Consider the following 230,686-nt stretch of genomic DNA (forward strand, 5'->3'; position numbering starts at 1 on the left):
ACCGGGCGATCTATCCATGGGCAGGTTGAAGGTTGGGTAACACTAACTGGAGGACCGAACCGACTACCGTTGAAAAGTTAGCGGATGACCTGTGGATCGGAGTGAAAGGCTAATCAAGCTCGGAGATAGCTGGTTCTCCTCGAAAGCTATTTAGGTAGCGCCTCATGTATCACTGTAGGGGGTAGAGCACTGTTTCGGCTAGGGGGTCATCCCGACTTACCAAACCGATGCAAACTCCGAATACCTACAAGTGCCGAGCATGGGAGACACACGGCGGGTGCTAACGTCCGTCGTGAAAAGGGAAACAACCCAGACCGTCAGCTAAGGTCCCAAAGTTATGGTTAAGTGGGAAACGATGTGGGAAGGCTTAGACAGCTAGGAGGTTGGCTTAGAAGCAGCCACCCTTTAAAGAAAGCGTAATAGCTCACTAGTCGAGTCGGCCTGCGCGGAAGATGTAACGGGGCTCAAACCATACACCGAAGCTACGGGTATCACTTAGGTGATGCGGTAGAGGAGCGTTCTGTAAGCCTGTGAAGGTGAGTTGAGAAGCTTGCTGGAGGTATCAGAAGTGCGAATGCTGACATGAGTAACGACAATGGGTGTGAAAAACACCCACGCCGAAAGACCAAGGTTTCCTGCGCAACGTTAATCGACGCAGGGTTAGTCGGTCCCTAAGGCGAGGCTGAAAAGCGTAGTCGATGGAAAACAGGTTAATATTCCTGTACTTCTGGTTATTGCGATGGAGGGACGGAGAAGGCTAGGCCAGCTTGGCGTTGGTTGTCCAAGTTTAAGGTGGTAGGCTGAGATCTTAGGTAAATCCGGGATCTTAAGGCCGAGAGCTGATGACGAGTTACCCTTTGGGTGACGAAGTGGTTGATGCCATGCTTCCAAGAAAAGCTTCTAAGCTTCAGGTAACCAGGAACCGTACCCCAAACCGACACAGGTGGTTGGGTAGAGAATACCAAGGCGCTTGAGAGAACTCGGGTGAAGGAACTAGGCAAAATGGCACCGTAACTTCGGGAGAAGGTGCGCCGGTGAGGGTGAAGCATTTACTGCGTAAGCCCACGCCGGTCGAAGATACCAGGCCGCTGCGACTGTTTATTAAAAACACAGCACTCTGCAAACACGAAAGTGGACGTATAGGGTGTGACGCCTGCCCGGTGCCGGAAGGTTAATTGATGGGGTTAGCTAACGCGAAGCTCTTGATCGAAGCCCCGGTAAACGGCGGCCGTAACTATAACGGTCCTAAGGTAGCGAAATTCCTTGTCGGGTAAGTTCCGACCTGCACGAATGGCGTAACGATGGCGGCGCTGTCTCCACCCGAGACTCAGTGAAATTGAAATCGCTGTGAAGATGCAGTGTATCCGCGGCTAGACGGAAAGACCCCGTGAACCTTTACTATAGCTTTGCACTGGACTTTGAATTTGCTTGTGTAGGATAGGTGGGAGGCTTTGAAGCGTGGACGCCAGTTCGCGTGGAGCCAACCTTGAAATACCACCCTGGCAACTTTGAGGTTCTAACTCAGGTCCGTTATCCGGATCGAGGACAGTGTATGGTGGGTAGTTTGACTGGGGCGGTCTCCTCCTAAAGAGTAACGGAGGAGTACGAAGGTGCGCTCAGACCGGTCGGAAATCGGTCGTAGAGTATAAAGGCAAAAGCGCGCTTGACTGCGAGACAGACACGTCGAGCAGGTACGAAAGTAGGTCTTAGTGATCCGGTGGTTCTGTATGGAAGGGCCATCGCTCAACGGATAAAAGGTACTCCGGGGATAACAGGCTGATACCGCCCAAGAGTTCATATCGACGGCGGTGTTTGGCACCTCGATGTCGGCTCATCACATCCTGGGGCTGAAGCCGGTCCCAAGGGTATGGCTGTTCGCCATTTAAAGTGGTACGCGAGCTGGGTTTAGAACGTCGTGAGACAGTTCGGTCCCTATCTGCCGTGGACGTTTGAGATTTGAGAGGGGCTGCTCCTAGTACGAGAGGACCGGAGTGGACGAACCTCTGGTGTTCCGGTTGTCACGCCAGTGGCATTGCCGGGTAGCTATGTTCGGGAAAGATAACCGCTGAAAGCATCTAAGCGGGAAACTTGCCTCAAGATGAGATCTCACTGGGACCTTGAGTCCCCTGAAGGGCCGTCGAAGACTACGACGTTGATAGGCAGGGTGTGTAAGCGCTGTGAGGCGTTGAGCTAACCTGTACTAATTGCCCGTGAGGCTTGACCATATAACACCCAAGCAATTTGAGTCGGCTCTCTAATACGGAGCATCAGATTGCGGTGTGTGAAGACGACACGAACCGAAAGTTCGACGCTGCTCACAAAGCAACACACAAACTATCGCATACCCATTCGCTGGAACGTGACCGCAAGGCACGCGCTGGCTACCGAATTTCTTGACGACCATAGAGCATTGGAACCACCTGATCCCATCCCGAACTCAGCAGTGAAACGATGCATCGCCGATGGTAGTGTGGGGTTTCCCCATGTGAGAGTAGGTCATCGTCAAGATTAAATTCCGAAACCCCTATCTGCTGACGCAGGTAGGGGTTTTGTTTTGCCCGCAGGAAAGTTCTTACGATAAGCGCGGACAGGTCCCAGCTGTCACAGCCCCCCGACAGTGCTAAGGTTCGGCCCTAGCTTTTGCATTTTCAAGGATGCCTTTCATGCCGGACGCAACGTCCCTTAGCCCAGCTTTCATGGTGGTTCACGGGAATCGCCTTGATGAATTGCGCAGCTTGGTGATCAGCTTGATGCGGCGCTATCCGCTGGCCCCTCTTGAAAATGAAATCGCGTTGGTACAGAGCAACGGTATTGCCCAATGGCTCAAGCTGGCACTGGCTGAAGATCCGGAAGACGATGATTCCGGTGGCTGCGGTATTGCGGCGGCCATTGATGTGCAGTTGCCAGGCAGCTTCATGTGGCAACTGTATCGAACGGTCCTGGGGCGTGACGAGATTCCGGCCAAGTCCCTGCTGGATAAAGCCCCGCTGACCTGGCGACTGATGCGCCTCCTGCCGCAGTTGATCGAGCAGCCTCATTTCGAGCCTCTACGACGATTCCTCACCCACGACACCGACTTACGCAAGCGCTATCAATTGTCCGAGCGCCTTGCCGATCTGTTCGACCAATATCAGGTATACCGGGCCGACTGGCTTGAAGACTGGGCGGAAGGTCGACACCAGACCAGAAATGTCCGCGGCGAAATCAAAGCGCTTGCGCCGGCAAATTGCTGGCAGGCCGAGCTTTGGCGAGCCTTGTTGCTGGACGTTGGAGCGAAAGGCATGGCTCAAAGCCGTGCAGGCGTTCACCAGCGCTACCTCGAGCGTATCCACAGCCTGGAAAGCGCTCCGAAAGGCTTGCCCGCGCGAGTGATAGTGTTCGGCATTTCTTCGCTACCGGCCCAAGCCCTCGAAGCGCTTGCCGGTCTGTCACGGTTTAGCCAGGTGCTGCTGTGTGTCCATAACCCATGTCGCCACCACTGGGCGGACATCGTGGCCGACAAGGATTTGTTGCGTCATCAATACAAGCGTCAGGCGCGCAAGGCCGGTATGCCCGTCGTGCTCGACCCGCAAACCTTGCATCAGCATGCTCATCCGTTATTGGCAGCCTGGGGCAAGCAGGGGCGCGACTATATCAACCTGCTCGACAGCTACGATGACCCCAACAGCTATCGCTCGGTGTTTCGCGATGGACGAATCGACCTGTTCAGTGACGGGAGTCCCACGACCCTCCTCAGTCAGTTGCAAGATGACATCCTTGAGCTGCGTCCTCTGAACGAAACCCGGGAACACTGGCCTGCCGTCGATACGGCGCGAGACGGGTCGATCCGTTTCCATGTTGCCCACAGCGCTCAGCGCGAAGTCGAAATTCTCCATGACCAGTTGTTGGCCCACTTCAGTGCGGATCTGACCTTACGCCCTCGGGATATCATCGTTATGGTCCCGGACATTGACAGTTACGCGCCGCACATTCGGGCGGTGTTCGGCCAGCTCGATAGAACGGACCCGCGCTTCATTCCATTCACGTTGACCGACCAGGGCCAGCGCGGACGCGATCCGCTGCTGATCGCCGTCGAGCACCTGCTCAAGCTGCCTGACAGTCGCTTCCCAGTCAGCGAAATCCTTGATCTGCTGGATGTCCCGGCGTTGCGTGAGCGTTTCGGCATCAATGAGGCAGACTTGCCTACGTTGCATCGTTGGATCGAGGGTGCTGGCATTCGCTGGGGTATGAGCGCCGAACATCGCGCCGGGTTGGGATTGCCCGCAGAGCTTGAGCAGAACAGCTGGCATTTCGGCCTGCGTCGCATGTTGCTGGGGTATGCCGTCGGCCGTTCGGGCGCCTATGAGGGCATCGAACCCTATGACGAAATCGGCGGTCTGGATGCGGCCTTGATCGGTCCCCTGGTTGCCTTGCTGGATGCGCTGGAAGTCGCTCATCAAGAACTGACCCAGCCGGCATCACCGCAGGAATGGGGCTCGCGTCTGCACGATCTGACGCAGTTGTTTTTCCAGGCGAGCGACGAGCATGACGACTATCTGCTGGCCCAACTCGAAGACCTGCGTGAAACCTGGTTGGAAACCTGTGAGTCGGTTGGTCTGCAGGATGAACTGCCACTGACGGTGGTGCGTGAAGCCTGGCTGGCTGGATTGGATCAGGGGCGGTTGTCCCAGCGATTCCTGGCCGGAGCGGTCAACTTCTGTACCTTGATGCCGATGCGCGCGATTCCCTTCAAGCTGGTGTGCTTGCTGGGGATGAATGACGGTGATTACCCGCGCGCCCAGCCGCCCCTGGATTTCGACCTTATGGGCAGCGATTATCGCCCGGGTGATCGCTCACGGCGTGAGGATGACCGTTATCTGCTCTTGGAAGCGCTGTTGTCGGCCCGGGAAAAGCTCTACATCAGTTGGGTCGGACGCAGCATCCGCGACAACAGTGACCGGCCCGCATCGGTGTTGATTGGTCAGCTGCGCGATCATCTTGCCAATGGATGGCAACTGGCAGATGGCAGCCAGGACCTTCTCGAGGCACTCACCCAGGAGCATCCTCTGCAACCGTTCAGCGCTCGCTATTTTCATCAGGGCGACGAGTTGTTCAGTTACGCCAGCGAGTGGCGGATGCTTCACGATGCTCAGGACCAGGCCTCCCAATCCCAGGTGCTGGAACCCTACGTCCAGGAAGAACCCTTGGGCCTCGGTCAGTTGCAGGACTTCCTGCGCAATCCCGTCCGCCATTTCTTCAGCCAGCGACTCAAAGTATTTTTCGAGGCCATCGAAGCCCCCCTGGCGGATGACGAGCCGTTCGTTCTCGATGCGCTTGAGCGTTACAGCCTGAGCGACAGCCTGCTCGAGGCCGCCCTGGTTCGCCTGGACCAGCCGGACCTTGCCCTGGCCGCCCACGCCAAAAGGCTCCAGAACAGCGGTCTGTTACCCATGGCCGGTTTCGGTGAGTGCATGCAGCGTGAATTGATCGAGCCCTTGCCTGATCTGCTCCAGCGTTACCAACAGCTTCTGGCGCTATGGCCCACGCCGCTAGTCAGTGCTGTGCCAGTCAGCCTGCAGTTGCAGGGCGTGAGCGTCGAAGGCTGGCTCAGTGGCCTGCACCAGCGCTCTGATGGTGCAGTCCTCGCCATCACGGCCATACCCAACAGCATCGGCTCCACCAAGACCCGTAAATGGCATCGGCTGATACGGCCCTGGGTCAACCATCTGGTGGCCTGCGCCAACGGCCTTTCAATGACGACAGCGCTGGTGGCCAGTGATGACAGCTTGCTGCTGGCTCCTTTTGAAGAGCCCGTGGCGCAAAGGTTGCTCAGCGATTTGTTGCAAGCCTGGCAAACCGGTATGCGCCAACCGCTACCGGTCGCGGTGAAGACAGCCTTTGCCTGGCTTGGCCAGGGTGATCCGGCCAAAGCCGATGCGGCTGCTCGAAAAGCCTACGAAGGCGATGGGCAGACCACTGAAGGCGAGCGCCGGGAAAGTCCGGCCTTGGCTCGACAGTTTGCTGATTTCGATGCCTTGACGGCTGACGAAACATTCCCCGATTGGTGCGATGCACTTTACCGCCCGTTGCTCGAAGCTCCATGGCGTTCATCGGCTGAAGGGGAGGCGCGTTCATGAGTCGGCAGACACCACTGGCCCTGGCTTTCCCGTTGCGCGGCAGCCAATTGATCGAGGCCAGCGCCGGGACCGGCAAGACCTTCACCATTTCCGCGCTGTACCTGCGCCTGGTGCTGGGGCATGGCGATCCGGCGACCGGCTTTGGCCGCGAGCTGCTTCCTCCGCAAATCCTGGTGGTGACGTTTACGGACGCAGCCACCAAAGAGTTGCGCGAACGGATCCGGACGCGCCTGGCCGAAGCCGCGCGTTTCTTTCGTGACGAGATTTCCGCCCCGGATTCGCTGATCGCAGCGTTGCGTGATGAATTCGACGCTGAGCAATGGCCTGGCTGCGCGAACCGGCTCGACATCGCCGCGCAATGGATGGACGAAGCGGCCGTCTCGACCATCCATAGCTGGTGTCAGCGCATGCTGCGTGAGCATGCTTTCGATAGCGGCAGCCTCTTTACCCAAACCCTGGAAACCGACCACAGCGAATTGCTCGGCGAGGTGCTGCGCGACTATTGGCGGCTGTTCTGCTATTCGATGCAAGGCGAGGCGCTGAATTGGGTCCGTGCTCATTGGGGAGGGCCGGCTGCGCTGTTGCCGCGAGTGAGAGGATTGTTCTCCAGCGAGCGTGACAACGGTGAGGGGCTTGAGCCAGCCGAACTCATCGCTGCCTCCCTGCAGGAGCGCGGTGCCGCCTTGCTCGACCTTAAGGCGCCGTGGCGGCAATGGGCCGTGGAGCTGCTGGAGATCTGCCAGCAAGGCGTCGCCGACAAGCGTGTCGACGGGCGCAAGATGCAGGCGCGTTACTTCGAACCGTGGTTTCAGAAAATCACGGCCTGGGTGGATGACGAAAGCCTCGAGTTGTTGGACATCGGCACCGGGTTCACTCGGCTGACTCCCGAAGGCATGGCCGAAGCCTGGAAAGGCGAAGTGCCCAACCATCCTGGGCTGGACGCCATGGCCGGTCTCAAGGCCAGCCTGGATGCGTTGCCCACTCCAGATGCCGCCGTACTGCAACATGCCGCGCAATGGGTCGGGGCACGCTTCGAGGCCGAGAAGCGGCGCCGCGCAGAGATGGGTTTCGACGACATGCTGCTGCGTCTCGACACGGCTTTGCAGGCCGACGGGGGAGAGCGTCTGGCCAGCCTGATCCGCGAACAGTTTCCGGTGGCGCTGATCGATGAGTTCCAGGACACCGACCCGGTTCAATACCGAATCTTCGAAAGCATCTATCGCATCGAAGAGAACAACCCTGACACCGGGCTGTTCCTGATTGGTGATCCGAAGCAGGCGATTTACGCTTTTCGCGGTGCCGATATCTATACCTACCTGCGAGCCCGCGAAGCCACCACGGGGCGGCTGCATACGCTGGGGACCAATTTCCGTTCCAGCCACGCCATGGTTGGCGCCGTGAACCATGTTTTCCAATACGCCGAATCTCGTCCGAAGGGGCGAGGGGCTTTTCTGTTCCGTGAACCATCGGGCGAGAACCCGGTGCCGTTTTTGCCTGTTGAGTCCCAAGGCCGTAAGGAGTCCCTGCGGATTGCAGGGCAAGCCGTTGCTGCATTGAATATCTGGCACCTGCCATCGGATCAACCCCTCTCCGGGGCGGTGTATCGCAAGCACATGGCGGCTGCCTGCGCCAGTGAGATCACCGCGTTGCTCAACGGTGGCCAGTCGGGGCGCGACGGTTTTGCAGTCGATGGACAAACGCTTCGAGCACTACGCCCGGCGGATATCGCCATTCTGGTGCGCGACGGTAAAGAAGCGCAGGCCGTGCGAGATGAGTTGTCCGCACGGGGCGTGCGCAGTGTCTATCTGTCCGACAAGGATTCGGTCTTTGCCGCACAGGAGGCGCGTGACTTGCTGACCTGGCTCAGGGCCTGCGCCGAGCCGGATGTCGAACGCCCGCTGCGGGCAGCACTGGCCAGCATTACCTTGAATCTGCCACTGACCGAACTGGAACGTCTCAATCAGGATGAGCTGGCCTGGGAAGCGCGCGTCATGCAGTTCCGGGGTTATCGCACGGTTTGGCGTACCCAGGGGGTGCTGCCCATGTTGCGGCGCCTGTTGCATGATTTTGAGTTGCCCCAGGCCTTGATCGCGCGCAGCGATGGCGAGCGGGTGCTGACCAACTTGCTGCACCTTTGCGAATTGTTGCAACAAGCCGCCGGTGAGCTGGATGGCGAGCAAGCCTTGATCCGGCATCTGTCCGAGCACCTGGCCTTGTCCGGGCAGGCGGGAGAGGAACAGATCCTGCGACTGGAAAGCGATGAGCAATTGGTCAAGGTGGTCACGATCCACAAGTCCAAGGGGCTTGAGTATCCGTTGGTGTTCCTGCCTTTCATCTGTTCGACGAAACCGGTGGACGGCAGCCGACTGCCGTTGCATTACCACGATGAGGCCAACAAGGCGCAGATCAGTCTCAAGCCCACCGCCGAGTTGATTGCCAAGGCCGATGACGAGCGTCTGGCCGAGGATCTACGACTTCTCTATGTGGCGCTGACCCGTGCACAGCATGCCTGCTGGCTGGGTGTCGCCGATCTCAAGCGGGGCAACAACAACGGCTCGATCCTGCATTTATCGGCGTTGGGGTATCTGTTGGGCGGCGGTGCGCCGTTGGCCGAGTCGGTAGGGCTGAGGCGCTGGCTGGAAGATCTGCAGCAAGGCAGCGTCGCGGTGAGTTGCCAGGAAATGCCCCAGGCCACCGACGAGCGCTACCAGCCCCCACGCAACGAAGCGGTATTGCTCGAGCCCTTGATGCCCGTACGAAAAGCCAGCGAAAACTGGTGGATTGCGTCCTACAGCGCGCTGCGCATTGGGGAAAGCCTGAGTGAAGGCAGCGATGCCGCGCCAGAGAATCCCCAGGCCCAGAAGCTGTTCGACGACGAGCGACTTGACCCGGACGCCCCCAGGGGAGTCATTGCTGTTGGCGGTGACATTCATCGCTTTCCCCGCGGTCCCAATCCCGGGACGTTCCTTCATGGCCTCCTGGAATGGGCCGCCGGTGAGGGCTTTGCGGCTACGCCGTCGGACATCGAGGATGCCATTGCCCGACGCTGCAACCGTAGAGGCTGGAAAGGCTGGATCGCCACGCTCAGCGACTGGCTGCAACACCTGGTCAAAACACCTTTGCACATCGGTAACGGCCAGGCGCCGGTGGTGCTCGAGCACTTGACCCAGTTTCAGGTCGAAATGGAATTCTGGTTCGCCAGCCATAAGGTCGATGTGCTCAAGCTCGATCAACTGGTTTGCCAGTTCACCCATGGCGGTGTCGCGCGTGTTGCTGCCGAGCCGGTGTTGCTCAACGGCATGTTCAAGGGGTTCATCGATTTGACGTTCGAGCACGACGGCCGCTACTACGTGGCCGATTACAAGTCCAACTGGCTGGGTGTCGATGACATGGCCTATACCGCCCAGGCCATGGAACAGTCGATCCTGGAAAATCGCTACGACCTGCAATACGTGTTGTACCTGTTGGCGTTGCATCGCCAGCTCAAGGCGCGCCTGCCCGATTATGACTATGACCGGCATGTCGGCGGCGCTTTGTATCTGTTCCTTCGTGGTACCCGTGCAGCCAGTCAGGGTGTGTTTTTCACCAAACCTCCACGGGCGTTGATCGAGCAATTGGATCGTCTGTTCCAAGGGGCACCCGAGCCCAAGGCTGAACCGGCGTGGGTTCAGGGAGAGTTGCTATGAGTCGTTCTTTTGCCGACCTGCTCCCCCTCTCGTCCGATGATGAGGGCATGGGGGACTTGGCGCCGTTGAGCCGTGCAGATGACCTGCTGTTGTTGCTGACGCGTTGGGTCGAGCGCGGATGGTTGCGCGCCTTGGACAAGGCATTTGTTGCCTTCCTCCATGAGCTGGCACCTGACGATGATCCATTGGTACTGCTCGCTGCGGCGCTCACCAGCCATCAACTGGGCCATGGGCATGTCTGCCTGGATTTGTTCGAAACCCTCAAGGAACCTGACTTCGCCCTGTCACTGCCCCCCGAGGGGGACTTGCAAGCCGGCGTACTGCCGTCGCAAATACTGCGGAGCCTGGACGGCGCTCATTGGTGCAAGGCCCTGGCTTCCAGCCGTCTGGTGGCCTTGGCGGTCGATGGCAGCGAGCAGGCTCGGCAGCGTCCGTTGGTGCTGTCTGGCAAACGTCTTTATCTGCGCCGTTACTGGGCCTATGAACGGCGGATCGATGACGCGTTGCGTCAACGGCTTACCGAAAATGAGGTGGCGTCCGGTGACCTGCGTGACCGTTTGGACGGTCTGTTCGGACCGGCCAGCGCCGCCGGCCCTATCGATTGGCAGAAGCTCGCCTGTGCCCTGGCGACCCGGGCGGGCTTCAGCATCGTCACCGGTGGCCCGGGCACAGGCAAGACCACCACTGTTGTACGCCTGCTGGCCTTGCTTCAGGCGCCCGCCGTCGAGGCCGGCAAGCCACTGCGAATTCGCCTGGCCGCGCCCACGGGCAAGGCGGCGGCGCGCCTGACCGAGTCCATCAGCCAGCAGGTCCGGACCCTGGATGTGGTCGAGGCCGTGCGCGAACGGATTCCCTGCGAGGTCACCACGGTCCATCGTTTGCTAGGCAGTCGCCCCGGTACGCGCCATTTTCGTCACCATGCGGGCAATCGGCTGCCGCTGGATGTGCTGGTGGTCGATGAAGCATCAATGATCGATCTGGAGATGATGGCCAATCTGCTGGATGCGCTGCCGGCGCATGCCCGACTGGTGTTGCTGGGGGATAAGGACCAATTGGCCTCGGTGGAGGCGGGCGCGGTGCTGGGGGATTTGTGTCGAGACGCCGAGGAGGGCTGGTACAACCCCCGGACTCGAGCCTGGCTTGAGTCGGTCAGCGGCGAAAACCTGGCAGCCAGTGATCTGCAACAAGACCTCGACGGCACGCATCCCTTGGCCCAGCAAGTGGTCATGCTCAGGCATTCCCGACGCTTCGGCGAGGGCAGTGGTATCGGCCAACTGGCCCGTTGGGTCAACCAGCAGCAGCCGGAAAAGGCCCGTCGCTTACTGGCGGACGGCCAACATGCCGATCTGTTTTCCCTGGCGTTGAAGGGCGAGCATGACGGGGCACTGGAGCGTTTGGTGCTTGAAGGCCAGCCGCAAGGGCCGCAGGGGTATGGGCATTACTTGAACCTGCTTCGGCAGCGCCGTCCGACTACCTCGCGTCCACTGGAGGATCGTTGCTGGGCCGATTGGGCTCGGGAGGTCCTGTCGGCATTCGACGAATTCCAATTGCTCTGCGCCGTTCGCAAAGGCCCCTGGGGCGTCGAAGGGCTGAACCAGCGAATCACCGCAGCACTGCTCAAGGCCCGCCTGATCGATAGCGATCATCAGTGGTACGAAGGGCGCCCGGTCTTGATGACCCGCAACGACTACGGGTTGGGGTTGATGAACGGTGATATCGGGATTGCCCTCAAGTTGCCCGAACGGGAAGGGCCGGATGCCGGCAAGCAGGTGCTGCGGGTCGCCTTCCCTCGCAACGACGGCCAGGGTGGTGTGCGTTTCGTCCTGCCCAGCCGCCTGACGGATGTGGAAACCGTGTATGCCATGACAGTGCACAAGTCCCAGGGCTCGGAGTTCACCCATACGGCGTTGATCCTGCCGGATGCGTTGAACCCTGTGTTGACCAAGGAACTGGTGTACACCGCCATTACCCGAGGCAAGCAGTGGTTCAGCCTGATAGAGCCGCGAGCGGGTGTGTTCGAGGAAGCGGTCCAGCGCAAGGTCAAGCGCTTGAGTGGGTTGATGCTGGAGCTGGAACAGGCTGATTGAATCGTCGGCGTTGGGTGATTCATTGGCCTGATCTCAATTTTGCCTGTTTCGCCCGCCAGTCTATGTAACTCGGTGTATCGCTGGCTTTTTGGCACTGTGCTATCGTTCCGGCACTTAACGCTTGGATCAAGAGATTTCCATGGAAGTGCCTGTACGGGAGGCAGTGCGCAGCAAGGGCTGGAGGCATTTTCTGCTTACCGGCCTTCTGTGTTTACTGTCGCCCCTCGTCGTTGCCCAGGATCAGGCCTCCACAACCCAGGCCGAGCAACGCGCTGAAGCGGTGACTCAGGTTGTATTGGGAATTCTCAGCTACGCGCGCTGGCCTGTGGAACCGACACAATTGCAACTGTGCATCGTCGGGCCGACCCAATACACCGACGACCTGGTCAAGGGCACGACCCAGGCCACTGGCCGGCCGGTGAGCGTGCAACGGCTACTGGCCGATCACCCCGGCATCGCCACTGACTGCAACGCCGTCTACATCGGCAGGCTGACCAGCGACGAGCGCTCCCGGCTGTTCGCCTCCCTGATAGGCCAACCTGTGTTGAGCATCAGCGAAGGCGGCGACCAGTGCACTGTGGGTAGCCTGTTCTGCCTGCGGGTCGGCGATGATCAGGTTTCATTCGAGGTCAATCTCGACTCAGTGGCGCGCAGTGGGGTGCGTATCCATCCGAGCGTCCTGCAGCTTTCCCGTCGCAGGTCGGCAGCACCATGAGTTTGTCCAAACCACGGATCCGTCCCACCTTGGGCTCGGTCATCGGTCGCGGCCACCTGATCGTCGCGTTGGTGGCAATCACCATGGCCAGCGTTTCCCTGACCCTGCTCGGCGTGCTTGCGTTGCGGGTCTACGCCGATCACAACCTGCACCTGATCGCCCGTTCGATCAACTACACCGTGGAAGCGGCCGTGGTGTTCGATGACGCGGCGGCAGCCACCGAAGCGCTGGCTCTGATTGCCTCCACCGAGGAAGTCGCCGATGCCCAGGTATTCAATGAGCACGGCCGCCTGTTGGCGCGCTGGCAGCGTCCGGAAACCGGTTTATTGTCGGAACTGGAAATGCACATCGCCAAGGCGTTTTTGGAAAAGCCCATCAGCCTGCCGATCGTGCATCAAGGGGAGAGCATCGGCAGCATTGTGCTGGCGGGGCATGGCGGTAGCCTGTTTCGCTTTTTGCTCAGCGGTTTGGCGGGGATCGTTTTGTGCACGGCGGTGAGCGCCTGGGTGGCGTTGTATCTGGCGCGGCGCCAATTGCGGGCGATCACCGGGCCGCTGCGCAGCCTGGCGGAGGTGGCCCACGCGGCACGCAGCGAGCGAGCTCTTGACCGACGCGTGCCGCCGGCTGCCATCGCCGAACTGGATAACCTGGGCAATGACTTCAACGCACTGCTTGATGAGTTGGAGTCCTGGCAGACCCACCTGCAAAGCGAGAACGCAACCCTGGCCCACCAAGCCAGTCACGACAGCCTGACCGGGTTGCCGAACCGGGCGTTCTTCGAGGGTCGATTGATCCGTGCCTTGCGCAATGCCAGCAAACTCGACGAGCAAGTGGCGGTGCTGTATCTGGACAGTGATCGCTTCAAAGGCATCAATGATAATTTCGGCCACGCGGCCGGTGATGCAGTGCTAACGGCGGTGGCGACGCGGGTCCGGGCGCAGTTGCGTGAGGATGACCTGGTGGCGCGTTTGGGAGGCGACGAATTCGCCGTGCTGCTGACACCGCTGCACAGCACCGAGGACGCCGAGCGGATTGCCGAGAAAATCATCGCCAGCATGGAAATGCCGATTCAACTGCCCGGCAACGCCTCAGTCCTGACCTCTCTCAGTATCGGCATTGCCGTTTACCCCGATCATGGCGCCACTCCGGGTGCCTTGCTCAACGCCGCCGACGCGGCGATGTACCAAGCCAAACGCCTCGCTCGAGGCGGCCAACACACGGCGGAGTTGGAACATTCCGCCGTTGATCTTCAAACCAGGAGCTGACTCGTGCGTGTATATCCTCAACGTTTCCTGCAGTGGTTCGCTGCGGTTCTGTTCATCGCCGTCCTGGCCCTGACCGGTTGCCAGACGGCACCACAAAAAGGGCTTACCCCGGCGCAAATTGCCGTACTCAAGCAACAAGGGTTCGAATTGACTGACGAAGGTTGGGCCTTCGGTCTGTCGGGCAAGGTGCTGTTTAGCAGCGATGTCGAAAACCTGAACCCGGCCAGCACCGAGATCGTCGAGCGAATCGGCAAGGCGTTGTTGCTGGCCGGCATCGAGCGAGTGCGGATCGATGGACATACCGACGCCTCGGGCTCCCAAGCCTATAACGAACAACTGTCGATACGTCGGGCCAACAGCGTGAGCAAGGTATTGATCGGTGTAGGCATGCGCGAAGAAAACGTTCAATCGCGCGGTCTCGGCAGCAGCAAGCCGGTCGCCTCCAACGACACTGTCGACGGGCGTACCGAAAACCGTCGCGTCGCCATCGTGGTCATCGCCGACTAATCGGCGAACACCATCTCCCGACTGTCGCCCATCAGCAATGGCTGGTTCTGTTCAGTCACCTGGCGGATGTAATCCCACAACAAGGTAATCCGCTTGAGCTTCCTCAAGTCCTCCCGGCAGTACATCCAGAACTGCCGGGTGACGGTGATCTCCTCCGGCAACACCGGCCGCAGGCGGGGATCCTGGGCGGCGAGGAAGCACGGCAGGATGGCCAGTGACCGCCCTTGCTGCGCCGCCACGAATTGAGCGATCACGCTGGTGCTGCGCAGATGCGCATTGGCGCCGGGCAGTACGTTGGCCAGGTAGAGCAACTCGGAGCTGAACGCCAGGTCGTCCACATAGCTGATGAACGAATGCTTGCTCAGGTCTGCCGGTCGCTGGATGGGTGGGTGGCTGTCCAGGTAGTGCTGGGTGGCATAGAGCTGCAGCCGGTAGTCGCACAATTTGCAGCACACATACGGGCCATGTTCGGGGCGTTCGAGGGCGATGACGATGTCGGCTTCGCGCTTGGAGAGGCTGATGAAGTGCGGCAACGGCAGGATGTCCACCGAAATGGCTGGGTAGGCATCGACGAAGTGGCTCAATTGCGGGGTGATGAAGAAGCTGCCGAAACCTTCGGTACAGCCCATGCGCACGTGGCCGGACAGTGCGACCCCCGATCCTGACACCTGTTCGCAGGCCATGTGCAGGGTACTTTCAATCGACTCGGCGTAACCCAGCAGACGCTGGCCTTCGGCGGTCAGGATAAAACCGTTGGTCCGGGATTTTTCGAACAGCAGCGTGCCCAACGAAGCTTCCAGCGAGCTGATGCGTCGCGACACCGTGGTGTAGTCGACGGCCAGGCGTTTGGCTGCGGTGCTGGCCTTGCGGGTGCGGGCCACTTCGAGGAAGAACTTGAGGTCGTCCCAATTCAGCGACCCCAGGGAGGTGATGTTTTTTTGCATGATGGACCGGTTTTTATGTGCGTTCTTATTAGAAGTTTGCACATCTATACTCCAAAAACCGTCTCATCACCAAGGTGTCTATGCGCCTTGGTCTCTGCTGAACCAGCGCGCTCTATAAGAACAATTCCCGGAGGCCTGCATGAACGTTTCCCTTACGCCCAGTGACACCACCCTGCAAACCGTCAAACTGTTGATCGACGGCGAGTGGGTTGAATCCCAGTCCAGCGAATGGCACGACATCGTCAACCCGGCCACCCAGCAGGTGTTGGCGAAGGTGCCGTTCGCCACGGCATCGGAAGTCGATGCCGCCATCGCCGCCGCCCAGCGTGCTTTCCAGACCTGGAAACTGACGCCCATCGGCGCGCGGATGCGCATCATGCTCAAGCTCCAGGCCTTGATTCGCGAGCATTCCAAGCGCATTGCCGTCGTGCTCAGCGCCGAACAGGGCAAAACCATCGCTGATGCCGAGGGTGATATTTTCCGTGGGTTGGAAGTGGTCGAGCACGCTTGCTCCATCGGCACCCTGCAAATGGGCGAGTTTGCCGAGAACGTTGCCGGTGGCGTGGATACCTACACGTTGCGTCAGCCGATTGGTGTGTGCGCGGGCATTACCCCGTTCAACTTCCCGGCGATGATTCCGCTGTGGATGTTCCCGATGGCCATCGCCTGCGGCAATACCTTCGTGCTCAAGCCGTCGGAACAGGACCCCTTGTCGACCATGCTGCTGGTGGAGCTGGCCATCGAGGCTGGCGTGCCAGCGGGCGTGCTCAATGTGGTGCATGGCGGCAAGGACGTGGTGGATGCGCTGTGCACCCACAAGGACATCAAGGCGGTTTCCTTCGTCGGCTCGACAGCCGTCGGCACCCACGTGTATGACCTGGCGGGTCGCCATGGCAAGCGCGTGCAGTCGATGATGGGCGCCAAGAACCACGCGGTGGTATTGCCGGACGCCAATCGTGAACAAACCCTCAACGCCCTGGTCGGGGCCGGTTTCGGCGCGGCGGGCCAGCGTTGCATGGCCACCTCCGTGGTGGTGCTGGTGGGGGCGGCCAAGCAATGGCTGCCGGAGCTCAAGGCCCTGGCGCAGAAGCTCAAGGTCAACGCCGGCAGCGAGCCAGGCACCGATGTCGGCCCGGTGATCTCCAAGCGGGCCAAGGCGCGGATCCTCGAGTTGATCGAAAGTGGCGTGAAGGAAGGCGCGAAGCTGGAACTCGATGGCCGTGGCATCAGTGTGCCGGGTTTCGAGCAGGGTAACTTCGTCGGCCCGACCCTGTTTTCCGGCGTGACCACCAAGATGCGCATCTACACCGAGGAAATCTTCGGCCCGGTGCTGGTGGTGCTGGAAGTCGACACCCTGGCCGAGGCGATTGCCCTGGTCAACGCCAACCCGTTTGGCAACGGTACGGGCCTGTTCACCCAGAGCGGTGCGGCGGCACGCAGATTCCAGAGCGAAATCGATGTCGGCCAGGTGGGGATCAACATTCCGATTCCGGTGCCTGTGCCATTTTTCAGCTTCACTGGCTCCCGGGGTTCGAAGCTCGGCGACCTCGGTCCCTACGGCAAACAAGTGGTGCAGTTCTACACTCAAACCAAGACCGTCACCGCGCGCTGGTTCGATGATGACAGCGTCAACGACGGTGTGAACACCACCATCAATCTGCGTTAAGGAGCCGGACATGAACATCGCATTTATCGGCCTGGGCAACATGGGCGCGCCCATGGCGCGCAACCTGCTCAAGGCCGGCCATTCGCTGAACCTGTTCGACCTGAACCAGACGGTGTTGGCCGAGTTGGCTGCTTTAGGCGGCACCATTAGCGCCTCGCCTCGTGATGCGGCCCAGGGTGCCGGGCTGGTGATCTCCATGCTGCCGGCCGCCGCCCATGTGCGCAGTGTCTGGCTGGGTGAAGACGGTGTGCTGGCGGGCATTGCCGCCGGCACGCCAGCGGTGGATTGCAGCACCATCGACCCACAGACCGCTCGCGATGTCGCCACCGCTGCCGCCAGGCAAGGCGTGGCGATGGCCGACGCACCCGTCTCGGGCGGCACCGGCGGTGCGGCGGCCGGCACGTTGACCTTCATGGTCGGTGCCACGGCCGAGCTGTTTGCCACCTTGCAACCGGTACTGGCGCAAATGGGCCGTAACATCGTGCATTGCGGCGAAGTCGGCACCGGGCAGATCGCCAAGATCTGCAACAACCTGCTGCTGGGGATTTCCATGGTGGGCGTCAGCGAAGCCATGGCCTTGGGCGATGCACTGGGGATCGACACCCAGGTGTTGGCGGGCATCATCAACAGCTCGACGGGCCGTTGCTGGAGTTCGGACACCTACAACCCATGGCCCGGCGTGATCGAAACGGCGCCGGCGTCTCGAGGCTATACCGGTGGTTTCGGCGCGGACTTGATGCTCAAGGATTTGGGCCTGGCCACCGAAGCTGCGCGGCAGGTCCATCAGCCGGTGGTGCTGGGGGCGGTGGCCCAGCAGTTGTATCAGGCGATGAGCCAGCGGGGCGAGGGAGGCAAGGATTTTTCGGCCATCGTCAACAGCTATCGCAAGCCTCAATAACACGTGGGGCATTGAGCGAAGCGTTCATCTGCGGCGATGTGCGGATTGAATCGGTCAGACGCGGCGTAAGCCGCGTTTGTGGTTTGAGGCTGCGTTGCCGCCGCAGGAAAATAAAAGAGTTGGGCAAGATTAGCGAAGCTGTAATAAACCCTATTTAATATATGGACTCGTCCTGCTCATCTTTGACTTTTTATATATATGAAACGTCGTGAGTAATAACGAGTTGTTATAGTTAAGGTGCCTTGACAGAAAAAACTTGTTGCACAATACTCGCGGCTCAGGACGAGCACTACTTATCAAGGAGCGATACCCATGCCTTCGCAGGAAACATGCGTACTTACGACTGCCGGTCTTAAAAAGTTGGCGTTGAATCAGGAATGTCGGGACGCCTTCAGCAAAGACTCATTATTCTTCAGGTTATTCGAGCAGGCCGCTCACCGCTATATAATCTCCTCGGATCGAGCTGGACTCACTGACAAACTGCAATTGCTCCGCGCCAAAGGCTATCAACTCGGCGTGGAATATGTCGGCGAGGAGAACCATGATCCGCGCGTTGTACAGTCCTTCGTTGATGAATACCTCGCCGCTATCCAGACTTTTTCAAAGGCTGGATTAACTCCGCAATTGGGCTTCGATCTAAGTGCCGTGGGAATGCTCATTTCCCAGGAAACTGCCTATCATAATGCCACTATTCTTTTGTCGGCTGCCGCAGAACACAATATTTCCGTGATGATCAGCATGGAGCACTCTTCGGCGGTCGATAAGATCCTCGAAGTGTATTCCAAGTTGGCGCCTGATCACGCCAATGTTGGCCTCACCGTACAAGCACACTTGCATAGAACGATTGATGATTTACCAGCAATCATTGGTTATGGTCGTAAGATTAGATTGGTCAAGGGCGTCTATAACGAAGCCCGTGAAATAGCCCTCCCCCGGGGCGCCGAGCTGGATGAGCGTTACTTGAATTTACTCGCCGCCATCCTCGAGGCCAGGGTTCCGGTCAGTTGCGCCACGCAGGATCCCCACCTGATCAAGCGCATTTTCGACCAGGGTTACCATTCGCAGATCCAGGAACTGGAAATGCTCCACGGTGTGCAACCCGAGACATTGCGCAAAGCCAAAGAGGCGGGGCTGGCTTGTCGTATCGCGGCGGTTTATGGCGACAGCTGGTACCTGCATTTTCTGCATCGGCTCGCAGAGTCGCCCGAGAACGTCCTTGAAGCGCTGGCTGACTTCTACGACCCCTCTCGCATTGTCTTTGGCGCAGGTTACTAACGGAGCAACTCATGTTTATCGATCTCAGAAGCGATACGGTGACCAAGCCAACGGAAGGCATGCGCAAGGCGATTTACCAGGCAGAAGTAGGTGATGATTGCTTCGGTGAAGACCCGACTGTGCGTGCGTTGGAGGAGTACTGCGCCACTTACTTCCAGAAGGAAGCGGCGCTGTTCACCGCGGGCGGCACCTTGAGCAACCAGTTGGCAATCAAGGCCCTGACGAATCCGGGTGACGAGATATTCCTGGACGCCTCGTACCACATCAATTTCTATGAGTCCGCCTCGACGTCGGCCTTTTCAGGGGTCAACTTTTCGCTTTCCAACCACGACAACGGCCTGTTCGACGTCAGTGACCTGGAAAAGCTCCATGCCTCCAAATGCCGCTGGAGCCAGAACTACGCTCTGCCACGAGTCGTGGTGATTGAAAACACACTCGGGTGTAAAGGCGGTGCAGTCTTTCCTTTGCAGCAAATGAACGATGTCTTTACGTACGCCAAGGATATCGGGGCCTATCGTTATCTCGACGGTGCCCGGATTCTCCATGCGTCGATTGCCTCCGGCATTGACGTGACGTCCTACACCGATAACGCCGATCTCTTGTCCATGTGCCTGTCAAAAGGCCTGGGAGCACCGATCGGTTCGATCATGGTGGGCTCGCAGGAACTGATACTGCGTGCCAAGAAATACCGCAAATGGTTTGGCGGCGATCTGCACCAGGCCGGCATGATGGCGGCTGCCGGGCTTTATGCGATGCAAAACCACATCGAGCGGCTGGTCGAAGACCATGAGCACGCGGCGTTGCTGTACCGGTTGCTCAACGACATCGACGAGGCGCCCGCACGCTACAAGGGCACCAACATGGTCACCCTGGATATTGCCGCGCTGGGTATTACTCCGGTGCAGTTCGCGGCTCATCTGCGTCAGAAAGGGGTGGGGGGCTTGCCTTATAACGCCAGGGAAATGCGCTTCATGCCACATATCAACATTACCCGCGACGATATTTATAAAGCCGTCGGTATCATCAAGGATACCGTCCGAGAGCTCAGTCAGGCGCGGGAGGCGGTCAAGTGATCTATAAGAAAAACATTGTGCTGGTCGTGGATGCCTACTCGACCGGCAGCCTTATCGCGCCCGCGTTTATTTCCCGTGGATTTGAATGCGTACACCTGCGCTCTACCGCCAGTGTCAACGAGTTCTACAAGTCCTGGTTCCGCCCAGCCGACTTTATCAAGGATATTTTGTATAGCTCGGATTCTGAGCTGCGCCAGGCGTTATCCGAGTATTCGGTGCAGTTCGTCCTCGCTGGTTGCGAATTTGGCGTCGAACTGACCGCTCATCTTGCTGGCGTATTCAATATTCCACGCCGTAATGACCCGGCCCACGCCATTCGCTGGCGCGATAAATTTGAAATGCACGAAGCCTTGCAGCGCTCTGGCGTGCGCTCGATCAAACATTTCAAATCGGATTCGCTGGCAGCGATTCAGGATTGGATAAAAGAGCAGAAAATCCTGCCCGTGGTATTGAAGCCGATCAAAAGCGCCGGCTCCGACAATATTCATATCTGCACGCAGGAAAGCCAGGTTGAACAGGCTTTCGAGGTGATCAAGTCGAGCCGCAATCTTTTTCTCGAAAACAACGAGGAAATTCTGGTCCAGCAGTATCTGAATAACTCGGACTTCAAGTCCGAATTGTCGGCGAGCAAATCCAGTGATGTCGACATTGAATACTGCGTTAACACCGTGAGTGTCGACGGCCAGCATTATGTCAGCGAAATCATCCGGGTGTACCGCACCCGGATCGGGGATTCGCCTGTGCATGACTACAACCAACTGATGTGTCCGGTGGACAATGCCGAGGTCTACAGTCGTCTGTCGCACTACATTTTTTCCGTGCTCGATGCACTTGGCATCCGGCAGGGCGTGGGCCACAGCGAACTGATGATCGTCGACGATGAACCGGTGTTGCTGGAAACAGCGGCTCGCATGCCGGGAGGTATTGACCTGTCGGCCTATACGCGGGCCCTGGGGCATAACCAGCTAAGCCTGTGGATCGATTCGCTGGTCAACCCCCAGTCCTTTTTCGATTACCGTCAACGACCGAGAAACAAGCTCTACTTCCATTCCAGTTGTGTGTTTCTGATCGCTCGACAGGCCGGGCCGATCAAGCAAGCGCCGAACCTCGCTCGGTGGAAAACGATCCCAGGGGTACACAGCATCAAGATCCAGGATGAAGGTACGCTCAAGGAAACCGTTTCCCTGGAAAACTGCCCGGGGCATGTGTTCATTCTCGACCGCGACCGTGGGGCTATTCAGAAAAGCATCGAGTTGCTGCGCGAGGATGAGCCCGGCATCTACAGGGAAATGCTGGCATGAACGACGGGCCGGGAGAGTTGGCCGTGCAGGGCGGGGTCAAGGTTTATACGAGGCCCGTGGTCCTGCTGCTGTCGGCGACGTTTATCCTGACCGTTGCCCGGGCGCTGGCGTTGCCTTATCTGGTGGTTTATTTCTCCCAGGCTTTTGGTCTGGGAGTCACTGATATCGGCCTGGTGGTGGGCGGCGCGTTGATCGTCAGTTCCCTCCTGGGTGTCTATGGCGGCTTCCTGGTGGACAGGTTTTCCAACTACCGGATCCTGCTCGGCGCCGCCACGCTGTTTGCCTTGGCCTTTGCCGTGGCGTATCAGGTCGCCAGCCTGGTGCCGTTCATCATCGCCATCGTGGTGGTCAATCTTGCCTATGCGGTGATCGATATTGCGGTGAAGTCGGGGATCGGTTTCCTGGTGACGGCGGAAAAGCGGGGAAGCGTGTTTTCCATGAAGTACACGCTGACCAATGTCGGTTATGCCATCGGGCCCTTTCTGGGTGTGCTGTGCGCGAAGATCAGTCCCGGCCTTCCGTTTGCGGTCTCGGCGCTGATTGGGGTGGCTTTTGTTGTGCTGTACAGCGTGCTGGGCGAGCGACTTCCTCGGGGTGAAAGCGTAGAGCGACCGAATAACGATTTTGCCCGTGTACTGGTCCACTTGGTGCGTAACTACAGGCTGGTCTGTTTCACCATCGGGGGCATTCTCAGTGCCGTCGTGTTTGGTCAGTTTACGGCCTACCTGTCGCAATATTTGATCGTGACCAGTACCCCGGAGAACACTTACACCATCATCAACTATTTGGTCACCACCAACGCTTGCGTGGTCATTGGTCTGCAATACCTGGTCGGATCGAGGATCAATCAGAGCAATCTGTTCCGGATGTTAATGCTGGGCATGCTGTTCTTCGTGATCGGTCTGATGGGCTTTTGTTATGCACAGACCCCGGTTGTCTGGGCCTTGGCCATGATCGTTTTCACCGTGGGCGAAATCATTATTATCCCGGTGGAGTACCTGTTCATCGATTACATCGCCCCGGAGGATATGCGCGGCGTGTACTACGGTGCGCAAAACCTGTCCAACCTGGGGGCGGCGCTGGGGCCGGTGTTGTGCGGTGTCGCGCTATCGCTCTATGCACCTCAAGCCATGTTCTACCTGTTGTCCCTGTGTGTTGTCGTGGCCAGCGGGTTTTATTTCCTGGGTTCAAGAGGCGAGAGGTGATTGATGATTCACTTCAATACGGCGGGTTCGGGGCTTATGTCCAGCGAGACGCTGAGCCTGATGCAAGGTTATCTGCAGGAAGAATTTGAGTCGGGAGCCTATGAAACCGAATTGAATCACGCCTCGGTCCTGGACGTTGAGGTCTATGAAAACATCGCCCGGCTGCTGGGCGCCGATGTGCGTAATGTGGCGCTTTTCGATGGCGCGACCAAGGCGTGGGTGACCGCGCTGGAGGCCTTGACCTGGTCGGAAGGTGCCCGTGTCCTGGTCACTCCTTATGAATACGCGGGCAACCTGATCGCACTGGCAACCCTGCAGCGACTGTACGGTGTGGTGATTGAAGTGATGCCGCTGCTGGCCGATGGAAACCTCGATCTGCAATGGCTGGCCCGGCACATGAGCGCCGAGGTCAAGCTGGTCTCGATCGTCCACGTTCCTTCTTGCTGTGGCATCGTGAATGATATCGAAGCGGTGGGGAATATCTTGCGCGATTACCCCAGCCTGTACTTTGTCGATGCCTGTCAATCGGTCGGCATGCTGGCGCTGGACGTGCGCGCCGCTGGCTGCGATGTATTGACGGCTGCGGGTAGAAAGTTTCTGTGCGGGCCGAGAGGAACGGGGTTTGCCTATCTGTCCGATCGTTTCCTGGCCACCGTGCAGCCGCGTTTCACTGACTTGAGCCGGGCCACGGTTGATGCTTCCGGGGTTGTTACGCGGGGGATTGGAGATGCCCGGGGTTTTGAATACGCCGAGCGTAACAATGCGGCAGTGGTGGGTTTGAATCAGGCGATCAAAGAGCGCTTGTCGAGCGCATACGGAGCGGAGTCCGAGCTCTATCAAACGCTGTTGCGCCGTCTGGCACAGACGCCTGGGGTCAACCTGATTGCGCCGGGTACTCACCGTCAGGGCATCATCGCATTCACCCATGAGCGCTATTCGGCGACCGACATCGTTAGTCGTTTGCGAGCCCGGGGTATCAATTGTTGGCCGGGATACGCTGCGCATACGCCGTACTTCATGTTGAAACACGGGCCTGAGCGCTTTGTGCGCGTTTCAATTAATGCCAGGAACAGCCCCCGGGAGGTGGATGAGTTTATCTCGTTGCTTTCCGAGTTATAAAAGACTGCCTAGCAAAATAGCAGTTGAATAGAAGTAGAAAGTCTATGGCGTGCGGTTTGTCGCAATGGAATGTGCGTAGGGTGCTGGCAGGTGACCGTCTGCGGCAGTGGTCTGCACTAATTGTTTGGAAAAATAATTAAGGCTGTACGGGCGGTTGCCGTCTGTATTTATCACTTCGAGTTACGAAAGGGAATTTCGATGAACGATGTAAACCGGTTTAACCCTTCTGCTGAATTAAGGCAGCGCTTGCGTCCTCTTTATAAAAAAGACAACTGGCATTGGCTACTTGCCCTTTGCGCAGACTTGCTCGTCATGGCCTCGGCGGTGTTTCTGGCCAGTCGCTATAACGTTCTGTATCCACTGGCATTGCTGTTCATTGGCTCCCGGCAGCGGGCGCTGGCCTCGCTTCTGCACGAAGCGGCGCACATGACCCTGGCTCAAAACAAGACACTTAACAAGTGGGTCGGTGAGTACCTCCTGGCTTATCCCATCTTCCAGGACTATGAGGCCTATCGTCGATCCCATGTGCAGATGCACCATCACCATTTGGGTGACCAGCATAAGGATCCCGACCACCGTTTCTATATCGAGTCTGGCCTGTACCAGGCCCAGGACCGTCTGGATTTCCTGGTTCGCCATCTGTTCAGGAGCGTTACGCTGGTCAATACCTACAAGTATTTCCTCTACCTGGTAAAGAACCGTGCGGGGAGTATTTTGGCCAGCCCGTTACAGGGCGTGAAACTGCTGGCGGTGCATGGCGCAATCCTGCTGCTCTTCAGCTACTTCGTCGGCCCGTGGGGCTATGTTTTGTTCTGGTTGATCCCTTACTTCACGGTATTCCAGGTGATTGGCTGGCTCTCCGAGATTTCCGAGCACTTCGGCATGTTCGGTGTGTACGAGGATGAGGTAAAGCTGACGCGCAATCGTTTCCCGACGCTGATCGAACGATTGTTTATCGGCATGCATGGCGATAACTACCATCTGACGCACCACCTGTTTGCCGGTGTGCCGTTCTGGAATCTGAAGCAGACGCATCAGGTCTTGATGGAGGACGAGAGCTACGCGGCAGCCAATCGCGGCTGCGGTGGCATTTTCACCGCGAAAGGGGACGCCCGATCGAGTATCCATCAGATATTCGAGGCGTATCGAAGCGGTAAGATCAGCACCGTTGACGTGACGGCGTAGCGGACGGGCCTATTGCGCTGTGCTCAGGGGTTGCCTGTGAGCACAGCGCATCGGCCAAATTCGTATCAGGACGCGTCAGGCGAAGACGAAGTACTTACGCACAGTCTCGACCACTTCCCAGGTACCTTTCATGCCTGGCTCGATGACGAAGATGTCGCCCGCGCGCAGATGGATCGGTTCCATGCCTTCCGGGGTGATGATGCAGTAGCCTTCCTGGAAATGGCAGTATTCCCACTTCACATACTCCACATACCATTTGCCGGGTGTGCAGATCCAGGTGCCCATGATCTTGCTGCCGTCTTCGCTGGTGTAGGCGTTGAGGTTGACGGTGTGCGGGTCGCCTTCGAGTTTTTCCCATTTGCAGGCGTCGAGTACGGGCAGCGGGTGGGTATCGCGCAGGACGGTGATGGGTGCGGTCATGTGAGCTCCGAAAGGGGGCAGAAGAGAACAGGCACCCTAACGCGCCGCACGGGCGGATAGATGTCTGTACTCGACACTCGGCTATCCAGAAGCGCGCATCACTCGGCCAGATGCCGCGCCAGGGCCTTGGCGTAGGCTGGCAAACCTTCGAAGTTCCGCGCGCACAACAGCAACGCCCGGTGCGCCCAGGCCTCCCGCAGCGGGACGCATTGATATGCGGATTCGGGTGGGCGCCGGGCGATGGCCGCTTTCGGCACGATGGCGATACCGGCACCGTGGGCCACCATGCGAATCACCCCATCGAAACCGTCAGCGCGAATGCGGATTTGCATGCGCAGGCCGGTATGCAGCGCCTGCTCTTCGAGGTAGATGGCCAAGGCACTGGAAGCGTTCAGGCCGACATAGTCATGGCTGAGGGTTTCGCTGAAACTCAGCGCTCGGCCGTCAGCCAAGGGATGTCCAGACGGTAGGATCAAGACCAGTGGATCGTCGCGAAACGGCCAGGTCTGAAGGCCATCGGTATCCACCGCGTCGGAAACGATCCCCAAGTCCGCCGCGCCCTGACGCAGCGCATGGGTGATTCGTGAACTGGGCAATTCCTGTAGATCGATATCGAGGTTGGCATGGCCCTTGAGGAAACCGGCCAGCAGTTCGGGCAGGTATTCGGTCATGGCGCTGGTGTTGCATAACAGCCGTACCTGGCCTTTGACGCCCTGGGCGTACTCGGCCAGATCCTGTTGCAAGTGTTCGACGTGTTGCAGCAACACCCGGGCATGTTGCGCCAGGGCCTTGCCGGCCGGCGTGGGGGTGACGCCGCGTCGGCCGCGTTCGAGCAAGCCGATGCCCAGGGACGCCTCCATGGCGCGGATGCGCGCACTGGCCGCTGCCAGGGACAAATGGCTGCGAGCCGCACCGGCAGTGATGTTGCCGGTGTCGAGGATGTTCAGGTAGAGGCGCAGGTCGGTGAGGTCGAAGTGCATGGGCAGGTGATCCTGTGCCGGTTTCCGGGGGACTGATGCATCGCTATCGCGAGCAAGCTCGCTCCCACAGAGGATTGCATTTCAAATGTGGGAGCGGGCTTGCTCGCGAAGGCGGCGGTAGCACCAACAAAATGATCAGCCTCTTGCTCAGGGAGAGGCACCCTCAGTATATGGCAGATTTTCAAACCGCTACCCAACGCGCACGATGGGCCCATGAATACACTCATCGCGTTCTATCAAAACCTCGGCCTGGCCCTTTCCCTGTTGGTCATCGGCACCTTCCTGCTGGCCGGCACCGTCAAGGGGGTGATCGGCCTCGGTCTGCCGACCATTTCCATGGGGTTGCTCGGGCTGGCTATGGCACCAGCGCAGGCTGCGGCGCTGCTGATCATTCCGGCGACCCTGACCAACGTCTGGCAACTGGCTTTTGGCGGCCATCTGCACGCACTGGTCCGGCGCCTGTGGCCGCTGCTGCTGGCGATTTTCATCGGCACCGGCCTCGGTACGCTGTGGATCGGCATGGCGGGAGGGGCCTGGGTGGTGCGGGCCCTGGGCGGGGCGTTGTTGCTGTATGCGCTGAGTGGGTTGCTCTTGCCTACGTTGCGGGTCGGTGCCCATGCAGAGGCCTGGCTGGCCCCGCTCTGCGGAGTGCTCACCGGCATCATCACCTCCGCCACCGGCGTGTTCGTCATTCCGGCGGTGCCCTATCTGCAAGCGCTGGGCTTGAGCAAGGATGAACTGGTGCAAGCCCTGGGCCTGTCATTCACCGTTTCGACACTGGCCCTGGCGGCCGGCCTGCTGTGGCGCGGCGCACTGGGTGGGGGCGAATTGAGTGCTTCAGTGCTGACGCTGGTGCCGGCGTTGCTGGGGATGTGGCTGGGGCAGTGGCTGCGTCAGCGGATCAGCGCCGTGCTGTTCAAGCGGGTATTTTTCATTGGCCTCGGCGTGCTCGGCGGGCATCTGCTGATCAGCGGCTAGCCGAGGACGGACTGAGCATGTCGACGCGGCGGATTTCGAAGTCGCGCTCCAGGTAATCCATGCGTTGCTCAAAGAACTGCTTCATGTGCGGCAGATTCGAATGCACATCCAGATGCGCCTGGGAGGCCCAGATCTCATAGAAGATAAACAGCGTCGGGTCTTGCTGGTCCCGCAGCATGTGATATTCGATGCAGCCGGGCTCGGCGCGGCTTGGCTCGACATAAGCGCGAAACAGCGCTTCGAAGGCGTCGGCTTTTTCCGGACGGGTCTTGGCGTGCAGGATGAATCCGTGCAATTGGCTCATCGGGGCCTCCTGAAATGAAATTCGGCTGAATCCTACGGCAACAATCGAGTGTTGATTCGTGCGTTTTGGTCAAATCAGTTTTGCCGTGTCGGTGCTTATTCCGCGCGATGCCCATCGGTACTCTGCCGTCATCGTTTTCAATCTTTCCATTCGGCAGCCGTTTAACGGCAAACGCCTTGGAACCCGATGAGGCTCCCCATGAAAAAAATCCTGCTGCTCAACGGCGGTAAAAAATTCGCTCATTCCGACGGTCGCTATAACGCGACGCTCCACGAGACTGCCCTCAGCGTTCTGGACCGAGGCGGTCTTGACGTGAAAACCACGTTCATCGACGGCGGCTACGACATCAAGGAAGAGGTCGCCAAGTTCCTTTGGGCCGACGTGATCATTTATCAGATGCCTGGCTGGTGGATGGGCGCGCCGTGGACCGTCAAGAAGTACATCGACGAGGTCTTCACCGAAGGTCACGGCAGCCTCTACGCCAGCGACGGCCGCACCCGCTCCGACGCGTCGCAGAAGTACGGCAGCGGCGGTCTGTTGCAGGGCAAGCAATACATGTTGTCCCTGACCTGGAACGCCCCGCAGCAAGCCTTCGACGACCCCACCGACTTCTTCGAAGCCAAGGGCGTGGACGCGGTGTACTTTCCATTTCACAAAGCCAACCAGTTCCTGGGCATGACCGGCCTGCCGACTTTCCTGTGTGTGGACGTGATGAAACGTCCGAATGTCGAGGCCGATGTGGTGCGCTATGAGCAGCATTTGCGTGAGGTGTTCGGCCTTTCGCGGTAATCCGGCTAGTATCGGGGCCTACCTGAAGACAGTGATGCATCTGTGGCATTGAGTTGCATTTCATGAGAGGACACCTGTGAAAGCCAGATCCGACGAATTGCAGATCTTCGTCTGCGTGATCGAGTGCGGATCCATCTCCGCCGCCGCCGAGCAGGTCGGGCAGACGCCGTCGGCGGTCAGTCGCACCTTGTCGCGCCTGGAGGCCAAGCTCGATACCACGTTGATCAACCGCACTACCCGGCGCATGGACCTGACCGAAGAGGGCAAGTATTTCTTCGAGCAGGCCAAGGGCATCCTCGACCAGATGGACGAGCTGGAAGAACGCTTGTCGTCCCGCCAGAAAAATCCCGCAGGACGCTTGCGGATCAACGCGGCGTCACCGTTCATGCTCCACGCCATCGTCCCGCACATCGAAGAGTTTCGCCGGCTCTACCCGGACATCCAGCTCGAACTCAACAGCAACGACCTGATCATCGATTTGCTGGAGCAAAGCACCGACATCGCCATTCGTATCGGCACCCTCACCGATTCGACGTTGCATGCCCGGTCCCTGGGGTGCAGCCCCTTGCACATCCTGGCCAGCCCGACTTATCTGAAGCAGCACGGCACGCCTTCAAGCGTCGCCGAGCTGGCAGGTCATGCGCTGTTGGGGTTTGCCCAGAACGAGGGGCTCAATCAGTGGCCGCTGCGCCATGTACACGGTGATCGCTGGCCGATCCAAGCGGCCATTAGCGCCTCCAGTGGCGAAACCGTGCGCCACCTGGCGCTGCAAGGACAGGGCATCGCCTGCCTGTCGGATTTCATGACCCGTGACGACATCCAGGCCGGTCGGCTGGAGGTGTTGCTGGCCGACGCCAACAGCGGATACCGCCAGCCGATCAATGCGGTGTACTACCGCAACTCGCAATTGGCGTTGCGGATCCAGTGCTTCCTGGACTTCATCCAGGGCAAGCTCGCCGACTACGCTTCGCGGGAATTCAAGGGCTGATTCGTGACTTCCAGGCAAGAGTGATTTGGGCAATGTGGACTGTTTCGCCAAGGATCGGTCCCCGATACTCGTCCCATCACTGATTTGCCAAGGAGTTCATCCATGAACGTATTCGTCACCGGCGCTGCCGGTTTTATCGGCGGTTCCATCGCCACCGGCCTGGTACGTGCCGGACATCAAGTCACCGGTCTGGTACGCAGTGCCGAACAGGCGGGCGAGCTGACTGCACTGGGCATCAAGCCGGTCATCGGCACCCTCGAAGACAGCAAGCTGCTCACCGAACAGGCACGTGCTGCCGACGCGGTGATCAATGCCGCCAGTAGCGATCATCGTGGTGCGGTAGAGGCCTTGATCGAAGGGCTCAAGGGGTCGAACAAAGTGCTGTTGCACACCAGCGGTTCGAGCATTGTCGGCGATGCTTCGGGCGGTCGCTCCAGCGAGGACATTTACTACGAAGGCAAGCTGCCGCAACCCACCCCCGACAAAGCGGCCCGTGTCGCCATCGACAACCTGGTCCTGGATGCCGCCAAGCAAGGCGTGAACTCGGCGGTGATCTGCAACACCTTGATCTATGGCCACAGCCTGGGCGTGAAGCGTGACAGCGTGCAATTGCCGCGTCTGCTCAAGCAGGCGCGTAAAAGTGGAGTGGTACGGCATGTCGGGCCGGGGCAGAACATCTGGTCCAACGTGCATATCGAGGACGTGGTCGAGTTATACAAACTGGCCCTGACCCATAACCAGCCTGGCACGTTCTACTTCGTCGAAAGCGGCGAGGCTTCGTTCATCGACATGACCACCGCCATGGCCCGAGCACTGCAGCTTGGTGAACCGCAAGATTGGCCGCTGGCCGATGCCGAGGCCGAGTGGGGCTACGAAATGGCCAATTATGGCCTGGGCTCCAACAGCCGCGTGCGGGGTAAAAATGCCCGTGAGTTGCTCGGCTGGACACCGAAGCGGACCTCGGTGGTGGAGTGGATTCTTGCTGAGATGGTGTGAGTGCCATCAAAGCCATCGTAAAACATAGCACCCGTGGGAGCGGGCTTGCTCGCGAAGGCGGTGTGTCAGTCGATAAAAAGGCTGACTGACACGCCGCTTTCGCGAGCAAGCCCGCTCCCACAAGGTCCCATGCGAGCCTGGTACTTTTTCAGTCGTGCTGCTCGCCCGCCCGCTTGAGCATCTGCTTGCAGCGGTCGGACAGGTGATACACCCGCAGATGCTTGCCGGCTTTGCTGTAGCGTTCACGCAAAGTCTTGAGCGCGGCGATGGCCGAGTAATCGACGAAGCTCAGGTGACGGCAGTCCAGTGTCACCTGGGCGGGGTCGTTGGCCGGGTCGAACTGGTTGAGGAACGGCGTCGTCGAGGCGAAGAACAGCGTGCCGTGCAGGCGATAGAGTTTGCTGCCGTCGGCCTCCAGGTGCGTGTCGGCGTACAGCTCCCGGGCCTGTTGCCAGGCGAAGTTGAGCGCCGCAATGACGATACCGCAGAGCACGGCGATGGCCAGGTCGGTGAACACCGTGATGACCGTCACCGCGATGATCACCAGCACATCGTTCACCGGCACTTTGTTGATCACCCGCAGAGAGGCCCAGGCAAACGTCTGCTGCGACACCACGAACATCACCCCCACCAGTGCAGCGAGCGGGATGCGCTCGATCAGTGGCGACAGGAACAACACGAACAGCAACACCATCACCCCGGCCACGACACCCGATAATCGCCCGCGCCCGCCCGAGCTGAGGTTGATCATCGTCTGGCCGATCATGGCGCACCCGCCCATGCCGCCGAACAGCCCGGAGACCATGTTGGCCGCGCCCAGTGCCACGCATTCCCGGTCCGGATAACCGCGGCTTTGGGTGATTTCATCGGTCAGGTTCAGGGTCAGCAGGGTTTCCAGCAGGCCGACCATCGCCATGATCACCGCATAGGGCGCCACGATCTGCAGGGTTTTCAGGTTCCAGGGAATGTCCGGCCAGGCAAAGGCCGGCAAGCCGCCGGCGATGTGGGCCATGTCGCCCAGCGTCCGGGTCGGCAGGCCGAGCAGGTAGACCGCCAGGCCGACGCCGAGGATCGCCACCAGGGCCTGCGGCACGCTACGGGTCAGGCGCGGCAGCAGGTAGACGATGGCCATGGTCAGCGCCACCAGGCCGACCATCAGGTACAGCGGGCCGCCGCTCAGCCAGGTCTGGTCAATCTTGAAATGTTCCAGCTGGGCCAGCGCAATGACAATCGCCAGGCCGTTGACGAAGCCGAGCATCACCGGGTGCGGCACCATCCGCACCAGCTTGCCCAACCGCAACAGCCCGAACGCCAGCATGATCAGCCCGCCCAACAGCACGGTGGCCAGCAGGTACTGCACGCCGTGCTGCACCACCAGCGCGATGATCACCACCGCCATCGAACCCGCCGCGCCCGACACCATGCCCGGGCGTCCGCCGAACAGGGCGGTGAGGGTGCAGAGGATGAAGGCGCCGTACAACCCCATCAGCGGGTTGAGGTGGGCCACCAGGGCGAAGGCGATGCACTCGGGAAGCAAGGCGAAGGACGTGGTGAGGCCGGCGAGGACGTCGGCGCGAAGGCGTGCTGGTTTCATGGTTTACCTGACTGGGCACCGGTTGAGCGTTGGCTGCCGGGACGTGATGCAAAAACAGCTGCGGATGGTACGGAATTGAGTGCGAGGCGGCCAGCCGTTGGTCATTGTGTTGATGAAGTTGGGGCTGCTGCGCAGCCCAGCGGGAGCAAGCTCCCTCGCCACAACGGCAATGAAAGTCTTGCGCTGAATTTTCATCAACGCCGTGTCGCGATGCCCGTCAGCGACATTTCTTGTCTGTGCACGAAAATTACTTTCAGTGTGTTTGAAGATTTTCCGTCGAAATGATTTATGAGTTTCACAACACATCGACGTGACCCCATTCGAGGAGTAACGCATGGCACCCGCTTTCGGTTATTGGTTGTTGGTCTATGCGGCCATCGCCATCATTGCGCTGATCGTTCTGATCGCCCGTTACCGGCTTAATCCGTTCATCGTGATTACGCTGGTGTCCATCGGCCTGGCGTTGCTGGCCGGGATGCCGCCGTCGGGTGTGGTGGGGGCGTACGAGGCGGGTGTCGGCAAGACGCTGGGGCACATCGCGCTGGTGGTCGCCCTGGGGACGATGCTCGGCAAGATGATGGCCGAGTCCGGCGGGGCGGAGCGGATGGCGCAGACGCTGATCGAACGCTTCGGCGAGCGCAACGCCCACTGGGCGATGGTGTGCATCGCCTTTCTGGTCGGGCTGCCGCTGTTCTTCGAAGTCGGGTTTGTATTGCTGGTGCCCATTGCGTTCACTATCGCCCGGCGTGTCGGCGTGTCGATCCTGATGGTGGGGCTGCCGATGGTCGCCGGGCTTTCGGTGGTCCATGCCCTGGTGCCGCCGCATCCGGCGGCGATGCTGGCGGTGCAGGCATTCCAGGCCTCGGTGGGGCAGACCTTGCTGTACGCGATCCTGATCGGCATCCCCACGGCGATCATCGCCGGTCCCCTGTACGCCAAATTCATCGTGCCGCGTATCCAACTGCCGGCCGAAAACCCGCTGGAGCGGCAATTTCTCGACCGCGAGCCGCGCGCCAGGCTGCCGGGTTTCGGCATCACCCTGGGGACTATTCTCCTGCCGGTGGTGCTGATGTTGATCGGCGGCTGGGCCAACCTGATTTCCACTCCCGGCAGCGGTTTCAACCAGTTCCTGTTGTTCATCGGCAACTCGGTGATTGCCTTGCTGCTGGCCACTATCCTCAGCTTCTGGACCCTTGGCCTGGCCCAGGGCTTCAACCGTGAGTCGATCCTCAAGTTCACCAACGAATGCCTGGCACCGACGGCCAGCATCACCTTGTTGGTGGGCGCTGGCGGCGGTTTGAACCGGATCCTGGTGGACGCCGGGGTCACGCAGCAGATTGTCGGCCTGGCCCAGGAGTTCCAACTGTCACCGCTGGTCATGGGTTGGCTGTTCGCTGCACTGATGCGCGTCGCCACGGGTTCGGCCACAGTGGCGATGACCACAGCTTCGGGCATCGTCGCGCCCGTGGCGATCGGCCTGGGTTATCCCCATCCCGAACTGCTGGTGCTGGCCACGGGAGCCGGGTCGGTTATCTTTTCCCACGTCAACGACGGCGGCTTCTGGCTGATCAAGGAATACTTCAATATGACCGTTGCCCAAACCTTCAAGACCTGGACCGTGCTCGAAACGCTGATCTCCGTGGTCGCGTTCGGCCTGACCCTCGGCCTTTCGCGCTTGCTCTGAGCGCAACGCCCTTTCACAGGAGCCGTCATGGACATCCTTTACCAGATCCGCTCCCGCCAGGACTCTTTCAGCGCCGGCGAAGGCAGAATCGCCCGGCTGATGCTCGACGATGTCGGCTTTGCCGCTTCCGCCAGCCTGGATGAACTGGCCCAGCGCGCCGAAGTCAGCAGCGCCACGCTGTCGCGCTTCGCCCGCACTGTCGGTTGCCGCGATCTGCGCGATCTGCGCTTGCAACTGGCCCAGGCCAGCGGTGTCGGCAGCCGTTTTCTTGACCCGGCCGGGGCGCCCGAGCAATCGGCGTTTTATGGACAGATCGTCGGCGATATCGAGGCGACCCTGCGTCAACATCTGTCGGGGTTCGAAGAGTCACGGTTCGGCGATGCCGTGCGGATGCTCGGCAAGGCGCGGATGATTCACGCGTTCGGGCTCGGTGGCTGGTCGGCGTTGTGCGGCGAGGAGTTGCAGGTACGGCTGGTGCGTTTTGGCTACCCGATTGCCGCCTGCCGCGACCCGGTGATGATGCGCATCACCGCCACTTCGTTGAGTGAAGAACATCTGGTCATCGCCTGCTCACTCACCGGCATCACCCCGGAATTGTTGGGCGCGGTTGAGCTGGCCCGCAGCTACGGTGCGCCGATCCTGGCCATCACCCGGGCCGACTCGCCCCTCGCCCGACTGGCCGATGTGGTATTGCCCCTGCAAGGCGCCGAAACCTCGTTCATCTACAAACCCACGGCGGCGCGCTACGGCATGCTGCTGGCCATCGACGTGCTCGCCACCGAACTCGCATTGGCCCACCCCGAAGACAACCAAGAACGCCTGCGGCGGGTCAAGCTCGCCCTGGACGATTACCGCGGCGGTGACGATCACCTGCCGTTGGGAGACTGACATGCAATACGACACCCTTATTCGCAACGCGCGGGTCATTGATGGCCGCGATACCCCCGGCTACAACGCCGATGTAGGGATTCGCGACGGGCGCATCGAGCGCATCGGCGACCTGGGCGATGCCCGGGCGATTGAAGAAATCGACGCCGCTGGCCGCGTGCTAGCGCCGGGCTTCATCGATGTGCACACCCACGACGACACCGTGGTCATCCGCCAACCACAGATGCTGCCCAAGCTTAGCCAGGGGGTGACCACGGTCATCGTCGGCAATTGCGGCATCAGCGCTGCACCCGTCAGCCTGCGCGGCGATCCGCCGGACCCGATGAACCTGCTCGGCACCGCCCAGGCATTCGCCTACCCACGCTTCGATGATTATCGAGCAGCGGTGGAAGCGGCCATGCCTGCCGTCAACGTCGCTGCCTTGGTGGGCCACACGGCCCTGCGCAGCAACCACATGGAGGATTTGTTGCGCACCGCCAGCGTGGGAGAAATCGCGGCGATGCGTGAGCAACTGCGCGAAAGCCTGGAGGCCGGGGCGCTCGGCTTGTCCACCGGCCTGGCCTACGCCAATGCTTTTTCCGCCTCCACCGACGAAGTCATGCAACTGACCGAAGAATTGAGTGCGTTCGGTGCGGTCTACACCACCCACCTGCGCAGCGAATTCGAACCGGTGCTCGAGGCCATGGACGAGGCGTTCCAGATTGGCCGTCATGCCCAGAGCCCGGTGATTATTTCCCACCTCAAGTGCGCGGGTGCCGGTAACTGGGGACGCAGTCCGCAGGTGCTGGCGGCGTTGGAAAACGCCGCAAAAACCCATCCTGTCGGCTGTGATTGCTATCCCTACGCGGCAAGCTCCTCGACGCTGGATCTCAGGCAAGTGACCGATGCCCATCGCATCACCATCACCTGGTCGACACCCCATCCGGATATGGGCGGTCGCGACCTCGCCGATATAGCCCACGAATGGGACGTCTCGTTACTGGACGCCGCACGTCGTCTGCAACCGGCCGGCGCGGTGTACTACGGCATGGACGAAGGCGACGTAAGACGAATCCTCGCCCATCCGCTTTCCATGGTCGGCTCCGACGGTTTACCCGAAGACCCGTTCCCCCATCCGCGCTTGTGGGGCGCTTTCCCGCGGGTGCTGGGACATTTCAGTCGTGACGTCGGGCTTTTTCCGCTGCACACCGCTGTGCACAAGATGACCGGCTTGTCGGCGGCGCGCTTCGGCCTGAAGGACCGTGGTGAAATTCGTGAAGGGCACTGGGCGGACCTGGTGTTGTTCAACCCGCAAACCATTCGCGACGTTGCCGACTTCAACGCGCCACAACGGGCGGCCGAAGGCATCGACGGCGTGTGGGTCAACGGTATCCAGAGCTATCGCGATGGCCAGGCGAACGGGCGCAGGCAAGGGCGTTTCCTGGCGCGGCAAGGGGATCTTCGCCTTGGCTTCGGTTCGTCGCGCGGTGCTTGAGAAAAGATACGCAAAGTCAGCTATTTTTTGAACGGTGTCTCAGTGGTGGCACTGCGATATTAAAGAAGCCGAGGCCAAGGCCGAAGCAATGGGTTCAACCCGCCTAAACTGGGTCTTTTCAGTCAGGGAGTCACCCATGAGCTTCGGTAAAACCACTCCGATCCTGCGGATCTTCGATGAAGCCAAGGCATTGGCGTTTTATGTCGACTTCCTGGGCTTCACCGTTGACTGGCAACATCGCTTCGGTGACGACTTCCCGCTGTACCTGCAAGTCTCCCGTGGCGATTGCGTGTTGCATCTGTCCGAACACCATGGCGACTGCACGCCGGGCTCGGCGCTGCGGATCGAGACCGATGAGTTGGAAACCTTCCAGGCGCAATTGCTGGCCAAGCAATACCCCTTTGCCCGGCCGCAGATCCAGGCCATGCCCTGGGGAAGCCAGGACATGACGGTGGTCGATCCGTTCGGCAATCGCCTGGTGTTCACCAATGCGATCAGTCTTTGACTGACATTATCTTCTAGTCCGACTGCCTCCCGGACGAGGACGTGATGCCTCGTTTATTTGCTGGACGCGAGCGTTGTATCCCGCGTAGTCGACGGGGCTGCGTCCAGTGGGTACGCTGATCTGCGCAGGAAGAATCCCGCTGCAATTGATGCAAGCGGGGAATGGCTCTGGGACGTCGCCCCTGAATAGTGTGTCGGTGAGTATGGTGGTGTCGGAAAGCATTCTTTCCGCCCTGTCCGGGTAGAGCGCTACCACGGAATTCGCCAGCCGCACTTCTGCATGGGTCCCGGGGCCTCCGGCACGTATCGGCATGATCCCACCCATGTTTTCAATATGGGTTTCGATCCAGCCCCGAGTCGGTTGCTGCAGTTCATGGACCTGATCGGTCAGCCGGCTTAGCGTCGGTGCGTCCTTCAGGACGTCCTCGTCTATGGCCACATTGTGGAACATGTCGTTTTTGGCGGCGGCGTATCGGCTGGATAAATCGGCCAGGTATTCAGCGGTATTGCCGATCCGATAGGTGCCAAAGTTCAAGTAGTGTTCTGAGGGGGTGTCGGTCCTGGCCCGGCCGTCATAGTTGCGGTCCACGCCTTTGTATCCCCTCATGCTGCCTTGCGGCTTTGGCAGGTTGAAGAAGTCGCTGAGCCCGACTTCTTCCGTCTTGATGTAGCCATAAGAGTGAGCAAGAAACTCCTGGCGCAGGAGTCCGCCATTGAGAAACTGATCGGACGTCTTATCGAAGTAATCCGGCATCAAGCGATAGGAATAGTCACCTTTTGCTGAATCCATGATTTCCTGCGACCGGGCCCGGCCCCAGGTTTCGAATTCCTTGAAGTCCTCGTCCCTCATCAGGCCCGAAGGGTCGGTGAATCTCATCGGGTTGTTCCCCACCATGCAATACAGGTTCAGCCCGTCAACCGCTCCCGCCGGATCGGGACTGATCCAGCGTTGCAACCACGGCGCGTAATACCGGTGCCCGTAGTAATACAGGCCGCTGGCGTCACGCTCCTTGCCGGAATAGCGAAGGGTCCGGTAGTCGGCTTCCACGGCTGAGCGGGACGCAGCCCAAGCGGTTCCGCCGTAGGGGAGATAGCTTTCCTGGCTGATCAGCCAGCCTTCATCGTCGAGTTCCAGCGAGCTGGAGCCCAGGTGATCGTCCAGGCTGTAGCGCGTCTGGTTGGCGGCGATGCCCGCCGGACGGCCCTCGGTCCAGTGCAGGTACCGCACGCTGCAACGCCCCGCCTGCAGGGTAACGACTTCCAGGCGTTCGTTCTGACGGGTGTGGATTTCGAGGCTCGGCAGGTAACGGACTTCCCGGGTGTGGGTTACGGCCGAAGCGTAGGTGACCTGGACCTTGCGCACCCGTTGCCCCGCGCTGTCATAGCTATAGCGCTCAAGGTCGTGGCGGCCGTCTGCGCGCTGCACCAGCGTCACGCTGGTGAGTTGATTGCGGGCATTCCACTCCAGTGCCCGGCCCGGATGGAGCATCTGCGGGTTACCGTTGGCATCGAAGTGTTCAGCCTTGTTCCAGGACAGCAGGCGATTGCTGGAGGCGGCGATGTCCAGCCTCCGGGTGTAGTTGTTGCGGTCGCGGACATGGCGCAGTTCGATCAGGTTGCCGCCGGCGTCGTACTGGTAGTGCTCGGTAAACGGGAACAGTTGCCGGGCGTCGAACGGCGTTCTGCTGAAGGCGGGAAGTTCGGGATTGCTGGTCAGCCCCGCCGTTTCACGGCCCGTCGCGCTGCTCAACTGGTAGAGGCTGTCGTAGGTGAACGTGCAGGTGGCGTCGACCCGCTGATTGCTGCCGAACTGCACCGGTTGGGCCCGGTCCTCGATGTGCGTCACGTTACCCACCGCGTCGTAGGTGTAGTGCAGATCCTGCAAGGTGTCGCCAGACACCGCCGCGCTGAGTGAGAGAAGTCGGCCGCTGGCCGGATCGAACGCGGCGCGACTGATGACGCCATTGCCGTCAACCTGGGATTCGACCTGGCCAGACGCGTTGTAGACGAGATCCTTCACGATCGTTTGCTCGGTCGCGGCTCCTTGTATTTTCAGGCTCAGGGATTTGAGTTGGCCGGCGATATCAAACGTGTAGTGCTGTTGATGCCGGGCTGCGTCCGACAGCAGGATGGGTTGCGCCAGTGCGTCGTAGCGCCAACTCGTTGCGTAGCCATTGTCCTTTTCAAGCAGGACATCGCGGTCTTTTTCTTCGGCTGGCCAGTCGGGTTGCGTAGCATCGACAAGAAAGTGTCGGGTCTGACTGAGCGGTTTGGCGCAGAGCGCATAGGCATGGACGAACAGGCTGCCCGCACTGTCATCGTGGCGGATCAATGCACCACAGAGATTGCGCGCCGCGGACTCTGTCGAACTGTCGCCGTAGCGCAGGCATTCGACTCGGCGCGTCGCTTGATCGGGTGCTTGTTCGTGGATGGCGGTCGGCCTTAGCTGGTGATCGTAGGTCGTTCGCCATTGGGTGCCTCGCTGATCCCAGCTGCGTACGATCTGTCCGGCAGCGCCGGGGAGATTCAGGCGCCAGCCGGCGTCGACACTGTTCACCAACAGCGGCTTGCCGGAAAGGCTGTAGACGGTCGTCAGGTTGGCTTCGGGGGCCGTGCCAAACAGTCGAGGGTCCCACTGTGCAATCTGTCGTCCGGCCGTGTCGTAGTGTTGACGGGTGATGCGCGCTTGGGATTGTTCTTCTGCGTTGCGTCGGCAGTAAGCGACCTGTCGCACCGGCAGGCCTCGGCTGTCGACAGCTTTGAGCGTCGGTGTCCTGCGGTGAAGGCCTGGGTTCATGCCTCACCTCCGGTCGTCGAGGTTTGTTCGGCCATGACCTCTTCCAGGGTGTCGTTCTCGTCCTCGTCCAGGGTGTACCAGGCATGGCGGGTATGCCGCCGCATATAGGAGAGGCCGGCCTGCTTGGCCAGGCGCGTGCGGGTGGGGCGGCCCAACGCGTCGTAGAACTGCTGGTCGCAATGACCGAACTGCCGCAAGGACGCATCGTTGATATAGCGGTGCTGATCGGCGAAGTAAGGGCGGTAGAGGCGGATCGGCAATCCCTTGTTGTTGTATTCCACTCGTTCGCTGACACGCCAGCGTGTTGTCGTTGTTTGCTCCATGGGTTTTTCGTCCTTGAGCGCCAGTGCTCCCTGGGGGGTGACGACGTAGGCCATGCCCGGCTCGACCCATTGCTTGCTTTGCAGGGTTCGACCGAAGCCGTCGAAGCAAGTGATGGCGAGGAGGATTTGTTGCTGGTCGTCATAGGGGTAACGGTCGGCCACCAGTACGGCGATGTGCACCGGCTCACGCGTTGCGGCATCCATTTCGTTCTTCAGTTTCAGGTCGTCGGCGCAGAGTGTTTGAAGATCTGCCAGGCGCGTTCGGGCCGACGTGCAGATATGCCCGCTGGGCAGCAGGTCTCGGTTGAGTACGCAACGCGCCAGCCAGTCGCTGTCCGCCAGAGCGGCGTTCGACACGCAACCCATCCAGCTGAAGGGCGCGTAATAGAGTGCTGTGGCGGCATCCTGCAAGGCGTCCTGGCACTGTTCGATCGCTTCTGTCGGACTGTTGAAACGCGGCCGCTTGAACTGCGCGATGGGTTTGAAACCCATGGGTATGTTGTTCTCGTTACCGTAGAGCGTCGTGGCCAATACTTGGCCGAAGGCATCAACGAGGCTTTCCTGGATGTTGCCGTTGGGATCGGTAATACGCCGTGGTAGCAGCGAGCGGTAATCGTAGAGCGCCTGGGTGACACAGCCATCGGGCAGTGTGAACGCGCTGATAAAGCAGTGGTAGTTGTCGTAGCTGAACGCGGTCACGCCATGGCTTTCACTCGCCTGTTGGGTCTGGATTTTGTAGAAGCCTTCCAGTGGCGCGTAGGTCGCAAAGCCACTTTTGACTGACCAGAGTTTGTCCAGCAGTGGCGCCGTCGGCGCAAAGGCCTCCATGCGGTGATAGCCGATTCGTTCCAGCAACTTTCCTTTCGGGCGGGAGGTTTGCGGCAACAGATGGAACGCTTTCAAGGCGGTTTCGTCCAGCTCGGCGGTTTCCCTGTGGGCGCCCAGGGCTTCGAAGTGGGCGACGCCGTCCGGCAGGGTTTCTGCGGTGGAGGCGTCCTTGTAGCGTTGCACCGACAGGCCAGTCAGAACGCTTTGGGTTATCCAGGCCGTTTCCCCGGTGAGTTCGATGAACCTTTCATAGGTCATGTCTCGTGTGCTCAGCCCGCCGATCTTGGGTGCCTTGGGTTTCTTCAGTGCATGGCTCCGCTGGCGATACGGCAGGCCCAGTCGCCAGCCCTGAGGCGCTGGCAGATGGATGTACTCGGCGCAGGTTTCGGTCAGGTAATGAAACTGTTGCGCCGGATCATGCGCATCGCGCCACCAACGTTGCTGATCGGCGTCACTGAACGGTGGAGCGTCGTCGAGGGTTTTTCGTCGGGCGTAATGGACGTTTACGCTATGAGTCAGCGAGCCATAGGCGTCGTATTGCAGATTGAAGGTGTGCTGGCATTGCGGATCGTCGGTCAGGCCTTCGTACTGATAGTGGATGGACTCCAGCAGCAGCGGCAACATCCGGGCATGGCGCCGGTTGCCCTCGGGTGCTTGGAGCAGGCGTATCCGATAGCGATTTTCCTGGACCGAATACAACGTTCTGCTGCCCTGGCGTGCATCGACTCCGAATACCTCGCTTCGCAGTAGAGAGCCACTGAGGGCGCGAGACATTTCCAGGATGGTCGCCGTGGTTGGCGAGGCAATGAGGATGTCGCTCCCGAGCTCAGGCTGGTATTGGCTCAGCAAGGTCTTGCCCGGTGCCACGGCGATCGGATCCGCGTGGCTATAGCCGATACGGGGCAGGTCCACCGCTTGCCCGGTGTGAAACCAGCGTTTTGTCAGGCACGGCATCGTGAAGCCTGGCGAGTCGGCATCGCTGGAGCTGATCTCCTCGTCGGTTTGCAGCAGCAGGCCGAAGCCGCGAAATTCCCGTTCGACGCCGTCGTAATAACCCTGACGATAGGTGAAGGCCTGGGACAGGCGATTGCCCGTTATTTCATCCACTTGGGTTTGGCTCGACACCACATGCACGACTAATGGCACATGACAGGCAAGGGGCCTGTCGGCATCCACTCGTTCGGCTTTTTCATCCAGCCATTCCTGCGCCGAACTGCGGTAGCGGATGCTGTTGGCGGCACCCATATTGTTGTCAGTGCCGGTGAGTAAGTACGGTTTCGCGCTGACGAAATCGTAGCGCCAATGTTGGTTCCCTCTGTGGGGCAGGCTCAGAACCAGGCTTGAACAACCGAGGCCTTGCAGGTCAACGAGGTTCACCTGGCACAGAGGGTCGTAGCGCAGGCCTTGGGGCCAGGGCAGCGCAACGGGAGGATTGAAGCCATTGCCAGCGCGGTTCATGAAGATCAGCGCCTGGTCCGCTTGCAGATAGATCAAGTCGGTGGCGCCCGAACCATCGAGGTCGGCCAGGCGAATACGCGAGGCGTCGAAGGTTTCGTATGCCAGGTCAGGCGAGCCCAGCACGATGCCGTTGCCAAAACGTCCATGACCCAGGTTTGGCCAGCACTTCACTTCGTTGTGACGAATGCGCACCAGATGCTGCTGGCCACTGCCCAGCATGTCGCTGAAGGCCACCAACTCGGAGGGCGATGCGTTGATGAGCGGGAGGGCATCGTGCTCCTCGGTGCGGGACACTTCGCGGGCTGGCGCAAAACCACTCGCCTGTTGATTGGCGTACACGCGCACGCTGCGTGGGCCGATCAACGCCAGGTCGCTGAGGCCTGCGCCCAGCAGGTCGGCCAACTGTCCTTGTGGATTGAAAAACTCCGCGGGGAACGCGTTGAGCGTGGCGAACTGTGACCAGTTCCGCTCGGGAGCGAGGGAGCGAGGGAGAAAAAACCGCTCCACCCCGGCTGGGCGATGAACCAGTCCAATCGGCTGTCGCCCGTGAGGTCGATCAGTGTTTGATGCAACGGTTTTGCAGCGTCGGCAACGGGAATGCGGGGCAGCGCCTGCCGTTGGCCGTAAATCACTTCGTTGCTGTTGGCCTTGGCCCGCATGGGTTCGCGGTAATACCAGCCGTCGTCGCCTCGATAGAGCAACCCGGGCAAGCCTTCGCCGTACAAGTCCAGCCATTGATGAGCAGGCCCGTCGTTGAGCGTCTGCATCGGTCGCCAGGAGGAGGCACTGGAAAGCGTGAACTCGCTATAGCTGAACTCGACAGGAGGGCGGTTCTCAATCGTCGACGAGTCGTCGAATGCCTGGTCATGGGCGGCGCTCAGTTGGTGATAACCCAGGGCCGTCTGCCGGTAAGCGAGCAGCAAGCGTCGCACCAGGACAGGGGCAGGGCCCCATTCACCCGGAAAACGATGGAACATCAGGACCTGGCGGCACAGCCGTTCAGTGCGTAATTCAAAACCATAGGCGAAGCTGGAAAACGCATCGTCACGGGCCAGCCATTGGTGGCCTTGATAATGCGGCTTTTGTTGGTATTCGGTGCTCCGTTCGCCGTAGTCGAACACCAATTCGAAGTGCCATTGCACAGCCTTCAGCCGATCCGCTCCCCACAGGTAGAGGTCCGCATCGGCCTGGAAATTGCCATAGCTCACCCGGCTCAGGTAGCGCTGGGCCGTTACGTCTGCCTTGTACTGGTAAAGGATGTGCTCGCCGTGGGCGTTCAGGCTTTCTTCCAGCAGCCATTCGCCCACACGCCTTGCATCCAGGGGATCTGCTCGACGCGCCGAAGGGCTTTTCCCGAATACATGGAGGCTGCCATCGGCATCGTGTACGAGCCAGAAACCCGGTTTTTCCTTGTCCGACGACCAATACTCGATCCGCTCGAAGCGGCTTTCGATTCTCGGAAAGTAGCGGATCACCGTGTAGGTGTTGTTCAGCGCCAGGCGGTTGTAGCGCTCGATGCGCGTCGAGCGGATGGCGCCTTGCGGATCTCGCTCGGGCAGCCACACCACTGTGCCCGGGCCGATGATCTCGTCTCCCTCGGTATAGGCCGGTACACCCTGGCTGGTTCGTCGCGCCACGCACGGCAGCGACAGCCCCCAGCCGATACCGAACACGCCGTTGCCGGCCGAGCTGGTATAACCCAGGGACAAGGATGGGGCGAAGCCGCGCCCCGGGGAAATCGGCAGGGTGATTTCATAAGACGCCGTGCCGTGGACGCCGATGGCGCTCCATCCTTTGCCTAAGCTCTGGATGGCGCCACCGCCCTTGGGCAGTGACGGCGCGTTGACAGGCATTGCGCTGTGTTCACTCATCGCGAACCTCCGCCAACCCGGGCCGTGTAGTTCACCTGCACGATAATGTCGGTCAGTGATTCCAGCATGTCCTTTTGGGCTTCGGGGTTGGGGAAGGTCAGGCACCACGTGGAGACCGCACCGGTGTACTCGAAGGGCAGGTAGCGCTCATCGTTGAAATTGAGGGTGAACAGGCCGTTATCGTCGACCCCCGTGGAAAGCGCGATCTGCTGGTGGGCGTAGCGGCTTTCCACGGAGCGGCCACCGGGAGACATGAACACCTTGCTGGCGGTCTGGGTCAGCGTGGCCCGAATGTTTTCATAAGGGCCGACGAGGGCTGGCAAGGAGACGCTGATGGTTTTGATGCGCCGTAGGTAATGCTGCTGGTCTTTGTAATCGTCTTCGAACAACTCGTGCGTCAGCTCGAATTCGCACTGGCCTTGCAGCAGGTCGGCGTGGATCTGCGCCCATTCCTTGTTGAGGGTGCTGGTTGCGGTTTTGCTCTTGAGTTGACGCAGCGATACCGTTTTACGAATTTCCAGATCCCGCTCGTTGCGGCGCAAGTATTCGGCCTGCATGTTCAACAGGCTCAGCTTCAGTTGCTCGCCCATGGCGAGGCCTCGATAGGTCGCATTCCAGGTGTCGGGTTGGATGAAACGTCTGTTCAAATCCGCCAGTTCATACTGCCAACAGGCTTCAGCGGCCAGGCAAATCCCCATCGTTGCGTCGTAGGCCTGGTGGTAGAGCGCGGCAAATTGGCTGTTCAGCCATTGATACAGTTGCGCTTTGGTGAAGCGCTTGCGGAAAAAATCGTAGTTGGTCTTGGCTTGGCCCAGGCTTGATTCCGCCAGGCGAAGTTGCAGGCGCGTGGCTGTTTCCTGCTCGGCAACATGGGCCAGTTGTGCGTCGAGCTGGAGCAGTTCGAGCTGTGCCTGGTCACGGGCCTGGGTCCATTCCTGCCGACGACGATGGAACTGTGCCGTCCGCTCGAGATGGGCCGCAGTCGTGCGGTCACTGATGGCGGTGCTTTGGGTGATCGCTGCGGCAGCGTGCAGCGCACCTTCCCATCGGGAGCCGCCATTGCTGAAGCCAAAAATGTTAGGGGTCATCATCAGGCTGCCTGCTACGGCCTGGGAGTCGGACGCATCCCGTTCGGCTGCGCCACTGCTCAAGTACAACCGACAGGCCTGCCGCTCGGCTTCACTGACGCCTTTGTCCAGCAGATGCTGGTAGTGATGGGCGCGTCCCTCGACGATAGAGCGGCTGGCCAGCAGCGCCTGGCGGTTATGGCGGTCGATCTTCAGTGCCTGGCGTTGCAGGTCGACAGATATTTTCGCCAGGTCCCAGGCTTGCTGTTGTTGCAGCTCCTGCAATTGAGCCTGCTCTTTGCGCTCGATCAGCGATAGCAGGGTAGCGCCGAACTGGCAGAGGCTTTCAACGGCACCCTGGGCCTGGCTGTGCATGGCCACGAAGCGATAGTGCGGCAGGTGGGGAAGCGATAGACCCGGTGCTGCACTGTCGGAGATGTTCAGGGCGTTGGCGCCAGGCAAGGTGCGAGGGTCCGGCGACGGAGCGAACGTCGGCAAATGCAGCGGCTTGCCGACGATGTCGAGGTTATGCCGCAGGTTGTACAGGCGACTTTCGATGATGTCCCAGCGCTTGAGCAGCTCCGGGTTGAATGGCACGCGCAGATGCGGGGTATCGATCGTGGGCAAGGATGATTGCGAACGGTTTTCACGAAGGCGCAATGAGGGGCTGGCGCTGGACCGGGTCAGGGATCGTTCGAAATAGCGCAGGTTTTCATGGGGGCTTTCGCTCAACGCTTGCAGGCTGATGCTCGTCCATTGTTCGAGCGTCTGAACGACCGCCCGCGGACCTAATAGCTCCAGCGCCCGCACGTACCATAGCTTGGCCTCACTGAGGCTATCGGGTGTCAGCGCACGATACGCGGCGTCGCCTCGGTTGATCAGGATGTCGAGGTACAGGAAATACAGCGCTTTGCGAAAGTGCACCGGATGGCTGAGGGCAATCTGATGTGGGTCGTGGGGCGCCTGGTCGTGATAGGCCGTCATATTGCTGTCGACCAGGGGCACGCTCTTCCAACAACCCTCATTTGCGCGACTGGGGTCGAAGACATGACGGAGCCAGCGTTCGGCTTCCTCGTATCGTTGTTCAGTGTTTAGCCGGTGGGCGATCAGCCACGGTACGTAGAGGAACAGCTCCGTGAAGTAACGTCCGTATGGGCCGTGGAAATCGATCTTGTTGGCGTCGCCTGGCAAGACGGGTTCCGATAGGTGTTGGGTCTGTTGATCAAATAGCGCATCCAGGCTGTTTTCGGTACGACGGATCAGTTCTGCGGCGAATACGGTGTTCAACCTGATGGGCTGGCGCGCTTTGTCCTTGGCATCGTTTTCGCTGATAGCGGAGTTGGCGAAATCGAGAAACTGGGTGGTGCCCAGGCTGGACTTCTTGACGGTAATGTCGGGAGGCGCGGTCTCAGATGTCAGCTTCTGACCGAGGAAGACCCCTGCTAAAGGGAGCTCGCCTTCCGTGTGGAGAGGAACCTTTATTTGAATGCGATAGTGGCTTAAGTGTGGAAGGTGGTTTTCTGCCGGCTTTTCTTTGGTTGTGTCTGTGTCTCCGGGTTCAAAGCCGAGATTTTTATCGACGTAAGTCGTTTTCTTGAAAATGAAGTTGTTAGATGAGTTTGCTTGGGACGCTCTGACGCATAAAGCGAGAAAAAGCAAATCATGTGAGTCTTGGTGGTAATGCACAGCAACAGTGCCGACCAATGTCTTGATCGCATCCAGCTCCATGCTGCGAAGCGCGTCGTTCTCACAATAACCTTGCAGGCAAACGCGCGGGGTGCTCCAGCTTCCATCCGGTTTTTTGAAACAAAGGCTCAAGCGCAATAGTGGATGGTTGCCCGCTGCTTGTGACGCTGAAGAACCGTTACGGATGGCTGCCGGGTCCTGATGGATGCATTCGGCCCATACGACGAACAGACGATTGTTGAACCAGACCGGCCTTATCGAATGCTCCACCGCGCTCTCGGAAATCGGCACGTTGGCTTTTTCCCAGTCAGACCAGGCGTAAGGGTCCGGCGGGTCAAGTTTCGGCGGGGTAGCTGGCGGGGGCGGTGGAGTGCCGTCCAGAGGGCGTTTGGCCATGTTCAGCGAACGCCAGAAGTAGCTGTTCTCGGAACGAGATTTGCCGATGAAGTAGTAGGTGCTGTTGGCAAAATCCTCGCCATCGATGTAGCCAGTAAGAATGTTCAGGTTGGCGACTTCTTCGAATTGGGTCAGGTACGCCGTGACGGCCGACTGGATCGCATCAGGTTGAAGCCGGTTCTGATTGAGGTCGTTTTCCAGTTGCCGGAAGTTGTCGCTCTTGTCGGCCCTCAACAGTGGGTCCAGATAAATCGCGGGGAAATAGAGCAACTTTTGATGGGCGGCCCAGGTGGGGTACTGATGCAGCTCGTTGCGCCAGGTCTCCAGATTCTCGGCGGCCAGGCTTGCCGAGTCGTAACCGGGTTCCAGGTTCATCAGGATGCGATGGATGTATTGCTGCAGGCTGGCGATGGCACACGCCACGGGTGTGGTGGGCACGTCCCGGCTGACCAACACATCGAGCAGCCAGTGTTCGTAAAGCGCCTCGGCCGTCTTGAGCTTCAGGTTTTTTGTCGTGGGGGTGTTGGGCACGACCTTGTTCAAATAGAGCGCTAACTGTGCATCGCGCAGGCTTTCATCAAGCTGCTTTTTTATGGCAACGGTCATATTCAATCCTTGAATGTTGGGGAAGAAGAACGTGTCAGTGGCAGGCAGCGATCAACGCTTCACCGACGATCCTCCAGTCCGATGTCTCGCTGTCGCTGTTGAGTGCGGTTGCCTTGAGCAGCAGGCTGGCCGACAGCCCGGTGCGTTGGCAGCACGCCTGGCAACGCATGACCCAATCCACGGCTTCCATGGACTGGGCGCGTTTGTGTTCCAGTTGTGCGGTCAGGCAACTGACTTCGTCAGTGCTCCAGTCCAGCAGGCTGGCCAGCAGGTTATTGGCTTCTTCGCCTGCGCTTTGCGGCGTGTCCTGGTTGGCAAGCTGCAAGTAATGCAGCAGGTGTTCTTCTGACCGGGCCTGATGGTGGGCACAGTGACTGAAGCGCTCGAGCAGATACAGGGTTTGGGGCGTCAGTGTTCCCGTGCTGCCTGCGGCCAGCCAGGTCGGGTTGTTTATCAATTGCCGCAGGGTGCTGCTGCTCAGGTGCAATCCCTTGCACGCTTGGGCCGTGCGCAATACCGTCGCCAGCAATGCAGGCATTTTTCCTGGGGCGCTCTCGATGGCCGCGACAATCGTCGTGGCATGGGTGTCGGCCATTTGCATCACGCAGGGGAAGTACTCTGCGGACAAGTCGGCAAGGTCGTGCAACAGGGTCTCCACCACGTGCCGGTCTCCGCTCGGCTGGGGATCTTCCGCCAGCAGTAGCGACAGTCGTCTTCCCAGGCTCTTGTTCATTGGCACGTCGTCTTCGATAACATCGAACAGACGACACCATGACGCGACATCCCGGTTGTCCTGCCTGAGCCAGTCGACGGCCCAATCCAGCGCCATCAGCACATCGAGAATGTCGGGCTGTGAGGCGTGCGAAGTACTCAGTGCCCCTGTCACCAACGCTTTGCAGAAATCCTCCCCGCCCAATAAGTGGGCCAGCGCCGTGCACTCGGAGGGAGAGAGCCCGAACATCCGGGCGATACGGGCCTGGCGGTAGAGCGACGAGACTGTGGATAAATCATGTTTAAACGAAGACAGGTATCGCTCGCTCTGCTTCGTCAGCAACAACAGCGAATCCTGCGTCATGGGAAGTCCGAGGCCCGCACTGAGGTAGCTGAAGGTTTTCAGGTCCGTCGTGACAAGGTCTTGCACCTGCGGGTGTTCGAGCAATTGGGTTCGATTGAATACCTGGTCAAACAAGGGCACCTGCTGTCCGCAAGCGGCAATCGGCATGTCGTGTAGTAACGACGCAAACTCTTGCGGTGCGATGCCGTGGCGTTGGTTCAGGTAGCGATAAACCCCCAGGGTGCGCAAGGTATTGGTGTTGAGCGTCATCGTCGTGCTGCCTTCCGAGCGCAAGGCACTGACGATCAGCGTGTCCAGTTCGGCAACGGGAATACCGGTCCAGCGCTGCAATCGGATCATTCGCTGCATGCGGGCGAACCGTTCGCGGGATGCGTAGGCAAAGGCATTCAACTCTTTGGTGATCGCCAGGGCTGGTTCCGATTCCGGCCCATTGATGTAAGCGGCGCCATGGCGGGGAAAAGTGGAACGCGGACTGCGGGTCGAGGTTCGTGGGCTGTATGCACCTTCCGCCAGTAACTGCTCGACCTGTTCAGTGGTCAGCCCGGTGCGCTCCTTGAAGAACGAAAGGTCGTGCAGGCGATTGGTGTTTTCAGTGCCGTAGCTTTTCTTCAGGACGCCAAGGTCCAGGTCTGAACTGGCCGGCGCGAGCAGGATTTTCTGTTGCTCAGGACTGAGCCCGGACAACAGTTTTTGCGCCTCGACATGGGATTGCGAAACGCGTCCGTAAGGTGAATTGCCTGATGAAAACGGGAGCTTCAGGCTCACCCGATAATTCAGTTCGCCCAGCACCGGTTTGTTTGCGCCTAGCCCCAACAGGCACTGGTGATGATGCAGGTCGTAGGGCAGTGAGAAAGGGTAGTGTTCGCTGGCCAGGACCTGGTGGACGGTCTTGCCGCTCGTTGCCAGATGGCCCTCGATCGCGCTACGCAAGGTGTCATTGACGATGTCCAGCATTGGCCGCGCGACGAAGGCACTCTGGTGATCGAGCATCAGACCCTTGAGGTCCGGTCGCCGTTGTTCCAGGGTGATTTTGTCGGTCGATGGGGAGGCTTTTTCCAGCTGGCCGGCAAACAGATACAGCGCCCGCAGATAGGCCACGGGCGAGTCGATGGCAGCGATATCACCCTCCTTGCAGAACTGATCCCACCGCTCGTTGAACAGCGCTTGATAGCTGACGGACGCCGAGGTTGAGTCCGAACCCAGGCTGCGCCGGGCACGTTGCCGGGTATCGCTGGGTGATATCAGGTGCTCCTGATACAGGCGACTGATCTGTCGGGCATAGCTCGCTGCATGGTCGTAGGCCTGCCCGGCATCCACGTCGGCGTGCTTGCCCAGCTCAAGGGTGAATCGCGCCTTGCCCATGCGCATGACGTCGAAGACCGACGTCAATCCCATGCGCTGCAGGGCTGCCCTGAAATCGGCCTGGGCGTTGTCCTCGCCGATTGGGGCGTCGATGAGCCGGTGCAACAGTGAGTCGTTGCTTGCGTCCATGTGTTGTCCATCTCCTGTTCGAACGGAATGTGCGGTCCAGGGCAAACCGTACAGGAGCGTGCGACAAAAGGCGGTAGGACGAGAGGGGGTGGGTTTTGTACGAAAGGGCGATGCGTTGTCTGGATCTTGGTTGAACGGGGGTTGATACAGTCGGTATGGATGAGTGTGTAACAGTGACTGGACAAGTCGAGGGAGGGTGACCTAGCGTGCAATTCATGTGGAACTGATTACGAGGACGCTATGGCCTGCATCACAATTCGAGACCTTGATGATCAAATCGAGGAACAACTACGTATCGCAGCGGCGCGCAACGGTCATTCCATAGAGGAAGAGGCACGGTTCATACTGGAGCGAGCCCTTGCGATGGGTAGTCCTCAGGGAGGATTGGGTAGTCGTATCCGAAACAGGTTCAGTGCCTTGGGCGGTGTTGAATTGGATCTGCCCCGCACAGAGCGCACGGCGCTCTGATCGCAACCCGCAATACCAAAGATTTCAAGTTCCCAGGAATTGAAGTCATCAACCCCTGGAACCCTTGAGCAATGCCTTCACGCTAAACGCCCATTTCCAGGTGGAAACGGGCGTTTGTCATGATCAAACCCTGAAGTGGCTCACCATCATCTGCAACTGATTACCCAGCCGCGCCAATTCAACACTGGAAGCGGCGGTTTCTTCGCTGGCGGCGGCGGTCTGTTCGGAGACGTCGCGCACGTTGATGATGCTGCGGCTGATTTCCTCGGCGACGGCGCTTTGCTGTTCGGCGGCAGCGGCGATCTGCTGGTTCATCGACTGGATGTTCGACACCGTGCGGGTGATGTTGCCCAGTGATTCCCCAGCCTTGCGAGTCAGGGCGACGCTGCTGTCGGTGAGGTTGCGGCTGTTGTTCATCACGGCCGCCACTTGCTGGGTGCCGTTCTGCAGGCCGGCCACCAGGCCTTCGATTTCCTCGGTGGATTTCTGCGTGCGCTGGGCCAGGCCACGGACTTCGTCGGCCACCACGGCGAAACCACGGCCGGCTTCACCGGCGCGGGCCGCTTCGATAGCCGCGTTGAGGGCCAGCAGGTTGGTCTGCTCGGCCACGGCCTTGATCACGTCCATGACGCTGCCGATCTTGTCGCTTTCCTGTTGCAGCACGGTCATGGCGTCAGTGGAACGAACCACCTCGCTGGCCAGGCGTTCGATCTGGGCGATGGCTTCGCTGACCACCTTGTCACCGGCACGGGCTTCGCCATCAGCGGCGGCGGCTGCCTGGGAGGCTTCTTCAGCGTTGCGTGCCACTTCCTGGACCGTGGCGGTCATCTCGTGCATGGCCGTCGCGACCTGGTCGGTCTCGACTTTCTGGCTGTTGACCCCGGCGCTGGTCTGCTCGGTCACGGCGGACAGCTCTTCGGCCGCGCTGGCGATCTGGGTCACGCCATCGCGGATGCCGCTGATCAGGTCGCGCAGGGTCACGCCCATGCGCGCGATGCCTTGTTGCAGCACGCCCAGCTCATCGCGACGGGTGACGATGACGTTGTGCGACAGGTCGCCGCTGGCAATGCGTTCGACCACGGCCAGGGTTTCACGCAGCGGGCCGGTGATCTGGCGAGTGATGATCACGGCGGCAATGATGCCGACCAGCAATGCCAGCAAGGTGCTGACCAGTTGCAGGGTGCGCGCCTGGGCGCTTTCGGCGTCGCGGCGGTCGAGTTGGATCTGGTAGAGCTGCTCGCTCAGGGTCACGATGGTCGCGCCCTGTTCGGTCATTTCCTTACGCGCCTGCACCGCGTCGGCGGTGGCCAGCTTGAAGGCCTGCACGGCGCTGCGGTATTGGGTCAGGGCGTTTTCCAACTGCCGCAGTTCATCCTGGCGGGTGCTGGAGAAATGCTCATTCAGCGGTTTGAGCGCAGCGATGGCCTCGTCCAGTTGGGTGAGGGCCTTGCGTTCGGCATCGGCGTTGCTGTTTGCGGTGTAGCCGCGCACTTCATAGCGGGCCAGCATGAAGGCCTGCTTGGCCTGGGTGATGGCCTGGAACTGGGCGAAACGCTCATCGCTGAGGGCCATTTGCCGTACGTCGGCATCGATGGTCTCGATCAGCTTGTAGGCGACCTCGGCGTTCGCACCCATGGCGTCGCGGGCAGTGTTGCCGGTGCGGTAGGCGCCGCGCATTTTGTTCAGGGAAACCTGATAGGCACTGATGGTCGCACTCTGCTCCTTGAGCAGCTTGACGTTTTCCGGGCTCTTGAAGCTGTTGAGCAGGGCGTTCTGTTGCGCCACGAAACCATCGAGGGTGGTCTGTACATTTTGTGCGGCGGTTTCGTCGCCATTGGTCAGCATGTATTGCAGGCGGGTGACGCGAAGTTTGGTCAGGCCGGCGTTAAGCTGAGTGATGTCGCTCATCCAGTTGCTGCGCTGGATCAGACCGCCCAGGCTGGTCCAACTGGTCAGGGCCAGCAGGCAGGTCAGGACCAGCACCAGGCCGAAGCCCAGGCCCAATTTCATGTTGACGCTAATGTTGCCAAACCAGCTATTCATCAAATTCCTCCAGGAACGTTGTGCTGCTTGATCATCGGTTGGCTGGAAGATTGTTGTTGTTAAGAGCCAGCGGAAACGTGTAACAGGGCTGTATCGGCCACCGGCCCCATATCTGAAAGTTTTTTTCCAGGTCTCGGCATTCCTGGATATCCAGAGCATGCTCTCCAAGCTTTTTTTCACATCGGTTTCACTGCCTGCCTACGTCGGCCTCTCTACTGTCGCGCCATCGAATGACAGGGTGGATGCCGTCGGGGCGGCTTGATGTGGAACTGAGACTGAGCCTTTTCGGCGTGACGCGTTCGATCGACACGCGCCGGTTTACCCGTTACCAAAACGCCATGGTCGTCCTGGCCTCGGCGCTGCTGGTGATCCCGTTGACCCTCTGGCTGCTGAGCCCGGCCGCGGTGCCGGACCTGGCCCATGGCAACATCGCCGGCGCCCGAGCCTTGGCCGAGGGCTGGGCCAAGGGGGAGGTGATCGTGCTGGTGCGCCATGTCGAACGCTGCGATCACTCCAAGGCCGCCTGCCTGAATGATCGCGAAGGCATCACTGACCGCGCCCGCGCCGTTGCGGTAGGCCTCGGTGCTCGGTTCGAGCAGTTGGGCCTGGACAACGCCGACCTCTACAACAGCCCGCTGGTGCGCGCTGCCCAGACGGCGGGCTACATGTTCAACAAGGTGAGTGCTGGCGACGACTGGCTGATCAATTGCCGACATGACCTGTTGCGCAATGCCATGGCCCACAAGGTGGCCGGGCGCAATCTGATTCTGGTCACCCACAGCGAATGCATGCAGGCACTGGAAACCACACTCAAACGCCCCACCTCGACGTTTGGCTATGGTGCTTCGCTGTTCGTCTCCACCGCCCAACCACAAGCGCCACAGCTGCTCGGTTTTATCGAAGCGTCTGACTGGCGCTCGGTGGCATTTCAGTAACTTTTCCCACGATCAGGACCGCCCATGCTGACGTCTGCTCGCGCCCGTTTCTACGGGCTCAACCTCGGAGTTCCCCTGTTCTGCGCCGCGGTGGTGTTCTTGCTGTTCGATATGACCCGCATCGACATCGCCTTCAGCGATCTATTCTACGATCCGCTGCACCAGGTCTTTCCGTTGGAGCATGTGCGGCTGTTCGAGAAAATCACCCATAAGTGGGCCCGGATCATCCCGAACTGGACCGGCGAGGCAGCCATTATCGGAGCGCTGTTGTCGTTTTTCTGGCCGATCTTCAAGCCGGAAAAACGCGCAGGATTACTGCGGGTGCTGGATAAATTCAGGCTGACCAAGCCGCTACGTTTTGCCCACAAGCACCGTCGTGACTTTCTCTATGTGGTCTTCGCCTTTTCCCTCAGCACGGGCGTCATCCATTACCTCAAGGGCCATACCAGCGTGTATTGCCCGGTGGAAACCACCCAATACGCCGGCAAGATCGAGCACAAGGAATGGTTCCAGAATTTCAACCTGTTGAAAGTCGCCGGCGACGGCCGTTGCTGGCCCGGCGGCCATGCGTCCGGCGGCTTCACGATGCTGGCGCTGTATTTCGTAGCGCGCCGCTACCGCTGGCGCCATTCGAAGGCCCTGATGTATGGGGCGCTGGCCCTGGGATTTGTCTACGGCACGACGCGAGTCCTGCAGGGGTGGCACTACATGTCACATACGTTCTGGGCGGGGATTTTTGTCTGGTTGACGTGTTGGTTGACGGCTTTGCTGTTCTATGGGCGAACGGCCCTGGAGCAGCCTGTGTTGAAACGGCATCAAACCACGCTCGCGCCAGTTGTACCCGCGCAGGGTAACGTTCAATCGGCGGCTTGAATGGCAGGCAAAAAAAAGCCCGCGGGGGGCGGGCTAAAACCTTAGTTTCTTGAATGAGCGAGGGGACTTTACCCAATCACGCGGGGGCGTGGGGTGAAGAAAAGTTCATGAGGCCGCCTCCCTGCAAGACCTCATGCCCTCGGATTCTTCTCACTTGAGATCAAACCGGTCCAGATTCATCACCTTGACCCAAGCCGCGACGAAATCTTTGACGAACTGCGCCTGGGCATCCGAGCTGGCGTAGACCTCGGCCAAGGCCCGTAGCTGTGCATTCGAGCCGAAGACCAGATCAACACGTGTGCCGGTCCATTTGACCTGGCCGGTCTTGCGGTCGCGGGCTTCGAATGTTTCCTGGGTATCGGAGCTTGGTTTCCATTCCACACCCATGTCGAGCAGGTTGACGAAGAAGTCGTTGGTCAGCGCTTCTGGCCGTTGGGTGAAGACCCCGTGGGCAGTCTGGCCGACATTAGTATTCAACACCCGCAGGCCACCGATCAGTGCCGTCATTTCCGGTGCGCTGAGGGTTAACAGTTGTGCCTTGTCGATCAACAGCGCCTCGGCGGGTACGCGGTATCTGCCCTTGAGGTAGTTGCGAAAGCCATCGGCGATGGGCTCGAGAAAACCGAACGACTCAACGTCCGTCTGCTCCTGGCTCGCGTCCATACGCCCCGGTGAGAAAGGCACTGTTACGCTGAACCCGGCATTTTTTGCCGCCTGTTCGACGCCAGCGCTGCCGGCCAGTACGATCAGGTCCGCCAGCGAGATCTTCTTGCCGTCGGCCTGGGCGCTGTTGAACTCGCTCCGGACCGTTTCCAGGGACGCCAGCACCTTGGCCAATTGTTCTGGCTGGTTGGCCGCCCAATCCTTCTGCGGTGCCAGGCGCAGACGCCCACCGTTGGCGCCGCCGCGTTTGTCGGAGCCACGGAAGGTGGAAGCTGCCGCCCACGCCGTCGACACAAGCTGTGAAACCGACAGGCCCGAAGCCAGCAACTTGCCCTTGAGGGCGGCGATGTCACTGTCGTTGACCAGCGGATGGTCGACCGCCGGGATAGGGTCTTGCCACAGCAGCTCTTCATTGGGCAATTCCGGCCCCAGGTAGCGCGAGAGCGGGCCCATGTCGCGATGGATCAGCTTGAACCAGGCGCGGGCGAAGGCGTCGGACAATTGGTCCGGGTTCTCCAGGAAGCGCCGCGAGATTTTTTCGTAGATCGGGTCGAAGCGCAGCGCCAGGTCGGTGGTCAGCATCGTTGGGTTACGCCGCTTGGACGGGTCATGGGCATCCGGAATGATGCCGGCGCCTGCGCCGTTTTTCGGCGTCCACTGGTGCGCACCGGCCGGACTCTTGGTCAGTTCCCACTCGAAACCGAACAGGTTTTCCAGGTAGTTGTTGCTCCAGCGGGTGGGCGTGGTGGTCCAGGTCACTTCCAGGCCACTGGTGATGGTGTCGGCGCCCTTGCCCGTGCCGAATGTGTTCTTCCAGCCCAGGCCCTGCATTTCCAGGCCTGCGGCTTCTGGCTCGGCACCGACATTATCCGCGGGGCCGGCACCGTGGGTCTTGCCGAAGGCATGGCCGCCAGCGATCAGGGCCACGGTTTCTTCATCGTTCATCGCCATGCGGGCGAAGGTTTCGCGGATATCCAGCCCGGCGGCGACCGGGTCCGGTTGACCCTCGGGACCTTCCGGGTTGACGTAGATCAGGCCCATCTGCACCGCGGCCAGCGGGTTCTCCAGATTACGTCCCAGGTCGGTGCGGCTTTCTTCGTTGCCCGGTTCGGCCACCAGTTGCCCGTCACCGGGATCTTGCATGGCGGCTTTATCCGGTTTGCCGTAACGGGTGTCACCGCCCAGCCATTTGTTTTCGGAACCCCAATAGACGTCCTCATCCGGCTCCCAGACGTCCGCACGGCCACCGGAAAAACCGAAGGTCTTGAAGCCCATGGACTCCAGCGCGACGTTGCCGGTGAGGACGATCAGGTCGGCCCAGGAAATGTTACGGCCATACTTCTGCTTGATCGGCCAGAGCAGGCGACGGGCCTTGTCGAGGCTGACGTTGTCCGGCCAGCTGTTGAGCGGTGCAAACCGCTGCTGGCCGGAACCTGCGCCACCGCGTCCGTCACCGGTGCGGTAGGTGCCTGCACTGTGCCAGGCCATGCGGACAAAGAGCGGCCCGTAGTGGCCGAAGTCCGCCGGCCACCAGTCTTGCGAATCGGTCATCAGTGCATTCAGGTCTTGTTTCAGGGCCTGGAAGTCCAGGCGCTTGAACGCTTCGGCATAGTTGAAATCCTCGCCCATGGGGTCGGACAGCGAGGAGTGCTGGTGCAGGATCTTCAGATTCAGTTGATTCGGCCACCAGTCGCGGTTGGTCGTGCCACCGCCAGCGGCGTGATTGAACGGGCATTTCGATTCGTTTGCCATGAGGGAGCTACCTTTGGTCGTGTTCATCCAACTATCCAGCCCGGTCAGGCTGCATAGCAGTAGGCGAAATCAATGACGTAGGTGCAGGGCTCACAGTTGCTCAACTGATCGTCATGACCACACGGCAACGCTAGAGAGCGGTCTAGTTGCCAGTACGGTGGCCCACGGCAAGCCCAATACGTTTCTGAACGCTTCCTATCTCTTATCAGGTTTCAACGGGCCGGATTGCACCAGCCTGAGTTCAGGCTAGCCCTCCTTTGCCAGATAGCTAATAGGCACACTGTTAACGGGTGATAGGAATAATCTTTTATCGGGTCCCGGAGCTGAGGCAGATGATATGAACGGCGCCTGCGGTGACGGACCCGACCATGAACAAATGCCCGCGCAGCACGGCCTTCCATGAAGCGGGTCACGCCCTGGCCTTTTGGTGGAACGGTCAACACATAAAACGCATCACTGTGCGTACCAAGGCCGAAGCCTGCACGGGTCCTATGTTCGATTTGTGCGGCAATCCTCTATACGCCGAAGGGCTGGTCGAAGCGGATTACCTTGTCCCACGCCCGGCTTTCGACGCCAGGGGGATCGCTGAGTACTTGCCCTCGATGGTTGATTTCATTGAACGCGACCTGCTCCATTGCTTCGCCGGGCCTGTGGCCGAAGCGGTCTATCGACACCGCAGGTCCGACCGGTTGATCAGGGGCAGCGGTCGCGGCGACCTGGATCGGGGGCACGAATTGATCAGCCTGCTGCCGCCGCGCAAGCTACTTGTCGCCCAATCCCAGGCCATCGCTCGCTGCAGCTGTCTGGTGCATCGTTACTGGACGGCTGTCAGCGCTGTGGCGGGGCTTCTACAAGAGCAAGGCATGGTCGAGGGCAACGCCGTAACGACGCTGCTGTGCGAGATCACCGGGGAGTCGCCCATCTTGCTCGGCAATGGCGTGAAAAGCCTGGATTCGTGACCGGGACGCGGCAGGGGATCTGACCTGTTTGGCGTCTCAAAAAGGTGTTTTTCGCGGCGATTGTCGACGCTCTCTGTGAGATATGTCTCTTTTTTGAGTAGAAAATTTCCTCTCCCTTGAACCGAAAAGGATAAGCAAGGTCTGGTGTGCGCGCAGTTTTGCGCATCAGCAGCGTGAGCGCTTTTCGGGGCAGCCTGGCTCTTCAGGTGCTTCCCGGGTCGGGTTGAAGGCCGGTATTCGGCTCTTGGTCTGCTCGCGAGCTTGCTGTCATTTCCGTATCGAGGGATCGAACATGTTCTCACCCGCCCGTTGGGCGAGGTTATGCCTGGCTTTTTTGTGCCTTTCTCCGCTAACGCTCGCTTACGCCGCACCTACCCCCGGTGACACGGACCTGATCCGTGAGCGCCAGGATCGCTTGCTTGAAGAGCAGCGTCGGCGCCTTGAACAGCTCAAGGACCTGCCCGGCAAATCCGCAGCGCCCCAAGCCCCGGCTGCGCCAGTCGATACCCGTTGTTTCCCGATCAAGACCATCGAGCTCAAGGGCGCCGACGCGTTGTCCGAAGGCGAGCGTCAACGCCTGCTCAAACCGTATATTAACCAGTGCCTGGGCGTGCCGCAGCTTAACCAGTTGCTCAAGGTCATCACCGATTACTACCTGGAAAAGGGCCTGGTCACCAGTCGCGCCTACTTGCCGCAACAGGACCTGTCCAGCGGCCACCTGCAAGTGTTGGTCGTCGAAGGCCGCCTGGAAGGCCTGAAGGGCGCTGAGGGCAGCGGCCTGTCCGAACGGGAACTGGCCATGAGCTTTCCCGGCAAGTCGGGTGATTTGCTTAATCTGCGGGAGATTGAGCAGATGGTTGACCAGCTCAATCGCCTGCCATCGAATCAGGCGACGATGGAGCTGACCCCCGGCCAGAACATCGGCGGCAGCGAAGTGCTGGTCAGGAACACCCCGCAGAAACCTTGGCGCGTCGGCCTTTCGCGGCACAACGACGGCCAGAAGAGTACCGGCGAACAGCAATGGGGCACATCCCTGGACTGGGACAGTCCCTTGGGCCTAGCCGACCAATTGGCCTTGCGCGGCGGCCACGACGCCGTCAGCGATCACCAGAAAACTTCGCGCAATGCCATGCTCTATTACAACCTGCCGTTTGGCTGGTGGAATGTCAGTTACACCTACAGCCAGAGCGAGTACCGCTCGCAGATAGCGGCCAACGGTTTCAACTTCAAGCAGACCGGTGATAGCCAGAACCATCAGTTGCGCCTGGAGCGGGTGGTCCACCGCGACGACGTGAGCAAGACCTCGCTCAACACCGGCCTGGCTTACCTGCGCACCAATAACTTTATCAACGACAGCAAGCTCAGCGACAGCAGCAATCGCATCACCGAGGCGCAGTTCGGCATCAACCATGGCCGGCGAATCGGCAGTGCCTTCGTCAACCTCGACCTGGGCATGCAAGACGGTATCGGTGCCCTCGATGCCCAGGGCGATCATGACCCGGGCCGGGGGCAGCCGGATGCGCGCTATCGCAAATACACCGCCACCCTCAGTTATCTGCAGCCTTTCATGTTGGGCGGCGAGTCCTTCAGTTTCAGCAGCCTGATGACCGGCCAGCGCAGTGAAGATCCGCTGTTCAGCCCCCAGCGCATGAGCCTGGGTGGGCTGTCGTCGATTCGCGGCTACAAGGACCAGACGCTGTCCGGCGACAGCGGCGGCTACTGGCGCAACGACCTGCGTTGGAGCCGCCCGGTGACCCTGCCATGGCTGCGCCCGGTGTTCGCCGAATACGGCACCAGTCTTGGTTATGACCAGGGCGTGATTCGCGGCAATCACTACAACGACGATGAGCACGGGCGTGTGTCGAGCAACTCGGTGGAGTTTTTCGCCCGCGGCGAGCACCTGAGCGCCAGCGTCACCTTTGCTCATTCCCTGGAACGCCCGGATGCCCTGACCGAGCGCGAAGCGCCGATCTACTTCCGTGTGGACGCCTTTTTTTAAGCACTGCCTCTTTAACCACTGCTGCACCGAGACTTGATCATGGACGACCGTCAATACACCCTTCCGGCCCGCCAACCTTCCGCAGCCCTGCAAACCCGCGAGCAATTCTGGGGCATGCCCAAGCGTGGCCTGGCGTTCCTGTTGGCCAACGTCATGTTCTGGCAACCGATGTGGGCCCAGGCGGGCGGGATCGTGGTCAGCGCGCCGGGCACCAGCCTCGGTCAGGCGGGCAACGGCGTGCCCATCGTCAACATCGCCAAGCCCAACGGCAGCGGTCTGTCCCACAACAAATTCAAGGATTACAACGTCGGCAGCAACGGCGTGATCCTCAACAACGCCACCAACCCCGCCCAGTCCACGCAACTGGGCGGGATCATCCTGGGTAACCCGAACCTCAAGGGCACGGCCGCCAAGATCATCCTCAACGAAGTCAACGGCGGCAATCCCAGCCAACTGCGTGGCTACACGGAAGTGGCCGGGCAATCGGCCCATGTCATCGTCGCCAACCCACATGGCATTACGTGTAATGGCTGCGGGTTTATCAACACCCCCAAGGCGACCCTGACGACGGGTAAACCGATCATCGAAAACGGTCAGTTGAACCGCTATCAGGTGGATCAGGGCAGCGTGTCCATCGAAGGCGCGGGCCTCAACGCTAACAACTTTGACCGCTTCGAAATCATCACCCGCAGCGCGAAAATCAACGCCGAGATCCAGGCGAAGAACCTGACGATCGTCGCCGGGCGCAACGACGTCAATGCGGGCACCCTCAACGCCACCGCCCGTGCCGACGACGGCAGTGCCAAACCCGAACTGGCCATCGACTCCTCGGCTCTGGGCGGCATGTACGCGGGTGCCATCAAACTGGTAGGCACCGAAGCCGGCGTCGGGGTGAAGCTGGACGGCAAGATGGTCGCCAGTGGCGGCGATATCCAGCTCGATGCCAATGGGCATTTGAGTCTGGCGCAAGCCACGGCCTCGAGGGCCGTGGATATCAAGGCTGAAAGCCTGGACGCCCGGGAAACGATCTACGCTGGCAGCCATGTCCAGGCGACGACCCAGGGCGTCATCAACAACCGACGCGCCATTGCCGCCCGCGACAATGTCACGCTGACGACCGACGGTCAGCTCAACAACCTTGGCATCATCGAAGCCGGGGTCAACGTTGACAGCACCCGTAACCAAGTCGGTGACGTCGCACTCACGGCGGCCAACATCGACAACCGCGGGCAGAGCGTCATCGCCAGTCGCGACCTGAAAGTCACGACCACGCAAACCCTCGACAATCGCGGCGGCACTTTTTCCGCCGGCAAGACCCTGACGCTCGACAGCAAGGCCATCGACAACCGTGCCGGTACGCTGGTTAGCCAAGGCAAAATTCAAGCGCTGGCCACTGGAACGTTGGATAACCGTGATAAAGGGATCATCGCCAGCGACGGTGAGCAGACCCTGGTCGCCGGGACGCTAAAAAACAGCGCAGGCGTCATCAGCAGTAACAACCTCCTGAAGCTCGACGCGAAAACCTTGGATAACAGCGGCGGCAAAATTGCGTCCGACGCTGCACTAACCCTTGGGGGCGGCAATGCTGAAAATAGCGGAGGTCAAATCACCAGCCAGGGTGATCTCGTTGCGACCCTGAAAAGCTTCAATCAACAGAACGGCAAGTTGGTCAGCCAGGGGAAGCTGACCCTGACCGCAGACAGCATCCGCAACAGCGACGATGGCTATATCGCCTCGGTCAAGGCCATGAGCCTGACCGCTCACCAACAACTGTTCAATACCGGCAAGGCGATTATCAGCACCGAGCAGGGACTGACGATCAGCGGTGGTGCTGTCGATAACTCCAATGGCAGTCTGCTCAGCCAGGGCGACCTGATAGTCGATATCTCCGGCGATCTCATCAACCAGGACGGCAGCGTCATCACCCAGGCCGGGAATGTGGATGTCGAGGCGAGCAGTCTCGATAACCGTGGTGGCGTCTTGGCAAGTGTCGATGGCTGGCTGAAAGCCGCCCTCGACAAGGTACTGAACAACGGCGAATCGCTCACCGTAGGCGGCGATGCCGGATTGATCCAGGCGCAGTCCGTCGAACTCGGCGCAGAACAAGCGGTGCTCAACAATGGCGGGCAGGTGTCGGCCTTGTCCGGGACTGCTGAAATCACCGCCGCCACGCTGGAAAACCGCAACGGCGCAGTGCTTGCCAAACAGGCTCTGACGGTACGTGCCCATGACTTGGATAACAGCGACGGACGGGTTGCGGCGGACACTATCGATTTCGGTCTTACCGGCGCACTGACCAACCAGCGCGGCCTGGTGGAGGGCGCCAATGGCCTGCTGATTGGCGCCGCGTCGATTGACAACCAGGGCGGCAAGTTGCGCTCGGTGGGCAAGCTGGGTACCGCGACCCTCACGGTTGATCAACTGCTGGATAACCAGAGCGGCATCATCGAAGCCGCCACCCAAGACCTGTCCTTGCAGATGGCTGGTTTCAAAAACGCAGGCGGCAACGTTCGTCATGTGGGCACCGGCACGTTAGGCGTGGACCTCGCCAGGTTCAGCAACATCGGCGGCAGCCTGATGACCTCGGGCACGCTGACCGTCGACGCGGCGCGTTGGGATAACAGCTCGGATATCCAGGCCAATGTCCTGAACCTGAAGGTGGGCCAGCTCAATCAGACCAGCACCGGCAAGTTGATCGCGGTGCAAAGCCTGCTGGCCACGGGCGGCACCTGGAACAACGCGGGCACCATCAGCAGCGACGCTGATTTGGATCTGAGGCTGACCGGCGCGTATGTCGGTACCGAAAACAGCCGCGTCAGCGGTGTCAATCAATTCGATTTGAGCGCCGCCAGCGTCGATCTATCCAACGGTTCGCGCCTGGCTGGCGGTGGCGCTACCACCGTCACCAGTCTCGGTGCATTGAACAATGCCGGACGGATCACCGGCGGCGGCAAGTTCTCCCTGGCCGCCACGAGCCTGGTCAATACAGGCACGCTGGGTGGCGCCGACACCGTCGAACTGATTGCCAGCGAGGCCCGTAACGATCGCGGCCTGATCTTCAGCGGCGCGGACATGGCCCTGCGTTTCAACCGCTTCACCAACTATCGCGCGGACGTCTACAGCCTGGGGGCACTTAATGTCGCGGCACGAGATGGCGTCGCTCGCAGCGTGCTGCTGGAGAACATCTCCGGCACCCTGGAGTCAGCGAAGGATATGTCGCTGCGCAGCGACACTCTGATCAATCGCAAGGACGTCTTTACCACTACCGATGAGCTGGTGTCAGGCTCCATCAGTGTCAAATGCTATGACTGCGGCGGCGATCATCACAACGTCGACTATATAGCCAATGAAACCTACCAGAGCGTAGTGCTTGAAGACTCGGCCAGTGCCACCCTGATGAGTGGGGCGAAGCTGACCGTTGATGGCTCTGCGGTGACCAACCAATACAGCGTGATGGCTTCGGCTGCCGACCTGCAGATCACGGCAGACAATTTTGCCAACATTGGCGCTGCTTCCGGCACCAGCGTCAGGACGCGGACCTGGAACACCGGCAGGGTCACCGACGGAACCGACGAGCGTTTCCGGGGCAGGTACATCGTCCCCTACAACGCCCAGGCCAACCCGAAACAAGTCCCCGTCGACGCGCTCAACAGCTTCCGTCAGGTCGGTGATATCACGATCGTGACGCCAGGGGCGTCGCTGGCACCGGCGGTTGTTCAGTCGGGCGGCAACATCAGCATCCAGGCTACGCAGCAGCTGGCGAACAGCGGTGTCGTGCAGTTCCAGGCGCCCCTGGCGGGCACGGCAAAATCAGCGGCAACCGATGTTGCCAACGCCGCACAACCAGCGGTCGTGGTGCTCAACCCGCAGCTGCCGCCTGATCTGGCCCAACAACAAGTCAACCCGACCACCATGCCCGGGTTCACCTTGCCGACTGGCGAAAATGGCTTGTTCCGTGTCGTCGACAGCGCGGCCGCAGCGCAAGACAGCCACGACCAGAGCCGGGCCACTGTCCAGGGCTCGGACGCCAGCCGGGTCATCACCGGCCCCAAATACCTGATTGAAACCAACCCCGCGCTGACCGACCTCAGGAAGTTCATGAGTTCGGACTACTTGCTGGATAACCTGGGTTATGACCCCGACACCAGCTGGAAGCGCCTGGGCGATGGTTTGTACGAACAACGCCTGATCCAACAGGCGGTGCTGGCCCGCACTGGGCAGCGTTTCATTGCCGGACAGACCAGCGACGAAGGCATGTTCAAGTACCTGATGAACAACGCCATCGCCAGCAAGGAACAACTGAACCTGGCCCTTGGCGTGACCCTGACTTCGCAACAAGTCGCCGCGCTGACCCACGACATCGTCTGGATGGAAGATCAGGTCGTCAATGGTCAACATGTCTTGGTGCCGGTGCTTTACCTGGCACAGGCCAACAACCGGCTCATGGCCGATGGCGCGTTGATCCAGGGCAAGAACCTCTCCCTGATTGCGGGCACCGACCTGAAGAACGCCGGGACGCTGCGTGCCAGCGAGAACCTCTCGGCGGCAGCCGGGAACAATCTGATCAACACGCGTCTGGCTGAGGCGGGCGAGCGGCTCAAGTTGGTCGCGGGCAAAGACCTGGTCAACATGCAAGGCGGCATCCTCAAGGGCAAGGATGTCGAGCTGTCGACGTTGACCGGTGACATCCGCAATGACCGGACCATCACCACTATCGAGAACAGTGGCAACGGTTTCAGTTCGAAAACCTCGGTGGTCGACAATGCGGCGCGCATCGAGGCCGGCAACAACGTCAGCGTTCGGGCGGCCGGTGATCTACTGAACGTGGGCGGCGCCATCACGGCGGGCAACGACATCGACCTGAGCGCGGGCAAAGACATCGTCATCTCCGCAGCTCGCGAAGAAAACGGCTCGATGCGTAAGGACAAACGCCACTTCTGGGAGCAGAGCCAGACCGTTCAGCACGCCAGTGAAGTCAAGGCGGGTGGCGACCTGAACGTCACCGCTGGCAACAACCTGACCGTAGTCGCCAGCCATCTCGGGGCCAAAGGCGACATCAACCTGAGCGGCAACGATGTCGCCCTGATCTCGGCGGCTAACCAGGACTCCAGCGAATACCGCTACAAACGCAGCGGCAAGAAGATCAACAAGGAAGAAGACCATGTCTCGCAGCAGGCGACCACGCTCACGGCTGGAGGTGATGTAAGGGTTGCTGCACGCAATGATCTGTTGATGGTTGCGAGCAAGATTGCGGCGGGTAACGAAGCCTACTTGGTGGCGGGTAAGCAGTTGAGTCTGCTGGCTGAGCAGAATCGTGATTACTCGTTGTATGACATGAAAAAGAAGGGGAGCTGGGGCAGTAAAGCCGCACGGCGAGACGAGGTGACTCAACTCACCCATGTCGGGAGTGAAATCACCACCGGAGGCGACCTGATGCTGGTCAGCGGTGGTGATCAGACTTATCAACTGGCGAAGCTGCAAAGCGGCAACGACCTGATCATCGACAGCGGTGGGCGCATCACCTTCGAAGGGGTCAAGGACCTCCACGACGAGAGCCATACCAAGAGTAAAAGCGACCTGTCCTGGTACAAGATGAAAGGCGAGGGACGGACCGACGAAACCTTGCGCCAGAGCGCTCTGGTTGCCCAAGGCAAGTTGGTAATCAAGGCCGTCGATGGACTACGCATCGACGTCAAGCAAGTCGATCAGCAGAGCGTCAGCCAAACCATCGATGCAATGGTGAAGGCTGAACCAGACCTGGCCTGGATGAAAGAGGCCCAGGCGCGTGGCGACATTGACTGGCGTCAGGTGAAGGAAATCCACGACAGCTTCAAGTATGACAACTCCGGTCTGGGGGCCGGCGCCAAGATCGCCATCGCGATTTTGATGTCGTTCATCATGGGGCCGGCAGGCTTCGGATTGTCGGGAACCAATCTTGCGGTCGCCACGAGTCTGAGCACCACGGCGGTCACCAGCACTATTGAGAACAAAGGCAACCTGGGACTTGCGCTGAAGGAAACAGTCAGCGCCGATAGCCTGAAGAGTGCGGCGATTGCCGGTTTTACCGCCTATGCATCGGCATACGCGGACAAAGAATGGTTTAGCAGTGCGGAGAGCTCCAGCACGACCACTCAAGGCGTCGAGCCGTCGACGGGTTCGGCGGGGTCGGCAGGTTCGGCATCGAGCGCGAGTAACTCCTCTAAGGATATCTTCCGTTGGAACACCGCGACTGACACTGCAATCCGCACAACCGGGCAAGCAGTGATCTCCAGCAGTATCTCCACCGCGATCGGTGGTGGCAGCTTCGGCAGCAATTTCAATGCTGCCCTGTTGGGAGAGGCCGGCAATGTGGCGATGGCGACCGGCTTCAACTGGGTGGGCGATACCATCAAGTTCCCCGATGGCGGCCCACAGAAAATTGTTGCCCACGCGATCATGGGTGGCCTGCTGGCTGAGCTGACGGGCAGCGACTTCAAGACCGGTGCGGTTGCCGCCGGTTTGAATGAAGCGCTGATTCCCGGCATGGCCAAGGTGGCGGGTGAAAACAAAGATCTGCAACTGATGCTGTCGCAACTGACGGGGCTTCTGGCAGCGGCTGCGGTCGATGGCGACCTGAATACAGGTTCGACGATCGCCAAGAAAGCGACGGAATTCAACTATCTGTTCCATGCTGAACTGGTCGAAAGAGAACAGAAGCTCAATACGTGCGCCTCCCCGGCGGATTGCCAATCCGTCAGGGACTATTACAACAACCTTGATACGACTCGGAACAAAGAGTTCGGACAGTACTGTCAGCGGAATCCGGCGAATTGTGCGCAAGTTACAAAGCAACTGGTGGATGAGATTCCTGCTAATGAACAGTTGTTGCAGGACGTCAGGGTATCCGGGGCTAAAGACAGCTTTGCACGTTCGATATCACTCTGGTTGTCTAGTCAGAGTAATTCGCAGGCTATCAACACCAGCATCGTGGAGAAGTCCCGCGCCGAAAGTGGCGATGGTGAGGCGTTTTTGGCGGAGCTTGCGTTGGATGCGTTGAATCCGGATCGGGATTTGTTCTCGTCGACGGCTGGGGGTAAGGGTGGTACAACCGGGGTTAAGGTTGGGGTTGTGGGGGCCGATGGTGCAAAAGGGGCTAGGAATCTTCCACTCAAGGATGCTGATCGTTTAGCTGAGGTAAATAAGACTCTTGATCGTATCGAAGCTGGCGGTCCTTTTCCCCACAGTAAAGATGGAACCATCTTCAGGAACAAAGAAGGTAAGCTGCCAGATGGAGATTACCGTGAGTATACCGTTGATACACCAGGCGCGAGTAATCGCGGCACACGTCGGGTAGTTCAAGATGCAAACTCCGGTAGGATGTACTACACAGACGATCATTACGAAAGTTTCATTCAAGTTGATCCGGTCAGGAGGTAGTCATGGCGAGTATGAGCTACTTGAAAAAAGCGTCGGCAGTTTCGATCCACTTTGTCCGCGCTGAGGAGATTAAAGATGAGTTGGACTCTCTAGGGGATATGGTAATAGCGAGGTCAGTAGCGAATGTAAGGTCAGATAAGGATTTGTTTGCAGTTGTCGCGTCGGCGATGCAGTTTCCAGATTATTTTGGAAGCAACTGGGACGCTCTTGATGAGTGTTTGGGTGATATGGATTGGTTGCCTGCTGATGGTTATTGTCTTGTTCTACGCGATGCAGCTAAAGGATGGTCTCAGGCCCCATATGCGTTGGGGTGTTTTGTAACGGCTTGGCTGGAAGCTGCTGAGTATTGGGCGGAAAGCAGAACGCCATTCCATTTAGTGTTCGTTATGTAAGAGCAAAAAGAGCAAAAAAGGGGACTGCAAAAAGGGGGCAGATTTATTTTGTGAAACGCAGAGGGCAGATTTGTTGGTTTTGCTCGGTTTATAAATAAATCTGTCCCGGATGGCACTTACTTAACGACTAACCAGCTGATACACCTATAAAAAATTAAAACGTCTGGCCGAGTGCTCCCTCGAGTAGCGAAAAGGGGACAGATTTATTTTATGAGGTTAGGGCTTGCTCGGTGTTCTAAAATAAATCTGTCCCCTTTTTCCCCTGGCAGCGGCTGCGGTCGATGGCGACCTGAATACAGGTTCGACGATCGCCAAGAAAGCGACGGAATTCAACTATCTGTTCCATGCTGAACTGGTCGAAATAGAACAGAAGCTCAATACGTGCGCCTCCCCGGCGGATTGCCAATCCGTCAGGGACTATTACAACAACCTTGATACGACTCGGAACAAAGAGTTCGGACAGTATTGCCGGAATAACCCGGCGAGCTGTTTGCAAGTGACGAAGCAGTTGGTGGATGAGATTCCGGCCAATGAGAAGATGCTGCATGACGGCAGGAGCGCCGGGCTCGATCGTTCGGCAGCGCTTTGGGAAATTACTCGAAGTAACGAGCGGGCCATCAATACCGGCATCATCGAGAAGACGCGTACCGATAAAGGCGATGGTGCTGCATTACTGACGGAGCTTGCGGCGGATGGATTGAGTCAGGACCGGGGGCTGTTCTCGTCGACGGCTGGGGGTAAGGGTGGTACAACCGGGGTTAAGGTTGGGGCTGTAGGAGATGCTGCAAAAGGTGCAGCAGATGTAACAAAGCGACCATCCGGCTTTAGAAAACAAACGGTACAAGATTCTTGGGATAACGCGGCAAGTGGCTCTACTCCGGAGACGAAAGCATGTCCTACTTGCAATAAGGATGTGAGCGTTGCACCCGGACAGGGCCGCAGAGACTGGGATGTAGACCATCAGCCCCCTTGGAGTCAGCGTGACCTTTCCGGGAAGACGCGCTCAGAAGTTTTGGATGAATACAATCAGGGTACGAGGCTCGAATGTCCGGGCTGTAACCGTTCACGTGGGGCGAGGCCTGCTGAGTAATGACTTTAATCTCACACATAGAAAATACGCTTGGGCTACTAGAGCAGGGTTGGAGTTTTAGAGAAGGTTCCAACCCAGTGCAGGTTGTTCGTGTTAGAAATCAGCCCTTTGATGGTGTGGTGACCTATGTCACGCTTGGTCTCAGTGATTTTTTGTTATCCATGCCCCAAGAGCGTGAAATTAGGCAAGAGCTTGTTTTTACCACCTATGAGACGTTTTCCGCTGAAGCGATTGCATCTTTTATGCTTTCTTTTTGTGATTATATTTTGGCTTGCAATAAAGCATTGCTTCGTGGCGATGTTGTAGGGCCAAGTGCTCCGTTGATTCCGGGTGTAGCGGTAAATTCAGTTTATGCCTCAATTCCAGTTGTATTTGATGAGGTTTTTTCGGTGTATAAAAAATCTTCACCCCATACTGTGATGGTATGGTTGATTCCATTGCTCAAAGAAGAGGCGGATTTTGTAAAGGCTATTGGTTGGAGTGAATTTGAGGATGTGCTTGAGCGTGCGAATCCTGATCTTATGGAGCTGAATAGAGAGTCTATTGTTTAGTAAGTGTTAAAGTATATTTGTGAAAAGTGAAAAGGGGACAAAGTGAAAAGGGGACAGATTTATTTTATGAAACGCAGAGGGGCAGATTTGTTGGTTTTGCTCGGTTTATAAATAGATCTGTCCCCTTTCCTTATACGAAACTAGCGGGCGATAAAGATTTTCCACGGAGTGAGGGATGGAGGAAAATGGAAGTAAGTCACCGACTACCTAGCGGAGAAAATATAACCGTTCATTACCAGCACAACTCGGTCACCGATAAGGCATATGATATGAAAATCACCACGCCGCAGCAGCTGCCGCCTGCGCTGCAGCCCGGAAGAACTATTGGGTGATGTGGATATGATTGTTAGAGAAATTGGGCGAGAAGAGCCCGTGCAGGTGTTCGGGATTTACTGGATAGAGAATGAGCGCTTTTATTGGGTCATTCCTTATGATGGTTACGGTGGTCTGATGGCACTCAGTGAGAGAGATGTCAATGTTGTAGACTCTTTTTTGTCAAGTGATCTCATCCTCTGCAAGGATGGGGATGGGGTAGACATGATTCTTCACTGGGCGGCGGAAGATCTGATCGAAGAGCTGGTAGAGCGAGATCCACTAGCAATGATCGAGTTCTTAGGACGCATAAAGGACTGATGGTGCAAAAGACTGAAAAGGGGCCAGATGATTCTCAGATTTATTTTGTGAGGCGCAGAGGGTCAGGCTCATTGCTTTCCTTGGTTTATAAATAGATCTGTCCCCTTTCCTTCTGCCGGTTCGGCGTTGAACTTGAGGTTTGACATAGGTGACGTATGTACGCACTGCCCGATGATTTTGATTTTTTGCTATTGTCCGAGTGTTACTTGGAAATGGTTAGTTTTGGGGTGGCAATCACCAAATTGGAATTTGCACGTCCGCAAGTGGCCCCAGGTGTGCCTCCATATAAAGTCTCTTTCTGTATAGAAGGAGGGTTGACGTATGAGGTCGGCGGCACTTTAGGGCGGCGAGAGTTTTCTGATTCGTATACGAGTGCGCCTTTACTGGACTTTTTATTACAAGATGTCGCGTCGGTTAAAGAGTTTGAAGGCGCAGGGTTGAAGATAACATTCCATTCTGGCGACACGATCGTCGTTGAGGCCGATAGTGGTAGTGGGTATGAGGCCTATTCAATTTATTTGGATTCCGGTGATGTTGTAGTGGTTTAGTTTGCAAATAGATCTCCATTCTCCTGTTTTCATCGAGGTAGGATGGAATATGAATAGAGTTACCGAAAAGGGGGCAGATTTATTTTATGAGGTCAGAGGGGTATAGGCTTGCTCGGTGTTCTAAAATAAATCTGTCCCCTTTTGTCCCGTCCCCTTTTGTCCCAAGAAGATAAGGAGGGAAAATGTCTCCATTCAAAATTTTGTCTGAATTAGGGTTGGTGTGCTGGTCGACCATTTTTTTAGGGTTTCGAAAAGGCTGGGTGAAAAGATCAGATGTTTTCGATTATGCTATCGGTCAGTTGATGAGTGAGGATGCTGGTCAGGAAGTTGCCCTAATTGCTGGTGGGGAGTACTTAAGTGATGAAGAGCTTCTTGGGTTGATCGAGAAAAAACAACAAGGCCAAGATGCTGTCTCGGATCTGGATAAGTGGCGGCTGGCATTTTTGTTATGTATTGGTCGGTCTGGTGATAGTGAGGAAAATAAGGTGTGTAGACTTCAAGAGGTTTATGCAGATTTTGACTATCCAGAGGATATGGCTTTGTGCAGCGTATATTCCCAAGGGGAAGTTTCTCCACTAGTGGCGATGAGTTGGGTAGTGAAGAAACTGCAGGGTCAGCTTTTGTCTTCATGATTTAGCAAAAAAGGGGCACATGTTCCTCTCCCCGACACTGTGCCGCCGGTACGTCGCTGAATTTGAAGTTTGATATAGGTGGCATATGTACGCATTGCCTGACGATTTTGATTTCTTGCTATTATTCGCGTGTTACTTGGAAGTGGTTGGTTTTCGAAAAGGGGGCAGATTTATTTTATGAGATCAGAGGGGGTGGGTTTATTGGCTTGCTCGGTGATCTAAAATAAATCTGTCCCCTTTTTTTGAAAACGGTAAGAGTCCGAGATGATGCGGGAGGTCATGACTTTGGTGTTGGGAATCCTCAAAATCGCGGCTCCCACTTTAATGATGAAATCGGGAATCATTATGACTACTGATATTAAAGTTACGAGTGCGCCTGATTTGTTAGTAAATAATGAGGTGTTTAACATTCGCTGTGCGGGGAAGCGAGGGGGCGGGGAGCTCTCGGTGGCAAGCTTTTTGACTGCCGGGGCGTCAAGCGATTCCGTATCCTCAGTATTAAGTTATTTGTATGATCTAATTGAGAAGAAATTTCCTGATTACGATCTGTGGTTTTTTCTAGGTAGTTCGGCATGGCAGCCAGATACACGGATTGTCCGCCATCGAAAATTGTGGGGGGCATTGAAGTTTAGGGGGTATGAGGTTGTTGGTGGCAGTAACTCGCAAGAGTACATTGTCGAGGCGGAAGGAAAAATTAAGTTTTTTGGTGCGTTGCGCCTGTCGAAGCTGTCTATTGAAACCGTCGCTAGTGTGCTTGAGACAGAGCGTTGTTCATATGTGGCAGCGCTCCCTAAGGGGTTTGATGTTCGAGTTGCTCTTGATAGGGGATGGTCGGGGGATGTAGAGGAAGATTTGAGTTTTCATTATTTGCTATCTGAAAAGCAAGGTCTGCTTTTTAAGAAGGTGGGTGAGTTTGATGACGGTGAACGGGGATTTATATCGGTTGGTTTGTCGGAGCAAATAAGTGTGTTGTTGCATTAAAGAGTTTCTTTAGAATTGTTATGGATAGAAAAACGAATGCAAAAAGGGGACAGATTTATTTTGTGCAAAAAAGGGGACAGATTTATTTTGTGAAACGCAGAGGGCAGATTTGTTGGTTTTGCTCGGTTTATAAATAAATCTGTCCCGGATGGCACTTACTTAACGACTAACCAGCTGATACACCTATAAAAAATTAAAACGTCTGGCCGAGTGCTCCCTCGAGGATGTTGTGTCAGGCTAAACCGTTTTTACCCGTAGCTTCTAGTTTCGCTAGGGGCTTTTTCATGCTTAGACGAGTCATTCAAGATGTTGATGAAGCTGGCGCCGCAGAAACGGCGCAACCCGCGTAATTTCTATTTGGGTATCGCTGCGGTAGTTCTGATTGCCGGGATTGGACGCTATTTCGCGCTCAAAGCCGAGCAGGAGAAGATGGCCCAACAGGCGCTGCTGGTCAAGCACCTCGCCCAACTGGACGCGACGCTGCCAAAGCAACTGGATGCAATTACCACCCTTGAGTACGTCGGTTTTACGTACGGTGACACGATCTTCTACCGCTACAGGATCGACTTAGCAGCGAGCAGCCTCTCCGAGGAACGCAAGGCCAGCATGGAGGCGAGAGTACGCCGTGATTTGGAGGAACTGGCCTGCAAGGAACCGCAGTTGCTGACGATGATGCGCAGGTTCAAGTTTCACCAGGAGCATTACTACCTGGCCAGAAACAGCACACTTTTTTCCATTGAGCTTCGCCCTGAGCAGTTGAGCTGCCCAAAATGATGCCGGTAAGGTGGGTGCCGTCGCTCGTTCATCGCTTCAACCATTCCCTAGACCGCAAGCCTCCAGCCAATCCGTCTTGCGAAAAGGGTATTTATGTCTTTTCTAGATAAAAACGTGCCTTGGAGGGCCATTGATGCGACACGATGTTGTTTTACGCTTTATAGCGATGACTTTGTTCTGCTTCACGCTGACCGGATGCATTCATTACGAACATAAAAGCGCAGAAGGAAAACCCTGGGCTGAGGTCGCGACAATTCGGCAGTTCGACAAGCATTTGTCGATAGACAAGATCGATGACGATACGTCGCTATATTGGCTAGCCCGCCAAACCGAGTATCGACTCGGCGCAGGAAGGCATAAACTTTCCGTTAAGTACGCTATTGGAACCGGATACTCACGTCCAATTGAAATGACCGTGGATTTGGTCGGTGGCCGTACCTATGGGCTTTATGGCATTTCTTCGATGAAATGGTGGTATTACGAAGTTCGTGATGTCGAGACAGGGCGTTCCGCGAAAGTTATAGAGCCGGCGGTCACAACGACGCCTTCTGAATCAGCCGGGCAGGCGGTCCAATAATATTATCGTGTAAAGGGCGTTTGCTCTCTGTCGGTTGGCGTAGCCGTTGGCGATGAATAGCGAGGGCTGCTTCGCAGCCCAGCGGGAGCAAGCTCCCTCGCCACAGAAGCCGGATTGTTGATCGCTCGCCCGTGGCGCAGTTTTATTTTGCTATCCCCTTCTTTTGTGGTTACAGCGGGCACCACGGGTCTTCCCCCTTCGCGCTTTCCAGGATCTTCGGAAAGTTTCGCTCAAAGGCCCAGCCTGAAGCCACGGCAGTCATGGTGGTTTTGCAGGCGGGATTCTTTTCCGAGACGATCACGTTCATATAGAACTGGCTGCCGTAGATTGTCGGCGCCCATAGCACCATGTCGCTTCTTTCGGCATTGCTGTCGATTTTCAATTGGATGGTATTGACGAGTGTCCCACCTGTCGTGAGTTCGGTCACCTGCGGGTGAAAGCAGTGGTTCAGGTAGCCCTGTACCCGTTCTTCCACCACCGTCCGTTCTTGCGTCAGGCAGTACTCGGGGCTGGTTACGCCAGTGTTCAGCAGCTCGTCCTTGGTATACGGATGCAGTGAGCAGCCGCTCAATAGCAGAAAAACGATCCCTGTAAATTTCTTATACAAAATTCATGCTCCTTCAGACGTTGTGGACCGCCAAAACTGATTGCCGTAAGGGCGACGGGCGGGACTATACGCAATTTGTTTCGGTGTGAAATGGCTAAACGGGCTTGTCGTAGGAATCGACGGAGCGAATATTCCCCATTGACTTGCAGGACATTTCCTAGAAAATTCCCGCCCCTTGCGCCTGCCGATTCCGGTGCCTAGTCTTTGTTCATCGCTGCCAATCCAGCGGTCGGGTTTAGCAGCTCGGAATCACGTTAGGCGCATGGCAACTGCCTTCAATGCGGGCATTTTTATTGCTCGAATTCTTATGGCGGCTGTGCGCAGGGCATCCTCGGGTGCGCCGGTTTCCTAACGTACCGGTCTGCTAACCTGCGCACGGCTGCCACCCTCTCGTTTAGCAGCGAACGTGGCGGCTCTTACTTACGTTAGGAGCATTCCATGGACAAACTCATCCCCGACCCACCCGTTCCACCGCTGCATCTGGATATCGCCGCCGACGCCAACGCCGAACGTGTCATCGATTCCTATCTGAACCCCAAACCCGCCCAGCCCGACAAGAAGCTGCCTCCGGGCCAGTTGTTCACCGTCGTGGAGGGCGTCGATGCTGAAAGCCTGTTGGCCAATCTCAGCGAAACCTTGGCCTCCGCCAATGCCATGGCCGGCGATTTGGCGTTCGACCTGGAGGATTCTCGACGGCATGTTGCGTTGGGATTGCAACAGTTGATCGAGCTGAGTCAGCTATTGGCAAACCGGGCACTGGATGTCGTCGATCCTAGATAGAAGCTGGAAACCGGCATGGGATAGACCACGTTTTTCCAAGAAGAAGTGACAGCGCTTCTTCGAGCCGTGGTCTGTTCCTGAGGGATGTGAGACGTCGTTTTTGTTATTTTTTCCGACACGTCATGTGAGACGCGTCTCTTTTTTGAATGGAAAAATCCCGCTCTCTTGAACCGAAAGCGATATGCAGGGTCTGGTGTGCGCGTGGTGTACGCATCAGCAGCGTGAGTGTTTTTTGGGGTTAGGCCGGTTTGGCTGTTCTTCCGCTCACGAGCTTGCTGTCATTTTCATATCGAGGGATCGAACATGTTCTTGCCCGCCCATTGGGCGAGGTTATGCTTGGCGCTGCTGTGCCGTTCTCCGCTAACACTCGCTTACGCCTCCCTGACCCGCCAACCTTCCGCAGCCCTGCAAACCCGCGAGCAATTCTGGGGCATGCCCAAGCGTGGCCTGGCGTTCCTGTTGGCCAACGTCATGTTCTGGCAACCGATGTGGGCCCAGGCGGGCGGGATCGTGGTCAGCGCGCCGGGCACCAGCCTCGGTCAGGCGGGCAACGGCGTGCCCATCGTCAACATCGCCAAGCCCAACGGCAGCGGCCTGTCCCACAACAAATTCAAGGATTACAACGTCGGCAGCAACGGCGTGATCCTCAACAACGCCACCAACCCCGCCCAAGCCACGCAACTGGGTGGGATCATCCTCGGCAACCCGAACCTCAAGGGCACGGCCGCCAGGATCATCCTCAACGAAGTCAACGGCGGCAACGCCAGTCAACTGCGCGGCTACACCGAAGTGGCGGGGCAATCGGCCCATGTCATCGTCGCCAACCCACATGGCATTACGTGTAATGGCTGCGGGTTTATCAACACCCCCAAGGCGACCCTGACGACGGGTAAGCCGATCATCGAAAACGGTCAGTTGAACCGCTATCAGGTGGATCAGGGCAGCGTTGCCATCGAAGGCGCGGGCCTTAACGCTAACAACGTTGACCGCTTCGAAATCATCACCCGCAGCGCCAAGATCAACGCCGAGATCCAGGCGAAAAACCTGACCATCGTCGCCGGGCGCAACGACGTCAATGCGGGCACCCTCAACGCCACCGCCCGTGCCGACGACGGCAGCGCGAAACCGGAACTGGCCATCGACTCCTCGGCCCTGGGCGGCATGTATGCCGGCGCGATCAAACTGGTGGGCACCGAAGCCGGCGTCGGGGTGAAGCTGGACGGCAAACTGATCGCCAGCGGTGGCGATATCCAGCTCGATGCCAATGGGCATTTGAGCATGGCTGAGACGGCCGCCGCCGGTGCCGTCAACATCCAGGCCCAAAGCCTGGAAACCCGCGGCCAGGTGTACGCTGGTAGCCGCTTGGACGTGAAGACCCAAGGCGACCTGACCAGCCAGAAAAACCTGGTGGCCCGCGACAGCATTCACTTGGACAGCGGCGGCACGTTCAGCAACAACGGCATCATCGAAGCCGGTGTCAATGCCGATAACAGCCGCAATACCACGGGCGATGTCACCCTCACAGCCAAGCAGCTGAACAACGGCGGCAAAACCGTCATCGCCAGCCGCGACTTGAACGTCACGACCACTGCGGCGCTGAACAACCAGGGCGGTACGCTCAGTGGGCAGCGCAAGACCACCGTCACCGGCAACGTGGTGGATAACCGCAACAAAGGCCGCATCCTCGGCAACACCGAACTGCACCTGAACGCCGGTCAAGTCCTTAACAGCCAGGGCGGCCTGATCAATAGCCAGGGCCTGCTGATGGCCAACCTGGGCCATCTGGAAAACAATGCCGGTGAGTTATCGAGCCTGCACAGCGCGACGCTGATCCTCGGCAGCCTGGACAACCTGACCGGCTTGGTCATGACCGGCAAAAACCTCGACATCACCAACACCGGCGCGATCAACAACCAGGGCGGTGAACTGTCCAGCCAAGGCGTTGTGACCGTGCGCACCGGCAGCCTGGATAACCGCAACAAAGGTACGGTTGCCGCCAATGGCAAGTTGCTGGTCAGCGCGACCGGCGCAGTAAAAAACACCGACAAGGGCCTGATCGCCAGCCGTGAGGGCGCGCTCGAACTCGATGCCGCCAGCCTGGACAACGCCAGGGGCACGCTGCAAGGCAAGGGCCTGGTGACCGTGGATGTCGCGGGTGATATCGACAACCAGGGCGGCAGCATCATCGCCCAGGACGCCAACCTGGGTGTCTTCGCGACCAACCTGGACAACCGTGGCGGCGTGCTGTCCAGCGTCAAGGCTGCATTGGAGGCGCGCACCACCGGCGTGTTGAGAAATGGCTACGACCTCTATCGCCAGGGCGGCACGATCCAAGCCCAAGGACTGAACATCCAAGCCTTGGCCGGGCTGTTCAACGACGGCGGGCGCATGGCCGCGCAAGCGGGCGATATCGTGATCAGCAACGCGGGCGCGGATATCGACAATCGCAGCGGCGGGATGTATGCCTCCGGCAAGGTCTGGGTCATTGGCCGGAATCTGGACAACAGCGGCGGCGGACAGATCAGCGCCAGTCGTATAGACCTTGACCTTTCGGGCGCGCTGAACAATAACGCGGGCATTATCGAAAGCCAGGACAGCCTGGATATCCTGGCCGCCAGCCTGAGTAACCAGAAAGGCCAACTGCGCACCCTGGGCAAGAACAGCACCACGGCGTTCAACATCGGTGGTCTGTTCGATAACAGCGACGGCACCCTCGAAACCGCCAGTCAAGATGTGGGCTTCGACACCGGCAGTGTCCAGAACGTGGGTGGCAAGCTGCTGCACACCGGCCTGGGACTGTTTGGCATCAGCCAGGCCAACCTGGGGCAGGCGGGTGGGCAACTGGTGACCTACGGCAACCTGACGGTGACGGCCGACAGCTGGACCAACAGCACCGCGATCCAGGCCGGGCACCTGGTGGTTCATGTCGACCAGTTGACCCAGACGGCCACCGGCCAGTTGCTCAGCGCCAACAGCATGGAAGGTCGTGGCAGCAACTGGCGCGTCGACGGCCTGATCGGCAGCGATGGGGCGATCGACCTGCAACTGACCGGCGCCTATGCCGGCAACGGCCGCTTGAGCAGTCTCGGCACCTTGGGCCTCAAGGCCGCGCTGATCAACCTGGAGCAAAACGGCAGCATCGTCGGCGGCGGCAGCACAAGCGTCGTGGTCGATGGTGTCCTCAACAGTTACGGTCGCCTGACCTCGGCGACGGACATGAGCGTCACTGCCGCCACGATCAACAACTACGGCACCCTCGGCAGTGCCGGCGCGCTCGGCGTATCGACTGGCGACCTGCTCAACGAACGCGGATTGATCTTCAGTGGCGGCAATACCAGCCTGCGCGTCAATAGCCTGACCAACCGCTATGCCGATATCTATAGCCTGGGTGATCTGAGCATCGATCGCGACGGCCTCGGCACCCGTGCCAGCCGCATCCTCAACAGCTCCGGCACGCTGCAGAGCGACGGCAACATGCGCCTGGCGGCCAGCACGATCGACAACGTCCGCGAGGTCTTGACCACCCACGATGCAGGCATCTACACCGCCTCGATCAGGGAAGTCGCCTGTATCGAAGGGGTCAACGCCGGCGACTGCAGCGGTGGCAAGGAAAACCACGTCTGGCAGATCATCCAGCGCGACAAGTTCGAAGTCACCGCGGCCAGCGCCGCCTCCAGCATCACCACTGGCGGCAACCTGAATATCCAGGGCGACACCCTGACCAACCGGAGCAGCAGCATCGGCGTCGGCGGCGCATTGACCGCCAACCTCGTCAGCTTGAATAACATCGGCATCGAGACCGGCGAGATCGAAACCTCGCGCACCTTCATGTCCGAACGCACGCGCCACCCGAGTGGCTGGCGCGCCGCCGCGAATGACTTCACCAACAAATATTGGCTGCAGAGCCCGGGTTACAACGCCAACGACCTGGGCGGCCTTGAAGCGGCGATGAGCCGTTTCATCGGCATGACCGAGCGTGAGGTCCCGGAGCTTCGTACTCAAACGGTCACCACCGACAACCAGACCTATGCCGCCATTATCCAGGCCGGTGGCGCCATCGACATTCCTACCCAGGGCGACGTCAACAGCGGCGTCGTGCGTGGCGGCTACAACTACGTCGGCGCCGGCCCGCGCACCGATACCCAGGCTGACAACGTTTTCTCCACCCGCGTCAGCGTCAATCGGCAACTGCCCCCCAGCCTGACCCAGCAACAGGTCGATCCGCTGGCCTTGCCGGGCTTTGATTTGCCGACCGGGCAAAACGGCCTGTTCCGCATGAGCGGCGACGCCTCAACCACGCCGACCCAAGGCTCAGGCCTGACCCAAGTGCGTGGCCTGCCGGACAGCTCGTTCCGGACCAACCCACAAAAGTACCTGATCGAGACCAACCCGGCGCTGACCGACATGCGCCGCTTCATGAGCTCGGACTACCTGCTGACGAACCTGGGCTACGACCCGGACACCGCCGCCAAGCGCCTGGGTGACGGCTTCTACGAACAGCGCCTGATCCAACAAGCCGTGATCGCCCGCACCGGCCAACGCTTCCTCGACGGCCAGACCTCCGACGACGGCATGTTCAAGTACCTGATGAACAACGCCATCGCCAGCAAGGACGCGCTGAACCTGTCCCTGGGCGTCAGCCTCACCGCCGAACAAGTCGCGGCCCTGACTCACGACATCGTCTGGATGGAAACCCGGACGGTGAACAACGAGCAGGTGCTGGTGCCGGTGCTCTACTTGGCCCAGGCCAACAACCGCCTCGCGGCGAATGGTGCGCTGATCCAGGGCGCCGATGTCAGCCTGATCGCGGGTAAAAACCTGAACAATGCGGGCACCCTGCGGGCGTCCAGCAACCTGAGGGCTTCGGCTGGCGACAGCTTGGTCAACAGTGGGTTGATGGAGGCGGGTGGTCGGCTGGATGCGTTGGCGAGTAACCACCTGACTAACAGGGCGGGTGGGGTTATTGCTGGGCGGGATGTCAGTGTTGTGGCCGTGGCCGGTGATTTGACCAACGAACGAACCCTCACCACCCATGCCAGCAGCACTGGCTACAAGACCGAACAGCGTGGTTTTGCCGACAGCGCGGCGCGGATTGAGGCGAGTCATGATCTGAGCGCGGGCGCTGGGCGGGATATCGCCAATGTTGGTGGTGTGCTCAAGAGTGGTAACGACACCACATTGCGCGCGGCCCGAAATATGAACATCACCGCCGCCGAGCAGATGGACAGCCATACGCAGGGCAGCAAACACCGGGACCAGACCATTACCCAGAATGGTTCTAGCGTTACGGTTGGGCGGGATCTTCAGGCCGCTGCGGGCGGTGACCTCAACGTGATCGCCAGCCAGATCGAAACCAAGCGAAATTTGGCCATTGCGGCTACCCAAAACTTGACCTTGGGGCCAGCGGCGAATGAACAGCATTCGTATGGCAAGAGCAAGAAGGTCAAGAGCATTGAGGATCATGTCCAGCAGGTGTCCACCACGCTCAAGGCGGGCGGGGATGCGACGCTGAGCGCGGGGCAGGATCTGACGCTGGTAGCGAGTACGGTCAACGCGGGGAATGAGGCGTACTTGGTGGCAGGCAACAACCTCGCCCTGAAGGCCGCTGCGGATCAGGACTACAGCTTCTACAGCAAGACCAAGAAGTCTTCTTCCGGGAAGAAATTCCGGTTGGATGAAACGGACAGCACCACCCAGGTGGGCAGCCTGGTCAGCTCCGGTGGTAACAGCACGCTGGTGGCGGGAGAAAACCTGCTGTTGGCGGGTAGCGCGGTGACCGCCGAGAAAGGTGCGACGAAATTGGTCGCAGGCAAGGATGTTCAGATTCTTGCCGTGACGGATTCCGACAGCGCTCGACATGAGCGTAAGGAAAGCAAAAGCAGTTGGGGCGGGTTCAAGTCGAGCAAAGTCCAAGACAAGGTCGACGAGAAACGCACCACTGCGGTGGGCAGCATGGTCTCAGGCGAGACGGTCACCGTCGCGGGCGGCCAAGATGTGAAAGTGACGGGTTCGTCCCTGGTCAGTACTGGTGATCTGGCGGTCCAGGCTGGGCGTGACTTGACCATCGATGCGGCGCGGAACACCTTCTCGCGCACCGATATGCACAAGGAAAAGAATCGTGACCTGACCGGTGTGCTGACCGGTAACAAGCTGGGCCTGGATGACATGACGGGCAACCAGCATCTGTTTATCAACAGTCAGAAGCACAACGGCACGGCTACAGAAACCACGCTTACCGGCAGCACGATCGGTTCCAGTGCCGGCAATGTAACGCTGACGGCTGGGCGCGAGTTGAGTGTGGTGGCCAGTGATTTGGTTAGTACCAAGGACATGTCCTTGAATGGCGCTAACGTCACCATTGCTGCCGGGACTGAAACGGCCGACCAGATTAGCAAGGACAACGCCAGAAGTTTGGCCGTGGGTCGCGTGGTCGGTGGGATAGTGGTCGATACCGTCAAGAGCATTCGTAATGACGTACGGGCTGCGCAACAGGCCGATGACAAGCGCTTGAAGGCAGTCAAAGCTGCGCAGGCATTGCTTTCAGCATATAACGCGATGCGCGGCGATGACAGTGCGGCTAATGAGTCGGACGGCAGGCCAGCCAACAGCAAAGGTTCCTTTATCAAGATAGGTACCGAGCTGGCCAATACCCGTAAGAAAAGCACCAGTGAATACCACGCCGAAACGACCAAACAATCGACACTCAACAGCGGCGGCAGTCTGGACGTGATCGCCAACGGAAATGCGCCCGATACCAAAGGCGATATCCGTGTTGTGGGTAGCAGTATGAAGGCCAACGACACCCTGCTGCAGGCGAAAAACAATATCACTCTCGAAAGTGCTCAGGACCGGAGTAACTGGGATAACCAGAACTCCACCAACAAGACCAGCATCGGCGCCAGTTTCAACATTGGCGAACAGATGGGATTCACCCTCGACCTCGGTGCAAAAATGGCCAAGGGCATGGGAACCGGTCACGACGTCACTCATATCAACAGCACGGTGGATACGGGACTACTGGTTCTAAAAAGTGGGCAAGACACCACGCTGGCTGGGGCTCAAGTGCGGGCCGACGCGATCAAGGCGGATGTCGGCGCAAACCTGCACATCGCGTCGCGCCAGGACGAGGCAAGCAAGAAAAACAAACGAACCAGCGGCGGCGTGGGTGTAAGCATATGCGTCCCACCGTTCTGCCTGGGATCGATGGTCTCAGGCTCTGCCGAATACGCTGGCAGCAAAGTGAACAGCAATTATCGGGCGGTCACTGATCAAACCGGACTGTTTGCCGGAGTCGGCGGCTACGACATCGATGTGGGAAAAAACACCGTCCTTCAGGGCGCGGTAATCGCCAGCGAAGCAAGCGTCGACAAGAACCACCTCAGCACGGGCCGGTTGTTAGTCAGTGACATCAAAAACAAAAGCGATATCAAAAGCCAGGCTGCGGGCCTGAGCTACTCCGGCGCGACCGCAGGATTCAGCGATGCCCGTTCAGGTGTCGGCGGCGCAATACCGTTGATGCTCGCAGATTCCGACAGCAGCAAAACCCGCAGCGCCGTCAGTCCGGGAACCATTACCGTACGCGATGCGGCCGGGGCGAATGATCTTGTCGGTTTGAACCGCGATACCGCCAATGCCAACAAACAGCTTGATCGGCCGGATGAGAAGGCCATGCAGGAGCGGATCGACCTGATCCAGAGCTCGGCGCAGTTATCTGGCAGCGTGATCGATATGGTCGCTGAAGCCAAGATGAACGAGGCAAACAAACTTCGCAAACAGGCGGATGCGCAGTCCAACGCTGGTTCGTCTGGAGCCGCTGAAACGGCCCGGGCGGCAGACGCGGCGTTCGCAGAGGCCAAGCGTTGGCAGGTCGGTGGCGATAAGAAAATGATGGCCGATATTGCCTCGGGTCTGATCGCTGTGGGCTTGGGTGGCGCTACGGGCGGTACGGCGGTTGGGATTGTTGCTAATACTTCGGCCAGCGACATTTCCAATAGGATTGGTACGTTTGCCGACGCTCAAGAACATAGAGAGGGTATTGATAGCGCGACCAAAGCCGCGTGGGCTGAGGGCGGCGCGGCACGGATCCTGTTGCACGCCTTAGCAGGTGCCGCGATAGGCTTGTCCAGCGGCAACGCGGGGAGCGGGGCGCTTGGGGCCGGTGCGTCTGCGGCGTTGATGCCGTTCATTGGCAAAGCGCTCAGTGACAGCGGAATGACAGAAGCTGACCAAGATGCCCTTGCCACGCTGGTCGCGACGGGGGTTGGCGCGGCGGTAGGTTCTAGCAACGGCAGTATCGGTGCGGTAGTCGCCGGCGGTGTGGCAAATAACGTCGACACATTTAACAGGAGGTTGCACAAGGAACAAGAGGTCCCAGTACTGGAGAAGAAGGCCGAAGAGCTTGAAAGGACCTTGGGGGAACCGGGTTCCAGTGCCAGTTGGAAAGACTTGTTGATGATGGCAGCGGGCGGCAGTGTTAATGCCGCAGACGAAGCTCGACTGGATCAACTGTATTTGCAGTCTAAAGGTAGTGACCCGGAGTCCCAACGTCTCAATGAGGATCTGAATTTCGCCAAGGGGATCGTCGCCGAGTTGAAGGCACAGAAAATCCCCCTGACGTGGAGCGACGGAAGCCCAATCGTCGCGAATGGCGAGAAAGTCTTTGCCTTCGGTGCAACCGAGGAACAATTCAACGACTCAACACTGTTCAACGCGGCGGGGTTGTATGGCCCTGGAGCCGTGTACGAGCAATGGCGCCAGTACGGACAGGACCAGGCAAGCCTGCATGCGGGCGAACTTGCAAATTTGTCGAGCTATGAATCTGAAGTAGAAGACGCTGCTCAACGGCTTTCGGTTCTGGCTGGGAAAGGGGTCGTGACCGTTTCGCCGGAGTTGGATGCGGCGATGCTGGTAATGCCCGGAGCCAGGGCTGCGAAGACGGTATTTGAGACAGTCTTGGAGAGAATGGCTGCTAAAAAAGCGGCTGGATTGGAGGCTGAGGCGGGTGTTGGTGTTGGGGCAAAAGGCTTAACGCCTAGTCTTGGGTCATTTAATGAGCAGAACTTTACGCTTAATGGTCAAGCGCAGTTTGTTGAAAGCCGATTTATCCAACTGAATACTACTGTGCGTCTTTCGGAGGACTTTACGCTTAATACAGGTGTTGTGGTGCCTAAGGGAAGTGTAGTTACGGTTAGTGATGATGTCATGAAAATAGTTGAGCCTAGTGGTGTTAGCTCAATTAAATCGTACAATAAAAATATCGCTCAGCCATTAATGTTAACTGACAGCGGGGCGAAAACTTTTACACTGGACGATGTTCGCAATCTGAGTGGTCGGGAGAAATGGGAAGCCGGAGAAACGTACGTTCAAGAGCTTTACGGGTCGACAGGTCAACGATACTATCCGGTCCCAGGTACCGGCGGGCGCTATGTCGATGCTCCTGTAGATATGCCCAATGGCACTATTGCTGCAAATGAGGTGAAGACGTACCAGCGGGTTATAAGCTCTACGGGAAACTTGAATGAAGTACCGCTCTCTGAAAAAATCTACGCCCAGATTGAGAAGGATCTTTATCTTCGAGATGCCGTTAAAGGGTATGAGCCAAAATGGATATTTTTAGAAGCGCCACCCGCGAAAGAACTATCGAGAATTCTGCAGCTGAACAAAATTGATATAGTTATTCACAAGTGATTTTGAGGTGTGTGATGGTTAAAGCTAGCGAAACAGCGGAAAGTCTACTAGCGCGACGTGTCGCTGGATTTGATTTGTTCAAAGCGGAACGCATGCCTGTACTTCATGATTTTTGTAAGAGCTTGGGGTTTGATGAACCACACGAAGTGCTGAATCGGCCTGAAAAATTTCTGTCTACGTTGGATAGTGGCTTTATGAACGCTGTCATCAGTGAAGAGAATAGGGTTTGGCTCATCACTCGCATGGGGTATTACATTGGGGAATACCTAGTGTGCCTCTACGACGGCCTCTGGTTGATTGATAAAGATCCATCGTCACCAACATTTGCTAAGTATGTGGTTGGAGATTTTTCGTTTGATGGAGTTATTGCCAAAGTTGTTGATCCATTTGAAATGGCTCAGTGCTATGTGGATACACCTGTACCGCGTTTCTTGAAACAAGAAATCGAAAAGAAGCTGGTAAGAAAATAGAGGAAAGCATGAGTTATGCTTCTTGAGTTTATTTATTGCAAGAAAGAATGGCATGTTAACGGTGTTGTATAACTTGGCATTTTGTTGTTTTTTTGCGCAAAGAAGATTTTGAAGAGAGCGCGGTAAGATCGCGATTTTTTCGAATGGTTAGTTAATTTGGAACTCGCAGATGGACTGGAAAGGGGACGCCCATTAGCCGGTCTCAAATCAAGGCTAAAAGCCAACCTGCCCTGCAGCTTTAAACTGCAGTGAAAAGGGGACAGATTTATTTGTCGTGCTGGTAAATAAATCTGTCCCCTTTTTTACAAGCGGCCAGAATCCGAGCCAGAAAATACTCGAAAATGCCTTCAATGCGGTCAACAGCCGCTTTGTTAAGTCTTCACGTGCGGCGGGCGAGGAAATTGCTGAGGTCCACCACTGGAACTTCGGTAAGACAGATTTTCCAACGCAGATCGTTGACCCCCGGCATTTAGTACCCGTACCTTCGCGCGAAGCTCATCAACTGATACACCAGCAAACCAGTGCAACTTCCAAAATCTGGATGGGGCATATTTCTCCGTTGCACAGAATAGAGATCCCCGATTGGTCAACGCCCCTAGCGCCAAAACGGTGAAGGTATGAATCTCAAGAAGACATTTCAAGTGCTAGGATTGCCGGCAGTGCTGGGTGCATGTGCGGATGGAAGCATCCGTCCGCCCATCTGTACGCTTGACGCTCCGGCGCAGTGGTATGGGTTTCCACCAGCGTTGATCCCGCTGTGGAGCGATGGATCGCGGCCGACTTATATAGGCTATTGGAAGCACTGGTTTGTCGACCGCGAACCCTGCTTCGTCAAGATGTATGTAGCGTCCGAGCATATGACGATCGAGATTGCCCGCACTCCCGCCCAGTTGATGGGTGTTATAGCAATGATGTCCATCAGTGTCGAAGACGGTGCCACCCCAAAGCTTGAGCAATTTGCCCAAGCGGTTGGACTTGATTGTCTGGAAGCGCTGGAGGTGCAGTCACTGAGTACCGGTGACGATCCCCAAGGCTTCGCCAACGTCGAATTGTTTAGCAAGCAGACGCCGCTGGAGAGCATTGCTGAAGGCTCTGGACCCTACAGCGGAGACTTTCCCAACCCGTCCGACCCCGGGCCATGGTGGGAAAGCAGTTGCTCCTTCGAAATCATCGACAGGGATGTGCCCGCGCCGAAAGGTGGCCAATTGCCGGCGTGGTTTGATCCTGATCGAGAGAAAAAGCCGTTGTTTGAGAGCTTCTTGCAAGCCGGACGCTTGGACTATGCGTGGCTGACCCTGAACTCCACAGGTTGGTCGATAACCGATGCGCGGCAGGCGCTTGTGGCGTTGCAGACACGGAGCAACGACAGAGGCTTCGATGCAGTAGTGGAGTATTGGATGTCGGTTGCGGATGTCAGCGCCGGGGGATACTGAACCCCATGTCCAACCGGTTTAAAAGCAAGGAGAAGGGGACAGATTTATTTTTCAAGACATGGGCATAAATAAATCTGTCTCCTTTTTTTTGCTGGGTCAGCACTTCCGGCATACCCGCCGAAGAAAGGAACTGAATAATGAATGTCATACCGCTAAGCCATACGACGCAGAAATTAATTTTCTACGTGGCCCAAGACTTAAACCTATCCGTTAGGTTTGATGTTAAGCAGCTTATGAACGAGCTTGCTGTGTCAAGGATTTGGAGTATTGCACCGCCCAGTTTTATTGATGAAAAAGACGAGAATGATCTGGAGGTGGTGGGTGGAATGCTAGAGATTTATTCAGCAATACCACCGAATACGCTTCCTGTAGGTATGGACTCGAAGAAACTAGAGGAAGTAGAAGTTCTGATTGAGGCTGTCAGAGCCCTATCTGAGAAAAATTGTCTGTCCTTTGAATTCCAATTAGATGCTACTTATGTTGGTTGCATTGAGGATGGTGTCGTAGATCGAGTCCTTCAGGAAGGCTTGCTTACGCCGTGGAGAAATAATCTCAGTGCGGAAGGTGAATAAAATCGGAAAAATGAAAAGGGACAGATTTATTTGTCGTGCTGGGGTACCTTGGAGGCCGATAAAATGAATAAGCAGCTAGACTTTCTACTCGATAAGGTGTTAAGGCATGATCTGGTTTTGGTTCAGGTAACTGGCGCTCCACGCCCGCAAGTCTTGCGCGCTAAAATTGAGCGGATCTATTCTACCGGAAAAGGAATTGTTTATGGGTTTCTTAATTCGGAAGTTGAATTCGTTCGATCTGGTGGGACGTGGGGGGATGTAGCTCTGAAAGTTGGTGAACAGGCCCTGCTGTTTGTTGCGTCGGTTTCTGGGAAGCTATATGAAGATGTTTGGCATGGACATATGGTTGTAGAGGATATTGAAGGGAGCTTGTATGCGATTTACCCCCGTAAGGAGTTATGGCTGAGTGAAGATATTCCATCCTTAATCAGGGTGGCCTCCAGGCAAGACCCAAAACGATCATACGCGACAGCAATTCGTTTCGATGTGATGGAGGAGTATTTGATAAGTTTGATAGAGGGGGCGGTAGTAGTGGGGGCTAATTGTTGTATTGAAGAAAATGGGGGAGGCCACGTTTTTACGGACAAAAGGGGGTGGATTTACTTTTCATTTGAAAAGGGGATAAATTGAAAAGGGGGCAGATTTATTTGTCGTGCTGGTAAATAAATCTGTCCCCTTTGTTCTGTTGAGGCAGATATCAATACTTGGGTCCCAGTCTGGAAGAGCGAAGGCTGGTCAGCTAGTAAAATAGAGATGACACGCAAGGAAGTTCATGAATTGAACAAAAAATTATTTGATGGGATGGGCGCTAAGTATGAATCCAAATGATTATGTGGGTCGTCCGATAATTGGTGTGTTGGCGGCGTTAAAAGATGTATTTCCTTTGGTTGAATATACTAAAGTTGAGCGTGATGAGTTTTTGAAATTGCCAGAGTGTGGCGTTTATTTTCAGGCAGGTAGCGAGGGGGTTGTCGTAGCCTACAGAGTCTATTACCAAGCAGTTGGAGAGTATTATCCCGCTGCTGCTGAAACAAAGAATGCATGTTTTGGGATTGCGACCGTTGAGGACTCAATTGCTTTCTTTGGCCAACCCGTGCGAGATATACCATCTGTCCGTATTCCTGGTATCGCTCCTACCAGTCCGGGGTATGAGTTTTTAACGGATGGACGAGTGGTGGCCGTGCATTATGATTCTAGTACTCGTCTTGTTACATATGTACATGTAAAGAAAATAGTTAAGCAATAACGCAAAGGGTAACCAAAAGAACGAAAAAAGGGGCAGATTTGAATGGCACTTACTTAACGTGCTTAGCATGCCCATGCTTCCTGATATCTGCCCTTGCTGACCGACGTGATTTGGTCAGTAAGGGGTAGGCCTGGGGTCTTCGTTTAATAGCTCGCGGCTCGACACGGCCAGGTCTGTTCCCAACGCGTCTTTGTGCGATCAGCTTCAGCAAATGTGCCATGCCAGCCTCTTTTTCACCGCTCCCATATTGTCGCAGCGCCAACCACAGCTGAAGGCTGTGTTTGAAGCTCAGCTCACGAGGCAAGCAGTCTGCTAAGAGAGCCGATTGTGCCATGAGCATTCGGATCAGATTGTGTGCCAGTAGGTAGACCCAGAGTTCCTTGACCCCCATGCCAGGGGTTTTGCAGCTTAGCTTTCCAAGTCCCAGGGTGGACTTGAGATTGCGCAAATCCAACTCGACATGCCATCGCCCTTTGTACAGCGATTTACGAGCGAAAAGGGGACAGATTTATTTTATGCAAAGAAAAAGGGGACAAGAAAAAGGGGACAGATTTATTTTATGAGATGCAGAGAGGGCAGGCTTATTAGCTTGCTCGTGATAAATAAATCCGTCCCCTTTTTTGCGCTTTTTTCGGTCAGGCCGCTCAGATCGCGGCAGAAAATGCGTTTTCCCAAAAAGGATTTGATGTGGTAGGGAAATACATTGAAAAGGTCTGGGTACCAAACCCTAGTGATCCTAGAACAGTTGCGTGGGTGCCGAAATGAATGACATTATTAAGAAGTTTGACAAGCTCTGCAATGTGGCTATGGCTGCGTTTAGTGAAGAATTAGAGGTTTCCTATGAGGTGTCGCTGTTAAATATTCTGGAGTTCGTTAAAGATAATCCAGACTATAAAGATGTCTTTGTAGACAGATTTAAGTTGATCTTGATGTCGGGTAGTTCGTCATTTGAAGTTGTAGCATTTTGCATGCGTGAACTTCAGTGGGCTGAAATTAAAGAGTTTGTGCTATCAAATATGAACCCCTCGCAGGATCCGCGTAGTGAAGCCCTGCGAAGTGTGTTAGCTGCATATGACGATTTTTGGTCTGATGCAGATATTTATAGGTACTACGATAAGAGTTAGTTTGCGTAAGGAGAAGGGGACAGATTTATTTTGTGAGGTGCAGAGAGAGCAGGGTTATTGGTTTGTTCGGTGTTCTAAAATAAATCTGTCCCCTTTTTTTTGTCCTAGTTAAAGGTGGGAGAATAGTTAATGGACAATAAAGAGGTTCTTAAGGTCATTGACAGTATGATGTGGGCGAAAAAAGCCTCAATTTTTCTTTTGTTGCTTGATTATGCTCTACGTAATTTTGATTCGGCGAGCGGTACCCAAGAAAAATGTCAGGAGGCGGTTGATAGATGTTGGCTATGGCTGTCTGATCGAGGGGTCAGTGCGGATGAATTAGCATATTACCTAGACTCCGAGGAAATGCAGAGCGGACCGTTGGCGGAAGAAAATTTTGCATCTGAAAGCGTAGAGCAAAATAGTTTGATTTTGATTTTGTTGGTAATCGGTTTTTTTGCTAATAAGGCCTACAAGGTTGCGGGGCTACAAGAGCAAATGTCTGAGTCGATATGTGAGGCGGACGAGAGTTCCGCTGTATATATCGTTGACTATATTGGTCGGGTAGGTTTGTCTGGTGTGTTGAGTGTTTATCTATCCGCTAAAGCTGAGCTTTAAGCGGAAGGGCGAACAGGGGGCTGATTTATTTGTGAAGCGCAGAGGGAGCATGTTTATTGGTTGTGCTCGGTTTATAAATAAATCTGCCCCTTTTTTCTCTGCTGTCGTCGAAAGTGTTTCGGTGGTCTGCGGTCATTAAAATTTTGCAGGGAAGTAATCATGAAAAAAATCACCTTTTTAGTTCTAGCCATGGCTCTGGCAGGCTGTCACTCAAATGTCAGGGACTCCTCTCCAAGCTTGCTCAAGGACGGCGTCCAGTTGCAGCAAACCAAGGTCGTCGCTGACGCGGACCATGCCAAGATCATCATGAAGTCGACAGGGTTTACCCACCCGGTGCAATTCTCCGTGCGGCGCAGTTACGATACCGATCAGCGTGCCGAGGTCTTGGGAACCGTGGTCGATTCCGGTCGTGGCAAGGTATTCGGCTGGATCGCCAAAGTGAACGAGGTTGCCAACAGCGCCACCGTAAAACGTTTCCCCCAGCTGGAGGTGCAGGCTGATCCCGGACAGGCGATTGAAGTGATCGGTGAATCACGGGTCTACGACTCGAACTACTACCGCTATGCCGAAAAAATTGTTTATGCATGCGGCCCTATGAGCTCTACCTTCAAACCCGAGAAGCAAAAGGTTTATTTGGTGGAGTTCGTGATCATCGGGGCCGGTTGTGAGCAGCATGTCTACGACGTCACACAACCACAGGAGCGTATTCCTGTTGCGAGCGTATCGGGCCTCTGAATCCGATTTAAGGATTGAGAAACGGGCGACCCTCAAGTCGCCCGTTTTCATTACTCCGCAGCCTGCGTGAGAATGTGGACTTACTGCTTGGTCGTGATAAATAAATCCGTCCCCTTTTCGGTCAAGATAGAAACTTTAACAGTTCGGCATATAAGGTTTATTATGAGAATAGAATGCGTGAGGCGTTGAATGATCCGTCGAGAACTATAGGGTCTACGACTGTAAAATTTAAGCGTGAAAATTCAGATTCGATAAGGCCGGATACTATGGAGTTGACCTATACTATCGATGGTAAAACTCGAACGGTCTCCTTTGAAAATGAAGCTGGTAAAATTCCAGAGGTGAGTAATGGTTACTAAAGATTTAGAAATTGTGAAGGAAATATTTTCTTTAATTGATTCTGGAATAGTTTTGGGTTATGACTCTTTCTGTTATGAGGTTGAGGTGGGTGAAGGGTACATGGAGTCGGTGCTGACTGTTGAGAAGGATGGTGTTGAAGTAACCGATGCTGATACTGATTTTAATAGCTCCAAACTATACAGGTTGATAAAGGAATTGAAGGCAGAGGGCAAGGCTCGAGGTGAGGAATGGCTTTCTTTTTCAATATCCTATCGACGTGAGGGTGAGGTGAAAACGAAGTTTAATTACTGACGTTCAAATGCACAGTGCCGCGAAAAGGGGATTTATTTTATAAGGTGCAGAGAGTCGATTCATTGGCTTGCTCGGTGTTCTAAAATAAATCCCCCTTTTCCCCCTTTTCCCCTCTACCAAATCTACTGCTGTAGAGGTGCCGCGAGATGTACATATTGCAGGCCTACGTATGGCGGAAAAAGTAAGGAAAAGAGGACAGATTTATTTTATGAGATGCAGAGTGTCCCCTTTTTTTGATCGGCGTGCCGAGGTCTTGGGAACCGTGATCGATTCCGGTCGTGGCGAAGGCATGGTTGTGTTGGCGCTGTTTGAGGAGATTTTGGCGCAGTTATGGCGCAGTTCTTGACGAACTGCGCCACAGCTCATCGCAGCAGATGGATGTAGTCGCTCCCGACGGTCGGGACTACGTCATGGCCACAAATAAAACCAATGCTGCCCCGCTTAAATGGGTCGCATTGGGTGATCGACCAACCTAGCAGATTGACTCCCCAGCGCTTCCAGTCCTTCAGCACATCATCGATGACAGCAGTGGCAGTGTCTCTAACGGATCGTGAAACCGGCGACCCCAAAGGTCGCCCATTTTCATTTACTCAGCCGCCTGCGCCCGCAACCGCCTCCCAATCACATCCATCACATCACACCCATCGCGCAGCGATATCGTCAGCATTTTGCAAAGGTCGGAGAGGACCAGCGTGTCGGAGCTGATTTCCGAGCGGAACGCGATGTTTTCCAGCAGTTGGGTCACGGTGCGGATGCGGTAGTCGGCGGTTTCGAAGAGGACGTCGAGCGGGGCTTCGGTGTCGATGAGCAGGGTGGCGGGAGTGCAGTCGATGCCGGTGACGGGCATGTATCGGTTCATGGGTAGTACCTCATTCAATTGAAGGGAGCTACCTCGTTAATCGAGTCGCCAAACCCGAGTCGCCATTAGGACGACGACGGAATATAGGCCGCCTTGTCCGGGTGCTACAAGACGCCGCTTTCCGAGCTTGATGTAGGACGTTTAGCCTGTCAGCGGTGGTATTTCGTTACGTTGGTTTTGGGCTGCCAACGGTGGCTAGGGTTTGCTTCCGCTTGGGTGCGGAGCGTTCACAGAAGGGGCTGCTGCGCAGCCCAGCGGGAGCAAGCTCCCTCGCCACAGGGGATTTGAACAGCCTTTAGGTGGGTGAGCTGTCCTGAGGGGCGCCGTCGTTGATATTCTGCTGGAAATCTGTAACTCGGAACGAGGCCGGGGGATCTCGTTTCCGTCTCAACAGTCTCTTCAGCCAGGCTCTTTTTTGTGCTTCCCTTATGGCCACTTTTCTCTTTCGCAGCCTGCCCAGCGCTCGCCCACTTCGGACTCACAGACCGTGCACAACCCCACCCGCAATGCGCTGACCACCCAACTCGCCGCCAACCCTGATGACGTCACCACACGTGCCGCGCTTTACCGCGATCTGCTCGACACCGCCGAGGTTTCATTAGACGGCATACGTGTCGCCGCAGGGCTGTGCGATCCGGCCGCTAACGTCGTCATTACTCAGTTGAACACCACGGCACATGCCAATCGCCCCGGGCCGTTGCTGGCGCAGCTTCGCAACCTGCCGGTCGATCATCTGGAGTTGGATAACGCCGAGCCGGCGTGGTGCGATGCCCTGGCTGGGCTGCCCTTGCGCACGTTGGTGCTCAACAGCCCACGTTTCAGCTGCGATCCAAGTGTATGGCAACGCGTGCCAGGCCTCGCCCTCGAGCGCCTGGAAATCAGCGGATTCTCCCGCGCCGATAACGCCACCAGCCTGCCTTCCCTCGAACGGCTGCGCCGGCTGACGTTAAGCACCTACGGCGAAGACTTCGACGACAAATTCTTCGAGCAACTCGGCAATAGCCCGCTGCAAGAACTGTCGCTGAACCGTTGCGATGACGTCACCGACGATGGCCTTCTCGGGCTGTCAAACCTCAGGTTGCGCTCACTCACGTTGGAACGCGTCGGCGAGCTGACGTCCCGTGGGATGGCGCATTTATGCAGTCACCCCCTTGAGCAACTGTCCCTCGGCTGGAGCAGCGCAATCCTGAAGGACCCTGCATGGCTCTCCGACCTGAGCGCGTTGCGCTCTCTGAGCCTGGATCAATGTTACGCAACGGACGCCACGCTGCACGCCATTGCGGATCTGCCCATCGAACGGCTTTCGCTCTCGTCTTCGTATGTTGGTGAGGATGACCTTGAGGCCTTGGAAGGCATGCCGCTCGCCGACCTGGATCTCAAATCTTCACGGCAAGTGATCGAGCGGCTCGATGTGCTGCACTGTTTTCCACTGAAGCGCCTGGGGCTTTCCGATGTGCAAGGCATCGATGCAGATACGTTGAGTGATCTGCGTGGTTTGGAGTTGGAGTCCCTTGACCTGTCATTGAACGACCTCACTTGGAAGGAACTGAAACAACTCGCCGGCCTGCCACTGAAGCGACTGAAGCTCAGCTTTTGTCGCGGCGTGGATGGCAAGGTTCTGCGCAAGCTTGTCGAGTTGGGCTTGCCGTTGGAGCAACTTGAAATAAGCGGCCTGGATCTGCGCGATGCCGACCTGGCCTGCCTGCGCGATCTGCCGCTGCGGCGCCTGCGTTTGTATGACAGCCCTTGGCTCACCGACGCCGGAGTGGCCCACCTTGTCCGGCTGCCGTTGAGTGATCTGACGATCTCGGCAGATCCCGGGGAATCGCGGATTACGTCAGCCGCAGTGCCGGTGTTGGAGCAATTGCCGTTGCACACATTGGCGTTGCTGAACTGTTCAGGGATCAGTGCCGAGGGTTGGGATCGGCTGGCCAGGTTGCCGGCTCGCGTGATGGGGCCAGGTATATAGGCTGACGCTAGTCACTCATCGTCCTGGCGCAAAACGCTTGCGGCAAACGCGTGGTGTCTTTTATGCCCAACAAAAAGCCCTGCTATTTTGCTGGGCTCAAATTTCTGTTTTGTGCTGGTTACGCGCAGTGAGGGACCTTCTCCACTTCCCTGTGAATCTGTTCCCCTTTTGCAATTTCAGCTGTACGTAAATCATACGCAGTCTGCAGATTCAGCCAAAACTGCGCTGACGTTTCCAATGCGGCGGCCAGGCGCAAAGCAACATCGGCGCTGATGCTACGGCGCATCAAGACGATGTCATTTACGGTGGGGGCAGAAACGTGCAAAGCCCTCGCAAGCGCAGCTGCGGTAAGGCCAAGCGGTTCCAGATACTCTTCTTTGAGAATTTCTCCAGGGTGTACGGGCCTCATGCCATTCTTAAACATGATTCACCTCAGTGATAATCTACGATTTCTACATTTTCGGGGCCGTTGGCGCCCCAGACAAAACAGAATCCTTCACACCCGTGGGAACAAGTTTTACTCCCGCGGATTTTACGCCGTTCGATGACTGACCCACATCACGCCGAGCCCCATGGTGAACGACCAACTCTTTACCAGTTGTAACTCAACTTAGCGGTGACTTCACGGCCCGGGTTGTAGTAGTTCGCGGTCCCCGAACCAACCACATGTTGCTCATCCAGAAGGTTGCTGACGTTGATCGCCAGGTCAGTGCCTTTGAAGAGTTTGTAGTTGAAGGCCGCATCGAAGAGCGTCGTGCCATCGCTGGTGCCGGTGTTGGCCGCGTCGAAGTAGTAAGAGCCCACATAACGTGCGCCCAGGCCAACGCTGACATCGGTGTCGGGGATGTTGTAATAGCTCCACAGCGACGCGGAGTGTTTTGGCGCCGTGGCGAACTCATTCCCTTTGAGTGAACTGCCGTCGTACAAAGTACCGCGCAACACTTCGGACTCCATGTAGGAGTAGCCACCCACCAGGCTCAGGTTGGGGGTCAGCTCAGCCTTGGCTTCCAGGTCCAGGCCGCGTACCCGTGATTCGCCAACGGTTTGCTGCTCGATGACACCGCTGGGCAGTACGACGGCGATGCTGACATTTTCCTGGGTCAGGTCGTAGACGGCCGCTGAGAACAGCGCGTCCATGCCGATGGGCGCATATTTCACCCCCACTTCATATTGCCTGCCTGTCTTGGGGACCACGCCGACCGTGGGTGGCGAGACCGACTCGACCATGCTGACGTAGGTCGACACTTCGTCGTTGACGATATAGGTCAGCGCGCCGCGATAGGAGGTTTCCGAGAAGTTATCCGACTCTTTTACGTTGTTGATGTCGGTACTGGACAGATCCAGCGAGTCGTTGCGCACACCGGCGGTGACGATAAAGCGTTCATAGAAGGACAGGTTCTGTTGCAGGAACACGGCCTTGGTTTTCGTGTCCAGCTTATCGTTGCTATAAGGCGCTACGCCGCTGGGCACCCCCGTGAACACGGGGTTGGCCAGGTCGATGGATGCTGTCGTGGCATAGACGGAGCGTTCCTCAGTCGAAGAATCACCATACTCCACGCCCACCAATGTACTGCTGTCGATGTTTTCGAAGCGGGCATCGTATTGCAGCATCAAGTTGCCGTTCAGTTGCTCGGCGTCGCTGTCAGTGCCGAAGATATAACGCGGGACGGTAGTGCCGGTGCGGGTAGGGGAGTCGCTGAGGAACACATAGCCGAAATCATCGGTCAGTTCGCTGTAGCGCAGGTTGCTGCGCAATACGAAGCCATTGTCGAAATCATGGCTGAAGGTGCCGCTGATGTTGGTACGCTCGACGTCGTGGAAGTTGTAGCTGGGCTCGCCGTAGAACTTGTCACGGTCGTATTCTTTGTCCAGCGGGTAACCGCCGCTGTTGGGCGAGCTTTGGGTTTTCAGGTAATCCACGATCACCGAGGCCGAGGTGAAGTCCGTGGGTGACCAGGTCAGGCCGCCCATCAGGAACTTGTTGTCGTCCCGTGAATGCTCGTACTCGCGATCACTGTCTTGCATCTTGGCCGTGAAGCGACCAGCCACGGTTTTGTCTTCGTTCAACGAGTCGCCGACATCGATGCCGGTTTCGACATGGTCGAAAGAACCGTAGGTGACGTAGCCCTGGCCAAACTTGTCGAAGCGTGGCTTCTTGCTGACAAAGTTCACCGAGCCGCCCGGGTCGGCCGGGCCGAACAGCGTCGAGTTGGCGCCGCGTATCACCTCGACGCGCTCATAGGCGAAAGGCTCTTCGCGCACACCGCGCATCGAACCCAGGGTCAGGCCGTCTCGATAGGTCGTGGCCTGGAAGCCGCGGATCTGGAAGTAATCGTTGCGGTCGTCAGTGCCGTAATAGTCGGTAATGACCCCGGGCGTGTATTGCAGCAGCTCTTCTGTCGTGCTGACGCTGCGTTGCTTCATTTCCTTGTCGGTCACCACGGAAACCGAGGCGGGCGTGTTGAGGATGCTGGTGGCCACCTTGCCGCCGACCCAGAGTTCCTGGGCGACCACCGAGTTGGGGTCTTCGGTGCCATCGACCCTGGCCTTGGCATTGACGAGGATGGGCGCAAGGCGATACTCCTCGAGTTCGGCATCTGCCTTGGTTTGCGGCATCAGTAAGTAAGCGTTCGGGCCTTGCTGCTGTATCGCTATGTCGCTCCCCTGCAACAACGATGACAGCGCTTCGGACGTATCGAGTGTGCCGCTCACGCCCCGGGTATTGCGGTTCGCTACGCTTGAAGCGTCAAAGGAAAGGCTGATACCCGCCTCGCGCGCAAAGCGGTCAAGCGCCAGTGCCAGTGGACCGGCAGGAATGTTCCATTGGTGTACCGGGTGGGTCTGCTCAACGGTCGAGGACTGCGCCAGGGACGGTAGCGCATAGCTGCTGACGATGACGCCGAAGATCGCACCGTGGATGGCACGATTCAGTAGATGACGCTGGGGAACCGGGGACGCACTCATTGACTCGCTCCGTGAAAGGGGATCGGCAGATCGGCCTGTAGGTCGGCCTTTCTTACATGCCGAACGAGAATGAGAAATCACCTCATTTTTATTTGATGTTGATGTGCGACGAAGAAAACCCTTAGCTGGCGGCGCTCAACGTCACCCAATATTGGGTTCGATAATCGATCCGCAGGTGCAGTGACTGCGCAACCAATGCCAATACCTGATCGGTGTCGGCGAGCTGAAAGGTGCCGGAAACCCGCAGGCCCGAGACTTCCTCGGCGCAGCGCAACAGGCCGGGGCGATAACGCGACAAGGCCCCAATGAAATCACCGAGGCGCATATGGCGTGCGCTGATCACCCCATCGCTCCAGCTCCATACATCCAGGCCGTTGTCCTTGAACTCACGAACGCCATTTGAGGTGAACAACCGCTGATTGCCGGCCTGGACTGTGTTGTTATCCGTAAGGGTTTGAGTGGATCCAGGAAATACGCTGACTGCGCCGCGCTGCACCGCGATGAGGGTCCCGTCGTCACGCTCGTACGCCAGGAACCGGGCGTTCTGGGTGCTTATCAATCCGTCGCGGGTTTGTACCCAGAAAGGACGCGGTTGAGCCGAGCCTGCGTCCGCACCGGTGTTCACGATGATTTCGCCGCGCCGCAAAACGATCAGGCGCCGCTGTTCGTTGAAATAGCTGTCGACCGCACTGTCGCTGTTGAGCTGGACGAGGCTGCCATCATCGAGTTGGAAGCGCTTTCGTTCGCCGGTCTTGCTGTGCTGCTGGGCCAGCATGGCCGGCAGCGGCGTGTAGTCGCGGCCCAGCCAGGTCGCTCCACCCAAAGTGGCCAATGCGCCCAGTAGCTTCAGGCTTTGGCGCCGATGCATGCCTGTGCGGGCGCCCTTGAGGGTGTGCCGGGCCAAATCAGGTGGCACGCCCGCGAAGTCATCGCCAAGCGCTTCCACACGCTGCCACGCTAACCGATGTTCCGGACGCTGCTGCAGCCAGTGCTCGAACGTGCGCTGGGTTTGTTCATCGGCTGGATTGAAGCGCAGGCGCACCAGCCAGTGGATCGCTTGGTCGACCACCGCTGGATCCAGCGCTTGCGTCTCACTGTTCGGCATAACGCAAGCGATAGCAGTGTTGCAGGGCCTTGGCCAGGTCGCGCTCAACCGTCGAGCGGGAAACGCAGAGTTTTTCGGCTATTTGCAGGCAGGTCAGACCGTCGAGCTGGGCGAGTAGAAAAGCCTCGCGAACTCTCGGTTTAAGCAGGTCGAGCAGGCGGTCTATGCGCTCAAGGCTATCAAGGATCAGCAACCGCTCTTCTTCAGAAGGTGCCGCTTGTGGAGGCAGCAGCGCGAGGCTCTCGAAGTAGGCGCGTTCGAGTTCGCGACGGCGATACCGATCGATCATCAGTCCCCGGGCGATGCTGCTCAGATAAGCCCGAGGCTCACGCAAGGGGCTTAATTGACGAGATTTGAGCAGACGTACAAAGGTGTCCTGCGCCAAATCCGCTGCGCTTTCGTGACAGCCGATGCGCCGGCTCAGCCAGCTGTGCAGCCAGGAATGGTGGCTGCGATAGAGCAGCGCGAGATCGGCATTGCCCAGAGTGTCGTTGCTGCGCATCAGCATCTCGGAAAATACATAATTGATAATGAATCGCATTATATTCAGGCCGAGGACGTTAGAGCAAATGCCCTCTTGCGGCGGGCCATCGTATGATCGGTACTGTGCGCGGCCCCGCTCGACGTACCGGTCTCCTCGCTATCAGCTCCATGGGGCACCCTCTCCAATCGGGCCAAATTGAGCCTCAAAGGGGAATGTGGGTGGTCGACAAGACCTGGCGCAAGCCCATGAACGAGCGAATCTGGCGAACCCCGGGCAGGTAAAGCAGTTGCTCCGCGTGGAGCCGGTTGAAGCTGTTGCTGTCCTTGGTTCGTATCAACATGAAGTAGTCGAATTCCCCCGTCACCACATGGCACTCCATGCAGCCGGAGACTTTTTGGGCGGCCGCCTCGAATGCGGCGAAGGACTCCGGTGTGGAGCGGTCCAGCACCACGCCGATCAAGACCACCATCCCCGCATCCAGCGCTTCATTGTCCAGCAACGCGACGATGTCCTTGATCAGGCCCGCCTGCTTGAGCCGTTCGACGCGTCTCAGGCACGCCGGGGCGCTCAATTTCACCTTCTCTGCAAGCGCCACGTTGGAGATGGAAGCATCTCGCTGCAGGGTCTTGAGAATGGCGCGGTCGGTTCGATCCAGCGGCTGCGGCACTGACACTGTTTCGGTTGGCTTCTTGCGAGTATTTATTGCGTTCATATGAGTTTCTACGCAGTAAAGGTGTGTTTTATGTTTTTCTATAAAAATTATGTTTCTTTAATTGCTAATAATTTGCAATACATATTTTTCGATTTCTTCTTAGTATTGAACTCATCGAAGCCCCCCTGAAAGAGCCTGGAATGCAGCCTTTGTTTTTCGGCCCGGCGCTTGGATATTCAATAATCGAGGAGCAGAGTCATGAACCTGAATCGTTTTAAACGTTATCCGTTGACCTTCGGTCCTTCTCCGATCACGCCCTTGAAGCGTCTCAGTGCACATCTGGGAGGCAAGGTCGAGCTGTATGCCAAGCGTGAAGATTGCAACAGTGGCCTGGCCTTCGGCGGCAACAAGACACGCAAGCTCGAATACCTGGTTCCCGAAGCGCTCGAGCAAGGCTGCGATACCCTGGTCTCCATCGGTGGCATCCAGTCGAACCAGACCCGCCAAGTGGCTGCCGTGGCCGCTCACCTGGGCATGAAGTGTGTGCTGGTGCAGGAAAACTGGGTGAATTATTCCGATGCCGTGTATGACCGGGTCGGCAACATCGAGATGTCGCGCATCATGGGGGCGGACGTACGACTGGATGCCGCAGGGTTCGACATCGGCATTCGGCCCAGCTGGGAGAAGGCCATGGAAGACGTGGTTGCGCGCGGCGGCAAGCCGTTCCCGATCCCGGCGGGTTGTTCCGAGCATCCCTATGGCGGCCTCGGGTTCGTCGGCTTTGCCGAGGAAGTGCGCGAGCAGGAAAAACAACTGGGATTCAAGTTCGACTACATCGTGGTCTGCTCCGTGACCGGCAGTACCCAGGCCGGCATGGTCGTCGGTTTCGCCGCGGACGGCCGTTCGAAGAACGTGATCGGCATTGATGCCTCGGCCAAGCCAGAGAAAACCAAGGCACAGATCCTGCGTATCGCCCGGCATACCGCGGAACTGGTGGAGTTGGGCCGCGAAATTACCGAAGAGGACGTGGTGCTCGATACCCGGTTTGCCTATCCGGAATACGGTTTGCCTAACGACGGTACGTTGGAAGCCATTCGCCTGTGCGGGAGCCTGGAAGGTGTGCTGACCGATCCGGTGTACGAGGGGAAATCCATGCACGGGATGATTGAAATGGTCCGCCGTGGCGAGTTCCCCGAAGGCTCGAAAGTGCTTTACGCGCACTTGGGCGGGGCGCCTGCGCTGAATGCCTACAGCTTCCTGTTCCGCAACGGCTGATTCACGGCAGTAACCTGTAGGCGAGCGCTTGCTCACGAGGCGGTGGGTTAGTCGGCATTCCTGTTGGATGTCACTGCTTCATCCTCGGATCGCCGCTCGGAGCAAGCTGCTGCAACCCGATCGCCGGGAATACCGCCATGCGTGCGGCATCGCAATCCGCAGTCTGGATCAGGTTTATCGACGACCCGGCGTCTGGCGAAAAGCGCGCTGCAGGCGCGTGGCGTCATTTAAACCATGTCCTCGTCAATGCGCCTGTTGAAACAAGAAAGGCAAAGTTTATGAGCCGAAGCGCCCAGGGGCGTATCCACGCAATGAGGTGGATGCGCGAGCCTTCCAGTTGTACGCGTATCGTGGTCATCGTGAGCGGACTTGATAGTGATCATATTGATTTGATCCATCAGGGGTTCAGCTGTTTTGACAATGTTGCGCTGATCCATGTCGATACGCTGAACAACGCGTCTGGCAAGCTCGTTGAAGTGCAAGCGGCCAAGCGTGACTACCGTTTTGTAGTGCTCGGTGAACTGGACGAGCGCTTCTTGCACGACCTTTCCATTGGTAAGCCATGCCTCTACCCGGTCGCACCGGATGAGGCGGCCGAACGTTCCGTCATTGCGGCGGTAGAGCAGGTCAAAAGCCTCGCCCGAGTGAGCCATTCGCGTCACCTTGAAGTGATACCCGACACCTGCAGGAGTTGCCTATGAACCTGTCCGATCTCCATGCCCAATGGCCGGTCCAGGCTTTCGAGGATGAAGAAATGGCCGAGTGGCGTGAGGCGTTGCTCTCCGTCGCAGCCCACGGCGGCACGGGCCGGGCAAAACAAATCCTCGACATGCTGCTGGCCGTGGCAAGCACTCCGGACATCGGCTGGCGGCCGAGCCATGGCACCCCCTACATCAATACCATCAGCGTTGAGCAGCAACCGGTGTTCCCCGGGGATCTGGCCATCGAGGAGCGCCTGGCATCGATCATGCGCTGGAATGCCCTGGCGATGGTTGCCCGGGCCAATCACGCCTATGGCGAATTGGGCGGACACATCGCCAGTTACGCCAGTGCGGCGGATTTGTTTGAAGTGGGCTTCAACCATTTCTTCAAGGCGCGCACCCCAACCGGCGGCGGTGACCTGGTGTTCTACCAACCGCACTCGGCGCCAGGCGTCTATGCCCGGGCGTTCCTCGAGGGGCGCCTGGAAGAAAAGGATCTGCAGCACTATCGGCAAGAGATCGGCGCGCGCACCAATGGCGCCCGGGGGTTGTCGAGTTACCCGCATCCCTGGTTGATGCCGGACTTCTGGCAGTTCCCGACGGGCTCCATGGGAATCGGTCCGATCAGCTCGATCTACCAGGCGCGTTTCATGCGTTACCTGCAGCACCGCGGCCTGCAAGAGACCTCGGGACGAACCGTCTGGGGGGTGTTTGGCGACGGTGAAATGGATGAGCCGGAAAGCATGTCGGCGTTGACCCTGGCGGCGCGCGAAGGGCTGGATAACCTGGTCTGGGTGGTCAATTGCAACCTGCAGCGGCTGGACGGCCCGGTGCGTGGCAACGGTCGCATCATCGACGAGCTCGAGGCGTTGTTCGGTGGTGCGGGTTGGAACGTGATCAAGTTGGTGTGGGGTTCCGACTGGGACAGGTTGTTTGCCCAGGATAAGGATGGCGCGTTGGTCCGGGCCTTGTCGGCCACGGTCGATGGCCAGTTCCAGACGTTCGCGGCCAAGGATGGGCGCTTCAACCGCGAGCATTTCTTCGGCCAGGACGAAGCCCTGGCGCATCTGGCCCAAGGCCTGACCGACGAGCAGATCGACCGCCTCAAACGCGGTGGTCATGACCTGGTGAAGATCTTTGCCGCGTATCAAAGCGCGATGCTCGAGGGCAAGAAACCTACGGTCATCCTGGCCCAGACCAAGAAGGGCTTCGGCATGGGCGACGCCGGGCAGGGCAAGATGACCGTGCACCAGCAGAAGAAACTCGACAGTGAGGCGTTGATCGCGTTCCGCAACCGTTTCAACCTGCCGTTGACCGATGAACAGGCCACCTCGCTGAGCTTCTTCAAACCGAGCGACGACAGCGCGGAAATGCGCTACCTGCATGCCCGCCGCCAGGCGTTGGGCGGCTACATGCCTGCGCGACCTTCGGCCTGCGCGTCATTGGCCGTGCCCGATGTAGACAACTACGCCGGGTTTGCCATTGCCGCCCAAGGCAAGGAAATGTCCACCACCATGGCCTTCGTGCGGATGCTCAGCGGCTTGCTCCGGGACAAGCAACTGGGCCCGCGCATCGTACCGATCGTGGCGGATGAAGCGCGTACGTTCGGCATGGCCAGTCTGTTCAAGCAGATCGGCATCTATTCCAGCGTGGGGCAGCGTTATGAGCCGGAGGACATTGGTTCGATCCTCAGTTATCGAGAAGCCCTGGACGGGCAGATTCTCGAAGAGGGCATCAGCGAGGCAGGGGCGATCAGTTCCTGGGTCGCAGCGGCGACCAGCTATTCGGTGCATGGCCTGCCGATGCTGCCGTTCTACATCTATTACTCGATGTTCGGCTTCCAGCGCATCGGCGACCTGATCTGGGCCGCGGCGGATCAGCGCGCTCGCGGGTTCTTGCTGGGGGCCACCGCGGGGCGCACAACCCTGGGGGGCGAAGGCTTGCAGCACCAGGACGGTAACAGTCACGTGATGGCGTCGATGGTGCCCAACTGTCGCGCCTATGATCCTGCGTTCGCGGGTGAATTTGCGGTGATCCTGGATCACGGCATGCGCCAGATGCTGGAGCGCCAGGTCGACGAGTTTTACTACGTCACCCTGATGAACGAGAACTACCCGCAGCCCAACCTTCCTGAAGGTGTCGAACAGGCCGTTATCAAGGGCATGTATCTGTTTGCCCGGCATGAAGTCGAGGATGCGCGTGGACGTGTTCAGTTGTTGGGTTCCGGCGCCATCCTGCGCGAAGTGATTGCCGCTGCCGAGTTGCTGGCCAGCGATTGGGGTATCGACAGTCAGGTCTGGAGCGTTACCAGCTTCACCGAGTTGGCACGTGATGCTCGTGAAGTGGAGCGCTGGAATCGCCTGCATCCTGGACAGCCTGCCAAATGCAGTCATGTTCAAGAATGCCTCCGCGACTCGGCGCCGATCATTGCGTGCACGGACTACGTGCGCGCCTTGCCCCAGTTGATCGCCAGTTATCTCGATGGCCATTACACCGTGCTCGGCACCGACGGGTTTGGCCGCAGCGATACCCGCAACCAACTGCGCAGGTTCTTCGAAGTGGACCGTCACCAGATCGTCCTGAGTGCACTGACCTCGCTGGTGCATGAGAGACGTCTGGACGCCAGCGTCTGTGCCGAGGCCATTGAACGCTACGCCATTGACGTTGACGCCGTGGCCCCTTGGGACGCTTGAAGCCGGCTTCATCCTGTGGGAGCGAGCTTGCTCGCGAAGGCGGTGGTTCAGTCACAGGGATGTCGGGCTTGCTGGCCTCATCGCGAGCAAGCTCGCTCCCACAGGTTTTTGTGTCGTGTACAGATGCTGTGAACACCCGCGAATCCATGTGGGAGCGAGCTTGCTCGCGATAGCGGTGGTTCAGCTACATAGAGGTTGGACGTGTGTCCTGCTCTTGTTCTTGCTTTGGACTTTGATCTCGACGCCACGTGATCTCAACTGCTTTCGCCAACAGCCAGGATGGTCGCCACCAATGCCTGGGCGCGAGGCACCAGCGTGTCCAGCTCCAGGTATTCACGATCGGTGTGGACCTTACCCCCCACCGGCCCGAGGCCACACAGGGTCGGAATGCCCAGGCTGGCGGTGAACCCGGAGTCGGCGCAGCCGCCGGTGAACTCGCCTTCGACGCTGAAACCCAGCGCCAGCGCTTTTTGTTGGTAGATGTGCAACAACCGTTTGCTGTGCTGGGCTTCCATCGGTAGAAAGGTCGTCGCTTCCTTGAGGATGGCGTGGGTGCCGATCAGCTCTTCTTCTGCGACGATGGCCAGGATTGCGGTAAAGATTTGGTCCCAGTGCTTGAGTTCGATGAAGCGCACGTCCAGCCTGGCCGAGGCGCTCGGCGCGACGGTGTTGCTGGACGTGCCCCCGGATATCAGGCCCACATTAGTCGTGATGCCTGCCGAGTAGTCGGTCAAGGCATGGAACTTGATGATCTTGCGTGCCAGGGCCTCGATGGCGCTGGCGCCGTCGGCATGGTTGACCCCGGCATGCGCCGCGCGACCGAAGACTTCGATGACCAGCGTGGCGCCGCCTTTGCGTGCGCTGACCACGTTACCGCTGGCCCGGCCGGGTTCGGCATTGAGCACGGCGCGGGCGGCACGGGCTGCGTGTTCGATATGGGTTCTGGCGCTGCCGGAACCGATCTCTTCGTCACCGGTGTACAGGACCTGCACCGGATAGGGCAACGGACCGGCGCGCTTGAGTGCCTTGAGGGCGAAGCAGTTGAGCACCAGGCCGCCTTTCATGTCGGCGACGCCGGGGCCATAGGCGAGGTTGCCATCGCAGCTGTAGCCGCGCGTCGCGGTGGTGCCTTTGGGGAACACCGTGTCGCGATGGCCCAGCAGCAACACCGGTTTTCCCGGTTCGCCTGGCACTTCGGCGAGTAGCACGTCGCCAAAATTATCCACCGGCATGCGCTTGAGCAGGATGCCGTCGGCTTCCAGTTCAGCCGCGAGCAGCGCCCCCACCGCGTCGACGCCCGCCTTGTCATAGCTGTTGGAGTCGGTGTCGACGATACGCTGCAGCAGCGTTTCCATGGCTTGGCGCTGGTCAGCAAGCCAGTCCAGCGCCTGTTGTGGCGTGGCGCTCATTGCGCCTGCTCCCGCAACTGATGTTCCTGGGTCAGGCGTGCCGCGTCGTTGCCCAGGTCCCAGAACAGCCCGGCCATGATTTGCAGGCTTTCCTTGACCACCGGTGCCAGCAAATGCTCGTTCGGCGCATGTTGTGAACAGGCCGGGTACGAGTGCGGCACCCACAAGGTTGGCAGGCCGAGCACGTCCGCGAACACATCGTTGGGCAGAGAGCCGCCGAGGTTTGGCAGCAGCGCGGGTTTTTTGCCAGTGGTCTGTGCCAAGGAGCTGAGCGCCCAATTGACCCACGGGCTTTGCGGGTCCAGCCGAGTGGCATGCATCACGTCGATGCGGCTTTGCTTGACCTCGACATTGCTGAAACCATGGGCATCCAGGTGGGCGCGCACCGCCGGGATAAAGGTCGTGTAGTCGCTGTTCACCACGAAGCGGATATGGCAGTGGGCGTTGGCCTTGCCGGGGATCGCGTGCACGGGGGCGTCCGGGTTGCCGGTCTTGAAGGCGATGACGTCGAGGGTGTTCCAGCCGAACACTTTTTCGCTCAGCGAGAGTTCCGGATTACCCCAGTTGGCATCGATTTCCGGATCGCCCGGTCCGCCACCGACGTCAATATCGGCCAGCGCCTGGCGAACCGGCTCAGGCAGCGTCGCGGGCATCAGGCCCGCTACTTTCACCCGACCGTGTTCATCGACCATGCTCGCGATGGCATTTGCCAGAATGATGCCAGGGTTGGCCAGCAACCCGCCCCAGTTGCCAGAGTGATGAGCGCCTTCGCGCAAATTGACCACCAGCTCGAAGTTGAACACCCCGCGTGAACCGAGAAAAATCGTCGGTCGTGAGGCCGCCAGGCGCGGGCCGTCCGAAGCGATAAAAACATCCGCGGCGAGCTCTTTACTGTGGGCGGCACAGAATGCATTCAAGCCCGGCGAGCCTTCTTCTTCGCCCATTTCCAGCAGCAGTTTGACGTTGAAACCCAGCTTGCCGTCGCGAGCCTTGAGGGTTTGCTCCAGCGCGGTCAGGTTGATCAGGTGCTGGCCTTTGTTATCCGCCGTGCCGCGGCCGTACCAGCGATCGCCTTCGGCAATGACTTGCCACGGCGACAGGCCTTCACGCCATTGCGCTTCATAGCCGCGCACCACATCACCGTGGCCGTAGCTGAGCACGGTCGGTAGTTCAGGATGTTCAATGCGCGTGGCGATCATGAAGGGGCCGCGCTCGGCCACCGGGTTGTCATAGATCTTGACGCTGAAGCCCATCGCCTCGACATGCGGGGTAATGAAGTCATGGAGATAGCGGTACAGCTCGGGCCGGCTGTCCGTTGCCTGGCTTTCGGTGTGCAAGGCGACGCTACGTTCGAGCAGGTTGAAAAAGGCGCCATTATCAAATTGCTCGGTGGTGTTGCTGATGGCCAGTGAACGACTCATGAGTGGACAAGCTCCAGTGTTTGGGCAGGATTGTCGTGAAGGTGGCAACGCACGTTGCCGCCGATAATCGGATCATTGGCCGGGTAGGCCGTTTTGCAGGGGGCGAAGCAGCTCGGGCAGCGTGGATGGAAGGCGCAACCGGAGGGCGGTGACATCGGATTGGGGAAGGAACCGCGCAGGCCGATTTCGGGAATGCCCAGGCGCGGATCGGGCGTGAGCACCGAATCCAGCAAGGCACGGGTATAAGGATGGCCGGGTTTGGCGAACAACGATTCGCGCGTGCGTTCCTCGACGATGCGCCCCAGGTACATCACCGCGACCCGATCGGCGAGGTGTTCGATGACTGCCAGGTTATGGCTGATCAATAGATAGGTCAGGCCGAATTCGCGCTTGAGGTCTTGCAACAGGTTGAGAATCTGCGCCTGCACCGAAACGTCCAGCGCCGAGGTGGGTTCGTCGCAGATCAACACGTCAGGGCGCATGATCAACGCCCGGGCAATGGCCACCCGTTGCCGCTGGCCGCCGGACAGTTGGCTCGGATAGCTGTCGATGACCCGCTTCGGCAGGCCGACCACATCGAGCATCTCCTCGGTCTTCTTGCGTCGCTCGGCGGTGCTGCCAATGTCATGCACGATCAGCGGCAGGGTCACGATTTCGCGCAGCGTCTTGCGTGGGTTCAGCGAGGAATACGGGTCCTGGAATATCGGTTGGATGTGCCGGGACATTTCCTTGCGATCAGTCGCCGCCAGATGTTTGCCATTGACCAGCACATCGCCGCTGGTCGGCGGCAACAGACCGAGCAGGATCTTGGCCAGGGTACTTTTTCCGCAACCGGACTCGCCTACCAGGCCGAGGGTCTCGCCACGCATCAGGCGCAGGGAAACACCATCGACGGCCTTCAGCGTGGCGGCGGGTTTGAAGAAACCCTTGTTGATCCGAAACTCGCGACGGATGTCGCATAGCTCCAACGTGATGTCTTTTTTCATGAGCGTGCCCTCTCTTGAAGGCGAATCGGTGCCGGAGCCGGAGCGGCGAACAGGCAGCGCGCCATGTGGCCGTCCTGTTCGACTTCGGGGATGTTTTGCGCGCAGGCCGCTATCGCCTGAGCGCAACGATTGCGGAACGCACAACCTTGCTGTTCGCCCACCAGGCTCGGCACCAGGCCTGGAATCGAACCCAGTGCCTCACCCGGTTTGGTCCGGCCAGGGATTGGAATACTGGCCAGCAGACCACGGGTGTACGGATGCTGTGGGTTTTCGAACAGTTGCAGGGCGGGGGCGGTCTCGACGATTTCCCCGGCATACATCACCGCGACCCGATCGGCGATCCGTGCCACCAGCCCAAGGTCGTGGGTGATGAAGATCACGGCCAGGCCGAACTCTTTCTGGATGTCGCGGATCAAGCGCAGGATCTGCGCCTGGATGGTCACGTCCAGTGCCGTGGTGGGTTCATCCGCGATGATCAGGTCCGGCTCGCACATCAACGCCATGGCGATGATCACCCGCTGGCGCAAACCGCCAGACAGCTGATGCGGGTACTGACGCAAGCGTTCGGTGGCATTGCTGATTCCGACTTTCTCCAGCATTTGCGCAGCGCGAGCGAGGGCATCCTTGCGTGACACCTTGCGATGCTGAGTCAGCACTTCGCTGAGCTGATCGCCAATGCTGTAGGCCGGGTTCAGCGAGGTCATCGGTTCCTGGAAAATCATCGCCAGACGGTTACCGCGCAGGTCGCACATGCGCCGTTCGCTCTGGCCGAGCATGTCGATGCCGTCCAGCGTCAGCCGGGACGCGGTGCGTTTGGCCTTGCGTGGCAACAGGTCCATCAGCGCCAGCGAGGTCAGGGATTTACCGCAGCCGGATTCGCCGACGATACACAGCATTTCACCGCGCTCGACTTCAAAATCCAGACCGCGCACGGCATGCAGCATGTCATCCGGTGTCGGGCTGTTGCCCATGGGGATGTCCACGCGCAGGTTTTCTACATGGAGTAGTGCCATGTCCGGACTCCTCTAATCAGTTACGGCCATCGGGCAGGATCAGATCGCGCAGGCCGTCGCCGACCAGGTTGATGCCCAGCACCAGAATCATCAGGGCGACACCGGGAATGGCGATGACCCACGGGGAAAAGAACATGTAGGGTTTGCCTTCAGCGATCATCAAACCCCAGGACGGCGTCGGCGGTTGCACACCAACCCCAAGGAACGACAGGGCCGACTCCAGCAGGATCGCGTGGGCCATTTCCAGGGTCGCGACGACGATCAGCGCGCCGACCAGATTGGGCAGGATTTCACTGACCAGAATGCGCAGGGTCGAGCAGCCAAGCGCCTGGGCCGACGCGACATATTCAGCGTCGCGAATCTGTTGCACCGAAGCCCTGACCACCACCGCGAAGCGATCCCATAACAGGCAGCCGAGCAGCACGATGACCACTTTCAGTGAGCCGCCCATCAGCGAGGCCGAGGCCAGCGCGACCATCACGACCGGCATCGCCAGCCGGGTGGTGATCAGATAGCTGATAAACGCATCGACCTTGCCGCCGTAGTAACCCGCCAACAGCCCCATGACGGTGCCGATAAAGCCGGAAATCAGCGCTGCCGCAATGCCGATGAATAGCGAAATACGAGCGCCGTAGAGCAGTCGCGACAGGTAATCACGGCCCAGCTTGTCGGTGCCGAGAACGTATTCCCAGGTGCCGTTGGCCATCCATACCGGCGGTTTCATGCGCAGCATCACGTCTTGCGCATAAGGGTCGTAGGGGGCCAGCCACGGGGCGAATAGTGCACCGGCGAAGATAATCAGCAACAACACCGCGCCGATGGCGAAACCACGATGACGAAAGCTTCTGCCAAGGACTCGGCTCAGGCTGCTCGGGGGGGGCAGGTAGTCATTGATCGCGAGGGTGGTGGGGGTGCTCATGTAAGCCTCCTAGCGCACGCGAATGCGCGGGTCGAGCAGTGCGTTGAGCACATCGGCCAGCAAGGTGAGGATGATGTAGATCACCGCAATCAGCAGGACCACGGCCTGTACCACTGGAAAGTCGTCACGGGCGATGGCGTCCCAGGCGAGTTGTCCGATGCCTTGCAGGGAGAACACGGTTTCGATCACCACTGAACCGCCGAGCATGAAGCCGAACTCCACCGCCGCCAGCGCGACGACCGGAATCAAGGCGTTGCGCAGTGCGTGCTTGAACAGCACGCGGGCAGGGCGCAGGCCCTTGGCGCGGGCGGTGCGGATGTAATCGGAACTGAGCACATCCAGCATGCCAGCGCGGGTCAGGCGCATGATTGCCGGCGTCGCGTAGTAGCCCAAGGCAATGGCCGGCATGACGAAGTGCAGCAGGGTCGAGTTGCCGGACACCGGCAGCCACTTGAGCGTCACCGCGAACACCACGATCAACATCAGCGCGAACCAGAAACTGGGCATGGCCTGACCCAGCACCGCGATGCTCAAGGCCAGTCGGTCAACCCAGGTGTCGCGCTTGACCGCCGCCAGCACGCCCAGTGGGATCGCCACCAGCAAGGCGATGCCCAGCGCCAGGGCACCCAGCCCGAGGGTAATCGGCAAGCGGCTGACGACGAGGTTGTAGACCGACTCCTGAAAGAAAAACGAGTTGCCCAGGTCCAGCCGCAGTAAATCGCCCAGCCAGTTGAAGTACTGGGTCGGTAGCGGTTTGTTCAAACCGTATTGCACGCGGATCTGTTCGATCTGTTCGCTGGTGGCTTCCGGTCCGCCAATGGCCGTGGCCAGGTCGCCGGACAGGTGCAACAGAGAAAAGCTGATCACCGACACGGTGATGGCGACGCAAATCGCGATGCCCAGGCGGCGCAGAAGGAATCCAAGCATGGCAAGTTTCCTCATATCCAATGGATGACAGGTGTCAGGTGGTGTCCGTGGTGCGGCTTAGTCCGCGAGCCACGGCACCTCTCGATCAATCCGCTCGGTGCGGATTATTTCCAACTGGACTGAACGAAACGCGGCAGCTCGTCCGGGTACGGCGTGAACGCGAGGTCGGCGGTGTAGGCGTAGTTCATCGAGTAGTTGAACATCGGCGCCCAGTACGCCTGTTCGCTGATGCGCTGCAACGCCTTGCGGTAGTTGTCCTTGCGCACTTGCGGGTCGAGGGCGTTGTCAGCGGTCTGCAGCCAGCCCTGGACTTGCGGATCCTTGATGTTGTCGTCCGGGTTGCCCTTGAACCAGGTACCTGCCGACGCCGAGGTGTCGAGGATCGAGAACGAGCCCCAGGCCTGAAACGACATGGGCACCTTGCCGCCACGTTGCTGATCGCGCAGGGCGGCGTACTTCAGGAAGCGGAGCTTGGCGTTGATGCCCACTGCGCGCAGGTTGCCGATGATGGCTTCGACGTAATCACGGTCGCGATAAGCGAAGATTTCGGTCTCGAAGCCATTGGGGTAACCGGCTTCGGCAAGCAGCGCCTTGGCCTTGGCCGGGTCATAGTCGTAGACCGTCGCCGCGCTGGTATCGCAGCCGAACTGGCCTGGATAACAGGCAACCTGCAAGGGTTTGGCTTCGCCACCCACCAATTGCGTGGCCAGCGCATTGCGGTTGATCGCATGGTTGATGGCCTGACGCACCTTGAGGTTTTTCATGGGCGAGTTTTCAGCGGAGGTGCCCCGGGCATCAAGAATCAGGAAGCCGATGCGCATGGTTTCGCCGCTGGTCACGGTCAGGCTCTGCATACCTTTAAGGTCGACTGCCTGATCCGGGGTCACACGCCAAGTCCAGTCGACACCATCGGTCATCAACTCGGCCAGGCGGGTTTCTGCATCCGGAATCACCCGGAACTTGAGGTGGCCGATATGTGGCTTGCCTTGTGGGCTGTCCGGGAAGTAATCCTTGTTGATCTCCATCGTCACGCCTTCGCCAGCCACTACCGACACGGCTTTATACGGGCCGGTACCGATTGGCTTGCGACTGAATTCGGCCAGGCCGACTTTCTCGAAATACTGCTTGGGGAACATCGGAACGGCGTTGGACAGGTATTCCAGTGCCGGAGGGAAAGGCTTCTTCAAATGCAGGCGGACACTGTAGTCGCCGGTCTTTTCGGCGCTCTTGATCCAGTCTACGTTTTGCACGGTAACGACTTTCGCTTCGGGCGACACCACGTAGTTGAGGGTGAACACCACGTCGTCGGCGGTGAAGGCGTCGCCGTTGTGAAATTTGACGTCTTTGCGCAGCTCAAAGTCGATGGTGGTGTCGTCGACCTGTTTCCAGCCAGTGGCCAACATGGGTTTGTATTCACCGCTTTTGGGGTCGCGGTAGACCAGGTTGTCCCAGATCAGCCGGCCGAGAATCACGCCTTCGCGTAAATCGTTGTGATAGGGGCTGATGTTTTCAGGTTCGCTGTCGGAAGCGTAAACCAGGGTGTCGTTGGCTTTACCGGCATGAGCCGGAAAACTGCTGATGAGGCCCATCAGCGCAATACTGCAGGCGAAACCTTTGATGCCCATGCCGTCGTCTCCGTTGGCGAGAGTGGTTGAATCAAAGGGCAGCGAATCGCAAACGCGCAAAGGAGAAGAAAAAAATCAGGCGGTATTTTTTTTGATCTGGACTCGAATGTAGGGAAAGGCTATCAATGCCACAAGAATAATATTTCGATACTTTCTTTGCCGAAAAGGCAAACCTTGGGGGCGCCGATGCAGCTGTATGGTGTGCAGTCCACGGCACTGCGCTATTTTCTTGAAGTGGCGCGATGCGGATCGATCAGCGAAGCCTCGGTACGGCTGAACGTCGCGGCGTCAGCGGTGAGCCGGCAAATTTCCAAGCTCGAGTTGGCCCTCGATGCCAACCTGTTCGAGCGCCGTGCCCGGGGCATGGTGCTGAGCGAGGCGGGCGCGCGACTGGCGGCTTATGCGCGCAAGTCGCAGCTTGAGGCCGAGCAGGTGGTGCTGGAAATCACCGAGCTGCATGGCTTGCAGCGAGGCCATGTGCATGTGGCCTGCTCGGAAGGTTTTGCACTGGAATACATGCCCAGCAGCATTAGCGCGTTCCGGCGTGAGTATCAGGGCATCCATTTCACATTGGAGGTCTGTGCGCCTGCGGAAGCGACTGAGAAGGTGCGTTCCGGCGAAGCCGATCTGGCGATGACCTTCAGCCTGACGCCGCAGAAGGAAATCAAGGTCGAACATGTCCTGGGCGGAGCGATTTTTGTCGTGGTCTCCAATTCCCATCCTTTGGCCGGGCGTGAATCTGTCAGCCTCGCCGAGTTGCAACCCTGGCCCATTGCGTTACCCAAGGCCGATACCACGATAAGGCAACTGTTCGACATCTGTTGCGGTGTTCAGGGGTTGTTGTTCGACCCGGTGTTGACCACGAATTACGTTGCCTCACTCTACAGCTTCGTCCGCGAAGAGGGGGGGATAAGCCTGGCCAGCGAAATGACCTTGCACAAGCAGGTGGCAGACAAGGCACTGCAATGCTTGCCGATCCTTGATGAAGGCATGAAGGCACGGCGCATCGAACTGCAAAGCATGGCGGGACGCAATTTACCGGCGGCGGTTTCTGCGTTCAGGGATTTTCTGATAGCTGGGCTGGCGAAGGCGAAGCGTCGTTGAGAAGGCGAGGTGGATTTCAGGCACAAAAAAAGACGTCCGTGGACGTCTTTAGATGATGAAGTGGTGGGCTGGGGTAACTTGAATTTGATCAGTGGCTTATTGATTTATAAAGTTATTATTTTTTAGTTGTTGGAGTGCCGTGCGCAATTGCACTCCACTTGAGCACCCGTTCCAATGCCATTCGCAACGTCTGGCGGCAAATCGTAAACACCTGTATCAAATCGTTGCGGCAACCCTAAGTGCCAACTCTGTTCGGTTTGTCACTTCTGCCTTGCGGAACAACGTATGGATCTGGTTTCGGACCGTATTTGGGCTTGAACCTAGTTCCCGGGCGATCTGCTTGTTGCTGATTCCGCTGGCGACTAGCTTCAGAATTTCAACTTCCCGGGTCGTAAATTGATACCAATCCAGCCCTGCGCCTATCTGCTCGAGTGGTACACAAGGTTGGAAATCGTCAGCTGCGTGAATTTGAGCTGCATGTTGAACGAGTACTGTGACCAGGCTTTTGGCAGTTTCAACGTTGTTCCAGCGCTTCGTCGAACTAACGACTGCAAAGAGAAGGTTGTTCTCGTCGAGGTGGGTGGCGTGGACGGCAAACCTTCTACCAAGGGTCGGCTCCTGTAGGAGCAAGCGGCGTCCTATACACGTGCATTTGCCGAGGTCAATCAAGGACGGCGCTCTCACTGCAGCCCATAGGGCGAGCAGCGAAGCACAGTGGCTCTGCAGCGTTTCGGGCTCTTCGTGAATTTCGCCTTCGAGAAAAAGGATTTTCTTGAAGTGAACGGCGGGGCCATTCACAGAGGCGATACCAATGGCAGTGCAGTCCACGTCCAGGTCTAGAAAGGATGGCGTTCTTATGCTTGTTTGAAGCCCTTGCCAGCTGTTCCTGTCGCTTTCCATATTCGCTCTCCCTGCCCGATGTAAGCACATCAGGAGCCTGGTTTCAGACACCTGATGTGCTTTGGACTTTGATTATATGGCCAAATGGTATCCCTCGCGACAGGCGTCGGCCGATTGGTACTGGTCTAACAACATCCGCTTTCTATGGGGCAGCAAGCAGCTGCCTGAGCGCCTTGAAAAGGAGCCAGCCCTTTGGTCACCTTCGGGTCTCGAAGAGCAGGTGTGTTGCAATCGAAAGGCGCGGCCTGACTCAGCGGTGGCTCGTTCACGCTGCGAAGTCCGAGGAAGGCGCCTTGGTAAGGAGCACGCATCATCAAGTCATATGTCTTTGCACATACAGCGACCCGCTCACCACGACGATACACATGTCCATCATCATCGCGCACTTCAAGCCAAGGACCGCGATAGATAACGGCCTGTCCTAACTCCCAGCACGGGCCTTGTTTACCTTTGTATGCCTTAACGGTGCACATGCGTACTTCAGCATCGCCAATTCTGTCGATAGCGCTTGCTGCCGTTGGCGACCAATGGAAGGTGATGCCATGGAAACCGGCTTGTTCGAACGCAGCTATCACAGCCGTTTCTGACGGTAACCGAAGTGGCGCTCCGGCAGGTGCGGACCTGACGGTGTGGTGAGAGGTCAAAGGTTCATCGCCTACAAGTACTGCGCAGACCACGCAACCGGTTAGGTTCAGAGCACGAAATGCTTCCCTCAATACCTGTTTTTCATCCTCAGCATTCACGCGATTGAGGGTGAAGTCCATCAGGATTCGACTGGCCCAACCATCAGAAACAGCGGGCGAACGCTCAACGCCAAATCGCAGTTTCTCCTCCAGTGCGATGTAACCATCGATGTCACGAATTAAGGCACCCTGGAGTAGTGGCTCAATAATGTTGGCATCACGCGATAAATCAGCAAGCGCCATTAGCCGCACGCAGCGAGCGTTGTCCATCATCGCTGCGCTTTTGCGTAGTTGGCGTGGGTCGCTATCAGCGATGATCAGTTCGCCGCGCATCTTGTCTACACACATAGACAGCAATTGAGAGTACGCACCTCCCCACCAAAGGACACGAGGTGGGGAGTCAGGCTGCTCATCAGCCTCGAGAGCGCCGTTCACTATGGCGGCGGTGTGGGTCAGTTCACGTTGCCAGGGCTCCAGTCGAGAGACCGCGGTATCAAGCATGTTCATTGGCAGAAACGTCCCAGGCATCGAGGTGGTCACGGTATTCAGTGTGAGCAGGCAGATCCGCGCCGAAGCGCTCAAGGTACCGTTGGATGGGCTGAGAGGAACGTATAAATCGGTCTTGGCAGATCTGCAGTGTGTTCAATGTCGTTTCAGTGAAGTTCAGGCCACGTTGGCTCAAAACCTTGAGCCACTGCCGGTCGAATTGCCAAGGGTAGGCACCGATTTCGAGGTTGGTCTGAGCGAACGTCAGGTAGCCTCGCTGGCGAATGTTGATGGCCTTTAGATCAACCGCTTGGAGGCTATCGTAGAAAATCACGGTCTTGGGGCGCGTGACTTTGCAGAACAGCCGCCATAGGTCTTTCATCGACGGACTGGTCTGATCGTCAACGACCAGGTTGACGTATTCACCTTCGGGCACCCAGCGAAACACGCTGGCGATGCTGGCTTGGAAAGCGTCCTGGTGCAGGAGGTTGAGCGCTTGGTCCGTAGCGACCGTATGCAGTTCGGCGTGATGGCGATCGGAGAGTAGCCTTTCGATACCCATCCATTGCTGATAGAGGCCATAGCGCTTACCGCTGTAGCGACCATCAGCAGAGCTACCAATCACGATGGATGGTCTGACGACAAGGAATGGAATGCCACATTCAGCAACTACGCGCTCAGCTGCCCGCTTGGTCAGCGTGTAGTTGGTAGGATCGCTCGGCGGCTCGTTCAGCGCCGTTTCTGGCACTACACCTCCAGAGTAGCCAGCGGAGTAGGCCGTGGAAACGAAGATAAAAAAGCTCACGCCTGCTTGTTTGGCTGCGACAGTAAGCCTTGCAGTGAAATCGACGTTCAGAGCTTGCAGCGCCTCATTATCGAAGTAATCGAGGCAACCTGCGCAGTGGACGACCGTGTCCACATTTCCTGAGCGAAGCATACTTTCCAGCAGCTCTACCGATGCGGTTTCAGCACCCTGCCAGTGAACAGTGGTCACCTTTTTCTCGAATTCGTCAGCACTTCTTCCCAATGCCAGCAGTTCACGCTGCACTTCTTCTGGAATGCCAACGTTATGGTCACCTCGCCTGGTCGGGATGACCAAGTGATCTGCCCAGTCATCACTAAGCGCTTGAGCAGCCATGAGTGCGCCGAGGAATCCCGTCCCTCCTGTCAGGAAGACGCGTTTTCCGTGGCGTGGGGTCTGGAGAGGCGTTTTCATCGGACCTCGCCACTCGTGGGATTAAGGTTGGTTTCAGAAGCTGCAGCCAGTGCGTTATGAATCATCGCTTGGTCTGGCACTCCACCGTAGGAGATCAGCGTCTGGTCAACAATGACGATCGGGAATGCACTCAGACCATGAGTCATGAACAACTCCGTGACTTGCTGGGCTACCGCGCCTTCTTTTGCGTTCAGCTCTGCGGATAGCTTCGGAAGGATCGATTGCGCAGTAGTCACGGTAATCGTGAGTACCGGCCAGTCCAGCTTGGCCTGCGTCAAGGCGTCACGTGCTGCCGCTTCGATCTGTTCGTCAACCTGCGTAGTGCCGGGCATACAGCAACTTGCAGAGAGCACCACGATAGCTTCGGGCCCCAATGCGCGTTTGACTTGGGTGATATCTGCGTCCGAAGTCTTTTTGAAAAAATTGAGCATGTCTTGCCCTCTTTATTTAGATGGTTACAGCACGAGTGCGACAGCCAGGCCAAGGACCAGAGCGCAAACAATGACTGTTAGCGTGTGGGCTATCACCAGGGGGAGTTTGAAAAGCCTGAACAGCAGCATGATCTCGGGAGGACTTGTGCCGATTGCCGCCACCAGAAAGGTCACAAGCGGTCCGACTGGAAACCCTTTCTCGATCAGGGCAAATCCGATTGGCAGTGCTGCTATGGGCGAGATGTACAGCGGTACGCCGACTAAGGCGCATGCCAGATACAGCCAGCCGGCCGGTAGTCGATCGACAAGGCTCATCAGTGTGTCTTTCGGTACGGCGCCGTAGATCAAGCCTCCGATAAACAAGCCGATCAGCAGATACGGCGCGACCGTCCGCAACTCCTGCTTGGCCGCAAGCCAAGCGAATCGACTCGCAGGTTGCCAACCGGGCCAAGTTCGAATCCCCTGGCCCAGGAAGGCGGCACTGCTCTTGGGGGCAGGTGCTATCGTCACGTGTCTTGCCAGTCCGAGCCTTCCTGCTGCCACACCAGCAGCGGAAGTCAGTGCCAGGCCGCCGATGATGAAAACAGCGCCAGGGACAAACCCCACAGTGAGGAACAGCAGAATAAACACACCCTCGTTCACTACTGGCGAGGCCACCAGGAAAGCGAAACTGGGCACGAAGCCAACGCCTGCCCTGAGCATGCCGCTCAGCACGGGAATCGTGGAGCAGGAGCAAAAGGGCGTGATGACGCCCCCAACACTGGCGGCAAATGCCGACCGCCAGCCCGAGGACCCAAGCAGCGAGCCTTGTGTCGCTTGAAAGGGCATGCGTTGTTGCAGCATTACCACAAACCAGGTGACCAGCAGGAAAAGCCCAATGAGCAGGGCACCGTCCATGAGCAGAAACTCGAAGAAGGCTTGAATCCCCTGCGTTAAGGTTGTGTTATCGGACATATGAGCTCCGCCGGTACTGATGACGGGCTGATGCAACGCGTCAGGCGTTGGCCAGCCCAGCGTTCATTGACGGGGTGCCGCCATAGGTTTGCATCGACTCGATCAGTGCCGCTGTGACAAGCGGATCGAAGTTCGCTTTATCGAGGGTTTCTACGTAGGTGTCCAAAGCTTCGATGCGAATTTCGTCGATGTCGGTCTTCAGGTCACCCAGTGAAAGAGCACCGCAGTCAATGTTCAGTCGGTCGCAGAGGAAGTGGCAGCTGGTGCTCACCATGCTGAACAGCTCAGGCATTACACGATGGTGGGCCCATTTAAGGCTTTCATGAACACCTTCCGGGTCTTTGGCGATCAGGCCACGGATACGTGCCAGGCCGATTCCCAGATGTTCCAGTTCGTCTTCCAGAATCTTTCCGGCCAGTGCTGAAGTGTCCGGATCGCCCTGGCGCTGCAGGGTTCGGTACAGCACGATGGCCATGGTTTCGGTCATCAGGTCTTGAATGATCAGGCACGCAGCCAGATCCTTGTTTTGAACAGCCGCGCTGAAGTGCCGGCGGATGTTGAACCACTGCGGCTCCACGATCTCACGCATCACGATGTAGTCGTGGCGTTTGCCCAGGCTGGCCAGCATCAGAATGTGTTTTGATTCTTCGTAGGCTTGTTTGACGGTTTCGATCTTGCTTTCGGTATCTGGCATCAACGGCACCATTTCCGAATAGTTCTCTACCGCCATCACCTCTCCAGCGATTGCGTTTGAAGCGATGTACGCGATCAGGTTGAAATAACCGTCGCTTTTATTGTGCTCAGTGCTCAGTTCTTCTCGGCGGTTTACAGCACGTAAGTCAACGGGTACGCGGTGATTTGGCTGGGTGCTGGCAGAAACTTCGTTCATTTTTATATCCTCCCATTAGGCTCAAGGACATTCCCTTGCCGCGCAATTGTCGGGAGGCTGCTGGCGTACAGCCATAGTACATAGCTTCTATTCAACGTTCGGTCCGTTCCGTCTTACGATTAGTCAGATATTGACGCATCGGTCACTCGGTGTGTCCCATGGAAATCGGGGAAGAAATGAATACAAGAACCTGGACGGCCCGGCACGTTGGCGTGCCTGTGCTGTGGATGCTGGGTGCGTTGCTTTGCCTGTCAGGCTGCAATCGTGAGACGGATCAAAAGACTGAAGCGAAGGCCGTGCGTGTCAGCGTCGTGGGGGCCAGTACCATCGCACCGCTGATAAGTGAACTGGCTAAAGCTTATGAGCGAGAGCATCCGGGCATTAGAATCGAGGTCCAGGCAGGCGGCAGTGCTCGGGGGATTATGGATGTGCGCAGCGGTACGGCTGTGCTTGGCATGGTCTCTCGTGAGCTCAAGCCTGAAGAGCGGGATCTGGAGCATGCGCTGATTGCCAAAGATGGCATCGGCATGATCGTTCATAAAAGCAACCCGATCACTGGTCTGACAAAAGAGCAGGTTGTCGGAATCTACACAGGCCGGATCACCCATTGGAAAGACGTTGGGGGAGATGATTCGCCTATCACCGTCGTGAGCAAGGCGGAGGGGCGATCGACCCTGGAAATTTTCAGTGGGTTCTTTGGTATCCCCTACAAAGATATCCGCGCCCACGTGATTATTGGAGACAACCAGCAGGGTATTCAGACTGTTGCGGGCTCTCCCGCTGCAATCGGCTACGTGTCCATTGGTTCGGCTGAGTATGAAGCCGATCAGGGGGCCGCAATTCGGCTAATTCCGTTGGGCAATCAGATTCCATCGACAGCGGCGGTAGCATCGGGCGAGTACGCGATCAGCCGAGATCTGAATCTGGTGTACAAAGCACCTCTCACAGAGCCGGTCCAGGACTTCCTGGCGTTTGCCCGCTCCAATGAAGCAGCAGCCTTTGTGACTCGCATGTACTTCATTCCGGTGACGAAATGACGGCCAGGCGCTGCTGATCAGGCACTCTCCATGACTTTATTGACAGATGAGGTGGTCGCGAAGGCCCATCCTGCGAAGCTGCGTGGATGGGCGTTCTGGTCGGCCATGTCCATGCTCGCTCTGCTAGGCGCGGCAATCGTGTTTTTGATTGTCGCTTTCTTGTTGAGTGAAGGCTTCCCCCTGATCGCGCAGGGGGGGCCTATAAGATTCTTTACAGACGAGGGGTGGTGGCCGCGGGACGCGAGCTACAACATGGCCCCAATGGTATTGGCGAGCCTTTACCTGACCATGGGTGCGCTTGTCGTTGCAACACCACTGAGCCTGGCCATTTCGCTGGTCACGACATTCAAAGCGCCCCCGCGGCTTGCTCGCGTGCTGCGCAATCTTGTGGAGCTCAGTGCTGCAGTGCCTACCGTGGTCTACGGTCTTTGGGGCGTCAGTTCGATCGTTCCGATCGTGAACATCTGGAGCCCGCCAGGTGCGAGTCTATTGGCCGGTGTCCTCATTGTTGCACTGATGATCATCCCAACGATCACGGTGTTGACCCAGTCGGCCCTTCAGACAGTTCCGACAGCTTATATACAGGGATCAACCGCGCTGGGCGTTTCAACCAGCCAGACATTGCTTCGTATCGTTATCCCTGCTGCCAGGCAGGGCATTGTTTGCGCAATGGTGCTCGGTGCTGCCCGAGCAATCGGCGAGACAATGGTGGTGTTGATGGTCTGTGGCAACATTGTGCAGGTACCGACTTCGCTGTTTGATCCAGTACGAGCGTTGACGGCGAACATTGCCTTGGAAATGCCCTACGCGATGGGGGATCACCGCGCTTCCCTGTTCGTAGCCGGGCTGCTGATGTTGCTCTTGGTCAGCGCGTTGGTTGCAGTGGGCGAGTGGATCGGTATGCGTCAGAGGAAGATGACTTCATGAGGCGCTTTCAGGTGTTCGGTTTCGACTTCCGGGATTTCGTCTGGACGTTCGTGATGTATGGTCTGACGTTGACGGCAGTTGCGATGCTCCTGTGGCCGCTGCTAACGGTGTTCGGTAACGGACTTCAGGTGCTGAGCTGGGACTTTCTGTTGGCAAGCCCGGAAGATGCAGGCCGCAGCGGGGGGATCGCCCCCATTCTCGTGTCCACCCTGGGAATTGTGTTGGTCAGCTTAACGGCCGCCTTGCCCTTGGCGTTTGGCGTCGCGGTCATGTTGACTGAGGGTTTTAATCCCGCAGGTTGGCCGGCTACGATACTGCGTTGCAGTCTCGACATACTGGCGGGCATTCCTTCGGTCGTGTTTGGATTATTTGGGCTCAGCCTGTTCTGTCGGCAATTGGAATTGGGATATTCAATTCTGGCCGGCGGGCTGACCTTGGCCTGCATGATCCTGCCCACTTTGGCGCGCTCACTGGCATTCTCCTTGGAGTCCGCGGGTATTGCCCATCGCGCTGGCGGCGCAGCGCTCGGCCTCTCGAAACAGTCAGTTTTATGGCATGTGATGGTACCGGTAGCGCTGCCTGGCATATGCGCGGGTGTGGTGCTCGCGTTGACAAGAGCCCTGGCGGAAACGGCTGTACTGCTCTTCACCAGCGGTTATTCCGACAGGATGCCCGAATCGGTTCTCGATTCCGGGCGCAGCGTCTCTGTTCATATTTATGACTTATCGACCAATGTGCCAGGCGGTACCCCTAACGCTTATGGCTCGGCCCTTGCGCTGCTGCTGCTTCTGGCCTTGCTCAGCTTCATTGTGCACGCCTTGACTCGTTGGATGCAGCGACGCATGACTGGCAACACGACACGGAGTCTCTGAATGATGAACAACGACAATAGAGCTATATCGCTTGAACCGTTTATACGAGCGGTATCAAGCGTGCACGGGGCGGTTACTCACTTGAGTACTGGTGCGTCAGGGCATATCGATATCCAGGATCTCTCCGTGAGTTATGGCAAGCGCACAGTCGTTGAGGGCGTGACGTTGCGCGTTCCACGCAATTCAGTCACCGCACTCATCGGTCCATCAGGGTGCGGGAAGTCGAGTTTGTTGTACTGCATCAACCGCCTGAACGATCTTGTGCCAGGCTGCTCGGTAGAAGGCTCGATCAACTTCAGCTGGATGGACAATAAGCATCTGGCAAAAAACTCGACCCAGTTGCGGCGCCAGGTTGGGATGCTGTTTCAACGTCCCAATCCATTTCCATTTTCGATTCGCAAGAACCTTGAATTCGCACTCAGGCAGCACGGCATTCAAGCGCAGGCCGATATCAATAGCCGCATTGAGTCGTCATTACGGGAAGTGGGGTTGTGGGACGAGGTGCATGATCGACTCGACAGTTCAGCGATGGCGTTGTCGGGTGGTCAGCAACAACGACTGTGTCTCGCCAGGGCGCTGGTGTTGGATCCTGATGTTTTGCTGATGGATGAACCATGCAGCGCCTTGGACCCGATCTCGACTCAAAAAATTGAAACGCTGATTCTTGGCCTGGCTCAACGACGAACGATCATTCTCGTGACCCATAGCTTGAGTCAGGCTCGCCGTGTAGCAGACCAGGTGGCTGTATTCTGGAAGCTTGGGGAGGTGGGCAAGTTGATTGAATGTGGCAAGGCCAGGGATGTGTTTGAGCGGCCACGCCATGAGCTGACTCAGACCTATTTGCAGTTCGCTTGAATTGAGCAACAGGCGCGTTGCAGTGCCATGGTACATCGGTTCCATTGTGGGGGGAGGGCGGCGATTTCTACTATGGACGCATGAACAAATACTCTCCTGACCCCGAGCAATACCCTACCGCGAGAGTGCAAGCGCTCTCGCTTCATGTCCACGACCTGCTCAAACATGCAGCACAGGTGCATGCAGCGGCAACGGTCACTTCTGTATCGCTGGAGGGGACGGTTGAAACTCAAACCTACGCTCAGCTGGCAAAAGCTGCGCATAGCTGCGCCATGGAGCTTCACGCCATGGGGCTTCGGTCTGGAGAAGCACTTGTCAGCTTTGGTTTCAGTTCGCTCGATCAAATGGCTTGGCTGTACGCAGCACTACGCCAGGGCGTGGCCACTCATTTTCTGAACCCTCAGCATCACCCAGAAGATCTCGGGCGCTTTCTTCAGCAGCTGCGGCCAAGCCTGTTGCTGCATGACGCTGTGACGGTGAGTGCTGCCCAGTCATTCGCAGCGTTGGTACCGGGTACGGCGATGCGCGATATGGCACGGCGGGGCATCGGGAGTGGTAGCGAAAGCGTCGCCGTGGAGTTTGCGGAAAATACGGTATCCCATGTCTGCTACTCATCGGGTACCACAGGCGTTCCGAAGGTTGTTGAGTACACGCACCGTTCAACCGTGTTGCATGCCTGGGCCTGTGCCTTGCCCGACGCAATGGGCTTGAACAGTGCCGATCGGGTTATGCCGCTCATGCAGAATTTCCACGCCAGTGCATGGGGCGCTCCTTTTGTTTGCCCGCTAGTCGGTGCGTCATTGGTGCTCGTACCACCGCATCGCGATCCTGCGCAGTGGTTTCAATGGATCGAGAAGCACCGCGTTACGGTCTTGGGGGCAGTCTCTGCACATTGGCTGGCGCTCGTGCGCTACATGCGAACCAACGGATTGAGCTTCAGCACCCTGCGCCGCACGGTTGTCGGGGGTACGCGACTACCTTTTGATGTTGCTCAGTTCATCCAGGAAAAGCTTGGCGTCGAGGTATGTCATGCCTGGGGAATGACTGAGACATCACCCTTGGCCACTATCGAGCGCTTCGATAGCAGCAAGGCCGCTCTGCGTCACGGCAAACCTGTATTTGGCATTGAATTGGCCGTGCAGTGCGAAGAGGGTGTTTGCTCGACGCAGGGGACTGGTGAGCTGATGGCCCGTGGGCATTGGGTTGCCCACAGCACAGCAAATAGCAGTAGTTGGCTGGCAACCGGGGACTTCGCGACGCTGCACGAAAACTCGGAGTTAGAGGTCATCGATCGCATGGAGGATTCGTTGACCGCCGATGGTATCCCCCTCAGTTCAGCCCTTGTGGAGCATCAGGCTCGATTGGTTCCAGGTGTTGCAGATGCAGCATTGCTGGTCACCGACGTTACCTCCGGCAGGAGCGTGCTTGCTTGGGTGGCTATGCCTGAGGTCGATTCCGACTCAGTCACTGCCGAGCTCGAACAAATCCTTTCCAAGACCTTCAACGGGTGGCGTCCGACGCAGTTCACCGTCGTGGATGCGTTTCCGTATACAGCCTCTGCAAAGGTCCAGAAACACCTTCTCAAAGATCACATCGCTCAGTTGTACAAAGGCGATGCGGCTTTGACTCCCACTTCCTCCTGCTGATGCCTGACTTATGACGCAAATAACGAAAACTGCAGCGGTAGATTCTGTTCACGAAAGCGGCATCAAGAGTTCATTGCCCTTGGAACGGTATGTGACCTGGGTGGTCGATCATCGGCGTTGGGTCATTGCCCTGATACTGGCTCTATCGGCGTTCTTCGGCTTTTTTGCAGCCAAACAACAAGTGATCATCAACCCTGCCGCAGTTGTCCCGCAGAGCCATCCATACATCAAGGCGACCAATACGATCGAGAGGATCTTCGGTTCGAAGTACCTCGTGGTGATCGGTCTGACCCCAGCTCAGGGCGATGCGCTGCAACCTCAGGTGCTCGAAGCCGTGAAGCGCATCACGGACAAGCTCTATGCTGCGCCATCAGTGACCAAACAGACGCTGCTGAGTCTTTCCTCGCGGCAAGCAAAGAGTATCCGTGGGAACGCCGAAGGGTTTGAGGCCAAGCCGTTGCTCGGTGATCAGATACCGACGACCGCAGAGCAACTGAGCGCCCTGAAGTCGGCCATCGATGCAAACCCGGTTTATCGGGACACCGTAATCTCCAGCGACTGGCGAACAGCTACGATCATGCTGGAGCTCAAGGAAAATCCCAATGGTTTTGGGGCAATGCTCTCGGATGTTCATCAAATCCTGAGCCAGGAGAATACGCCAGGCGTCGAGATCTCCTTGAGTGGCAATCCGGTGTTCCTGCACCAGGCTGAGGTTTTTGCAGATCGAATCAATTGGTTATTCCCCATCGCGGTGCTGGTGATTGGCTTGCTGCACTACGAAGCCTTCCGTACCCGTCAGGGACTGATTCTTCCCTTGGTCACAGCATTGCTCTCGGTGGTCTGGGGCGTCGGTATCATGGGATTGATGAAGGTGCCGATGGATATCTTCAATTCGCCCACGCCAATCCTGATTCTTGCCGTTGCGGCTGGGCACGCCGTTCAATTACTCAAACGCTACTACGAACACTTCATCGAACTGGTCAACGGGCAGCACATGGCCCCAGAAGTGGCCAACCGGCTGGCGACGATTCAATCGCTCGTGGCAGTGGGTCCCGTTTTGGTGATTGCCGGTGGTGTCGCAGCTTTGGGTTTCTTCTCGTTGGTAGTGTTCGAGCTTGAAACCGTCCGGGCCTTCGGTATTTTCACGGGCATCGGCATCCTCGCCGCGGTGCTACTGGAGTTCACGTTCACCCCGGCAGTTCGTGCCAGCCTGAAACCCCCTTCGGCGGCACAGATTGATACCGAGACCAAACCGCGAATTTGGGATCGCCTGAGTGCTCGCATTGCTCATTTGGTAATCACGCCGCGCAGTCGTAGGCGGATCCTGGCGGCCTTCGTCGTATTGATAGGTGTTGCGATTGCTGGCTGGCCCAAGGTGCATGTCGATAACTCGAGCAAGAGTTTCTTCTCTGACTCACTGCCACTGCAGCGGGACGATAACCTGCTGAACGCACAGACTGGCGGTACCAACGTTCTGTATGTAATGGTCGATACAGGGCAGGCCGATGGCGTGAAAGATCCACAGATCCTGAATGCTATCCGGGAGCTCCAGGCTGATGCCGCGAAGCGCTCGATCGTGGGTAAGACCTTGTCCATCGATGACTTTCTCCAGCGCATGCACGGCGCTGCATCTGGGGACACGGGTGCTATTAATCCACTACCTGACGATCGAAACCTGATCGCCCAGTACTTGTTCCTTTACTCGATGTCTGGCGATCCGGAAGACTTCTCGGCGCATGTCGATTATGACTACCAGCGAGCGAAGATCTCGATCATGTTGCGGACCAACAGCAACGCTGAAATTGATCGGCTGGTCAACGAGCTGCGTGAAATTGCGAACCAACGCTTCCCCAAAAATGTAACGGTTTCGTTCGGCGGGGAGGTGGCGCAGACACTGGCAGTCACTGATGTGATGGTGCACAGCAAGCTGCTGAATATCGCACAAATCCTCGGTGTTATTTTTGCGGTATCCGTTATCGCCTTCCGTTCGTTCACCGCTGGCCTACTGGTGCTGTCGCCGCTACTTGTGGTCCTTTCGCTGGTCTTCGGCGTCATGGGCTACTTCGGTGTCCCTCTGAACATTCCCAACTCGTTGATCTCCGCCATGGCGGTGGGGATTGGCGCTGACTACGCGATCTATCTCATATACCGCATTGGTGAGTACACAGCCCAGGGCAAGGCTTTGCCTCAGGCCGTAGAAATGGCAATGAAAACCGCGGGTAAAGCCTGTCTGTTCGTTGCCACTGCTGTGGCAGGTGGCTATGCCGTCCTCATGTTCTCCTACGACTATAAGGTTCATATGTGGCTTTCTACTTTCATCGTGCTGGCGATGCTGGCAAGCGTGTTGGCAACCCTGACTCTCATTCCGAGCGCCATTCTGACCTTCAAACCAGCATTCATTTTCCAGCGTCGCTCGGGTGATCGTGGCGCAGTGCTGTTGATCATCCTGGCTGCTATCGGCTTCCTGACTTACTCACAGGTAGGTTGGTCGGCAGAGTTGGAGGCGAAGCAAATCATGGAGCGCAATGCTGCTGTAACTCGCTTCAGCACTTCCACGGCGGATGCAGAGTTTGTGCTGCAGACCAAGGATGGTGGTAAGCGCGTTCGCAAGTCGAACATGGCGTCGAAACTTCAGGAAAATGGGCAAGACACTATGCGTCTGGTCCGCTTCGAAGCGCCGGCAGACATTCGCGGAACCACGACTTTGCTCGTTGAACGCTCGGCCCAGGATGACGATATGTGGGTATACCTGCCGGCGATGAAGCGTGTGCGCCGCCTGGTAGCCTCGAACAAAAAAGACAGCTTCATCGGTACTGATTTTAGTTATGGCGATGTCATGGGGCACAAGGTCGGCGACTGGAAGCACACCTTGCTCAGCCAGCAGGCACGTGACGGTGTTGAGCATTACGTCATTGAGTCGGTACCCGCTGAGGATAGCGTCCGCACTAATTCGGGATATGCCAAACGCATGACTTGGGTGCGCAAGGACAATTTCGCCACGACTTACGTGGAAGCCTCGGATGCCAGTGGACAGCCTTACAAACAATTTTCCTTCGCGGACATCCAGTTGGTTGATTCAGCAAATGGAAAGTGGCAGCCAATGAAAACCGAGGGCAAGAATCTACAGAGTGGGCATACCACCACGATTACTTTCTCCAACTTCAAGGTCGGCGAGTCGCTGAGCGACAGCCTCTTCTCCGCGAACAACATAGCTTCCAAATAAGGAGAGGAGATGAGCGGGTCCTTTTTGCCCTGGTGGCGGGCCGGTGCTGTCGCGCCCCTGATTCTCTGCGCGAGCGCTTTTGCCAGCGCGCCGGAAGTGACAGGTGAGGTCGCTTCAGGCGTGTGGTCATCCAACCGCATGTTGGATGACCAACACGCGGTGTCCTCCAGTCGTGCCAAGCTTAAACTGGATTGGCAGGCGTCCGAAAGCCTGCAGTTGAACAGTGAGGTCTGGGCGCTATCGTCCCCGGAGCGTCTGGATGAGAAGCGTGAAGACGCAGGAGTCAATGAGCTGTATGTGAAAAGCAGTGAGACGGTGTGTGCGCCTGCCCTGGGCAAAAAGCTGGTGATGTGGGGGCGTGCTGATGGGATCAATCCCACCGATCAGGTTTCACCGAGCAACTACCGAAGGTTGACCCCTGAGACGACTGATCAGCGCACGGGAAACTGGGGACTGCACCTGGACTGTGAGGTGGGCGCGGGAAAGCTGCAGGTGCATGTATTGGATCGATTCCAATTTAATGATGTGCCGCTGGAGAAGACACCAGGTGTGGTCTTCAGGGAGCAAGATCCAGATGTGCGCCCTACCGTTGCGGTGAAGTATGACGTGCTGGGTTCTGATGCTGATTGGTCGGTGAGTGTCATAGACGGCCATGACTTGTTTCCAACCTTTGCGGTACGAAGTGCCACGTCTGAAGGCATCACGCTCGGTCAGCACGCTACTCGCATGCGCATGATCGGTAGCGACTTCACAATAGTCCGTGGGGAAATGGCCTATAGGGGGGAAATTGCTTGGGTGGATTTTGAGCAGTCATCGAATCCTGCTGTTGCCCGTCGACAGCCCTATACCTCAGCAATTGGTGGTGCTGAGTGGTACGTCGGTGACCGCGAGACTGTTTCGTTGCAGGGCTTTTGGCGGCACTTGAGGTCAGTTTCGAGTCTGTCGAACGACCCGTTGCTTGCTCAGGTACAAGCGGCACAGGCGCTGATCAGCAATGAGCTCGACCGTGATCAGTATGGGGTTACGCTCAGGTATGCCAAGCCACTGTTCGACTCAAAAGCCGACCTTGATCTCTTTGCCGTTTGGACTGAGCCCCGCAACGACTGGATGCTGCGAGGAAGACTCAAATACGCATTAACGGATTCGTGGCGGGTGAGCACCGGGTTCGACATCTTCAGGGGGCCCCAGGATTCCTTCCTGGGTCATTTGAGAACCAACTCATTAACGTTCGTTGAGGCAAGTTACAGCTGGTGATGCAGAGGCAGCAGCGCCAGTGGCGTCTGGTTTTTCACCATGCAGGCCGCTGAAGCAGGGCACAGCGCTGTGAACGCCGTCGAACTGGCTATCGCTTCTGATGCTTGGGATCGCTCCCTGCGTTCATACCCTCGATTTTTGGAAAAAGTCTTCCGCCGGGTTTTCCGCACCGGCATCGTCCTGACACCACCCATTTGCTTGCCACCCTGGCCGCTTTGGCAATCCGCCTGAGCTTCTGAACCGGAGATACTTAATGAAAGTCTTGTTCATGTGCACCCACAACAGCTGCCGCAGCATATTGTCGGAAGCACTGTTCAATCACCTGGCGCCCGAGGCAATGGAAGCGGTGAGCTCGGGAAGTTTTCCAAGTGGCAAGGTCAATGCTCAAGCGTTGAAGACTCTGGAAGCCGCCGGCGTTCCTACCAAAGGCCTATCAAGCAAGGCTTCGGATGCATTTGAAAATGCGCCACCGGACATTGTCATTACCGTGTGCGATCGTGCAGCAGGCGAGGCGTGCCCGATCTTCTTCGGCCCTTCTCTCAAAGCCCATTGGGGCTTGGCTGACCCATCCGTCGCGACCGGTAGCGAAGCGGAGATCGAAGCTGCGTTCCAAGTGACGCTAGCCAAGATCGAGGAACGGGTCCGCGCATTCATAGCTCTGCCTGTAAGGCAAATGGGTGAGGATGACCTCAAAGCAGCGCTCGTCAGCATCGGTAGTCTCTAACGATTGGATTCAAGGGTTGGAATGGACGACAGCTGGCCAAACATTCAACCAGAGCGGGTCGATCTACCCGCCACTGAAGCCTGCCACCATCACTGAGGACGTCATCCTTGTCTCTCGGTTTGACCGCCTGAGCTGGCGGTTGGAGAGGCGGGTGGTTTATGCGCTCAGAGAAGTGCCCATGACACCGTTTGACATTCTCAAGGTTAGCGCCGGGAGGCTGGGAATACCGAAACGGCTGGGGCTCAACAAGCTGTTGAGTAGCCCAGTAGCGCTGAAACCCTTGATTCACTGGATTTCAGGCACAAAAAAAGACGTCCGTGGACGTCTTTAGATGATGAAATGGTGGAGCCGGGGTAATCTGAATTGATATTGTATGTTACTGATTATTATAATTAATATATATTTTATATTTTAATTGGAATACCGATTGGAATACCTTCCGAAATAAACATTCGATCTGACAACCGCGCACAACCGCACTGCATTTCAAGCGAGGAAAGAAGCGAATGTTGACCTACTGGCGCGTATGTCGGCAGCAAAAATGCTAGAGCCTTTCGGAGTCGAAGCGCTTTGCGAGGAGCACTGCTACGGCTTACACCGCCAAGCAGAAAGGCCCCAGTCGTTGGGAACCTACGTGGCGATAGCCACGGCTCCCATTCAACCTGCCTGACGCCCCTTCATTCAAGGTTTCCACACCGTTACATGGCATTCCTCTGGGAAAGACTCAGTTTGGCAAACGACTCCACTTCTTGAATCTAACTGGGCGGTTGAATAGGTATACTCGGCACGGATTTCGTCGACGATGACGTGGAATGTAGCGGAGCCTCCCCTTGAACGAGTACGACTTTTCGCGGCTGAATGATAAAGAATTTGAGGTCTTCTGTACGGACTTACTTGGTGCCCATGAAGGTGTAATTTTCGAGCGTTTCAAGCCAGGGCGAGATGGTGGAATTGACGGTCGTTACATCGTAAACTCTGAAACCTTATGGATAGTTCAGTGCAAGCATTGGGCTCCAGCAGGTCGTGATCAACTATTTAAAAAAATTTCAGTTGAGGAAAGAGAAAAGGTTATAAAGCTAAATCCCCAGAGATATATCTTGGTGGTTTCTTTCAAGCTGTCGCCGAGCGATAAGAAGCGGTTGATGGAAGCATTGAGTCCGTTTGTAAAAAGCCCTAGCGATATTCTCGGTCAGGAAGATTTAAATGATCTTCTTGCTAAGTACCCAGCGGTAGAGTCTCGTCATTATAAGCTTTGGCTTGTTAGCTCAAACTTGATGCGGTACTTTATGGATAAAGCTATTCATGATCGTAGCAGAAATACTATCGAAGAAATAATCAGTAAGTCAGCGGTCTACACGCAAACATCGAATCACTCCGCCGCAATTGAACGGTTGGAAAAATATCATGTTGTCGTTTTGACCGGGGCCGCGGGTATTGGTAAGACGACACTGGCAGAACAGTTGATATTGCACTATGTGGCACAGGGCTACTCGCTGGTAGAAATTTCTAAAGATGTCATTGAAGCAGAAAGTGTGTATCTGCCGGAAGAGAAGCAAATATTCTATTTTGATGATTTCTTGGGGCGAAACTACTTGGAGGCGGTGAGTGGGGTTGAAAGCGCAGAAGTGGTCAGTTTTATAAGGAGGGTTGCAAGAGATAGAAATAAGCGTTTTGTCCTAACATCAAGGACTACTATTTTAAGTCAAGGGAAAATGCTCAGTGATGTTTTCGAGAATGGCAATGTGCACACAAAGGAGTATGAGATTACGCTTGATTCTCTAACAAGGTTAGATAAAGCGAATATTTTGTACAACCATATCTGGCACTCATCCTTGGGTATTGAGTTTATCGATCAGATTTACGAGTCTAAGCGCTATCGGGTTATTATCGATCATAAAAATTTTAACCCCCGACTGGTACAGTTTATCACCGATGCACAGCGGCTTGAAAACGTGGCGGTAAATTCATACTGGCAGTACGCAGAGGGGCTGTTAAACAACCCGGAAAAGGTGTGGGATAACGTATTTGACGCTCTTTTAGACGATTGCGGTCGTGCCCTCGCTTTGCTAGTAGCAATGAATGGGCGTGAGATTTCTGAAGAAGCTCTTACCGAGGCGTTTGCTAGGTACATCAGCGCTCCCGGAGTAGGTGCATTATCTGGGAAAATGGATTTTTCCATCAATGTGCGCCATTTATCAGGTTCTATACTGACTCGCATGATCCTGAGTAGCTCTATACCTTACCTGAAACTATTTAATCCTTCATTGGGCGACTATATATTAGCGAGGTACTGTAAGAATGCACCGGCTTTACGTGCATGCTTTAGCAGCTTGCTAACTATGCAGTCTCTAACCACTATTTCCGAGTTGGTTAAGAACGGGTTTATTTCAAGCCGTTATGCAGGCGAATTTATTGATTTCACTTTTAGGCGTTTAGGGGAGCAAGAGTTTTTCGGGGTGTCAGGCGAGTACTTGGCAAATTTGTGCATGATAAGGGCTCAATACGTCCGCCCCCTGTGTGTTTCCGACAGTTCTCTTATTCGGGCAGTTGAAAAAATTCTAAGCGCTGACTGTGGAATGGGCTATATGTACTCCGCTCAGATAATTCTCTGGGCTCTTGACAAGGATATTGCTGGCGAGGACTTGTCTCGCATACAACGGTTTTTGTCAGTTGCTTTCGAAAATCACCCTTCGGATAGAGAAATGATTGCTCTTGGAGGAGTCGTAGCTCACATGATTCGGCACGGGTACAGCTATCTGGGTAACCTCTATGATGAAGTTGTTTCCTATCAGATGATAGAGGAGTTCGGAGATAACTTTCCTGAGGATCGAGTGTTCTCCGACATTAATACCGAGTCAAGTGCTAGGGCGAGACTTAAGGGGCTGATCTGTGAGTTGGCCGAAGAGTATGGCGCTGTAGATGTCTCCCATGTGGCTAGATCTGTTTATGACTCGATCGATCTGGAGCAGAAATTTTTTGAGCACTTCAATGAAGTAGATGCTGACTCACCTTCACCCTATGATCCACCTGTGAAGGCCAGGCCTCGTTTTGCCGATTTATCTAATGATGAAATAGATTACCTCTTTTCTCGAAACGACACTTGATTTGCTTACCTGTTGTCATGTCGTCGCGTAACTTCTAAATCATGAGATTGAATTGCCACATACCAACTATAGACTGGCTGTCGCATTACTTTCTTAGTTATGCGACGGCTCGGTTTTAGTAAAGCTTCAGATAAAAGCGGCGAAAATGGCTGCTCAGGCTAGTCTGCACCCAAGGTGGCCTCAGGCCGGTAGGAGCCCTAACGCCATCCCTGGCTCACTTCGCAAAGCGGTCAAGGAGCTATTTCTAGTTGAATAGAAGCTGTATCAGGGGCTGTGCGGTGGTACTGGGGCAAATCGTTAGCCGCTTAGAGCCGTGAGAGTGACCCGGTCAGTAAATACATCAGCTTCGCTTCGGACATCAATGCGAATTTAGGTGACCCCGCAGGCTCTAGTTTCTAAGTGGTGCGATAACTAAGCTGATGCTGGGAATCCTTCGTTTTGGCCAGCATGAGTCGACTATAGAGGCCACTGGCAAAAAGCAGCATCCTTGGAGACATAGGAACTGTGGTAGGCGGTCTCGAATGAATTGCGATCGAATTCTGGTTTGGCTTATGAGTGTCCTTGGCGAGCCTACATCAGAAAAGCTGCCCTAGATTCGAGCTGAATTTAGCTCGCGGTCATTTAAATTTTTGAGGCAAATTGCTATCATGAGCTATTGGCTCAAAATTTGAGTAGGCCCCGAATCGCATGCTTCAGCAATTCGGTAAATCAGTCGTGCAGCACCGCAGGGAATGCAAGCAAAATTGAATATAATTGAACTCAGAAACTTTAAACGATTTTCAAATATTTCAATAAAGCTCAGAGATACGGGTTTAACTCTTATTTCGGGAACCAATAATTCCGGTAAGACAAGTATTTTGCACGCTTTGGCAATTTGGGAGTTCACCAAAATGCTATTGGTTAATTACAGAGGTAGTAAATCGCTGGCGCATGATTACGATTCTAAGAATGGTCTTGGCATTGCACCTGAAGCTTTTTCACCGATAAGTATTCCTTCGCTTCGCTACCTGTGGAAGGACCAGAACACCAATGGGTCCTACGGACTAAAAATAAAAATTGGTTGGAGAGAATCAGGCCAGAGCTATCATCTTGAGTTAGCGTACTCATTGAATGGCAATAATTTCGCGATAAAAAAATCGGACTCCAATCTGCTCGCCGATACCAAGATCCCTGTAATCGCTTATCTCCCACCATTTGGCGGGATGAACGAAAATGAAACTTGGCTATCCATCGCTGATCGGCGCAAGCTTATTGGCAAGGGACAGGCTGGTTCGGTGATCCGCAATCTGTTACTCGACCTGTATACTGCACACGAGCAAAAGATCAAGCAGGCCAAGGAAGAATTATTGGCAGGCAGGGTGCGGCTCCCTGCCGTAGACAAACAAAAATTGGAACTCGTGGACACCGAGTGGCGGCAGCTTGAGGAAATTCTCACGGACGTTTTCCGCGTAAAGCTTTGCCCAAAACCATTCGACAGTAATTTCCACAATTTTGTGCACGTGGACGTGATTGACGTTGCCGTCAATACAACTACCGGTGCCAAGGAGGCCAGGCCTTCATCGCGGCGAGATCTGATGATCGAGGGTAGCGGATTCCTACAGTGGGTCAGCGTATTTGCTTTGGCACTAGACTCCAATAATGACATTTTACTACTAGATGAGCCTGACGCACACCTGCACACCTCCCTCCAGTCGCTGCTTCTGGAAAAATTAGAAGGCATCTGCCTGCGCAAGAAGAAGCAGATTCTGATGGTAAGCCACAGCCCGGAGCTGATTAAATTAGTCGACTATGAGAAAATGCTCCACGTCGAGCAATCCAAAGCTTCGTATTTGCGTAACAAAGAGCAGAAGGTGCTCGTGCTGGAAGGGCTTGGAAGCAAGTACTTCCCGCTTCTTGATGACATCATAAGATATAAGAAAGTTCTTCTAGTCGAGAATGCTAGTGATGCCCGCGCCTTGCAAAGTATTTGCAAGCAATTGGATATGAAATGGCCTGAAAACCTAGTTCTGTGGGTCACAAACAAGAAGCACTCGGAACGAAAGACACTGATCATCGAGCTTAATCAGAAGATCATGCAGGATACTCGTCAGCCGATCAACGCTTATAGCTTGCGTGACTTGGACGATGAAAATTACAGCACCACCAATGCCGACCTTCAATGGAATACTGATCAGAGAGACGACTCTGGCAAGCACACGATCTTGAGGTATCGGACATTACGGCGTCGGGAGATTGAAAATTACCTAATCATTCCCACTGCGATATCTAGGTATATTTCCAAAAATCGTAAAAACAATGAAATCTCCACAGATGTTGATGCTGTCAATGAGTATTTACTGAAAAAGCATGGGCTGGTTGTGCCAAGCAACTATAAAGAAAGTGACCGCGAAAGTAATTCGGAGGGGCTTTTCAGCAAGGACGGCAAACAAGTTCTTGATGGCATTCGTCGCTACTTCAAAGTAAAATTTAATAAAGAAGACTATATACAACAGATAGAAAAAGGTGAGGTGTGCGCGGATCTTATAACTATAATTAAAGAGCTTATAGATATGTGCAAGACCAAGTAGACGTATTTATTCTTATGTTTAAGTAGTGCCGAAAGCGGTCGATGGCAAATGCTCGCTATGTTGTGTTTAGGGGGGGCGGTTGCTCCTGGCCGATTGTTGCCTGCCGCAAATAGTCACAATCGACCCAAAACCGAAAGTATCATCGCCCAGGTGATCACCACGGAGCGTTTGAAGCAGGTTTCTGCTGCGGTTGCAGCGGATGCTCATCATGCGTTGTGAAGCCGTCACCTCCCAATCAACTAGTGTTGATGCCTGAGTCCGTAATTGACGTTTGAGATTTTGCTTTCCCCGCCCAACCCTCCGATCAAGCGATCTTTGATCGCGCCGATCGGAGGGTTCATTCGCTTTTTTTCGAAGCCACCGCTATCTACCGTCTAGCGCCACGCCTTTGCCCGTCAGTAATTTTCCCACCGGTATATATCGAGCGCTGTGCATCTACAGAGTGTCGTTGCAGCGATTGTCGTGGGTCTATGGTTACAGAGTTGGCGACACCGGCGACACCGGCGACAATCCATGCGGAGCTGGGCCTGGAGCATGGCGACAAAAATGGCGACAGTCGCCACTGCTTACCCGTTTTGGCAGTGACGCTTGACCAGCTTTTCGAGTGGGTATAACAATTGGCGCACGGACCGCTGTCGTTGACAGCACCAGCCCAGGTAGCCAAAACCTTCAAGGCTACGTCACTCGCGTGGTGGTGGTTCTTCCGAAGTGCGATTAGCATCCGGCGGCTCGCACGGTCACTCCCCAAGAGTGATGGATGCCTACTCGACTGAATCTGCCCACTGCGGCAGACGATGCACCTTCCTCGCTGCGCTGCAGCAACCTCACCTTTCGGCACACTTCGCTGCGCCAGACTGCGCCCGTCTCTTTCTCCCGGAAAGAGACGGGCGCTTGTACCGCTGCTGCAAGCTACGTAGTACAGGGCATTGCCGCAACTCTCCTCGTGACAATCGGCCTGACAAATCCGATTCGTCGCCATCCGCATCGACACAGGCACCGGTTGCCGCAGCCTTTGAAAAGGCTGCACCTGACTGACAGTCAGGCATGCCCAAGGTGTCCATGTCGTTGCCTTTTCCTGCTCAGGATCTCCAGGTGCCGAACTCGTCAGTCGGCACAGCCTCCACCCGCCCGCATCTTCGGATGCGTCTAAGGAGGCCAGATTCATGGGGTCATACCCTTGCTCCCGGTCGTAAGGAGCCGTTCGTTCCGCGTCAGTGAACGCCTCACAGGCCGCAGGGGCCTTGATCCCTGATAACACTCAACAGCCGTGGCGGGGCTACGTGAGGATAACCAGCAATGAACGAGGAGAGGGCCCATGCAGCAGTTAGATCCGAAGCTTGAACTACCGCGACCGCCTCGACCGCTGATTGAGTCGAATCCCGTGGCCCAGCCTTATCCGGTGCAGGCACTGGGTGGGATTCTGGGGCCTGCGGTGGAGCGCATGGCCGAGGTCATCGGCGTGCCCCAGGCGCTGGCCGCGCAATCGGTGTTGGCTGCCTCGGCGCTGGCGACCCAAGGTCATGCGGGCTTACAGCTCGACGGGAGAAATTATCCCCTGTCGCTGTACTTGATCACCGTGGCCGCGTCTGGGGATCGTAAAACGGCGGCAGATCGATGTGCATTGCTGCCTGCACGAGAATGGGAGCGTGAGCAGTGGCAGCGCTACCGCGAACAACTCTCCCGGTACCGTGCCGCACAGCGACAGGCGCAGCGTATCAACCCCGCCGATCCCGACTCCGCAAACAGCCTGCCGCTCGAAGCGGAGCCCTCGGCACCCCGGTTGATCACCACAGACCCGACTATCGAAGCCCTGATCAAAGGGCTCTGTCATGACTTGCCTAGCATGGGCCTGTTCTGTGACGAAGGCGGACAGTTCCTCGGCAGCAGCACCATGAGTCGGGATAATCGTTTGAAAGCGGTCACGACCTTGTCGTCACTCTGGGACGGTAGCCCGATTGATCGCGCTCGCTCCATGGTAGGCGAAAGCTTTCGGGCTTATGACCGACGCTTGAGCCTGCACCTCATGCTGCAACCGTACTTGGCCATGCAGTTACTCAGTGACCCGTTGCTGCAGGGGCAAGGCATCCTCGGTCGTTGTTTGATGACCTGGCCCACCAGCCTGGCCGGACAACGCAGCTACCAAGCTGTCGACTTATCCCAAGACGCTGCCCTAAAGCGCTATCACCACCGCCTTTCGGCGCTGTTTCATCTGCCCTGGTCACTTACCCCTGACGGTGCCCTGCAGCTATCACCGCTGACCCTCAGTCCGTTAGCCCGCCGTCGCTGGATTGATTTGCATGATGCCATCGAAGCTCAGCTGGGTGAGTTTGGCGAGCTGGCCAGCGTACGGCCCAGCGGATCGAAGTCTGCCGATAACCTGCTGCGCGTCGCCGGCATTCTTGCAGTTGTGGAGGAGAGCAGCGTCGTGGAGGTCGACCATATCCAGCGGGCCTCGGCCTTAGTTGGCTACTACCTCACCGAGATCCAGCGTCTGACTGAGCAGGAGCCAGTGTGTCGAATTAAGGAGGAGGCTGACCGGCTGCTGCGCTGGCTGCAGATCAAAGATTGGAAGCGCTTCAGTATTCGGGAGCTGAATCGCAATGGTCCCCGCTTTGCCCGGAAGAGCAGTCGCCATGCCGCCAAGCTGCTGGTCGAGTTGCTTGAACATCAGTGGCTGATCACCGACGGTCACACCTTCGAGGTGCGCCATGTTCAATCTTGATGAAGCGCTGCGCAACCATCTGGCTCAGCGCCAAAATGAACCGAAAGTGCGGTTTGTCGCCGCGAGTGTCGCCACTTTGTCGCCACGCTCAAAACCAGACAAGGCAAGGGTTGTCGCCGGTGTCGCCGATGTCGCCACCTTCCGTAAAGCTATCACCTCGCCGACAGCCATCCTTCAGTGGTTGAAAGAGGAAGGCGCGCATCTTTACGTCACCGACAACACGCTGTGTTTTCGCCCGACTGATTGGGCCCAGTTCGCTATCGTGAGTGTGCACTGGAGAGCCCTTTTGCATGATCTCGCGGCGGTCGATCAGGAGCAGGAAAATGACTCGGGTCGGTAAGCGAGCGGGGCGTAATTTTGGTTTTGGTCGCCAGCTCAGTTATGCCGGACCGCAAGCACTGAAAGATCTATTTGGCGATGGCCATTTTGCTACCGTCAAAGCCCATAGCGATCGCTGGCAGGCCTTCGTAAATTGGTGTCGATCCGATGAAGGGCCGAGGCTGAATGACGCGCGACAGATCGATCGTGAAATCCTCATGCGGTACGCCACTTATGTGCGGGAGCAGGTTGATCAGGGTAACGTCGGCATCGCCACCGCGCAGAACCGACTGTCCACAGTGAACCGAACGATGGCTGCGCTGCGCGGTGATCAGTACGTCAAAATCCCCAGTCCGAGCAAGGCGCTGGGTTTGCAACGCTCAAGCGTGCGCGGGGAGGCCCCGCAAGGCCAAGATCGTGCTCAGATCGAGTTGATCGCACGCGCACTGTCAGAGCGAGGTCAGCAGCGAGTGGCCGCAATTGTGCATCTGGGCCGGGAGACTGGTATGCGCCTGCGTGAAGCGATCTTGGCGGACCTGCCCCGACTGCAACGTGAGGCCGGGCAACTGGGCAAGATCAACATTCAGGACGGCACCAAAGGCGGTCGATCAGGCGCGTCAGCACCGCGTTGGATAGCGATCACTGATCAAATCCGTGGCGCCTTGGATAGGGCCTGGGAGGCTTCACCCAGTCGCAGTCGGAACCTGTTGGCCCCCAACGAGAGCTACAAAGAGTTTATGCAATCAGTTGTGCGACCGGCACGGGACATCTTGCATGAGCATGGATTGAAAGGCTTTCATGAGCTGCGGGCGGCTTACGCCTGTGAGCGTTATGAGCAACTGACTGGCTTGAATACACCCGTCAATGGCGGTCGTGTTCATCGAGAAGATCGAGAGCTTGATCAGCGTGCACGACAGAAGATCAGCCACGAATTGGGACATAACCGCATCGATGTGGTGAGTGCCTACATCGGAGGTCGGCGATGATGGCCGAGTTCGACATAGCGTTGTTTCTGCGCCCCGTGCTCAAAGGTGCACATGCCACGCGGCAGCGGCACATCAGGCAAGCAGAAAGGATGCACGAGGTGATTCGTGAGCGCTGGGGTTGCGCGACTCCCTGGTCCTGGAGAGAAAAGCACGTGAGATGGTTTCTGAAGCACTACCTGCGTTGCTCAGCTCCAGCTACCGTCTACTACTACGACTTAACAGCAGGGTTGATCCGCCGCAGAAAGGCAAAAGTCGTGGTTGCCTGATAGACCTTTAAACGTGAGCTCCTGAGTATGGGAATGCGGAGCCTTCCCATACTCAGGGGCTTGGCTGAAGAGGCGCAGGCATACCAGAGATCTAGCGACCGTCGTCACTCCTTTCGCCCTGCTACACGACACGGATCGTAGCCGGTGTCGCGTACTTTTTGGATGCTCAGCGAATTGGTACGACATTGCGGTCCCTGGTTTGATTGATGGCCGATGCCGACAGGCTGCCGGTGGCCGCCTTCTGGATATGTTCACTCCACCAAGCCATCATCGGACGCCGGCGTTCGATGTAGTCCGTCCTGTTGTAGGCGCTACGAACTTCGTCCTTGTCGACATGCGCCAGCGCGACCTCGATCAGTTCCGGATCCCAGCCATGCTCATTCAGGATGGTGCTCGCCATCGAGCGCAAGCCGTGGCTGACTAGACGGTCCTGAAAGCCCATGCGCTTCAACGCCATGTTGGCGGTCTGGCTATTGGCATGGGTGCGGGGATTTCTATCTGAGGGGAACACGTACTCTCTGTTACCACTGAGTTGCTTGAGCGTCTCCAGTAACGACAGTGCCTGATCGGTAAGAGGGATTGTGTGCGGCCGACGCTTTTTCATGCGCTCTGGCGGAATGGTCCAAATGCACTTGTCGAAGTCGATATCTGCCCATCGTGTGGTGGCTGCTTCGGCAGGGCGGGTCATCGTGTGCAACTGCCATTCGATCAGGCAGCGGGTCGTGCGCTTGATGCTGGCGTTCGCGATTTCCATCATGAGCTCGGGAAGCTCCTCAGGTGGTAGCGCAGCCATGTTCTCTTTCTTGGGTTTCTTGAACACCGCCCGAATTCCATTGAGGGGGTTCGCAAATATCAGCCCGGAGTTGACCCCATAGGTCATGATCTCGTTGAGTCGTTGACTCAATCTTTTCACGGTTTCGAGGCTCCCTTTGGCCTCGATTGGGCGAAGGATCTTGATAACCATCGGAGCGGTGATTTGAGAGAGCGGCGTTGTTTTCATGCTTGGGAAAACATGGAGTGTCAGCGATCTCCAAATGTCTTCGGCGTAGGCTTTGGTTACGGAGTCTTTCTTCAGCTCGAACCAGGCGGTGGCTACTTTCTCGAAAGTGTGTTCAGTCTCAGCAAGTTTGGCTTGCCTTACTTCATCACGCTGGGTTTTGGGATCAGTGCCCAAAGCGAGCAGCTCACGCGCCTCTGCGGCTTTCTTCCGGGCGTTGGCTAGCGAAAGGTCGGGGTATGGACCAAGCGCCATATTGATACGGCTTCTGGTCAGGGGCTCGCGGTAATTGAAATTCCACATCATTGAGCCGCTCGCGCGTACTCGAAGCTGTAAGCCATCGCCGTCGCTGAGGACGAAGTCTTTACCAGTTGCCTTGACTGCCTTGAGCTGGCGATCGGAGAGGCGGGTTGCGTTAGTAGGCATGGGGGCTACCTCCAGCACCGTTTTGGTATCCTGAAAATAGCATTTGGCAGTCCGGGATACCACCTGGGATACCAAAACGCCTGGAACTCAGAAACCCTGTAAAGCCCCCATAAGCGCTGAAAGCCATGTATTTACTTGATTTTAGGCACAAAAAAAGACGTCCGTGGACGTCTTTAGATGATGAAGTGGTGGAGCCGGGGGGATTTGAACCCCCGTCCGCCAGTACTCCGCTGTCGGTACTACATGCGTAGCCGTGTCTATTAAGTTAACCCTCAGCGACCCGACGGGCAGGGTGCTTTGGGCGAGTTGTGTAAGTTTTAGCCGCTTCGTCCACAACGTACTGCACGGCGATTCTGTTCTATATGACAATCACTTTGGGTTTACAGACATCCCCTGATGATTGCTGGACCCGAAGGTACCAGAAGGGAAGGGCTAAGGCTGCTTACGCAGCGAGAGCGTATTCCCCGTAGGTTTCGTCATTGGCAACTATAAGAAGTTGCAACAGTGGATTTACGAGTTCTGTTACCAACTCGGCATGCACCTAAAGTTTCGCAACCGGCGTCGAATCCTAAACGGCCCCGAGCCTGTCGCTTCGTGGATCTTCTGAAGCGGCAGGCATTTGCAGTGTACGCCAATACGCGACTGAGGCCAACCCGAAGGTTGGCCGGGCGCGAATTATTGCGGATCACCTTTCGTGTTGTTCTGCAATTTCTGAATGGCCTGGGTGGTCAGCGAGATGCATCTTTTGGTGCCATCCTCGGTGCCTTTGGACTGTTCAGCCTTGGCCTGTCCAACGGTGGCATCAATATCGGCCTTCAGAGCACTGCTCATTTCCTCGGTGCTGACTTGGGCATCCTTGATCTTCTGCAAATTCACCTGGCAGAGGTCCGCTTGGCTGTTTGCGAACACCGGAGAGGCCAACAGTGCAGCGGAAATGAACAAGCCAGCAAATGCTATGTGCTTCATGTGTATCTCCTTGAACGTTTGGTCTCGGTGCTGCCGGTGGATCACGGTCGAGCCCGAGTCTAAAGGGGGCCCAACGGGGTTGGGCCTATTCAAGTGACTACAACGGAACGCAGGAATTCGATTTTTCTTCGATCCCTGTGGGAAAGCCCTCACGATTCGCAGGTTTGGGCCGCGTGACCCGATCGATGAGGTAGACCAGCCCGTGATAGTCGATTGCACCGTGCTGCGTCAGACCAATCTCGCACGTGCGGCTGGTGGAAATCCCTTCGCTGCAATACTGAACCGCATCCTTGAGGGTTCGCAGCGAGTGGGCGTTGAGCTCCGGCGTGGTGAAACCCTTGTCGCCAGCAAAACCACAGCAATGAATACCTTCCGGAATCACCACCTGTTTGCTGCATTTGCGCGCCAGGTCGATCAGTGCCTGGCTTTCGCCCAGATGCTGAGTGCTGCAGGTGACGTGCACCGCAATCGGTTCATCTTGTGGGGTGAACTCAAGACGTTCCATCAAATGCGTACGGATGAAGCGCACCGGATCGTACAGGTCCAGTCGAACATTCCCCAGGTCTTGGACCAGGCGCAAAGTGCAGGGGCTGGTGTCGCAATAGATCGGATCAAGCCCGCCGCGACTGGCATGCAGCAGTGCGCCGATCAGTTCCTGGCGTTTGTGCTCGGCTTGTTCGACGTAGCCTTTGGACGCAAAAGGCTGGCCGCAGCAGAGGCTGTCCACGTTGTCGGGAAAGATGACCTGATAGCCGGCCTTTTCCAGCAATTGCTGAGTTTTTTCGTACAGCGACATCTGCTCTTTATCCCCGGCCGCCGGGCCCATGACTCGTGACACGCAGGCCGCCAGGTACACCACTCGCGGGCGTTCGTCCGGTGCGGCGGGACTGAAACGGATGGCTTTTTCTGGCTGGGGCATGGCGCTGGTCCACTGCGGAACCTGGCCCTTGGACAGCCGCGTCAGCGATGCCGACAGTTTCGCCAGGCGCGGAGCCCCCAGCAGCATGCGCGCACCGTTGGCGACGTGCAGGGCAAAGCGAGCGCCTTGCAGCGTGGTGGCGAAATTTCCTTCAATCCAGTTGGAGGTTTTCGTCTTCGTGGCTTCACGGCTGCGAAGCTTTTTCACCAGTTCGCCGGTATTGATGCCTACCGGACAGCGTTGCGCGCACAGGCCCGTCGCGGCGCAGGTGTCGATGCCTTGGTATTGGTAGGCACGTTCCAGTTCGGTGGTGTCCGTGCCGGCGCGTTTCTTCGCCTGGATATCCCGCCAGATCACGATGCGTTGGCGCGGGCTCAAGGTCAGGTCTTTGGACGGGCACACCGGCTCGCAGAAACCGCACTCAATGCACTTGTCCACAATCTCATCGGCGGCCGGCAGCGGTTTGAGGTGTTTGAGGTGGATCTGCGGATCTTCGCTGAGCACCACGTCCGGGTTGAGAATGCCGTTGGGATCGAGCAAGCGCTTGAGCTGCCACATCAGTTGATAGGCATCGCTGCCCCATTCCAGTTCGACGAACGGCGCCATGTTGCGGCCAGTGCCGTGTTCGGCTTTCAGCGAACCGCCGAACTCTACCGCCACCAACTGCGCCACGTCATCCATGAACGCCTGGTAGCGTGCGACTTCTTCAGGGCTATTGAAGCCTTGGGTGAAGACGAAGTGCAGATTACCTTCCAGTGCGTGTCCGAAAAGGATCGCTTCGTCGTAGTGATGTTTGTCGAACAGTTCGATCAGGCGATTCACGCCAGCGGCGAGTTGCTCCACCGGAAAGGTCACGTCTTCGATGATCACCGTGGTCCCGGTTTTGCGGACTGCGCCTACCGCCGGAAAGGTGTCTTTGCGGATGGCCCAGAGCCGGGCGTTTTCCCTTGGGTCTTCGGTAAAATCGACCTGTTTTTCCACCGGGAACCCGGCCAGGGAGGCCATGATCCGGGTCAGTTGCTCCTGTAGCAAAGACGAAGATGCGGCGCGGGATTCGATCAGCAGGGCGCAGGCATTGATCGACAGGTGCTGTACGAAATCCGGCATGCCCGGTTTGTCCTGCACCGAACGCAGGCTGCGGCGGTCCAACAACTCCACGGCCGATACCGGTTGGCTTTTCAGCACGGTGACGGCGTTGCAGCAGGTTTCCACGTCCGGGAAGACGATCAGTGCCGACGCCTTGTTGGGATGGTCGATGACCGTGTTGTAGGTCACCGCGCTGATGAAGCCGAGAGTGCCTTCGGAGCCCACCAGCAGGTGGCTCAAGATATCCACAGGCTCGTCGAAATCCACCAGGGCATTGAGTGACAAACCGGTGGTATTTTTCAGGCGATATTTGTGGCGAATTCGTGCGGCGAGTTCGGTGTTGGCGCGGGTTTCGCGACCCAGGGTCGCCAGGCGTTCCAGCAGTTCGCCATGGCTTGTACGAAAAGCCGCCACGCTGGTGTCGTCTTCGGTGTCGAGACGGGTGCCATCGGCCAGTACCAGACGGATGCCAGCCAGGGTGTGATAGGTGTTCTGCGCCGTGCCGCAGCACATGCCGCTGGCGTTGTTGGCGACGATGCCGCCGATCTTGCAGGCGTTGATCGACGCCGGATCAGGGCCGATCTTGCGTCCGAACGGTGCCAGCCAGGCGTTGGCCTGGGCGCCGATCACGCCGGGTTGCAAACGAATCTGCGTGCCTTGCTCGCGAATCTCGCGACCGTTCCAGTTATCCCCCAGCACCATCAGCACCGAGTCGCTGATGGCTTGCCCGGACAGGCTGGTGCCGGCGGCGCGGAAGGTGACAGGCACCTGGTCGCGCTGGGCTAATTGCAGCAGTGCGACCACTTCGTCTTCGGTTTCGACCCGCACCACCAGCTTCGGAATCAGCCGGTAGAAACTGGCGTCGGTGCCGAAGGCCAAGGTCGACAACGGATCGTCGAAACGACGCTTGTGCGGGATCAGTTGTTGTACATCGCGCAGGAAAGAGGCCGGAAGGGTCATTGGTCCTCCAGAATCAAAACCACCAGATCCTTCGGGCCGTGGGCGCCGTAGGCCAGGACTTGCTCGATGTCGGCGGTTTTCGAGGGGCCCGACACCAGTAGGGCGTTGGTAGGCATGCCTTGGGCCCATTTGAATTCCTGTTGCACTTCATAGAAGTTGTCGCGGATCTCGCTGGCTTTGAGCAGGGCGAAATGCACCGGCGGCACCAGGCTCATCAGTCGCGGTTCTTCCCGCGTCGGCCAGAGAATCAGGCTACCGGTCGCGGCGATGGCACCGAGGGTCGCGGTCAGGCTGGCAGGCGTGTCGTTGAACAGTTCGGCTTTCCATTCCTCTATCGGACGGTCATAGGCCTTGAGGGTCGGCAGGTCCGGATTGTTCGCCCAGAACTGTGTGATTCTTTGCCCATGGGGCGTGGCCGGGGCGATGAGCAGGCTCGGTAGCTGACGGTCGCGCAGCAATTGCGCGAGCAGGGCTGGCCAACCTTCCTCGGAGGTCAGGTGGATTTCGGTGTGCACCGCTTCCATCAGCTTGCGCAACTGGGGAATGCGTTCCTCCGGCGCGTAGCGGTAGGTTTGGGTCACCAGTTCGACATCGAAATTGTCGGCAACGGGTGTGGCGCCCGTCAGACTTTTGCGCAGCTTGGCGAGGATATTTTCCTTGGCGCTCATCGGCGGTCTCCCTGCTGGTTCAGGTGTTCGCGGGCCAGGTCATGCAATGAGCGGGCGGCGGGTTTCGGGGCGCTGTGGTTCTGGGTCCATGGGCCGACATTGTCAGGCACCAGGGCGCGCAGGCGCGTGGCGAGGAAGCCGAACAGCCGATATAGCCGCGGTGAGCTGTTGAGCCAGGCCCAGGCATTCCAGATGAAGCGTTCCTTGGGCGAGTATTTGCTGCCCTGGCCGCGCATCACTGGGTTCGGGCTGTCCGGCGCCTTGACGTTCTCTTCTCGCAGCCGCCGCAGCAGCGCGGGGATCGGAATCTTCACCGGGCACACTTCACCGCAGGCGCCGCACAACGAAGACGCGCTCGGGTGGTCCGGCACCTTGGCCAGGCCGACCATGTGTGGGGTGATGATTTTTCCGATAGGCCCTGGGTAAACCTCACCGTAGGCATGACCACCGATTCGGGTATAGACCGGGCAATGATTCATACAGGCGCCGCAGCGGATGCAGTTCAGGGTCTGGCGCAGTTCACTGTCGGCAAACGCTTGGCTGCGGCCGTTGTCCAGCAGCACCAGGTGGACTTCCTCGGGGCCATCCAGTTCGTCAGCCTTGCGCGGGCCGGAGATCATGTTGACGTAGGTGGTGATCGGCTGGCCGAGGGCCGAGCGGGTCAGCAGGGAGAGCAGCGGCACGACGTCGCGCAGGTTCTCCACCACTTTTTCGATGCCGGTCACGGCGATGTGCACCGGCGGTACCGTGGTGGACATCCGGCCGTTACCTTCGTTTTCCACCAGCAGCAGCGTGCCGGTTTCGGCGACAGCGAAGTTGACGCCCGAGACGCCGATGTCGGCCTCGAAGAATTTCTGCCGCAATACCTTGCGACCGATCTGAATGAGTTGGTCAACGTCCTTGGTGTACTCCACGCCGAGTTTGTCGTGGAACAAGGACGCGACCTGACCGGCGTTCTTGTGGATCGCCGGCATAATGATGTGTGAAGGCTTCTCGTGATCGAGCTGGACGATGTACTCCCCCATGTCGGACTCAAGACATTCAATGTCCCGGGCCTCGAGGAAGTGGTTCATCTCCATCTCTTCGCTGACCATCGATTTGCCCTTGATCACTTGCCGCGCCTCGTGAGCGCGGATGATCGAGAGGACGATGCCATTGGCTTCGTCCACCGTCTCCGCCCAGTGCACGTTCACACCGTTGCGGGTCAGGTTGGTTTCAAGTTGCTCGAGCAGGTCGGGCAGCTTGGATAACGCACGGGCGCGGACGGCGTTGCCCAGCACTCGCAGGTGTTCTCTTTCGTGGGCATCGCTGAACGACGCTGCCCGCTTGGTCATCAGTGAATCCATCGCGCTGCGAAAGTTGTTTCGCAGTTGCGTGTCGTCCAGGGCCTTGTGGGCCCGGGCGCGAAAATCCTCTTGCACCTCAACAGTCGGGATCAGCGTCGGCGTGCTCATGCCACACCTCCGGTACGCTGCCAGAGGAAGCTCGCCAGATGCTGGCCCCGTAGCGCCTCCTGCTGCTTCTCCAGTGCGCCATTGATGTTCATCAGGCAACCACAATCGGCGCTGACGACTTTATGTGCACCGGACTCCTTCAGCGCTCGGGTCTTGTCGGCCACCATCGCGCCGGAAATATCCGGCATGCGCACGCTGAACGTCCCACCAAAGCCACAGCATTCACTTTCATGGCCGTGTTCGACGCGCTCCACATTGCGCAGCTGCGCCAACAACGCACGGCCATGCAAGTGGGTGTTCATTTCACGTCGTGCCGAGCAGGACGTGTGCAACGCAATTTTCACCGGCGCGCCGCTGTCGTGAAGCTGCACCTTGCTGACAAACAGCAGAAATTCGGCCAATTCATAGGTCCGGGCCGCCAGGGCCTGGACTTGCTTGAGCGTGTCGGGCTCGTCCTTGAACAGGTCGGCGTAGTGCTCGCGCAGCATGCCGGCGCAGGAGCCCGAGGGCACCACCACCGGATAGTCTTCGGCAAACAAGGCCAGTTGCGCCCGTGCCACCGTCCGCGCCTGCTCGGTATAGCCCGAGGTGTAGGCCGGTTGGCCGCAGCAACTTTGCCCTTGCGGGTACTCCACCCGGATCCCTTCGCGCTCCAGCAGATGAATCGCATCCATCCCGGCCTCGGGATAGAACAGGTCCACCACGCAGGTGCCGAACAGGTAGACCCGTGGCGGTTTTTCGCTGGGGTACTGCCGAGGTTCGGGCAATGGCGGGGCGACACGGGTCGCGTTCGGCACGGCGTTGTAAAAAAGCTCGCTCATCAGGCGTGTCTCCGGGTGGTCCCGGTTATCCGTCCGCTGAGGCTGCTGAAATATAGACAGGAAATCTTTCAGCAGCCTTGCAGACCCGGTGATCAATAGCAGACGCCGAATCGGGTTCGGCGTCGGTTTTTTCAATGTTGTCTGTCGTACTCAGTGCACCAGCATGCCGGTTAACCAGTAGGCCTGGGCCAACGTGATCAAGCCAACGATCGTTGCAAAGAATAGGCTGTGTTTGAGGGTGAAACGGAACAGATCCGATTCCTTGCCCACCAGCCCGGTTGCCGCGCAGGCCACCGCGATCGATTGTGGCGAAATCATCTTGCCGGTCACGCCGCCGCTGGTGTTCGCCGCTACCAGCAAGGTGTCGTTGACGCCGATCTGGTGCGCGGTGGTGGCTTGCAGCGAGCTGAACAGCGCGTTGGACGACGTATCGGAACCGGTCAGGAACACGCCCAGCCAACCCAGGAACGGCGAGAAGAACGGGAACGCTGCGCCCGTGCCGGCCAATACCAGGGCCATGGTCGACGACATGCCCGAATAGTTGGTGACGAAGGCGAACGCGAGCACCATGCCGATGGACAGGATCGGCCAGCGCAGTTCGAAAAGTGTCTCTTTGAAAGTGGTAAGACCAGTCTTGACGTTGATTTTCAGCACCAGCATCGAGATCAATGCGGAGAAGAAAATCGCCGTGCCGGTGGCGGAAACCGGATCAAGCTTGAACACGGCCGGAATGGCGGTGGGGTTGATCACGATGGGCGCGACCTTGATCACCATCTGATCCAGGTGCGGGATGGCGAAGTTGAATACCCAGCCGTACATCGAACCGCCCGCGGCGAACATCGCCTTGAATGGCTTCAGGGTCCAGATCGTCACCAGCACGGTGAGGATCAAGAACGGCGACCAGGCCTTGATAATTTCCCCCAGGCTGTAGGGTGACGCCACGGTGCTGCGCGGCTGGCCGAAACCGCCGACACTGGCGGTAACGGCTGCGCTGGAGGTGGCGCCGGCAATCTGCGCCCCGGCGGTGCGCTTGGGCTGCCAGATTTTCAGAAACAGCGTGAGAGAGATCAGGCTGGCCAGGGCCGAGGTGATGTCCGGCAGTTCCGGGCCGATGAAGTTGGAGGTGAAATACTGAGTGATGGCGAAGCTCAAGCCTGCCACTAGGGCCGCCGGCCAGGTTTCCCGCACGCCGCGCAGGCCGTCCATCATGAACACCAGCCAGAACGGCACGAACAGCGACAGCAGTGGCAACTGGCGACCGGTCATGGCGCCGATCTTGAACGCATCGATCCCGGTGACCTGGCCGGCCACGATAATCGGAATGCCCAACGCGCCGAACGCCACCGGGGCGGTGTTGGCGATCAGGCACAGGCCTGCGGCGTACAGGGGGTTGAAGCCCAGGCCAACCAGCAACGCGGCAGTGATCGCCACTGGCGCACCGAAGCCGGCGGCACCTTCCAGAAAGGCACCGAAGCAAAAGCCGATCAGCAGCACTTGCAGGCGCTGGTCATCGGTAATCGACAGCACCGAGCTGCGGATCACTTCGAACTGGCCGCTCTTGACCGTCAGTTTGTACAGGAACACCGCGGCGACGATGATCCAGGCGATGGGCCACAGGCCGTACGCAAAGCCATAGCCGGCGGCGGCGAACGCCATGTCTGCCGGCATCTGGAAGGCGAAGATCGCCACGACAATCGCCAGCGCCAGGGTGATGCTGCCGGCCACGTGCCCCTTGAGGCGAAACACCGCCAGGGCCAGGAAGAAAAATACGATGGGAATGACGGCCGCAAGTGCGGACAAGCCGAGGCTGCCGAGCGGGCTGTAGAGCTGTTGCCAGGTTTGCATAATGGGTGGGCCCCTAATTGTTGTTGGTCAGGCACTGATCAGCGGTTTTGGCTAATTGGTAATACCAATTTACAATCGCTGTTGGCTAGGGTAAAAGCGTTGGTTGTCGTGTGTCAATTTGCCGCCCTGAAACTTTCGTCGAATAAGCGGTGCAGATGGCATCTGATCCGTTTGAAAAAACGGCTTTTGCCGGGTGTGGACAAAGCCCGGATGGGCCAGAATAGAGAGCCCGGCGAGCCGTCGGGATCGTGGAGAATCGAGTTATGGGGTTTGATCAGATTCGTCAGCGCCGTTTGTCCGACGATATTGTCGAGCGGCTTGAAGGAATGATCCTTGAGGGCACGTTGAAGTCTGGCGAACGGTTGCCGGCCGAACGGGCCTTGGCCGAGCAGTTCGGCGTATCGCGCCCTTCGTTGCGCGAGGCGATCCAGAAACTGGCCGCCAAGGGCTTGCTCGTCAGTCGCCAGGGCGGCGGTAACTATGTCGTGGAGTCGCTGGGCTCGACGTTCAGCGATCCGCTTCTGCAACTGTTGGAAAGCAATCCTGAAGCGCAGCGTGACTTGTTGGAGTTTCGCCACACCTTGGAGGCTTCCTGTGCCTATTACGCGGCACAACGGGCCACGGACGTGGATCGCGAACGGCTGACGGCGGCGTTCGAAGAACTGCAGGATTGTTATTCACGCCATGAAGAGGTGAGTCGGGCGGAGGAGGGCGCGGCGGACGCCCGGTTCCATCTGGCGATCGCCGAGGCCAGTCATAACGCGGTGTTGTTGCACACCATTCGCGGGTTGTTCGACCTGCTCAAGCGCAATGTGGTGACCAACATCGGCGGCATGTACAAGCAGCGCAGCGAAACCCGCGACATGCTGATCAGCCAGCATCGGGAATTGTATCAAGCCATTATGGACGGGCACGCCGAGCAGGCGCGGGAAGTGTCCAGCCGACATATTTTGTATGTGCAGGAAGTATTGGAAGAGGTGCGTCAGGAAGTGCAGCGTGTGGCGCGGGCGGAGCGGCGCAAGGGGATGTAACGCTGCCTGATACATCGATGCTGAATGTGTCGCCGTCATCGCGAGCAAGCTCGCTCCCACATTGGATCTTCAGTGAACACAGGATATGTGTATTGCCGTGATCGGGTGTGGGAGCGAGCTTGCTCGCGATAGCGGTCTCAACGACGAAAGACTCAGTCTTCCTTGCCCTTGTTACGTACTGCACGCTGCAGCTCGCGACCGGCATCGCGTTCGCGTTCGGTATCGCGCTTGTCGTATTCCTTCTTGCCCTTGCCCAGCGCAATCTCGCACTTGATCAGGTGCTTGCTCCAGTACAACGACGTGCAGACGCAGGCGTAACCCTTCTGCTGCACCGACGCGAAGAGCTTTTCCAGCTCGCGCCTGTTGAGCAGCAGTTTGCGCGAGCGTGTCGGATCAGCAATCACGTGGGTGCTGGCGGTGGTCAGCGGCGTGATGTGACTGCCCAGCAGCCAGGCTTCGCCGTCCTTGAGCAGCACATAGCTGTCGACCAGTTGCGCCTTGCCGGCACGCAAGCTCTTTACTTCCCAGCCGGCCAGGACCATGCCAGCCTCGAAACGCTGTTCGATGAAGTAATCGTGTCGCGCCTTTTTATTTTGCGCGATGGTCCCTGTGGGGTGTTTCTTCTGTTTAGCCATAGGGGCGGCATTATAGGCAGTTGCGTGCGTGTCGGCTACGGTGAAGCTGCGTGCTTGAGCACGTTGAATGAATCCCGGACAATGCGGCCTCTTTTTTGAACGCTTGGGCGTGATCACGATGTCGACAGACAAGGTTTCTGTCCACGGCAGTTGGGCTAGCCGCTGGGTCTTTATACTCGCCGCGACCGGTTCTGCCGTGGGGCTGGGCAGTATCTGGAAGTTTCCGTACATGGTTGGCGTCTACGGTGGCGGCGCCTTCGTATTGATGTTCCTGGCGTGCATCGTGCTCATCGGGGCGCCGGTGATGCTGGCCGAAACCCTGATCGGTCGTCGCGCCCGGCAGAGCCCGGCGAATGCCTTGAAGGTGCTGGCCGTGGCGGCGGGACATTCGCCCAAGTGGTCGTGGGGCGCGTTCGCCGGCATGATCACGGCGCTGCTTATCCTGTCTTTCTATAGCGTGGTCGGCGGCTGGTCGCTGGATTACATCATCGACATGGGGCGTGGGGATTTTCAGGGCGCCACGCCGGACCAGGTGGGTGCCTATTTCGGCAACGTCATCGCCGACCCCTGGAGGTTGACCCTCTGGCACACGATTTTCATGGTGCTCTCCGCCGTGGTGATCGCCCGTGGCGTGGTTGCCGGGCTTGAGCGCAGCCTGCGGATCATGATGCCGTTGCTGTTCGTGATGATCCTGGTGCTGCTGGGGTACAGCATGACCACCGGACATTTCATGGAAGGCGTGCATTTCATGTTCGACTTCAAGCCGGAGAAAGTCCTCGACGGCTTGCTGCCGGCCATGGGGCATGCGTTTTTCTCCCTGAGCGTCGGGGTCGGCTCGATCATGATCTACGGCGCCTACATGCCCAAGAACGCGTCCCTGACCCGAACCGTCGTCGGCGTCGCGCTGTTGGATACCTTCGTCTCGCTGCTGGCCGGTGTGGCATTGTTTCCGATTGTGTTTGCCGCGGGCCTGAACCCCAGCGAAGGACCGGGGCTGATGTTTGTCAGCCTGCCCTTTGCTTTCGGCAGCATGGCGTTCGGCCAAGTGATGGGTGTGGTGTTTTTTGTCCTGGTGGCCATCGCGGCTTGGAGTTCGGCCATTTCCCTGCTGGAGCCCATGGTGGCTTACCTGGTTGAGCGGACCCGTCTCAGCCGCGCCTGGGTGACATTCTGGCTGGCCTTCACCTGCTGGTTCGTGGGCCTGGGGACGGTTTTTTCCTTCAATATATGGAAGCAGGCGAAGTTTTTCGTGAACGAAGACGGGTTGTTCCGTCTCTACCAGTGGGGAGCAACCGGAGGGCTGGATTTCTTCGGCGTGATTGATTTCTTCACATCACGGATCATGCTGCCATTGGGTGGTTTGTGTTTCGTAGTGTTTGCAGGATGGATCATGGGGCGTGAAGCGGTGCGTGATGAGTTGTCGCTGCGCAACCCTGTATTGTTCGCCTTGAGCCTGTTCTTGATGCGCTATGTGGCGCCCATCGGCATTCTCGTAGTGTTTGCCGCCCAGCTGTGGAAGTGACGCTTACATGACGACACATATTCAACGCTCGGCCTTGCTGCCCTACCCGGCGCAGGCGCTCTATGACCTGGTCAATGATGTGGCGAGTTATCCGCAATTCTTGCCTTGGTGCTCTTCCGCCGAGGTGCTTGAGAGTTCCGAAACCCATATGCGCGCCAGCCTTAACATCGCCAAGGGTGGATTGAGCCAGCGCTTCGTCACCCGCAATACCCTGGTGCCGGGGCAGTCCATCGAAATGAACCTGGAAGAGGGGCCTTTCAATCAGCTCCATGGCGTCTGGGTATTCAAGCCGCTCGGTGAAAAAGCCTGCAAGATCAGCCTCGACCTGTCATTCGATTACGCCGGCCCGCTGGTGCGCGCCACATTGGGGCCGTTGTTCAATCAGGCGGCCAATACCCTGGTCGACGCGTTCTGCCAACGCGCCAAGCAGAATGCCGAGCTCAAGCGTTGATTGAAGTAGAAGTGGTGTATGCCTCTGTCGAGCGCCAGGTCCTGCGTACATTTGCAGTGCCGGAGGGCACGAGTGTTCGCGCAGCGCTGCTGGCTTCAGGTATTAAGGATGCGTTCCCGGAACTGGATCTGGCGACCTGTCCGGTCGGGATTTTTGGCAAAGTGGTTGCTGATCCAGAGCGCCAGGTGGTGCAGGCGGCTGATCGGCTGGAGATTTATCGACCGTTGCTGGCTGATCCGAAAGAAATTCGTCGCCTGCGTGCGGCCAAGGCTGCCCAGGCACGTCAAACGGAGCAGTAATCCAGCCTGGATTGCAGGCGTTAAAAAACCCGGCATGCCGGGTTTTTTAATGTCGCCGTTTATTGCGGCGAGGTATCCAGAGGTTCTGGTGTCGGGACAGGTACAGTCTCGACTTTGTCCACATCCTTCTGGATCTGGTCCAGCAACGAACCTGGCTTGACCGGTTTTTCCGGTTTTGGCTGTTCGGTATTCTGGGTCGGGTCGGTGACCGTCGTGCCGCTGTCCTTGCCCATGATGGCCTCGTCGCGGCTCACGCCTGGCATGAAATCGCCCGACAGGCTGACGAGTTGGTCATTGGGGCTAAAGATAACGCTGATGCGTTCCTGCTGGCGCTCACCGCCGCCTGGCTGCAAGCTGTACAGATAATCCCAGCGATCGGCATGGAACGTGTCGGTCAGCAGGGGGTTACCCATGATAAACCGTACTTGCCGGCGGGTCATTCCCGGGCGTAACTGGTCTATCATGTCCTGCGTGACGACATTGCCCTGCTGGATGTCGATTTTGTAAACCCCGGGGAATGAACAACCGGCGAGTGCGAGCAGTCCCACAAAGGTGAAACTGGTTAGCAAGAGCTTGGTGTTTTGCATCGGTGGGCGACTTCCACTATCTTGGCTGGGACAACGTAAACGCCGATCATACCCGCATTAAGAGAAGCTGCGAAGCAGCATCGCGAGAAAGCTGACCATGGTTGAAAATAGCGAACTACGCAAAGCCGGCCTCAAAGTGACCCTTCCAAGGGTCAAGATTCTACAAATGCTCGACTCCGCCGAGCAACGCCACATGAGTGCCGAGGATGTCTACAAGGCGCTGATGGAGGCTGGTGAGGACGTCGGTCTGGCCACGGTTTACCGTGTTCTGACCCAGTTCGAGGCAGCTGGCCTTGTGGTGCGGCACAACTTCGACGGAGGCCATGCGGTCTTCGAGCTGGACGACGGCAAGCATCACGACCATATGGTCAACGTCGAGACCAGTGAAGTGATCGAATTCTTCGACGAAGAAATCGAGCGGCTGCAGAAAGCAATCGTCGACAAGTATGGCTTCGAGATGGTCGATCACAATCTCGTACTGTACGTACGCAAGAAAAAGTAAGCAGGTCGCGCGAACTTAAGGTTCGCGAAACGAGCGAAGGCGACCCTTGGGTCGCCTTCGTGCTGTCTGTCGTTCTTATACTTTCGCGGTAACGACCATTTTTTTTGCGTGAGCCAGGGATTCCTTGGTGAGGTCGATTCCCCCCAGCATCCGCGCCACTTCTTCCACCCGCTCGTTTTTGTTGAGTTTGGACACCGCGGTACGCGTAGCGTCCTGGCCGCGCACCTTGTGCACGAATAAATGCTGGTGTCCCTGGGCGGCGACCTGGGGCAGGTGAGTGACCGTCAGCACCTGGCCGCGCTCCCCCAGCCGGCGCAGAAGTTGGCCGACAATTTCCGCGGTTGGCCCGCCAATGCCCACGTCCACTTCGTCGAATACCAGCGTCGGTACGCGGGAGGTCTGTGCCGTGATGACCTGGATGGCCAGGCTTATCCGTGACAGTTCACCGCCGGACGCCACTTTCGCCAGTGCCTTGAGAGGTTGTCCGGGGTTGGCGCTGACCAGCAATTCCACCTGCTCCATCCCGTTGGGTTGAAGCTCGTCGCCAGCGTTGGGGCGCAGTTCGATGGTGAAGCGACCACCGGGCATGCCCAGGCGCTGGATTTCCTGCTCCACGGCGCTGGCCAGGCCGGTCGCGGCTTGACGGCGCAGTTCGCTGAGCTCGTTGGCTTTTTCCTGATAATGACGGGCATAGGAGGCCAGCTCGTCCCCCAGGCGCTCGATGGACTCATCGTTGGCGTTCAGGGTTTCCAGTTCTTCCAATAAGCGTTGCTGGAGTTCGGCGACATCGGTTGGCTGGACGCGGTGTTTGCGTGCCAGCGTATAGATAGTGTCCAGGCGCTCTTCCAGATATTGCAGGCGTGCCGGGTCGGCGTCGAAATGATCAAGGAACCGATTCAGTTCCCCGACCGCTTCTTCAACCTGAATCTGCGCGCTCGTCAGCAGGTTGGTCGCTTCGCTGAGGGCGCCCACCGAATTGTTGACGCTGGAAAGTCGGTTCAGGCTTGCTGTCAGCGCGTTAAGCACATTGCCTGAATCGTTCTCGCTGCATTGCTCGACCACTTGTCGGCAGATGCCCAGCAGGGTTTCGGCGTTGGTCAGGTTCTTGTGTTCCTGCTCCAGCTCCTCCAGTTCGTTTTCACCCAGGGCCAGGTTCTCCAGCTCCTCGAGCTGATAGCTCAATAACTGATGGCGGGCACGCTGTTCGTCACCGGAGTTGGAGAGGCGGTCCAGTTCCTGGCGAGTCTGGCGCCAGCGTTGGGCGGCTAGCTGCACCTGGCGAGCCAGATCGGTGGCGCCGGCGTATTCGTCCAGCAGGCGGCGATGGGTATCGGTCTTGAGCAGGGACTGGTGTTCATGCTGGCTGTGGATGTCGATCAGCAGTTCGCCGAGGGCCTTGAGGTCGCCCAAGGGGCAGGGCGTACCGTTGATGTAGCCCCGGGAGCGGCCTTCGGCGGTGATGACGCGGCGCAAGATGCACAAGCCGTCGGTGTCCAGGTCGCGCTCGGCCAGCCAGGTGCTGGCCTCGGGGATATCGACCAGGTCGAAGGTGGCCAGGATGTCGGCCTTGTCCGCTCCGGGACGCACCACACCACTGTCGGCACGATCACCCAGTGTCAGGCCCAGGGCGTCGAGCATGATGGATTTGCCAGCACCGGTTTCACCGGTGATCACACTCATGCCTCGATCGAGTTCGAGGTCGAGGTGTTCGACGATGGCGTAATTATGTACGGACAGGTGCACCAGCATAAGGCCGCTCCCAGGCTTTAGGTCTGGTTATTTATACAGTGTTTTGTTTCGAGCTGACAATGCCTGCGCTTAGCTCGATTTGCTTGGGTTGATGAGTTTCTTAGCGCTGTCTGGAATGGAATGCAGCTGTTTTTTGTAAGGGTAATTCGTCGGACGGCCCTTGAAGCTTAAAAACCCGGCCCCATATACCGGGGCAGAAGCGCGAGTCGAGCTCGCGGACGAAGTTGAAAGGAGAAATCTATGGCTGACGAACAGACGCAGGATACGCAAAATCTAGACGCCAATCAGGCTCCCCAGGATTCGGGTGACGACCTGGCGGCACGTGTACAAGTGCTCGAGGAGCAGCTGGCCGGTGCGCAGGATCAGGCGTTGCGTGTAGCAGCCGACCTGCAGAATGTCCGCCGTCGCGCCGAGCAGGATGTAGAAAAGGCTCATAAATTCGCCTTGGAGCGTTTTGCCAGCGACCTGCTGCCGATCATCGACAGCCTGGAGCGCGGCCTCGAGCTGTCCAATCCGGATGACGAAAACATTCGTCCGATGCGTGAAGGCATCGAGCTGACCCTGAAAATGTTCCAGGACACCCTCAAGCGTTATCAGCTCGAAGCCATTGATCCACATGGCGAACCCTTCAACGCCGAACACCACCAGGCCATGGCGATGCAGGAAAGCGCAGACGTCGAGCCCAACAGTGTCTTGAAGGTTTTCCAGAAGGGCTATCTGCTCAATGGTCGCCTGTTGCGCCCGGCCATGGTTGTGGTCAGCAAGACGCCGGCACCGGTTTCGCCTTCTATTGATGAGCAGGCTTGAAATCGGTCGAAACGGCCCCCATTAAGAAGTCAAGCGTTTAAGTGCTACCGCAGTTAGCCACCACTGCTGCGGCAACCAAATCCAAGTTCCGGGAGAGTTAACATGGGCAAGATTATCGGTATCGACCTGGGGACCACCAACTCGTGCGTCTCCGTGCTGGAAAACGGCAAGGCCAAAGTCATTGAAAACGCTGAAGGCGCGCGCACCACGCCGTCGATCATTGCGTACGCCAACGATGGCGAAATTCTGGTTGGCCAGTCTGCCAAGCGTCAGGCAGTGACCAATCCGCATAACACCCTGTACGCGGTGAAGCGTCTGATCGGTCGCAAGTTCGACGAAGAAGTCGTTCAGAAAGACATCAAGATGGTGCCTTACAAGATCGCCAAGGCTGATAACGGCGACGCCTGGGTTGAAGTGAACGGCCAGAAAATGGCGCCGCCACAGATCTCGGCTGAAATCCTGAAGAAAATGAAGAAAACCGCCGAAGACTACCTCGGCGAAGCGGTGACTGAAGCGGTCATCACGGTTCCTGCGTACTTCAACGATAGCCAGCGCCAGGCGACCAAAGACGCCGGCCGCATCGCGGGCCTGGACGTAAAACGTATCATCAACGAACCGACCGCGGCTGCTTTGGCCTACGGTATGGACAAGGCCAAGGGCGATCACACTGTGATCGTTTATGACCTGGGTGGCGGTACCTTCGACGTTTCCGTGATCGAGATCGCTGAAGTCGATGGCGAGCACCAGTTCGAAGTACTGGCGACCAACGGCGACACCTTCCTCGGTGGTGAAGACTTTGACATCCGCCTGATCGACTACCTTGTCGATGAGTTCAAGAAAGAAAGCGGCATGAACCTCAAGGGTGACCCGCTGGCCATGCAGCGCCTGAAAGAAGCCGCTGAAAAAGCCAAGATCGAGCTGTCCTCGAGCCAGTCCACCGACGTGAACCTGCCGTATATCACTGCAGACGCCACCGGTCCGAAGCACCTGAACGTGAAAATCTCCCGCGCCAAGCTTGAAGCGCTGGTGGAAGACCTGGTTCAGCGCACCATCGAGCCTTGCCGCATTGCGATGAAAGACGCCGGTATCGACGTTGGCGCGATCAACGACGTGATCCTGGTCGGCGGTCAGACCCGTATGCCGCTGGTTCAGAAGCTGGTGACCGATTTCTTCGGTAAAGAAGCGCGCAAGGATGTGAACCCGGACGAAGCTGTTGCCATGGGTGCTGCCATCCAGGGCGCCGTTCTGGCCGGTGACGTGAAGGACGTTCTGCTGCTCGACGTCAGCCCGCTGACCCTGGGTATCGAAACCATGGGCGGCGTGATGACCGCGCTGATCGAGAAGAACACCACGATTCCTACCAAGAAATCCCAAGTGTTCTCGACCGCCGATGACAACCAGGGCGCCGTGACCATCCACGTGCTGCAAGGTGAGCGTAAGCAAGCTGCGCAGAACAAATCCCTGGGCAAGTTCGACCTCGCCGAGATTCCACCGGCTCCACGTGGCGTGCCACAAATCGAAGTGACCTTCGACATCGACGCCAACGGCATCCTGCACGTCGGCGCGAAAGACAAGGCCACCGGCAAGACTCAGTCGATCGTGATCAAGGCCAACTCCGGTCTCTCCGAGGAAGAAATTCAGCAGATGGTTCGCGATGCTGAAGTCAACGCCGAGGAAGATCGCAAGTTCGAAGAGCTGGCCAGCGCCCGCAACCAGGGTGATGCCCTGGTGCACTCGACTCGCAAAATGATCGCTGATGCTGGCGAGAAAGTGACTGCGGAAGAGAAGACTGCCATCGAAGCGGCTGTGGTTGCACTTGAAGCTGCCGTCAAAGGCGACGACAAGGCGGCCATCGAGGCGAAGATCGAAGAGCTGTCCAAGGTCTCCGCCCCAGTGGCTCAGAAGATGTACGCCGAGCAGGCTCAGCCCGCTGAAGGCGCGGCTGCCCAGGGCGAATCGGCCGAAAAAGCCGACGACGTCGTGGATGCCGAGTTCGAAGAAGTGAAAGACCACAAGTAATCGCTTGTTGGTCGGCCGGTTGACTGCATTTGTGCGGTGGCTGGTAGGATGTCGCCGCGCGGGAGCTTGCTCCCGCGTTGGCGTGTCTGGAGCCAGTGAATTTTTACAGCATGCGACAACGCTCGGGTGCTGGCGGTGTGATCGGGAATGCTCCTGCTTTCCGAACGACGGACACTGCGTTTTGGCCGGGGCCCTGGCTGAAAAATTTAAGACCAGGATCGTTGAATTGACGTGAGTTGGGTCCGGGCCTGTATTGGGGCTCAACGAGTTTGGCAAGGTTCAGGAGAGGTTTGCCGGACGTCCTATAAGAGTGCAAAGACTAATGGCAAAGCGTGACTATTACGAAGTATTGGGTGTGGAGCGGGGGGCCAGCGAGGCGGACCTGAAGAAGGCCTATCGTCGCCTGGCGATGAAGCACCACCCGGACCGTAATCCCGACGATAAAGCGTCGGAAGAAATGTTCAAGGAGGCCAATGAGGCCTACGAAGTACTGTCCGATTCGAGCAAGCGCGCGGCTTACGACCAGTATGGTCATGCCGGTGTCGACCCAAGCATGGGCGGCGGCGGTGCCGGTTTTGGCGGTCAGAATTTCTCCGATATTTTCGGCGACGTGTTCAGCGATTTCTTCGGCGGTGGTCGCGGCGGTGCCCGTGGTGGCGCCCAGCGTGGCAGCGACTTGCGCTACACGTTGGAGCTGAACCTGGAAGAGGCGGTGCGCGGTACCACTGTCAATATCCGCGTTCCAACGCTCGTCAATTGCAAGCCGTGCGATGGCTCGGGCGCCAAGAAGGGCTCCTCGCCCGTCACTTGCCCGACCTGTGGCGGCATTGGTCAGGTTCGCATGCAGCAGGGCTTCTTCTCGGTGCAGCAGACCTGCCCGCGTTGCCATGGCCAGGGCAAGATAATTTCCGATCCGTGCGACTCCTGCCACGGCGAAGGGCGCGTCGAAGAGTACAAGACGCTTTCGGTGAAGGTGCCGGCCGGTGTCGATACCGGTGACCGCATTCGCCTGTCCGGCGAAGGTGAGGCGGGTGCCCAGGGCGGTCCGACCGGCGATCTGTACGTCGTCATCAATGTTCGCGAGCACGCGATTTTCCAGCGCGACGGCAAGCATCTGTTCTGCGAAGTGCCGATCAGCTTTGTCGATGCAGCCTTGGGTGGCGAGCTTGAGATCCCGACCCTCGACGGTCGCGTCAAGCTGAAAATCCCTGAGGGTACGCAGACCGGCAAGCAGTTCCGGATTCGCGGCAAGGGCGTCGCGCCAGTGCGTGGCGGTGGCGCAGGCGACCTGATGTGTCGGGTGGCGGTGGAAACTCCGGTGAATCTGAGCCGACGCCAGCGTGAACTGCTGGAAGAGTTCCGCAGCTCGCTGGCGGATGACAACAGTCACTCCCCGAAAACGACGGGTTGGTTCGAAGGCGTGAAGCGCTTCTTCGGCGATCTGTAAGGAGGTCGCATGCGACGTATAGCTGTGATGGGCGCTGCGGGGCGCATGGGCAAGACGTTGGTCGAGGCGGTGCAGCAGCGCTCGCCGCTCTCTGGCCTGACGGCGGCCATCGTGCGACCCGACAGTACCTTGGTTGGCGCCGATGCTGGCGAGCTGGCTTCGCTTGGGCGTATCGGCGTGCCGATGACCGGCGGCCTGGAGAAGGTGCTCGATGAGTTTGATGTCCTGATCGATTTCACGCTGCCGGAGGTGATGCTCAAGAACCTTGCCATTTGCCGTAAGAACGGCAAGGCCATGGTTATCGGCACCACGGGGCTGGACGCTGCACAAAAGCAGTTGCTGGCCGATGCCGGCAAAGACATTCCGATCGTTTTCGCGGCGAATTTCAGTGTGGGTGTCAACCTGTCGTTGAAGCTGCTGGACATGGCGGCCCGAGTCTTGGGCGACGATGCGGATATCGAAATCATCGAGGCGCATCACCGCCACAAGATCGACGCGCCTTCGGGAACGGCCTTGCGCATGGGTGAAGTGATTGCCGATGCATTGGGTCGCGATCTGCAGGAAGTGGCCGTGTACGGACGCCAGGGGCACACCGGTGCCCGTGAGCGAGACACCATTGGTTTCGCCACGGTGCGCGGTGGTGACGTAGTGGGTGACCACACCGTGCTGTTCGCCACTGAAGGCGAGCGCCTGGAAATCACGCACAAGGCGTCGAGCCGGATGACTTTTGCCAAGGGTGCCGTTCGTGCTGCGCTGTGGCTGGAGGGTCGCGAGCCTGGTTTGTACGACATGCAGGACGTTCTCGACCTGCGCTGATGTCATTGGACGCGGGGTTCAGGTTATACTGAGCCCCCGTTTTACACCGCTTCGCGACGGCCTGTCGCATTCCCCTGCCTTTAAGGCTCATTAGCGGTGGACCAAAAAAGCCTTTTTCTGTAAGCTACAGCTTTAGTGTGTCCACTAAAAGCGCGCAGAATAATTCAGTGAACAAGCGGGGTGACGTGTCCATACGTCACTCCGCTTTTTTACAACCTGCGATCGCCCTTTCAGGCTTTATTTACGGGAGGTCTTCTTGACTAAGCCAGCCATACTCGCCCTTGCTGATGGCAGCATTTTTCGCGGCGAAGCCATTGGAGCCGACGGTCAGACCGTTGGTGAGGTGGTGTTTAACACCGCAATGACCGGCTATCAGGAAATTCTTACCGATCCTTCCTACGCCCAGCAAATCGTTACCCTGACTTACCCGCACATCGGCAACACCGGCACCACGCCGGAAGATGCCGAGTCTGATCGTGTCTGGTCCGCTGGCCTGGTCATTCGTGACCTGCCGCTGGTAGCGAGCAACTGGCGTAACACGATGTCCCTGTCCGATTACCTGAAAGCCAACAATGTCGTGGCGATCGCAGGTATCGACACCCGTCGCCTGACCCGCATCCTGCGGGAAAAAGGCGCGCAGAACGGCTGCATCATGGCCGGTGACAACATTTCCGAAGAAGCTGCCATCGCCGCCGCCCAGGGTTTCCCTGGCCTCAAGGGCATGGATTTGGCGAAAGTCGTCAGCACCAAGAAGCCGTACGAGTGGCGCTCCACGGTCTGGGACCTGAAAACCGACAGTCACGCGACGATCGAAGCCTCCGAGCTGCCGTACCACGTGGTTGCGTACGACTACGGCGTCAAGCTGAACATCCTGCGCATGCTGGTGGAACGTGGTTGCCGCGTGACCGTGGTGCCTGCGCAAACCCCGGCCGCCGATGTCCTGGCCCTCAAGCCCGATGGCGTGTTCCTGTCCAACGGCCCTGGCGACCCTGAGCCATGCGACTACGCGATCCAGGCGATCAAGGACGTGCTGGAAACCGAGATCCCGGTATTCGGCATCTGCCTCGGTCACCAGTTGCTGGCCCTCGCTTCGGGCGCCAAGACCTTGAAGATGGGTCACGGCCACCACGGTGCCAACCACCCGGTGCAGGACCTGGACACCGGCGTCGTGATGATCACCAGCCAGAACCATGGTTTTGCGGTGGATGAAGCGACCTTGCCGGCCAACGTGCGGGCGATCCATAAGTCGCTGTTCGACGGCACGTTGCAGGGCATCGAGCGTACCGACAAGAGCGCGTTCAGCTTCCAGGGCCACCCTGAAGCGAGCCCGGGCCCGAACGATGTGGCGCCGCTGTTCGATCGCTTCATCAATGAGATGGCCAAGCGACGCTGACCGCGTGAAGCCCGATGGCGGCCCCTAGCGCGGCGGCCCCTCGGGCGCTTCAAAGATTGTTCGACGGCCTAGCCGACTGACCTGCGGATTTGAGTGACAAACCCATGCCAAAACGTACAGACATAAAAAGCATCCTGATTCTTGGCGCTGGCCCGATCGTGATCGGCCAGGCCTGTGAATTCGACTACTCCGGCGCCCAGGCCTGTAAAGCCCTGCGCGAAGAGGGTTACCGCGTCATCCTGGTGAACTCCAACCCAGCCACCATCATGACCGACCCGGCCATGGCCGACGCCACCTACATCGAGCCGATCAAGTGGCAGACCGTTGCCAAGATCATCGAGAAAGAGCGCCCTGACGCGCTGTTGCCGACCATGGGCGGCCAGACCGCGTTGAACTGCGCCCTGGATCTGGAGCGCGAAGGCGTCCTGGAGAAATTCGGTGTGGAAATGATCGGCGCCAACGCCGACACCATCGACAAGGCCGAAGACCGTTCGCGCTTCGACAAGGCGATGAAATCCATCGGCCTGGACTGTCCACGCTCGGGCATCGCCCACAGCATGGAAGAGGCCAATGCCGTCCTGGAGCGTCTGGGCTTCCCGTGCATCATCCGTCCGTCCTTCACCATGGGCGGCACCGGTGGCGGCATCGCCTACAACCGTGAAGAATTCGAAGAAATCTGCGCCCGTGGCCTGGACCTGTCGCCGACCAAAGAGCTGCTGATCGACGAATCCCTGATCGGCTGGAAAGAATACGAAATGGAAGTTGTCCGCGACAAAAAGGACAACTGCATCATCGTCTGCTCGATCGAAAACTTCGACCCGATGGGCGTGCACACCGGCGACTCGATCACCGTCGCCCCGGCCCAGACCCTGACCGACAAGGAATACCAGATTCTGCGTAACGCCTCTTTGGCGGTACTGCGTGAGATCGGCGTGGAAACCGGCGGCTCCAACGTCCAGTTCGGCATCTGCCCGAACACAGGTCGCATGGTGGTCATCGAGATGAACCCGCGGGTATCCCGTTCCTCGGCCCTGGCCTCCAAGGCCACCGGTTTCCCGATTGCCAAGGTTGCCGCCAAGCTGGCCGTGGGCTACACCCTGGACGAGCTGTCGAACGACATCACCGGCGGTAAGACCCCGGCGTCCTTCGAACCGTCCATCGACTACGTCGTCACCAAGCTGCCACGTTTCGCCTTCGAGAAATTCGCCAAGGCCGACGCCCGCCTGACCACTCAGATGAAGTCGGTCGGTGAAGTGATGGCCATCGGCCGGACCTTCCAGGAGTCCCTGCAGAAAGCCCTTCGTGGCCTGGAAGTGGGGGTCTGCGGCCTGGATCCGAAGCTGGACCTGAACGACCCGGAAAGCATGAGCGTGCTCAAGCGCGAGCTGACCGTGCCGGGTGCCGAGCGCATCTGGTACGTGGCGGATGCCTTCCGTGCCGGCATGACCGTCGAGCAGATCTTCGGCATGAACATGATCGACCCTTGGTTCCTGGTGCAGATCGAAGATCTGATCAAGGAAGAAGAGAAGGTCAAGACCCTGGGCATGTCCAGCATCGACCACGACGCGATGTTTCGCCTCAAGCGCAAGGGCTTCTCCGACATGCGGCTGGCCAAGTTGCTGGGTGTGACCGAGAAGAGCCTGCGGGCCCATCGCCACAAGTTGGAAGTGTTCCCGGTGTACAAGCGCGTCGACACCTGCGCGGCCGAGTTCGCCACCGACACCGCTTATCTGTACTCCACGTACGAAGAAGAATGCGAAGCCGCGCCATCGACCCGCGACAAGATCATGATCCTGGGCGGCGGTCCTAACCGGATCGGCCAGGGCATCGAGTTCGACTACTGCTGCGTACACGCGGCACTGGCCCTGCGCGATGACGGGTACGAGACCATCATGGTCAACTGCAACCCGGAAACCGTGTCCACCGACTACGACACCTCCGATCGTCTGTATTTCGAACCGGTGACCCTGGAAGACGTGCTGGAAATCGTCCGCGTCGAGAAGCCTAAAGGCGTGATCGTCCAGTACGGTGGCCAGACGCCTCTGAAACTGGCTCGCGCCCTTGAAGCCGCTGGCGTACCGATCATCGGTACCAGCCCGGATTCGATCGACCGTGCCGAAGACCGTGAGCGTTTCCAGCAGATGGTCGAGCGCCTCAACCTGCGTCAGCCGCCAAACGCCACCGTGCGCAGCGAGGACGAAGCAATTCGTGCCGCGGCCAAGATCGGCTATCCGCTGGTGGTGCGTCCGTCCTATGTGCTGGGCGGTCGTGCGATGGAAATCGTCTATCAGGAAGACGAGCTCAAGCGTTACCTGCGCGAAGCGGTCCAGGTCTCCAACGACAGCCCGGTGCTGCTGGATCACTTCCTCAACTGCGCCATCGAAATGGACGTGGATGCGGTCAGCGACGGCAAAGATGTGGTGATCGGCGCGATCATGCAGCACATCGAGCAGGCCGGCGTTCACTCCGGTGACTCCGCTTGCTCGCTGCCGCCTTACTCGCTGCCGGCCCACATCCAGGACGAGATGCGCGAGCAGGTCAAGAAAATGGCCCTCGAACTGGGTGTCATCGGCCTGATGAACGTGCAACTGGCCCTGCAGGGCGAGGACATCTACGTCATCGAAGTCAACCCGCGCGCTTCCCGGACCGTGCCATTCGTGTCCAAGTGCATCGGTGTATCCCTGGCGATGATCGCTGCGCGGGTCATGGCGGGTAAAACCCTGAAAGAGCTGAACTTCACCAAGGAAATCATCCCGAACTTCTACAGTGTGAAAGAGGCGGTGTTCCCATTCGCCAAGTTCCCAGGCGTGGACCCGATCCTCGGCCCGGAAATGAAGTCCACCGGTGAAGTGATGGGCGTGGGTGATACCTTCGGCGAAGCCTTCGCCAAGGCCCAGATGGGCGCCAGCGAAGTGCTGCCGACTGGCGGTACGGCGTTCATCAGCGTACGTGATGACGACAAGCCACTGGTTGCAGGTGTGGCTCGTGATCTGATCAACTTGGGCTTTGAAGTGGTCGCCACGGCCGGTACCGCCAAGCTGATCGAAGCGGCAGGCCTGAAAGTGCGCCGCGTGAACAAGGTGACCGAGGGGCGTCCGCACGTGGTCGACATGATCAAGAATGACGAAGTCACGCTGATCATCAACACCACCGAAGGTCGTCAGTCGATTGCCGACTCCTATTCCATTCGTCGCAATGCGCTGCAGCACAAGATCTACTGCACCACGACCATTGCTGCAGGCGAAGCGATCTGCGAAGCGCTCAAGTTCGGTCCCGAGAAGACCGTGCGTCGCTTGCAGGATCTACATGCAGGATTGAAGGCATGAGCATAACCAAGTACCCGATGACCGTTCAGGGCGCGAAGGCCCTGGAAGAAGAACACGCCCACCTGACCAAGGTCGTTCGTCCGAAGCTCAGCCAGGACATCGGTACGGCCCGGGAGCTGGGAGACCTGAAGGAAAACGCCGAATACCATGCTGCTCGCGAGCAGCAGGGTATGGTCGAGGCGCGTATCCGTGACATCGAAGGCCGCATGCAGAATGCGGTCGTCATCGATGTCACGACGATTCCGCACACCGGCAAGGTGATCTTTGGTACCACCGTGGAAATCGCCAACGTCGAGACCGATGAAAGCGTCACTTACCAGATCGTTGGCGAGGACGAGGCAGACATCAAGCTCGGCAAGATTTCCGTCGGTTCGCCTATCGCTCGCGCCTTGATCGCCAAGGAAGAGGGGGATGTGGTGGTTGTGAAGACGCCGAGTGGCGTCATCGAGTATGAGATTGTCGAAGTCCGTCATATCTGAACGAAGGCGCCCGCTACGCGCTGGCGCCATGATTTGGCAGCTCACCCAGATGTTGTGGGTGGGCGGTCTTTGGTTGTTGCACATCGGTCTGCTGCCGGTGTTGGGTCGAGTCGGCCTGGCACCGCTGCTCATCGATGAAATCGCAGGCATGCTGACGGCGCTGCTGGTGGGGTTTTCCGCGGCATGTGTGGTGTTTCAGGCTTTGGTGCTGGTTCAGGCCGAGGGCCTTGCCAGTCTATGGCGTGACATGCGTGGGCAGTTGCTGCTCATGTCGATGTACGCGTGTGGGATGTTTTTTGCGGTGCGTCTCGGCTGGCCGGAAGCGAGCCAGTGGCAGGTGTTCAGTTACCTGGTGCTGGGTTTTTCCGGACTGGTGCTGGTGATGCAGCCGGTTCCCGGATGGGGTGGCAGGGTGCGCGAAGCACACCCTTGACCCTTTGGTGTCACTTGAAGCGGTGAACGTTCGACAGTTGCTTGTTGACGCTGAAATTCTTGCGATAAATCAGCGCCATCTTGCCGATGACCTGTACCAGGTCTGCCTTGCCGGTCTTGCACAGTTCAGCAACGGCAGCCAGGCGGGCTTCGCGGTCGAGGATGTTGAGCTTGATCTTGATCAGCTCGTGATCGCCCAATGCGCGTTCCAGTTCGGCGAGTACGCCTTCAGTCAAACCGTTGTCAGCCACAGTCAAAACCGGTTTCAGATGGTGGCCAATGGATTTGTATTGTTTCTTCTGCTCTTGAGTGAGCGGCATAATCTGACCCCTGCGTCTGATCTTGTAAAAAGCGGCGGCCAGTTTACCCGAGCGAGTCCGGGACCGCCCACTTAATCACGACCCGTTTTATTTTTAGAGGTGGCCCGTGGCCCGTTCCAAGACTAGCCAGAACTGGCTCAGAGAGCACTTCAACGATCCGTACGTCAAAATGGCGCAAAAAGACGGCTATCGTTCGCGTGCCAGCTATAAATTGCTGGAGATCCAGGAGAAGGATCGTCTGATCCGTCCAGGCATGACCGTGATTGACCTTGGCGCTGCGCCAGGTGGGTGGTCCCAGGTGACCAGTCGTCTGATCGGCGGCCAGGGACGGTTGATCGCCTCCGATATCCTGGAAATGGACAGCATCCCCGATGTGACCTTCATCCAGGGCGATTTCACCGAAGACGCCGTGCTGGCAAAAATTCTGGAGGCTGTCGGAAATACGCAGGTTGACCTTGTGATTTCCGATATGGCCCCCAATATGAGTGGATTAGCGGCTGTCGACATGCCTCGTGCGATGTTCCTCAGCGAGCTGGCCCTGGATCTTGCCGGGCGGGTTTTGCGACCAGGTGGCGATTTTTTGATCAAGGTCTTCCAGGGTGAGGGCTTCGATCAGTACCACAAAGGCATGCGCAAACTGTTCGATAAGGTGCAAATGCGCAAGCCATTGTCGTCGCGCGACCGCTCTCGCGAGCAGTATCTGCTGGCGCGGGGCTTTCGCGGGATTGAAGGCGCAGCTAGCGATGAGCGTCTTTAATACAGGGCGATAGTTTTTTTTGTCTCGCATTGCGAAAGTCGTGTAACGAAAATTACGCGGTCAAAGTTTCACAAAGGGTTACAGACGGCGCCTGCCAGAGTCGTAGGTAATGTAGTAAGTTAGGCCGGTGAATATCATGCGAAGCGCGCGCCAATAGCGGAGCTTGCTTCAGAGGGTAGTTAATTGAACGATATGGCAAAGAATCTGATCCTGTGGTTGATCATCGCCGCTGTCCTTGTGACCGTGATGAACAACTTCTCCAGCCCTAACGAGCCGCAGACCCTCAACTATTCCGACTTCATCCAGCAGGTCAAGGATGGCAAGGTCGAGCGCGTAGCCGTCGACGGCTATGTGATTACCGGCAAGCGCACCGATGGCGACAGCTTCAAGACCATTCGTCCGGCAATCCAGGACAATGGCCTGATCGGCGACCTGGTGGATAACCATGTCGTGGTCGAAGGCAAGCAGCCTGAGCAGCAAAGCATCTGGACCCAGCTCCTGGTCGCCAGCTTCCCGATCCTGGTGATCATCGCCGTGTTCATGTTCTTCATGCGGCAGATGCAGGGCGGCGGAGGAGGCAAGGGCGGGCCGATGAGCTTTGGCAAGAGCAAGGCCCGGCTGCTTTCCGAAGACCAGGTGAAAACCACCCTGGCCGACGTCGCGGGTTGCGACGAAGCCAAGGAAGAGGTCGGCGAGCTGGTCGAGTTCCTGCGTGATCCGGGCAAGTTTCAACGCCTGGGCGGCCGTATCCCGCGCGGCGTACTGATGGTGGGCCCACCAGGTACTGGTAAAACCTTGCTGGCCAAGGCGATCGCCGGTGAAGCCAAGGTGCCGTTCTTCACGATTTCCGGTTCCGACTTCGTCGAAATGTTCGTCGGCGTGGGTGCCAGCCGTGTTCGTGACATGTTCGAACAGGCCAAGAAGCACGCACCGTGCATCATTTTTATCGACGAAATCGACGCCGTGGGTCGCCATCGTGGCGCTGGCATGGGTGGCGGTCACGACGAGCGCGAACAGACCCTCAACCAGTTGCTGGTCGAGATGGACGGTTTCGAAATGAATGACGGCATCATCGTGATCGCTGCCACCAACCGTCCGGACGTGCTCGACCCTGCCTTGTTGCGTCCTGGTCGTTTCGACCGCCAGGTTGTGGTGGGGCTGCCGGACATTCGTGGTCGTGAGCAGATCCTCAAGGTCCACATGCGCAAAGTGCCAATGGGTGACGACGTCGCTCCGGCCGTGATTGCCCGTGGTACGCCGGGTTTTTCCGGTGCCGACCTGGCGAACCTGGTCAACGAAGCTTCGCTGTTTGCCGCTCGTACCGGCAAGCGCGTCGTGGAAATGAAGGAATTCGAACTGGCCAAGGACAAGATCATGATGGGCGCGGAGCGCAAATCCATGGTCATGTCGGAGAAAGAAAAGCAGAACACGGCGTACCACGAGGCGGGTCATGCGATCGTCGGTCGCGTGGTGCCTGAGCACGATCCTGTCTACAAGGTCTCGATCATCCCGCGTGGTCGTGCCTTGGGTGTGACCATGTTCTTGCCGGAAGAAGATCGCTACAGCCTGTCCAAGCGCGCGTTGATCAGCCAGATCTGCTCGCTGTATGGCGGCCGTATTGCCGAAGAAATGACGCTGGGCTTCGACGGTGTGACCACTGGCGCATCCAACGACATCATGCGTGCCAGCCAGATTGCCCGGAACATGGTCACCAAGTGGGGCCTGTCCGAGAAGCTGGGGCCGCTGATGTATGCCGAAGAAGAGGGAGAAGTGTTCCTGGGTCGTGGCGGCGGTGGCCAGCATGCAAGTTTCTCCGGTGAGACAGCCAAGCTGATCGACTCTGAAGTACGCAGCATCATCGACCAATGCTACGGCACTGCGCGGCAGATCCTCACGGACAACCGTGACAAGCTCGATGCCATGGCCGATGCCCTGATGAAGTACGAAACCATTGATGCCGAGCAGATCGACGACATCATGGCGGGCCGTGTGCCACGCGAACCTCGCGACTGGTCCGGCGGCACCGGTACCTCGGGTACGCCACCTGCGGTACAGGGCGAGCGCCCCGAAACACCGATCGGCGGTCCGGCTGCTGACGTTTAAGGCTTGAAATGACTTCTGTTCAGTCCTCAACCCGGTTGCCTTGCGGCAACCGGGTTCTTGATTTGTCCCATACGCATGTCATGGGCATTCTCAATGTCACGCCCGATTCCTTTTCCGATGGTGGCCGGTTCAGCCAGCTCGATGCTGCGCTGCGGCACGCCGAGGCGATGGTGGCGGCTGGTGCGACGCTGATCGATGTCGGCGGCGAATCGACCCGTCCGGGCGCGCGAGCGGTCTCGCCTACCGAAGAGCTGGAGCGTGTCGCGCCGATTGTCGAGCGCATACATCGCGAGCTCGATGTCATTATCTCGGTCGATACGTCCACGCCGGCGGTCATGCGTGAGACTGCGCGACTGGGCGCGGGGCTGATCAACGATGTACGATCCTTGCAGCGCGATGGCGCCCTGGATGCCGCGGCGGCCACTGGGTTGCCGGTTTGCCTGATGCATATGCTCGGCGAGCCCGGCACCATGCAGAATGACCCGCACTATCAGGACGTGACCAGGGAAGTCGGTGAGTTTCTGGCGGAGCGTTTAAACCAGTGCGTGGCGGTGGGCATTCCCGTCGAGCGGATCATTCTTGATCCTGGGTTTGGCTTTGCCAAGACGCTGGCTCACAATCTGAGCCTGTTCAAGCACATGGACGCCTTGCATGCCCTGGGGCGCCCCCTGTTGGTCGGGGTTTCGCGAAAGAGCATGATAGGTAATGCCTTGGGTCGTCCGGTGGGGGAGCGCCTGTATGGTGGCCTTGCGCTCGCTGCCTTGGCCATCGCAAAAGGTGCGCGCATATTGCGGGTGCATGATGTGGCCGAAACAATGGATGTTGTGCGGATGATCGCAGCAGTGGATTCAGCCGAATAAGAATGACGGAGCACTTATGAGCAAGAAATATTTTGGCACCGACGGTATCCGTGGTCGGGTCGGTGAATACCCCATTACCCCTGATTTCATGCTCAAGCTCGGCTGGGCGGCTGGTATGGCGTTCCGCAAAATGGGCGCCTGCAAGGTGCTGGTTGGCAAGGACACGCGCATTTCCGGTTATATGTTCGAATCGGCCCTGGAGGCTGGCCTGACTTCGGCGGGTGCCGATGTAATGCTGCTGGGGCCGATGCCGACACCTGCCATCGCGTACCTGACGCGTACGTTCCAGGCGCAGGCGGGTATCGTGATCAGTGCCTCGCACAACCCTCACGATGACAACGGCATCAAGTTCTTCTCCGGCCAGGGCACCAAGCTTCCGGATGAAATCGAACTGATGATCGAAGAGCTGCTGGACACACCGATGACTGTGGTTGAGTCGAGCAAGATCGGTAAAGTGTCGCGGATCAACGATGCGTCGGGTCGCTACATCGAGTTCTGCAAAGGCAGCGTGCCGACCGGTACCAGCTTTTCGGGGCTGAAAATCGTCGTCGATTGTGCCCATGGCGCAACCTATAAAGTCGCGCCGAGCGTATTTCGCGAGTTGGGAGCCGACGTGGTCGTGCTCTCCGCCCAGCCAAATGGGTTGAATATCAACCACAACTGCGGCTCCACCCATACCGAGGCGTTGCAGGCTGCGGTGCTGGCTGAGCACGCTGATCTGGGGATCGCTTTCGATGGCGACGGTGACCGGGTCCTGATGGTCGATCACACCGGTACGGTCGTCGACGGCGATGAGTTGCTATTTATCATCGCCCGCGATCTGCGCGCGCGCGGCAAGCTGCAGGGCGGAGTGGTCGGTACGCTGATGAGCAATCTCGGACTCGAGCTGGCCCTGACGGACTTGGACATTCCCTTCGTGCGGGCCAATGTGGGCGACCGCTATGTGATCTCGGAGCTGCTGGAGCGCAACTGGGTGATCGGTGGCGAGAACTCTGGTCATATCGTGTGCTTCGACCATACCACCACTGGTGACGCGATCATTGCTGCCCTGCAAGTACTGATGGCGCTCAAGGCGCGCAATGAGGGGCTTGCCCAGTCTCGCCAAGCGTTGCGCAAATGCCCGCAAGTGTTGATCAACGTGCGTTTCGGTGGCGGTGCGAATCCTATCGAGCATGCAACGGTCAAGCAGGCCAGCGAGCGTGTAACGCAAGCGATGGCCGGGCGTGGGCGTGTGCTGTTGCGCAAGTCCGGCACAGAGCCTTTGGTGCGCGTCATGGTCGAAGGTGAGGATGAAGCACAAGTTCGCGGTTACGCTGAAGAGCTGGCGAAACTGGTTACTGAAGTTTCTGCCTGAATTCGGCTTGCCAGTCATGAATCGGTTGGGTAACATCTGCGCCCACTTTGACCGACGAGGTACAGCATGCGTCGCCCTATGGTAGCTGGTAACTGGAAGATGCACGGTACCCGCGCCAGCGTCGCTGAGCTGATCAAAGGCCTTCGTCATCTGGCCTTGTCAAGCGGTGTTGATGTCGCGGTATTCCCGCCCTGCTTGTATATCAATCAAGTGATTGATGGCTTGAAGGGTAAGTCGATTTCGGTCGGCGCGCAGAACTCTGCGGTGGAATCCATGCAAGGCGCGTTGACCGGTGAGATTGCGCCGAGTCAATTGGTGGATGCAGGTTGCTCCCTGGTCCTGGTTGGACACTCCGAGCGTCGCCAGATCATGGGCGAGCAGGATAAAGCCCTGACTCGCAAATTTTCTGCGGCCCAGGCCTGTGGTCTGATCCCGGTGCTGTGTGTAGGGGAAACCCAGGAACAGCGCGAGGCCGGAAAGACTCTTGAAGTTGTCGGGCGTCAGCTGGGCGGCATCATCGAAGAGCTGGGTGTCGATGCTTTTGCAAAGGCAGTCATTGCTTACGAGCCGGTCTGGGCCATTGGCACCGGGCTGACTGCTTCGCCGCAACAAGCGCAGGATGTGCACGCCGCCATCCGCGCGCAATTGGCGGCAGAGAATTCTGAAGTGGCACGAGGTGTGCGGCTTCTATACGGCGGCAGCGTGAAGGCGGCCAATGCGGCCGAACTGTTCGGCATGCCGGATATCGATGGGGGGCTCATTGGTGGAGCGTCCCTGAATGCAGATGAGTTCGGTGCGATCTGTCGCGCCGCGGGAAACTGAAAAAATGCTGGAAACAGTCGTAGTCGTTTTTCATCTGCTGGGCGCGCTGGGTGTAGTTGCTCTCGTATTGCTGCAGCAGGGTAAAGGTGCGGATGCTGGTGCGTCTTTCGGTGCAGGTGCTTCAAATACTGTGTTCGGAAGCCAAGGTTCCTCTACCTTTCTTAGTAAGTTTACTGCTATACTTGCCGCCGGTTTCTTCATAACCAGCTTGGGGTTAGGTTACTTTGCTAAAGAGAAAGCTCATGAGCTGACTCAAGTAGGTTTGCCAAACCCAGCGGTGTTGGAAGCGCCAAAGCAACAACCGGCTTCTGATGATGTCCCGGTGCTTCAAGAGCAAAAGTCGGCCAACCCGGCGACTGACGTGCCTCCAGCTCAAGAGCAGAAGTAAGAAGGTTTCAAACGCTGTATTGCCGAGGTGGTGGAATTGGTAGACACGCAACCTTGAGGTGGTTGTGCCCATAGGGTGTAGGGGTTCGAGTCCCCTTCTCGGTACCAATTATCAGGAGAGCCCGCGATTGCGGGCTTTCTTGTAGGTGGAAGGGTTACATTGACCCTGTAAGGGATCGGTCGTATACTTCCGCCCCAGCTTTGTCGCGGGATGGAGCAGTCTGGTAGCTCGTCGGGCTCATAACCCGAAGGTCGTCGGTTCAAATCCGGCTCCCGCAACCAGTTTCAGGGGCCCCTTCCAAGGGGCTTTTTGTTAGCTGGACACTTTATAACGCCGCTGTTCGACGGCGTTTCAGGGATGGGCGATTCGCCCATTTTTTTTTATTTGCACAGCATGCACAAACATGCACGAGGGGGTTCAGGTGTCGAGCAAGCTAGAACAGTTGCAGGCCTTGTTGGCCCCGGTGGTCGTGGCCCTTGGCTATGAATGCTGGGGTATTGAGTTTTCGGCTCAAGGTCGCCACTCACTGTTGCGCGTTTATATCGATAAGGAAGGCGGCGTGTTGGTGGATGATTGCGCCATCGTCAGCCGTCAGATCAGCGGTGTATTGGATGTCGAAGATCCAATCACCTCCGAATACACCCTTGAAGTTTCCTCGCCTGGCATGGAACGCCCTCTGTTCACCCTTGAACAGTTCGCTTCGTTTGCCGGTGAACAAGTGAAAATCAAGCTGCGCTCGCCCTTCGAAGGCCGACGCAACTTTCAAGGCCTTCTGCGCGGTGTAGAAGAGCAGGACGTCGTGGTGCAGGTAGAAGACCATGAGTTCCTGTTGCCGATCGATATGATCGACAAGGCCAACATTATTCCCAGTTTTGACTGATACGTGCCAGATACTGCGGATCCCGCGGATCCAATGGCTTGCGAAAGGCGAGGCGTACGATGAGCAAAGAAGTACTGCTGGTTGTTGAGTCGGTATCCAATGAAAAGGGCGTACCGGCTAACGTTATTTTTGAAGCGCTGGAGTTGGCCCTGGCCACTGCCACTAAAAAGCGGTTTGAAGACGAAGTTGATTTGCGTGTGGAAATTAATCGCCACACAGGTGCCTATGAGACGTTCCGTCGCTGGACGGTAGTCGAGGAAGCCGACCTGGACGATCCGGCTATCGAAACCTGGCCGAGCAAGGTTGCAGAGACGCATCCTGGCGCCAAGGTCGGTGATGTCGTCGAAGAAAAAATCGAGTCCATCGAATTCGGTCGCATCGCTGCACAGACTGCCAAGCAGGTCATTGTGCAAAAAGTTCGCGAAGCCGAGCGTGCACAAGTCGTCGATGCCTATCGCGAGCGCCTGGGGGAAATCATCTCCGGCACCGTGAAAAAAGTCACCCGCGACAACGTGATCGTCGACCTGGGCAACAACGCCGAAGCGTTGCTGGCCCGTGAAGACATCATTTCTCGCGAAACTTTCCGGGTTGGCGTGCGCCTGCGTGCGCTGCTCAAGGAAATCCGCACCGAGAACCGCGGCCCGCAGCTGATCCTGTCGCGTACTGCGCCGGAAATGCTGATCGAGTTGTTCCGCATCGAAGTGCCGGAAATTGCTGAAGGCCTGATCGAAGTAATGGCTGCCTCCCGTGATCCGGGTTCGCGTGCCAAGATCGCGGTCCGCTCCAAGGACAAGCGCATCGACCCGCAAGGTGCCTGCATCGGCATGCGTGGTTCGCGTGTCCAGGCCGTATCCGGCGAGTTGGGCGGCGAGCGCGTGGATATCGTCCTGTGGGACGACAACCCGGCTCAGTTCGTGATCAATGCCATGTCGCCAGCTGAAGTGGCGGCAATTATCGTTGACGAAGATGCCCATGCAATGGACATCGCCGTTGGCGCAGACAATCTCGCTCAGGCCATCGGTCGCGGTGGTCAGAACGTGCGTCTGGCCAGCCAGTTGACCGGCTGGACCCTGAACGTGATGACCGAATCGGACATCCAGGCTAAGCAGCAAGCTGAAACCGGCGACATCCTGCGCAACTTCATCGACGAGCTGGAAGTCGACGAAGAGCTCGCACAGGTGCTGGTGGATGAAGGCTTTACCAGCCTGGAAGAGATTGCCTACGTACCGGTGGAAGAGATGCTCAACATCGACGGCTTTGACGAGGAAATCGTCAACGAGCTTCGCGCTCGGGCCAAGGATCGTTTGTTGACCAAAGCTATCGCTACTGAGGAAAAGCTGGCAGACGCCCATCCGGCCGAAGACCTGCTCTCGCTTGAGGGCATGGACAAGGATTTGGCGATGGAACTGGCGGTGCGCGGCGTAATTACCCGCGAAGACCTGGCCGAGCAGTCTATTGACGATCTGCTCGACATCGACGGCATTGACGATGATCGTGCCGGCAAGTTGATCATGGCCGCCCGAGCCCACTGGTTCGAGTAATTAGGCGCGGCCTGAGGAGAGAAGTGCATGACGCAAGTCACGGTGAAACAACTGGCCGATGAGGTCAAAACACCGGTAGAGCGCCTGTTGCAGCAGATGCGTGAGGCAGGTCTGCCGCACACCGCCGCCGAGGAACATGTGACCGACAGTGAGAAGCAGTCCCTGCTGACTCACTTGAAGAGCAGTCACAAGGCGAAAGTGGAAGAACCGCGCAAGATCACTCTGCAGCGTAAAACCACCAGCACCCTGCGTGTTGCCGGTAGCAAAAGCATCAGCGTTGAAGTACGCAAGAAGAAAGTCTTCGTACAGCGCAGCCCGGAAGAAATCGAAGCCGAGCGCAAACGCGAACTGGAAGAACGTCGCGCAGTAGAAAATGCTGCCCGTCAGAAGGCTGAAGAAGAAGCCAAGCGTCGCGCCGAAGAAGAAGCGCGTCGCCAGCCTGCTGCTGCGCAATCCGCTCCGGTCGAAGCCGTTGCGGCACCTGCCGCAGTTGCCGAGCCTGTGCGTGAAAGCGCACCGGTCGTGCCGGCAGCGCCTGCATCTGCACCTGCGGCTGATACTCGCAAGCGCGATGAACAGCGTCGTCCGGACAAACCGCGTGCCGACGACAACCGTCGTGGCAGTGGCGATGGCGAGCGCAAAAACGCTCCTCATCGTGCCTCGGTCAAGGAAAAGGCGCCGGCACCACGTGTTGCGCCACGTACCACCGACGAAGAAAGCGATGGCTTCCGTCGCGGCGGTCGCGGCAAGGCCAAGCTGAAGAAACGCAACGCCCACGGTTTCCAGAGCCCTACCGGCCCTGTCGTGCGTGAAGTGAAGATCGGCGAGACCATCACTGTGGGCGATCTGGCCCAGCAGATGTCGGTCAAGGCTGCTGAAATCATCAAGTTCATGTTCAAGCTGGGCACGCCGGCCACCATCAACCAGGTACTGGATCAGGAAACTGCCCAACTGGTTGCCGAAGAGCTGGGCCACAAAGTGACCCTGGTCAGCGACACGGCCCTGGAAGATTCCCTGGCCGAGTCCCTGAAGTTTGAAGGTGAGGCGGTTTCCCGTGCGCCGGTCGTGACCGTAATGGGCCACGTTGACCACGGTAAAACTTCCCTGCTCGACTATATCCGTCGTGCGAAGGTTGCGGCAGGTGAGGCTGGCGGTATTACCCAGCACATCGGCGCCTACCACGTTGAAACCGACCGGGGCATGGTGACGTTCCTCGACACCCCGGGTCACGCCGCGTTTACCGCGATGCGTGCCCGTGGTGCCAAGGCGACCGACATTGTGATCCTGGTGGTGGCGGCGGACGACGGCGTGATGCCACAAACCATCGAAGCGGTCCAGCATGCCAAGGCAGCTGGCGTACCTCTGGTGGTTGCGGTGAACAAGATCGACAAGCCGGGTGCCGACCTCGATCGCATCCGTAGCGAATTGTCGGTGCACGGTGTGACTTCCGAAGAGTGGGGTGGCGACACTCCATTCGTACCGGTCTCCGCGAAGATGGGTACCGGCGTCGACGAACTGCTCGAAGCTGTTCTGTTGCAAGCCGAGGTTCTGGAACTGACCGCTACACCTTCGGCTCCTGGCCGTGGTGTGGTCGTTGAATCCCGTCTCGACAAGGGCCGTGGCCCGGTTGCGACCGTCCTGGTTCAAGACGGTACCCTGCGCCAAGGCGACATGGTGCTGGTCGGTTCGAACTATGGCCGTGTGCGCGCCATGCTCGACGAGAACGGCAAGTCCATCAAGGAAGCGGGTCCCGCGATTCCGGTCGAGATCCTCGGCCTGGATGGCACTCCGGATGCTGGCGACGAGATGAGCGTTGTGGCTGACGAGAAGAAAGCCCGTGAAGTGGCTCTGTTCCGTCAAGGCAAGTTCCGCGAAGTCAAACTGGCTCGCGCTCACGCCGGCAAGCTGGAAAACATCTTCGAGAACATGGGGCAGGAAGAGAAGAAGACGCTCAACATCGTCCTCAAATCCGACGTCCGTGGTTCGCTGGAAGCGTTGAACGGCGCCTTGAACGGCCTGGGTAACGACGAAGTGCAAGTGCGCGTGGTCGGTGGCGGTGTCGGTGGTATCACCGAATCCGACGCCAACCTGGCACTGGCCTCCAACGCTGTACTGTTCGGCTTCAACGTGCGTGCCGATGCCGGCGCTCGCAAGATCGTCGAGCAGGAAGGCCTGGATATGCGTTACTACAACGTGATCTACGACATCATCGAAGACGTCAAGAAAGCCCTGACCGGTATGCTGGGCAGCGATGTTCGCGAGAACATCCTGGGTACCGCCGAAGTGCGTGACGTGTTCCGTTCGCCGAAGTTTGGCGCGATCGCCGGTTGCATGGTGATCGAAGGCGTTGTTCACCGTAACCGTCCAATCCGTGTACTGCGTGAAGACATCGTTATCTTCGAAGGCGAGCTGGAATCCCTGCGCCGCTTCAAGGATGACGCTTCGGAAGTACGTGCCGGCATGGAATGCGGTATTGGCGTCAAGAGCTACAACGACGTCAAGGTCGGCGACAAGATCGAAGTCTTCGAGAAGGTCCAGGTTGCTCGCAGCCTCTGACTCGCGCACTTCAAGAGCCACACCGGGCAGCCGCATGAACATGCGCTGCCTGGCTGGCGGACTCTAAACGCAACGCCCGGTCTGGCTTTTGTCAGGCCGGGCGTTTGCCGCTTTCAGACCTCACGGGTTTGACCGTGGGGCAGTAACAGGTAACAAGACATGGCAAAAGAATATAGCCGTACCCAACGAATCGGTGATCAGATGCAGCGCGAGCTGGCCCAACTGATCCGCCGCGAAGTCAAAGACCCGCGCGTCGGTCTGGTCACCATCACCGCAGTGGAAGTCAGCCGTGACGTCGGTCATGCGAAGATTTTCATCACCGTGATGGGCCAGGACAGCGCCGAAGAAATCGCCCAAAGCATCAAGGTGCTCAACTCCGCTGCCGGTTTCCTGCGCATGCAGTTGGCCCGGGAGATGAAGTTGCGCAGCGTCCCACAGTTGCACTTCCACTACGACGAAAGCGTCGTGCGGGGTGCGCACCTGTCGGCGTTGATCGAACGCGCCGTGGCTGAAGACAGTCAGCACCCGGTTGCGGCTGAACCTGAAGACACCAAGGAGTAATTCGGTGGCTCAGGTCAAACGTATCCGTCGTAACGTCAGCGGCATCATCCTGCTCGACAAACCGCTGGGGTTCACCTCCAACGCGGCGTTGCAGAAGGTCCGCTGGCTGCTCAACGCCGAGAAAGCCGGGCACACCGGTAGCCTCGATCCGCTGGCTACTGGCGTATTACCGCTGTGCTTCGGCGAAGCGACCAAGTTCTCTCAATACCTGCTCGACTCCGACAAGGGGTATGAAACCCTGGCGCAACTGGGCAAGACCACCACCACGGCGGACGCCGAAGGTGAGGTTCTGCTGGAGCGCCCGGTGACCGTTGGTCAGGCGGATGTCGAGGCCGTATTGCCGCATTTTCGCGGGCAAATCAGTCAGATACCGCCGATGTACTCCGCCCTCAAGCGTGATGGCCAGCCGTTGTACAAGCTGGCCCGTGCAGGCGAAGTAGTGGAGCGTGAACCGCGTTCTGTTACTATTGCGCGCTTGGAATTGCTGGCCTTTGACGGTAATACTGCACGGCTCGCCGTGGATTGCAGCAAAGGCACCTATATCCGCACCCTGGTGGAGGATATCGGTGAGCAGCTCGGCTGTGGCGCGTACGTGGCAGAATTGCGACGGACCCAGGCCGGGCCTTTCACGTTGGCCCAGACGGTCACGCTGGAAGAGCTCGAAGCGGTGCATGCCGAAGGCGGCAACGAAGCGGTCGACCGTTTCCTGATGCCATCGGACAGCGGGTTGCTGGATTGGCCGCTGTTGCAGTTCTCGGAACACAGCGCGTTCTACTGGCTAAACGGCCAGCCGGTACGTGCCCCGGATGCACCGAAGTTCGGCATGGTTCGGGTACAGGATCACAACGGTCGCTTCATCGGCATCGGTGAAGTGAGCGAAGACGGGCGCGTTGCGCCGCGTCGACTGATTCGGTCGGAATGACCGGAACCAGCCTGCGTAACAGCAGGCTGGCGAGTGTGGCTGTTAACAGGCACGGTCACTACTCATTTATAGATACAGGGATTTGTCCCTGGCCTGTTGAAACCGCCCCTGGGTGGTTTCCTGATAAAAGGATTGCCTCATGGCTCTCGACGTTCAAGAAAAAGCACAAATCGTAGCTGACTACCAGCAAGCTGTTGGTGACACTGGTTCGCCAGAAGTGCAAGTTGCACTGCTGACCCACAACATCAACAAGCTGCAAGGTCACTTCAAGGCCAACGGTAAAGATCACCACTCCCGTCGTGGTCTGATCCGCATGGTAAACCAGCGCCGTAAGCTGCTGGACTACCTGAAAGGCAAGGATCTGGGTCGTTATCAGGCTCTGATCGGTCGCCTGGGTCTGCGTCGCTAATCAGCGATTGCGCTAGAGGTTGGTTGTTTGCCGTGTGCCGGTGGGGTTCCCGCTGGCCATGGCAGGCTTCCAGCCTCAAGTTTTATCTGGATACACGTTTTACCCTGGACAAGGGTTGGGCCGACTCCCGACATTGCCCAAGAATTTCGCAAGAAGACAAGTTCCCCAAGAGCCACAAAGAAGGTAGGACACCGTGAACCCGGTAATCAAAAAATTCCAATTCGGTCAGTCGACCGTTACCCTCGAGACCGGCCGTATCGCCCGTCAGGCCTCCGGCGCAGTGCTGGTCACCGTTGACGACGACGTCAGCGTATTGGTGACCGTTGTCGGTGCCAAGCAAGCCGATCCAGGCAAGGGTTTCTTCCCTCTGTCTGTTCACTACCAGGAAAAGACTTACGCTGCCGGTAAGATCCCTGGCGGTTTCTTCAAGCGCGAAGGCCGTCCTTCCGAGAAAGAAACCCTGACTTCCCGACTGATCGACCGTCCGATCCGTCCGCTGTTCCCAGAAGGTTTCATGAACGAAGTGCAGGTTGTCTGCACCGTCGTTTCCACCAGCAAGAAAACCGATCCGGACATCGCAGCGATGATCGGTACCTCGGCTGCCCTGGCCATCTCCGGCATTCCTTTCGATGGCCCGATCGGCGCTGCCCGCGTAGCGTTCCACGAAAGCACCGGCTATCTGCTGAACCCAACCTACGAGCAACTGAAAGCCTCGAGCCTGGACATGGTCGTGGCCGGTACTTCCGAAGCCGTGCTGATGGTTGAATCCGAAGCCAAAGAGCTGACCGAAGACCAGATGCTGGGCGCCGTACTGTTCGCCCACGACGAGTTCCAGGTGGTGATCAACGCCGTCAAGGAACTGGCTGCCGAGGCCGCCAAGCCAACCTGGTCCTGGGCTCCGCAAGCCGAAGCCACCGAGCTGCTGGGCGCTATCCGTGCCGAGTTCGGCGAAGCGATCTCCCAGGCCTACACCATCACCGTCAAGGCCGACCGTTATGCGCGTCTGGGCGAGCTGAAAGACCAGGTGGTTGCCAAGCTGTCCGGCGAAGAAGGCCAGCCGTCTTCCGCTGAAGTCAAAGCCGCTTTCGGTGAAATCGAATACCGCACCGTTCGCGAAAACATCGTTAACGGCAAGCCGCGTATCGACGGTCGCGACACCCGCACCGTACGTCCGCTGAACATCGAAGTCGGCGTTCTGCCAAAGACCCACGGTTCGGCACTGTTCACCCGTGGCGAAACCCAGGCGCTGGTCGTTGCCACGCTGGGCACCGCCCGTGACGCGCAACTGCTGGACACCCTGGAAGGCGAAAAGAAAGACCCGTTCATGCTGCACTACAACTTCCCTCCGTTCTCGGTGGGCGAGTGTGGTCGCATGGGTGGCGCCGGTCGTCGCGAAATCGGTCACGGCCGTCTGGCCCGTCGTTCGGTCCAGGCCATGCTGCCAGCCGCTGACGTGTTCCCGTACACCATTCGTGTGGTGTCGGAAATCACCGAGTCCAACGGCTCGAGCTCCATGGCTTCGGTCTGCGGTGCTTCCCTGGCCCTGATGGACGCCGGTGTGCCAATGAAGGCGCCGGTTGCCGGTATCGCCATGGGTCTGGTGAAAGAAGGCGAGAAATTCGCTGTCCTGACCGACATCCTGGGTGACGAAGACCACCTGGGCGACATGGACTTCAAAGTGGCCGGTACCGCCAAGGGCGTGACCGCACTGCAGATGGACATCAAGATCAAGGGCATCACCGAAGAGATCATGGAAATCGCCCTGGGCCAAGCCCTGGAAGCGCGCCTGAACATCCTCGGCCAGATGAACCAGATCATCGGTCAGTCCCGTACCGAGCTGTCGGAAAATGCTCCGACCATGATCGCGATGAAAATCGACACCGACAAAATCCGTGATGTCATCGGTAAAGGCGGCGCGACCATCCGTGCGATCTGTGAAGAAACCAAGGCTTCGATCGACATCGAAGACGACGGCTCGATCAAGATCTTCGGCGAAACCAAGGAAGCGGCAGAAGCAGCACGCCAGCGTGTCCTGGGCATCACTGCCGAAGCCGAGATCGGTAAGATCTACGTCGGCAAGGTTGAGCGCATCGTCGACTTCGGCGCCTTCGTCAACATCCTGCCGGGCAAGGACGGTCTGGTCCACATCTCCATGCTGAGCGATGCTCGCGTCGAGAAAGTGACCGATATCCTCAAAGAAGGCCAGGAAGTGGAAGTGCTGGTACTGGACGTGGACAACCGCGGCCGTATCAAGCTGTCCATCAAGGACGTGGCTGCAGCCAAGGCATCGGGCGTTTAATCACCCCCTCGCTTAGCCGCTGAACAAGCAAACGCCCCGACTGGTTCGGGGCGTTTTGCTGTGTGGCGAAAATCCCTGTGCCGCGGGTTGCCTGGCCACTGGGGACGATGCTAGGTTTAGCCACCGCCCGTGTAGCTCAGTCGGTAGAGCAGCGCACTCGTAACGCGAAGGTCGCAGGTTCGATTCCTGTCTCGGGCACCATCTCCCCTCGTTATTTCACCTTCCTGCTCAGCTCCTCGACCGTACGCTTGAGCTGGTTCATCTCGTTATCCTGATCGCTGAGTTCCCGTTTCAGGGACGAAATCTCGCTATTGCTCGAACTTGAACTGGAACCGCTATTGCGCTTGAGTTCTTCCACTTGCTTACCGAGGTCGTTCAGATCGCGTTCCTGTTCTTTGATGGTGTGCTTGAGATCGTCAACCTCTTTGCTGCTGGAGGAGGAGCTGGACCCGCTGTTGCGCTTGAACTCCTCGATTTGGCGTGCCTGTTCGCTGAGCGTGCGCTTCTGGCTTTCCAGTTCGGCGGTGTTATCTTCCACAGCCTTTGGCAGTTTTTCCAATGCTCCGACGTTAACGTTGGTCTTGACGAGTATGTACTTGTCATTTGAATAGCGAAGGGCAGGGATAGTGTCGGAAGAGAGCGGAAAATCGGAAGTGGCTTCGACAGCCGCTTGAGCGACGCTGGCTAATGTCAAGCCACTGAGCAGCAGGGCTACGCTGGTGAGCCGGGTAGACGAAAGCTTCAAGTTACTGCGCATCACTGGGGTTCCTTGTGAAGTGCTGATATGGCACATGGCTATGACTGGTTGTTTTGATAGTTGTTCCCAAGGCCCTGTCTTCTTATGCACATGATTTTTTGTGGGATAGATGTAAAGAGCCGTGTAAATCGCTGGCAAAACGTCCTATATTCGTTGCCTGCATGAGCATCGCCCAGCAGTTTTCAGATGATCCCCGAATGGTTCTGAAGGCCAGATAAACCGGGCTTTTAAACGGTTTTCTGCGTCAGAGAGATCCTTGATGATCCAGATCCATCTTCCATTCCCCAGATCAGCGAGAACGCCATGACCGTTAAAGAATTGACCCAGGAAGCCAGGCACGAAGAAGCGCTGAAAAAATACGTACTGGATGCGCCCCAGTTGCTGGAAGAGATCAAGGACTTGCCCTCCGACGATCAGAAAGACCAGATCCAGTGGGCGTTCGAGGACGAGGCCGAGGCCCAGGGGCTGCAGCCTTGGGAGCTGACGCTCAAGTACACCAGCACGCCTGAAGAATTCGAGGCGCAGCGCCTTGCGTTGCACAAGGAAGCGGCCGAGGTGTTGGGTGTGGAATGGGATGAATACTGCGAGATGAATAATCTTGTAGTTTAGAAGCAGCTTCAAGCTACAAGCTGCAAGGCAAGCGTCGAACCGCTTGAAGCTTGCAGCTTGAAGCTCCCCACTGCTCCTCAGATACTGAGCCGCATCGACAGATCCACCGCTTTCACATCCTTGGTCATCGCCCCGATCGAGATGTAGTCCACCCCGGTCTCGGCAATCGGGCGCAACGTGCTTTCGTTGATCCCGCCACTGGCCTCCAGCTTCGCCTTGCCGCCGTTCAGGCGTACGGCTTCACGCATGTCGTCCAGGCTCAGTTCGTCGAGCATGATGATGTCGGCGTTGGCCGCCAGTGCTTCTTTCAATTCCGCCAGGCTTTCCACTTCGATTTCCACCGGTTTACCCGGTGCGATCTTGTGGGCGGCAGCAATGGCCTGGGCGACGCCGCCACAGGCAGCAATGTGGTTTTCCTTGATCAGGAACGCATCGTAAAGGCCGATGCGGTGGTTATGGCAACCGCCGCAGGTGACGGCGTACTTCTGGGCCAGGCGCAGCCCAGGCAGGGTCTTGCGGGTGTCCAGCAGCTTGACCTGGGTGTCGGCGACAAAGTCGGCCAGGTAGCGGGCTCGGGTGGCAACGCCCGAGAGCATTTGCAGGAAGTTCAGCGCGCTGCGTTCGCCGGTCAGCAGCGAGCGGGCCGGGCCTTCGAGGTGGAACAGCGCCTGATCGGGGTTCACCCGGTCGCCGTCACGCACTTGCCAATGCACCGCGACGCGCGGGTCCAGTTGCCGGAACACGGCATCGACCCAGGCGGTGCCGCTGATGGTCGCGGCTTCGCGGGTAATGATGGTGGCCTTGGCCAGGCGTTCGGCAGGGATCAGTTGCGCGGTGATGTCGCCGCTGCCGATGTCTTCGAGCAACGCACGGCGCACGTTGGCTTCGATTTCAGCGGTCAGATCGGCGAGACGTAGGTTCGGCATAACGGGCTCCACAAACAAAGTGGCCCGATTATAGGGCCAGGCCGCGAGCGAACCCAAGGCGCTGGATGTCTGCTGCCGCCATCGAAACCTGCATTTGGTCGCATCCTCGCAACATTTCCGCGATTAACCGGTCACTTATTGCGAAGTATTTCGAGCTGAGTCACAGAGTACTGCTGGTACGACGGGGTTCTTTGCCAGATAATCCGCCTTTCGATTGACGTCATAGCTTTGACGTCGCGAACCGAAGAATGCCGTTTCAGGGGGCCAGGATGCATAACGACGGGAATGTAGTGCCTTTGCACAAGGCTTCTACCGATCAGGCGAATCATTCGCCGCTCGCCCGCCTGCCTGTGATTCTGTTGCAGGTTCGCGACAAGGCGGCGCAGCAGTTGCGCTTTGGCTTGCAGGGGTTGTTCGATAACGCCGACGATACGCTGTTCGAAATGGCCGACCGGGCACGCAATGATGTCGAGCAGAACCTGTTCTTCGAAGCCATGCGGGACCTGCGCCTGAAACGCAAAAGTATTGAACGCGGGTTTATCGAACAGTTTTTCGAGGCGTTTGTCAGCCTCGCCCAATACGACCTGGCGCAAGCCGCCTTGGCGCCCGTGCTGGCGCCAGGTCCCCAGGCTCAGGCGACGCATGATGACCTGGAGCGCCATTTGGCCGTTGAGGCCATGGTCACACGGGTACTCGGTCGTGATGGTGTGTCGCTCGATCAACTGACGGCACGCCTCAGCGTGCTGCTGGAACGGTCGCTGACGAATCAGCAGAACCCCCTGAGCCCCGCGCGGCTGTGTGAGAATTTTCTACAGGCCGGGCGCAACCTGGGGGTAGGGATCAAGGTCAAGCTGATCCTGCTCAAACTGTTCGAGCGCTATGTGCTCAGCGAGTGCGACCAGCTCTATACCGAGGCCAACCAGTTGCTGGCCGCCACCGGTATCTTGCCGGACCTGAAGGTCACGCTTTCCCGACGTGCTTCGGACCGTATCGACGATAGTCCGGCGCCCAAGGTCGACAGCGTGACCCGGCCCAAGGCCGCGGAGGTCGATGACAGCGTGCAGGAGGTGTTCGCTGCGCTGCAGAAACTCTTGCTGCAGGTGCGTGGCAGTGTGGCGCCGACGCTGGAGGCCAGCGCTGCGGCCCAGCCGATCTCGACCCGTGACCTGTTGCGGTTGCTCTCCCACCTGCAACAATACGTTCCCGCGCCCACCGTCCATGACGAGTTCGATCTGCGTAGCCAGCTCGAACAACTGCTGACCCGGGTCAGCGTCAGGAGCGGCAGGTCCCGGGTGGTCGAAGGCGCCGACGAAGACGTCATTAATCTGATCTCGATGATGTTCGAATTCATCCTCGACGACCATAACCTGCCGGACTCCCTCAAGGCCTTGATCGGCCGCCTGCAGATCCCAATGCTCAAGGTCGCGGTGCAGGACAAGAGTTTCTTCAGTCGCGGCAATCATCCGGCTCGACGGCTGCTCAATGAAATCGCCGCGGCGGCCATGGGCTGGGGCGCTTGCGACGATCATCAGCGCGACAGCCTTTATCTGCGCATCGAACAAGTGGTGCAGCGCTTGTTGAATGACTTCGTCGATGACCCGGCGATTTTCTCCGAATTGCTCGCCGACTTCCTGGCCTTCACCAGTGACGAGCGGCGCCGCAGTGAATTGCTCGAACAGCGCATTCGTGACGCTGAAGAGGGGCGGGCCAAGGCCGAGCTGGCGCGCCTGCGAGTCGAAGGGGCTCTGAACCAGGTCATGTTGGGCAAGGTGTTGCCGCAAGCCGTGGTGGAGTTCGTGCAGCAGGCCTGGAGCCAGGTGTTGTTGCTGACCTGTTTCAAACACGGCAAGTATTCAGCCGAGTGGCAGGCCGACGTATCGACCCTGGAACAATTGATCTGGAGTGTCCAGCCTCACGATGAGCCCGACGCTGGCTTGCGTTTACTGGCGATCGTGCCGGAATTGCTCAAGGCCTTGCGCGACGGCCTGAACCGTTCGGCGTTCGACCCGTTTGCCACCAGCGAGTTTTTCAGTGAGCTGGAAGCCTTGCATGTTCAGGCCCTTGAGCAGGTGGGGCAGGCAACGGACCCGGTTCAGTCGCTCAATGCGCCGGTCATGGTCCAGGTGCGCGAGAAAATTGTCCTGCGCACCGCCCAGCATGCGCCGGCGGACAACGCAGAGGTACGCTTGCCGGCCGATGACGTGGGCCTGATGCAGGTCGACCAATTGCGCCTGGGAAGCTGGGTGGAGTTCCAGGAAGACGATGACAACAGCCTGCGTTGCAAACTGGCGGCGATCATCGAGGCCACCGGCAAGTACATCTTCGTCAACCGCACTGGCTTGAAAGTGCAGGAGCACAGCCGCACCAGCCTGGCCTTGGAGTTTCGCCGGGGCGCGGTACGCCTGTTGGACGACACCCTGCTGTTCGACCGGGCACTGGAGTCGGTGCTGGGCAATCTGCGTCAGCTCAATCGCGGCAAGTGATCGCGCAGCCTGGCCCGATCACGGCATACTGACGGCATTCACGGTCGTCTTCCAAGGAACCTGTATGCAGCTGGACTCCGCGAGCGGTTGGTGCGATGGCGTGCGTCATTGCCCATCGCCCAACTTCAATGCGCGCCCCGAGGGCGAGATTTCCCTGCTGGTGATCCACAACATCAGCCTGCCGCCGGCACAATTCGCCACGGGCAAGGTGCAGGAGTTCTTCCAGAATCGTCTGGATGTCACGGAACATCCCTATTTTGCCGGTATCGCCGACTTGCGCGTCTCTGCGCATTTCCTGATCGAGCGTGACGGCGCCGTCACCCAGTTTGTCTCCTGTCTGGACCGCGCCTGGCATGCGGGCGTCTCGTGCTTCGAAGGACGGGAAACGTGTAACGATTTTTCCATAGGCATCGAGCTTGAGGGCACCGATGACCTGCCTTTCGCCGACGCGCAATATGTCGCGTTGGTGGAGCTGACCCGGCAGTTGCAGGCGGCGTTCGGGGCGATCACGGCGCAGCGTATCTGTGGGCATAGCGACATTGCTCCGGGACGCAAGACCGATCCAGGACCGGCATTCGACTGGGCACGCTATCGCGCGGCCCTGACAGAAGGGGAAGGACAATGAGTTTTCTGGTGTTGCTGCTGGCAGTCTGGATCGAGAAGTTCTCGGCCTTGCGCCAGCGGGTCCAGCGCGACGGCGGGTGGTTGCGCGAACTGAACAAGCTCGAGGCGAGCCCACGCTGGGTCAACCGGCCTTGGCTGGTGCTGATGGTGATGGTCCTGCTGCCCGTGGCCCTGCTGGCGTTGCTGCTGTGGGTGCTGGAGCCAGTGGCCTACGGTTTGCTGGCCTTGCCGGTGCATCTGTTGGTGGTGATCTACAGCCTGGGGCGCGGCGATCTGCTGGCGGACCTGGGGCCATTTCGCGATGCGTGGCGTCGGGAAGACCTGCAAGCGGCAGCCCATGTGGCCAAGCGCGACCTGGACATTGAAGCGGATGACGGCGAGAAGTTGCTGGAGCGGGTCCAGGGGCATTTGCTGTGGCAGGCCTACCAGAGCTTTTTCGCGGTGATTTTCTGGTACTTCCTGCTGGGGCCGGTTGCGGCCCTGAGCTATCGCCTGCTGGCACTGGCCGCCGAGCACAGCCAGAACCCCGGCGTGGCCGAGCGCGCCGCGCAGATGCGCCATGCCTTCGACTGGGTGCCGGTGCGGCTGCTGGCGGCGAGCTTCGCCCTGGTGGGCAATTTCGTCGCGGTCAGCCGGGTCATGCTGCATGAGCTGTTGAACTGGAACATCAGTGCGGCCCATCTGATCGACAAGGTCGGCCTGGTGGCTGGCGAGATTCCTGAGCCCGTGGCCGGGCCGGATGGCATCAACAGCCTGGATCGGCTTTGGGAGTTGCTGCTGCGCTCGGCGGTGCTGTGGTATGCCGGGTTTGCGTTGTGGACGGTGCTGGCCTGAGTGCTGTCGGTTAAGGTGCTTTCTGTGTGGCGAGGGAGCCTGCTCCCGCTCGGTTGCGCAGCAACCGCAAACCTGGGCAAGCGATTTTCCTGAAGGCACTCGGGGGCCTGCTTCGCAGGCCAGCGGGAGCAAGCTCCCTCGCCACAAGGGACCGAGTCATGATCGGACTCGTTAACCTTAAGTTACAAATCTCCCCTTCGATTTAGGCTATACAGGAGCAGCGCGCCGATAGTGGCTTTCTGCTGTCTGCGCGCGCGAACTCATAAAAATAAGAACACTATCGGGAGACTTCCTTGTGAAGAGTTTGCTCTGGCCCGCCGTCGCGCTGATGAACCGCCTGAGCTTCGGCATGAAGTTCAGCCTGATCAGCGTGTTGTTTCTGCTGCCGATGCTGGTGACCAATTTCTTTCTGGTGCGCGAATCCTATCGAGAGTTCCAAGGCACCCACGTGGAGCTGCAAAGCCTCGACCTGCTGGGCAGCAGCCTGACCCTGCGCCGGGACCTGGAAACCCTGAATAATTTGGTGCAGATCAACGCCAGCCTCGGCCAGTCCGGCAAGGCCGGTGACGTGGAGGCGAAGATCGGCAGCCTTGAGCAGCAAGTGCTGACGCGCTTGCAGGGCATGACCGCGATGGCTGTCGAGGCCGAGCAGGTCAGCGCCTTCGATGCCAAGCGCGACGAAATGATTGCTGCGTTCAAGGCGCAGCAGGCGGAAAACTCCCTGCTAAGCAAAAGCGCGTCGATCGCCAAGTTGCTCAACAACGCGCAAATGTTCAGCCAGATTATCGCGAGCCAGGCGGGCTTGAGCCGCGACAACCAGAGCGACATCCGTCAGCTCAGCGAATTGATCATCGGCATGACCCCCAAGGTCACCCAGATCCTTGGTGAAGGCCGCGCACTGGGCGCTTCGTCATTGGGGCTGGGCTTTCTCAATTCAGCCTCGAGTACCCGCTTCGACGAGTTACTGGCGCAGATCGAAAAGCTCCAGGGCGAATATGACGTGAAACTGCAGGATGCCCTGGGCTCCAGCAAGGCGGCCGGGCAAGCCCTTGCCACTCAGGCCGACGGCAGCAAGAGCACCCTCAAGAAGGTCTCGGAGCTGATCGAGGAGCAGGTGGTGATGGCCGACACCCTCGACGCGCCATGGCCGGCGTTCTATGACCAGGTCAGCGGCCTGATGGAGCAGACTTACCGGCTGAACGAAGCGACCCAGGGCTTCCTGGGTGTCCAGTTGCAGCAGCGCCTGGAGCAGAACCGCAGTCACATGGTGCTGCAAGCCGTGGCCCTGGCGGCGGTATTCCTGCTGATTTTTTATCTGTACGCCGGTTTCTATGCATCGACCCGCACCACGCTCCAGCACTTGGGCCAGATGATGGACAAAGTGGCCGCTGGCGACATGACGGTCAATTTCGTGGCCCGCAGCAAGGACGAGCTGGGCGAGTTGGGTGAAGTGTTCAACGGCACGGTAAAGAAGATCCATGACCTGATCGAACAGGTGGGCCGAACCGTTGCCGAAGTCGAGCGCCAGGCCGGGCAGGTGGAAACGGTATCGGCCCAGAGTAACCAGGCCGTCGCCGGGCAGCGCAGCCAGATCGAGCTGGTGGCCACGGCGATGAACCAGATGTCGGCGACGGCCCAAGAGGTGGCCCGCAGTGCCGCTGCGGCGGTCAGCAGTGCTCACAGCGTCAACGACGAGACCCTCAGCGGGCGTGGGCTGGTGGAGTCCCAGCAGGGCAGCATCGCCCGATTGGCGGGTGAGATCGATCAATCGGTGCAGGTGATCAATCAACTGGCGATCGACAGCCAGGCCATCAGCCGCGTGCTGGATGTGATCAAGAGCATCGCCGAACAGACCAACCTGCTGGCCCTCAATGCCGCCATCGAAGCGGCCCGGGCGGGCGAGCAGGGACGCGGTTTTGCGGTGGTGGCCGACGAAGTGCGGACCCTGGCCAAGCGGACTCAACAGTCGACCGAAGAGATCGAAGCGATGATCACCCGCCTGCACAGTGGCGTGGGTGCGGCCGTCAAAGCCATGGGCAGCAGCCATGAGATGGCCAGCGGCACCGTCGGTCAGTCGGAAAAGGTCCAGCAGGCGTTGGAAAATATCCTCGGCGCCGTCGGCATGATCGTTGACCAGAACCAGCAGATCGCCGCCGCCGTGGAGCAGCAGACGGCCGTGGCCCACGACATCGATCAGAACATCGTCGAGATCAATCGTGCCGGCGAACGCACCGCCGAAGGTGCGCACCAGACCGAAGACGCCAGTCGCGAACTGTCCGCCCAGGTGGTGCAGCTCAAGCAGTTGATCAATGCGTTTCGGGTGTAGCTACACAATGGTGTTCGCCGCCGATCCAATGTGGGAGCGAGCTTGCTCGCGATAGCGGAGTGTCAGTCGGCAAATAGGTTGTCTGACACACTGCAATCGCGAGCAAGCTCGCTCCCACAGGTTTTTTACCAGTTGAATAATTCGCGGGCGTTAGTGGTGCTGGCTTCAGCCAGTTGGTCTGGACTGACCGCCATGATCTGCGCCAGCGCTTCGCAAATGGCCGGCAAATGCGCCGGGCTGTTGCGCTGGCCCGGGAACATCGCCGGGGCCATGTCCGGTGAGTCGGTTTCCAGCACTACCGCTTCCAGCGGCAGTTTCGCCAGCACCCGGTGCATGCGCAGGGCCTGGGGCCAGGTCGCGGCGCCGCCCAGGCCCAGTTTGAAGCCGAGCTTGATGTATTCGCGGGCCTCTTCAAGGCTGCCAGCGAACGCGTGGATGATCCCCGTGCGTTTCAGGCCGAAGCGCTTGAGGGTTGCGATCACGGCGGCATGGCTGCGGCGCACGTGGATCAGCGCCGGCAGTTCGAACTCCGCCGCCAACTGCAGTTGCGCCTCGAACAGCGTTTGTTGGCGCTCACGATCGAGGGTTTCGATGTAGTAGTCGAGGCCGACTTCCCCCACGGCACACAATTGCCGATGTCCGGCCAGGCGGGCCAGCCATTCGCGCAATTGCGCCAGGTCTTCGGGGCCATGCTGATCGAGATACACCGGATGCAGGCCCAAGGCAGCGTGCAGGTTCGGGTCGCTTTGCACCAGGTCCCAGACCCGCTGCCAGTTGTCTCGATACACCCCCAGCACCACCATCTGCCGGACCCCCAAGGCGCGGCTCTCGGCCAGCAGGGCCGGGCGGTCCGCGTCGAAGTCCGGGAAATCCAGGTGGGTGTGGGTGTCGATCAGCTCCATGGTTCAGCCTTGGTGAATGCGCTGCTTGAACGTCCGCGCGATGGCCTGCACACCAGGCTGGTAGTCATCGTTCTCGATGGCCGCCAGCGCCAGTTCCAACGCTTTGTCGGCGATCAGTTGATGCTGCTGGGACATGGCGTTGACCGGCAGCGGCAGGAAATCCAGCAACTGCGTGTCACCGAACGTGCCCAGGCGCAGTGGACGCGATTTGAGCGGGAAATCGTGCAGGGCGTCGAACACCCCTTGCAACAGGACATAGGAGGTCGTGATCAACGCATCGGGCAGATGCCCCAGGCGCGCGAGCATTTCATCCATCAACTGGCGGCCACATTCACGGCTGAACGATTCGCCATGCTCGATCAACACCTGGCCTTCGAAGCCGGCCAGCGCTTCGTTAAAACCGGCGGTCCGTTCCTGGCTGATGCTCAACTCGGGGCGGGCGCTGATCAGCGCGATTTGCCGCGGATGGGTTTCCAGCAGGCTGCGGGTTAGCTGAAGGCTAGCCTGGCGGTCGTCGCTGATCACCGAGCAGAAATGCGCAGGCTCCATCACCCGGTCGATGGCGATGATGGGAATGCCCTTGGCCTGCAACTGGCGGTAACTGTCGTCCCCGGTCGGCAGGCAACTGGCAACGATCAGCGCATCGCAGCGGCGCGCGCGGAACAGCTGCAACAGTTGCCGCTCGCTGTCGGGCGCATCGTCGGAACTGGCGATCAGCAGCTGATAGCCCCGCGCCCGTGCGCCTTGTTCCAGCAGCTTGGCGATGCGCGCATAGCTAGGGTTTTCCAGGTCCGGCAGGATGAACCCCAAGGTACGCGTGTGCCGGCTGCGCAGCCCGGCGGCCTGGGGGTTGGGCGTGAAGCCATGTTCTTCGACCACCGCTCGCACCCGTTCGACGGTGGCGCTGCTGATGCGTTGCTGTTCGGCCTTGCCATTGATGACATAGCTGGCGGTGGTTACGGACACACCGGCCAGTTGGGCAATATCACTGAGTTTCAACCCGGTTTTCCTTGTTTTTTCGAGTTCGCCCCGACAATAAGGGCCATCCTACCCGATTCAAGCTGACGGTCACCGTCCAAGCGCTTACGACAAGTTGCACTTCAAGGATGAGAGATTATCGAGTAACGTGCCAATCTTTCTAGATTAAACGTTTCAGCAAGCGTATTTTCAAGGTTAGCAGGATTTTTGGCCCGTCTGCCGCGATAGCGCCAAAAACTGTCCTGTAACGCTAAGCTGATTCATTCAAAACAATACCTGGCGCCAACCGGACGCCAAAAAGGAGAAAGCATGCTCGAGCTCACTCTAGAGCAGATATCCATGGCCCAGACCGCTGTGGATAAAGACGCTGCGCTGCAACTGCTCGCTGACAAACTGGTGGCCGATGGCCTGGTGGCTGACGGCTACCTGGCTGGCTTGCAGGCCCGCGAAGCCCAGGGCTCGACCTTTCTTGGCCAAGGTATTGCCATTCCCCACGGCACGCCGCAAACCCGTGACCTGGTTTATTCCACCGGCGTACGCCTGCTGCAATTCCCGGAAGGCGTGGACTGGGGCGATGGCCAGATCGTTTACCTGGCCATCGGCATTGCGGCCAAGTCCGACGAACACCTGCGCCTGCTGCAACTGCTGACCCGCGCCCTCGGCGAGACTGACCTGGGCCAGGCCCTACGCCGTGCCGGTTCCGCCGAAGCCTTGTTGAAGCTGCTGCAAGGCGCGCCGCAGGAACTGGCCTTGGATGCGCAGATGATCGGCCTCGGCGTGTCGGCTGACGATTTCGAAGAGCTGGTGTGGCGCGGCGCCCGACTGCTGCGCCAGGCCGACTGCGTGAGCAACGGTTTTGCCGGTGTGTTGCAGCAGGTCGAGGCGCTGCCCCTGGGCGACGGCTTGTGGTGGCTGCACAGCGAACAGACCGTCAAGCGCCCGGGATTGGCTTTCGTCACGCCGGATAAACCCATCCGCTACCTCGGCCAACCCCTGAGTGGCCTGTTCTGCCTCGCCAGCCTCGGCGAAGCTCACCAGAGCTTGCTGGAGCGGCTCTGCGCGTTGCTGATCGAGGGCCGCGGCCATGAACTGGGTCGCGCCACCAGCAGCCGCAAGGTTCTCGAAGTGCTCGGCGGCGAACTGCCTGCCGACTGGCCCAGCGCGCGCATCGGTCTGGCCAACGCCCATGGCTTGCACGCGCGGCCGGCGAAGATCCTCGCGCAACTGGCGAAAAGTTTCGAAGGCGAGATCCGCGTGCGTATCGTCGACGGCCAGGACAGCGCCGTGTCGGTCAAGAGCCTGAGCAAGTTGCTGAGCCTGGGCGCCCGGCGTGGACAGGTCCTGGAGTTCATTGCCGAACCGAGCATTGCCAACGACGCGTTGCCGGCGCTGCTGGCGGCCATCGAAGAAGGCCTTGGCGAAGAAGTCGAACCGTTGCCACCACCGAGTACGCCGCGAGAACCGGCGATGGCCGAAGTCGCCACCGTCATGCTGGCCCCCGAATCCGGCAGCCTGATCCAGGCCGTCGCCGCGGCTCCGGGCATTGCTATCGGCCCGGCCCACATCCAGGTATTGCAGGCCATTGATTACCCGCTGCGCGGCGAGTCGGCGGCCATCGAGCGCGAGCGCCTGCAAAACGCCTTGAACCAGGTACGCCGCGATATCGAAGGCTTGGTCGAACGGGCCAAGGCCAAGGCCATCCGCGAAATTTTCATCACCCACCAGGAAATGCTCGACGACCCGGAACTGACCGACGAAGTCGACACCCGTTTGAAGCTGGGCGAGAGTGCGCAAGCGGCGTGGATGGGCGTGATCGAAGCCGCGGCGAAAGAACAGGAAGCTTTGCAGGATGCACTGCTGGCCGAACGTGCCGCCGATCTGCGAGACGTTGGTCGGCGGGTGCTGGCACAGCTGTGCGGTGTCGAAACCCTGAGCGAACCCGATCAGCCGTACATCCTGGTGATGGACGAAGTCGGCCCGTCCGACGTGGCCCGCCTGGATCCGACCCGCGTGGCGGGGATTCTGACCGCTCGCGGCGGTGCCACCGCCCACAGCGCCATCGTTGCCCGGGCCCTGGGCATTCCGGCGTTGGTGGGAGCGGGGCCGGCGGTGTTGCTGCTGGCGCCGGGAACGTCCTTGCTGCTGGATGGCCAGCGCGGTCGCCTGCACGTGGACCCCGATGCCGCCACCCTGCAACGGGCCACTGAAGAGCGCGACACCCGCGAGCAGCGCCTCAAGGTCGCCGCCGAACAGCGCCACCAACCGGCATTGACCCGTGACGGTCACGCCGTGGAAGTGTTTGCCAACATCGGCGAGAGCGCCGGCGTGACCAGCGCGGTGGAGCAGGGCGCCGAAGGCATCGGCCTGTTGCGCACCGAGCTGATTTTCATGGCCCACACCCAGGCGCCGGACGAAGCGACCCAGGAAGCCGAATACCGCAAGGTGCTCGATGGCCTGGGCGGTCGGCCGCTGGTGGTGCGCACCCTGGATGTTGGCGGCGACAAACCGCTGCCGTACTGGCCGATCGCGAAAGAGGAGAACCCGTTCCTCGGCGTGCGGGGTATTCGCCTGACGTTGCAACGTCCGCAGGTCATGGAAGCGCAATTGCGCGCCCTGTTGCGTTCGGCGGATAACCGTCCGTTGCGGATCATGTTCCCGATGGTCGGCAGCGTCGATGAGTGGCGCCAGGCCCGGGCCATGACCGAACGCCTGCGCCTGGAAATCCCGGTGGCGGACCTGCAACTGGGGATCATGATCGAAATACCGTCTGCTGCGCTGCTTGCGCCCGTGCTGGCCAAGGAAGTCGATTTCTTCAGCGTCGGCACCAACGACCTGACGCAATACACCCTGGCCATCGACCGTGGTCACCCGACCCTTTCGGCCCAGGCCGATGGCTTGCACCCGGCCGTGTTGCAACTGATCGACATCACCGTGCGTGCCGCCCATGCCCATGGCAAGTGGGTCGGTGTCTGCGGTGAGCTGGCCGCTGATCCGCTGGCGGTGCCGGTGCTGGTGGGCCTGGGCGTGGACGAACTGAGTGTCTCGGCCCGCAGCATTGCCGAGGTCAAGGCGCGGGTCCGCGAACTGAGCCTGGCGCAAGTACAAACCCTGGCCCAAGAGGCGTTGGCCGTGGGCAGCGCCGATGACGTGCGCGCATTAGTGGAGGCGCTGTAATGGCGAAGATTCTTACCCTGACCCTCAACCCGGCGCTCGACCTTACGGTGGAACTGGCGCGCCTGGAACCCGGGCAGGTCAACCGCAGTGACGACATGCACACCCATGCCGCCGGCAAAGGCGTGAATGTGGCCCAGGTGCTGGCTGACCTCGGCCATACGCTGACGGTCAGTGGCTTTCTTGGCGAAGACAACGCCCAGGTGTTCGAGACGCTGTTCACCCAGCGCGGCTTTGTCGACGCTTTTATTCGCGTGCCTGGGGAAACCCGCAGCAACATCAAGCTGGCCGAGCAGGATGGACGCATCACCGACCTCAACGGTCCGGGACCGGTGGTCGACGAAGCCGCGCAGCAGGCGTTGTTGGAGCGACTGGCGCAAATCGCCCCCGGTCACGATGTCGTGGTGGTGGCGGGCAGCTTGCCCCGAGGCGTCAGTCCACAGTGGTTGCAGGCGTTGATCACGCGCTTGAAACAGCTCGGCCTGAATGTCGCCCTCGACACCAGCGGTGAAGCCTTGCGCGTCGCGTTGGCGGCGGGGCCGTGGTTGATCAAGCCGAACACTGAAGAGCTGGCCGATGCGCTGGGTTGTGAGGTGGTGGGTGAGTTGGCCGAGGCGCAAGCCGCCCAGCGCCTGCATGCCCAGGGTATCGAACATGTGGTGATCTCCCACGGTGCCGACGGTGTGAACTGGTTCAGCGTCGGTGCGGCGCTGCATGCCTCGCCGCCCAAGGTCAGCGTCGCCAGCACCGTGGGTGCCGGTGATTCGCTGCTGGCCGGCATGCTTCACGGCCTGCTCGGCGCCCATGCCCCGGAGCAGACCCTGCGCACCGCCACGGCCATCGCGGCCATGGCGGTCACGCAGATCGGTTTTGGCATCCACGACACCGCGTTACTGGCGTCGCTTGAACAGGGCGTGCGCGTGCGCCCCCTGACAGAACAATAAGAGGGTTCGCAAGATGAAATTAGCCATTGTGACGGCCTGCCCGAACGGCATGGTCACCAGTGTGTTGTGCGCCCGCCTGCTGGATGCGGCGGCGCAGCGCCAGGGTTGGAGCACCAGTGTCGAAGTCCATGACGCGGCCCATCCGGAACGCCAGTTGTCGGCGGCGACCCTTGAAGCGGCCGAGTGGGTGTTGCTGGTTGCCAGCGGCCCGGTGGATATGTCGCGGTTCGTCGGCAAGCGTCTGTTTCGCAGCACCCCGGCCCAGGCCCTGCAAGACGTCGATTCGGTGCTGCGTCGCGGTGCCGAAGAGGCCACGGTCTTTGCCGAATCGGATGTGCTGGAAGAGGCGCCGACGGTATCGGCTGAGCGCGCCCCGCGCCTGGTCGCCATCACCGCTTGCCCGACCGGCGTTGCCCATACCTTCATGGCCGCCGAGGCGTTGCAGCAGGCGGCGAAGAAGCTGGGCTACGACCTGCAAGTGGAGACCCAGGGCTCGGTGGGCGCACGCAATCCGTTGAGCGCCGAGGCCATCGCCGAGGCGGACGTGGTGTTGCTGGCGACCGACATTGAAGTCGCTACCGAGCGTTTCGCCGGCAAGAAAATCTACCGCTGCGGCACGGGCATCGCCTTGAAACAGGCCGAAGCCACGCTGAACAAAGCGCTGGTCGAAGGTCGCCAGGAAAGCGCCTCGAGCGACGCCAGCGGCCCGGCCAAAACGGAAAAAACCGGCATCTACAAACACCTGCTGACCGGCGTGTCGTTCATGCTGCCAATGGTGGTGGCCGGTGGTCTGTTGATCGCGTTGTCGTTCGTGTTCGGCATCACCGCGTTCAAGGAACCCGGCACGCTGGCGGCGGCGTTGATGCAGATCGGTGGCGACACCGCGTTCAAATTGATGGTGCCGTTGCTGGCCGGCTACATCGCCTATTCCATCGCCGACCGACCCGGCCTGGCGCCAGGCATGATCGGCGGGCTGCTGGCGAGCACCCTGGGCGCCGGGTTCATTGGCGGGATCATCGCCGGTTTCCTGGCCGGCTACACCGCCAAGGCGATCAGCCGCTATGCACGCCTGCCCCAGAGCCTGGAAGCGCTCAAGCCGATCCTGATCATCCCGCTGCTGGCGAGCCTGTTCACCGGCCTGGTGATGATCTACATCGTCGGCAAACCGGTAGCGGGCATGCTCGAAGCCTTGACCCACTTCCTCGACAGCATGGGCACCACCAATGCGATCCTGTTGGGCGTGCTGCTGGGGGCGATGATGTGCGTCGACCTCGGGGGGCCGATCAACAAGGCCGCCTATGCGTTTTCGGTGGGACTGCTGGCATCGCAAAGTTATGCACCGATGGCCGCGACCATGGCCGCGGGAATGGTCCCGCCGATTGGCCTGGGCATCGCCACGTTCATCGCCCGTCGCAAATTTGCCCAGACCGAGCGCGAGGCCGGTAAAGCGGCGCTGGTGCTGGGCTTGTGCTTCATCTCCGAAGGGGCGATTCCGTTCGCCGCCAAGGACCCGCTGCGGGTAATCCCGGCCAGCATCGCCGGCGGCGCACTGACCGGTGCGCTGTCGATGTACTTCGGCTGCAAACTCATGGCCCCCCACGGTGGGTTGTTCGTGATGCTGATCCCCAACGCCATCAACCATGCGCTGCTGTACTTGCTGGCGATCGTAGCGGGGAGCCTGCTGACGGCGGTGGCGTATGCACTGCTCAAGCGGCCGGAAGTGGTGGAGATGGCGTTGGAGCCGGCGAAGGCCTGATTCAATCCACACCGCCCCCTAATGTGGGAGCGGGCTTGCTCGCGAAAGCGGTGGGTCAGTCGACGAAAGTGTTGCCTGACACTCCGCCTTCGCGAGCAAGCCCGCTCCCACATTTCGTTCTGCTGCGTTCATGAAATCCCTGTCACACCCACTTCACACCGCCATGCTTAAGTTTCCCCATTTGGAGGAAACACCATGAGCGAATTCGACCTGGGCCGTCGTCGTGTGATGCAAGCCGTGGGCGCGGGGTTGTTGTTGCCAGGGTTGGCGCCGGCGGTGATGGCTTCGGTCAAGGATCGCCCGGTGCTCACCGACGGCGTGCAGTCAGGCGACTTGCAGGGCGATCGGGCGATGATCTGGAGCCGCAGCGACCGTCCGGCGCGGATGGTGGTGGAGTGGGACACCCGCAGCAAATTCACCAACCCTCGGCGTTTCGTCTCGCCCATGGTCGATGCCCGCAGCGATTTCACCGCACGGGTCGAACTCACCGGCCTGCCACCCGACCAGGCGATTTTCTACCGCGTGTTTTTCGAGGATGCCCAGAGCGGTGTCGCCAGTGAACCCTGGTTCGGCCATCTGCGCAGCGTGCCGCAGCTCAAGCGCAACATCCGTTTTGTCTGGAGTGGCGACACCGTCGGCCAAGGCTTTGGCATCAACCCGGACATCGGCGGCATGCGCATCTACGAAGCCATGCGCCTGCGCCTGCCGGATTTTTTCATCCACAGCGGCGACACCATCTACGCCGACGGCCCGGTACCGGCGCAAATCACCACCGAAGGTGGACGCGTCTGGCGCAACCTCACCACCGAAGCCAAGAGCAAGGTCGCCGAGACCCTGGACGAGTATCGCGGCAATTATCGCTACAACCTGATGGATGAAAACGTGCGCCGCTTCAACGCCGAAGTGCCGCAGATCTGGCAATGGGACGACCATGAGGTGGTCAATAACTGGTCACCGGGTAAGCAACTGGACGAGCGTTACCAGACCAAGGATATCCACAGCCTGGTGGGGCGTGCGCGGCAGGCCTGGCTGGAATACGCACCGATGCGCTTGCAGAAGGCCGACGACGGCGGGCGGATCTATCGCAAGCTCAGTTACGGGCCGATGCTGGATGTGTTCGTGCTCGACATGCGCAGCTACCGGGAAGCCAACGACGCCAACCTGGGCGGGGCCAAAGCCTTTCTCGGTCGCGCGCAGCTGGATTGGCTCAAGGGCGAATTGAAGCAGTCCCGGGCCCAATGGAAAGTCATTGCCGCCGACATGCCCATCGGCCTGGGCGTGCCTGACGGCGAAGTCAGCCCCGGCGTGCCGCGCTGGGAAGCGGTCGCCAACGGCGAGCCCGGCCCGGCCCAGGGACGTGAATTGGAAATCGCCGAATTGCTCGGCTACCTGCGCACGCATCAGGTGCGCAACTACGTCTGGCTCACCGCCGATGTCCACTACTGTGCCGCCCATCACTACCACCCGGAGCAGGCCGCGTTCCAGGATTTCGAACCGTTCTGGGAGTTTGTCGCCGGGCCGCTGAACGCCGGCAGCTTCGGCCCCAATCCCCTGGACAAGACCTTCGGCCCTGAGGTGGTGTTCCAGAAAGCGCCACCGGCCCAGAACACCTCGCCGTTTGCCGGGTATCAGTTCTTTGGCGAGGTGAACATCGACGGGCAGAGCGGGGAGATGAGCGTGGTGTTGCGGGATCTGGAGGGGGTGGCGGTGTTTGAGAAGAGGTTGCAGCCGGTTTGATTCAAGGATCACCTAGACACTGTGGGAGCGGGCTTGCTCGCGAAGGCGGTGTGTCAGTTGGCAGATGTATTGCCTGACACACCGTCTTCGCGAGCAAGCCCGCTCCCACAGGAGAAATGTGTTCTCTAGAACAGGGACGGTCAGTAGACATCCCGCCGATACCGTCCCAACTCGATCAGCCGTTCCACTTCCTCGCGGCCCAGCACTAGGTTGAGCACGTGATCCACCCCTGACGCCATACCTTGCAAGCTGCCGCAGACATAGATCACCGCGCCATCGGCCATCCATTGCTTGAGCAGCGCGGCCGATTCCAGCAGGCGGTCCTGGACGTAGATTTTCTTTTCCTGGTCCCGGGAAAAAGCCAGGTCCAGGCGTTCCAGATCGCCGGAGGTCACCCATTCCTGCAACTCGTCGCGGCAGTGGAAATCGTGTTCGCGGTTGCGTTCGCCAAACAGCAGCCAGTTGCGCTGCATGCCCTCGGCCACGCGTGCCTTGAGCAGACTGCGCAGGCCGGCCAGGCCGGTGCCGTTGCCCAGCAGGATCATTGGCACGCCTTGGGGCGGCAGATGGAAACCACTGTTGCGGCGTACCCGCAGGCTGATGGCGCTGCCCAGCGGTGCGTGTTCGGTGAGCCAGCCGGAACCGACGCCCAGGCTGCCGTCGGCATGACGTTCCTGGCGCACGATCAGTTCCAGCACGCCGTCGGCCGGGATCGAGGCAATGGAATATTCGCGCATCGCCAGCGGTGCCAGCGCATCCAACAATGCCTGGGCGTGCAGGCCGACCAGATGGACGCGGTTTTCCGGCAGGTGCCGGGTGGCCAGGGCCTGGTTGAGGCTCTGGGGCAAGCCGTCGACGTGCACGCGAGCATTGCCGGAGAGGCCGAGGCCATCGAGAAAATGTTCGATGGCCGACAGGTCATTGCGCGGCAGGACCTCCACCAGGTCACCGGCCAGCCAACTGCTCGGGCCGGGCGCCGTGAGGCCCAGCAAGTACACGCCCGATCCGCTGCTGTCGGGGTTGAGCAGGGTGCGCTGGCTGAGTGTCCAGTGCTCGAAGCTCGGCGCTTGCCAGATGTCCACTGGCGCCTGTCCGGTCAACTCGGCCAGTTGTTGTTGCCAGTGACGCAAGGCGTAAGGGTCGCCACTGTCGACTTCCACCGGAGCGAACAGGGTCTTGCCGCCGTGCTCCGCCAGCCAGGCATGCAGGCGCCGGGCGAAGCCGCAGAAGTTTTCATACTGCCGGTCGCCCAGGCCCAGCACCGCATACTGCAGGCGCTCCAGGCTCAGGGCGCGGCCCAGCACCTTGCGCTCGAAGCCCCGGGCGCTGTCGGGGCCTTCGCCGTCGCCAAAGGTGCTGACGACAAACAAGGCGTGGGTGGAGTTGCTCAGGTCGTGCTCGCTGACGCCGGCCAGGGGCTGGACCTTCACCGGCAGGCCGGCGGCCTGGAGCTGGCCGGCGGTCTGCCACGCCAACTGTTCGGCGAAACCGCTCTGGCTGGCGAAGCCGATCAGCCAGGCCGGCGCATCGCTCGGGTTGCCGGCGAGTACCTGGCGGGCCTGCTGGACCTGGCGCTTCTTGCGGCGCCGGTCCAGGTACAGCAACCAGCCGGTGATGAAGAACAGGGGCATGGCCAGCGCGGCGACCGTGACCAGGATCCGCCCGACCAAGCCGAAGTAACTGCCGACATGCAGGGCATAGACGCTGGTCAGCAATTGCGCCTTGAGGCTCTTGTCGCTGTAGCGGCTGTGCTGGCTGACGACGCCAGTGACCGGGTCGAGGATGAGCTGGTTCAGCGCCCGGTCGTGAGGCGAGCCCTTGAGCATGTAAAACACCGTGGCGGGTTGCCCGGCCACCGGCGGCATGCGCACGTTATAGGAGATCAACCCCGGGCCGGCGGCGCTGTAGATGCTGCTCCACATCGCCCGGTAATCAGCCACGGGCGGCGGGCCGCTCGGCGCCGGGCCGCGATTGCGTACCCGCTCCTCCTTGGGTGAATCGGAAAGCAGGCGGGTGAAGCCTTTGTTGTACCACTCGTAGGACCAGGTCAGCCCGGTCAGCGCCGCCAACAGATAGAACATCAGGCACCAGGTGCCGGCGACCGAATGCAGATCCCAATTGAAGCTGCGACCTTTTTTCGCCCAATCGAGGGTCAGCCAGGCGCGCCAGCTTTTCCATTGGCGCGGCCAGCGCAGGTACAGCCCGGACAAGCAGAAAAACACCAGGATCAGCGTGCAGGCACCGGTGATCTGCCGGCCCACCTCGTCCAGGGCCAGGATGCGGTGCAGCTTGAGCGTCAGACCGAAGAAGTCCTGGCCCACCACATCGCCCATGAACTGAGCGTTGTAGGGATTGAAATAGCGCATGGCCCCGCGTTTTTCCCCCGGTGGGGCGGCGAAGATTACCCGCGCAGCGTTGCCGCTGTCGGTCTCGACCCAGAGCATGGCGACGGTCTTGCCGGAGGTGGCTTCGATCTGCTCCACCAGCTCGGCGGGCGGCAGGACACCGGCCGGTTGTTTTTCGACCGTCAGCACCTGCGGGTTCAACGCCCGCAGGATCTCGTCCTGGAACGACACCATCGCACCGGTAATGCCCATAAACGCCAGGACCAGTCCGGCACTGATGCCGAAAAACCAGTGCAACTGGAACAGGGTTTTCTTCAACACGTCACCCGCCTTCACTCATTACTGTTCATCACGGCGTGCATTATGCCGTGTGTTATCGAGAAGCATTCATAAACACAACAAAAAGCCCCGATCATTTGCATGAGCGGGGCTTTTGCCCGGTGCCGATCAGTGATGATGTGCGCGACAAAATCCTGTGGGAGCGAGCTTGCTCGCGAAGAGGCCGGCAATTCAACATCTTCATTGATTGTGAAACCGCCTTCGCGAGCAAGCTCGCTCCCACAGGGGAAACGCGGTCCCATCAAGAAAAAACGGCGCTTTCCATTTCTGAAAAAAGCGCCGTTTTTTATTACGCAACGGGACCAGAGCTATGGAAGTTCAACTCCCCAAACGCATCACACGTAGAACGACTTCAGGGGCGGGAAACCGTTGAATTCCACGGCGCTGTAGCTGGTGGTGTAGGCACCGGTCGACAGCCAGTACAGACGGTCACCGATGGCCAGGTTCAGCGGCAAGCCGTACTTGTAGTTCTCGTACATGATGTCGGCGCTGTCGCAGGTAGGGCCGGCGATGACCACTTCTTCCATCTCGCCTTTCTTCTCGGTCCAGATCGGGAACTTGATGGCTTCGTCCATGGTTTCGATCAGACCGGAGAACTTGCCCACGTCCGTGTACACCCAACGCTCGACGGCGGTACGGGACTTACGCGCCACCAGCACCACTTCGCTGACCAGGATGCCGGCGTTGGCGATCAACGAACGGCCCGGCTCCAGGATGATTTCCGGCAGGTCGTCGCCGAAGTCTTCCTTGAGGAAACGGATGATTTCCTCGGCGTAGGTTTCCAGGCTGTTGGTGCGGGTGATGTAGTTGGCCGGGAAGCCGCCGCCCATGTTGATCAGCTTCAGGACGATGCCGTCTTCTTCTTTCAGGCGCTCGAAGATGACCTTGACCTTGGCAATGGCCGCGTCCCAGACGCTGATGTCGCGCTGTTGCGAGCCGACGTGGAAGGAAATGCCGTACGGCACCAGGCCCAGGTCGCGGGCCAGGATCAGCAGGTCCATGGCCATGTCGGTCTGGCAGCCGAACTTGCGCGACAACGGCCAGTCAGCGGTGGTCGAGCCTTCGGTGAGGATGCGCACATAGACTTTCGAACCCGGCGCGGCCTTGGCGATGTTGCGCAGGTCGGCTTCGGAGTCGGTGGCATACAGGCGCACGCCCTTCTCGTAGAAGTAGCGGATGTCCCGGGATTTCTTGATGGTGTTGCCGTAGCTGATCTGGTCCGGGCCAACGCCACGGCTCATGACTTTATCCAGCTCGTAGATCGAGGCGATGTCGAAGTTCGAGCCTTTGTCCTTGAGCAGGTCGATGATTTCGACCGCCGGGTTGGCCTTGACGGCGTAGTAGACCTTGGCAAAGTCGAAACCGGCGCGCAGGTCGTCATAGGCCTTGGAGATCATCGCGGTGTCGATCACCACGAACGGGGTTTCCTGCTTGTCGGCGAACGCTTTCATTTTCTGGAAGGTTTCGCGCGCGAAATAATCTTCGACCTGGATCGACATACTTGGGACTCCTACTGGCAAACATCAGGATCAATGGGTGTGAGGGCAAGCAGCCCTCGTGAACGTCCTCCGTATCCCCACTTTGGTTCGCCTACTTCCCAAGGCATTGCCGCCGAAAGCAAAAAGGCCATCCAGGTCGTTTGAGAGCTACTACGCTTGGCAATACTGCGTTGGGAAGAGGCTCGGAATGCTCATTTACAACCAGTAAACTCCGCTTCCTCGCCTCTTCCCGCCTTGTCTTGCCTGCGCTCGCTACGCTCTCAAACGACCTGGAGTTTGGTGCCCTTGGCCTTGCTGTCTCGTCGTCAGTACTTGAGCCGGATGGATCGTTTCCAGCATGGACGTTCGGCGCGAACTTTAGGGCGTGAGGGGCCTGAGATCAACTAAAAATGTCGCGTTTTTGCACACATCCGTCGTGCGGCCCGCGACAGCTCATGATGTAACCGACCTGTGTGACGGATTGATGTTCCCTTGGATTGGTTTTTCAGGCTGCCGAATGTGCTTTTGTGGCGAGGGAGCTTGCTCCCGCTTGAGTGCGAAGCGCTCATCGCTTTTTTGGGGCCGCTTCGCGACCCAGCGGGAGCAAGCTCCCTCGCCACAGGTCCCAGGCTACCTTCCAGAGTGTGGGAGCTATCAGAAGTCAGGCCGACGCGGTCTCGGCCGGCGAGACAATACTGGTCTTGCCGCCGCGCGAGCGTCCGGAGCTCAGGTACTCGGCGATCGATTCCTGGGTCACTTCCCCGAGGAACACCCGCTCGGCGTCCATCACCGGCAGCCACGAACGGTTGAATTCGTACATGCGCGACAGCAGGATCCGCAGGTGCTCGTCGTAGGCCGCGGTGGCGTTGAACTCACGCAGGAACTGCGCGCAGGTGCCGGTCTGGCGGTACAAGTCGCGACGGCGCACATAGCCCAGCGCCTTATTTTCGGCGCAGGTGACCACCATGTAGCGACGGTCATGTTCGTCCATCAGCTCCAGCGCCTCATTCACCGGCGTCTCCGGGCTGACCGACGGGGCGTTGTCCGCCGCGTCCTCGGCCTTGACCAGCAGCAGGCGCTTGAGCGTGCTGTCCTGGCCGACGAAACTGCTGACGAACTCGTCGGCCGGATGCGCCAGCAGGGTATCCGGGTGATCGAACTGGATCAGCTTGCCGGCGCGGAAGATCGCAATCTTGTCCCCCAGCTTGATGGCTTCGTCGATGTCGTGGCTGACCATGATCACGGTCTTGTTCAGCGCCCGTTGCATCTCGAAGAATTCGTTCTGGATCATTTCGCGGTTGATCGGGTCCACCGCGCCGAACGGTTCGTCCATCAGCAACAGCGGCGCATCGGCCGCCAAGGCACGGATCACGCCGATCCGTTGCTGCTGGCCGCCCGACAGTTCGCGGGGGTAGCGGTGCAGGTACTGCTTGGGCTCGAGCTTGATCATGCTCATCAATTCGCGGGCACGGTCGTGGCATTTCTGCTTGTCCCAGCCCAGCAGGCGCGGGACCACGGTGATGTTTTCCTCGATGGTCATGTTCGGGAACAGGCCGATCTGCTGGATCACGTAGCCGATGTTGCGGCGCAGGGTCACTTCATCCAGGCCGGTGGTGTCTTCGCCGTTGATCAATACCTTGCCCGAGGTGGGCGGGATCAGGCGGTTGATCATCTTCAGCGTGGTGCTTTTGCCACAGCCCGACGGCCCGAGGAACACGCAGATCTCGCCTTCGTTGACGATCAGGTTCACCGAGTCCACGGCCTTGACGTCCTTGCCGTTGCTCTTGAAGGTTTTGCTGAGGTTTTGAAGTTCGATCATTTCAGTAGTCCTTTTGGGGTCAGCGAGCGTTGCAGCCATTGCAGAAGCAGGTCGGCGAAGATGGCCAGGAGACTGACCAGCACGGCGCCGACGATCAGCATCGACATATCGCTGCGGCTGATTGAAGCGAGGATGAGCACGCCCAGGCCACCGGCACCGATGGTGGCGGCGATGGTCATGACGCCGATGTTCATGACCACGGCGGTGCGTACGCCGGCCAGGATCACCGGCACGGCGATGGGCAGTTCGACCATGCGCAGGCGCTGGCCGAAAGTCATGCCGATGCCGCGGGCGGCTTCACGGATGCCGGGTTCGACACCGGTCAGGGCCAGGTAGGTGTTGCGCATGATCGGCAGCAGGGAATAGAGAAACACCGCGGTGATCGCCGGCATCGGCCCCAGGCCCTGGCCGAACGTGGAATAGAACGGCAGCAACAGGCCGAACAGCGCAATCGACGGAATGGTCAGCAATACGGTGGCGCTGGCCTGCAACGGGCCCGCGAGCGTCGGGAAGCGGGTCATGACGATGCCCAGCGGCACGCCGACCACGATGGCCAGGGTCACGGCGATGCCCACCAGGGTGATGTGCTGCCAGGTCAGGTGCAGCACCAGCGGCCAGTCCAGATGGGAAAAGGCGTCAAGAAAATCCATGGCTTTTCCTCCAGGTCATTGGGTTGAGAGCAGGGAATGCTGGCGCAGGAAATCGGCGGCAACGGTGGAAGGGCTTTCATGGTTGACGTCCACGCGGGCGTTGAGCTGGCGCATGGTTGCGTCATCGAACAGCTCGGCCAGGGGCTTGAGCTGCGCGGCCAGCTGCGGATGTGCATCGAGGAAGGCCTGGCGCACCACGGGCGCGGCGGTGTAGTCGGGGAAGTAGTGCTTGTCGTCTTCCAGCAACTTCAGCTTGAACGCGTTCAGCCGGCCGTCGGTGGTGTACACCAGCCCGGCGAACACTTGGCCGTTGCGCAGAGCGGTGTAGACCAGGCCGGCATCCATCTGCCGGATATTCTGGCGGGTCAGGTTCATGCCGTACTGCTCGACCATGCCCGCCAGGCCGTCGGAGCGATTGGCGAACTCGGTGTCCAGGGCCACCAGGTGATGGTCATCGGCTTCGGCCTGCAGCACCGTGTTCAACTGGCTGATGCTGTTGATCTGCGGATATTTCTTCGCGACTTTCTCCGGCAGGGCCAACGCGTAGGTGTTGCTGAATTTCGACGGCGCCAGCCAGGCCAGGCCTTTTTTCGCGTCGAGTTCTTTCACTCGGGCGTAGGACTGGGCGCTGTCGAGTTTCTCGGTGACGTGGTTGTAGGCCACCAGCGACACGCCGGTGTATTCCCACAGCAGGTCCAATTGCCCGGTTTCATGGGCGCTACGGGCCAGGTTGCTGCCCAGGCCACCGGTGATCTGCGCGTCGTAGCCCTTGCTGCGCAGGTATTGCGCGGTAATTTCCGCCAGCAATGTCTGTTCGGTGAACACCCGGGCGCCGAGGCGGATCAGCGGTTTTTCAGCGGCTTGGGCGAATCCCGCGAACAGCAGGACACAGCCCAGTATCAAGCTCAACTTCTTCATAACGATTCCTTTATCCGGCCTGGCTTATGACGGTTGCAGGCCGCGTTCCAGCCAGAGGCGGCTGGCCAGTGTCACCAGGCCGTCGAGCAACAACGCCAACAGGGCGGTGCAGGCCGCGCCGAGCAATAGCTGCGGCTGGTTGTTCAAGGCAATGCCGGGGAAGATCAGGCTGCCGAGGCTGTTGGCACCGATCAAAAAGGCCAGTGGCGCGGTGCCGACGTTGATCGCCAGCGCCACCCGCACGCCACCGATGATGATGGGCACGGCGTTGGGCAACTCGACTTTCCACAGCACTTGGCGCGGCGTCATGCCGATGCCGACAGCGGCTTCCTTGAGAGAACCCTGGACGTTTTTCAGCCCTTCATAGGTGTTGCGCACGATGGGCAGCAGCGAGGCGAGGAACAAGGCGAAGATGGCAGGCCCGCTGCCGATGCCCAGGATGCCCAGGGCGATGGCCAGTACGGCCAGGGGCGGCACGGTGTTGCCGATGTTGAACACTTGCATGAAGCGTTCGGCGCGCCCGACCATGCCGGGACGGCTGAGGGCGATGCCTGCCGGGATCCCCACGAGCAGGGCCGCCAGCATGGAGGCCAATACAAGCATCAGGTGCGCTTGCAGGTAAAACAGCAGGTCGTCGCGGTAATGTTGGATCGTATCGATGCCGATCCAGTGGACCAACAGGGCCAGGAGGGCGACGACGACCGCACCTCCGATAAGCCCTTTGCCATAGCGGATAGCCACAGGCGGACTCCTTTTTGTTTCAGTCGGCGCACGCAGTCCCGTGTGGCAGGCCATTGCTGGCTGTCGGGACAAGACGTTCGCGAGAAGCAGCTCTTTTCGATGCCGGTAAAACAGCGGGTAAATCGAGCCATGAGCGCAGCCTCGTCAGGCTAACTTGCTGATTTTTCAGACCCTGACGAATAGCCGTAACAGGGTGGTGGACGCCTCCACGCTGCAAAAGGTTCCCATGCCGGGCAGTATCTGGCCACCCTTGATGTGCTCAACGGTTCGGTTCCTGGTTCAAGTTGAGCTATAATCGCCGCCCTTTTTTGAATCACCTGCCAGGCGATTTCCCATGACCAAACAGGCCGCCGAAGTCGCGAAACGCCGCACTTTCGCCATTATTTCCCACCCCGATGCCGGTAAGACCACCATCACCGAGAAGCTCTTGCTGATGGGCAAGGCGATCGCGATTGCCGGCACGGTGAAATCTCGCAAGTCCGACCGCCATGCCACCTCCGACTGGATGGAAATGGAAAAACAACGGGGTATTTCCATTACCACGTCGGTCATGCAGTTCCCGTATCGCGATCACATGATCAACCTGCTCGACACCCCGGGCCACGAAGACTTCTCCGAAGACACCTACCGCACCCTGACGGCGGTGGACTCGGCACTGATGGTCCTCGACGGCGGTAAAGGCGTCGAGCCACGGACCATCGCGCTGATGGACGTCTGCCGTCTGCGGGACACGCCGATTGTCAGCTTCATCAACAAACTCGACCGTGACATCCGCGACCCCATCGAACTGCTCGACGAGATCGAAGCGGTCCTGAAGATCAAGGCCGCGCCGATCACCTGGCCGATCGGCTGCTACCGCGATTTCAAGGGCGTGTACCACTTGGCCGACGACTACATCATCGTCTACACCGCCGGTCACGGGCATGAGCGCACCGAGGTGAAGATCATCGAGAAGCTCGACTCCGATGAGGCCCGCGCGCACCTGGGCGACGAGTACGACCGTTTCGTCGAGCAGTTGGAGCTGGTGCAGGGCGCCTGCCACGAATTCAACCAGCAGGAGTTCCTCGACGGCCAACTGACCCCGGTGTTCTTCGGTACGGCCCTGGGCAACTTCGGCGTGGACCATGTGCTCGACGCCGTGGTCGATTGGGCCCCGCGCCCCCTGGCTCGCGTCGCCAACGAGCGTACCGTGGAACCGGTGGAAGAGAAATTCGCCGGCTTCGTGTTCAAGATCCAGGCGAACATGGACCCCAAGCACCGCGACCGCATCGCCTTCATGCGCATCTGTTCCGGCAAATACGAAAAAGGCATGAAGATGCGCCACGTGCGCACCGGCAAGGACGTGCGCATCGGCGACGCCCTGACCTTCTTCTCCTCGGAACGCGAGCAACTGGAAGAAGCTTTCGCCGGTGACATCATCGGCCTGCACAACCACGGCACGATCCAGATCGGCGACACCTTCACCGAAGGCGAAACCCTGGGTTTCACCGGTATTCCGCACTTCGCCCCGGAACTGTTCCGCCGCGTACGCCTGAAGGACCCGCTCAAGTCCAAGCAACTGCGCCAGGGCCTCCAGCAACTGGCCGAAGAGGGCGCCACCCAGGTGTTCTTCCCGACCCGCAGCAACGACATCATCCTCGGCGCCGTCGGTGTGCTGCAGTTCGACGTGGTCGCCAGCCGCTTGAAAGAGGAATACAAGGTCGAGTGCTCCTACGAGCCGATCACCGTGTACTCCGCCCGTTGGGTGGAATGCGGCGACAAGAAGAAACTCGAGGAATTCTCCAACAAGGCCGTGGAAAACCTCGCCTTGGACGGTGGCGGTCACCTGACCTACCTGGCGCCGACCCGGGTCAACCTGGCGCTGATGGAAGAGCGCTGGCCGGATGTGAAATTCCGGGCGACGCGTGAGCATCATTAAGCGTTGAGCTTCACCCCCAAACCCCGTAGCGAAATCTGCGGGGTTTTTTATTGCCTCCGAGGTCTCGTCCATAAGCCATTCACTGTGGGAGCGAGTTTGTTCGCGATAGCGGTGGGTCAGCTTGCCTGGATGTTGAATGAGCTGCCCTCATCGCGAGCAAGCTCGCTCCCACACTGGGTTTTGGCGTTAGTTGGATTGGAGATAAGGTTTATTCGAAACCAATCTGTAGGGCAATGGCATTTCTGGCGGTTCTGAAGCGTCCTATCTGGTGAACCGGCCTGTTCAGAACTAGATTTTCTTGAGCGCCGTCAGGCCCCGGCTTCATCCGGAAAAGAAGGAATTGGCTATGAACACGCTTCTACGCATGATGTTTTTGCTGAAAGTTTTGGTGATGTTGTCCTTGGGCTCTACCGCCGCATGGGCCGAATGCGATGAGCATGAGAAGCACGCCTCGAGTGGGCAGGTAACGCAAGGCGAGATGATGTTTGTCGCGAACGAAGAGCAGGTGCCTGGTGATCAGGATAACGACGACTCGACGATCGATGATCCTGATGCCGACGATGGCGATGAGGGTGATAGCCAGACTTGATTCAGGCACTGGACTCGCTGATTAAAACGCCCTGCATCAGGTAATGCTGTTCATTTAAGACAAGACGGCGCTTCTTCCGAGATGGGAGGGCGCCGTTTTTGAGGCTTGTCTTGGGCTTTGTGTTCGTGTGTATATCCGTTGCTGCGGTAACGGCCACTGGCGGTTCCGCTCTTACAGCGGCTCACTTTTGAGAAGCGCAAAAGTAAGCAAAACGCTCATGCCCCACCACTCGGCACCTCGCCTAGGCTCGGTGTGCCCGAACGCAGCCATTGCTCCGTGGGCCGCCGCGAAGGGCCATCCATGGCCCAGCGCGGCTAACCCGGCATCCATGCCGGGTTGCCCACTGCGCAATGCCTGCGTTCGGCCATCGTGGTTAACGGGGCGCCCACGATCAAAAGCGTACGCGAGGCGGCCTTATAGCCGACCTGGTTTGGGTGGGACCGCGTTTCTCCTGTGGGAGCGGGCTTGCTCGCGAAAGCGGAGGGTCAGTTTGTGGTGATGTTGGCTGTGCTGACGCCATCGCGAGCAAGCTCGCTCCCACAGTTTTTGTGTCGTGTACAGATGCTGTGAACACACCCGCAACTCCATGTGGGAGCGAGCTTGCTCGCGATAGCGGTGGTTCAGCCACATAGATGCTGGACATCTCCTGCCCCTGCTTTTGCTTTGGCTTCTGATCTGGGACGCCCCCGCCCAAAATAAAACTCAAAAAAACGGTTTCTGCGTACGTCGACGCCGTAGGCCGACGGCGGCGACCTGTCAGGTCTTACAGTAGACGGAATCGCAGCCGGCTCTTATAACTTCGGGCAGCAGTCGTTCAGTTGCTGATGAACCGGGAGATCACCATGAGAACCAGCGACCAGTCTAGAAGGGCGAGAGGGCACTTGGCGGGATGGGTGGGAGGCGTTGCGTTTGATTCAACCAGGCTGACATTGGTGGCTGACGCCTACAGTGATGACTTCGTGATTCAAGCCCGCTGGACCGATGGTGGAGAAAGAGAACTGACGTTCTACATTCCTGAACGAGGCTCGGAACGCAAGGTATACACGTTTGCTGCTGCGCAAGGCGCTGGCGCTTACTATGAGATAACCGGGGAGCGGACCATGGACTGGCAGGGCGGCTCCATCACGCGAGAAAAAACCGAGTTCTCTGCGCCCGATCCCAACCAATGGCGGGCGATGATTGGTTTCAATTTTGAAGTCAGTATCGATGACCAGGCTGTCTGGATAAAGGGCGAGGGTGAGCTCATTGGCGCGTCTCCCTGGAACAGGGAGACGCGTGAGCGATTTCAGGCGCGCAAAGGTTAGAGGATCTAGGGTTAACACCTGTTCGTAGACATTGTGGGCAGTTAACGAACGGGACACTTCAATACCTTGACGCATCAACCATGACTCAAGATCGGTGTAGGCATCTCCCTTATGGCACACAACATTTCTGGATGATATTCACCCTGTCCCCGAACTAAACAACCTGATTTTTTAGGGGGAAGTCCAGCGCTGAAAACTATCAGGATAATAAAGAATATCGGATGTCGTCCTCCCGCATTTAATTATGCTTTTTTTTGAAGCGGAGCGATTTGCTTATCGCAATAAAGTCTCTTCACCTGTCAGAACTGACAGTGGACGAGCGTTCCTGCATCCCCCTATAAATGTATTCGTAATGGCGGTTTTAATAACGGACAAGGAGACGCATGATGAGTACTAAAGTTACTACAGGAGAGCTGCGGGCGACGGGGACTTCACCGTCTGGATTTTCTACTACCAATGTTTCGGCCCAACGAAATTTGGCCGATAAGGGATATACGTTTGAAGGTAGTAATGCCAAAGGAGAGTGGCTACATTTTTTTGTTCGCACACTGGATATTAAACAAGGGCAAAGTTTTGCTATTGAACAGTATGGGGGTGTAGGGACAGCTGCGGCGTATTACAGGGACCCCGACAAGAAAATATATAACGGAACGTCTGGAGTTATTAATTTTGAAATATTCGATGCGGAAAACGAAAAAGTTGAAATACGCACCTCTGGCTTAGAGATGACCAAGGACTCGGAATTAAAGAAGGTTGAGGCGCGCGGTAATTTCGTAGGGATTCAGGAGAGTAATAAAAAGGTTCTGGATGAAAAAGGAAATCTTAGTTTGAAATAGTCAGTCATTTTCGCGGGGTGCCTTACCTGCGGTGAGAGCTATATCTGTGGCGAGGGAGCTTGCTCCCGCTGGACTGCGCAGCAGGCCCAAAAAAGAGGGTCCGCTTCGCGGCCCAGCGGGAGCAAGCTCCCTCGCCACAAGTGCTCTATTCGCCTTTTGCCTTATGCCGCGCCGTCGAGGAACCGCTCGGCGTAGTGACACGCCACCTGGCGGTTATCCAGCAACCGCAGGGCCGGTTCTTCCGTTGTGCAGCGCTCGGTGGCGTACGGGCAGCGCTTGTGGAAGGCGCAGCCGGACGGTGGGTTGAGCGGGTTGGGCAGTTCGCCGACGATCTTGATCTTCGGCTTGTTCGGGTCCGGGTGGATGGTCGGCGTGGCCGACAGCAGCGCCTGGGTGTACGGGTGCAGCGGGCGGCTGTAGATGGACTCGTTGGGGCCCATTTCCACCGGACGACCAAGGTACATCACCATCACGTCGTCGGCCACGTGTTGCACCACCGCCAGGTTGTGGGAAATGAACACGTAGGCGGTGTTGAATTCCTGCTGCAAATCCATGAACAGGTTGAGCACCTGGGCCTGGATCGACACGTCCAGCGCCGACGTCGGTTCGTCCGCCACCAGCACCTTGGGTTGCAGCATCATGGCACGGGCCAGGGCGATGCGCTGGCGCTGGCCGCCGGAGAACATGTGTGGGTAGCGCTGGTAATGCTCGGGGCGCAAGCCCACCTGCTTCATCATCGCCTGGACTTTTTCCCGCCGCTCTGTGGCCGACAGGTTGGTGTTGATCAGCAACGGCTCGGCCAGCTGATCACCGATTTTCTGCCGTGGGTTGAGGGACGCATAGGGGCTCTGGAACACCATCTGCACGTCTTTGCGCAGTTGCTTGCGTTCGGCCTTGTTGGCGCCGGTCACTTCCTGGCCGGCGATTTTCAAGGAGCCGGAGGACGGTTCTTCGATCAGTGTCAGGGCCCGGGCGAGGGTGGATTTGCCGCAGCCGGATTCACCCACCACGGCCAGGGTCTTGCCGGCTTCCAGTTCGAACGACACGCCATTGAGCGCGCGCACGTTCGCATGGCCCTTGAACATGCCACGGGACACTTCGTAATGACGGGTCAGGTCACGGGCGGTAAGTACGACGGCCATCACGCCACCTCCTGGTTCAACGGGTAGAAGCAGCGGGCGAGGCTGGCGGTTTTCGGGTCAAGGGCGGGGCGTTGCTGGCGGCAGTTGTCCTGCACGTACGGGCAGCGCGGCGACAGCAGGCAACCTTGCGGACGGTCGTAGCGACCGGGCACGATGCCCGGCAGCGTCGCCAGGCGCTCGGCGCCCATGCTGTGCTCCGGAATCGCCGCCAGCAGCGCTTCGCTGTACGGGTGGGCGGGGATGTCGAACAGCTCAGGCACCTTGCCGACTTCTACCGCTTGGCCGGCGTACATTACGCACACGCGCTGGGCGGTTTCCGCCACCACGGCCAGGTCGTGGGTGATCAGCACCAGGCCCATGTTCTGCTCTTTTTGCAGGGCCAGCAGCAGGTCCATGATCTGGGCCTGGATGGTCACGTCCAGGGCGGTGGTCGGTTCGTCGGCGATCAACAGTTTCGGCTCGCCGGCAATGGCCATGGCAATTGCCACCCGCTGGCTCATACCACCGGACAACTGGTGAGGGTAGGCGTCCATGCGGCTGGCGGCGCCAGGGATCTCGACTTTTTCCAGCAGTTCGATGGCGCGCTTGCGGGCGGACTTGCCGGACATCTTCAGGTGCAGGCGCAGCACTTCTTCGATCTGGAAACCCACGGTGTAGCTGGGGTTGAGCGCGGTCATCGGGTCCTGGAACACCATCGCCAGGTCCTTGCCGACGATCTGCCGGCGCTGACGGTTGCTCAGCTTGAGCATGTTCTTGCCGTCGAAGTTCAGCGCGTCGGCGGTGACGATGCCGGGGTGCTCGATCAGGCCCATCAGCGCCATCATGGTCACGGATTTACCCGAGCCCGATTCGCCAACGATGGCCAGCACTTCGCCTTTTTCCACGGTCAGGTCCAGACCGTCGACCACCGGAACGGCGGTGGCGTCGCCGAAGCGAACGTTGAGATTCTTGATTTCTAGCAGTGACATGGGAATCTCCTCAGGCGGCGTTCTTGAGTTTCGGGTCCAGCGCATCGCGCAGACCGTCGCCCATCAGGTTGATTGCCAGCACGCTGAGCAAAATGGTCAAGCCGGGCAGGCTCACCACCCACCAGGCGCGTTCGATGTAGTCGCGGGCCGAGGCCAGCATGGTGCCCCACTCCGGGGTCGGCGGCTGTACGCCGAGGCCGAGGAAGCCCAGGGCGGCGGCGTCGAGGATCGCCGAGGAAAAGCTCAAGGTCGCCTGCACGATCAGCGGCGCCATGCAGTTGGGCAGCACGGTGATGAACATCAGGCGTGGCAGGCCGGCACCGGCCAGGCGCGCGGCGGTCACGTAGTCACGGTTCAGCTCGCCCATCACGGCGGCGCGGGTCAGGCGCACGTAGGACGGTAGCGAGACGATAGCGATGGCGATCACGGTGTTGATCAGGCCAGGGCCGAGGATGGCGACGATCGCCACGGCCAGCAGCAGCGAAGGCAGGGCCAGCATGATGTCCATCAAGCGCATGATGGTCGGGCCGAGCAGGCGCGGGAAGAACCCGGCGAACAGCCCCAGCAGGATGCCCGGGATCAGCGACATCACCACCGACGACAAGCCGATCAGCAGCGACAGGCGTGAACCCTGGATCAGGCGCGAGAGCAGATCGCGGCCCAGCTCATCAGTGCCCAGCAGGAACTGGATCTGCCCGCCTTCGAGCCAGGCCGGCGGCGTCAGCAGGAAGTCGCGGTACTGCTCGCTCGGGTCGTGGGGCGCGACCCACGGCGCGAAGAGCGCGCAGAACACCACCAGAATCATGAACAGCAGCCCGGCCACGGCGCCTTTGTTGCGGGAAAACGCGTGCCAGAATTCTTTGTACGGGGACGGGTACAGCAGGCTTTGATCGACTGCTACCGAGGTAGTTGGAGTACTCATTGATTTGATCTCAGCGCTGGTGACGGATGCGTGGGTTGGCAAAGCCGTAGAGGATGTCCACGACGAAGTTGACCAGAATCACCAGGCAGGCGATTAACAGGATGCCGTTCTGCACCACGGGATAGTCCGGGCGCCGATGGCTTCGATCAGCCACTTGCCGATGCCCGGCCAGGAGAAGATCGTTTCGGTCAGGACCGCGCCAGCCAGCAGGGTGCCGACTTGCAGGCCGACCACGGTCAGCACCGGAATCAGCGCGTTGCGCAGGCCATGCACGAACACCACGCGCGACGGCGACAGGCCTTTGGCGCGGTGCGAATGTAGTCTTCGCGCAGCACTTCCAGCATCGAAGAACGGGTCATGCGGGCGATCACCGCCAGCGGAATGGTGCCCAGCACGATGGCCGGCAGGATGGTGCAAGGCATCGAGGAAAGCGCCCGGCTCATCGGCCAGCAGGGTGTCGATCAGCATGAAGCCGGTCCGCGGCTCGATGTCGTACAGCAGGTCGATTCGCCCGGACACCGGCGTCCAGCCCAGGGACACCGAGAAGAACATGATCAGGATCAGGCCCCACCAGAAGATCGGCATCGAATACCCCGCCAGGGAGATGCCCATCACCCCATGGTCGAACAGGGATCCTCGCTTGAGTGCCGCGATCACCCCGGCCAGGAGGCCCAGGATACCGGCGAACAACAGGGCGGCCATGGACAGTTCCAGGGTCGCGGGAAACAGGGAGCTGAACTCGCTCCATACGCTTTCACGGGTACGCAGCGATTCGCCGAGATCGCCGTGGGCCAGCTTGCCGATGTAGTCCAGGTACTGGGCATACAGCGGTTTGTTGAGGCAAGGCGTTCCATTGCCTGAGCATGCATTTCGGGATCGACCCGACGTTCGCATCACTTCCACGGGGTCACCGGGGATCATGCGAATCAACGCGAAGGTCAGCAAGGTGATGCCGAAGAACGTAGGGAATAATCCCAGTCGGCGGGCAATAAAACTAAACATCTTCAGGTGTACCTCATCAGCCGGTTAGGCGTGCCGGCAGCCCTTGGGTAAGGGCCACCGGGCGTTTTCTTATCTACTTCACCTGGGTGGTGGCGAAGTTGTTGGTGGTGAGCGGGCTAATCACATAGCCCTCTACGTTCTTGCGCATTGCCGTGAACATGCGGGTGTGGGCATGCTGATCCACGGTTGGTCCTGGTTGAAAATCACCTGGGCTTGCTCATAGAGCTTGATACGCTCCTCGGGGTTCACTGTGGCGCGGGCCTGGTCGATCAGCGCCTGGAATTTCTCATTGCACCAGCGCGCGTAGTTTTCGCCGTTCTTGGCCGCCTCGCAACTGAGCATAGGCGTCAGGAAGTTATCCGGGTCGCCGTTATCGCCCGCCCATCCGGCGGAGACCATGTCGTGCTCGCCGTTTTTCGCGCGCTTGAGCATTTCGCCCCATTCCATCACGCGGATGTCGACCTTGATCCCGACCTTCGCCAGGTCCGCCTGCATCATCTGCGCACCGAGCATCGGGTTGGGGTTGGTCGGACGCCGCCGTTGCGGGTGAACAGGGTGAACACGGTGCCTTCCGGTACGCCGGCTTCCTTGAGCAGCTCGCGGGCCTTGTCGAGGTTGCGGGGCGGGTTCTTCAGGTCGTGGTTGAAGCCCAGCAGTGTCGGCGGGTACGGGTTGACCGCCACGGTGGCGTTGCCCTTGCCGAACAGCGCGTTGACATAGGCTTCCTTGTCGAAGGCCAGGTCGATGGCTTTGCGCACCCGCACGTCGCTCATGTATTTGTGGCTGGTGTTCAGGGCCGTGTAGGAGACGGTCATCGCATCCAGTTCAGCGACCTTCAGGTTGGGGTCCTTCTTGATGCTCGGAATGTCGTCGGGTTTTGGGGTACAGCGCGATCTGGCACTCGTTGGTCTTGAGCTTTTGCATGCGCACGTTGTTGTCGGTGGCGATGGCCAGCACCAGGGCATCGGCCGGTGGCTTGCCACGGAAGTAGTCCGGGTTGGCCTTGAAGCGCACCTGGGCGTCCTTGTTGTAGCGCTGGAAGACGAACGGCCCGGTGCCGACCGGCTTGCTGTTGAGGTCGCCGGCCTTGCCAGCCTTGAGCAACTGGTCGGCGTATTCGGCCGGGTAGATCGACGAGAAGGCCATGGCGATGTCGGCCAGGAAAGGCGCTTCGCGGCGGGTCAGGCTGAACTTGACCGTGTGCTCGTCGACTTTCTCGACGCTTTTGAGCAGCTCTTTGAAGCCCATGCTTTCAAAGTAGGGGAAGCCCACGCTCGACAGTTTGTGCCAGGGGTGATTCGGGTCCAGCTGGCGCTGGAAGCTCCAGACCACATCGTCGGCGTTCATGTCGCGGGTTGGCTTGAAGTATTCGGTGGTGTGGAACTTGACGCCCTTGCGCAAGGTGGWASGTGTACGTCAGGCCATCGTCACTGATGTCCCAGGATTCGGCCAGGGCCGGAATCACTTCGGTGGTGCCGGGCTTGAAGTCGGCCAGGCGGTTGAAAATGGTTTCCGCCACGGCGTCGGCGGTGACTGCAGTCGTGTACTGGACCATGTCGAAGCCTTCCGGGCTGGCTTCTGTACAAACCACCAGGGGTTTGGCCGTGGCGCCAACGGCGACACTCAGCAGCGCAGCGGCGATGGCGGCGCGTAGGGGGATCATGTTCATCGTCAATCCTCTGCAATCGGGTAAATGGCAAAAGACCGGACGGTCAACCTTGTGAGTCGACCGCCCGGTGGCAGTTTAGAGAATGTTGAACGGGATGGTGGTGACCAGGCGGAACTCGTTGAGGCTGCCGTCGGCCTGGTTTTCGCTGGCGCGGTGTGCGGTGTAGGTCGCACGGATCGCGGTGGCTTTCAGTGGGCCGCTCTGTACCGCATAGGATGCGCCGATGCCGTATTCGTAATGGTGTTCACCGTCCATGGCTCTCACATCGCTATAACCGGTGCTGTTGTAGTGCGTACCGTCGATGCCCCAGCCACGTGCCTGATAGATATTGAACTTCAAGCCAGGCACGCCGTACTCGGCCATGTTCAAACCATAGGCGATCTGGAAGGATTTCTCGTTCGGGCCGTTGAAGTCCGACAGCAGGGAGTTGGCCAGGTAGATGCCGTTGGTTTCGTGCAGGTAGTCGAAGTACTCGTTACCGTTCACTTCCTGATACGAGAACGTCAGGCTGTGGGCCTGGTGTGTCAGGCCGAACGACAGGGAGTAGGTGTCGTTGTCGATCTCGCCCAGCTTGCTTTTGCCCGAGTCCACGGTCTTGTAGTAGTTCAGGCCGGTGGTCAGGCTCAGCACCGAGCTGTCGCCCAGCTCATGGGTGGCGCCGAAGTAGTACTGGTTCCACAGGTCTTCGGCCTGGGTCGCCCAGAGACTGGTCTTCAGGCTGGCCAGAGGCTGGTAAGTGATACCGGCGGTGTTGACGTGATCGGTTTCAACGCTGCTGTCGCCGTATTCGGAACGGAACTTGCGCTGGCTCTCTTCGGTACGCGGCGAGTTGCGGTCGAAGGTGGCGATATCAAACGCCAGGTTTTCGAATTCTTCGCTGTGCAGGCTCACACCCTGGAAGCTGGAGGGCAGGGCACGGTTGCCGATGACGTCGACCATCGGGCTGCTGAAGTTCTGGCGGCCGGCGGTCAGGGTGGTGTTCGAAACGCGGGCCTTGACGTTTGCCAGGCCCAGTTTGCTCCACTGGCCAACGGCGTCGCCGCCTTCGCGGGTCAGGGTACGGTTGTTACCGGCGCCAGGACGGGTGGTCGGTGCGCCGCCATTGTTGGACGCCAGGTCCTTGCGATCCTGATCCAGGGCGATGGCGTTGTAGGCGGCCAGTTCGGTGCTGAAGCCCACGGTGCCTTCGGTGAAGCCCGAGTTGTACTTGATGATGGTGCCTTGCAGCCAGTTGATACGGCGATCGGTCTCACGTGCTTCGCCATTCTTGCGGTAGGTGAGTTTCGCACCACGCTTGAATTGCTCGTTGGCGTACCAGTTACGGGTCGAACCGGTTACCGATTGACCTTCGATAAAACCTTTGGCTTCGCTTTGCTCGCTGGTGGTCTTGAGGGTCACCGGAGTGACTGCCTGGCTTTGCGACTCTGCATAAGCCGTGGCGGTGACGCTGCTGATGGCCAAGGCCAGTAACGCGGTGCTGCTCAGTTTCATGGGTAAAGCTCCTTTTCTTTCTTTTAAATGCCGGTCTTTTTTGGTGATACGGCTATCGGTTTTTACGACTCATTCACAGATCGCAAACGTTTGCATGTAGCCTGATCGGCGAATTACGGCAAGACGTCTGCGTGAGGGCTCCAGGGAGCCCTCGCTGTGCGGCTAAGCGGTTATGGGTTCAGACTGACGCCTGAGAACACGTTGCGACCGAAGGGGCTGACTTTGAACCCTTCGACTTTGGCACTCAGCGGCTGGTTGACCGTCGAGTGGGCAACAGGGGTGATCGGCACTTGCTGCTTGAGCAACTGCTGGGCCTGTTTGTAGAGCACGGTGCGCTGGTCGCGATCGGTGACGACCTTGGCTTGCTTGATCAGCTTGTCGTAATCCTGGTCGCACCACATGGAGTAGTTGTTGCCGCCAATGGCATCGCAGCTGTACAGCGTGCCCAGCCAGTTGTCCGGGTCACCGTTGTCGCCGGTCCAACCGATCAGGCTGACGTCGTGTTCGCCGTTCTTGGTGCGCTTGATGTACTCGCCCCATTCGTAGCTGACGATCTTGACCTTCAGGCCGATCTTCGCCCAGTCGGCCTGGAGCATCTCGGCCATCAGCTTGGCATTGGGGTTGTAGGGGCGTTGCACGGGCATGGCCCAGAGGGTGATTTCGGTGCCTTCCTTGACCCCGGCGGCCTTGAGCAACTCCTTGGCTTTTTCCGGGTTGTAGGCCGCGTCCTTGATGGTGTCGTCGTAGGACCATTGGGTCGGTGGCATGGCGTTGACCGCCAGTTGCCCCGCGCCCTGGTACACGGCGTTGAGGATGCTTTGCTTGTTCACCGCCATGTCCAGCGCCTGGCGCACTTCGACCTGGTCGAAGGGTTTATGGCGGGTGTTGTAGGCGATGTAGCCGAGGTTGAAACCGGGCTTCTCGATCAGTTGCAGCTTTGGATCGTTCTTCAGGGCCGGCACGTCGGCTGGACGCGGATGCAAGGTGATCTGGCATTCATTGGCCTTGAGTTTCTGCACCCGTACCGAGGCGTCGGTGTTGATGGAGAAAATCAGGTTGTCCAGCTTGACCCGTTCCGGCGCCCAGTACTGCTTGTTGGCAACGTAGCGAATGTTGGAGTCTTTCTGGTAGCTCTTGAACTCGAACGGCCCGGTGCCGATCGGTTTTTGGTTGATGTCGCTCGGCTTGCCGTTCTTGAGCAACTGGTCGGCGTATTCGGCCGACAGGATCGCGGCAAAGCTCATGGCGATGTTCTGGATGAATGCGGCGTCCACGCTGTTGAGGGTCATGACCACGGTCAACGGCCCGGTCGCCTCCACCTTGGCGATGTTCTTGTTCAGGCTCATGCCGTTGAAGTACGGAAACTCGGTAGGGTAGGCCTTGCGAAACGGATGCTGCGGGTCAAGCATGCGATTGAAGGTGAACAGCACGTCGTCGGCATTGAAGTCCCGGGTCGGGGTGAAGTAATCGGTCGTATGAAACTTCACGCCTTCGCGCAGGTGAAAGGTGTATTTCAAGCCGTCTTCGGAAATATCCCAGCTTGTGGCCAGGCCGGGGACGACATTGGTCGCGCCCTTTTCAAACTCGGCCAGGCGGTTGTACAGCGGTTCGGCGGCGTCGTTGTCGGTGGCCGTGGTGTATTGCGCGGTGTCGAAACCGGCCGGGCTGCCTTCGGAACAGAACACCAGGCTGCCCGCCAGCGGCCTGGGCCATGGACGCAGCGGCCAGCAGGCCGGTGCCCAGCAATGTGGATAAAACCAAGGTATGGCGCATGACGCTCCCTCTCTCGTTCGGGGTGTTTTAACAGTGAACCGGTGTCCTTCCGGGGACGTGTCCGGGGCACTGAGTTCAATCCATTGCGCAGCGATGCCGCAGGACCAGCAAACCGACCAGGCCCCGACGGTATGAGCCGGGGGCCAGGCAGTAAATGCGTAATGCCTGAAAGACTTATGGGAAACGGCGATAGGTCCTAAACCAGCTGCTGTGGTAGGCAGTGCTTTTGGATGTAGGCGATTTCCTAGGTCTTGGCCTAAAACAACGGTATGCCGTGGGAGCTAGCCCTGCTCGCGATGGCGTTGCGGGTACACCGCAACGCCATCGCGCTCAAAAGGGGCTGCTATGCAGCCCAGCGGGAGCAAGCTCCCTCGCCACGGGTCACCTTAGTTGCTGACGCTGACGCCGTAGAAGGAGTTCAAGCCAAAGGGGCTGATCTTGAAGTCCTGCACGGTGGTGCGCATAGGTTGGAACACCGTCGAGTGAGCGATGGGTGTCATCGGGACAGCATCTTTGAGGATGTGTTGCGCCTGCTTGTACAGCTCGGTGCGCTTGGACTGGTCCGAAGTGCGCTTGGCTTGCTTGACGATGTCGTCAAACTTCTTGTCGCACCATTTCGAGAAGTTGTTGCCTTGCAGCGAGTCGCAGCCAAACAACACGTTGAGCCAGTTGTCCGGGTCACCGTTGTCGCCGCTCCAGCCGATCAGCATGGCGCCGTTTTCGCCACCCTTGGAACGCTTGATGTACTCGCCCCACTCATAAGTGACGATCTTGGCCTTGATCCCGATCTTGGCCCAGTCCGATTGCAGCATTTCGGCCATCAGCTTGGCGTTCGGGTTGTAGGGACGCTGGACCGGCATCGCCCACAGGGTGATCTCGGTGCCTTCCTTGATGCCGGCTTCCTTGAGCAGCTCCTTGGCTTTCTCCGGGTTGTACGCCGCGTCCTTGATGGTGGTGTCGTAGGACCACTGGGTCGGTGGCATGGCATTGACGGCCAGCTGGCCGGCGCCCTGGTACACCGAATCGATGATCTGCTGCTTGTTGACGGCCATGTCCAGTGCCTGGCGCACTTTCAACTGAGCCATCGGGTTGGGCTGGTCGCTGCCCTTGATTTTGTCCATCACGTTGTAGGCGATGTAGCCCAGGTTGAAGCCCGGTTGGTCCGGCATCTTCAGGTTCTTGTCTTCCTTGATCGCCTTGAGGTCGGCCGGGCGTGGGAAGAGCGTGACCTGGCATTCATTCTTTTTCAGCTTCTGGATACGCACCGACGGGTCGGTGGTGATGGCGAAGATCAGGTTATCGATCTTCACGTCTTCCGGAAGCCAGTATTCCTTGTTGCCGGTGAAGCGGATGTTCGAGTCTTTCTGGTAGCTCTTGAACACGAACGGGCCGGTGCCGATCGGCTTCTGGTTGATGTCGGAAGGCTTGCCTTCCTTGAGCAACTGGGCGGCGTACTCGGCGGACTGGATGGAGGCGAAGTGCATGGCCATGTTCTGGATGAACGCGGCGTCTACGGCGTTGAGGGTGAACCTGACGGTCTTGCCGTCGAGCTTCTCGATCTTGGCAATGTTGGTGTCCATGCCCATGTCGGTGAAGTACGGGAATTCGGTCGGATACGCCTTACGGAACGGGTCATCCTTGTTAATCATGCGATTGAAGGTGAACAGCACGTCGTCGGCGTTGAACTCGCGGGTCGGCTTGAAGTACGGGGTGGTATGGAACTTGACGCCTTCACGCAGGTGGAAAGTGTAGGTCAGGCCGTCTTCGGAAATATCCCACTTGGTCGCCAGGCCAGGAATCACAGCGGTGCCGCCGCGTTCAAACTGGGTCAGACGGTTGAATATGGTTTCTGCAGAGGCGTCGAAGTCGGTTCCGGTGGTGTACTGACCAGGGTCAAAACCGGCCGGGCTCCCTTCGGAGCAGAACACCAGGTTAGTCGCGGCTTGGGCGAAAGATGCGCTGGCTAATAAGCTCGCGCCGACTAAAAACGGAATGACCGCTTGTTTAAGCATGTTGGCCTCATGATTTGTTGTCATTTTTGGATTTGAGGGCGACCTCGTGAGTCGTCCTGCGGATACTTATGCAGGCCCCATACCCAATGCAAGATCCAGAGCGGTCACAAGTCTGATTCAGTGGCACGAACGTACCTTAATGTCGCATCTGTATAACTTCTGACGCAGTTGACCGTTTGCGCGGGGTTTTTCGGGGCAAATTGCGCGCCCTACCGGTGCGTCGCGAGGGCCGTGACGCACCGGAATGGGCGGGTGCTACCTCTTCAAACCCACGCCGTAGAAGGGTGTAAGGCCGAACGGGCTGAGTTTGAAATCCACCACTTGCCTGTTTATCGGTTGGAAGACCGTGGAGTTGGCGATGGGCGTGATGGGCACCTGTTGCTTGAGGATCTTCTGCGCTGGTCGATACAAATCGATCCGCTGCTGGCGGTCGGTCGAGACCTTGGCCTGCTGGATCAGCTGGTCATACGCCGGGTCGCACCACTTGGCGTAGTTGCTGCCCTTGACCGCCGCGCAGCTGTACAGCACACCCAGCCAGTTGTCCGGATCGCCGTTGTCGCCGGTCCAGCCGTAAATCATTGCGTCGTGCTCGCCATTTTTTGCGCGCTTGATGTACTCGCCCCATTCATAGCTGACGATGTTGGCCTTGATCCCGATCTTGGCCCAGTCCTGCTGGATCATCTGCGCAGACATCCGCGCATTGGGGTTGGAGGCGCGCTGCACTGTCATTGCCCATAAATCGATGGTTGTACCGGGCGCCACTCCGGCCTCCTTCAGCAGCGCCTTGGCCTTGGTCACGTCATGGGGGGCGTCGTGGATGCTCGGGTCGAACGACCACTGGGCCGGTGGCAAGGCGTTTTGCGCCAGTTGTCCGGCACTTTGGTAAACGGCCTTGATGATCGCCGGTTTATCGATGGCCATGTCCAGCGCCTGGCGCACCTTGAGCTGGTCCAGGGGCGGGTGCGTGACGTTGTAGGCGAGGAAACCCAGATTGAAGCCGGGCTGCTTGAGCACCTGCAGGTTCGGGTCCTGCTCGATCAATTCGATGTCGGCCGGACGCGGGTAGCCGCTGACCTGGCATTCCCCGCGCTTGAGCTTTTGCAGGCGTACGGCGGCGTCCGGGGTGATGGAAAAAATCAGGTTGTCGAGTTTCACGTCCTCGGGTTTCCAGTACGCCGTGTTGCCGGCGTAACGGATCTGCGAGTCTTTCTGGTAGCGCTTGAACACGAACGGACCGGTACCGATGGGTTTCTGGTTGAGGTCGCCGGCCTTGCCTTCCTTCAACAATTTCGCCGCGTATTCGGCGGACTGTACCGACGCAAAACTCATCGCCAGGTTCTGCACGAAGGCGGCATCGACGTTGTTCAGGTTGAAGCGCACGGTGTGTTCGTCGACTTTTTCGACGCTTTTGATCGTGGTGTTCAGGCCCATGTCGGTGAAATACGGCGACTCGGTGGGGTAGGCCTGGCGGAACGGGTGTTGCGGGTCGAGCAGGCGCTGGAAGGTGAACAGCACGTCGTCGGCGTTGAAATCGCGGGGTGGGGTGAAGTAGTCGGTGGTGTGGAATTTCACCCCTTCACGCAGATGGAAGGTGTAGGCCAGGCCGTCGGAGGATACGTTCCAGTTCGTGGCCAACCCGGGTTCGACCTCGGTGCCGCCGCGCTTGAATTGGGTAAGGCGGTTGAAGACGGTTTCGGCCGAGGCATCGAAGTCGGTGCCGCTGGTGTATTGGCTGGGGTCGAATCCGGCGGGGCTGGCTTCGGAGCAGTAGACCAGGGTGGTGGCGGCTTGGGCCAGTGGGGCGCCGCTGATCAGGGCCAGGGTGAGCAGGAGGGGCTTGAAGGTGGTTCTGTCCATGAAATCCCTTGGGGGGTGGTGAGGTTTTCAGGAGAGTAGCGTTGCGGGTGGGGGTGTTGGAAATATCGAAAAGTGAGGGGGACCGTTGGGTTTGGGTATAGCGCTTTTCGACGAGGCGGCCTGATGGCCGACCTCTCTGCCGGGTGTACTTCGATCAAACTGTGGGAGCGAGCTTGCTCGCGATGGCGGCCTTACGGTTGATCAAGGTTTTTTTGACCGTGTACATATCTATTGCTGCGGTAACGGCCACTTAGGGTTCCGCTCTTACAGCGGCTCACTTTTGAGAAGCGCAAAAGTAAGCAAAACGCTTTTGCCCCACCACTCGGTGCCTCGCCTAGGCTCGGCATGCCCTCACTCCGGCATTGCTCCGTGGGCCCGCTGCGAAGGGCCATCCATGGCCCAGCGCAGCTATCCCGGCATCCATGCCGGGATGCCCACTGCGCAATGCCTGCGTTCGGCCAGCGTGGTTAACGGGGCGCCGAGATCAACGTCCACCGCGAGGCGGCCTTATAGCCGACCTGACTCTCACGGTCGTACTCCGATCCAATTGTGCGAGCTTGCTCGCGAAGGCGGTCTTGCAGCCGACGCCTACGCTTCGTCGAACACCAAACCCGTGGCGAGGGAGCTTGCTCCCGCTGGGGCGCGAAGCGGCCCCAAAAGCAGCGGCTCCATATATCTGACACACCGCAGTGCCTGGGTTGGGGCTGCTGTGCAGCCCAGCGGGAGCAAGCTCCCTCGCCACGGGGTTTGTGGTGGGGCGGAAGGCTGCATAAATCATTCAGGTGCGTCGGAAGGATCCGCTCTCCAGAAGGAAACATCCGACAAGTTTTTAAGGTTGTCCCTCGGAAGTGGGCTCTCTAGCCTATTGCGTGTCGCTGCGAAACAGCGGCCGGGAGTGGGAACCCGAAATTAATAGGTCGTAAGCCTCACGACCATAACGGCAAGTGATGGCTCCAATTTCATCAGGAGCATTCGCATGAACGAAGGAAAGACTGAACCGAATTTCAACAGGACAAATCCATTGGCGGATTTCGACGCCATCGAAGACCTCCTAAAAGACCGCGCCGCCGCCGAACGCGCCCTCGATCATTACCTGAATCCAAAAAAACCAGAGCCAAGCACCGATCCACGCATTGACAGCCTGTTCTCAGTCACCGCCAAAGCCGACACCGATACGCTGCTCACCAGCACTTCCGAAACCCTGGCCTCGATAAAAGCCATGGCCGAGGATCTGGCATTCGAAGTGGAGGGCACGCGCCGGAGCGTGGCGTTGGGGATTCATCAGTTGGTGGAGTTGTGCCAGTTACTGGTGGATAAGGCGTTGGATCAGATCGAGGCACCGGCCAGCTCGGCCTGCCCGCCCACTTAAGGTCGGGCCCCGTCCTGTGGCGAGGGAGCTTGCTCCCGCTGGGCTGCGCAGCAGACCCAAACCTGACACCTCGGTGTGTCAGGCAGATTGAGTCGCTGCTGTTGGGGCCGCTTCGCGGCCCAGCGGGAGCAAGCTCCCTCGCCACAGGGTTGTAGTGGGGCGGAAGGGGGGAAACTGGCGGGTTACGGCAACAACACCTCAACCACCCCATCCGCCGTCATGGTCACCTTGCTGGTACCCGCTTCCACTTCCGGCGTCACGGATTCAGCATCCATGGAAGCGCCTTTCATCATCATTTGCGGGCGCATGAAGGGTTGTGGATAACCGTTGGTGTTGAGGTTCAGGTTGACGATTTTGTAACCCTTGCCGCCCAGGGCCTCGGTGGCCAGTTGGGCGCGGGCCTTGAAGGCGTTGACCGCGTCTTTAAGCAGGGCGTCTTCGCTGCCCTGGCGGGTGGCGGTGGAGATGGCGAAGTCCATGCCGGCCATTTTCATATCGGTGAGCAACTCGCCGGTGAGTTTGGACAGGGCGGCGAAGTCCGCGCTTTCCAGGCGCAGTTCAGCACGCTCACGCCAGCCGGTGATTTTCCCGCCTTTGTTGTCGTAGATCGGGTAGCTGTTACGGCTGCCCTGGCGCAGGGTGATGTCCTTGACCTCCTTGGCCTGGCCGATGGCTTTGTTCACCGTGGTGCTGACCGCGGCGGCGAGTTTGGCCGGGTCGGTGTTTTGCTCTTCGGTGTAGAGGGTGACGATCATCAGGTCGCGGGCCACTTCCTGGCTGGCTTCGGCGCGCAGGGAAATCTGGTTGTAGTGAAGCTCGTCGGCGGCCAGGGCCGGCAGGCTGGCGACGGTGCCGAGGCTGAAGGCGAGCAGGGCGACGTGGCGACTGAACGTGTGCATGAAAGCTCCTTGGGATGAGGCGCAGGGGTGATATCCGGGCCTGCGTGAACGATAAGACTCTAGCTTTTATGGGTGGGTTCGCACAGTTACAACTTCTATACAGATTCCTGAAGCCAATGTAGAGCCCCGTGGCGAGGGAGCTTGCTCCCGCTGGGGCGCGAAGCGGCCCTAAAAGCAGCGACTCCATTCATCTGACACACGCGGCGCCGGGGTTGGGCCTGCTGCGCAGGCCAGCGGGAGCAAGCTCCCTCGCCACAAGGGGTATATGCAGCATTGAGAGCTGTGGCGCTTTGCCGCATAGCTGCCGCTGCAAGCCGCGCCTTGGTTATACTCCGTGCGATTCGCCTGGAGCGCTCATCAGGAGAGCCCATGCTCGCCCCTTTACAAATGACATCCGCCTCTCGCCAGAACCTCTGGCGCCTGACATTCATCCGCATTCTGGTCCTGGCGGCCCAGGCCGGCTCGGTGGGGCTCGCCTATTGGTTCGACCTGCTGCCGCTGCCCTGGCTGCAACTGGCGATCACGCTGGTCTGTTCCAGCGTGCTCTGCGCGCTGACGGCCGTTCGCCTGCGCACCTCGTGGCCGGTGACCGAGCTCGAATACGCCGTGCAACTGGCCTGCGACCTGTTTATCCACAGCGCGCTGCTGTATTTCTCCGGCGGCTCCACCAACCCTTTCGTGTCCTATTACCTGGTGCCGCTGACCATCGCCGCGGTGACGTTGCCGTGGCGGTTTTCGCTGATTCTTTCCGGCATCGCCCTGGCCCTGTACACCTTGCTGCTGGCGCGGTTCTACCCACTGGAAACCTTTCCCATTGCCCGTGAGAACCTGCAGATCTACGGCATGTGGCTGAGTTTTGCTCTGGCGGCGGCGGTCATCACGTTTTTTGCCGCGCGCATGGCCGAGGAGTTGCGCCGCCAGGAAGAACTGCGGGCCATCCGTCGTGAAGAGGGCCTGCGGGACGAGCAATTGCTGGCCGTGGCAACCCAGGCCGCCGGCGCCGCCCATGAATTGGGCACGCCCTTGGCGACCATGAGCGTGCTGCTCAAGGAGATGCGCCAGGATCATCACGACCCGGCGCTGCAGGACGATCTCAGCGTGTTGCAGGATCAGGTCAAGCTCTGCAAGGAAACCCTGCAGTACCTGGTGCGTGCGGCCGAGGCTAATCGCCGGCTGGACATCGACATGCAGGCGGTCACCTTCTGGCTCGACGATGCGCTGAACCGCTGGCACCTGATGCGCCCGGAAGCCAGTTACCGCTTCCAGTGCCTGGGCAAGGGCGTGGTGCCGCGTATGGCGCCCCCGCCGGACCTGACCCAGGCATTGCTGAATCTTCTGAACAACGCCGCCGACGCTTGCCCCGAAGGCCTGGAAGTGGCGCTGGACTGGAACGCCTATGAGCTGACCATCAGTATTCGCGACCACGGCGCCGGTGTACCGCTGGCGATTGCCGAGCAGATCGGCAAGCCGTTCTATACCACCAAGGGCAAAGGTTTCGGCCTGGGCCTGTTTTTGAGCAAAGCCAGCGTGACACGCGCCGGCGGCTCGGTGAAACTCTACCCCCATGAGGAAGGCGGCACGCTCACCGAGCTGCGC

167 protein-coding genes, 3 tRNA genes, 2 rRNA genes, 1 other RNA gene and 7 pseudogenes (2 of these 180 only partly in view) are annotated in these 230,686 nt (G+C 58.5%); 115 read left to right on the forward strand and 65 right to left on the reverse strand.

Going from position 1 to position 230,686, the window contains the following annotated elements:
- The 8 genes from CD58_RS03390 to CD58_RS03425 all read left to right on the forward strand — a co-directional run.
- A 23S ribosomal RNA gene (locus CD58_RS03390) occupies positions 1 to 2,225 on the forward strand (it extends 667 nt beyond the left edge of the window).
- A gap of 167 nt (positions 2,226 to 2,392) precedes the next feature.
- Positions 2,393 to 2,508: ribosomal RNA gene (gene rrf, locus CD58_RS03395) — 5S ribosomal RNA — on the forward strand.
- Positions 2,509 to 2,663: 155 nt separating this feature from the next.
- Positions 2,664 to 6,116 carry an exodeoxyribonuclease V subunit gamma gene (gene recC / locus CD58_RS03400; protein ID WP_025211668.1) on the forward strand — a complete coding sequence of 1,151 codons (3,453 nt, stop codon included), beginning with the start codon at positions 2,664 to 2,666 and terminating at the stop codon, positions 6,114 to 6,116.
- Positions 6,113 to 9,802: an exodeoxyribonuclease V subunit beta gene (gene recB / locus CD58_RS03405; protein WP_025211669.1), complete on the forward strand. Its 3,690-nt coding sequence runs from the start codon at positions 6,113 to 6,115 to the stop codon at positions 9,800 to 9,802. The genes recC and recB overlap by 4 nt, the downstream gene beginning before the upstream one ends.
- The gene (gene recD / locus CD58_RS03410) at positions 9,799 to 11,889 is read left to right on the forward strand and encodes an exodeoxyribonuclease V subunit alpha (protein WP_025211670.1); all 2,091 of its coding nucleotides are present in this window, start codon (positions 9,799 to 9,801) and stop codon (positions 11,887 to 11,889) included. Before recB ends, recD begins: the two co-directional genes overlap by 4 nt.
- A 139-nt stretch (positions 11,890 to 12,028) precedes the next feature.
- Entirely contained in the window at positions 12,029 to 12,604 is a 576-nt protein-coding gene (locus CD58_RS03415) for a YfiR family protein (RefSeq protein ID WP_025211671.1), read from the forward strand.
- The gene (locus CD58_RS03420; protein ID WP_025211672.1) at positions 12,601 to 13,869 is read left to right on the forward strand and encodes a diguanylate cyclase domain-containing protein; all 1,269 of its coding nucleotides are present in this window, start codon (positions 12,601 to 12,603) and stop codon (positions 13,867 to 13,869) included. The genes CD58_RS03415 and CD58_RS03420 overlap by 4 nt, the downstream gene beginning before the upstream one ends.
- Before the next feature lie 3 nt (positions 13,870 to 13,872).
- Positions 13,873 to 14,376 carry an OmpA family protein gene (locus CD58_RS03425; protein ID WP_025211673.1) on the forward strand — a complete coding sequence of 168 codons (504 nt, stop codon included), beginning with the start codon at positions 13,873 to 13,875 and terminating at the stop codon, positions 14,374 to 14,376.
- Here the strand turns inward: CD58_RS03425 and CD58_RS03430 are convergent.
- Positions 14,373 to 15,320 (reverse strand): LysR family transcriptional regulator, encoded by a 948-nt coding sequence (locus tag CD58_RS03430; protein WP_025211674.1) that lies wholly within the window; start codon positions 15,318 to 15,320, stop codon positions 14,373 to 14,375. The two genes, CD58_RS03425 and CD58_RS03430, sit on opposite strands and share 4 nt — an antisense overlap.
- Before the next feature lie 139 nt (positions 15,321 to 15,459).
- On the opposite strand from CD58_RS03430, the gene CD58_RS03435 reads away from it, so the two are divergent.
- The 8 genes from CD58_RS03435 to gntB all read left to right on the forward strand — a co-directional run bounded on the left by CD58_RS03435 (position 15,460) and on the right by gntB (position 25,042).
- On the forward strand, positions 15,460 to 16,986 hold the full coding sequence (locus CD58_RS03435) for a CoA-acylating methylmalonate-semialdehyde dehydrogenase (protein ID WP_025211675.1): 1,527 nt from the start codon (positions 15,460 to 15,462) through the stop codon (positions 16,984 to 16,986).
- Positions 16,987 to 16,996: 10 nt separating this feature from the next.
- Positions 16,997 to 17,884 (forward strand): 3-hydroxyisobutyrate dehydrogenase, encoded by an 888-nt coding sequence (gene mmsB / locus CD58_RS03440; RefSeq protein WP_025211676.1) that lies wholly within the window; start codon positions 16,997 to 16,999, stop codon positions 17,882 to 17,884.
- Positions 17,885 to 18,196: 312 nt separating this feature from the next.
- The gene (locus tag CD58_RS03445; protein WP_025211677.1) at positions 18,197 to 19,159 is read left to right on the forward strand and encodes a proline dehydrogenase family protein; all 963 of its coding nucleotides are present in this window, start codon (positions 18,197 to 18,199) and stop codon (positions 19,157 to 19,159) included.
- Positions 19,160 to 19,170: 11 nt separating this feature from the next.
- The gene (locus tag CD58_RS03450) at positions 19,171 to 20,232 is read left to right on the forward strand and encodes a threonine aldolase family protein (RefSeq protein WP_025211678.1); all 1,062 of its coding nucleotides are present in this window, start codon (positions 19,171 to 19,173) and stop codon (positions 20,230 to 20,232) included.
- Entirely contained in the window at positions 20,229 to 21,533 is a 1,305-nt protein-coding gene (locus CD58_RS03455; RefSeq protein ID WP_025211679.1) for a hypothetical protein, read from the forward strand. The genes CD58_RS03450 and CD58_RS03455 overlap by 4 nt, the downstream gene beginning before the upstream one ends.
- Entirely contained in the window at positions 21,530 to 22,738 is a 1,209-nt protein-coding gene (locus tag CD58_RS03460; RefSeq protein ID WP_049866939.1) for an MFS transporter, read from the forward strand. Before CD58_RS03455 ends, CD58_RS03460 begins: the two co-directional genes overlap by 4 nt.
- A 3-nt stretch (positions 22,739 to 22,741) precedes the next feature.
- The gene (locus CD58_RS03465) at positions 22,742 to 23,857 is read left to right on the forward strand and encodes an aminotransferase class V-fold PLP-dependent enzyme (RefSeq protein ID WP_025211681.1); all 1,116 of its coding nucleotides are present in this window, start codon (positions 22,742 to 22,744) and stop codon (positions 23,855 to 23,857) included.
- Positions 23,858 to 24,055: 198 nt separating this feature from the next.
- On the forward strand, positions 24,056 to 25,042 hold the full coding sequence (gntB, locus tag CD58_RS03470; RefSeq protein WP_025211682.1) for a guanitoxin biosynthesis L-arginine gamma (S) hydroxylase: 987 nt from the start codon (positions 24,056 to 24,058) through the stop codon (positions 25,040 to 25,042).
- A 75-nt stretch (positions 25,043 to 25,117) separates the two neighbouring features.
- On the opposite strand, the gene CD58_RS03475 is transcribed toward gntB, so the two are convergent.
- Positions 25,118 to 25,462, reverse strand: a complete 345-nt coding sequence (locus CD58_RS03475) for a cupin domain-containing protein (protein ID WP_024781087.1) — start codon at positions 25,460 to 25,462, stop codon at positions 25,118 to 25,120.
- A gap of 98 nt (positions 25,463 to 25,560) precedes the next feature.
- Positions 25,561 to 26,442, reverse strand: a complete 882-nt coding sequence (locus CD58_RS03480; RefSeq protein ID WP_025211683.1) for a LysR substrate-binding domain-containing protein — start codon at positions 26,440 to 26,442, stop codon at positions 25,561 to 25,563.
- Positions 26,443 to 26,655: 213 nt separating this feature from the next.
- Between CD58_RS03480 and CD58_RS03485 the strand changes: the two genes are divergently transcribed.
- Positions 26,656 to 27,420 carry a sulfite exporter TauE/SafE family protein gene (locus CD58_RS03485; RefSeq protein ID WP_025211684.1) on the forward strand — a complete coding sequence of 255 codons (765 nt, stop codon included), beginning with the start codon at positions 26,656 to 26,658 and terminating at the stop codon, positions 27,418 to 27,420.
- On the opposite strand, the gene CD58_RS03490 is transcribed toward CD58_RS03485, so the two are convergent.
- Positions 27,410 to 27,724: a putative quinol monooxygenase gene (locus tag CD58_RS03490; protein ID WP_025211685.1), complete on the reverse strand. Its 315-nt coding sequence runs from the start codon at positions 27,722 to 27,724 to the stop codon at positions 27,410 to 27,412. The two genes, CD58_RS03485 and CD58_RS03490, sit on opposite strands and share 11 nt — an antisense overlap.
- Before the next feature lie 198 nt (positions 27,725 to 27,922).
- Here CD58_RS03490 and CD58_RS03495 point away from each other — a divergent pair, with 198 nt between their 5' ends.
- The 3 genes from CD58_RS03495 (at position 27,923) to CD58_RS03505 (ending at position 30,497) form a co-directional block, all read left to right on the forward strand.
- Positions 27,923 to 28,513: an NAD(P)H-dependent oxidoreductase gene (locus CD58_RS03495; protein ID WP_025211686.1), complete on the forward strand. Its 591-nt coding sequence runs from the start codon at positions 27,923 to 27,925 to the stop codon at positions 28,511 to 28,513.
- 76 nt (positions 28,514 to 28,589) lie between these two features.
- Positions 28,590 to 29,501: a LysR family transcriptional regulator gene (locus CD58_RS03500; protein ID WP_025211687.1), complete on the forward strand. Its 912-nt coding sequence runs from the start codon at positions 28,590 to 28,592 to the stop codon at positions 29,499 to 29,501.
- A gap of 102 nt (positions 29,502 to 29,603) precedes the next feature.
- A complete protein-coding gene (locus CD58_RS03505) occupies positions 29,604 to 30,497 on the forward strand; it encodes an NAD-dependent epimerase/dehydratase family protein (protein ID WP_025211688.1) in 894 nt (297 codons plus the stop codon).
- 148 nt (positions 30,498 to 30,645) lie between these two features.
- On the opposite strand, the gene CD58_RS03510 is transcribed toward CD58_RS03505, so the two are convergent.
- Positions 30,646 to 32,091 (reverse strand): SulP family inorganic anion transporter, encoded by a 1,446-nt coding sequence (locus CD58_RS03510; protein WP_025211689.1) that lies wholly within the window; start codon positions 32,089 to 32,091, stop codon positions 30,646 to 30,648.
- Between the two features lie 334 nt (positions 32,092 to 32,425).
- On the opposite strand from CD58_RS03510, the gene CD58_RS03515 reads away from it, so the two are divergent.
- From CD58_RS03515 to CD58_RS03530, 4 genes are all read left to right on the forward strand, one after another.
- A complete protein-coding gene (locus tag CD58_RS03515; RefSeq protein WP_025211690.1) occupies positions 32,426 to 33,775 on the forward strand; it encodes a gluconate:H+ symporter in 1,350 nt (449 codons plus the stop codon).
- Between the two features lie 27 nt (positions 33,776 to 33,802).
- Positions 33,803 to 34,663, forward strand: coding sequence for a MurR/RpiR family transcriptional regulator (locus tag CD58_RS03520; protein ID WP_025211691.1), 861 nt, complete (start codon positions 33,803 to 33,805; stop codon positions 34,661 to 34,663).
- Between the two features lies 1 nt (position 34,664).
- Positions 34,665 to 36,137, forward strand: coding sequence for an N-acyl-D-amino-acid deacylase family protein (locus CD58_RS03525; RefSeq protein ID WP_025211692.1), 1,473 nt, complete (start codon positions 34,665 to 34,667; stop codon positions 36,135 to 36,137).
- A 136-nt stretch (positions 36,138 to 36,273) separates the two neighbouring features.
- Complete coding sequence (locus tag CD58_RS03530; protein ID WP_025211693.1) at positions 36,274 to 36,642, forward strand: glyoxalase superfamily protein; 369 nt, start codon at positions 36,274 to 36,276, stop codon at positions 36,640 to 36,642.
- 6 nt (positions 36,643 to 36,648) lie between these two features.
- Here the strand turns inward: CD58_RS03530 and CD58_RS03535 are convergent, their stop codons facing one another.
- The 4 genes and pseudogenes from CD58_RS03535 to CD58_RS03550 form a co-directional block, all read right to left on the reverse strand.
- On the reverse strand, positions 36,649 to 39,438 hold the full coding sequence (locus CD58_RS03535; protein WP_025211694.1) for an RHS repeat-associated core domain-containing protein: 2,790 nt from the start codon (positions 39,436 to 39,438) through the stop codon (positions 36,649 to 36,651).
- Positions 39,435 to 43,918, reverse strand: a pseudogene (locus CD58_RS03540) (SpvB/TcaC N-terminal domain-containing protein). Before CD58_RS03540 ends, CD58_RS03535 begins: the two are co-directional and overlap by 4 nt.
- Positions 43,915 to 47,673, reverse strand: a complete 3,759-nt coding sequence (locus CD58_RS03545) for a neuraminidase-like domain-containing protein (RefSeq protein ID WP_025211695.1) — start codon at positions 47,671 to 47,673, stop codon at positions 43,915 to 43,917. Before CD58_RS03545 ends, CD58_RS03540 begins: the two are co-directional and overlap by 4 nt.
- 34 nt (positions 47,674 to 47,707) lie before the next feature.
- Positions 47,708 to 50,239, reverse strand: a complete 2,532-nt coding sequence (locus CD58_RS03550) for a Tc toxin subunit A (protein ID WP_025211696.1) — start codon at positions 50,237 to 50,239, stop codon at positions 47,708 to 47,710.
- Positions 50,240 to 50,479: 240 nt separating this feature from the next.
- Here CD58_RS03550 and CD58_RS31355 point away from each other — a divergent pair, with 240 nt between their 5' ends.
- The gene (locus CD58_RS31355) at positions 50,480 to 50,707 is read left to right on the forward strand and encodes a FitA-like ribbon-helix-helix domain-containing protein (RefSeq protein ID WP_025211697.1); all 228 of its coding nucleotides are present in this window, start codon (positions 50,480 to 50,482) and stop codon (positions 50,705 to 50,707) included.
- 123 nt (positions 50,708 to 50,830) lie between these two features.
- Here the strand turns inward: CD58_RS31355 and CD58_RS31750 are convergent, their stop codons facing one another.
- Together CD58_RS31750 and CD58_RS31755 are read right to left on the reverse strand one after the other, a co-directional pair.
- Positions 50,831 to 51,694, reverse strand: coding sequence for a methyl-accepting chemotaxis protein (locus tag CD58_RS31750; protein ID WP_371914351.1), 864 nt, complete (start codon positions 51,692 to 51,694; stop codon positions 50,831 to 50,833).
- Between the two features lie 42 nt (positions 51,695 to 51,736).
- Positions 51,737 to 52,909 (reverse strand): annotated as a pseudogene (locus CD58_RS31755) (methyl-accepting chemotaxis protein); the annotation flags it as partial.
- A gap of 104 nt (positions 52,910 to 53,013) precedes the next feature.
- Here CD58_RS31755 and CD58_RS03565 point away from each other — a divergent pair.
- Both CD58_RS03565 and CD58_RS03570 read left to right on the forward strand, forming a co-directional pair.
- The gene (locus tag CD58_RS03565) at positions 53,014 to 53,685 is read left to right on the forward strand and encodes a histidine phosphatase family protein (RefSeq protein ID WP_025211699.1); all 672 of its coding nucleotides are present in this window, start codon (positions 53,014 to 53,016) and stop codon (positions 53,683 to 53,685) included.
- Between the two features lie 24 nt (positions 53,686 to 53,709).
- Positions 53,710 to 54,558 carry a phosphatase PAP2 family protein gene (locus CD58_RS03570; protein WP_025211700.1) on the forward strand — a complete coding sequence of 283 codons (849 nt, stop codon included), beginning with the start codon at positions 53,710 to 53,712 and terminating at the stop codon, positions 54,556 to 54,558.
- 150 nt (positions 54,559 to 54,708) lie between these two features.
- On the opposite strand, the gene katG is transcribed toward CD58_RS03570, so the two are convergent.
- Positions 54,709 to 56,973 carry a catalase/peroxidase HPI gene (katG, locus tag CD58_RS03575; protein WP_025211701.1) on the reverse strand — a complete coding sequence of 755 codons (2,265 nt, stop codon included), beginning with the start codon at positions 56,971 to 56,973 and terminating at the stop codon, positions 54,709 to 54,711.
- A 368-nt stretch (positions 56,974 to 57,341) separates the two neighbouring features.
- On the opposite strand from katG, the gene CD58_RS03580 reads away from it, so the two are divergent.
- The 12 genes from CD58_RS03580 (at position 57,342) to CD58_RS03630 (ending at position 73,525) form a co-directional block, all read left to right on the forward strand.
- On the forward strand, positions 57,342 to 57,932 hold the full coding sequence (locus CD58_RS03580; RefSeq protein ID WP_025211702.1) for a hypothetical protein: 591 nt from the start codon (positions 57,342 to 57,344) through the stop codon (positions 57,930 to 57,932).
- 292 nt (positions 57,933 to 58,224) lie between these two features.
- Positions 58,225 to 59,931 (forward strand): ShlB/FhaC/HecB family hemolysin secretion/activation protein, encoded by a 1,707-nt coding sequence (locus CD58_RS03585; protein WP_025211703.1) that lies wholly within the window; start codon positions 58,225 to 58,227, stop codon positions 59,929 to 59,931.
- Between the two features lie 39 nt (positions 59,932 to 59,970).
- On the forward strand, positions 59,971 to 67,347 hold the full coding sequence (locus CD58_RS03590; RefSeq protein WP_025211704.1) for a DUF637 domain-containing protein: 7,377 nt from the start codon (positions 59,971 to 59,973) through the stop codon (positions 67,345 to 67,347).
- A gap of 2 nt (positions 67,348 to 67,349) precedes the next feature.
- A complete protein-coding gene (locus CD58_RS03595; RefSeq protein ID WP_025211705.1) occupies positions 67,350 to 67,739 on the forward strand; it encodes a barstar family protein in 390 nt (129 codons plus the stop codon).
- A 361-nt stretch (positions 67,740 to 68,100) separates the two neighbouring features.
- Positions 68,101 to 68,829, forward strand: a complete 729-nt coding sequence (locus tag CD58_RS31760; RefSeq protein ID WP_419178830.1) for a GH-E family nuclease — start codon at positions 68,101 to 68,103, stop codon at positions 68,827 to 68,829.
- Complete coding sequence (locus CD58_RS28955) at positions 68,829 to 69,380, forward strand: suppressor of fused domain protein (protein WP_080712499.1); 552 nt, start codon at positions 68,829 to 68,831, stop codon at positions 69,378 to 69,380. Before CD58_RS31760 ends, CD58_RS28955 begins: the two co-directional genes overlap by 1 nt.
- A gap of 333 nt (positions 69,381 to 69,713) precedes the next feature.
- Positions 69,714 to 70,013 (forward strand): hypothetical protein, encoded by a 300-nt coding sequence (locus tag CD58_RS03605; RefSeq protein ID WP_235195309.1) that lies wholly within the window; start codon positions 69,714 to 69,716, stop codon positions 70,011 to 70,013.
- 155 nt (positions 70,014 to 70,168) lie between these two features.
- Complete coding sequence (locus CD58_RS03610; protein ID WP_025211708.1) at positions 70,169 to 70,561, forward strand: hypothetical protein; 393 nt, start codon at positions 70,169 to 70,171, stop codon at positions 70,559 to 70,561.
- Between the two features lie 182 nt (positions 70,562 to 70,743).
- Positions 70,744 to 71,193 carry a DUF2247 family protein gene (locus CD58_RS03615; RefSeq protein WP_025211709.1) on the forward strand — a complete coding sequence of 150 codons (450 nt, stop codon included), beginning with the start codon at positions 70,744 to 70,746 and terminating at the stop codon, positions 71,191 to 71,193.
- Positions 71,194 to 71,472: 279 nt separating this feature from the next.
- A complete protein-coding gene (locus CD58_RS03620) occupies positions 71,473 to 72,174 on the forward strand; it encodes a hypothetical protein (protein ID WP_025211710.1) in 702 nt (233 codons plus the stop codon).
- Positions 72,175 to 72,480: 306 nt separating this feature from the next.
- Positions 72,481 to 72,948: a hypothetical protein gene (locus CD58_RS03625; RefSeq protein WP_025211711.1), complete on the forward strand. Its 468-nt coding sequence runs from the start codon at positions 72,481 to 72,483 to the stop codon at positions 72,946 to 72,948.
- A 133-nt stretch (positions 72,949 to 73,081) separates the two neighbouring features.
- Complete coding sequence (locus CD58_RS03630) at positions 73,082 to 73,525, forward strand: hypothetical protein (RefSeq protein WP_025211712.1); 444 nt, start codon at positions 73,082 to 73,084, stop codon at positions 73,523 to 73,525.
- A 169-nt stretch (positions 73,526 to 73,694) separates the two neighbouring features.
- On the opposite strand, the gene CD58_RS03635 is transcribed toward CD58_RS03630, so the two are convergent.
- On the reverse strand, positions 73,695 to 74,132 hold the full coding sequence (locus tag CD58_RS03635; protein WP_025211713.1) for a hypothetical protein: 438 nt from the start codon (positions 74,130 to 74,132) through the stop codon (positions 73,695 to 73,697).
- Between the two features lie 438 nt (positions 74,133 to 74,570).
- On the opposite strand from CD58_RS03635, the gene CD58_RS03640 reads away from it, so the two are divergent.
- The 8 genes from CD58_RS03640 (at position 74,571) to CD58_RS29920 (ending at position 88,320) form a co-directional block, all read left to right on the forward strand.
- The gene (locus tag CD58_RS03640; protein WP_025211714.1) at positions 74,571 to 74,912 is read left to right on the forward strand and encodes a DUF6124 family protein; all 342 of its coding nucleotides are present in this window, start codon (positions 74,571 to 74,573) and stop codon (positions 74,910 to 74,912) included.
- 432 nt (positions 74,913 to 75,344) lie between these two features.
- Positions 75,345 to 84,599, forward strand: coding sequence for a hemagglutinin repeat-containing protein (locus CD58_RS03645; protein ID WP_235195310.1), 9,255 nt, complete (start codon positions 75,345 to 75,347; stop codon positions 84,597 to 84,599).
- A gap of 14 nt (positions 84,600 to 84,613) precedes the next feature.
- The gene (locus CD58_RS03650) at positions 84,614 to 85,069 is read left to right on the forward strand and encodes a hypothetical protein (RefSeq protein WP_025211716.1); all 456 of its coding nucleotides are present in this window, start codon (positions 84,614 to 84,616) and stop codon (positions 85,067 to 85,069) included.
- A 274-nt stretch (positions 85,070 to 85,343) separates the two neighbouring features.
- The gene (locus tag CD58_RS29915; RefSeq protein ID WP_144238506.1) at positions 85,344 to 85,682 is read left to right on the forward strand and encodes a hypothetical protein; all 339 of its coding nucleotides are present in this window, start codon (positions 85,344 to 85,346) and stop codon (positions 85,680 to 85,682) included.
- A 4-nt stretch (positions 85,683 to 85,686) separates the two neighbouring features.
- Positions 85,687 to 86,502 (forward strand): hypothetical protein, encoded by an 816-nt coding sequence (locus CD58_RS03655; protein ID WP_025211717.1) that lies wholly within the window; start codon positions 85,687 to 85,689, stop codon positions 86,500 to 86,502.
- Between the two features lie 137 nt (positions 86,503 to 86,639).
- Entirely contained in the window at positions 86,640 to 87,074 is a 435-nt protein-coding gene (locus CD58_RS03660) for a hypothetical protein (protein WP_025211718.1), read from the forward strand.
- 63 nt (positions 87,075 to 87,137) lie between these two features.
- A complete protein-coding gene (locus tag CD58_RS03665) occupies positions 87,138 to 87,704 on the forward strand; it encodes a hypothetical protein (protein ID WP_025211719.1) in 567 nt (188 codons plus the stop codon).
- Positions 87,705 to 87,888: 184 nt separating this feature from the next.
- Positions 87,889 to 88,320, forward strand: a complete 432-nt coding sequence (locus CD58_RS29920) for a hypothetical protein (RefSeq protein ID WP_144238507.1) — start codon at positions 87,889 to 87,891, stop codon at positions 88,318 to 88,320.
- 49 nt (positions 88,321 to 88,369) lie between these two features.
- Here the strand turns inward: CD58_RS29920 and CD58_RS03670 are convergent.
- A pseudogene (locus CD58_RS03670) lies at positions 88,370 to 88,822 on the reverse strand (transposase); the annotation flags it as partial.
- Between the two features lie 259 nt (positions 88,823 to 89,081).
- On the opposite strand from CD58_RS03670, the gene CD58_RS03675 reads away from it, so the two are divergent.
- The 4 genes from CD58_RS03675 to CD58_RS03690 all read left to right on the forward strand — a co-directional run bounded on the left by CD58_RS03675 (position 89,082) and on the right by CD58_RS03690 (position 91,427).
- Positions 89,082 to 89,444: a hypothetical protein gene (locus CD58_RS03675; protein WP_025211721.1), complete on the forward strand. Its 363-nt coding sequence runs from the start codon at positions 89,082 to 89,084 to the stop codon at positions 89,442 to 89,444.
- Positions 89,445 to 89,573: 129 nt separating this feature from the next.
- Positions 89,574 to 90,041 (forward strand): Imm6 family immunity protein, encoded by a 468-nt coding sequence (locus tag CD58_RS03680; protein ID WP_025211722.1) that lies wholly within the window; start codon positions 89,574 to 89,576, stop codon positions 90,039 to 90,041.
- A 159-nt stretch (positions 90,042 to 90,200) separates the two neighbouring features.
- Complete coding sequence (locus CD58_RS03685) at positions 90,201 to 90,776, forward strand: hypothetical protein (protein ID WP_025211723.1); 576 nt, start codon at positions 90,201 to 90,203, stop codon at positions 90,774 to 90,776.
- A 348-nt stretch (positions 90,777 to 91,124) separates the two neighbouring features.
- Positions 91,125 to 91,427, forward strand: coding sequence for a DUF600 family protein (locus tag CD58_RS03690; RefSeq protein WP_025211724.1), 303 nt, complete (start codon positions 91,125 to 91,127; stop codon positions 91,425 to 91,427).
- A gap of 586 nt (positions 91,428 to 92,013) precedes the next feature.
- On the opposite strand, the gene CD58_RS03695 is transcribed toward CD58_RS03690, so the two are convergent.
- Positions 92,014 to 92,286 (reverse strand): hypothetical protein, encoded by a 273-nt coding sequence (locus tag CD58_RS03695; protein ID WP_025211725.1) that lies wholly within the window; start codon positions 92,284 to 92,286, stop codon positions 92,014 to 92,016.
- A gap of 487 nt (positions 92,287 to 92,773) precedes the next feature.
- Here CD58_RS03695 and CD58_RS03700 point away from each other — a divergent pair, with 487 nt between their 5' ends.
- Positions 92,774 to 94,255, forward strand: a complete 1,482-nt coding sequence (locus CD58_RS03700; RefSeq protein ID WP_025211726.1) for a hypothetical protein — start codon at positions 92,774 to 92,776, stop codon at positions 94,253 to 94,255.
- 118 nt (positions 94,256 to 94,373) lie between these two features.
- On the opposite strand, the gene CD58_RS03705 is transcribed toward CD58_RS03700, so the two are convergent.
- From CD58_RS03705 to CD58_RS03725, 5 genes are all read right to left on the reverse strand, one after another.
- On the reverse strand, positions 94,374 to 94,679 hold the full coding sequence (locus tag CD58_RS03705) for a HigA family addiction module antitoxin (RefSeq protein ID WP_025211727.1): 306 nt from the start codon (positions 94,677 to 94,679) through the stop codon (positions 94,374 to 94,376).
- Positions 94,680 to 94,846: 167 nt separating this feature from the next.
- On the reverse strand, positions 94,847 to 97,219 hold the full coding sequence (locus CD58_RS03710; RefSeq protein WP_025211728.1) for a TonB-dependent siderophore receptor: 2,373 nt from the start codon (positions 97,217 to 97,219) through the stop codon (positions 94,847 to 94,849).
- A 121-nt stretch (positions 97,220 to 97,340) separates the two neighbouring features.
- Positions 97,341 to 98,324, reverse strand: a complete 984-nt coding sequence (locus CD58_RS03715) for a DUF4880 domain-containing protein (RefSeq protein ID WP_025211729.1) — start codon at positions 98,322 to 98,324, stop codon at positions 97,341 to 97,343.
- On the reverse strand, positions 98,311 to 98,826 hold the full coding sequence (locus CD58_RS03720; RefSeq protein WP_025211730.1) for a sigma-70 family RNA polymerase sigma factor: 516 nt from the start codon (positions 98,824 to 98,826) through the stop codon (positions 98,311 to 98,313). Before CD58_RS03720 ends, CD58_RS03715 begins: the two co-directional genes overlap by 14 nt.
- A 184-nt stretch (positions 98,827 to 99,010) precedes the next feature.
- Complete coding sequence (locus CD58_RS03725) at positions 99,011 to 99,520, reverse strand: Lrp/AsnC family transcriptional regulator (protein ID WP_025211731.1); 510 nt, start codon at positions 99,518 to 99,520, stop codon at positions 99,011 to 99,013.
- Between the two features lie 198 nt (positions 99,521 to 99,718).
- Here CD58_RS03725 and CD58_RS03730 point away from each other — a divergent pair, with 198 nt between their 5' ends.
- The 3 genes from CD58_RS03730 to mdeB all read left to right on the forward strand — a co-directional run bounded on the left by CD58_RS03730 (position 99,719) and on the right by mdeB (position 104,129).
- A complete protein-coding gene (locus tag CD58_RS03730; protein WP_025211732.1) occupies positions 99,719 to 100,735 on the forward strand; it encodes a 1-aminocyclopropane-1-carboxylate deaminase in 1,017 nt (338 codons plus the stop codon).
- Positions 100,736 to 100,872: 137 nt separating this feature from the next.
- Positions 100,873 to 101,436 (forward strand): hypothetical protein, encoded by a 564-nt coding sequence (locus tag CD58_RS28965; RefSeq protein WP_235195292.1) that lies wholly within the window; start codon positions 100,873 to 100,875, stop codon positions 101,434 to 101,436.
- Entirely contained in the window at positions 101,433 to 104,129 is a 2,697-nt protein-coding gene (gene mdeB / locus CD58_RS03740) for an alpha-ketoglutarate dehydrogenase (RefSeq protein ID WP_025211734.1), read from the forward strand. Before CD58_RS28965 ends, mdeB begins: the two co-directional genes overlap by 4 nt.
- A 254-nt stretch (positions 104,130 to 104,383) precedes the next feature.
- Here the strand turns inward: mdeB and CD58_RS03745 are convergent, their stop codons facing one another.
- The 7 genes from CD58_RS03745 to CD58_RS03775 all read right to left on the reverse strand — a co-directional run bounded on the left by CD58_RS03745 (position 104,384) and on the right by CD58_RS03775 (position 112,429).
- A complete protein-coding gene (locus CD58_RS03745) occupies positions 104,384 to 105,538 on the reverse strand; it encodes a M20 family metallopeptidase (protein ID WP_025211735.1) in 1,155 nt (384 codons plus the stop codon).
- Positions 105,535 to 106,959, reverse strand: a complete 1,425-nt coding sequence (locus CD58_RS03750) for a M20 family metallopeptidase (protein ID WP_025211736.1) — start codon at positions 106,957 to 106,959, stop codon at positions 105,535 to 105,537. The genes CD58_RS03745 and CD58_RS03750 overlap by 4 nt, the downstream gene beginning before the upstream one ends.
- Positions 106,956 to 107,945, reverse strand: coding sequence for an ABC transporter ATP-binding protein (locus CD58_RS03755; RefSeq protein WP_025211737.1), 990 nt, complete (start codon positions 107,943 to 107,945; stop codon positions 106,956 to 106,958). Before CD58_RS03755 ends, CD58_RS03750 begins: the two co-directional genes overlap by 4 nt.
- Positions 107,942 to 108,958, reverse strand: a complete 1,017-nt coding sequence (locus tag CD58_RS03760; protein WP_025211738.1) for an ABC transporter ATP-binding protein — start codon at positions 108,956 to 108,958, stop codon at positions 107,942 to 107,944. The genes CD58_RS03755 and CD58_RS03760 overlap by 4 nt, the downstream gene beginning before the upstream one ends.
- A 16-nt stretch (positions 108,959 to 108,974) precedes the next feature.
- Entirely contained in the window at positions 108,975 to 109,877 is a 903-nt protein-coding gene (locus CD58_RS03765; RefSeq protein ID WP_025211739.1) for an ABC transporter permease, read from the reverse strand.
- Positions 109,878 to 109,886: 9 nt separating this feature from the next.
- Positions 109,887 to 110,804, reverse strand: a complete 918-nt coding sequence (locus tag CD58_RS03770; RefSeq protein WP_025211740.1) for an ABC transporter permease — start codon at positions 110,802 to 110,804, stop codon at positions 109,887 to 109,889.
- Positions 110,805 to 110,908: 104 nt separating this feature from the next.
- Positions 110,909 to 112,429, reverse strand: coding sequence for an ABC transporter substrate-binding protein (locus CD58_RS03775; protein WP_025211741.1), 1,521 nt, complete (start codon positions 112,427 to 112,429; stop codon positions 110,909 to 110,911).
- A 186-nt stretch (positions 112,430 to 112,615) separates the two neighbouring features.
- On the opposite strand from CD58_RS03775, the gene CD58_RS03780 reads away from it, so the two are divergent.
- Positions 112,616 to 113,533 carry a LysR substrate-binding domain-containing protein gene (locus CD58_RS03780; RefSeq protein ID WP_025211742.1) on the forward strand — a complete coding sequence of 306 codons (918 nt, stop codon included), beginning with the start codon at positions 112,616 to 112,618 and terminating at the stop codon, positions 113,531 to 113,533.
- A gap of 216 nt (positions 113,534 to 113,749) precedes the next feature.
- On the opposite strand, the gene CD58_RS03785 is transcribed toward CD58_RS03780, so the two are convergent.
- The 6 genes from CD58_RS03785 to CD58_RS03810 form a co-directional block, all read right to left on the reverse strand.
- Entirely contained in the window at positions 113,750 to 114,433 is a 684-nt protein-coding gene (locus CD58_RS03785) for a helix-turn-helix transcriptional regulator (protein ID WP_025211743.1), read from the reverse strand.
- A gap of 125 nt (positions 114,434 to 114,558) precedes the next feature.
- Positions 114,559 to 115,623 carry a hypothetical protein gene (locus tag CD58_RS28730; RefSeq protein WP_144238509.1) on the reverse strand — a complete coding sequence of 355 codons (1,065 nt, stop codon included), beginning with the start codon at positions 115,621 to 115,623 and terminating at the stop codon, positions 114,559 to 114,561.
- Entirely contained in the window at positions 115,610 to 116,818 is a 1,209-nt protein-coding gene (locus CD58_RS03795; RefSeq protein ID WP_025211745.1) for an SDR family oxidoreductase, read from the reverse strand. The genes CD58_RS28730 and CD58_RS03795 overlap by 14 nt, the downstream gene beginning before the upstream one ends.
- A complete protein-coding gene (locus CD58_RS03800; RefSeq protein WP_025211746.1) occupies positions 116,815 to 117,249 on the reverse strand; it encodes a hypothetical protein in 435 nt (144 codons plus the stop codon). Before CD58_RS03800 ends, CD58_RS03795 begins: the two co-directional genes overlap by 4 nt.
- 24 nt (positions 117,250 to 117,273) lie before the next feature.
- Positions 117,274 to 118,203: a permease gene (locus tag CD58_RS03805; protein WP_025211747.1), complete on the reverse strand. Its 930-nt coding sequence runs from the start codon at positions 118,201 to 118,203 to the stop codon at positions 117,274 to 117,276.
- 40 nt (positions 118,204 to 118,243) lie between these two features.
- On the reverse strand, positions 118,244 to 119,092 hold the full coding sequence (locus CD58_RS03810; protein ID WP_025211748.1) for a long-chain fatty aldehyde decarbonylase: 849 nt from the start codon (positions 119,090 to 119,092) through the stop codon (positions 118,244 to 118,246).
- Positions 119,093 to 119,250: 158 nt separating this feature from the next.
- On the opposite strand from CD58_RS03810, the gene CD58_RS03815 reads away from it, so the two are divergent.
- The 14 genes from CD58_RS03815 (at position 119,251) to CD58_RS03885 (ending at position 139,593) form a co-directional block, all read left to right on the forward strand.
- The gene (locus CD58_RS03815) at positions 119,251 to 120,129 is read left to right on the forward strand and encodes a phosphate ABC transporter substrate-binding protein (RefSeq protein ID WP_200868905.1); all 879 of its coding nucleotides are present in this window, start codon (positions 119,251 to 119,253) and stop codon (positions 120,127 to 120,129) included.
- Positions 120,130 to 120,159: 30 nt separating this feature from the next.
- Positions 120,160 to 121,056, forward strand: a complete 897-nt coding sequence (gene pstC, locus CD58_RS03820) for a phosphate ABC transporter permease subunit PstC (protein ID WP_025211750.1) — start codon at positions 120,160 to 120,162, stop codon at positions 121,054 to 121,056.
- A complete protein-coding gene (gene pstA, locus CD58_RS03825) occupies positions 121,053 to 121,928 on the forward strand; it encodes a phosphate ABC transporter permease PstA (protein ID WP_025211751.1) in 876 nt (291 codons plus the stop codon). Before pstC ends, pstA begins: the two co-directional genes overlap by 4 nt.
- Entirely contained in the window at positions 121,929 to 122,783 is an 855-nt protein-coding gene (locus tag CD58_RS03830; RefSeq protein ID WP_025211752.1) for a phosphate ABC transporter ATP-binding protein, read from the forward strand.
- An 80-nt stretch (positions 122,784 to 122,863) separates the two neighbouring features.
- The gene (locus CD58_RS28735) at positions 122,864 to 124,429 is read left to right on the forward strand and encodes an AMP-binding protein (RefSeq protein ID WP_025211753.1); all 1,566 of its coding nucleotides are present in this window, start codon (positions 122,864 to 122,866) and stop codon (positions 124,427 to 124,429) included.
- A 10-nt stretch (positions 124,430 to 124,439) separates the two neighbouring features.
- A complete protein-coding gene (locus tag CD58_RS03840) occupies positions 124,440 to 127,652 on the forward strand; it encodes an outer membrane lipoprotein-sorting protein (protein WP_080712502.1) in 3,213 nt (1,070 codons plus the stop codon).
- Between the two features lie 9 nt (positions 127,653 to 127,661).
- The gene (locus CD58_RS03845) at positions 127,662 to 128,906 is read left to right on the forward strand and encodes a hypothetical protein (RefSeq protein ID WP_025211754.1); all 1,245 of its coding nucleotides are present in this window, start codon (positions 127,662 to 127,664) and stop codon (positions 128,904 to 128,906) included.
- Positions 128,907 to 129,159: 253 nt separating this feature from the next.
- Positions 129,160 to 129,630 carry an arsenate reductase ArsC gene (locus CD58_RS03850; protein WP_025211755.1) on the forward strand — a complete coding sequence of 157 codons (471 nt, stop codon included), beginning with the start codon at positions 129,160 to 129,162 and terminating at the stop codon, positions 129,628 to 129,630.
- An 830-nt stretch (positions 129,631 to 130,460) separates the two neighbouring features.
- Entirely contained in the window at positions 130,461 to 132,734 is a 2,274-nt protein-coding gene (locus tag CD58_RS03860) for a restriction endonuclease (RefSeq protein WP_025211757.1), read from the forward strand.
- 731 nt (positions 132,735 to 133,465) lie between these two features.
- Positions 133,466 to 135,301: an ATP-dependent nuclease gene (locus CD58_RS03865; protein ID WP_080712503.1), complete on the forward strand. Its 1,836-nt coding sequence runs from the start codon at positions 133,466 to 133,468 to the stop codon at positions 135,299 to 135,301.
- 1,315 nt (positions 135,302 to 136,616) lie between these two features.
- Positions 136,617 to 138,023 carry a YfjI family protein gene (locus CD58_RS03870; protein ID WP_025211759.1) on the forward strand — a complete coding sequence of 469 codons (1,407 nt, stop codon included), beginning with the start codon at positions 136,617 to 136,619 and terminating at the stop codon, positions 138,021 to 138,023.
- On the forward strand, positions 138,010 to 138,363 hold the full coding sequence (locus tag CD58_RS03875; protein ID WP_025211760.1) for a hypothetical protein: 354 nt from the start codon (positions 138,010 to 138,012) through the stop codon (positions 138,361 to 138,363). Before CD58_RS03870 ends, CD58_RS03875 begins: the two co-directional genes overlap by 14 nt.
- Positions 138,347 to 139,327 (forward strand): integrase domain-containing protein, encoded by a 981-nt coding sequence (locus CD58_RS03880; protein ID WP_025211761.1) that lies wholly within the window; start codon positions 138,347 to 138,349, stop codon positions 139,325 to 139,327. Before CD58_RS03875 ends, CD58_RS03880 begins: the two co-directional genes overlap by 17 nt.
- Positions 139,324 to 139,593: a hypothetical protein gene (locus CD58_RS03885; RefSeq protein WP_025211762.1), complete on the forward strand. Its 270-nt coding sequence runs from the start codon at positions 139,324 to 139,326 to the stop codon at positions 139,591 to 139,593. The genes CD58_RS03880 and CD58_RS03885 overlap by 4 nt, the downstream gene beginning before the upstream one ends.
- A 166-nt stretch (positions 139,594 to 139,759) precedes the next feature.
- Here the strand turns inward: CD58_RS03885 and CD58_RS03890 are convergent, their stop codons facing one another.
- From CD58_RS03890 to CD58_RS03920, 8 genes are all read right to left on the reverse strand, one after another.
- Positions 139,760 to 141,016 (reverse strand): integrase domain-containing protein, encoded by a 1,257-nt coding sequence (locus tag CD58_RS03890; RefSeq protein ID WP_025211763.1) that lies wholly within the window; start codon positions 141,014 to 141,016, stop codon positions 139,760 to 139,762.
- A gap of 186 nt (positions 141,017 to 141,202) precedes the next feature.
- Positions 141,203 to 141,596, reverse strand: a transfer-messenger RNA (tmRNA) gene (ssrA, locus tag CD58_RS28970).
- A 95-nt stretch (positions 141,597 to 141,691) separates the two neighbouring features.
- The gene (locus CD58_RS03895) at positions 141,692 to 141,982 is read right to left on the reverse strand and encodes a hypothetical protein (RefSeq protein ID WP_025211764.1); all 291 of its coding nucleotides are present in this window, start codon (positions 141,980 to 141,982) and stop codon (positions 141,692 to 141,694) included.
- Positions 141,983 to 142,079: 97 nt separating this feature from the next.
- Positions 142,080 to 144,947: an FAD-binding and (Fe-S)-binding domain-containing protein gene (locus CD58_RS03900; RefSeq protein ID WP_025211765.1), complete on the reverse strand. Its 2,868-nt coding sequence runs from the start codon at positions 144,945 to 144,947 to the stop codon at positions 142,080 to 142,082.
- Positions 144,944 to 145,615 carry a LutC/YkgG family protein gene (locus CD58_RS03905; protein ID WP_025211766.1) on the reverse strand — a complete coding sequence of 224 codons (672 nt, stop codon included), beginning with the start codon at positions 145,613 to 145,615 and terminating at the stop codon, positions 144,944 to 144,946. Before CD58_RS03905 ends, CD58_RS03900 begins: the two co-directional genes overlap by 4 nt.
- Positions 145,612 to 147,069 (reverse strand): LutB/LldF family L-lactate oxidation iron-sulfur protein, encoded by a 1,458-nt coding sequence (locus tag CD58_RS03910; RefSeq protein ID WP_025211767.1) that lies wholly within the window; start codon positions 147,067 to 147,069, stop codon positions 145,612 to 145,614. Before CD58_RS03910 ends, CD58_RS03905 begins: the two co-directional genes overlap by 4 nt.
- Entirely contained in the window at positions 147,066 to 147,890 is an 825-nt protein-coding gene (locus CD58_RS03915; protein WP_025211768.1) for a (Fe-S)-binding protein, read from the reverse strand. The genes CD58_RS03910 and CD58_RS03915 overlap by 4 nt, the downstream gene beginning before the upstream one ends.
- A gap of 150 nt (positions 147,891 to 148,040) precedes the next feature.
- Positions 148,041 to 149,735, reverse strand: coding sequence for a lactate permease LctP family transporter (locus CD58_RS03920; protein WP_025211769.1), 1,695 nt, complete (start codon positions 149,733 to 149,735; stop codon positions 148,041 to 148,043).
- Positions 149,736 to 149,998: 263 nt separating this feature from the next.
- On the opposite strand from CD58_RS03920, the gene CD58_RS03925 reads away from it, so the two are divergent.
- Positions 149,999 to 150,766 carry an FCD domain-containing protein gene (locus CD58_RS03925; protein WP_025211770.1) on the forward strand — a complete coding sequence of 256 codons (768 nt, stop codon included), beginning with the start codon at positions 149,999 to 150,001 and terminating at the stop codon, positions 150,764 to 150,766.
- Positions 150,767 to 150,918: 152 nt separating this feature from the next.
- Here CD58_RS03925 and smpB read toward each other — a convergent pair whose 3' ends face one another.
- The gene (smpB, locus tag CD58_RS03930) at positions 150,919 to 151,401 is read right to left on the reverse strand and encodes an SsrA-binding protein SmpB (protein ID WP_025211771.1); all 483 of its coding nucleotides are present in this window, start codon (positions 151,399 to 151,401) and stop codon (positions 150,919 to 150,921) included.
- A gap of 118 nt (positions 151,402 to 151,519) precedes the next feature.
- On the opposite strand from smpB, the gene CD58_RS03935 reads away from it, so the two are divergent.
- The 3 genes from CD58_RS03935 to CD58_RS03945 are packed head-to-tail and all read left to right on the forward strand — an operon-like array spanning position 151,520 to position 153,673.
- A complete protein-coding gene (locus CD58_RS03935; protein WP_025211772.1) occupies positions 151,520 to 152,923 on the forward strand; it encodes a sodium-dependent transporter in 1,404 nt (467 codons plus the stop codon).
- Positions 152,924 to 152,930: 7 nt separating this feature from the next.
- A complete protein-coding gene (locus tag CD58_RS03940; RefSeq protein WP_025211773.1) occupies positions 152,931 to 153,374 on the forward strand; it encodes a type II toxin-antitoxin system RatA family toxin in 444 nt (147 codons plus the stop codon).
- The gene (locus CD58_RS03945; RefSeq protein WP_025211774.1) at positions 153,371 to 153,673 is read left to right on the forward strand and encodes an RnfH family protein; all 303 of its coding nucleotides are present in this window, start codon (positions 153,371 to 153,373) and stop codon (positions 153,671 to 153,673) included. Before CD58_RS03940 ends, CD58_RS03945 begins: the two co-directional genes overlap by 4 nt.
- Positions 153,674 to 153,732: 59 nt before the next feature.
- Here the strand turns inward: CD58_RS03945 and CD58_RS03950 are convergent, their stop codons facing one another.
- Positions 153,733 to 154,260: an outer membrane protein assembly factor BamE gene (locus CD58_RS03950; RefSeq protein ID WP_025211775.1), complete on the reverse strand. Its 528-nt coding sequence runs from the start codon at positions 154,258 to 154,260 to the stop codon at positions 153,733 to 153,735.
- A gap of 97 nt (positions 154,261 to 154,357) precedes the next feature.
- Between CD58_RS03950 and fur the strand changes: the two genes are divergently transcribed.
- Positions 154,358 to 154,762, forward strand: coding sequence for a ferric iron uptake transcriptional regulator (gene fur, locus CD58_RS03955; RefSeq protein ID WP_003197684.1), 405 nt, complete (start codon positions 154,358 to 154,360; stop codon positions 154,760 to 154,762).
- A 75-nt stretch (positions 154,763 to 154,837) separates the two neighbouring features.
- On the opposite strand, the gene recN is transcribed toward fur, so the two are convergent.
- Complete coding sequence (gene recN / locus CD58_RS03960; protein ID WP_025211776.1) at positions 154,838 to 156,511, reverse strand: DNA repair protein RecN; 1,674 nt, start codon at positions 156,509 to 156,511, stop codon at positions 154,838 to 154,840.
- 240 nt (positions 156,512 to 156,751) lie between these two features.
- Between recN and grpE the strand changes: the two genes are divergently transcribed.
- The 8 genes from grpE to CD58_RS04000 all read left to right on the forward strand — a co-directional run bounded on the left by grpE (position 156,752) and on the right by CD58_RS04000 (position 167,231).
- Complete coding sequence (grpE, locus tag CD58_RS03965; RefSeq protein ID WP_025211777.1) at positions 156,752 to 157,318, forward strand: nucleotide exchange factor GrpE; 567 nt, start codon at positions 156,752 to 156,754, stop codon at positions 157,316 to 157,318.
- 102 nt (positions 157,319 to 157,420) lie between these two features.
- Positions 157,421 to 159,337, forward strand: a complete 1,917-nt coding sequence (dnaK, locus tag CD58_RS03970; RefSeq protein WP_025211778.1) for a molecular chaperone DnaK — start codon at positions 157,421 to 157,423, stop codon at positions 159,335 to 159,337.
- 322 nt (positions 159,338 to 159,659) lie between these two features.
- Entirely contained in the window at positions 159,660 to 160,784 is a 1,125-nt protein-coding gene (gene dnaJ / locus CD58_RS03975) for a molecular chaperone DnaJ (RefSeq protein ID WP_025211779.1), read from the forward strand.
- A 9-nt stretch (positions 160,785 to 160,793) separates the two neighbouring features.
- Complete coding sequence (gene dapB / locus CD58_RS03980) at positions 160,794 to 161,600, forward strand: 4-hydroxy-tetrahydrodipicolinate reductase (RefSeq protein ID WP_025211780.1); 807 nt, start codon at positions 160,794 to 160,796, stop codon at positions 161,598 to 161,600.
- A gap of 256 nt (positions 161,601 to 161,856) precedes the next feature.
- Positions 161,857 to 162,993, forward strand: a complete 1,137-nt coding sequence (gene carA / locus CD58_RS03985; RefSeq protein ID WP_025211781.1) for a glutamine-hydrolyzing carbamoyl-phosphate synthase small subunit — start codon at positions 161,857 to 161,859, stop codon at positions 162,991 to 162,993.
- Between the two features lie 104 nt (positions 162,994 to 163,097).
- Positions 163,098 to 166,319 carry a carbamoyl-phosphate synthase large subunit gene (carB, locus tag CD58_RS03990; protein ID WP_025211782.1) on the forward strand — a complete coding sequence of 1,074 codons (3,222 nt, stop codon included), beginning with the start codon at positions 163,098 to 163,100 and terminating at the stop codon, positions 166,317 to 166,319.
- 2 nt (positions 166,320 to 166,321) lie between these two features.
- Positions 166,322 to 166,798, forward strand: a complete 477-nt coding sequence (greA, locus tag CD58_RS03995) for a transcription elongation factor GreA (RefSeq protein ID WP_025211783.1) — start codon at positions 166,322 to 166,324, stop codon at positions 166,796 to 166,798.
- A gap of 28 nt (positions 166,799 to 166,826) precedes the next feature.
- The gene (locus CD58_RS04000) at positions 166,827 to 167,231 is read left to right on the forward strand and encodes a hypothetical protein (protein WP_025211784.1); all 405 of its coding nucleotides are present in this window, start codon (positions 166,827 to 166,829) and stop codon (positions 167,229 to 167,231) included.
- A gap of 10 nt (positions 167,232 to 167,241) precedes the next feature.
- Here CD58_RS04000 and CD58_RS04005 read toward each other — a convergent pair whose 3' ends face one another.
- A complete protein-coding gene (locus tag CD58_RS04005; RefSeq protein ID WP_003177852.1) occupies positions 167,242 to 167,550 on the reverse strand; it encodes a YhbY family RNA-binding protein in 309 nt (102 codons plus the stop codon).
- A 106-nt stretch (positions 167,551 to 167,656) separates the two neighbouring features.
- On the opposite strand from CD58_RS04005, the gene rlmE reads away from it, so the two are divergent.
- The 16 genes from rlmE to CD58_RS04085 all read left to right on the forward strand — a co-directional run bounded on the left by rlmE (position 167,657) and on the right by CD58_RS04085 (position 183,203).
- Complete coding sequence (gene rlmE / locus CD58_RS04010) at positions 167,657 to 168,307, forward strand: 23S rRNA (uridine(2552)-2'-O)-methyltransferase RlmE (protein ID WP_025211785.1); 651 nt, start codon at positions 167,657 to 167,659, stop codon at positions 168,305 to 168,307.
- 192 nt (positions 168,308 to 168,499) lie between these two features.
- Entirely contained in the window at positions 168,500 to 170,410 is a 1,911-nt protein-coding gene (gene ftsH / locus CD58_RS04015; RefSeq protein WP_013692252.1) for an ATP-dependent zinc metalloprotease FtsH, read from the forward strand.
- An 8-nt stretch (positions 170,411 to 170,418) separates the two neighbouring features.
- Entirely contained in the window at positions 170,419 to 171,270 is an 852-nt protein-coding gene (folP, locus tag CD58_RS04020) for a dihydropteroate synthase (protein WP_025211786.1), read from the forward strand.
- 16 nt (positions 171,271 to 171,286) lie between these two features.
- Complete coding sequence (gene glmM / locus CD58_RS04025) at positions 171,287 to 172,624, forward strand: phosphoglucosamine mutase (protein WP_025211787.1); 1,338 nt, start codon at positions 171,287 to 171,289, stop codon at positions 172,622 to 172,624.
- Positions 172,625 to 172,690: 66 nt separating this feature from the next.
- The gene (gene tpiA / locus CD58_RS04030; RefSeq protein WP_025211788.1) at positions 172,691 to 173,446 is read left to right on the forward strand and encodes a triose-phosphate isomerase; all 756 of its coding nucleotides are present in this window, start codon (positions 172,691 to 172,693) and stop codon (positions 173,444 to 173,446) included.
- 4 nt (positions 173,447 to 173,450) lie between these two features.
- Positions 173,451 to 173,834, forward strand: coding sequence for a preprotein translocase subunit SecG (gene secG / locus CD58_RS04035; RefSeq protein WP_025211789.1), 384 nt, complete (start codon positions 173,451 to 173,453; stop codon positions 173,832 to 173,834).
- Between the two features lie 21 nt (positions 173,835 to 173,855).
- Positions 173,856 to 173,941: transfer RNA gene (locus CD58_RS04040), tRNA-Leu, on the forward strand.
- 97 nt (positions 173,942 to 174,038) lie between these two features.
- Positions 174,039 to 174,115 (forward strand) — tRNA-Met (locus CD58_RS04045).
- 140 nt (positions 174,116 to 174,255) lie between these two features.
- On the forward strand, positions 174,256 to 174,714 hold the full coding sequence (gene rimP, locus CD58_RS04050) for a ribosome maturation factor RimP (RefSeq protein ID WP_025211790.1): 459 nt from the start codon (positions 174,256 to 174,258) through the stop codon (positions 174,712 to 174,714).
- Between the two features lie 59 nt (positions 174,715 to 174,773).
- Complete coding sequence (gene nusA, locus CD58_RS04055; protein WP_003197716.1) at positions 174,774 to 176,255, forward strand: transcription termination factor NusA; 1,482 nt, start codon at positions 174,774 to 174,776, stop codon at positions 176,253 to 176,255.
- A 27-nt stretch (positions 176,256 to 176,282) separates the two neighbouring features.
- Positions 176,283 to 178,811 (forward strand): translation initiation factor IF-2, encoded by a 2,529-nt coding sequence (gene infB / locus CD58_RS04060; RefSeq protein WP_025211791.1) that lies wholly within the window; start codon positions 176,283 to 176,285, stop codon positions 178,809 to 178,811.
- Between the two features lie 159 nt (positions 178,812 to 178,970).
- Positions 178,971 to 179,372, forward strand: coding sequence for a 30S ribosome-binding factor RbfA (gene rbfA, locus CD58_RS04065; protein ID WP_003177871.1), 402 nt, complete (start codon positions 178,971 to 178,973; stop codon positions 179,370 to 179,372).
- Positions 179,373 to 179,376: 4 nt separating this feature from the next.
- On the forward strand, positions 179,377 to 180,294 hold the full coding sequence (truB, locus tag CD58_RS04070; RefSeq protein ID WP_025211792.1) for a tRNA pseudouridine(55) synthase TruB: 918 nt from the start codon (positions 179,377 to 179,379) through the stop codon (positions 180,292 to 180,294).
- A gap of 139 nt (positions 180,295 to 180,433) precedes the next feature.
- The gene (gene rpsO, locus CD58_RS04075; protein ID WP_003176135.1) at positions 180,434 to 180,703 is read left to right on the forward strand and encodes a 30S ribosomal protein S15; all 270 of its coding nucleotides are present in this window, start codon (positions 180,434 to 180,436) and stop codon (positions 180,701 to 180,703) included.
- Positions 180,704 to 180,896: 193 nt separating this feature from the next.
- Entirely contained in the window at positions 180,897 to 183,002 is a 2,106-nt protein-coding gene (pnp, locus tag CD58_RS04080) for a polyribonucleotide nucleotidyltransferase (protein ID WP_025211793.1), read from the forward strand.
- Between the two features lie 125 nt (positions 183,003 to 183,127).
- A tRNA-Thr gene (locus CD58_RS04085) sits at positions 183,128 to 183,203 on the forward strand.
- Between the two features lie 10 nt (positions 183,204 to 183,213).
- Here CD58_RS04085 and CD58_RS04090 read toward each other — a convergent pair.
- Entirely contained in the window at positions 183,214 to 183,759 is a 546-nt protein-coding gene (locus CD58_RS04090) for a hypothetical protein (protein ID WP_025211794.1), read from the reverse strand.
- 303 nt (positions 183,760 to 184,062) lie between these two features.
- Between CD58_RS04090 and CD58_RS04095 the strand changes: the two genes are divergently transcribed.
- Positions 184,063 to 184,368: a DUF6388 family protein gene (locus CD58_RS04095; RefSeq protein WP_025211795.1), complete on the forward strand. Its 306-nt coding sequence runs from the start codon at positions 184,063 to 184,065 to the stop codon at positions 184,366 to 184,368.
- Positions 184,369 to 184,445: 77 nt separating this feature from the next.
- Here the strand turns inward: CD58_RS04095 and nadC are convergent, their stop codons facing one another.
- Positions 184,446 to 185,294 carry a carboxylating nicotinate-nucleotide diphosphorylase gene (gene nadC / locus CD58_RS04100; protein WP_025211796.1) on the reverse strand — a complete coding sequence of 283 codons (849 nt, stop codon included), beginning with the start codon at positions 185,292 to 185,294 and terminating at the stop codon, positions 184,446 to 184,448.
- A gap of 269 nt (positions 185,295 to 185,563) precedes the next feature.
- On the opposite strand from nadC, the gene CD58_RS04105 reads away from it, so the two are divergent.
- From CD58_RS04105 to CD58_RS31770, 5 genes and pseudogenes are all read left to right on the forward strand, one after another.
- Positions 185,564 to 187,777 (forward strand): DUF1631 domain-containing protein, encoded by a 2,214-nt coding sequence (locus tag CD58_RS04105; protein ID WP_025211797.1) that lies wholly within the window; start codon positions 185,564 to 185,566, stop codon positions 187,775 to 187,777.
- Between the two features lie 64 nt (positions 187,778 to 187,841).
- A complete protein-coding gene (ampD, locus tag CD58_RS04110; RefSeq protein WP_025211798.1) occupies positions 187,842 to 188,402 on the forward strand; it encodes a 1,6-anhydro-N-acetylmuramyl-L-alanine amidase AmpD in 561 nt (186 codons plus the stop codon).
- The gene (ampE, locus tag CD58_RS04115) at positions 188,399 to 189,235 is read left to right on the forward strand and encodes a regulatory signaling modulator protein AmpE (protein ID WP_025211799.1); all 837 of its coding nucleotides are present in this window, start codon (positions 188,399 to 188,401) and stop codon (positions 189,233 to 189,235) included. Before ampD ends, ampE begins: the two co-directional genes overlap by 4 nt.
- A gap of 1,264 nt (positions 189,236 to 190,499) precedes the next feature.
- Positions 190,500 to 190,703 (forward strand): annotated as a pseudogene (locus CD58_RS31765) (HAMP domain-containing protein); the annotation flags it as partial.
- 153 nt (positions 190,704 to 190,856) lie between these two features.
- Positions 190,857 to 191,561, forward strand: a complete 705-nt coding sequence (locus CD58_RS31770) for a methyl-accepting chemotaxis protein (RefSeq protein ID WP_419178831.1) — start codon at positions 190,857 to 190,859, stop codon at positions 191,559 to 191,561.
- A gap of 125 nt (positions 191,562 to 191,686) precedes the next feature.
- Here the strand turns inward: CD58_RS31770 and CD58_RS04125 are convergent, their stop codons facing one another.
- Positions 191,687 to 192,463: a TatD family hydrolase gene (locus CD58_RS04125; protein ID WP_025211801.1), complete on the reverse strand. Its 777-nt coding sequence runs from the start codon at positions 192,461 to 192,463 to the stop codon at positions 191,687 to 191,689.
- Positions 192,464 to 192,466: 3 nt separating this feature from the next.
- The gene (gene cra, locus CD58_RS04130) at positions 192,467 to 193,462 is read right to left on the reverse strand and encodes a catabolite repressor/activator (RefSeq protein ID WP_025211802.1); all 996 of its coding nucleotides are present in this window, start codon (positions 193,460 to 193,462) and stop codon (positions 192,467 to 192,469) included.
- A gap of 288 nt (positions 193,463 to 193,750) precedes the next feature.
- On the opposite strand from cra, the gene ptsP reads away from it, so the two are divergent.
- The 4 genes from ptsP to CD58_RS04150 all read left to right on the forward strand — a co-directional run bounded on the left by ptsP (position 193,751) and on the right by CD58_RS04150 (position 201,049).
- The gene (gene ptsP / locus CD58_RS04135) at positions 193,751 to 196,615 is read left to right on the forward strand and encodes a phosphoenolpyruvate--protein phosphotransferase (RefSeq protein WP_025211803.1); all 2,865 of its coding nucleotides are present in this window, start codon (positions 193,751 to 193,753) and stop codon (positions 196,613 to 196,615) included.
- Positions 196,615 to 197,556: a 1-phosphofructokinase gene (gene pfkB, locus CD58_RS04140; protein WP_025211804.1), complete on the forward strand. Its 942-nt coding sequence runs from the start codon at positions 196,615 to 196,617 to the stop codon at positions 197,554 to 197,556. Before ptsP ends, pfkB begins: the two co-directional genes overlap by 1 nt.
- Positions 197,557 to 197,569: 13 nt before the next feature.
- Complete coding sequence (locus tag CD58_RS04145; protein ID WP_025211805.1) at positions 197,570 to 199,312, forward strand: PTS fructose-like transporter subunit IIB; 1,743 nt, start codon at positions 197,570 to 197,572, stop codon at positions 199,310 to 199,312.
- A gap of 195 nt (positions 199,313 to 199,507) precedes the next feature.
- Positions 199,508 to 201,049: an alkaline phosphatase D family protein gene (locus tag CD58_RS04150; RefSeq protein WP_025211806.1), complete on the forward strand. Its 1,542-nt coding sequence runs from the start codon at positions 199,508 to 199,510 to the stop codon at positions 201,047 to 201,049.
- Positions 201,050 to 201,189: 140 nt separating this feature from the next.
- Here the strand turns inward: CD58_RS04150 and CD58_RS04155 are convergent, their stop codons facing one another.
- The 6 genes from CD58_RS04155 to CD58_RS04180 form a co-directional block, all read right to left on the reverse strand.
- Positions 201,190 to 203,715 carry a sulfite reductase flavoprotein subunit alpha gene (locus CD58_RS04155; protein WP_025211807.1) on the reverse strand — a complete coding sequence of 842 codons (2,526 nt, stop codon included), beginning with the start codon at positions 203,713 to 203,715 and terminating at the stop codon, positions 201,190 to 201,192.
- Between the two features lie 353 nt (positions 203,716 to 204,068).
- Positions 204,069 to 205,232 (reverse strand): type III PLP-dependent enzyme, encoded by a 1,164-nt coding sequence (locus CD58_RS04160; RefSeq protein ID WP_025211808.1) that lies wholly within the window; start codon positions 205,230 to 205,232, stop codon positions 204,069 to 204,071.
- A gap of 640 nt (positions 205,233 to 205,872) precedes the next feature.
- Positions 205,873 to 207,030 carry a betaine/proline/choline family ABC transporter ATP-binding protein gene (locus tag CD58_RS04165; protein ID WP_025211809.1) on the reverse strand — a complete coding sequence of 386 codons (1,158 nt, stop codon included), beginning with the start codon at positions 207,028 to 207,030 and terminating at the stop codon, positions 205,873 to 205,875.
- Positions 207,027 to 207,680 carry an ABC transporter permease gene (locus CD58_RS04170; RefSeq protein ID WP_025211810.1) on the reverse strand — a complete coding sequence of 218 codons (654 nt, stop codon included), beginning with the start codon at positions 207,678 to 207,680 and terminating at the stop codon, positions 207,027 to 207,029. Before CD58_RS04170 ends, CD58_RS04165 begins: the two co-directional genes overlap by 4 nt.
- A gap of 15 nt (positions 207,681 to 207,695) precedes the next feature.
- On the reverse strand, positions 207,696 to 208,598 hold the full coding sequence (locus tag CD58_RS04175; RefSeq protein WP_025211811.1) for a glycine betaine ABC transporter substrate-binding protein: 903 nt from the start codon (positions 208,596 to 208,598) through the stop codon (positions 207,696 to 207,698).
- A 24-nt stretch (positions 208,599 to 208,622) separates the two neighbouring features.
- A complete protein-coding gene (locus tag CD58_RS04180; RefSeq protein ID WP_025211812.1) occupies positions 208,623 to 209,339 on the reverse strand; it encodes an ABC transporter permease in 717 nt (238 codons plus the stop codon).
- A gap of 334 nt (positions 209,340 to 209,673) precedes the next feature.
- Here CD58_RS04180 and CD58_RS04185 point away from each other — a divergent pair, with 334 nt between their 5' ends.
- The 4 genes from CD58_RS04185 to CD58_RS04200 all read left to right on the forward strand — a co-directional run bounded on the left by CD58_RS04185 (position 209,674) and on the right by CD58_RS04200 (position 213,986).
- Positions 209,674 to 211,257: a peptide chain release factor 3 gene (locus CD58_RS04185; RefSeq protein ID WP_025211813.1), complete on the forward strand. Its 1,584-nt coding sequence runs from the start codon at positions 209,674 to 209,676 to the stop codon at positions 211,255 to 211,257.
- A 346-nt stretch (positions 211,258 to 211,603) separates the two neighbouring features.
- Entirely contained in the window at positions 211,604 to 211,846 is a 243-nt protein-coding gene (locus CD58_RS04190; RefSeq protein ID WP_025211814.1) for a hypothetical protein, read from the forward strand.
- Positions 211,847 to 212,778: 932 nt separating this feature from the next.
- Positions 212,779 to 213,150, forward strand: a complete 372-nt coding sequence (locus CD58_RS04195) for a hypothetical protein (protein ID WP_144238511.1) — start codon at positions 212,779 to 212,781, stop codon at positions 213,148 to 213,150.
- Between the two features lie 386 nt (positions 213,151 to 213,536).
- The gene (locus tag CD58_RS04200; RefSeq protein WP_025211816.1) at positions 213,537 to 213,986 is read left to right on the forward strand and encodes a hypothetical protein; all 450 of its coding nucleotides are present in this window, start codon (positions 213,537 to 213,539) and stop codon (positions 213,984 to 213,986) included.
- 161 nt (positions 213,987 to 214,147) lie between these two features.
- On the opposite strand, the gene CD58_RS04205 is transcribed toward CD58_RS04200, so the two are convergent.
- From CD58_RS04205 to CD58_RS04245, 9 genes and pseudogenes are all read right to left on the reverse strand, one after another.
- Positions 214,148 to 215,128, reverse strand: a complete 981-nt coding sequence (locus CD58_RS04205) for a peptide ABC transporter ATP-binding protein (RefSeq protein ID WP_025211817.1) — start codon at positions 215,126 to 215,128, stop codon at positions 214,148 to 214,150.
- Positions 215,128 to 216,096: an ABC transporter ATP-binding protein gene (locus CD58_RS04210; RefSeq protein WP_025211818.1), complete on the reverse strand. Its 969-nt coding sequence runs from the start codon at positions 216,094 to 216,096 to the stop codon at positions 215,128 to 215,130. Before CD58_RS04210 ends, CD58_RS04205 begins: the two co-directional genes overlap by 1 nt.
- Before the next feature lie 10 nt (positions 216,097 to 216,106).
- A complete protein-coding gene (locus CD58_RS04215) occupies positions 216,107 to 217,018 on the reverse strand; it encodes an ABC transporter permease subunit (protein WP_025211819.1) in 912 nt (303 codons plus the stop codon).
- A gap of 10 nt (positions 217,019 to 217,028) precedes the next feature.
- A pseudogene (locus CD58_RS04220) lies at positions 217,029 to 218,020 on the reverse strand (ABC transporter permease subunit).
- A gap of 73 nt (positions 218,021 to 218,093) precedes the next feature.
- Positions 218,094 to 219,689 (reverse strand): annotated as a pseudogene (locus CD58_RS04225) (ABC transporter substrate-binding protein).
- A gap of 75 nt (positions 219,690 to 219,764) precedes the next feature.
- Positions 219,765 to 221,180 carry an OprD family porin gene (locus CD58_RS04230; RefSeq protein WP_025211820.1) on the reverse strand — a complete coding sequence of 472 codons (1,416 nt, stop codon included), beginning with the start codon at positions 221,178 to 221,180 and terminating at the stop codon, positions 219,765 to 219,767.
- Between the two features lie 170 nt (positions 221,181 to 221,350).
- Positions 221,351 to 222,953 (reverse strand): annotated as a pseudogene (locus CD58_RS04235) (ABC transporter substrate-binding protein).
- Between the two features lie 386 nt (positions 222,954 to 223,339).
- Positions 223,340 to 224,965 carry an ABC transporter substrate-binding protein gene (locus CD58_RS04240; protein WP_025211821.1) on the reverse strand — a complete coding sequence of 542 codons (1,626 nt, stop codon included), beginning with the start codon at positions 224,963 to 224,965 and terminating at the stop codon, positions 223,340 to 223,342.
- A 255-nt stretch (positions 224,966 to 225,220) separates the two neighbouring features.
- Entirely contained in the window at positions 225,221 to 226,822 is a 1,602-nt protein-coding gene (locus CD58_RS04245) for an ABC transporter substrate-binding protein (RefSeq protein WP_025211822.1), read from the reverse strand.
- Between the two features lie 976 nt (positions 226,823 to 227,798).
- On the opposite strand from CD58_RS04245, the gene CD58_RS04250 reads away from it, so the two are divergent.
- Positions 227,799 to 228,191, forward strand: coding sequence for a DUF6124 family protein (locus CD58_RS04250; RefSeq protein WP_025211823.1), 393 nt, complete (start codon positions 227,799 to 227,801; stop codon positions 228,189 to 228,191).
- 182 nt (positions 228,192 to 228,373) lie between these two features.
- Here the strand turns inward: CD58_RS04250 and CD58_RS04255 are convergent, their stop codons facing one another.
- The gene (locus tag CD58_RS04255) at positions 228,374 to 229,090 is read right to left on the reverse strand and encodes an SIMPL domain-containing protein (protein WP_025211824.1); all 717 of its coding nucleotides are present in this window, start codon (positions 229,088 to 229,090) and stop codon (positions 228,374 to 228,376) included.
- A gap of 369 nt (positions 229,091 to 229,459) precedes the next feature.
- Here CD58_RS04255 and CD58_RS04260 point away from each other — a divergent pair, with 369 nt between their 5' ends.
- Positions 229,460 to 230,686, forward strand: partial view of an ATP-binding protein gene (locus CD58_RS04260; RefSeq protein WP_025211825.1) — the 5' portion only. It continues 36 nt past the right edge of the window; 1,227 of the gene's 1,263 nt are visible here — the first part of the coding sequence; it begins with the start codon at positions 229,460 to 229,462; its stop codon lies off the right edge, out of view.

Source organism: Pseudomonas brassicacearum (assembly GCF_000585995.1).
Classification (GTDB): Bacteria; Pseudomonadota; Gammaproteobacteria; order Pseudomonadales; family Pseudomonadaceae; genus Aquipseudomonas; species Aquipseudomonas brassicacearum_A.

Bases quoted from the DNA above. Each gene is read 5' to 3' on its own strand.
- recC (WP_025211668.1), top strand. From the start codon at position 2,664: ATGCCGGACGCAACGTCCCTTAGCCCAGCTTTCATGGTGGTTCACGGG.
- recB (WP_025211669.1), top strand. From the start codon at position 6,113: ATGAGTCGGCAGACACCACTGGCCCTGGCTTTCCCGTTGCGCGGCAGC.
- recD (WP_025211670.1), top strand. From the start codon at position 9,799: ATGAGTCGTTCTTTTGCCGACCTGCTCCCCCTCTCGTCCGATGATGAG.
- CD58_RS03415 (WP_025211671.1), top strand. From the start codon at position 12,029: ATGGAAGTGCCTGTACGGGAGGCAGTGCGCAGCAAGGGCTGGAGGCAT.
- CD58_RS03420 (WP_025211672.1), top strand. From the start codon at position 12,601: ATGAGTTTGTCCAAACCACGGATCCGTCCCACCTTGGGCTCGGTCATC.
- CD58_RS03430 (WP_025211674.1), bottom strand. From the start codon at position 15,320: ATGCAAAAAAACATCACCTCCCTGGGGTCGCTGAATTGGGACGACCTC.
- CD58_RS03435 (WP_025211675.1), top strand. From the start codon at position 15,460: ATGAACGTTTCCCTTACGCCCAGTGACACCACCCTGCAAACCGTCAAA.
- mmsB (WP_025211676.1), top strand. From the start codon at position 16,997: ATGAACATCGCATTTATCGGCCTGGGCAACATGGGCGCGCCCATGGCG.
- CD58_RS03445 (WP_025211677.1), top strand. From the start codon at position 18,197: ATGCCTTCGCAGGAAACATGCGTACTTACGACTGCCGGTCTTAAAAAG.
- CD58_RS03450 (WP_025211678.1), top strand. From the start codon at position 19,171: ATGTTTATCGATCTCAGAAGCGATACGGTGACCAAGCCAACGGAAGGC.
- CD58_RS03460 (WP_049866939.1), top strand. From the start codon at position 21,530: ATGAACGACGGGCCGGGAGAGTTGGCCGTGCAGGGCGGGGTCAAGGTT.
- CD58_RS03465 (WP_025211681.1), top strand. From the start codon at position 22,742: ATGATTCACTTCAATACGGCGGGTTCGGGGCTTATGTCCAGCGAGACG.
- gntB (WP_025211682.1), top strand. From the start codon at position 24,056: ATGAACGATGTAAACCGGTTTAACCCTTCTGCTGAATTAAGGCAGCGC.
- CD58_RS03475 (WP_024781087.1), bottom strand. From the start codon at position 25,462: ATGACCGCACCCATCACCGTCCTGCGCGATACCCACCCGCTGCCCGTA.
- CD58_RS03480 (WP_025211683.1), bottom strand. From the start codon at position 26,442: ATGCACTTCGACCTCACCGACCTGCGCCTCTACCTGAACATCCTCGAC.
- CD58_RS03485 (WP_025211684.1), top strand. From the start codon at position 26,656: ATGAATACACTCATCGCGTTCTATCAAAACCTCGGCCTGGCCCTTTCC.
- CD58_RS03490 (WP_025211685.1), bottom strand. From the start codon at position 27,724: ATGAGCCAATTGCACGGATTCATCCTGCACGCCAAGACCCGTCCGGAA.
- CD58_RS03495 (WP_025211686.1), top strand. From the start codon at position 27,923: ATGAAAAAAATCCTGCTGCTCAACGGCGGTAAAAAATTCGCTCATTCC.
- CD58_RS03505 (WP_025211688.1), top strand. From the start codon at position 29,604: ATGAACGTATTCGTCACCGGCGCTGCCGGTTTTATCGGCGGTTCCATC.
- CD58_RS03510 (WP_025211689.1), bottom strand. From the start codon at position 32,091: ATGAAACCAGCACGCCTTCGCGCCGACGTCCTCGCCGGCCTCACCACG.
- CD58_RS03515 (WP_025211690.1), top strand. From the start codon at position 32,426: ATGGCACCCGCTTTCGGTTATTGGTTGTTGGTCTATGCGGCCATCGCC.
- CD58_RS03520 (WP_025211691.1), top strand. From the start codon at position 33,803: ATGGACATCCTTTACCAGATCCGCTCCCGCCAGGACTCTTTCAGCGCC.
- CD58_RS03525 (WP_025211692.1), top strand. From the start codon at position 34,665: ATGCAATACGACACCCTTATTCGCAACGCGCGGGTCATTGATGGCCGC.
- CD58_RS03530 (WP_025211693.1), top strand. From the start codon at position 36,274: ATGAGCTTCGGTAAAACCACTCCGATCCTGCGGATCTTCGATGAAGCC.
- CD58_RS03535 (WP_025211694.1), bottom strand. From the start codon at position 39,438: ATGAACCCAGGCCTTCACCGCAGGACACCGACGCTCAAAGCTGTCGAC.
- CD58_RS03545 (WP_025211695.1), bottom strand. From the start codon at position 47,673: ATGACCGTTGCCATAAAAAAGCAGCTTGATGAAAGCCTGCGCGATGCA.
- CD58_RS03550 (WP_025211696.1), bottom strand. From the start codon at position 50,239: ATGGACGCAAGCAACGACTCACTGTTGCACCGGCTCATCGACGCCCCA.
- CD58_RS31355 (WP_025211697.1), top strand. From the start codon at position 50,480: ATGGCCTGCATCACAATTCGAGACCTTGATGATCAAATCGAGGAACAA.
- CD58_RS31750 (WP_371914351.1), bottom strand. From the start codon at position 51,694: ATGGGCGTGACCCTGCGCGACCTGATCAGCGGCATCCGCGATGGCGTG.
- CD58_RS03570 (WP_025211700.1), top strand. From the start codon at position 53,710: ATGCTGACGTCTGCTCGCGCCCGTTTCTACGGGCTCAACCTCGGAGTT.
- katG (WP_025211701.1), bottom strand. From the start codon at position 56,973: ATGGCAAACGAATCGAAATGCCCGTTCAATCACGCCGCTGGCGGTGGC.
- CD58_RS03580 (WP_025211702.1), top strand. From the start codon at position 57,342: ATGAACAAATGCCCGCGCAGCACGGCCTTCCATGAAGCGGGTCACGCC.
- CD58_RS03585 (WP_025211703.1), top strand. From the start codon at position 58,225: ATGTTCTCACCCGCCCGTTGGGCGAGGTTATGCCTGGCTTTTTTGTGC.
- CD58_RS03590 (WP_025211704.1), top strand. From the start codon at position 59,971: ATGGACGACCGTCAATACACCCTTCCGGCCCGCCAACCTTCCGCAGCC.
- CD58_RS03595 (WP_025211705.1), top strand. From the start codon at position 67,350: ATGGCGAGTATGAGCTACTTGAAAAAAGCGTCGGCAGTTTCGATCCAC.
- CD58_RS28955 (WP_080712499.1), top strand. From the start codon at position 68,829: ATGACTTTAATCTCACACATAGAAAATACGCTTGGGCTACTAGAGCAG.
- CD58_RS03610 (WP_025211708.1), top strand. From the start codon at position 70,169: ATGTACGCACTGCCCGATGATTTTGATTTTTTGCTATTGTCCGAGTGT.
- CD58_RS03615 (WP_025211709.1), top strand. From the start codon at position 70,744: ATGTCTCCATTCAAAATTTTGTCTGAATTAGGGTTGGTGTGCTGGTCG.
- CD58_RS03620 (WP_025211710.1), top strand. From the start codon at position 71,473: ATGACTTTGGTGTTGGGAATCCTCAAAATCGCGGCTCCCACTTTAATG.
- CD58_RS03625 (WP_025211711.1), top strand. From the start codon at position 72,481: ATGTTGATGAAGCTGGCGCCGCAGAAACGGCGCAACCCGCGTAATTTC.
- CD58_RS03630 (WP_025211712.1), top strand. From the start codon at position 73,082: ATGCGACACGATGTTGTTTTACGCTTTATAGCGATGACTTTGTTCTGC.
- CD58_RS03640 (WP_025211714.1), top strand. From the start codon at position 74,571: ATGGACAAACTCATCCCCGACCCACCCGTTCCACCGCTGCATCTGGAT.
- CD58_RS03645 (WP_235195310.1), top strand. From the start codon at position 75,345: ATGCCCAAGCGTGGCCTGGCGTTCCTGTTGGCCAACGTCATGTTCTGG.
- CD58_RS03650 (WP_025211716.1), top strand. From the start codon at position 84,614: ATGGTTAAAGCTAGCGAAACAGCGGAAAGTCTACTAGCGCGACGTGTC.
- CD58_RS03655 (WP_025211717.1), top strand. From the start codon at position 85,687: ATGAATCTCAAGAAGACATTTCAAGTGCTAGGATTGCCGGCAGTGCTG.
- CD58_RS03660 (WP_025211718.1), top strand. From the start codon at position 86,640: ATGAATGTCATACCGCTAAGCCATACGACGCAGAAATTAATTTTCTAC.
- CD58_RS03665 (WP_025211719.1), top strand. From the start codon at position 87,138: ATGAATAAGCAGCTAGACTTTCTACTCGATAAGGTGTTAAGGCATGAT.
- CD58_RS29920 (WP_144238507.1), top strand. From the start codon at position 87,889: ATGAATCCAAATGATTATGTGGGTCGTCCGATAATTGGTGTGTTGGCG.
- CD58_RS03675 (WP_025211721.1), top strand. From the start codon at position 89,082: ATGAATGACATTATTAAGAAGTTTGACAAGCTCTGCAATGTGGCTATG.
- CD58_RS03680 (WP_025211722.1), top strand. From the start codon at position 89,574: ATGGACAATAAAGAGGTTCTTAAGGTCATTGACAGTATGATGTGGGCG.
- CD58_RS03685 (WP_025211723.1), top strand. From the start codon at position 90,201: ATGAAAAAAATCACCTTTTTAGTTCTAGCCATGGCTCTGGCAGGCTGT.
- CD58_RS03690 (WP_025211724.1), top strand. From the start codon at position 91,125: ATGGTTACTAAAGATTTAGAAATTGTGAAGGAAATATTTTCTTTAATT.
- CD58_RS03695 (WP_025211725.1), bottom strand. From the start codon at position 92,286: ATGAACCGATACATGCCCGTCACCGGCATCGACTGCACTCCCGCCACC.
- CD58_RS03705 (WP_025211727.1), bottom strand. From the start codon at position 94,679: ATGTTTAAGAATGGCATGAGGCCCGTACACCCTGGAGAAATTCTCAAA.
- CD58_RS03710 (WP_025211728.1), bottom strand. From the start codon at position 97,219: ATGAGTGCGTCCCCGGTTCCCCAGCGTCATCTACTGAATCGTGCCATC.
- CD58_RS03715 (WP_025211729.1), bottom strand. From the start codon at position 98,324: ATGCCGAACAGTGAGACGCAAGCGCTGGATCCAGCGGTGGTCGACCAA.
- CD58_RS03720 (WP_025211730.1), bottom strand. From the start codon at position 98,826: ATGCGCAGCAACGACACTCTGGGCAATGCCGATCTCGCGCTGCTCTAT.
- CD58_RS03725 (WP_025211731.1), bottom strand. From the start codon at position 99,520: ATGAACGCAATAAATACTCGCAAGAAGCCAACCGAAACAGTGTCAGTG.
- CD58_RS03730 (WP_025211732.1), top strand. From the start codon at position 99,719: ATGAACCTGAATCGTTTTAAACGTTATCCGTTGACCTTCGGTCCTTCT.
- CD58_RS28965 (WP_235195292.1), top strand. From the start codon at position 100,873: ATGCGTGCGGCATCGCAATCCGCAGTCTGGATCAGGTTTATCGACGAC.
- mdeB (WP_025211734.1), top strand. From the start codon at position 101,433: ATGAACCTGTCCGATCTCCATGCCCAATGGCCGGTCCAGGCTTTCGAG.
- CD58_RS03745 (WP_025211735.1), bottom strand. From the start codon at position 105,538: ATGAGCGCCACGCCACAACAGGCGCTGGACTGGCTTGCTGACCAGCGC.
- CD58_RS03750 (WP_025211736.1), bottom strand. From the start codon at position 106,959: ATGAGTCGTTCACTGGCCATCAGCAACACCACCGAGCAATTTGATAAT.
- CD58_RS03755 (WP_025211737.1), bottom strand. From the start codon at position 107,945: ATGAAAAAAGACATCACGTTGGAGCTATGCGACATCCGTCGCGAGTTT.
- CD58_RS03760 (WP_025211738.1), bottom strand. From the start codon at position 108,958: ATGGCACTACTCCATGTAGAAAACCTGCGCGTGGACATCCCCATGGGC.
- CD58_RS03765 (WP_025211739.1), bottom strand. From the start codon at position 109,877: ATGAGCACCCCCACCACCCTCGCGATCAATGACTACCTGCCCCCCCCG.
- CD58_RS03770 (WP_025211740.1), bottom strand. From the start codon at position 110,804: ATGCTTGGATTCCTTCTGCGCCGCCTGGGCATCGCGATTTGCGTCGCC.
- CD58_RS03775 (WP_025211741.1), bottom strand. From the start codon at position 112,429: ATGGGCATCAAAGGTTTCGCCTGCAGTATTGCGCTGATGGGCCTCATC.
- CD58_RS03780 (WP_025211742.1), top strand. From the start codon at position 112,616: ATGCAGCTGTATGGTGTGCAGTCCACGGCACTGCGCTATTTTCTTGAA.
- CD58_RS03785 (WP_025211743.1), bottom strand. From the start codon at position 114,433: ATGGAAAGCGACAGGAACAGCTGGCAAGGGCTTCAAACAAGCATAAGA.
- CD58_RS28730 (WP_144238509.1), bottom strand. From the start codon at position 115,623: ATGAACATGCTTGATACCGCGGTCTCTCGACTGGAGCCCTGGCAACGT.
- CD58_RS03795 (WP_025211745.1), bottom strand. From the start codon at position 116,818: ATGAAAACGCCTCTCCAGACCCCACGCCACGGAAAACGCGTCTTCCTG.
- CD58_RS03800 (WP_025211746.1), bottom strand. From the start codon at position 117,249: ATGCTCAATTTTTTCAAAAAGACTTCGGACGCAGATATCACCCAAGTC.
- CD58_RS03805 (WP_025211747.1), bottom strand. From the start codon at position 118,203: ATGTCCGATAACACAACCTTAACGCAGGGGATTCAAGCCTTCTTCGAG.
- CD58_RS03810 (WP_025211748.1), bottom strand. From the start codon at position 119,092: ATGAACGAAGTTTCTGCCAGCACCCAGCCAAATCACCGCGTACCCGTT.
- CD58_RS03815 (WP_200868905.1), top strand. From the start codon at position 119,251: ATGGAAATCGGGGAAGAAATGAATACAAGAACCTGGACGGCCCGGCAC.
- pstC (WP_025211750.1), top strand. From the start codon at position 120,160: ATGACTTTATTGACAGATGAGGTGGTCGCGAAGGCCCATCCTGCGAAG.
- pstA (WP_025211751.1), top strand. From the start codon at position 121,053: ATGAGGCGCTTTCAGGTGTTCGGTTTCGACTTCCGGGATTTCGTCTGG.
- CD58_RS03830 (WP_025211752.1), top strand. From the start codon at position 121,929: ATGATGAACAACGACAATAGAGCTATATCGCTTGAACCGTTTATACGA.
- CD58_RS28735 (WP_025211753.1), top strand. From the start codon at position 122,864: ATGAACAAATACTCTCCTGACCCCGAGCAATACCCTACCGCGAGAGTG.
- CD58_RS03840 (WP_080712502.1), top strand. From the start codon at position 124,440: ATGACGCAAATAACGAAAACTGCAGCGGTAGATTCTGTTCACGAAAGC.
- CD58_RS03845 (WP_025211754.1), top strand. From the start codon at position 127,662: ATGAGCGGGTCCTTTTTGCCCTGGTGGCGGGCCGGTGCTGTCGCGCCC.
- CD58_RS03850 (WP_025211755.1), top strand. From the start codon at position 129,160: ATGAAAGTCTTGTTCATGTGCACCCACAACAGCTGCCGCAGCATATTG.
- CD58_RS03865 (WP_080712503.1), top strand. From the start codon at position 133,466: ATGCAAGCAAAATTGAATATAATTGAACTCAGAAACTTTAAACGATTT.
- CD58_RS03870 (WP_025211759.1), top strand. From the start codon at position 136,617: ATGCAGCAGTTAGATCCGAAGCTTGAACTACCGCGACCGCCTCGACCG.
- CD58_RS03875 (WP_025211760.1), top strand. From the start codon at position 138,010: ATGTTCAATCTTGATGAAGCGCTGCGCAACCATCTGGCTCAGCGCCAA.
- CD58_RS03880 (WP_025211761.1), top strand. From the start codon at position 138,347: ATGACTCGGGTCGGTAAGCGAGCGGGGCGTAATTTTGGTTTTGGTCGC.
- CD58_RS03885 (WP_025211762.1), top strand. From the start codon at position 139,324: ATGATGGCCGAGTTCGACATAGCGTTGTTTCTGCGCCCCGTGCTCAAA.
- CD58_RS03890 (WP_025211763.1), bottom strand. From the start codon at position 141,016: ATGCCTACTAACGCAACCCGCCTCTCCGATCGCCAGCTCAAGGCAGTC.
- CD58_RS03895 (WP_025211764.1), bottom strand. From the start codon at position 141,982: ATGAAGCACATAGCATTTGCTGGCTTGTTCATTTCCGCTGCACTGTTG.
- CD58_RS03900 (WP_025211765.1), bottom strand. From the start codon at position 144,947: ATGACCCTTCCGGCCTCTTTCCTGCGCGATGTACAACAACTGATCCCG.
- CD58_RS03905 (WP_025211766.1), bottom strand. From the start codon at position 145,615: ATGAGCGCCAAGGAAAATATCCTCGCCAAGCTGCGCAAAAGTCTGACG.
- CD58_RS03910 (WP_025211767.1), bottom strand. From the start codon at position 147,069: ATGAGCACGCCGACGCTGATCCCGACTGTTGAGGTGCAAGAGGATTTT.
- CD58_RS03915 (WP_025211768.1), bottom strand. From the start codon at position 147,890: ATGAGCGAGCTTTTTTACAACGCCGTGCCGAACGCGACCCGTGTCGCC.
- CD58_RS03920 (WP_025211769.1), bottom strand. From the start codon at position 149,735: ATGCAAACCTGGCAACAGCTCTACAGCCCGCTCGGCAGCCTCGGCTTG.
- CD58_RS03925 (WP_025211770.1), top strand. From the start codon at position 149,999: ATGGGGTTTGATCAGATTCGTCAGCGCCGTTTGTCCGACGATATTGTC.
- smpB (WP_025211771.1), bottom strand. From the start codon at position 151,401: ATGGCTAAACAGAAGAAACACCCCACAGGGACCATCGCGCAAAATAAA.
- CD58_RS03935 (WP_025211772.1), top strand. From the start codon at position 151,520: ATGTCGACAGACAAGGTTTCTGTCCACGGCAGTTGGGCTAGCCGCTGG.
- CD58_RS03940 (WP_025211773.1), top strand. From the start codon at position 152,931: ATGACGACACATATTCAACGCTCGGCCTTGCTGCCCTACCCGGCGCAG.
- CD58_RS03950 (WP_025211775.1), bottom strand. From the start codon at position 154,260: ATGCAAAACACCAAGCTCTTGCTAACCAGTTTCACCTTTGTGGGACTG.
- fur (WP_003197684.1), top strand. From the start codon at position 154,358: ATGGTTGAAAATAGCGAACTACGCAAAGCCGGCCTCAAAGTGACCCTT.
- recN (WP_025211776.1), bottom strand. From the start codon at position 156,511: ATGCTGGTGCACCTGTCCGTACATAATTACGCCATCGTCGAACACCTC.
- grpE (WP_025211777.1), top strand. From the start codon at position 156,752: ATGGCTGACGAACAGACGCAGGATACGCAAAATCTAGACGCCAATCAG.
- dnaK (WP_025211778.1), top strand. From the start codon at position 157,421: ATGGGCAAGATTATCGGTATCGACCTGGGGACCACCAACTCGTGCGTC.
- dnaJ (WP_025211779.1), top strand. From the start codon at position 159,660: ATGGCAAAGCGTGACTATTACGAAGTATTGGGTGTGGAGCGGGGGGCC.
- dapB (WP_025211780.1), top strand. From the start codon at position 160,794: ATGCGACGTATAGCTGTGATGGGCGCTGCGGGGCGCATGGGCAAGACG.
- carB (WP_025211782.1), top strand. From the start codon at position 163,098: ATGCCAAAACGTACAGACATAAAAAGCATCCTGATTCTTGGCGCTGGC.
- CD58_RS04000 (WP_025211784.1), top strand. From the start codon at position 166,827: ATGATTTGGCAGCTCACCCAGATGTTGTGGGTGGGCGGTCTTTGGTTG.
- CD58_RS04005 (WP_003177852.1), bottom strand. From the start codon at position 167,550: ATGCCGCTCACTCAAGAGCAGAAGAAACAATACAAATCCATTGGCCAC.
- ftsH (WP_013692252.1), top strand. From the start codon at position 168,500: ATGGCAAAGAATCTGATCCTGTGGTTGATCATCGCCGCTGTCCTTGTG.
- folP (WP_025211786.1), top strand. From the start codon at position 170,419: ATGACTTCTGTTCAGTCCTCAACCCGGTTGCCTTGCGGCAACCGGGTT.
- glmM (WP_025211787.1), top strand. From the start codon at position 171,287: ATGAGCAAGAAATATTTTGGCACCGACGGTATCCGTGGTCGGGTCGGT.
- tpiA (WP_025211788.1), top strand. From the start codon at position 172,691: ATGCGTCGCCCTATGGTAGCTGGTAACTGGAAGATGCACGGTACCCGC.
- secG (WP_025211789.1), top strand. From the start codon at position 173,451: ATGCTGGAAACAGTCGTAGTCGTTTTTCATCTGCTGGGCGCGCTGGGT.
- nusA (WP_003197716.1), top strand. From the start codon at position 174,774: ATGAGCAAAGAAGTACTGCTGGTTGTTGAGTCGGTATCCAATGAAAAG.
- infB (WP_025211791.1), top strand. From the start codon at position 176,283: ATGACGCAAGTCACGGTGAAACAACTGGCCGATGAGGTCAAAACACCG.
- rbfA (WP_003177871.1), top strand. From the start codon at position 178,971: ATGGCAAAAGAATATAGCCGTACCCAACGAATCGGTGATCAGATGCAG.
- rpsO (WP_003176135.1), top strand. From the start codon at position 180,434: ATGGCTCTCGACGTTCAAGAAAAAGCACAAATCGTAGCTGACTACCAG.
- CD58_RS04090 (WP_025211794.1), bottom strand. From the start codon at position 183,759: ATGCGCAGTAACTTGAAGCTTTCGTCTACCCGGCTCACCAGCGTAGCC.
- CD58_RS04095 (WP_025211795.1), top strand. From the start codon at position 184,063: ATGACCGTTAAAGAATTGACCCAGGAAGCCAGGCACGAAGAAGCGCTG.
- nadC (WP_025211796.1), bottom strand. From the start codon at position 185,294: ATGCCGAACCTACGTCTCGCCGATCTGACCGCTGAAATCGAAGCCAAC.
- CD58_RS04105 (WP_025211797.1), top strand. From the start codon at position 185,564: ATGCATAACGACGGGAATGTAGTGCCTTTGCACAAGGCTTCTACCGAT.
- ampD (WP_025211798.1), top strand. From the start codon at position 187,842: ATGCAGCTGGACTCCGCGAGCGGTTGGTGCGATGGCGTGCGTCATTGC.
- ampE (WP_025211799.1), top strand. From the start codon at position 188,399: ATGAGTTTTCTGGTGTTGCTGCTGGCAGTCTGGATCGAGAAGTTCTCG.
- CD58_RS31770 (WP_419178831.1), top strand. From the start codon at position 190,857: ATGTCGGCGACGGCCCAAGAGGTGGCCCGCAGTGCCGCTGCGGCGGTC.
- CD58_RS04125 (WP_025211801.1), bottom strand. From the start codon at position 192,463: ATGGAGCTGATCGACACCCACACCCACCTGGATTTCCCGGACTTCGAC.
- ptsP (WP_025211803.1), top strand. From the start codon at position 193,751: ATGCTCGAGCTCACTCTAGAGCAGATATCCATGGCCCAGACCGCTGTG.
- pfkB (WP_025211804.1), top strand. From the start codon at position 196,615: ATGGCGAAGATTCTTACCCTGACCCTCAACCCGGCGCTCGACCTTACG.
- CD58_RS04145 (WP_025211805.1), top strand. From the start codon at position 197,570: ATGAAATTAGCCATTGTGACGGCCTGCCCGAACGGCATGGTCACCAGT.
- CD58_RS04150 (WP_025211806.1), top strand. From the start codon at position 199,508: ATGAGCGAATTCGACCTGGGCCGTCGTCGTGTGATGCAAGCCGTGGGC.
- CD58_RS04160 (WP_025211808.1), bottom strand. From the start codon at position 205,232: ATGTCGATCCAGGTCGAAGATTATTTCGCGCGCGAAACCTTCCAGAAA.
- CD58_RS04165 (WP_025211809.1), bottom strand. From the start codon at position 207,030: ATGATCGAACTTCAAAACCTCAGCAAAACCTTCAAGAGCAACGGCAAG.
- CD58_RS04170 (WP_025211810.1), bottom strand. From the start codon at position 207,680: ATGGATTTTCTTGACGCCTTTTCCCATCTGGACTGGCCGCTGGTGCTG.
- CD58_RS04175 (WP_025211811.1), bottom strand. From the start codon at position 208,598: ATGAAGAAGTTGAGCTTGATACTGGGCTGTGTCCTGCTGTTCGCGGGA.
- CD58_RS04185 (WP_025211813.1), top strand. From the start codon at position 209,674: ATGACCAAACAGGCCGCCGAAGTCGCGAAACGCCGCACTTTCGCCATT.
- CD58_RS04190 (WP_025211814.1), top strand. From the start codon at position 211,604: ATGAACACGCTTCTACGCATGATGTTTTTGCTGAAAGTTTTGGTGATG.
- CD58_RS04200 (WP_025211816.1), top strand. From the start codon at position 213,537: ATGAGTACTAAAGTTACTACAGGAGAGCTGCGGGCGACGGGGACTTCA.
- CD58_RS04205 (WP_025211817.1), bottom strand. From the start codon at position 215,128: ATGGCCGTCGTACTTACCGCCCGTGACCTGACCCGTCATTACGAAGTG.
- CD58_RS04210 (WP_025211818.1), bottom strand. From the start codon at position 216,096: ATGTCACTGCTAGAAATCAAGAATCTCAACGTTCGCTTCGGCGACGCC.
- CD58_RS04215 (WP_025211819.1), bottom strand. From the start codon at position 217,018: ATGAGTACTCCAACTACCTCGGTAGCAGTCGATCAAAGCCTGCTGTAC.
- CD58_RS04230 (WP_025211820.1), bottom strand. From the start codon at position 221,180: ATGAAACTGAGCAGCACCGCGTTACTGGCCTTGGCCATCAGCAGCGTC.
- CD58_RS04240 (WP_025211821.1), bottom strand. From the start codon at position 224,965: ATGCTTAAACAAGCGGTCATTCCGTTTTTAGTCGGCGCGAGCTTATTA.
- CD58_RS04245 (WP_025211822.1), bottom strand. From the start codon at position 226,822: ATGGACAGAACCACCTTCAAGCCCCTCCTGCTCACCCTGGCCCTGATC.
- CD58_RS04250 (WP_025211823.1), top strand. From the start codon at position 227,799: ATGAACGAAGGAAAGACTGAACCGAATTTCAACAGGACAAATCCATTG.
- CD58_RS04255 (WP_025211824.1), bottom strand. From the start codon at position 229,090: ATGCACACGTTCAGTCGCCACGTCGCCCTGCTCGCCTTCAGCCTCGGC.